Source organism: Bacillus sp. MYb56, from assembly GCF_002976445.1.
Classification (GTDB): Bacteria; Bacillota; Bacilli; order Bacillales; family Bacillaceae_G; genus Bacillus_A; species Bacillus_A mycoides.
Genome location: NZ_PCOH01000007.1, coordinates 1 through 199,006 on the forward strand (window position 1 = coordinate 1; position 199,006 = coordinate 199,006).

Here is a 199,006-nt window from a genome sequence, read left to right on the forward strand (position 1 = left end):
TTTTAAAACGCCAATTCAATCAAGAAGAGCCTGAAAAAAGTATGTTAACGGATATTACCTATTTATTTTATGGAAAAGGAAAGAAGGCTTATTTATCATGTGTAAAAGACAGCGCAACACGAGAGATTTTAGCCTATCATGTCTCTTCCTCTTTACGAATGGATATCGTCTATCAAACATTAGATAACTTGAAAGAGAGATTAGGAGAAGTCATTCATCCTGAAGCGCTTCTACATTCAGACCAAGGTATTCATTATACACACCCTGAATTTCAGAAACGTGTAAGAGAAATGGGGATCAGACAATCTATGTCCCGTAGGGGCAATTGTTTAGACAATGCACCAATGGAATCCTTTTTTGGTCATATGAAAGATGAATTAGATTATAAAGATTGTCAAACCTTTGAATCCCTTGAGCTCAACATAAAGGATTATATGGAGGAGTATAATTATAATCGTTATCAGTGGACATTAAAAAAGATGGCTCCGATCGAATATCGGAACCACCTTTTAAGTGCTTGATTTTTCAGGGCTTTTTTATTAAACTGTCCATTTTATAGGGTACAGTTCAAGAGTGCAGTTGCCTTTTTTTATGCTTTATCAGTTTCTAGTAGTCTTATAGTTGTCTCTAAAAATAGTTCCACTCCATTAATTAAAGCCGATTCATCCACATCAAATTTCGGATGATGATGTGGATAACAAGTATCAATATTTTTATTCCCTGTTCCTAATTTAATGAAACAACCAGGTGCTTTTCTTAAATACGCTGAAAAATCTTCTCCTCCCATAGAAGGTTCAAGATGCACAATACGCTGATTTCCGAACAATTTTATCGCACTTTTTTCTACTATTTTCGTAATGTACTCATTATTAACAACTGGATCATATCCGTAACGATACGTATATGTATAATCTCCCCCATGTGCTTCTGTAATTCCTTTTACAATTTGCTCAATTTTCTCTTTTGCTTCCTCTCTTAATGTTTGATTAAAAGATCGAACAGTTCCCATTAAAGCTGCTGCACTAGGAATGATATTATCGGCCATCCCCCCATGAAATTGTGTAACTGACACTACTCTATGCATAAAAGCACTTGTATTTCTTGATACGATATGTTGTAAATTTGTAATAATTTGTGCTCCGATAGCAATAGGATCTATCGTTTCTTCTGGTCGTGCCGCGTGACCACCCTTTCCTAAAATTTCAATTGTAAATACGTCTGGTGCTGCCATCATAGGGCCATATACAATTCCTATCTTTCCACTTTCTAATCCAGACATAACGTGCAAACCTACTACATAATCGACGCCGTCCATAACACCGGCCTCCACCATTTCTTGTCCACCACCGGGATACACTTCCTCTGCGTGCTGAAAGAACAGACGGATTTCGCCTGCAAAATCTTCCTTCATATTTGCTATCGTCTCTGCTGTACTTAATAAAATAGCTGCGTGAGCATCATGCCCGCATGCATGCATTATTCCTTTATGCACAGACGTATAAGGTTTCCTTGTCCCCTCTTGGATTGGTAAAGCATCTATATCAGCTCGAATCGCAACTACTTTTCCTTGTTGCCTTCCTCTTTTAATTGCTAGCACACTGTACTGCGTTGGTCTCGTTACTTCAAAAGAAGAAAATGAGCATAATGTTTCATATATAAATTGCGAAGTTTCTTTTTCATGAAACGATAATTCCGGATACTTATGGAAATGCCGTCTCCATTTAATGATATTTTCCTCTGAAATAAAACTCCTCCACTCTCTTTTCATAATAATTACCTCCTTTTAAAAGGCTCTATACCTTGAAAATGTACTAAGTACCCAGTGATTATTAACCCACTCCAATTCAGGAATAACAAAACAAATATTATATTTTCCCGCCTTCTCACAATCCACTTTTATACATTCACACAATCCACTTCCTATTTACATGTCAAACCCATTACAAATTCATGCTGAATGTAATATAATTGCTAAGTTAGGGATTTTCTTTTTTAGTATTTAGTGCTAATATCAGAAAAGAGCCTTTTGACTTATTTTTACCTAAAATGTGGGATTTTGTTTTTTTCACAATAATGTAGGACATGATACCTACAAAGAGCTATTATTTCATTAAGCGAGGGAAAGACATGGAAAGATTAAAAGAGATATGGTCTCAACCACTCACACAATGGGTTGCAAAGACGGTTTATTACCTTGCAATTTTATTTGCATTACTTTGGTTGTATGGATTCCATGATACAAACACAAGTACATTTATTTACAATGAATTCTAGGGTGGGAACGTTATGAAGTTATTAGAACAAATTGAAAAGTGGGCTGTAGAAACGCCTGATCAAACCGCTTTTGTTTGGCGAGATGCGAAAATTACGTACAAACAATTAAAGGAAGATTCTGATGCGTTAGCACATTGGATTTCTTCTGAGTATCCAGATGATCGTTCACCAATTATGGTTTATGGCCATATGCAACCTGAAATGATTATTAACTTTTTAGGTTGTGTAAAAGCTGGACATGCTTACATTCCTGTAGATTTATCTATCCCAGCTGATCGCGTACAACGTATCGCTGAAAATTCTGGTGCGAAATTACTTTTATCAGGAACTGAAGTAACTGTAACTGATTTACCAGTTCGTATCGTAAGTGAAGACAACTTAAAAGATATTTTCTTTACTCATAAAGGGAACATTCCAAATCCTGAACATGCGGTAAAAGGTGATGAGAACTTCTACATTATTTACACATCAGGAAGTACAGGTAATCCGAAAGGGGTTCAGATTACTTATAACTGTCTTGTTAGCTTTACAAAATGGGCTGTAGAAGATTTCAACTTACAAACAGGGCAAGTATTCTTAAACCAAGCACCTTTCTCATTCGATTTATCTGTAATGGATATTTACCCATCATTAGTAACGGGTGGCACACTATGGGCAATCGATAAAGACATGATTGCACGTCCAAAAGACTTGTTTGCTTCTTTAGAGCAATCGGATATACAAGTATGGACTTCGACACCATCTTTCGCAGAAATGTGTTTAATGGAAGCCTCTTTCTCTGAAAGTATGCTACCAAACATGAAAACATTCTTATTCTGCGGTGAAGTGTTACCAAATGAAGTAGCTAGAAAATTAATTGAGCGTTTCCCGAAAGCAGCAATTATGAATACGTACGGTCCAACAGAAGCTACTGTTGCTGTAACAGGCATTCACGTTACAGAAGAAGTACTTGATCAATACAAATCACTTCCAGTTGGCTACTGTAAATCAGACTGTCGCCTTCTTATTATGAAAGAAGATGGTACAATTGCACCTGACGGTGAAAAAGGTGAAATCATAATTGTCGGTCCAAGCGTAAGCGTTGGCTATTTAGGAAGCCCTGAATTAACAGAAAAAGTATTTACCATGATTGATGGTGAGCGTGCCTATAAAACAGGTGATGCTGGCTATGTAGAAAATGGTCTTCTATTCTATAATGGTCGTCTTGATTTCCAAATTAAGCTTCATGGTTATCGAATGGAATTAGAAGAAATCGAACATCATCTTCGCGCGTGTTCTTACGTAGAAGGTGCAGTTGTTGTTCCAATTAAAAAAGGTGAAAAATATGATTACTTATTAGCGGTTGTTGTTCCTGGAGAGCATTCGTTTGAAAAAGAATTCAAATTAACATCTGCAATCAAAAAAGAACTCAATGAGCGATTACCAAATTACATGATTCCACGTAAATTCATGTATCACTCTTCTATTCCAATGACACCAAATGGAAAGGTAGATCGCAAAAAATTATTGAGTGAGGTTACAGCATGACCGCATATGGATCATTTTATTTTTTCGCTATAGTAGGCATTTTATTAATACCTACTATCATAGCTGGATTAAAAGGTAAAATGTTGCGTAAATATAATGCCGTTTTAACATTAGTAATGCTCGTTATTATCTTCTCTGATAAACCGAAGCAAGCAATCATGTTAGCCGCATTTATTATTTGGCAATATGCCCTTATTAAAGGCTATTTAATGTTAAGAAAACAAAATAATAGTACATTTAGGTTTTATATGGCTGTTATTTTGTCGATTTTACCGCTTGTTTTAGCAAAAATTGCACCGTTTGTACCTGAGCTAAAGTTTGTTGTATTTTTAGGAATGTCCTATGTAACATTTAGAGCAGTACAAATGGTATTTGAAGTTCGTGATAACTTAATTAAAGAACTTTCCTTCTTTAATTTCTGGGAATTCGTTTTATTCTTCCCAGCTATCTCAACGGGACCTATCGATCGTTACCGCAGATTCCAAAAAGATATTCAAAAGCCACCTAGTGTAGAAGAATATCAAAATTTACTATATACAGGGCTAAACCGTATTTTCCAAGGTTTCTTGTATAAATTTATTATTGCTTACTTAATAAAGCAATATTTTATGGATCCGGCATTCGCTCAGCAAGATACAATCCTATCAAATATGATTTACATGTATAGCTATAGCTTATATTTATTCTTTGACTTTGCTGGTTATAGCTCATTTGTAATTGGTGTAAGTTATATGATGGGAATTAAAACTCCAGAAAACTTTAATAAACCATTCATTAGTCGTAACATTAAAGACTTCTGGAACCGCTGGCATATGAGTTTATCATTCTGGTTCCGTGACTTTATTTACATGCGTTTCGTCTTTTTCGCAACGAAGAAAAAGTTAATTAAAAACCGTTACACAATTTCGTATATCGGTGCATTTTTAAACTTTTTCATCATGGGAATATGGCATATTACTGGTGAGCATGTGTATCAATACATTATTTATGGTCTTTATCACGCTGCCTTGTTTATCTTATTCGATATTTTCGAACGAAAAAACAAGAAGCATAAGTTTTGGCCAAACAATAAATTTACACACGTCCTTGCGATTGTAATTACGTTCCACGTTGTATGTTTCGGTTTCCTGATCTTCTCTGGACACCTTAACAGATACTTTTAATGCACCCTTCTTATACTATTAAGAAGTTGCACATATAATATATTTCGGATATAAAGGAGATTTTAAAAATGGCAGAATTCAAAGAGCAAGTATTAGATATTTTAGAAGAAGTATGTGAAAACGATATTGTGAAAGAAAACTTAGATGTTCAATTATTTGAAGAAGGTATTCTTGATTCTTTCGCTGTAGTATCTTTATTAGTAGAATTCCAAGAGCGTTTAGAGATTGAAGTTTCTATTTCTGATTTTGACCGCGATGAGTGGGCTACACCAAATATGGTTATTAAAAAGTTAGAAGAAATCCGATGAACAAAGTGAAATTTGGTCCGATGCTTTTAGCATTGGCCCTTTTTGCTGTATTCTTACTTATTCCTACGCGCTTCCTACTCCCACTTTTAAGTGATGAGAAAGTAGAACAAGCTGCGACTTCTTTAAAAGAAGAAAAGATTCAAAGTATGATTTTACAGCAAAAGATGTTAGCAGACCCGAAATATCTTCCGATGTACGGTTCATCGGAATTCGCACGTATGGATGCTTTCCATCCATCGAATTATTTCAAAGTAAAGCCTGAAGGATTCACACCATTCCTACTTGGGCGCGGTGGAACACAAGACCTTGTACATGTATTAAACTTCACATCTACAATGGATCAATTGAAAGATAAGAAAATGATATTCGTTCTTTCTCCGCAATGGTTTGTACCACAAGGTATTGATGAGACACACTTTGCACCTAACTTTTCAAAACAACAAGGTTACCACTTCATTTTCAACGATGATTTAAAACCTGAAATGAAAAAACAAATTGCAAAACGCTTATTAAACTTTGAGATTGTAAAAAAAGAAACTTTATTAAAAATTTCGCTTGAAGGTATCGCCTACGATGATACAAAGTATAAAGTAAAAGCACTTGCTGCTAAACCTTTCGCTTATATTTATCGTAACATTCTAGATCGTAAAGATTTATTTACAGTTATGTTTAATATTAAGCCGCATAAAGAACAGCTTGATCCATCATTGAAACAAATGAACTGGGAAGAAGCTCGTAAGCATGCTGATCAAACAGGTGCAGTAGAATCAAGCTCTAACGAATATGGCATCGAAGATGATTACTTCAATAGCAAAATTAAGAAGAAATTAAAACAACGTGAAGGTTACTTAAAAAATGATGCTTATGACCAATCACCAGAATATGAAGATTTACAAATTGTACTTGATTTATTAAAACAATCTGGCGCAAAACCGCTCTTCATTTCTGTTCCTGTAAAAGGTCCTTGGTATGATTACGCTGGCTTCCCGAAAGAAAAACGCGAATTATACTACAATAAAGTTCATGAGCAAATTAAGCAAGCTGGCTATCCAATTGCTGATTTCTCAAATCATGAATATGATAAGTACTTCTTAAAAGATCATATGCACTTAGGTTGGAAAGGCTGGGTTTACATCGACGAAGCTATCCAACAATTTTATAAAGCAAACTAACGAAAAGACCGCTTGAATTATTCAAGTGGTCTTTTTTTATATACATCTTGTAATTGTTCAATTACGTTCTCTGCTTCTTTCATGACACGTTTCACTACGTGCTGAGCTGATTCCGTTCGTGCTAATGATGATGCTTGTCCCGCCCAAAGCGACATATACTCTTCCTTATTTTGCTTCGCTGCTTCTTGACGTATTTTTGAAGTTAATACGTTTTGCACTGGATACATCGGTAAATTCTCTTCTCTTCCTTCATGTTTCTCTATAAATTCATTACGAATACCCCGTGCATATTTCCCGGAAAACGCACGGGTTACCGTTGTACTCGTATCTGTACTATGTAAAATCGCCTCTTTATACACGTCATGCGTAATACTTTCTTCACTCGTTAAAAAGGCTGATCCCATTTGAACAGCCTCTGCCCCTAACGCAAATGCCGCAACAAGCCCTTGCCCATTCATTACACCACCTGCTGCAACAATCGGGATATGAGGTACTTCCGCTACTAATTGCGGGATTAATGCAAATGTACCAATCATCGCATCTTGTTCTTTCCCAATAAACGTTCCTCTATGCCCTCCTGCCTCGCTACCTTGCCCGACAATAATATCTACCCCTAACTTAGCAAGTGCTTTCGCTTCCGCTACATGGGTAGCTGTTCCGATAACTTTTATCCCTTCCTTTTTCAAATCATCTATTTCTTCTTTTTCTAACGTTTGAAATGCAAAACTAACGACTGGTACCTTTTCCTCTAATAATACTTGTAATTGTTCTTTATAGCTTTTTGGAAGTTTTAAAGTCTTTTCTTCCTCTATACCTAATTCTCTATTCACTCCACTAAGTAATACTTTCGCCTCGTTTATCTTCTCTTCTTCTATCTGTATCTCTTTCGTTAAAAGTAAATTAACACCGAAAGGCTTATTTGTTAGTTCCCTTATTTTATAAATCGCTTCACGGATTTGTTCTTGGCTCATATACCCTGCTCCAAGCGTACCTAATCCTCCGCTATTACTCACAGCTGCAACAAGTTCTGACGTTGTAATCGCTCCTGCCATACCTGCTTGAATGATCGGATACTTAATTTGTAATATATCTATTACTCGACTTGTAAACATCATTTTCCCTCCTACTTTCCCTATACCTTCTTTATATGACATGCTTTCCCCTTCTTTTACAAGGATTGAACTTTCGCTCAAGCGAATATATTGAAAGAGAAGGAGGCTGAGAACAATGATTTATCCAAATGCTTTGCAAAAAGGTGATACAGTAATGGTTATTGCACCGTCTGGCCCACCAACACTTGAGAATATATTAAAAGGTGTGAAAGTATTACAAGAGATGGGATTATCCGTAATAATTGGAAAGAGTGTTTATGAAAAATATGGATATTTAGCTGGAAGTGATCAAGTTCGTCTTGATGATATACATGAAGCATTTACAAACACTGAGGTCAAAGCAGTCTTTTGTGCACGAGGTGGTTACGGCAGCGCTCGTCTCCTCCCTTACATTCAATATGAAATCATTCAACGGAATCCAAAGATTTTTTGGGGATATAGCGATATTACGGCTTTACATACTGCCTTTTCACGCTATGCGGAGCTGGTTACTTTTCATGGTCCAATGATTGAAGAATTAGGAAAAGGTATAGATTCTCTCTCCTTATCTTCTTTCAATCAACTATTCCATCCGTATTCATCTATCTTATATGCATCAGAATGTATCGTACCTACCTCTCCATGTACAGTTACAGGCACATTAGTTGGAGGGAATTTAACTGTGTTAACAAGTATAATTGGCTCGCCCTATGAGATAAATACGTCAAATAAACTTTTATTGCTTGAAGATATTGGTGAAGAACCGTACCGCATTGACCGGATGTTAAATCAACTACTTTTATCTGGACAGTTTAATGAATGCAGCGGCGTTATTTTTACAAGTTGTCACGACTGCAACCCTTCTAAGCCATCTCAATCATTGCAAACAATATTATATGAATATTTCACGCCATATAATATACCTGTGTTATTCGGTTTACCGATTGGACATATAAGTCCAAATATCGGTATTCCCCTCGGAGCTACAGCAACAATAAATACAACTAACAAAACTGTTTCTATTTCTTCTGGTATAGCCACTCCATGTTCAAATTAAAAAGGAAAAGCTGCTAAGCTTTTCCTTTTACTTATAATAATTAAAGATTCGTCCTGATGCTATCTCTGCAATTTCTTCTGGAATAAATGTTTTACTCATATCTGTTCCAACATTTAATACAGCTGTCGCATCTTTCTCGATGCTACCCAATAATTCTTTTCCACGTATCGTAATAAGGGGTGTACCTTCTGGCAACACATCTTTTACAAATTTCAATTGTGTAAAGAACGGAACGATCCATCTACCCTCTCCTTGGAAATGACGCAAACGAAGTGTTCCTTCCGTTGCCCCGTCTTCTGCTTCAAGTGAACCAGCAACATAAAACTCCGTTGTTAAGAGCAATTCATAAAATTCCTTTTGCTTTTGTTTATCATCTCCTGCTAAAACGAGTACTTCTTCTATTTTCTTTACTGGAATTTGCTCCATATGATGCCACCCCTATTTTCAAAATGATTATACTTAGATTATACGAAATATTCTTATTTTTTTCTACATAATTCCACAATTATTTTCTTAAAATAATTTTAAAACACCTTCAGTCGTAACGATTTTGGCAAATTCATCATGTAAGTTTACAAGTGTCATATTGTGAATGTCCTCTGCACTATACTCTGTCCCGTCCAGACCTTTACGATTGAATGTAGCCGTCGCATCGCTCACTAAATACGTTGTAAGCCCTAAATTACCTGCCATCCGTGTTGTAGTCTCCACACAATGATTTGTTGTTAATCCTACAATCACTACCGTATTACAATTTTGTTCTCTTAATTGTTCTTCCAAATTTGTCCCAATGAACGCGCTATTAACGGATTTCTGGATAATTATTTCATCTGGCATTGGTTGCACTTCTTCTTTAAAGTTTACCGTTTCCGCATGTTGATAAAACATCGATTGAACATTTTCTTTATTTACATGTTGAATATGAAAAACTGGTAGTTTTCTTTTTCTCCATTCTTCTAACAAACTTTTCATATTTTCTTCCGCCAAAAGGTTATTCCTCACGCCCCAGTATGGTAAGTTGAATGCTTCCTGTACATCAATGATTATAAGTGCTGCTTGATTAAGCATAATATCCTCCTAATTAATTGGGCTGTAATTGAAACAGAAAACCAAGTTGCTGCGAAGCAGTAATAAAACAAATATAGGCACAAAGCTCTACAATTTCTTTTTCAGTCCAATATTGTTTTAATATATGAAACATATTATCATCTATCGCCTTTTGGTCATGAACAAATGCATGTGCAAAAGTAACGGCTACGCTAATTTCTTCTATTTTTTGTATATCATCCGGCTTTCCCTTTGCCATACAGTACGGACATTCATTCCCGAACGCTAATGTTCTTCTTACTTGCTCCTTTAACTCTACGGAAAGGGCCCCTGTACTATACAGTGTATTCTCTAACGTACTCCACGAATTTAATATATCTGGATTATGACCTAATAATTTTTGAAACTTTGTATCTCCTACATTTGATAATGTAATTCTCTCCATCATTTCCCCTCCTATTTCCTTCTTTTTTATTGTAAAATAAATAAAGTTCACTTTACATTTCATATGAATCTTAATTTTAAATTTTTCTTTACAAAAATTATCATTTTACTGGAGGTATATTTACAAATGCAATTAGACCGTGTTGATCGAAAAATTTTAAATGAATTATATAATGATAGCCGCCTTTCGATGCGTGAATTAGCAAAACGAGTAAACTTATCGGCTCCGTCTACTACAGAACGTGTACGTAAACTTGAAAGTGAAGGGATTATTCAAAAATACACAATCGATATCAATTATAAAAAAGCAGGACTTGTTTTAGATTGTATTTTAGAAATCACTTTAAAAAATGGTGATACAACACGTATGCAACAGTTTATTCAGTCTTATCCATCTGCAAGTTTTTGTTACCGAGTAACAGGAAGCTTATGCTACATTGTAAAAATCTCTGTTCCTTCACTCGTTGAACTTGAAGAATTTATCAATGATGTTTCTTCATATGCAACGACAGTTTCTCATATCGTATTATCAGAAGTAGCTCTTACTCCGGACATTGAACATATATTCCCAGAAGATTAATTCATCTTTATTCACAAAAAGAGTAAAAACCCCTTACATTAAGAATAAAAATGATATATCATGTATTAAAATACACAGGGTTCGAGAAAGGGGCTTTACATTGAAAATCTGGTTTTATGAAAAAACGGCACAATTAGATGACTTGCTTGGTATTTGGGACAATGTTCCGACCATCCCTCGAATTGGTGAAAAAGTTGAACTTCTAAAAACCGTTCGGATCGTTACAGATATTAAATATGTAAAGAACGGTAATAATTTTCGTGTAGAGATTATTACAAATTAAAAAGTAGCTCTTTAGGAGCTACTTTTTAATTATCTATTATGCGCTTTCTTTATAACAACTTTATCTTCTTCTACAGAAACTGTTACATAATCATTTTCTTCTAACCGAAGCTTATTTACAGCTTCATCAGGTAGTTCTACAGCCATCAATCTATCTGTTACTATCACTTGGCTATATATTTCATTTTCTTCTGATGTATTCACTACTTTTTCTTCATTTATGAAACGAATCGGTGGCACACCAACTTCTTTTACTGTACGCCATTGTTTCCAAATGTAAGGGATTAACCAAAGTAACCCGACGACCGTAAGCCCAATGCCGATCCATAAATTACTTTGTGCTTGTAATTCCGTAATCGAGATTGCGTCACTTCCCTCTCCACCTACAAATTGCATACTCGTTGCAATCAAATTATTTAGAGCATGCACAGCAATATTCGTCCATATATTTTTTGTCTTTATGTATAGAAGGCACATAATAACACCGAACATGAAAGCACCGATAACATCAAAATGTCCTAGTCCAAAAATAAGAGAGGATATAATAACCGCTCGTTTAATCCCCCATTTGTAAGCCATTCGCTGTAAGAAAAACCCTCTAAAAATAACCTCTTCCATTATTGGGGCTAATACACATGCTGAAATGAAAGTAAATATCGTCATGTATATGTTACTCGTATTAATTACATTTCCATCTTCTAACATGGTAACTAAGAAATTAGGTACAGTATGTGCTAAAATATAAAATTGAATTTGGGATATACCGACTGCAAAAATCATTCCCATTATCGTTGCTAATACAATTAGCCCCCAATGTAAACGTCTGGGCTTATCAAAAAAACTTTTAAAAACAACATTATTTTTACTTGTTTTTAAATATAGCCACAATAGTGGAAATGCGAAAAATATTGATATTTGTGACAGTAACTCTATCGTATTGTCAGAAGCACCTGATAAATTTAATGGAATCATAGTCAGGAACATCCCTATAATCATCCATCCAAAAAAACTACGTAGCCTTATACGTGAAAATGCATGTTGCATATGGAACACCTCCAGAGATGATATAAAGTGAAACTTTATTCAGTATTTTATGGGTAGCCCTTCTCCACAAATGGCCGGATAACTAAATTATAATATGAATATAGTTGAAAATCTTCCTATTTTTCTCACTTTATTCCGAATAATATACGTATTAAATTACATAATAACAATCCTATTTGATATACCATATCAATGTTCTTCAACTTAGTTACAATTATGTTCCTAAGTAAATATGTATCTGCCACACTTAAAAGCTACATAAATCAAAAAAGCTGGTTAATAAAAATCCCCGTTAACACGGGGATTTTTTCTACTATAATACGTCACGTTTTTGGAATAATACACTTGATACTACAAGTAATACAGCAAAATATGCAACCACAAGTAATAATGAAGTTGTAAACGTAAATTCTGTAAATGGTGGTTCTACTCCGCCACTTACTAATTTATTACTGTCGTAAACACTTAAATTTAAATGGAAAAACACCACAAATTTCGCTACACCTTTTGCAAACATCATTAGTACCATATTAATTGGTCCTTGTAAGAAAAATAGGAACATCGTAATAATTAATGGTAATACAGAATTTCTAAATACATTAGCTAAGCAAAATGAAAGAGTTGCAAAGAAGAACGGTGAAAGTACTTGATATAAAATGGACTTCATTACGATTCCTAACGTTACTCCTGTTTTACTACCATCCATTACAATCCCGCCAATAATCATTGCGATTAACGTGCTAGCAAATATGATAAATAATATAGTAAGTAACACTGTAATATATTTAGAGAACAAAACTGTAATTCGTTTTCTCGGACGGATTAATAGCTGCTTAATTGTACCTTTTTGGAACTCATCAGTAATTGTACGAGACGCAATCGTAATTCCAAAAATTGTTGCAAATAAGGTAATTAAACCAATCTCTGAACTTACAAAATCTAAATATGATCCTTTAAACTCATTTCCTCCTCCCCATTTCAGCATCGCTAAAACTCCCAAAATCTCCAATGCTGCAATTACACCTATTAAAATGTACATACCTTTTTTCGCATGTAACTTTAAAAATTCATTTTGAATTAATTTAAACATTACGCTTTCACTCCCCCTGTAATCGCTAAGAACTCATCCTCTAACGTTTTATTTTGAACAGTAACACCGTATACGAGTACATCAGCATTCACTAACTGTTTTACAATTTGCGGAATCTCTTCTTTCATTACAGATGCCACAGCTACATTTCCTTGTACTTTACCTTTAATAATTTCGTTCGCTTTTTGAACTTGATCTACTTCAAATGCAACTACAACTGTTTCATCATGCTTCGCTTGTTCATGTAAGTTATACTCTTGTACAAACTCACCTTGCTTTATAATAACTACGCGATCACACATTAATTCAATTTCACTTAATAAATGACTTGATACAATGACTGCAATATTTTCTTCTTTCGCTAATCGTTGTAAATAATCACGAATTTGGCGAATACCAGCTGGATCTAATCCATTTGTCGGTTCATCTAAAATTAAGATTTTCGGCTGATGAAGTAACGCCTGCGCAATTCCTAAACGCTGTTTCATACCAAGTGAGTATGTTTTCACCTTTTTATGAATCGCATGCTCTAATTCAACAAGCTTTACAATTTCAGCGATGCGCTCTTTACTAATTGGGGTAATCGCCATGTTCGCAAAATGCTTTAAATTTTGCATTCCAGTCATATAATCATATAGCTCGGGATTTTCTACAATCGCTCCAATTTGCTCTAGCGCCTTTTCACGCTCTGTGCGAATACTATGACCACAAATTGTAATATCGCCTTCTGTCATAGAAATAAGACCTGTCATCATACGAATTGTCGTCGTCTTACCGCTACCGTTCGGTCCAAGGAATCCGTATACCTCTCCTTCACGAACCTCAAATGATAAGCCCCGAATAATTTCTGTTCTACCGATTTTTTTTCGGACATTTTCTAATTTCACTACTACATTTCCCAATGATGATTCCTCCTTTAAACTTCTAGTTTTTTGTCGATGATGCGACCTGTTATATAAACAAGTAGGATAAATATTCCTATAGAAAAACTAAGGCTATATAAATTCATAAGCTTTTCCGGGAATAACATTACATCTCCATCTGACGATTCATCTATATAAATTAAATTTCTTATTAAGGGCACTATAGGAGCAAGCCCACCCAACATTTCATATATAACGCTCATCACTTTTGTTACTAATAAAAACAACAAAAATATAATCGTATATTCTAGCTTCTTCTTTTTCAAAGAAAAAACTTTAACGCTAGCTACTGCAAAAAGTAATACAAGCAATATGCTAGATAATTTAAATACATATAACATAGTACTAAAGAGGTGCTTTAATGGATTGAATACACTTTGGGTAAATAACACTTCATAGAGCTCTGTACCCTTTATTATTTTCATAGAAATACTATATAAAAAAATAGAACCTATAACTTCAAAAATAAGGAGATAAATGACAGTATATAACACTATTGCTAAAACAATCTTTTTACCTGATGTCGGTGTTAACCGAAATAATGTACTTTCAGTCATTTTTCCAAATGCAGATATCGCCTGAATAAATATCAATGCTATAAAAATTATATATACTAAGATGACTAAGGAAACTATAATTATTTGCCTTACCTCTCCTGATTCTTGCTTAATATAATTTCCCAAGCTTACGAAAGCGACAGCTACAACGAATATAAATGATAATAATGAAATAATAATTTGCTTTTTATTCACATTGTACATATATATTAAGCTCGACTTCACCTACTAAACACCTCCTTAAACACATCTGTGACAGCTTTCCCTCTCTGAAAACGTAACTCTTCTACATTTTCATACAATACAATTTCCCCATCTTTTAAAAAGATTACTTCATCAAAAATATTTTCAACTTCATTTATTAAGTGAGTCGAGATTAGTATCGTACAATCTTCTCTATAAAATTGTAGAATGAGGTTCAATACATGTTCTCTAGAAACAAGATCAATTCCGCCCAGTGGTTCATCTAGTACGTATAACTTCGCTTTCCTCGAAAATGTTAAAATAATTTGTAACTTTTCAACCATACCTTTTGATAAAGCTGTAATTCTTTCTTCTAACGGTATTTTAAATTCCGCAATCGTATCTACCGCTTTTTGAATGTCGAAGTCTTTATAAAAATCTCGATAGAAAAATAAAGAATCTTTTACCGTCATCCAATCATCAAAGACTGGCTTATCAGACATAAATGAAACGATTTCTTTCGTCTCTAACCCTACTTTTTTACCGTTAATTACTATACTGCCTTCAGAAGGGTGCTGCAATCCTGCAATCATTTTTAATAACGTCGTTTTCCCGCTTCCGTTATCTCCAACAAGCCCAACGATTTTTCCTTCTGTAATCTCTATGTTTAACTCACGGATCACTACTTTTAATCCGTACCGCTTCCATAGATTTTCTATTTTTAATAACTCTGTCATTCGCTCTCCTCCCTTTTCTCATGTAATGAAGAACGAAGGATTGTAAGAATTTCTTCTTCTGAAAAACCTAAATTGTCCATTCCATCTATAAAAGAATGAAGTAATTCTTTCGCCATATCTTTTCGCAGCTCCATAATTTTCTCCCCTTCATTCGTTACATATCGCCCCATTCCTCTACGTGTTACAACAACTCCATCCCGCTCTAACTCTTGAAATGTACGTTGAATCGTATTTGGATTTACTTGTAATTCACTCGCTAATTCACGTACGGAGGGAATTTTATCGCCAGGCAATAAATGACCCGTTACAATTTCTTTCTTTATGTATTCCATTACCTGAATGTAAATTGGTGTATTTGGAGAAAACTCGATTTTCATTTCTCCCCTCCTGTCTTAGTGTGTTAGTTAAATAGTACACTAAGACGAATTATATGTAAATACTTACAATAAAAAATGTAATAAAAAGGCAGTGTAACTTTTCGTTACACTGCCTTCCTGTAATAACATACAGGTAAATCTATTCTAATTATAGTTTCAATCGTTTGAATTCACATATAACCTTATACAAAATTTATTTTACTTTTACTTGAGTTAGCACAGATTTAAACGTATTAATAACTGTATCTACTTCTTCATAACTAATTGTAAGGGATGGTTCAATACGAATAGTTTTTGAATTAATTAATGTTCCCGCAACAAGAATGCCTTGATCAAACATCGCCTTTGACACTTCATAACCAATCTCGTCTTTATGGAATTCAATCCCAATCATTAAACCTTGACCACGAATTTCAAAGATTTTATCTTCGTGTCCTTCTGCTGCTTGTTTCAATCCTTTTAAGAAATACTCCCCAACTTCCATAGCTCGTTCCGGTAATTTCTCTTCCAATAAAACATGGATTGTTGCAATTGCAGCAGCACATGCAAGTGGATTTCCTCCAAATGTTGTTGTGTGCATAAATGGATTTTCAAACCAACTTTTGAATACTGTTTCTTTCGCAACAATAGCTCCCGCTGGCATTACACCTCCACCAAACGCCTTCGCAAGACAAATAATATCCGGCACGACATCATATAATTCTGCAGCAAACATTTTTCCTGTACGTCCCATTCCAGTTTGTACTTCATCAAAGATAAGGAGTGATCCAAACTCATCACAAAGCTCTCGTACTTGTTTCAAATAATTTTCTGGAGGTAAAATAATACCGCCCTCTCCTTGAATTGGTTCTAAAATAACTGCTGCAACATCTTCTCCCACTAATGCACATGTCTCAAATGTTTTTCTCATCATATCAATATCGCCAAACGGAACATGACGGAAACCCGGAATTAATGGTAAAAATGGCTTACGGAACATTCCTTTTGCCGTCCCAGATAAAGCACCAAGGCTCTTACCATGGAAAGCACGCGTTGTAGCAATGAACGTTGTTCGTTCACTATACATTTTTGCTAGTTTTAGTGCTGCCTCCACACTTTCTGTACCACTGTTTGTAAAGAAGGCGTATTTCAAATCACCAGGTGTAATATCCGCTAAAATCTTTGCAAGCATTGCTCGAAGTGGATCTAGTAAATCCTGACTGTGCAATGCTTGACGCTTTAATTGATCCGTTACAGCTTTTACCACTTTCGGATTACGGTGACCAACATTATAAATTCCAAATCCACCTAAACAGTCAATATACTTTTTACCATTAATATCCATGAAGCAAGATCCTTCATCTGACCATTCTACTGCTGCAAATTGTCCATCTTTTGTTACTGTTTTTCTATAAGCAAGAAAACCAGGGTTTACATGCTCTCTAAATCCATCTACTGTTTCTTTTTGAATCCAGTTTGCCTCTTCTTCAGTAACCTTTTCTTTTTCAATTAACTGTAGTACTTTCGTAATATACTCATTTACATTTGATTCTTTCTCATTCAATTTATTTTTCACGTTCGTTTCCATCTAATTCACCTCTACATTTTTTTTATTTGCAAACCAACCAATAGGTTCTACTTCTAGATTTATATTAATCTGCTTAATTTCTTGAAATTCTTCTAAACCAAACGTTCCTAGACTACGACCTATACCACTTTGCTTATATCCGCCCCAAGGCGCCTCATTGTATGTTGGATGATAGCTATTAATCCACGTAATTCCTGCGCGAAGTTTGCGAATCACACGCATTGCTTTTGCACCATCGACTGTAAATACTCCTCCAGCCAAACCATAGTCTGTACCGTTTGCCAACTCAATTGCTTCCTGTTCGTCTTTAAACTTTTGAATTACTACAACAGGACCGAAGATTTCTTCCTGGACAATGCGCATATCAGGTTTTACATTGACAAAGACTGTTGGTTCAATAAAGAAACCATCACCTTTTCCATCCTCCATTATTCGTCTACCTCCGCAAGCAACGTTTGCACCTTCGTCTTTCCCAATTTCAATATAGCGTAATACTTTTTCCATATGTTCTTGACTTACAAGTGGCCCCATTTCTGATTCTGGATTATCACCAGGTCCAACGTTAATTTGCTGTGCTCGCTCTACAAAACTATTAACAAATTTATCATAAATCTTTTCTTCTACAAGGATTCTTGATCCTGCTGAACATACTTGTCCGCTACCTGCATAAATACCGAATAGAGCATAATCAATAGCGGTCTCAAAATCTGCATCTGCAAAAATAATATTTGGAGATTTCCCTCCAAGTTCTAACGAAATCTTTTTCATATTATCTGCCGCTGTTCTCATAATGTGCTTACCTGTTTTTGTTCCACCTGTAAAGGAAATCATGTCCACTTTATTACTCGCTGCAATTTCATTTCCTACTATTGGACCGGCCCCCATTACCATATTGGCAACACCTTTTGGTAGCCCTACTTTTTCAAGGATTTCGAATAGCTTTGTTGCAGTGATTGGTGTCACTTCAGAAGGTTTAAACACAATGGTATTTCCAGCTGCTAAAGCAGGTGCAATTTTCCATACACTCATCAATAGCGGATAATTCCATGGAACAATTAATCCACAAACACCAACTGGCTCTCTTACAACCATCGCTTGCATCGGATCGGCTACATGATATGTTTGACCATCTGGCTTTGTAATCAATCCGGCATAATAGCGAAAACAAGCCGCTGCATCTCCAATATCTCCTTCTGCCTCACGGTATGTTTTTCCATTATCCATTGTTTCAAGGTACACTAATTCTTCCATATTTTTATCAATTTCATCTGCTATTTTAAATAAATATGATGCCCTTTCAGCAGTGGATGTCGCTGACCAAATTCCGCTATCGAAAGCCATTCTCGCCACTTCTATCGCGTATTTTGCATCCTCAATCGTTCCCTCAGGTGCATATGCTATACCCTTGCCATTCGCAGGGTTAATAATCGTTCTTTTCTCTTGATTACTAGACTCTCTCCATTCACCGTTTACATACATTTTTAAATCTAGCACTATATTGAATCCCCCTTCATCGATCGTTTATATATTTATAAGCAATTTTCATGCCAATATTTAAAATCCAAAGGAATCATTCATAAACTGACTATTTTCTTAAAAACAATAAACAATTTATGCACTCTCGCATACACTATTCCATTTTGCATAAAACGGAATGTTAATCATTTCCGCTACCGCCTTCACCACTCGGGACTTGACTCCTAGAGAATATGCACATGCTGAGCGCACACAAAAAGGAGAAGTCTATGTGACCTTCTCCTTTTTTAGGAATAAGAGATGATATCAGCCGCTATCCCTTTTTCACTAACAATTTTTTGATATTTACGACTCACTGAAGATTGGCTGATTCCCAGAGCTTTTGCAGCCTTAGTCGTTGTTTTGTACTGCTTCATTGCAAGTAAAATCAATTGTTCTTCTACAGAATGTAGCGCTTCTTGTAATGGTAATACTCTTGTAATAGCTGGTTTTGATTTTTTAAAGTCATAACCAGTTGTTAAAAACTTACTAACAAACTCCGCTTCAATTACTGGATCATCTGCTGATACTACTAAACGTTCAATCATATTTTGTAATTCACGTACATTTCCTGGCCATGAGTAAAACTCTAGTAAGCTAAGCGCATCTGGAGTTAAATGATAATTTTTATTATATTTTTCATTTAACTGTTGCAAGAAATGAAAGGCAAGTACCGGAACATCTTCCATTCGCTCTCGTAGAGGAGGCACTCGCAACGGAATTACATTTAGCCGATAAAACAAATCTTCACGGAATGTTCCAGATTCCACCATCTTTTCAAGACTCTTATTTGTAGCAGCAATAATTTGTACATTTATTTTCGTAGGGATTGTACTTCCAATAGGAATTACTTCTTGTTCCTGTAGGACTCTAAGCAATTTCACTTGCAAATGTAAAGGCATTTCTCCAATTTCATCTAAAAATAAAATACCTTGATCCGCCCGCTTAAAATATCCTTCTTTTCCATTTTTATCGGCTCCTGTAAAAGCGCCTTTCGTATAACCAAATAGTTCACTTTCTAACAAAGTTTCTGGAATTGCACCACAATTTAATTTTAAAAATGGCTTTGAAGATCGGTTTCCAAGTTGATGAATTGCCTGAGCAATTACTTCTTTTCCGACGCCAGATTCTCCAGAAATAAGAACATTGGAAGAAAAATCTGCTATTTTTTTAGCTTGGTTAATAATTTGCTCCATTTTCGGACTACAGTAAATAAGCTTCTTAAGAAAACGATCTTTATTTTTAAAGTCATCTAACTCCTTCTTATATTGCTCTGATATCTTCTTTATTTCATGTAATTCCGTCTTCAATCTCGTTGCTTCGGTAATATCCCTTGAGGCAATAATAATACGATGAAGCTCTCCGTTTTCATTAAATACAGGGTTTCCAACTGCTAATATTTTTCTTCCGCTTTTTGTTTCTTGTACAACTGATACCTTTTTTTGTTTTTCCAACACTAATCGCGTAACAGACGGACTGAATAATCCTTTATTTTCTAATTCTAAAAGATTTTTTCCTAAAAGGTCTTTCAAACTACTCCCCCAAAAATCATTGATAACAGTTTCACTATAACGAATTAATTCCCCTTTATGATTAACAACTAATATTTCATCATAAATACTAGACAAGATTGCATGTAAATCTTCATTTAAATCCTTTATATATTCAATTTCCATCGCCATGTCCTCGACCATCGGCAAATCTTGCACAATAATAACCATTCCTTCAATACTTTGATCAAAGTTTGGAATTGGACTATAGTCAACTAATACACCCATCTCATTTGTGATTTGTAATTGATTCAAGATCGTTTTTCCCTTTGTAAATACGTTATTAATGTGTTCTCCATTAAAAATCAGTTCTGCTGGTACATTCATAACTTTTTCAGGAGTCGATTTAATCATCTTCAAACCAGATTCATTACAATTTACAATTTTCTTTTCTCGATCTACTACAAAAATCCCCATTGGAATAGACGTTAAAATAATTTTCAATATATCAACACTCTGATTTTCTTGTTTAAATAGTTCTGCAAAAACATCCTCTCTTCTTATATATCCTGTTAGCTCATCCACTTCATTTTTTACTATGGCAATCGGCGCTCCAATAATTTGAAAAAGAGCTGTTAAAGAAATATCTTTACTAAGATGACATATTGTATCTAGTGAAACAGCATTTGAAAGTAATAGCTTAGAAGTTAATTCCTTACTATTTGATAGCAGATCCTTCACATGAACGTATGCAAATAATTTCTCTCCTCTTTTTAAAAATAGAAACGATTCTTTTATATTTTTAACATCTATATTCCATTCCTTTTCAGATTGATCGATAGGTAGAGAAACTATGGGTCTAATTTTTGTATGAGCGATGGAAAACATGCTGCTATTCCTCCTTTGAACTATATAATTTGTATTGTATCATTAAATACAGATTTTTTTAATTAATCTGAAAATAAAACGTTTTTTTCTTTACTTAATAAAAAAAGGAAGATGAACGCCTCCATCTTCCTCATTGTTCTATCATTAATCACTACCACTAACGAAAAGATCTTCTTCAATATATGCTAATACCATACCTGGAATTACTTTATCTCCCGCCTCTACTTCTAAAGATTGAACTTCTCCACTACATCCCATCTTAATTACTTCCAGTTTACCATTCATATCTTTAATAGAGAATAATGGCTCCCATTCATAAATTCGAGAATCCTTATTAATAGACACTTTTTCAATTATTCCATAACACGGACTCGTAATAATATCATAATACATAATCAATCATCCCTTTCTTTCATTCTATTAATATTGTTCTTCTAACCTTTGTGACTGAAAACACCCCGCTTTTATATTTTTACTAATTGTACAAAGCAATAATTGTGCCAAATGAAAATACTATATTGATCATCATTTATCAGCCATACTCCCTAGACTTGCCTCTCTTCCTTATGAACCGTTGAATGAATTATGCAATACTGCATGGTTGCCCAATCTTCAAAGAAAAAAACATCGGATCCATTCCCGATGTCTTTTTCTTTTTTATCCCGCTATTTGTGGGCAGTAAAACTCCCACCTCAAAATTCGGCTGGAGCAAAGAAGTTAGGTGGGAGCCCCGCTGCCCGTAAACGCCCGATTGGTGAGGGCTAATAATCGGAGGGGGATGAACACCCCCCCACTGATTATAGTTTCACTTTATATTTCCTGTGCTTCTTCAAAATGCATTTGCGGAGGAGCTGAACGGAACATATTTGTAACATATAGAAGGTACCCAATTCCAATAGCAGCCCAGCAAAGTCCCAAAATAAGTGAATGGATATTGAGATTAAACCATAGTACGGCTACAGTAGCAGCACCCAAAATAGGCATAACTAAGTAATTTAAGAAATCTTTTATCGTCTTATATCTTTTTTGCTTGATTATATAGTAAGAAATTACAGACAAATTAACAAATGTAAATGCAATAAGCGCTCCAAAGTTAATAAGAGATGCTGCTGTTTCTAAATCAATGAATATAGCGAAGAGCGAAATAATTCCTACAAAAATAATATTATATACTGGGGTTCTCCAGCGAGGATGAATGTATCCGAATATTTTCTTCGGAATTACATTATCTCGCCCCATTACGTATAATAATCGAGATACACTTGTATGAGAAGCTAAACCGGACGCAAGTGTCCCCATAAGGGTTCCTACTAAAAAGAAAGCTTGAAATAATTTCCCGCCAACATATAGTGCAATTTCTGGAGATGCTGATTCTTGATTTTTAAATACAGATGTATCTGGAAACATAGATTGTGTAAAATACGTAGTAGTAATGAATAAAACTCCGCCGATTAAAGCAGTAAGAAAAATAGCTCGAGGAATTGTTTTCTTCGCGTTTGGTGTCTCTTCTGAAAATGTAGTTACTGCATCAAAACCTAAAAACGAGAAACAAAGAATTGTCGCACCTGCAACTAACGGTGATATTTGTATATCTGATTGAAAAAACGGCTGAATGGAAAAGATTTCTCCTGTTCCCTCTCCCGATAATAAACCTTTTATAACTAGAAAAACAAACACGGCCATTACTAACACCTGAAATATTACTAAGAAAGTATTGAAATTAGCAGTAGCATTTACGCTAATCATGTTTATTTATGTAATCAGGAGAACAAAGGCAATGACCCATACCCAATTAGGAACACTTGGGAAAAATGCTGACATATAAATTCTCGTTAATAGTGCGTTCACCATTGGTAGAAACAAATAATCCAATAATGCGGACCATCCAACAAGAAACCCAAGCCTTGCACTAATTGTCTTCTGTGTATACGTATAAGCAGATCCTGCCGTAGGAAAAACCTTTACCATTTTGCCGTAGCTTGCAGCGGTAAACAACATCCCTGCTAATGCAATAAGATAAGCTCCTGGAACATGACCACCCGTTTTTTCAGAAACGATTCCAAATGTATCAAACCCAACCATCGGTGTCATATACCCGACCCCTAGCATAACAATTGACCAAAGCCCTAATGAACGTTTTAAACCAACTACTTTTCCCACCTATCATTCCTCCTACTTTCTCTATCTAATTTCCATTTAAAAATCGACAGTTAAAAGGAAGCGTTTTCAAATAACTATATATCACACCGCATATTACCTCCCTTTTTGTTACTTTTTAAATATTCATGCAATTTTTAAGCCAAAATTTCTAGCATTTGAAAATTCAATACTAAAAAGAACGTATAGGTGGAGCTGGTCCTCATTTCTTCTCATTTTTTATTCATTTTGACATAAGTTATTCAATCTCTCATACGACTAAATATGAAAAATAAAACTTTAATCCTTGTTTTTTCATTCCCACTTCCTCAAAAATTGGGCTTTTACAAGATTAAAATATTCCCATGAAATAATAACATTATGTAAACTATTCATAGCAAAAAAGCTGTCTTTTCTATAAAGACAGCTTTTTCTATAACACTATATTAAAAATTGAATACGAAGTCATCGTCTGCTAACTTTTCAACATTCGTTGCTTTTACGTAACCATTTCCTTTTACAGAGAAGAAGTCATGGTTTTTCGTATCTGTACGTAAACCATTTAAAACGATTGGGTTAATTTCTTCTTCCTCAAACTTCGGCTCAAGTCCTAAGTTCATAAGTCCTTTATTCGCATTGTAACGAACGAAACGATTTACATCCTCTACAAGACCGATAGAAGTGTAAATTTCTTCTGTATATGCCAATTCAATTTCATACAGTTCCATTAATAACTCTTGCGTTTCCGTTTGTACTTCTTGTTGCTCTTCTGCAGAAAGTTCTGTGAAGATTTGTTGTGCTAAAATACCAACGAATACGCCGTGAATTGACTCGTCACGAATTATTAAGTTAATAATCTCACCACTTGCCGTCAATTTACCTTGACCCGCTAAGTAAAGTGGATAGAAGAATCCACTATAGAATAAGTAACTTTCTAAGAACACACTTGCTACCATTGCCATGTATAACTCTTTTTTCGTTACTTCAGGCTTTAATAAGCGACGATAGTAACTAGTAACAATACCAGCTTTTTTCTCAAGTAATGGATGGTTATCTACCCATTCAAAAATATCATCAATTTCTTCTTCAGTAGCTAACGTTGTGAAAATATGGCTGTAACTCTTCGCATGTACTTCTTCCATAGCGCCCATGAAAGCTAATACACTTTTCGCTTGTAAATTTTCAAGATGAACAAGTACAAGTGGCATCCCTTCGCCACCTTGTTTCGTATCTAAAAGTGTTAAACCACCTAATACACGCTTATAAGCAATTTGCTCTTCTTTTGATAATTGTGCCCAAGTATTTTTGTCAGAAGACACTGCGATTTCTTCTTCTGTCCAAAACTGAGCGATGTTTTGCTTCCAAAACATTAAACTAAAATCATCTTCTTTTTTGTTCCAGTTTACCGCACGCATTAAATCGCCCCTTCTCTAAATAAACATAAAAAATTGATAACTAAGCATGAGCAGGGTTCAGAAAAACCCTGCTCATAATGTCTCACTTTTTATATTAAACGGTACAAGCCACGCACTCTTCCACGCTTAATTTACGTGTTCTCGTATAATAAAGACTCTTCAAGCCTTTTTTATGTGCATAAATGTAGTAACGTGCTAACTCACGTGTTGAAATATCACTATTAACATAAAGAATTGTACTAATTCCTTGGTCAATATGTTCTTGAACTTCTGCGATTAAATCAATTAATTTAAACTGATTCATATCATAAGAAGATTTATAGTACCAGAACGTATCTTTTGATAAATACGGCATTGGATAATATGTTGTCGCATTCGCATACGTTCTTGATTCAATTTGACTTACGATTGGCATTACGCTTGAAGTTGCATTTTGAACGTAACTGATCGATTGTGTCGGAGCGATTGCAAGACGATATGAGTTGTATAAACCATTCTTCTGTACTTGCTCTTTTAAACTTGTCCAATCTTCTTTTGTTGGAATATGAATTCCTTCAAATAATTGCTGAATTTTTTCAGTTACTGGGCTGTAATCTGTCGTTTCATACTTTTCAAAGTATGTGCCGTTTGCATAATCAGACTTATCGAAGTCTTTAAATGTTTCGCCTTTTTCTTTAGCGATCTCCATACTTTTCTCAATCGAGTAGTAATTTAACATCATAAAGAATGTACGAGCGAATTCTTTCGCTTCAGCACTTTCATAAGCGATTTTATTTTTTGCTAAATATCCATGTAAGTTCATTGCTCCAAGTCCAACTGAATGAAGCTCATCATTTGCTTTTTTCACAGTTGGGGCATTCGGAATGATCGTCATATCAGAAACAGCTGTTAAAGCTTCCATTCCCGCATGAACTGCTTCACGAATTTCTTTATTTTCCATTACGTTTACGATATTTAACGATCCTAAGTTACAGTTAATATCACGGCGGATAATGTCTTCTGTACCGTAATCATTTATTTCAGAAGTTTCTTGTAGCTGGAAGATTTCTGTACATAAGTTCGACATCTTCACAGTTCCAATATCCTTCAGTGGATGCTGGTTATTTGCATTTGATTTAAACATTAAGTATGGGTAACCAGACTCAAGCTGAATCATAGCAATTTTAATAAGCATATCACGCGCACTAATATCTAGTGGCTTCTTCTTCACTTTCGGATTGCTCATTAATTCATCGTACATTTCGTCGATATCTATATCATCTAAATGTTTTCCGTACTCTTTAAATACTGTATAAGGCGCGAAAACATGGAAAGGTTCGTTTTTCTCAGCAAGCTCAAAGAACTTACTTGGAACGATAATTCCGATTGATAGAGACTGAATACGGCTCTTCTCATCGGCATTTATTTTTTTGGTATCAAGGAATTCAATAATATCCCAATGGAAAATGTTTAAGTATACTGCACCTGCACCTTTTCGTTGCATATTGTTACTCCATATCGTCAAAACGTATGGGGGATAGTCATTTCTGCTATCCTCTCTATATCGCTATAGAGTTCAGACCATATCTTCTTCTCGTCAAATTCTTCATTTAACCATTTATCATATGTTTGATGCACATGAATATGGCATAAACTATAATAAATGTATACACCCTTTGAATTTGGTTGTTTTGAGAAGCCAGGTTCGAGCTACTTAGTCACCTACATAGCCACTTGGTCGTTGAACCTTCTCCTTATCTAATAAATTTAGGAGCTCGGCTGCTGATTTCCTGCAATCTTGGATTTTCAGGGTTCGCTACGTAATTTCTTCGTAGTATCCTACCTTGATATACTCAGGCGTTCCAGCAATTGACCTGGTTTTATAGTTGAGCCATAAAGTTAACCCAACTGATTCGCATACGAAAACGAATCTTCAAGTAATTTCATAACAGGTACTACACCACTTGCGGCGTTATCAATACCTTTAATTTGCTCACCACGTGCACGTAGCTTAGATAAGTTTAAAGCTACTCCACCACCGATTTTCGATAATTGCATTGCAGTATTAATGTTAAAGCCGATTGAATTTAAGCTATCATCCATCTCTAACAAGAAACAAGACACCATTTCTCCTCTTCTGCTTCGTCCCGCATTTAAAAAGGTTGGTGTCGCTGGTTGGTAGTTTTGTTTTACAATCATGCTTGCGAAGTGTTTTGCCTTCGCAACATCACCGCGTCCTAAGTATAATGACACAATTGCTACACGATCTTCATAGCTTTCTAAGTATTGTTTTTGATCATTCGTTTTTAACGCATAATCTTTATAGAACTTAGATGCTGCCATATAAGATTGGAACTCGAAGTTTTCACCATAAGCGATGTTATAAACTCCTTCTACTTCCTCCAAGCTATACTCGTCCAGAACGTTGTAATAGTAATCATGTTCTTTCATATACTCCATTCGCTCTGCCACGCTATTAAAATGAACGGTATTCTCTCTAGCTTCTTCCATAAAGACTTCTAATGCCTCTTTATCTTTATGAAGCTGATAAAAACCGTCCTGCATTTGCGTGATTTCATTATTCAGTTCAATGTGTCGCAATCTCCCGCACCCTTTCTTTAAAATATTCTACATCATTATTTGTTCCAGATAACTCAAATTTTGATACAATAGGCACTTCATATTTAGTAGAGATTTTGTCAGCACTTGCACCAAACATGTCTCCCCAATTACGATTGCCACTTGCAGATACGCCTTTTAATTTTTCATTATTGCGTTCTAAAAAGTCTAAAACACGTTCCGGTACATTTCCAAAACCTGTTGTATACGTAATAAGAATAAAGTCTTCATCTAATACTAGAGCTTCATCAATTTGAACGGCCGGCATATTTAATTTGTGAATGAAACGCTTCACGTTTCCTGTCATAGAATCATATGCAACTAACATTTCCGACCCTCCCTCTCCAATATATATTCTCTGTATGTCGTTTCTTGATTTCTCTATATATTGTATTACGTTTCAAAATAAGACACAAGATATATGTATAAATTCTTTCTTTTTTTAAATTTTACTTTTCGACATGACCGTCGATTTTTTTCAATACAAAGACTATGAAACAACATTCTAAAACTCATGTCAATAAAGTGCTTTTCAAAAAAGTTGTCAACGAATTTAACCTTATTTTTAAAAAAGTTACCAATATTTTTTGTCATAAAACAGTAAATGCTGGAGTAATATATTTCTCCAGCATCACGCAAAAAAGAACAGATATTAAACGATAATCTGTTCTAACAAACGATTACATTTATCAATTTTACTTTATTAAATATTATACATATTCTTTCGTTCCTCGTTACATACTAAAAGATAACTATTATAGAAAAAGATTATTATTATGGAACTTCAATTTATTTATGAAAAAAATTATTCAGGGTGCTCAATACGCAAAATATCTCTTACAAATATATGATGTGGATTCTCATCTTTATCGAGCATTGTACATATAGGAGCTTCTTCATCAAAGTATACGATCATTCCTTCTACGTACTGATATGTATGTTGAACTTGTACCGTTACTTTAATTTCTACTGCTTGTTCATACGCCCTTTTTATTTTCTGAAGCATTTTTGCTGAACATTTTCGTTTCTCTGGATACATAACCATTCCCATAAACCTATTCCCAGCTCTATCTTTCCACATATAATCCCAATGTGGCAATATGCCTTGTTTAAAATCCCCCATAATTCTCCTCTCCTTTATCTTCTATTTATGAACGTGGTGTTTCTGAATATGTATAAATTACCTGTCCACCGCGCTGTGCGTTCCCGATAATATGTTTAAAATCTTCTCGATTCACAACAACTTCTCTGAACGTATAAAATACATCTTTCTTCGCAACATACTCCTTTATTTCATCATTTTTCAGCTGATCCAAAATTGTATTTGCTAATTGTTTATCCATGTATTTCACCTCTCTGCAATATTTTATTCTATCGCATCTTCTATAGGTCCACAACGGTAAAATTATCCCGTTACTATTATGTAATTCACTTTCATTATTTTTATATCTATATCACTTTATTATATTCGCACTAAATATCATATACTAACATAGCTACTTCTCTATATCAAACTTTTTGATGCCCTATATAACAAAGTTCCAAATCACTGTTTGATATTTTATTTTATGCTACAATATACATTTAGAACTAGGAGGGATACTATGATTCGGAAAGCAAAAAAGACAGATGCGGTAGAAGTAGCACCTTTATTGTATAACGCTCTGCACGAAATTGCTGAAAAAATCACAGGTAGCACAGTTGAAGCAAAAGTAATACTAGGACTTGAAACATGGTTCGTAAAAGAAAATAATCGATTGAGCTATGAAAACTGTTTAGTGGCTGAACAAGGTGGAAAGGTAGTTGGGGTTATTGTCGTTTATCACGGTAGTGACGCTGAACAACTTGATGCACCAATCCTACACTACTTAAGAGAACTACATGAAGACGAATCCATTACGTTAGAAAAAGAAGCTGAACTTGATGAGTATTATATTGACACGTTGTCAGTTTCAAGTATGTACAGTGGACGTGGTATTGGCTCTAAATTAATCGATGCAGCTGAACTTCATGCAACTGAAAAAGGGCATGAAAAAATCGCCTTACTTGTTAATTTAGAAAACAAACGCGCTTTTTCACTATATGAAAAACTTGGTTTCAAAGAAGATAAAACCGTTATGCTCGTCGGTGAACCGTATGCCCATCTAATAAAACCATTACGGTCATTGGTTTCTATATCTTAAAAGGACAATTCTTTTTTACTTGTTATGCAGAGAAAGAGGCTGCCAAAGGGACAGCCTCTTTTAAATTAATTTTGTATTTAATACATTTCCATCCATCGCCTCATGAAATGTATACGTTGTACATCCCCATGGCTTCCTATGGAAAATAGGCGAACCAGACCACCCCATTGCCCTCAGTTCAGTCCCAATCATCGCATTAAAATAACTATGACCTACAAGGGCAATATGTCCATGTACGAGCGCATAGCGGTGCAACATATTAGCGGCTTGCCTTGCTCTTTCTCGTACTTCCTTATAAGACTCAACCTCTTTGCTATAACCAACTATCCATCGTGTACGTCCAATAAACATCCATACATTCGGTTTACATTTCAACCATTTTGGAGCATAAAAACTCGTTGGAACTTCAGCTTCCCTAAAAAGAGGATTTTGCACAAAAGATAGGGAATCCAATAACTCAGCCGCTGACTGTACAGCGCGCCTTTGATCACTCGTTACAACCAGTTTCGCTGATTCAATCGCCTCAATTGTTTCAATTGGTATAGGAGTTTCTTTTACTGTAGTCCCTAAATCATATTGCTTCATCCATTCACGAAATGAAATAATTGTCATTGGCTCTATAGTACTGTCCAAACGACCATGACGAATAAAAGAAATTCGCATTCTTTCCACTCCCCATTCATCACTTACGAACTATATTACGTACTTTTTTTATTGCCATCATACCATGCATAAAAAGAAAGTTATATATCCCCACCACTATCATGTGTTATCGAAGTGTGCACACCATCCAGTCCATCAAAATATGTAGTTGTTTCATGATGACGCACTTTCTTCAACTGTATATATGAAAATAAAAATAATAAAATCGCTATAAAGCTCCCCACAATTTCAAACATCATTTTCCAGCCCCTAATTTCTCCCACTTTAGTAGGTCATTGTATCTTTTATTATACTCCCGTATAAAGATGTATGCATTTTCATCATTCCTCTCCTAAACAATATTTTTTACATATTTCCTTACAAAAAGTGAATATTTTTCGAATTTTTACTTTGGAAACATTTACAAAGTAGTAAATATAGTTCAAAATAAGAAGAAATAAAAAAGCCCAAATTATTCTTTTTTTGGGAAAACTGGAACAAGGAGAGTTGCTTATGCAGATCGCAGAAACTGGAGATATCATTGAATTTAAAGGTGGAATGCAAGGCCGTGTTCAAAAGGTAAATCAAAACTCCGTTATTGTTGATATAACAATTATGGAGAATTTTAGAGAACTAGATATGGAACCTCTTACAGTTGTAAGCCATAAAAACTATACTGTCATTAATCAACATGCATAATATAATAGAAAGAAAGGATCTGTATATCATACAGATCCTTTCTTTCTATATTAACGATTATCGATCTTTTCTGGATATAAATCGTGATTCATCATGCGGTAGTCTGCCATTTTCTCATACTTAGTTCCTGGGCGGCCGTAGTTACAGTAAGGATCGATTGAAATACCACCACGTGGTGTAAATTTCCCCCATACCTCAATATAGCGTGGATCCATTAATTTAATTAAATCATTCATAATAACGTTCATGCAATCTTCGTGGAAGTCACCATGATTTCGGAAGCTAAATAAATATAGCTTTAAAGATTTACTCTCTACCATTCTTTGTTCTGGAATGTAGCTAATATAAATTGTTGCAAAATCTGGTTGTCCTGTTTTCGGACATAAACTTGTAAATTCAGGACAATTGAATTTTACAAAGTAATCACGGTTTGGATGGTTATTATCAAATACCTCTAAAATTTCCGGGCTATATTCAAATACATATTTTGTATTTTGATTTCCTAATAATGTTACATCTTTTAAATCTTCATCTAATCTTCCTGCCATTTTAAACATCCCTTCTCATTATACCCCTCGTTTATTTCCCCATACTAACGCATGAAGCTGAGGCAGTACTTTCGCATCATTCATTTCTTTACAATTCACAGCTTTTTCAATAAGCCACTCATATTTTTCTAATAGTTTTTTTATAAGCACCGCATCATCCACTGTTTTCGTATCATCATTCCCTACTTGTAAGAAAAATGGTACATTCGGATAACGCTCGTGCATCTTAACTGCATATTCAAAATCTTGATCATCGAATACTACTACTTTTAAACTAAAATCTTTCCCTGCTAGTTTATGAATAACAGAATCTAACATCTGAAAATCTGTTTTCATAGTTGAACTTGGTGGTTTTGGAGAAATCGTTACCTCATCAATTTGAAGCAACCAATCTTGCCATTTACTCCCTTGCGTTTCTACCGCTGTTCGCATTCCATTCTCCTTTAATATAGAAAGAAGAAATTGCATATTTTTCAGCAAAACAGGATTTCCACCCGAAATCGTAACATGAGAAAAATTTTCTCCACCAATTTCTACAAGCTCATTCCAAATGTCTTCCGGTGTCATTTGTTTAATTTGATCTTTGGCCGATCCATCCCATGTAAAAGCAGAATCACACCAAGCACAGCTATAATCACAGCCCGCTGTACGGATAAACATTGTCTTTTGTCCTACAACCATCCCTTCTCCTTGAATGGTTGGACCAAATATTTCTAAGACGGGGATTTTACTCATCGAGCATCCACTCCCGTCTTACTTCCGCATAACTAGTCGGCGTCTCAAAAAGACGAACAAATTCAACACGAGCTCCCTTATATTCGTTCGCACGATTATCTTTCGTTAATGCTTCTGCCATCTTTTCATAAATCCAAACGACCATATTTTCAGCAGTCGTATTCATTTCTGGCAATGTTTCGTTTAAATAACGATGATCTAAATAAATTTCTATTTCATTTTTCCAAATCTCTTTTATATCTCCAAAGTCAATTGCAAGGCCTATTTCATTTACATATCCGCTAATTCCAAATACGACTTTATATGTGTGTCCATGTAAATTTTTACATTTCCCTTCATAGCAGTGTAAATGGTGCGCTGCGTCAAATGTAAATTCCTTGCTGACCATTACTCTTTTATTATGATATTTGAGTTGTTCACGCTGAATATCCTTGTCCATTTTTTGCAAATTTTCTACGATGCGAAATCCAAAAAAGTTATCCATTAGTTGCTCGCTCCTTCGCGTTCTTGTAGATACGTATCTAATCCCGCTTTACGAAGTTGACATGCTGGACATTCACCGCAACCATCACCAATGATTCCGTTATAACATGTTAATGTTTTTTCTCTAACAAACTCAAATGCTCCAAGTTCATCAGATAATTTCCATGTCTCTGCTTTATCAATCCACATAAGTGGTGTATGAATAACAAACGGATAATCCATAGATAAATTTAATGTAACGTTTAATGATTTCACAAACACGTCACGACAATCTGGATAACCACTGAAATCAGTTTCACATACACCCGTTACAATATGACGTGCTCCAACTTGTTTTGCTAATACAGCCGCAAATGATAAAAATAGTAAATTTCGTCCATCTACAAATGTTGATGGCAATTCACCTTCTTCATGTGTAATCTCCATATCCGTTCTCGTTAACGCATTTGGAGCAAGTTGATTTAATAGGCTCATATCTAGTATCGTATGTTTAATTCCTAGCTCTTTCGCAATTTCCGCTGCACAATCAATTTCTAATTTATGACGTTGATTGTAGTTAAATGTTACAGCTTCCACTTCTTCAAACTGCTGTATCGCCCAAAATAAACATGTTGTACTATCTTGTCCACCACTAAAAACAACAACTGCTTTTTCTTTTTTCATTTCACTCATTCTCCTTCTCTACTACGAATAAGAAGAAAGAACGTTCTTGAACTGTCACAATAAAAAAACAAAACAATACCTAATGATATTGTTGTTTCCATAGTTTTTTATAGAGGGAGTTCGCGAACCTCTCCCATGCAGTGCACGGAATTTCTTCTTTCATTGACAAAGATTATTGTAACATATTGTATACTACCAGAAAAATTTCTGATTTTTTCCGCTATTTCGCATTTCATTTATTTCATTTTATAGTATGATTAATTTAATGTTAAAAGAGAGGAGGCATCCCACTGGAACTCTTTATTATTTACCTCTTTTTAAATATATTATCTATTCTCGTTACAATGCTCGTATATCATTTATTTTGGAATCAGAAAGGGAAACGATCTCCTAAATTAAATTCAGCCATATTTATTGTATTATGTTGCCTCGCTACCATACTATGTATCACTTTCGCAGCAAAAACAAATAATGGTTTTCAGTTCGACATGCGACATATCGTATTAATTGTCGGCACGTTAACGGGAGGGCCTATTGCTGGTGGTTCTATTTTAGCTGTATTAAACATTTATCGCTTTTTATTGGGAGGAATAGGTGCGTTTCCATCCTTTATCGCTTCTATTCTCCTATTTATTGTTCTACTATTAACATACAAATTTTTTAATCGAAGTTCTAATCATATAAAAATAACACTTGCTATTTTTTACAGTCTTACTTATGGATTTGGTTGGATACCATTTTTCCTTGCAAGTGTTACAAATGAGGCAGATTATATACCACATATCATTGTGTACGAACTATGTACGATGATTGGTACGATCCTTATTTTATATTTACTACACATATTACAAATGCAAGTTCGTCTCCAAAATGAACTTATGAACGCTGAGAAATTTCATTTAATCGGCGAAATGGCAGCTTCTATCTCTCATGAAATTCGTAATCCTTTAACTGCAACGAAAGGTTTTTTACAACTTTTACAGTCAGATGCATGTTCTGAGAAAGAACGAAAATTATATATCGACATAGCCATTAATGGTATCGAACAAGCAAATCACGTTCTTACAGACTACTTAACTTTTGCAAAACCGAGTATTGAAAAAGAACAAAAATTACAAGTAGAGGAAGAATTACTTCATGCGTTGTCTTTGATCACACCTCTCGCCAATTTAGCAAATGTTCGTATAAATTATATAAAACAAAGTACATCTTTCTTTATCGCTGGCGAAAAGCAAAAACTGAACCAATGTTTATTAAATATTTTTAAAAATTGTATTGAGGCTATGCCTACAGGTGGCGACCTTATTCTTACATTAGTTCCAGACCATAAACATATACAATTATATATAAAAGATACAGGAGTTGGTATGGATCAAGAACAAATAAAACGCCTTGGATCACCTTTCTACTCAACGAAAGAAAAAGGTACCGGACTCGGAATGATGGTCGTCTTCAGCGTCATTCAAGCAATGGATGGAAAGATTGATATTATGAGCGAAAAAGGTACAGGTACAACTTTCTTATTAACTTTCCCACTCATACAAAAAACGTGATGAACTTCATCACGTTTTTTCTGTTCCTTCAACTAATTCTGCAAAAGCTTTCACTTTCCCATGCGGCTTTTGATTTTCTTTCCGAGCTTTCCAGGCGCGCTCTTCTTCTCTCTTTTTCTTTGACATGCTTTTCAACTCCTTCTTTTCTTTTCTCCATGTAGTATTCCAAAATGAGAAAGAAAACTATGCATGAGTAAAAAAGAAAAGAAGCGGTTCCCCACTTCTTTCATTTTAACGCTGTAAAATTGCATGTTTCGCTTCTTTTAGCTGTGTAAGATGTCTTTGTTCGTGTAAATCTAGAAATTGAACCCATTGATATAAATTCAAATCATTAAAAATAGGATGTTTTAATCCATTTTCAAATAATTCTTTTTCATCTATTACACTATGAAGGGCATGTAATAATTCTTGTCGTGAATGTTCTAGTAATTGAATTCCTTGCAGTTTTTTCATTAATGTTTCTGTTGGTTTCATTTGTTGAGGAGCTTCCCTTTTATGTGTGCGATCAAGCGTAAGTTGGAGGTCTTTAAATGGAGCAAGTTTTCTTTCTTTTTTTTGCAAAGCATATACAAGGGCAGATGTGACAGACTGTTCAACTAAATGCAAATGATGCAAAATTTGAATAATACTCCATTTATCACGGCGTGGCTTTACATTCACCTCCGTATCATTTAACATTTCAATTTCTGATAACAGCGTGCTTCGTGTAGACTGTAATGAGTGGACTAAAGTTTCTAAACTAACATCCATATTAGATTGAAGCATAGTGCTTTCCCCCCTTTTGTTGGTGAAAAGGGGCGCTCCCCATTAGAAACACCCCTAAAATAATTCTGAATTTTCTTTTATTATCTCATCATTTTTCTATTATGTCGATGTTAAACATAGGAAAAAAGTGCATGTTTTTTACAATTTTGTGTCGTCAACAGCACGTAACCACGCTTCAATTTCTGTAATTACACTTTTTACACACCCTTCAGCGAATGGTGATGTTAAATTTGCAACTTCTACTAATTCTAAGAATGATTTACTTCCACCTTGTTGACAAAGATTCACATAATCTTCCCAAGCCTCTTGTCTATTATCTCTTGCACGTTTCCAAAATTGCAGTGCACAAATTTGAGCTAACGTGTAGTCAATATAATAGAAAGGTGAGCTATAAATATGACCTTGACGTTGCCAGAAACCACCACGCTCTAAATAATCATTATCTTCATAATCACGATGTGGTAAATACTTCTTCTCTATGTTACGCCATGCTGACTTACGTTCTGCTGGCGATGCTTCTGGATTTTCATATACATAATGTTGATATTCATCTACAGATACACCGTACGGTAAAAATAGAAGTGCTGAACTTAAGTGTGAGAAATAATATTTATCCGCATCTTCTTCAAAGAATAACTTCATCCATGGCCATGTAAAGAATTCCATACTCATTGAATGGATTTCACATGCTTCATATGTTGGCCAATTATATTCTGGAATTTCATACTTACGACTTTCATATACTTGGAAAGCATGACCAGCTTCATGTGTTAATACATCAATGTCCCCAGACGTTCCATTAAAGTTTGAGAAGATGAATGGCGCTTTATAATTCTCGATATATGTACAATATCCACCACCAGCTTTTCCTTTTTTCGCAACTAAATCTAATAAATCATTATCGAGCATGAAATTAAAAAACTCATCTGTTTCAGCTGATAATTCTTTATACATCGTTTTCCCGTGATTAATAATCCAATCGGCATCGCCTTTTGGAGTTGGATTACCTGTAGCAAACTCAAAGTTTTCATCATAATAAGCGAGCTTTTCTACACCAATGCGTGCTTTTTGTCTATTTCTTAACTCGGTTGCAACTGGAACGATATAATCTAATACTTGCTGACGATAGTTCGCTACCATTTCAGCATTATAATCTGTACGATACATTCTTGCATATCCTAATTCAACAAAGTTTTTAAAACCAAGTGTTTTTGCGATTTTCGTTCTCACTTTAACAAGCTCATCATAAATACGATCTAACTCTTCCTCGTTCTCAGCTAAAAATCCGTAGTATGCTTCACTTGCTGCTTTACGTTCACTTCTTTCTTTTCCTTGCATAAACGGAATAAGTTGCGATAACGTTCTTTCTTCTCCTGCAAAGTCAATCTTTGCAGATGCTAATAACTGTGTATATTGTGAAGACAATTTATTCTCTAATTGTAAATCTTTCACTACTTCATCTGAATATGTTTTTAAATCACATTCAGCTAGAGCAAATAATTGCTTTCCATAATACGCTTCTAATTCTTCGCGGAATGGAGAATGAATTAACGCATTATAATACTTTGTACCATACCCTTGTACAACTGGAGAGAATTCATCAAAGAAATCCTGCTCATCCTTATAAAAGGCATCTGTCGTATCAACAGAATGACGAATGTAACAAAGGTTCCCCATTGTACCAAAGTCATTACGAATTTCGTTAATTGAATTGATAACTTGTTTTTGTTCTTCTACAGTTTTTGCGTTATCAAACTTCTCTAAAGCAACAGTAAATTTCCCTTTTAATTCTTCAATATTTGGCCGTTTATATTCATAGTCTTTAAATGACATGAACGAGCCCCCTCTCCATTATATGCATCATTATTATAATTCAATTCTTACTTACAAATCTCCTCTTATTCTTCAGCAAAATGCGGTAGATGATGTCATAAATACATGCACACAAAAAAGCCTTGGATTTCTTTATCCAAAGCTCCTTTGGAACATATCATCATTTTTCATACTTTCCAATTTTTTTCAATAGCTCGAGTAATTCATCCTTCTCATCCTTCGTTAACATTTCAAAAGACTGATATATAACTTGCTCATGACCTGGAAAAATAGAAGCAATAAAGCTCTCTCCAGACTCCGTTAATTGTGCATAAATAACACGCCTATCATTTGGACATGGAATTCGTTTTACAAGCCCTTTTTTCTCTAGCTTATCTACAACGTATGTAATGCTGCCACTAGCTATTAAAATACGCTCACCGATTTGCTGAAGTGGTTGGCCTCCTTTATGATATAGTAATTCTAATACAGCAAACTCAGTTGGATTTAATCCGTTACTTTGTATGGATTTATTTGTAGTATCCATAACAGAACGATGTACACGGGATAATGCAATAAATACTTTTAAAGATTGAGAAATGTCTTCTCGCTCATTATTTGATGTCATACCATTTCAACCCTTCACTTAAATTCTCCGCAACAAAAAGAAAAGCAACGTAGCACCTCATTACAACTTCCGAATGAATATTCACTCATTCCTTTTCCTTTCCCTAATGTAATGCAAATGATTCTTGAATAAAAACATGACAATTTTAACATAGTTTATATATAATGATAATAAAAAAAGAAGGAGTACCAAATTTGAAAGTCAAATTACAAAGCATAGTTTTTTACATACTGCTTGTTATACTGCCAACGATAGGGATTGGTGCCATATTTTTTTCATATCACACTTATCAAATGAAACAGGCAAACAAACTATCTGCTCACACTGTTCTCTTTTTATATAGAGACTATTTAGACCATCACCTTGGTGAAGCTATATCTGCCTTAGAAATGCTCGCAAAAGTCGTAGGGACCGAAACTGGAAACATCAATGGGATTAAACAGATTGTACATGATACCGATGGAAATGATGAACGTTTTTCCGGTCTATATTACGCTACGACAGATGGGATGATTACACTCGCATCCCAAGGCGATTCGCCGCCTATTGACGTTTCTGACCGCCAATACATCCAAGATGCATTGCAATCTAAGAAAACAACTGTATCATCAGTTATTACAGATCGCGTTCTTGGACATCAAGCTATTATGATTGCGTCTCCAATATTTAATAGACAAAAGGAACTCTCAGGCTTATTATTAGCAAGTTTACGCTTTGACTACATTTCAGCCTCTTTAAATGCTATTAAACCACAATATCATTTCGAAGTGACTGATAAACATGATGTAGTTTTTCTAACCGATGATAATAACGAAACAAGCGATGGGCATTCTAACATGCTTACTACCCCACTCCAAAGATTAAATTGGAAAGTCTCTGTTTCTCCGTTACCTATTCATCAACAAACTTTATACCAGTTAGTTTCAATAGAGTGTATAGCTACTTTATTTTTAGTGTCTATTTTATTTTTACTTGCTCAATATATGTTATTAAAACGTCAAACAAAACTAGAAAGACAACAAAATGAACTACAAAAAATTGAATTGGTTGGAACTTTTGCAGCTAGTACAGCTCATGAAATCCGTAACCCTCTTACTGGAATTAAAGGACTCGTTGCTCTGTTAAAAGAGAAATATAAAGATGAACAGGATCAGTTCTACTTTTCCGTAATCGAACAAGAAATAGAGCGAATTAATGAAATTGTAAGCGAATTTCTTATTCTTGGAAAACCAACTGCCATCATTGAACAAACATATGATGTAAGAACGATTCTTAATGAGGTAGCATTAATTATCCAATCTGAAGCGAATCTACATAACATAGTATTTCATTTACATTTGCCAGACCACCCTGTTCATATACGTTGCTCAAAAGACCATATGAAACAAGTGGTTTTAAACATTACAAAAAATGCAATTGAAGCTATGGCTTCTGGTGATACATTAACCATTGTAGTAACAAACAACGAAAAACACGCACACTTGCAAATTATTGATACTGGAAAAGGGATTCCTAAACATATTCAAAAACACCTCTTTCATCCGTTCTTTACTAATAAAGATACTGGAACAGGTCTTGGGCTTGTTATATGTAAACGAATTGTAGAGATGTACAATGGGCATATATTTATTGATAGTAAAGAAAACAAAGGAACGACAGTTCATATAGAGATTCCATTACACATAGTATAATTATCCTTATCCTAAAAGGGTAATTATACTTATTTCATAAAACCAGCTACAAACATTCTCCAAAAATTGTTTGATTTCCCTTCATACCCAATTTGAAAAATAGGAACCTTTATAATTGAAAACCATTTCGGTGTTTGTTTTTCTTTGTAACGCTGATACTGTACGATAAGCTTGTCCAATTCTTGACTAACTTGAATTGTCTCCATACTATTTAACCCACTTGTTAATCCTAAATGAATCATTTCTTCACGTTTCATATGAATATCATGCGAAAGCTTTTCTAATGTGTACTTCCTTTTTACAGTAAACATCCATATCCCCCTTATTTTTCTTCCATACTCTCAACGCCTCTTCTACTTTAGCCCTTTAAACACTTAATTCTATTTAAAATTGAAGAATCAGAAAATTTAACATTTTTCTCCTGTAATTTACAAATCTTTACCCTCACTTTGAGAATTATTACAAATTATTCTATCTTTGTAAATACATTCGCAATAATAGACATTTTTTTCATCTTCTTTTTTGTAAATACTCCGTAAACAGTGGATTCTCTATTTTCAATGTACTTTTCTTCGACATTTTTTGTTTAATTTATGTAAAAACGCAAAACATAATGATGATTGATAAAGTGAACTTTAATCAGTGGGGGTTTTGTCCATCCCCACTAATTATTAGCCTTCACCAATCGGGCGTTTACGGGCAGTGGATTTTCCACCTAACTTCTTTACTCCAGCCAAATTTTGAGGTGGGAGTCTTACTGTCCGCAAATAGCGGGATAAAATAGAAAGGAAATATTTATATGCGCAAATATACTATTACAGTTCTTATCTTCACCCTGTTCATACCATTCTTCCTCTTTCCTATTCAAGCAAACGCTCATACGAATAAAGTTGCTATTGTCATCGATGATTTCGGCAATAATATGAAAGGCACAGATAAGATGTTATCACTTCCTATTCCACTCACTGTTGCTGTTATGCCATTTCTTCCTTCTACTAAACAAGATGCAATAGCTGCCCATAAAAAAGGGCATGAAGTTATTATACATATGCCAATGGAACCAATTAGAGGAAAAAAAGAGTGGCTTGGACCAAAAGCGATTACAACAGATTTAAGCGATGAAGAAATAAACAACCGACTCGAACAAGCAATTCAAGAAATACCTCATGCAATAGGAATGAACAATCATATGGGATCAAAAGTAACCGCTGATGAAAGAATTGTACGTCTTATACTTTCTGCCTGTAAAAAGCACGGTTTATTTTATTTAGATAGTAAAACAAACCCTAATAGTGTTGTCCCAAAAATCGGTAAAGAATTAGGCGTTCCTATTATTGAAAACCAATTATTTTTTGATGATGTATATACGGTAAGTCACATTTCAAAACAAGCACAATTACTCATAAAAAAAATCCAAGACAAACCCATTATGGTAGCTATCGGACACGTTGGGGCTCCAGGTGAAATTACATCACGTATTATCGAAACTTCTATTCCTAAAATTCGTGAGCATGCAGACTTTATTTTTTTATCTGATTTAGCATTGTCTCCACCTTCTGTTTCAAAATAAAATTCATTTCTTGCACTAAAAAAGATACCTATCTACACATAGCAGATAGGTACCTTTCCTTTTCAACTTAAATATAATCTACATGACTCACCCTGAATCCCTTTTTCTCTATCTTTTCAATTAATCGCTTTAATTTTTTTTCATTTAACTCATCCGATATATTTACGATAACACGGCGAATATATTGATCACCGTTATCAAGAGTAAACAGTCCACCGATATTATATGCTTTTAATAATGTCCCAAGCTCTTTAATTGTTCCCTTACAATCTTGTGTTGCAATTGTTAATATATAACCACCCGTCCGCATACCGAACGAATCCTCAATGACATCAAATACATTAGAATGTGTTAAAATGCCGACAAATTCATTATACTCATTTAAAACCGCTAAAAACGGGAGACGACGAATAACGTAAAAAGCTCTAAAAAAAGAATCCTTTTCAAAAATAAACGAATTTGGACTTTCCAGTACATCTTCTGTACTTACATCCTCTAATCTGCTATTACACTTCTTTTCTAAAAGATCTACTTTATAAATAATCCCCGTGAATTCCTTCTCATTTTCTGCTAATACAGGAATTGCGCGAAATCCCGTTTCATTCATAATTTGTAACGCCTTTTCACCAGAATCATTCGTTTTGCAAAATGTCACCTGCTGTTTTGGCAGAAAATGATATTTAACTCGCAAAATATGTTCCTCCTTACATGTCAACATGTAATCTATATATAATAAGGAGACCTATATTTTATGAGTAAAATTTCTTTTTAAAACGCTTTCATTTTTAAGGGATGATAATCTCTGTGAATACATCTTTATATAACAGAACTTTTTGCCCCTTTTATCATTAAAAGCTTTACGTGATAGTTCATTAAATACTCTATACCTTCCAACCATTTTTTCGCTTCTTCTGGAGTTTTCCCCCACACGATCATTCCGTAATTATGAACAAGGACTACTCCTCCACCTTCAATAAAATTCGGAACATTATTTTCTAATAAATTAGCGAATTTCTTTTCATCTTCTACAATTGGAATTGTCATTTCTGTAATACCGTCTTTTCCAAAAACACGTTCCACACTACGTTTTTCGAATGTTACTTCTCCTTCTTTCCCATATAGCTCTGACATTAAATGACTATCTACAGTCTGTACTTGTAAAATGCATTCTGCACTACTTTTTTTATAAATATCCGCATGCATAAATGACTCTATAGCTGGTTTTTCTTCGTTTTCAAATACTGGCTCACACATGCAATTTACGACAATAAAATCTTCTTCAGAAAATACCCCTTTATCTCTTCCCTCTACATTCACTAAAAATGTTAATGGCTCTTTTGACGTACACATCGATAAACTAATTTTCGTACCATAAAACCAATCGCGAAGTGCCAATTCTGCTTTCACATCTTTTAATTCGTTCCATTTTTTCAGAAAAAATAACATTTCGTCACCCCCGGCGTAATATTAATATAATATTCAAATCCTTTCTATATAAAAGGAATGTTTTTTGATTATTCTAAAAATTTAATTGAATTATCACACGAGAATGCCTTTTTGTCAATATGGTTTCAGCACCTATCGGAAAAATAGGCCTATCACATGTAAACACTCCTGTCTATTTAGCATTTGATTTTGTACATATAAAAAATACGTTATTCTTCTTATTAAAGAATAACGTATTTTTCTCATTTATTATTTTTTTATTGCCCTATACAGAAATTGCGCATATTGCTCACGTGTTACGAAATCATCCCCTAAAAAGTTCCCATTCCCGTCACCTTTTGATATATTATTATCGACTAATGCTTTCACATATCCTTCTGCCCAATGACCTGTTGGTACGTCTGTAAAGTTCTCCAAATTATTTTCATTTTCATTTAACTGAAATACTTTTTGTAATACTACTGACATCTCGTACCTAGTTAATACTCCTTCTGGACGAAACTTACCTGTACCATCTCCTTGCATAATTCCAGCTTGTGCAACTGTAGCAATATCTTGCTCAAACATATGCCCTTTCGTATCAGTAAACATCTCTTTCTGCTCTACTTTATTTTCTAATTTCAAGTACCTTTGTACTAAAGACGCAACTTGTCCACGAGTAATACTATCCCCAAATCCAAATTGTCCATTTCCATATCCCTTGAAAATATTTTCTTTCGCTAAATAATGAATTGCTTCTTCTGACCAATGTCCTTTTGGTACATCTTTAAATTCTACTCCCTCTACTTTCTCATCTTCTTTAGAATTGTTGTCCCCTTTACTTTCTACTACATTTTGAATTACAGATCCTGTAAAGAAGATTCCTGTATCCGCAAATGGATCTTTCACTCCAAATTCATATACTTTCTCACCTGGTGTACTCCATTTCACTACACCATTACTATACGTACCACCATCACTCTTCAGACGGATTTTTGTAGATACCTCGCCGTCTTTTTCGTATATAGGTACTTTTACTTCTTTATTTACTTCTGTATCCTCTAAAAAGACTTTTTGGTTTTGGACATTAATATAAGCTTTCTTACTTAGTTCTATTACTGGTCTAACATCGCGGATTTCATTTGCAACAAAACTTAAATATACTAACTTATTCAACTTACTAACTGGCGATAAGTCTGAAATATAATTTGCTTCTAAATCAAGTTTTTGTAAGTTTACTAGATTTGATAATGGAGTAATCTCCTTTAACTCATTATTAGGTAAATCTAATTCTGTAAGCTGAGTCATTTTAGCAAGTGGTGTCACATCTTCAATTTGATTTTTACCGATAAATAATTTATTTAATTGATTCATTTGATCAATACCCGATAAATCTTTAACCTTATTACGCGTTAATACTAAGTCCTTTAAAGGTAATGAATATAACGGTTTAATATCTTCAATTTGATTACCTGCTAAAGTTAAGTATGTTACATTTTTCAATGCGCTTAATGGAGCAACATCCGTAATTTTATTATTTGCTAAATTCAAGTAATCTAGTTGTTCCATTTTCGCTAATGCTGTTACATCTTCTATTTGGTTGCCTGATAGATATAAACTTTTTACATTTTTCATTTCAATTAGTGGTGCAACGTTTGTAATTTTATTATTACTCAAATCAAGAGATTCTAAATTTTCCATCTTAACAAGTGGTGTTACATCTGAAAATTCATTACCACGCAAAGCTAAATGATTTAATTGCTTTAAATTCGCAAAGAACGACGGATCTGTTATCTTCGCATTCGCAACTGTTAAAGATTTTAAATTTGGCATATATTTTAATGCACTATAATCCAGAATCTCATTCGTGTTTAAAAACAAGTCCTTTACTTGTAATAACTCTTCTTTCGTAATTGGTGTATTTAAATCTTTTCTATTAAATACTTTTTTATTAACAAGTTCTCTTAATTTGTTATCTGTTATCATATTTTGATTATCAACTGGATTATCTGTTTCCGTATTGCCTGAATTAGAGTTATCATCTGGTTTCTCTGTTTCTTTTTCACCTACAGTTGGATCTTTAATTTCAAATTGAACTTGATATTTGTGATCATATCCAATAGCCGGAATAAATATATGCATTTGCATATTGTGCTTCTGCTCAAATTCGCCAATTTCAAATTGGACTACTTTCGTTCCATTTTTTCTTTTATCTTCTGACAGAACTTTCACATCATGAAATACACCAGGTTGATTTCTATCTTCTATTCTAAGATATTGAAAATAATCGCTATCTTGTATTGTTACAGTAACGATTTTTTTCCCATCTTCAATTGCTACTTTAGGATTTTTTATGTACTGAGAAACCATAGATGGCTCATCTTTTTGATCCTTATATATTTTAATCTCAGTATCATACGTGCGATCACTGGCTGCTGCTACCGACTGGTTTGCTTCAATTTTTATTGCTGCTAACGCTGGAGTAGAATACGCAGCAAATGGAATAGCTAATGTTGTTGCTACTACTAGAGCTTTAATATAACTTTTTTTCAAAATAATATCCCCTTATCTTATATATATTCCAATTGATAATTACTATCAATTGCTAACATAATAAATGATAATGAATCTCATTATCATTGTCAACAAGAATATTACATTACGTTTATATTTCCATAGATAAAAAATAAAAAACCCTTTACTCAAAGGGCTTTTTTGCCTATCGTATGAAGGATTTCACTTTTTTCTTTTTCATTAATAACACCAATTTTTTGCAAAATGTTTGCATACAATACAAGTTTATTATATATCCGTTCCGACATACTTTCCCTTCTTTCCTTCGACCAACTTTTTTTGTATTGGTAAATTATATGAACGAGATGAGAAAATGTGTCCACTTTTTGCATAAATACAAAGCTTTTATTTTTTTACTTGCTGATAGTAAAACTCCCACCTAAAAATTAGGTGGGAGTTTAAACGTATTCAATTCATTTAGCAAACTGTCCATTGAATATTATGCTTTTTGACTTCTTCTTCAAAACTATAGGGCATTTTCTTATCACAAATAATATGTTGAATACGAGAAAATCCTGCTATTCGGTAGTTCCCTTTTACGCCTACCTTTGTATGATCGCATAAAATATACGTTTTCTCAGCTAATTTCATCATCGCTTCTGACAGTTTCGCCTTTTCTAATTCAAAGCTAGAAACCCCAAAACCTTGCAACAACCCATCAATCGAAACGAATGCTTTATGAAAATGAAATTGATGAATTACTTGCTGTGAAATAGACCCCGACACACGTGAATGTTTTGGAGATACTTTCCCGCCTATAAATAAAACTTCACCGTGAAACATCTTTTTATTAATAGAAGAAATTAATTGTGTTGCTACTGGAAATGAACTTGTTACAATCGTTAAATTTTTACGATGAACAAGATATGGCACCATTTGAAGTGGTGTACTTCCATCATCAATCGCAATAACATCTCCATCTTCCACAAACGTTGCTGCTTTATACCCAATTCTTTTCTTCTCTTCTATATGCAGCATCTCTCGTTCTAACATCGGTGCCTCTATCCCAGCTCCCGGAAGTTGAACGGCTCCACCGTACACTTTCTTCAATTTTTTTTCACGATCTAATTCTTCTAAATACCGACGAATCGTCTCTGTTGATACTGCGAACTCTCTCGCTAATTCTGAAACTTTTACTTTTCCTTTAAACTCTACCTTCTCAAGAATTGTCCTCTTTCTCTCTTCACCTACTACAGACATAGCCTCACCCCATTTATATCTACCTCATAAACTGTCTTACTTATACAAAGTTATAATTTTCTTTTTCAGTGAAAATCTCTTCATGAATATAAATACCGCGCTTTTCTAGTTCGTCAAAAATAATTTGTGGATTTTCGAAAGCTTCTTCAGGAGTAATAACACCGACTTTATTAACTACTCCTTTTGCAATTAACTCTGTAGCGATTCCAAATGGGATACCAACATTTCTTGTATAGGCCCTTAATTTCTCCCAACCTACTACAGAACCGTCAGATAGCGGATGCGTATGGTATAACACATGCCTTTGTTCTTGATTATTTTTCATACCTACTACTTCTACATGAAGTGCATAACCATAAAGCTCTGTTGCTTGTCCTTCTTTCGATTTTAATAGATACTTCGAAATACAATCCATAATACCAATTTCTTTACCGTTTATTTCAATTTGATCATTACGCAATATACCATAATCATATAAAGCACGAACGAGCTGCATATTTTGCTCTGGCCAAGTTCCTCTTGTTTCAATAAGTTGTACACCTTTATCTTCCAGTGCCTTCGCTAACGTAATCGTTTCTGAATGCGGGATTATATACTGCATTGTTTTTCCGTAAGGTGCTGGTAATTCAATTTCTCTCGGGCGCGCAAACGGAGGTACTTGCTTAAATTCACCTTCCTCATACACTGTACGCGTCGGCAAATGTGGATCATATTCATATGTCGTTGTCTCTGTAATTGATGCAGAAAAAGCAATTGGACGATACGAGCCATGACTTACTCGAACTGACTCTACAGTATCTAACTGATTTGCTGCATACATGGCCATCATTTGCGTTACACCTGGTGTCATACCAAACCCAGGTAAACATGTTGTTCCATGTTGAACAAATTTGGAGTGGGATTCATTTTCTTCACCAAATCCATTTAAGTTCACACCGTGACAACCGGCATCTGCGATACAGCGAGTAGACAATCCATTTAACTTTATCGTCGTACCATCCATTACAATGTTATAGCCCTTCATTTTTGCGACCGTATCCTCATGATTTGTCACATCGACTTTCACAAAATCAACACGAGGATCACTTAACCACTCTACTACTTTTCGGCCTTCCTCTTCATTAAAATCGGCTACCGTAATCGTCTCAAAAGATGAAAATTGAACTAAATCTAAAATTGCTTCACGACAAATTTTACCTGCTCCACCTAAGCAAAATACTTTCACCCTATAACAACCCCTTTAGCAATACTATCAACTAAGCGATTAATATCGTCTTCATGTACATCACCGATATTTCCAATGCGGAACGTATCTACTTTCGAAATTTTACCTGGATAAATAACAAATCCATATCGCTTTAATTCATTATATAGCTGCAAAAATTCAAATCCTGCTTCTGGATAAATGAAAGATGTAATAATAGGAGATTGATATTTTTCATCTACTAATGGCTTAAAGCCCATTTCTTTCATCTTGTGCACTAGTAGTTTTTGATTGCTATAATATCGATTGTAACGGGCTCTTACCCCGCCTTCTTCTTCTAATTCAAGTAATGCCTGATAAAAAGCATGTACAACATGTGTAGGTGAAGTAAAGCGCCATTTCCCATTTTGCTCTTCCATCGTTTCCCACTGATCATATAAATCTAATGATAAAGAACGAGCTTGCCCTTTACATTTCAATAGTTCATCACGATTTGCGATGACAAAACCGAATCCGGGAACACCTTGAATACATTTATTCGCACTACTAATTAGAAAGTCAATTTGCAACTCAGCGATATCTATTTCAATACCACCGAAACTACTCATTGCGTCAACCAGTGTAACTTTTCCGTATTGTTTTCCCAATTTACATACGTCTACAATTGGATTAATAATACCTGTAGTTGTTTCACAATGAACAACTACAATATGCGTAATCTCTTTATCTTGTTGTAATAACTGTTCTACTTCTGCAATATTAGTAGGCTCCCACTCTTCTGTTTGACTGACCACCACATCTATATGTAACATCTCTGCCATTTGTACAATCCGCTTACCGTACGCACCATTTGTACAAACTAGCAGCTTTCCGTTTCTAGGAATAACAGAACCAATTACTGCTTCAACCGCAAACGTACCGCTTCCCTGCATTAAAACTGTTGTGTACTTTTCTTCTTCCTTTGTCGCTAACGATACAAGCCTATTTCTTACATCTTGCACCATAGTGTTATATTCAACATCCCACGTACACCAATCGTATAACATAACTTCTTTTACAGTTTTTGTTGTCGTTAATGGTCCTGGTGTTAATAATAAATAGTGATTTTCATTCATGATCGTGTGCCCCCCTTTATGAAATAATAAGTTCTTGTTTCTCGATATGTTCAATTACGTTTTCGAGCTCCTGCATCGTTTCAATTGTAAAATGAGCCCCATTTTCAACGAAACGATTACGAACTACTTCTATTTTTTCACGAAGATCTAACGGATCCATATTCTCAACTTCCTCTTCCGTTAAACCGAGCTCACTACTACCGAGGATTACACCAACTGTCCACATTCCAGCATTTCTGCCCTCTTTCATATCTGACACGGTGTCTCCAACTTTTATCATATGATTCATTGGGTATACACAGAGTTCCATCGCATTTTTATAACACATCCACGGATATGGACGACCTGCTGGAACATCATTTGGCGTCACAAGAAAATCAGGTTTATACCCTTGTATTTCTGCTTCTTTTGCAACAATGTCCATCATTTCTCTCGTATAACCAGTTGTTGATCCAATTTTAATACCTCTTTCACGTAGTGAAGAAACCACTTCTTTTACCCCATCAATTGGCGTGGCATAGTACGGTAAAATAGCAAAGAGAATTTCTTCAAACTCTTCATACATCTCATGAATATCTTCTTCTGTTGGTAATTGTCCGAAGACATGCTTCCACTCATTCGAAATACGGGGCATTTCCGTTAATACCCTAACATGATCAATCTTCAATAACCCCATTGGTTTGCGTGCTTCTTCTGCTGTAATTTCAACACCGCGTTTATGAAAAATCTTCATGAATACTTCTAATGGTGCAAAACATCCGTAATCAACTGTCGTACCTGCCCAATCAAAAATAACTGCTTCAATTTTCATTCTATCCATCACCCTTCTTACTTATCTTTTTTGCCATTGTGACGTTCGGTTACGAAGTGCTTTCGTTCCCCATTCATATACAACCCTCACTACAATATTTGTAACAACAATAAGTACACTCATTGCAGCTGCTGGTGCTACATTTCCTGCATCGTCCATATTTACAATTGATACAGCAGCTAGTTTAAAATCAGCCGCATATAAGAACACTACTGCCGATACAGTCACCATTGAATTTACGAAATAGTACATAACCATTTCTAAAATAGCTGGTAAACACATCGGTACTGTTACTCGAAAGAAAGTTTTATAAAACGGTACGCTCATCGACTGTGAAACAAGTTCAAACTCTCGGTCTAGTTTCTTTAAAGCAGTCGTTGCGGTAACAAACGTTACAGAGTAAAAATGAATGATATTTACTAATACTAAAACAGCAATTGTGCCATATAAGGAATGAAACGGATTTGTTACTGAAAGTCCTAGAATTTGAATTGTTGGTTGACTAAAGAAAAAGACATATCCTAATCCAAGTACTAATCCAGGAATCGCTAACGGTACAATAGAGAAAAAGTAGCCTACTTTTCTGAAAAACTGTAGCTGTTCTATTTTTTCAATCGCATAAGCGAACACAAATGTTAAAATCGCCCCGATAACTGCCGTAATAGCTGAGACAATTACACTATTTTTAAATGCTTCAATTCCGTCTCCTGTCAAACTTGAAAAATTAAAATGCTCAAGTGTAAAACTCATATTATATGGCCATACTTTCACACTTGCAGCAATACCAACTGCCACAAATAAAAGAATGATCATAAACGTGACTACGCTACAATATACGAATGAAATAACATCTCTTTTCTTATTATTTATTATTCTGTAAGGTACTGCTTTTGAAGATAAGAGATTCGCCTGTTTTCTTTGCGTAATACGATCAACTGCAAATGCGAAAATAGCTGGGATCAATAAAATCATTCCGACAGTTGCGCCCATGGACATATTTTGCTGTCCAATTACTTGCTTATATACGTCAGTAGCAAGTACGTTATATTGTCCTCCAACAATTTTAGGTGCCCCAAAATCAGTGAAACTAAGTGTAAATACAACGAACATCGCACTAATTAATCCGTATTTCACACTAGGTAAAGTAACCGTAAAAAACTGTTTCACTTTACTTGCACCCAACATATTAGAAGCTTCATATAAACGATAATCAGAACCTTGGAGAGCAATTAATAAAATAAGGAATGCTTGCGGAAATGTATACATAACTTCAGCCATTACAATTCCTACTGGTCCGTATAACGGTATTTGTATTCCTTCAAATAAACCAAACATTCCTTTTGTTATTAACCCTTGATTACCAAATAAATATGTAAGCGCAATACCGTGCATCATCGTTGGTGCGAATAATGGTAATAATGCTATGTATTGAAATACGCGCTTTCCAAAAACATTTGTACGAGCGATCGCATATGCGTAAGCGAAAGCGAGTGTAACCGAAATAATTGTTGTAGCGCCCGAAATCCATATCGTATTTTGTAGTGATTGAACTAGCGTTGGTGTTGTGAAATATTTACTGAAATTCGCAACACCAACAAAAGCTCCATCTTTATCATAAAAGGCTTGTGTAAACAGTTGTAATAAAGGCAATACAAGCATGATAAAAAACGCGAGAAGCATACCAATAATTAATAGTCTTTGTATCCACTCTTCTTTACCGATACGTCTCTTAATCTTTTTTTTTGTACTTTCTGCCTTAAAGTTTTCTAACATCTCCATCTATACAATGACCTTCTTTCCATATGACAACATATGATTTTCTGAGAAAGAGATTTGAATTGGCTTTCCTTTTCTAATAGCAGTTTCCTCTACTTCTGATGCCAATATATCCACTACAATTTTCTCATTATAAAGGTGTGTTTTCTCTTCTATGACCCGCACTTCCGTCCGGTATACAGAACCGCGAAATTCCATGCTTTCTACAACTGTTTTAATACCATTATTTTGTACAACTGTTACATGTTCAGGACGAATCGCATGTTCTTCGTTATTTTTCGAAAAGAAATTAATAGAACCAATAAAATCTGCCACAAACGGATTGGCTGGTCTTTGATAAATCTCCTCTGGTGTTCCAATCTGCATAATTTCCGCATGATTCATTACAACAATTTTATCAGCCATCGTTAATGCCTCTTCTTGATCATGCGTTACCATAATAGTTGTTACTCCCACTTTTTCTTGCAAATCACGCATTTCTCTGCGCAACTTTTCACGCACTTTTGCATCTAAAGCAGATAACGGCTCATCAAGTAACAAAATATCGGGAGACAGAGCGAGCGCACGTGCAAGTGCTACTCGCTGCTGTTGTCCACCAGATATTTGAGCAGGATATTTATCTTTTACATTCAGCAAATCCACAAGTTCTAACGCCGATAGCGCTTTTTCTTTTACTTCTGCTTTTCCATATTTTTTTGTTTTTAAGCCGTATTCAATGTTTTCAAGTGCAGTTAAATTCGGAAATAATGAATACGATTGAAAAACCATTCCGAAGTTCCTCTTTCCAGGTGGTAATGCTGTAATATCTTTTCCATTCACAGCAATACTACCTGTTGTTGCCTCTTCTAGCCCCGCTAAAATTCGGAGCAATGTCGTTTTCCCACAACCACTTGGGCCTAATAAACAAACAAACTCATTTTTTTTCACAGTAAAAGAAATATCCTTTAACGCTGTAAATGCATCAAACTGTTTTTGGATGTGTTGAATTGATAAATATTCGCTCATTTTTCTCTCTCCCACTCACTTACTTTTTCGGTTCTGCTTTTTGGCCAAACTCTTTTTCCCATTTTTCTAAAATTTTGTCACGATTTTCTGCTGCCCATTTAAAGTCATTCTTTTTATATAACTTTTCTGTCACATCTTTAGGGAATCCATCTGGAAGTTTATAATCATTTTTAATTGTCGCAAATCCATTTTTCTCGAAGTATAACTTCATTACATCATCTGTAATTGCCCAATCTAAAAATGCTTGCGCTAATTTATCATTTTTAGCATTATCTTTTTTAATAAGTGCGTTCGCTTCTACTTCCCAGCCTAATCCTTCTTTCGGCAGTACAACTTCAACTGGTGCACCTTTTTGTTTCTCTTTCAAAGCACTATAAACCATTGATACACCAACTGGATATTCACCTGCACCTGCTAATTTCGCTGGTTTTGAACCTGAATGAGTATAAGTTGCCATATTATCATGAAGTTTCTTCATGTAATCCCAGCCCTTATCTTCTCCCATAATTTGTAGCCATGCAGAAACTGTTAAAAATCCTGTTCCAGAAGAAGCCGGATGCGGCATAACTAGCGTTCCTTTATATTCTGGTTTCGTTAAATCTTCATATGATTCTGGCATCGGTAAATTTTTCTTCTTCAATTCTTCTTTATTTACAGCAATCCCCGTCATAAATGCAGTATTTCCTACCCATTTTTCTGGTTTTTTATCGTCTTTAAATTGCGAAAGGACACGATCTGCTCCTTTTGGAGAGTATCCTTTTAACATATCTTTTTTCTCTAAAGCTAATAGACTAGACGCTGCAGTTCCCCATACAACATCTGCTTGTGTATTTTTTCCTTCAGCTAGCAATTTCGCTGTAATAACTCCTGTTGAATCACGAACAATGTTCAACTTCACGTCTGGGTACTTCTGTTTAAAAGAATCAAGATAAATCGGTACAAGCTCTTCTTCAATCGCTGTGTAAACAGTTAATGATCCAGATAATTTATCATCTTTTACTTTTGCTCCAGCACTTTCTTCTTTCTTTGCACCACACCCCATTAATAACGAAAATACCATTCCAGTTGCTACAGCTTTAAAGATTGTTTTTTTCACTGTCTCTCTCTCCTTTTACAAATCTTATGTACAACTCTAATATAAACAACTAGTGTAAAAGCAGTATTAAACCAACATTAATCTTTTGTTTGTTGTTTGTTTTTGTGTAATACGTTGCTACTTCTATGTTTTTTCGCATTTTTCTGCTAATATCAAACGTGAAATTTACAAATAATTAAAAAAACCTTTATAATCCCACAAAAAAATGAGGCGTTTGTAAAAAACGCCTCATTTTTGTTTACCTTTTTTTGAATTACGATTTGCATACTTCGTACTATTTTCTCCTTCATACTCTAATGCAAATTCTGCATCTGGTAAGCTTTCTTTCGGAGTTTTATTATTATTAATTGCTGCATTTTGTTTTACTTTTCTTTTTACCAACATACTCACCTGCTCTCACGAAATAACTTTCTATTCTAGTTTGAAACAACTTACAGTAATTATTACTGGGAAGTGTTAACAAGTACATAAGAGCTTATAGATGGAAATACTACATACGAACAAGCCATTACAAAAAGGAGCGATTACTTTGAAAGAAAAAGAAACGATACAATCGCCAATTTTAGACGAGACGCTCCCTCATCAAATGAACTTTCCTTCTTTTAAAGGCACAGGCAAAAAGATGCAACAACCTTTTATAAATCAATATGATGTTGTAATTGGAGACAGTAAATACGATTCCACTAACAGTCCTCTTAATAATTGGAGTGATGAGGTAGATCCTGCCATTATGGCTGGGGAAGAATGGATACATCCTACAAATGATATCGGATGGATTTCAGAAGAAAATCAAGAACTACTTAAAAACGAAGTTGATAAGAAAAATGATGCTTTTATGCATCCTCAATTTGGAATTAACGACTAAAAAACCATTCTACCTAACATAGGTAGAATGGTTTCATACTATCCAATAATAATTCTCTCTTTCGGATATTTATAGCGAGGCGGTTGCTCTCTTCCGCCACTAGCTAATATAAATGTTAAAATACCGACGCGTCCGATAAACATAAGTACAATGAGTACAAGTTTACCAACAGTTGTTAAATCAGGAGTAACACCTGTTGATAGTCCCGTCGTTCCGAAAGCAGAACAAACTTCAACGATTAAGCTCATAAGCGGTACATTTTCCGTAATAGATAAAATGAATAGCGCTGAGGCACATAATAAAATCCCCATCGTCATAACGACAGATGCTTTCAACACGTCCTCTTCATGTAGCTGACGTTTGAAAACTCGGACTGTTCTCCCGCCTCTTGCAAATGTATATAACGATAATATACTAACTGCAAATGTTGTTGTACGTATTCCGCCCCCAACTGAACTTGGAGATGCCCCAATGAACATTAATATACTCATAAATAAAAGCGTTGGTTGTGATAATTCACGTATGTCCATTGTAGCGAGTCCTCCACTTCGCGTCGTCACAGATTGGAATAATGTATAAAATACAGTTTCATGCCATGACTTTCCTACTAAAAAATGATTTCGTTCTAATAGAAAAATCATAATTGTTCCAACAATAACGAGTACAAAAAATGTCGTTGTCGTCAATTTTGTAAATAACGAAAAGCGAAATAGTTGTTGTCGCTTTTTACTAAGGAATTGTTTTACTTCCATTAACACTGGGAAACCGATAGCTCCTAAAATAATAAGCAACATATGAATCATTTGAACAATATAATCTTTTTTGTACGGAATAAGTGATTGTCCTGTTAAATCAAATCCTCCGTTCGTTGTTGCGCTCACAGCGGCAAAGAAACCGTGAAAATATGCTTCTTGCCAAGTCGGGAAATATAGTAAGAACCTTGTACCTAACAGTATTGCTCCAATGAGTTCTATCGAAATAATTACAATTAAAATAGAACGCATCAATTCTACAAGGCCCGATAAATTCCCTTGGTTATGGTCTGCCATAATTAATCTTCTTCTTTGCAAACCAATCTTTTTCCCCGTTATAATCCAGACGAATGTACCAAGCGCCATAATTCCTAATCCGCCTAATTGTAAAATAAGGGCTAAAACAATAATTCCTGCCGTTGTAAACGTATCTGAAATCGTAACAACAGACAGTCCCGTAACACTTACCGCACTAACAGATGTAAATAGTGCATCGATAAATGTCCATTTCACTTCAGGCTTCGTAACAAATGGTAAACTAAGCAAAATTACCGATACGACTACTGCTAGTAAATAAAATACAACGATAAGTTGTACGGGACGTAACTTTTGTAAAAACTTTTTTATATTTCTCATTCCATCACTTCGCTACCTTTTTTCTATCGATTAAATAAAGAAAAATCATCACTTTCTTCATTTGTAAATAACTGCTGAAATAGTTTCGCAAATACCATTCCGTATACAGTTCCATTTCCCCCATACGGCAGTGCGTAATATAAATTATGTATTTTTTTATCTTCTTTTAAAATAGGAAGACCGTCATGACTGCCACCAAATGCTGCTGCCCAATAGTATTCTGCCCGTATATTTTTATACTGCGGGAACATTTCTTTTACAATGTTAATAAGAAGATCACGCTTATGCAATAATTTCGTATCGCCGATTTTTTGAATTTTCAGCGCCTCATCTAATCCGCCTATAACAATGCGGTTTTGATACGTTCGACTATACAAATACGGACGTGCTGTTTCCCAAATTAACGATTGCTCATGCCAGCCTTCAAAATAATCTATCTTATTTGTCACAACGGCATAAGACGTTTCTACTGTTGTATTTTTTTCTTTCTTTCCAAAAATTGCTTCATAACCTGTCGCCATAATAATATTCTTTGCTACTATTTTATTTCCTGTATTCGTGTAACAAATTAAATCATTTTGGATTTGTTTAATATGTAATGCCTCTGTATGTTCGTATATAGTAGCGCCCATTTGTTTCGCTTTATGCAAAAGACTATGCGCTAATAAATACGGATTCACTTCTGCATCACCGCTTGTATATAACGCTGCTTGTTTTGCAAATGAATAACGTTTCTTAATATCAGACTCTGTAAAATATTCAACCGGAAATCCATAATGGCGTAACGTATTATATTCTTCTTGTAAAAATGAAACATCCTCATCTCTACTTGCATAATACAAACTATTTCGCGGAATAAAATGGGGATCAATATCGAGAGTTGGCACAACCTTCTCCATTGTTTGCAGCGCTTCATAACAAAGTCTATATGCTCGTACCCCTTTCTCTTCACCAAATGTATGAATAAGAGAGGTTAACGATTTATCATGAACAAATTGTAATAATCCTGTATTTGCAGCTGTGCTACCACATGCAATTGCTCTTTTTTCAATGAGCATAACACGCATTCCAATTTTAGCTAACGAATACGCTATATGAGCACCTGCTTCTCCACTTCCAATTACTAGTACATCACATATCATATCATTTTCTAACGTTGGATAACAAGGCACAGAAACTCCAGCACTCCAAAACAACTTACCAGTCATAAGCTTCATATATTATACTCCTACCATGTAATTTTCTCCTTTCTATGTTTCGTCATTTTCCATAAAAAAATCCAACTAACATACGCTAGTTGGATTTCTTCTCTTTAATTAGAACGCTCTTCAAGCCAATTTCCAACCGTCGGATATGTTTGCTTTACAGCCGTTCCACCATACACAATAGACATATGTCCTGTCGGTAAACATACATATTGTTTATCTGTGCTAGAAATATGATCAAGTAAAGCTTCTACTTGACATGGCAGAGCGATATGATCACGCTTCGCAGAAATATTTAAGACATTCGCCTTAATATTTGCAAGGTCTACCTTTTGTCCGCGAATAACGAGTTCACCCTTCACTAATTTATTATTTTGATAAAAATCACGAATCCATTGTCTATACGATTCACCCGGGAACGGAATACCATCGCCTACCCACTTTTGAACTAATTTCCAACTTTCGACGAAGCGCTCATTTTCTGAACGATCGACTAAAGCAACATATGGACCGACAAAGTTTGTAATTGGTTTTAACATCTTATTTCCGAAATCAATCATTTCTGGCGGAATATTTCCGAATGTATCAACCGCTTTATCTAAATTGAAATATTTCTCATCTAATAAAGGACCGTATAATCCTGTTTCAGAGAAATCAAAAGGACTTGTCATAAAAATCAAGTTACGAATTGGCATGTCCGGATGAAGCGCTGCATAAATAGATGTTAACGTTCCACCCATGCAATAACCAAGTAAAGAAATCTCGTCCGATTTTGCAGTTCTCATTACTTTTTTCACTGCTTTTGCAATATAATCGAACACGAAATCATCAAACTTCAAATGACTATCTTCTAAACCGAATGTGCCCCAATCAAGCATATACACATCAAAACCACGATCTACTAAGTATTCCACTAAACTATTTCCTGGAGTTAAATCCATAATATACGGTTTATTAATAAGAGCGTATATTAATAAGATTGGAACTCTCTGTGTTTTTTCTTGTTTTGGAATGTAACGATACAGCTTCGTTTTATTCTTCGTCCAAATAACCTCTTTCGGTGTTAAACCAACTTGTGGTTCTGGTTCGCGTAATAAAACTTCGCTCGCTCTTTTCACACGGCGATATGCTTTACGATATTCTTCTGGGTACAACTCCAATTGCTTTTCCCATTCCGTTACGAATGTAGTCATTTTTCCTATCTCCTTTTTGGTCAATTTCTTTCTAAAAAAAGAAGTGCATTCCTGCTATGGATATGCACTTTTTTCTTACTTCATTACATGTATAATCCGCCGTTAATGTTTAATTGCTGACCTGTGATATACGCACCGTCACGGCATAGATATACTACACCTTTTGCAATTTCATCGGCTTGACCAAAACGTTTTTTCGGGATTTTCGCAACGATTTTTTGACGCACTTCTTCTGGTACTTCTGCTACCATTTCAGTATCAATAAATCCTGGGCAAATTGCGTTTACAGTTACATTTGTTCTTGCAAGTTCTAACGCTAATGATTTTGTAAATCCTAGCATACCTGCTTTTGCTGCTGAGTAGTTTGTTTGTCCAAATCCACCAGCTTGGCCAATAATAGAAGAAATACTAATGATTCTTCCTTCTTCTGCTTCCGATATGTATGGAAGTACCGCGCTTGTCGTATTAAATACACTGCTTAAGTTCACGTCAATTACGCGCTCCCAATCTTCACGATTTAACTTCTTGAATGTACGATCTCTTGTAATACCAGCATTATTAACAAGAATATCAACTTGACCAAAATGATTCACAGCTTCTTCTACAAGTCTGTTTGCATCTTCTACTTTAGAAACATCCGCTTGAACTGCATAAACGTCATGTCCTTCTTTTCCTAATTCATTTACTAAGTTTTCAGCTGCTTCTTTACTGCTGTTATAGTTAATAACTACTTTTGCTCCCTCTTGTGCTAATGCTACTGTGATTGCTTTTCCAATTCCTTTTGCCCCACCTGTTACGATTGCTACTTTGCCATTTAATTGAACCATTTCTTTTCCCCCTTAAATGAATTTGTGAACGATTGTTATGAATCATTTTGGTACTCATACTAATTGAGTCCATATATTAATTATGTTTCGTTGTTTATACATGAAAAGAGATTCTCCCTCTCTCTTTTACACGTTATAAACAAACGCCATTATCACTTTTTATTTTCTGGCTTATTTACAGGCTTTACTTCTTCTTTTACAGGTACTTGTAGTTTAGCTAGTACTGCATTTTGCTTTTCTAGCAATTCTAAAATTTGATCAACTTTCGTTTCTAACGTGCGCATATCTTGTTTTACTTTCGTAACATCACGCTTTAATGTAGGAGCTTGTCCTAATGAATCCACTTTCTCTTCTAGAATTTCCTCGATGTTATCAACTTTATTTTCTAAGTTAATAACAAGCGTAGCTACTCTAGCGATATCCTCTCTCGTCGGCACATTCACCTGTTCTAAATAATTTTTTGTCGTATCATTTAATGCTTTTTGATAAAACAAATTCAAATCTAGAACGCTGCCCATCCAAGCAGAATATTCTTCTGTTTTAATTGTTTCATTGAGCGCTTTTCCCCAAAATGTTTCGGTTTGTTCATAAGCATTTTTCCATGCTTGCAATGGATCGAATTTTTGATCAATCACTTCGACTACACTCCCTTTTTCGTTTTTGAAACAATTCAACCTATTCACTATTTTCTAATATTCCGAATAAAACTTCAAGTATATATTTTATTTTTCTTTATTTTCTAACAAATGTATTGACATTAAAAACAGATAGGTGTAAATTGCACTTATAAGCAAAAAATTCCATCTAACTGATTCATGAGGTGATGTACAATCATGCTACATAATGAACCAGAACACCCAGAAAGTTTGGAAAAAAACCAAGCGAAACAACCAAACTCCATGCCAAAAAACTTCTTAGTTCCTTTCTTACTTCTCTGTCTAAAAGACTGGAGTCTTCATGGTTACAAACTTATTCAAATGCTAATGGACATCGGCTTTTCTTCTGTTGACCAAGGTAATGTGTATAGGACACTACGCAAATTAGAAAAAGAAAATCTTATTTCTTCTACTTGGGATACAAGCGAAGGCGGGCCAGCGAAACGAATTTATTCTTTAACAGAATATGGAGAGCAATATTTAACAACATGTGCGACTTCTTTTGAACATTATCAAAATATGTTGCGGACGTTTTTCACGTTATACACCAATGCATTCTTTCCATTTTCTACTTCTCCAGAAAAGGATGAAAAGGATTCTTCATCTTCACCTGGTGGTACAGCAGAGTAATCTGCGTTCACAATATGCAAAAAAAACATTTGGAGGTCAAACAATGGAAACTAAGCCATACGAATTAGTCGATGCATTTTGGAAAAACTGGTCTCAATCTCTTTCCCTCTTCTCTTCAGCTGGGAAACAATTAGAGCAACTTACTTTAGAAACGTTAAAACAACAACAAGACGCTTTGCATAAATTAACATCAGGAGTAGATGAACTAGAAAAAGAACTACACCAATTCACTGCTCAGTTCAATAACCAATATACAGACTATGTGAAGCAATTAACTGGAAACTCCTTAAATGATCAAATTAACGAGTGGCAAGAAAAGTGGAATGAGCTTTCTAATCAAATGCACCAACTTACTGTTTCGCCTACGAAAACATCTTTGTCTATTCTTACTCAAACTAGCGGCCAATTTGAAGAAACAACAAAACACTTTATCGAACAACAACAGTCGCAACGTGAAGAGGTTCAAAAACAGTTAGAAGTTTTTTTGGGAGAGTTCAAGTCCAAACAACTAGAACTCGCAAAGCAGTTCGAGGAAAACTCAAAAAATCTATTTACTTCCATCAAGTAAGAAAAATGTGGCAACTAACTGCAGCACAAACAAAACTCTTTCTTCCTCCTACTACATCAAGATGGCTTACATTTTTCGATATGGAAAAGAAGGAGGACAAAATGAATCCATTTCAAGAAGCACAAACTGTTCCGGAGCTTCGTTACGATGAGATTCAAGTCGGTGATCAAGCATCACTTACAAAAAAAATTACGGATGAGGACGTTATCAATTTTGCAAAATTGACTGGAGATGTAAATCCTATTCACATTCTAGACTCTTTTGCAAAAACAACAATGTTCAAAGAACGTATTGCCCATGGCATGCTCGTTTCAAGTTTTATTTCTACCATTCTTGGAACGAAACTTCCTGGCAAAAATACGATTTATTTATCACAAAACGTTTCATTCCGTGCTCCTGTCAAAATCGGTGATACACTTCGCGTTGTGGCAGAAGTTATTAAAAAACGGGACGATAAAAAAATTATCACATTGCAAACAAACATATATAATCAATCTGATGATATTGTCGTAGAAGGTACAGCGACAATACTGAAAAAAGAGTAGCAAATTTGCTACTCTTTTTTCTATCCAAGAACTTCTAATCACACCGTTTACTTCCGTGTATGAGTACGTCGTTTACACATAAAATAACATTACCAGATAGCACTTAGCTAAACTGGATTACTCTTTAAGGATGTGTATCAACATGGTGAAAACAAACAAATTACTAGTTCCGGGTGCAGAGCAAGCACTTGAACAATTCAAATATGAAATCGCACAAGAATTCGGTGTAAGCTTAGGATCTAATACAGCATCTCGTTCTAACGGATCAGTTGGCGGTGAAGTAACGAAACGTCTTGTTGCTTTAGCTCAACAACAATTACGCGGATAACTATATAACCTATGGCTTAGAGGCAGATATTCTCTGCCTCTTTCTTTTTTAACATACATAATAGTGCTTCTTCACATACTAGTAAGAGCAAATCGAAAGGAACGATATGTGAAATGAAACGGATTAACATTAGCATGAGTCCTCCCCGTGTTCTTACTGTATCTTTTATTATGCTATCAATTATCGGTACATGCCTATTGAAATTGCCAATTGCTACAACAACGTCCATTTCATGGCTCGATGCCTTATTTACAACGGTTTCTGCTTGTACAGTTACAGGGCTTGGTGTTGTGGACACTGGTAAAGTATTTACCTTATTTGGCCAATGTGTCATTTTAACACTTATACAAGTTGGTGGGCTTGGCATTATGAGCTTTGCTGTTTTAATCGCAATTATGCTCGGCAGAAAAATCGGCCTTCAAAACCGGATTTTATTACAACAAGCATTAAACCAAACAAATGTCGGCGGAATCATTCGTCTTGCAAAAGCATTATTTTTATTTTCTTTTACTGTAGAATGTATCGCTACTTTACTTCTCTCTTTTGAATGGGTACCAAAATATGGGATTTCCAAAGGTATATATTACAGCTTTTTTCATTCTATCTCAGCCTTTAATAATGCTGGGTTTTCTGTGTGGAGCGATAATTTAATGTCGCACTCCCATAGCATTCTCGTCAATCTCGTTATTTCTTCCCTCATCATTTTAGGTGGGATTGGTTTTACGGTTATCGTAGATATAAAAAGAAAGAAAAACTTTAAAAACCTTACTTTGCACTCAAAGCTTATGCTCTCTTCTACTCTAATCGTCAATATTATTGCTACAGCTTTTATCTTTATATTTGAGTTCCATAATTCAATTTCCATGAGAGGTTTTACACCATTTGAAGAAGGTATGGCTGCTTATTTTCAAGCGGTTTCAACACGTACTGCCGGGTTTAATACTGTTGATATCTCTGCATTATCAAAACCTTCACTTTTATTAATGATGCTTCTTATGTTTATTGGTGCTGGCAGTGCTTCAACTGGTGGTGGGATTAAGTTAACGACTTTTTTGATTATGTTTTTCGGCGTATTTAAATTTTTGCAAGAACAAGATGATATTGTCGTGTTTAAAAAATCCATTAAAGATACGCTCATTGTCAAATCATTAACGATTACTATTATTTCAATTTCTTTTATTTTTCTTTCCATTTTAATTTTAAGCATCACTGAGAAGGTTCCTTTATTAATGAGTGCTTTTGAAGTATTTTCAGCATTTGGAACTGTCGGCCTTAGCATGAATTTGACGCCACACTTAACAATCATCGGCAAAACAATTATTATCTTTATGATGTTTTTTGGAAAGATGGGGCCTTTAACATTAGCCTTTTCATTTGCACGTAAAAAACAAAGAAAAATAAAATATCCCAACGAAGATATTTTAACAGGTTGACAACCGTATAAATTATCCATATAATGAGAGTACAATAGCATATCTCCAAAGGGGAGTAGCGTCCAAGAACTATTTCTTGGAAACAAAGTCGTCATTACGTAGAACTTAGTTCTTCCGGCTTTGTTGGCATTTTCATTACATATGTCTAGCAAGACCTTTGCCTATCAACGGCAGAGGTCTTTTTTGTTTTCAAATTCCTTCCACCGTTGATACGCAGGAGTATGGGGAAACTAAACAGTGGGGAACTTCTTCACTTGTTTAGTCTTTATAGAAATGAGAGGAGAATGTACATGGATGTATCATTATTATTGGAGTATGGTTGGGTATTACTCATCCTAATTGCACTAGAGGGGATTTTAGCGGCTGATAACGCTCTCGTTCTCGCAATTATGGTAAAACATTTACCAGAAGAAAAACGAAAGAAAGCACTATTTTATGGATTAGCAGGAGCGTTCGTTTTCCGCTTCGGATCACTATTTATGATTTCGTTCCTAGTAGATGTATGGCAAGTGCAAGCAATTGGTGCGATTTATCTTATGTTTATCGCGGGGAATCACTTATTTAAAACGTATGTTAAAAAGAATACACATGAAGAAACAGAAGAAAAAGAAGCAAAGAAAAAACAAGAGAACTTTTGGTGGACTGTATTTAAAGTCGAAGTTGCTGATATCGCCTTCGCAGTTGATTCAATTTTAGCTGCTGTTGCATTAGCAGTGACTTTACCGAAAACAGGATTAGGTACGATTGGTAGTCTTGATACAGGTCAATTTATCGTTATCTTTACAGGTGGACTTATCGGATTAGTTATAATGCGATTTGCAGCAACTGCTTTCGTACAAATATTAAAACGTAAACCAGGACTTGAAACTGCAGCATTTTTAATTGTAGGTTGGGTTGGTGTGAAATTAACAGTTTATACGCTAGCACACCCTGCTTTAAATGTCCTTCCACATTCATTCCCAGAATCCACTCCGTGGAAGCTTACATTCTGGATTGTATTAGTTGGAATCGCAGTTTGCGGTTGGTTCTTCTCGAAAGAAGTAGAAGTAAAAGTAGAAAAGAATTTAGACGAAAAAGCGCTGTAATTACAGCGCTTTTTCTTTTTTCTCGTTTCAATTCCCCTCTCTATTTTCAGAAAAAATTCCATTATACTACCTTTTGTAAACGCTTCCCTTCTAGATGTATGTCCTTTTTGTGAAATATTGCACAAACTTATTGAAACTATGAACAAATCCATGTACCTTATTCATATAAGGAGTATTTATAGACGATGTATTAAAGGAGCGTATTACTCATGCTAGAACAAGGATTAGATTACGTTGTAAAACTGGCTAAGAGCAAAAAACAAATGCTAGATATAAATCCAATGCAATATTTCATTCGTGCTGCACTTGCGGGCATTTATATCGGTTTTATTATTGTACTATGTTTTAAATTAGGTAACTTTTTTCATATTGCAGATTCACCAGCAACATATTTAGCTTCCTCCATGTTTTTCGGAATTGCTCTCGTACTTATTATATATGGCGGCGCTGAATTATTTACGGGCAATACGATGTACTTCACAGTGGCAACTTTAAGAAAAGAAACAACGATTTCTGATACACTTCGCAACTGGGTTGCTTGTTATGCAGGTAACTTAGCTGGCGCTTTATTCTTTGCCTTACTATTTTACGCAACTGGAATTTTCGAAGCAATTGATCACAGTCATTTAATGAATAAAGTTGTTGAAGGAAAGATGAATACACCTACAATGCAATTATTCTTTAAAGCAATTTTATGTAACTGGCTCGTATGTCTTGCCTGCTTCTTACCTTCTCAAGTGAAAGGTGACACAGCAAAAATATTAATGATGATGATGCTCGTTTTCACTTTCTTTTTATCTGGTTATGAGCATAGCATTGCAAACTTATCACTGTTTGCTTTATCTTTAGTATCACCACATCCTGAGACAATTTCTTTTGCGGGTGCTATTCATAACTTAATTCCAGTTACAATCGGTAACATTATTGGCGGATCCGTATTTGTCGGTATGGTATATCATTACTTAACAAAGAAAGCACCTGTTGTTGAACAAGAGAAAACTCAATTAGTTGGAGCTCAAACGGAGGAAATTATTCCTTTACAAGCACATATGAAACATTAAAAACTCCAAAGTTTTACTTTGGAGTTTTTAGCTCCCTACATATTTCAAGGCAATATAAGGATTAATTTCCCCGTTTTCCTTCCCTCTCTCTATGCTCTTTTTCATCTGATGCATACCGATGACATCATTTGTATGAAGGTGAATTTCATTAACATATAAACCTTCGTTGCAGAAAGCTTCTACGAAATCTAACCCACTTTTTTGTCGCCATCCCATATTATAATCGAGGGAAATAATATTCACCTCATTATCCCTAACAATTTGCAAGGCAGATTCTACTGTAGTTGCCAAAACATATCCGTATGGGCAACTTCTTTGATCATCCATATATACATTCATTTTCTATCTCCTCTCTATTTTGCATATGTGACCAACACATAACATATTGCTCCAAGGCTAATAAAAGGTCCGAACGGAATTGGAGTTCTTATGTTTATACGTTTTAGCGCTATACCTATCCCGAAAAAACAAAGACTAAAGCAAGATGCTAAAAATAAAGTTATAAAAACCCCTTTCACTCCGACTATACATCCGAGTAACGAAAGTAATTTCACATCACCTCCGCCAAGACCATCTGGATAAATCTTTTGCATGCAATATAACAAAATGAATATAGTTCCACTACCAGCTAAACTATCTATCCAAGTAACTAACGGTACAAAAATACATTCTAAAATAAGCAAAAGCGCAAACCAAATTAAAATACGATTAGGTATTAGCATATATACTAAATCTGTAACTGAAATAATTAGAAGTAACGAAAAAAGCGATAAAATGATGATGAGCTCTCTTTCCATTCCAATTACATATACAGTAAGAAAAAATAAACTGCCTGTAACAAATTCAAATACTATGTACAAACTTGAGATTTTGCTCTTACAATTCGTACAACGCCCTTTTTGTATACAAAATGAAATGATTGGAATAAGTTCTTTCGGCTGTAACGTATACTTGCAGTAATGACAGTACGAACGCGGTGTAATAATAGATTCCCCTACTGGAACTCTCATCGCAATCACCATAAAAAAAGAACCAAACACCATACCTATTAACAATGCATATAAATAAGTGAACATCCCTTCCTCTCCTTTCCAAAAGAACATAACAAAAAAAGGAGAGAACTTCTACTTCATATTATCTTTATTCTATTAAAAAAGCAGGCCGTTTTCCGGCCTGCTTTCCCCTATTTTATACGATGAAATATACTGCTTTTAACGGCCCGTGTACTCCGACAACAAGATTCATTTCAATATCCGCAGAGTTACTTGGTCCTGTAATAAAGTTAATACAAGATGCGACTGCTTCACCTTTTTCCACACGAGAGTTCATATGTTGAACTGCTTGTGTAATACGCGGTACAAGTGTTTCACGTGGAATAATAGCAAAGTATACAGTCGGTAAAAAGTGTAAAGAACGCCCTTGTCCTTTATGACTTTGTACAACAATCGTACCAGATTCAGCTAAAGTATAATCACTAAATGCAATACCGATATTCGCTTTTTCCGCTATACGCATATTCTCTTCTTTTTTCTCAGGATCCCATACATTTACCTCAACATTTTGCTTTGGAAGCTCTTCTTTAAATAAAGAAGTCAATCCATAGGAATCAAAACGTTCATCTGCTGATAATATAATAGGTCCTCCGCCGTTTTCAACGATTACTTTTTGAATATCTTCACGTAAGCGGTCGTTTGTCGTTTCCACAACAGTTGTATGAATGTTTGTACATTGCTTTTTAAATACTTCTAACAATTCTTCTTGTGAATAATCTTTTAACGTTTCGACATTCACATTACTTTTCCATGCTGGACGTTTTACGCCTTCTGTTTTACGCGCGCGCCCAAGTTCTTTTGCGATATTATCTAGAAAGGACTCACGGTTTTGAATTAATCCTGTCATTATTTGTCCCCGCCTTTCTTATGATCTTTATACCAATCACGGAATCGTTCTTTACTTGGAGCTGGGAATTCACGAATATCCGTCCAGTTTTTAAGTGGTCCAACACCTTTTGATACACGGTTACCAGATGTAAATGGACTCATTGCTGCCGGTGCCATTTTCGATCCCATTTTATATAAAGCTGCTGAAGAAGCACCCATACTAAACATTTTCATTGCTAATTTTTCTGCAAGTGGGGCACGACCTTCTTGCTCAACGATGACTTGACGATGTTTTAATAATAAATCATGTAATGGAATTTTTACTGGACAAGCTTCTGTACATGCTCCGCATAAACTAGATGCATAAGGAAGCTCTTTGTAATCGTCATACCCACCTAAAAGTGGTGTTAATACCGCACCGATTGGTCCTGAATAAATAGATCCATACGAATGTCCACCAACGTGACGATATACGGGACATACGTTAACACAAGCCGCACAACGAATACATTGCAATATTGAACGGAATTCCGATCCAAGAATTTGAGAGCGGCCATTATCAACAACGACTAAATGAAACTCTTCTGGTCCATCTACCTCTTCCTCTTGAATTGGTCCTGCTACTGTTACGTAACTTGTTAATTTTTGACCTACCGCACTACGACATAGTAAACCAACTAAAACATCTAATTCTTCCATTGTCGGAACCATACGTTCCATACCCATTACTGCAATTTGTGTTTTCGGAATCGACATGACAAGATCGGCATTACCTTCGTTCGTCACTAAACAAAGAGAGCCAGTATTTGCAACAGCGAAGTTACAACCTGTCACACCAATTTCTGCATCCATAAATTTCTCACGAAGTTGTTTACGAACAAACTTTGTCATTTCGTATGGATCATCAGAATTTTCATATCCAAGTTTTTCTTTAAATACATCACGAATTTGCGTTCTGTTTTTATGAAGTGCAGGCGCAATAATATGTGATGGTGGATCGTTATCTACTTGCAAGATATACTCTCCTAAGTCACTCTCTAACACTTCACAACCAATCTCTTCAAGGGCATGATTCATACTAATTTCTTCAGTTACCATTGATTTTGATTTTACAACTTTCTTCGCTTGTTTCTTTTTTGCAACGTCTTGAATATACTTTGCTGCATCCTCTTTCGTTTTCGCAAAGTAAACGTGACCGCCTCTTTTTGATACATTTTCACTTAACTGCATTAAATAATAATCAAGATTTTCTAACGTATGTTGACGAATTTGTTCACCTAGTTCACGCCACTCTTCCCAGTTTCCCAACTCGTCAGCTGCTTTTAATCGATTTGTATATAAACGCGTTTGTGCAGAAGATACCGCTCCGCGCATAAACGAATCTTGAATTCCATCGCCAACGCGATCATTAAATTTTTTCTCACTGATTTTCATAGACATAGCTTATGTTCCCCCTTCATGAGCGACTATTCAAGACCTCAGCAATATGCATTACTTTTACTTCTTTTCCTAAACGCTCAATACGTCCGCCAATGTTTAACAAACACCCACAATCTGCACCGATTAAATAATCAGCACCTGTTTCCATTACACTCTCTACTTTTTCATCTACCATTTGCTCAGAAATTGGAGTCATCTTAACTGAAAACGTTCCCCCAAACCCACAACAATTTTGCACGTTCGGCAGTTCTCTCACAATTAATCCTTTTACGCTTGATAATAAAATTCCTGGTGCCTCTTTTACTCCAAGCAGGCGTGTCATATGACAAGATTTATGAATAGTAGCTATCCCTGGTAAACTTGCACCAACATCTGTAACTTTTAAAACATCTACAATAAATTGTGTAAATTCATATGTTTTATCAGCAACCTTTTGTGCACGTTTAGCCCACTTCGGATCATCTTTAAAAACATGCGGATACTCATGAAACATTGTCGCACAAGATCCAGATGGCGTAACGATATATTCTGCATCTTCGAAAGTTTCAATCATATGTTTCATCGCTTCTTTTGCTGCTTCTACATGGCCGCTATTATAAGCAGGCTGACCACAACAAACTTGTGCTTCTGGAAATTCAATTTCACAACCTAAACGCTCCAATACTTCAACTGTTGCTTTACCGACGTTTGTTTCAAACATATCGACTAAACAAGTAACAAATAAAGTAACTTTCATAACTATAATTCCCCCTCATTACAACTCCGCCAAAAATCATATGGTCATCAGATGACTAAGATTAGAAGAAGTAGGCTCAACCATGGCCTATCCTCTCCCTCTTCTAAAGAAAACGCTTACTTAATCTCTCTCTATTTTATCAGAAAATTAGATTTTTAAAAGATTAAATTACGAATTTATATCGCTTTTACCTGTGACAATATGTTCTACATTTGTTAAATGATCTAGCATCGCTTGCTGCGCTAATTCCACATCTTGCTTTAACACCGCATCATATATAGATTGATGCTCTTCTAAAAGTCGTTCTGATGTTGTTTGTTCACCATATAAAATAATGCGTCTTGATTCACCAATCGTTTCAGCAATCATCTCTGAAACATGATTCATGAGCTCAAGCAAGATGTTATTATGCGAAGATTCTGCAATTCCCATATGAAAATGAAAGTCTGCTTTTTCGCCAGCCTTCTCATCTCCAATGCTCTTTGCCATTTCATCTAACCACTGCTTCATATTTTGCAAATTAGCTTCCGTACGTTTTGCCGCTGCCGCTCGAACTGCCCCCACTTCGAGCACCTTCCGTACTTCTAATAAATTCAAAATATCCTCTTTCTTCATTAATAACTTGTTATTTAGTGATTTTGTTAATGAAGAAGGATCGAAATTCCTTACATATGTACCTTCTCCTTGTTTCATTTCAATTAAGCCCATTGCTCTTAGCGCACTTAGCGCTTCACGAACAGCAGATCTGCCAACTTGAAACTGCTCAGCTAATTGATGAACAGGAAGTAGTTTGTCACCAGGTTTTAACGTACCATTTTTAATCATTGTTAAAATAGCTTCAGATACTTCTTCGTAAATTTTTTTCGGTTTAATAGATTTGTACTCCAGTTAAATCACCTCAGTATCTTCCAAACAACAATTGTAACGTTTTATAAGAACTTAGCATCCATAACTATTTTAGAACGAATTAGTAAGAAGTACAAATGTTTTGTTCATAAAATAGTCAAATTTTTGATATTTGTTTGATATTAATTAATACATTTACGCGTAACTATTTACCTTCAATATGAAGAGCATATTCCAAAAGTTAGAATATGCTCTCCTCATCTTGTGCTTTTAATTTAATACTAACTGTCGTGCCCTTACCTTTTTCACTTTCTATTCTCCACTCACCGTCATGTATATGAACAATTTGCCTTACAATTGCAAGACCTAAACCTGTTCCACCGTGTTGACGACTTCTCGCTTTATCTACTCGGTAAAAGCGTTCCCCCAGATTTTCTAAATGCTCTCTATCAATACCTATTCCTGTATCTTTTATGTGCAATTCACAATAATCATCGATTTGCTTTAATGTTATTATGATATCCCCGTTTTGATTTGTATAACGTATCGCATTATCTAATACATTATGAAGTACTTGTTGCATACGATCCTCATCAATCATTACGATAATTTCAGGATTTAAATTCGTTGAAATACGAAGGTTTTTTTCTACAAACTGTAACTCGTACGTATTTAGTACATCTTCAATAAGCTGTGAAAAAACGATAGGTTGTTTCTTTAAGGGAAAGTGTTCACCTTCTAGCTGCGCTAGATCTAATAAATCATGAACGAGGCGCTGCATGCGACCTGCCTCTTTATGAATAAGTTGCGTTACTTTTTCCTGCTGCGGCCCCTTCGCTACACCGTCTAAAATAGCTTCACTATATCCTTTAATATAACTAAGCGGTGTTCTAAGTTCATGCGAAACATTAGCTAAAAATTCCTTACGCTTTACATCTTCTGTTTCTAAGGAATTTGCCATTTTATTAAAGGCTTTTCCCAATCGTCCAATTTCATCTTCTGAAGAAATTGTAATCCGCTCTGAAAAATCTCCAGTAGCCAAATGATTTGCAACTCGTTCCATTTGCGAAAGCGGTCTCGTAATGGCGATAATAATTTTTCTACCAATCCATATTGTAATTAAAATCATTGCAAGTGCTAACGGCGCTAAAATAAGACCCATATCAAATATTAAGTCTTTTATACTTTTTAAAGGAATATAAGAGTATACAATACCAACTAATTTTTTATTATCTAAAACAGGGATGACAACACCCATAATATTACGATCAAAATGTTCTTCATACCCTATCTTTGTCACAGTTTTCCCATCTAATAGCGCCTGTCTATCCCCTTCACTTATAAGAGAATGATGGTGAACATCAAAAGGCAAACATGCGCTTAAATCACGCGGATTGTATACGAAAAGGACATCTGAACTAGATATTTGATCATATGCCCTTACTTTCTCTTCAAAAGTGGATACTCCTTCACGTTTATCATATTGCGTGGCAAGACGTTTCCCTTCCATTACTAATGAATCTTTTAAATTATCAACGTATAACTTTTCATATGAGTATAAAGATACAAAATAAAGAAAGGAAACTGTTACACATACTGCACATACTACTGTAAGCCAAAGCTTTTGTACCATCGTAAACATACGTTACACCTCAAATTTATAACCTACACCCCAAACGGTTTGAATGTAGTTTCCACTTTCTCCTAGCTTTAGACGCATCGTTTTCACATGCGTATCTACCGTTCTTGTACTTCCTGCATAATCATATCCCCACACCTTTTCAAGCAATTGTTCCCGGCTAAATACTTGTCCATTATGTTGGCAAAGAAAATATAGTAAATCGAACTCTTTTACCGTAAGAGGAATCGTCTCACCATTCGTCTCGACCCTCCTACTTTTTTCATTAATAAGAATCGGTCCAAATTGAATCTCTTCTTGCTGTTCTTGCTTTGTATATCGTCTTAAAACAGCTTCCATACGAGCAATTAGTTCCCCAGGACTAAATGGCTTTACAATATAATCATCTGCTCCCATACGTAAGCCGTTCACCCTATTCCACTCTTCACCTTTTGCTGTTAAAAATATAATAGGTACATCCGACGTTTTTCGAATCTCTTTACAAACTGAAAGCCCATCCATCTCAGGCATCATAATATCTAGTACAACGAAATCGTAATGATCCGTCTCTAATTTTCGAAGTGCCTCTTTTCCATTTTCAGCTTCTCCCCACTCGTATCCGAAGTTATCTAAGTACATTCCGACAAGTTGCCTCATATCACTTTCGTCATCTACGACTAGCACGTTATATTTACTCATTGTCCTTCCCCTTCTCTCTCTATGAGTTGAAACGGTCCTTTTCCGACTTTAATTGTTTGTTTTATTTTCATATTCTTCATATCCATTACGCATACTTCATCGCTATCATAACTAGCTACATATCCTTCTGCACCGCTTTTCAAAAATGCAAATGGATTAGATCCTACTTCTGCAAATCCTACCTCTTGATACGTACTTGCATCAAACTTTCTAAGCGTATTTGAACCGTGACTTAGCGCATATACATACTTATCATCCTTTGTTATATTCACAGGCATAAACGGAGCATGTAAAGAACGCATCATCTCTCCGCTCTGTAAAGAATACACTAATACTTTCTCATTCACTTGACTTCCATCACCATGTCCACCAATCCATATTTCTTTCCCATCAGCGCTAACCGTTGCTCCTGTTGATGCTGGTGGAATCATAAAGGACTGTATCACTTCTTTTTTCTTTGTATCAATGGTCGTTAGTTTCGTATCATAAAAGTTGAGTACAGATAACTGGTTATGATGCTCTACCATCGTTATCGGCCCTTTTCCTGTTGAAACACTCCCTGTCTCTTTTCCTTTTATCGTAAAGAACCTTACCTTTTGTTCATTTTGATCGGCAGCAAATAATTGTGTTCCATCATCTGATGCGATAACATTAGCAATTCCTTTTCCAATCTTATATTTGTCCACTTGTCTTCCTTCTGCTAGTGAATATACATACATATATTCTAATTGCTTACCATAAACAAGTATTTCCTCGCCATTTGGAAGTAGCGTAACCCCCGCAATCGGCTCATTTAATTCCCATGTTGTTAATAGCTTCTTTGTTTTTTTATCAATAAAACTAATACTACCTTCCTTTATATTCGTTGTTATAATAACACTTTTATCTTTAGCAATCGGTGTATATGAACTTCCTTGACACCCTACTAATAGAAATAAAAAACAGAGAAGAAAAACATACTTTCTCAAAAGATTCCCTCCATCTTCGGATGATTTCATTATAATTGTAAAATAACAAATAAATGTGTGGAAAATGTGAAATCTTCCTTTATTAATAAACTTACATATATAATGTACAACAAATAGAATTTGAGGTGTGTAAATTATGCTTTTTCCTGATTTAGCGAATAAAATTGTACGTGAAGTACGCAGATTAATTACTGAAAACATTATTATTATTAATATACAAGGCGTTATTATCGCAAGTACAGATGCGGAAAGAATCGGTCAATTTCATGAAGGTGCACTCCGCTGCGCGAAACAAAAGAAAACTGTCATTATTACAAAAGATGATGAACGACGACTGCAAGGTGTAAAAGCTGGGATGAACCTTCCTTTACTATTCCATGACGAAGTAATCGGCGTGATTGGAATTACAGGAGAACCTGAAAATATTTCACAATACGGAGAAATATTACGTAAGATGACCGAATTATTAATTCATGAAAACTACTTTTTAGAACAACTAGAACTTGAGCACCGGTCTTATGAAGCATTTGTCTTTGATTGGCTTCAAAATACAGACTGGTCTCCAAGTTTTCTCGATCGTGCAAAAACGCTTGGCATTGATTTATATAAGAAGAAACAACTTATTTTATTATCAATCGCCCAAGATAATACGATGCTCCAGCGTAAAATTTGGCAACATATGCGCAACATTTTAGCAAAAGAAAATTTATTTGTTCGCTGGGGAAATGATCGGTTTATTTTGTTTACAACAATCCAATCCAAAGAGCAAACCTTTCAATTTTTAAAACGGTTAAAACAAGACTGTGAAACTTTATTTTCTATTACTTTATATATCGGGATTGGACAAACAGTTACGCCAAGCAATATGAATTTATCGTACGAACAAGCATTACGCGCCCTTTCAGTATCACTTGAAACGAAAAAAATTGTATTTAATGAAGATTTACGTTTAGAAATGTGCTTACAAGATATTTCTACTGAAACTCGAGAACAGTTTCTAGAGCGTACCATTGAAAACTTAGTATCATCTCCTGAGCTTATGCACACTTTACGTTTATTTATCGATTATAACCAATCTTATAAGCAGACAGCTGAGCAATTACATATACACATTAACACATTGCATTACAGGCTAAAAAAGATTGAAGAACATACAGGACTTGACCCGAAACAATTCAAAGATTTAAATATTTTATACTTCGCACTCCTCTTATTAGATAATCATACAAAAAATAACGATAAAACAGATTAATCTTTAGGTGATTGCACATAGAAAGAATCCTCCAAATTTTTTATCATTATAATGAAAGCACTGTTACAACGTTTTTTATTATGACGAAATACGTTAACAGTTTGAGGGGGATTTCCAATGTTAGAAAAGCAAATTATTGATTCATTCGTATCTATTGTTGGCGAAGATAATGTAGATACATCCAATATGGGGCGTTTAACTTATAGTTATGATGCCACTCCAAACTTCCAAGCGATGCCTGATGCAGTCATTGCTCCTCGTAATACAAATGAAATAGCAGACGTGTTAAAAGTGTGTAACACTCATAAAATCCCCGTATACGTTCGCGGGTCTGGAACAAATCTTTGCGCTGGAACTTGTCCACTTGAAGGTGGTATCGTCCTTATTTTCCGCCATATGAACAATATTTTAGAAATTGACGAAGAGAATTTAACAATTACTGTACAAGCTGGTGTTATTACACTTGATATTATTAAAGCAGTAGAAGAAAAAGGTTTATTTTATCCACCAGATCCAAGCTCTATGAAAATTTCTACAATCGGCGGTAACATTAATGAAAACTCCGGCGGATTACGTGGTTTAAAATATGGCGTAACACGTGATTATGTAATGGGGCTTGAAATTGTTTTACCGAACGGCGATATCATTCGCACTGGTGGTAAATTAGCAAAAGATGTAGCTGGTTATGATTTAACTCGTTTATTTATTGGTTCTGAAGGAACACTTGGTGTTGTTACGGAAGCTATATTAAAACTTGTCCCTATGCCTGAAACGAAGAAAACGATGCTTGCGCTATATGAAGATATTAACGAAGCTGCTCGAGCTGTTTCTGCTATTATTGCAAATAAAATTATTCCGGCGACACTTGAGTTTTTAGATCAACCAACAATTGAAGTTGTAGAAGAGTTTGCACAAATCGGTTTACCAACTGACGTTAAAGCAATTTTATTAATTGAACAAGACGGCCCGCCCGAGGTTGTCAATCGCGATATCGAAAAAATGGCTAACGTTTGCCGTGCTATGAATGCGGTCGATGTTCGCGTTGCAAAAGATGAAGCCGAAGCAGATGCGCTTCGTACAGCACGCCGTAGTGCACTATCAGCACTTGCAAGACTAAAACCGACAACAATATTAGAAGATGCAACTGTACCACGTTCACAAATCGCTCCAATGGTTGAAGCAATTAATGCAATTGCAAAGAAATATAATATTCCTATTTGTACTTTTGGTCATGCTGGTGATGGTAATTTGCATCCGACTTGTATGACAGATGCCCGTAATGAAGAAGAAATGCATCGTGCCGAACAAGCTTTTGCTGAAATATTTGCTAAAGCGATTGAGCTTGGTGGTACGATTACTGGCGAACATGGTGTTGGCGCAATGAAAGCTCCGTATTTAGAAATGAAATTAGGTAAAGAAGGTATTGCTGCTATGCAAGGGATTAAACAAGCCTTCGACCCAAACAACATTATGAATCCTGGAAAGATGTTCGCGAAAGACTCTCGTAAAAGAGTGGTGGTTGAGCGATGACCACATTAAATAAAGAAAACATTCAAAAGGAATTTAAAGAACGATTAAGTGAAGATGAACTACTAAACTGTATGCGATGCGGCTTTTGTTTACCAACTTGCCCTACTTACATTCAATCTGGGTATAAAGAATCACATTCCCCACGCGGACGTATCGCCTTAATGAAAGCCGTCGTTGATGGTTTAATTGAGCCGGATGAAGATGTTGAAGATACATTAAATGTTTGCCTTGGCTGCCGCGCTTGTGAACCTGTTTGTCCATCTGGTGTGAATTATGGACATTTATTAGAAGAAGCTCGTGATATTATTAATCAAAATAAAAAGTTCTCCATGCCCGTGAGAGCTGTTCGTAAAGTTGTTTTTGAAGGACTATTCCCGCATCAAAACCGAATGCGAACATTAACAGGACTAATCGGATTTTACCAGCGTTCTGGTTTACAAACGCTAACACATAAAACAGGTATTATGAAGTTATTCCCTGAAACACTTGCAACGATGGACCTCGTTTTGCCAAAAGTCCCTAAAATGAAAGCAATGAAAGATCGTCCTGAATTTTTACCTGCTGAGGTGGCAAAGAAGAAACAAGTTGCATTCTTCACAGGCTGTTTAATGGATACGATGTTTTTAGAAACAAATAACGCAACGATGAAACTTCTTCAGTTAGCTGGTTGTGATATCGTTATTCCGAAAACACAAAGTTGCTGCGGGGCATTACATGGGCATGCTGGTGAAAAGAGTGGAGCAAAAGAATTAGCAAAACGAAATATAGAAGCATTCGAATATTTAAACATCGACTATATTATTACGAATGCAGGTGGTTGCGGAGCTTACCTCGTAGACTATGATTATCTGTTAAAAGATGATCCCAAATGGGCTGAACGCGCAAAGCAATTTGTTTCTAAAATTAAAGATATTACTGCTATACTAGTAGAACTAGATTTCCATAAACGTAATGACTTACGACTCACGCCGCAAATCATTACGTATCAAGACTCTTGTCATTTACGCAATGTTATGCGAACATCTTCGGAACCTCGTATGTTACTAGAGGCCATTCAAGGCGCAACATACCGCGAAATGAAAGATGCGGACCGTTGCTGTGGTTCTGCTGGTATTTATAATATTGTCCATTCGGAGTTATCAATGGAATTTCTAGATTACAAAATGGACCGTGTACATGAAACAGATGCAGCGACAATTGTTACTGCAAATCCTGGGTGTCTATTACAAATGAAACTAGGTATTGAACGTGAAGGTCTTTCTCATAAAATGAGAGGAATTCACATTGTTGATCTATTATTAGAAGCAATTGAAACCAACTCGTAATAACTCGTAACATACGTAATAATAGGAAAACGGCTATCTCCTTCGTCTATGTAAAGAGATAGCCGCTTTTTTGTCCGCTACAACATTAAAAATATGTTACTTTATTATAAAAAAGAACAACAGAAACATTACAGTTTTGTAAAAATACATCCAGTATATTCCTCAAAAAAATGCTAAAATCATTGATACAATAGGATTCTTCATTTTTAATATAGGTACATTTATCCAAAAACACCCTCTTAAAATCAAGTATAAAAATGCTAAAAATTCCTTTTATACTCTATGTTTCTCTTATTTCATCCCTTTCCTCCTCTTAGGATAAATTAGGAAAATTTTAAGTCTATGAATTTTTTTCCATCTTTTTTCTCGCAAATTGTATGCTACGATGAATTGGTCAGTCAGACAGGCTGTCAAAAACAAATCGTGTGAAAACAAATTAAAACTTTATATAGGGGGACACACATCATGAAAAAGCGTGTTTTATTATCTGTAGCTGCTGCAACAGCTCTTACTTTAGGAGTATCTTCTTTAGATGCACAAGCTGCAACAGTACAACCATCTAACATAAATGTTCAAAATATTCAGCATTCAAAAATGATGATGAAGCAAATGAGCCAACAAGAATTACAAGCATTCTTACAATCTATGGGAGTTGAATCATTAGCACAATGGAACCAAGGACAATTCCAACAAGATTGCTTCATTCCTGGTCAACAGCCTACTGAAAATGTTGTTACTGAACAACCAACAGCTAAGCCAGAAGCTCAAAAGCCTGCTGAGGAAACTCAAAAACCAGCTGAACAAAAGCCTGCTGAAGAAGTTGCTAAACCAGAAGCTCAAAAACCAGCTGAAAACAACAATACTCAAAACGAAACACAAAAGCCTGCTGAAGAAGCAAAATCTTTAAGCGAATTCGAACAACGCGTTGTTGAATTAACAAACGCAGAGCGTACAAAACAAGGCTTATCAGCATTACAAATCGATACTGAATTAAGCAAAGTAGCACGCATTAAGTCTGAAGATATGCAAAAAAACAACTACTTTGATCATAACAGCCCTACATACGGGTCTCCGTTTGACATGATGAAAAAATTTGGTATTTCTTATAAATCTGCAGGTGAAAACATCGCCCAAGGACAACGTACTCCAGAAGAAGTTGTACAAGCTTGGATGAACAGTGCCGGACACCGTGCAAACATCTTAAATAGTGGCTTCACTCATATCGGTGTTGGCTATGTAGAAAGCGGCAACTACTGGACACAACAATTTATTACGAAGTAAATAAAAAGAGAGTCTTCTAGGAGAAGACTCTTTTTTTATGTTTCATAGCTTTCTAATATGTATGCGTATAAAATGTAGAACATAAACAAAATAGACCCGCAGCTTATTACACTAATTAACAAGTAAAATCCCCACTTCAGGCTCAAAAGCAACGAAAATAATATGCTGCATGCCATCACTTGAAAGATTCGCCTACTAACTAAACGGATTTTTTGTAATTTGATCGGTTCTTTCTCTCTATCCTTCACCTTTTTAAACACTTTACTAAACATAAAAAGAAACATACTAATTCCAATCGTTAGTCCTGTCTGAAAGGATATAATACTTCCCAAATTAATAAAGAGAATTAGTATATGGACAAACATCATAAATAAAGTAATACTCTTTATAAATCCATTTATAATGAAATACTCCCCTTCATTAAACTTATATATATTATGTAAAATAACATATACTAATCCATGTAAAATAATAATAAGGACAGGGATAAATAATACGACAACTTGTTTACTCATAAACTCGTTCGCTCCACCATTCTCGTTCCAATGCACTGCCATACGAGTTGGTAAATATGGATAAATACATAGAGTAAGTAAAAGACAAGCGAAAAATATCCCTAGCATATATTTATATTTGATCAAGTAATTCTCACCTCTCTTTTCTCTTAACGGCTTCGCCTCTTTCAGAGAAATCCCTGCAAAAATCTACCTTTTTCAACTTTAAACTTACACTTTACCTATTTTCTCTTTCAAATTTTTTCATTGTATCGTTTAAATTTGTAGGGAAAGGTACGTCAACAACGATCTCTTCTTTCGTAATCGGATGCAAAAAATTAATCTTCATCGCATGTAACGCTTGCCCGGACATATATGTTGTTTGCCCACCATATAATACATCCCCAACTAATGGATTTCCATTATAGCTCATATGAACGCGAATTTGATGCGTTCTACCGGTTTCTAACTGTAACGTTACGAGCGTCGCATTTTGTTTTTTAAAATATTTCTCTACTTTATAATACGTTATAGCTTGGTCTCCCTTTGGAGAAACACGACGCCTTGTAGCATGATGTCGATCTCTTCCGATAGCTGCATCAATTGTCCCCTGCTTCTTTTTTACTTTTCCTTCAACAAGTGCCATATACGTTCTTTTGATTTTCCGTTCCATTAATAAACGATCCATAATTGCACCCGCAATTCTATGTTTTGCGAATACAACACCACCTGTCGTATCTTTATCTAATCTATGGATATGCCGAACCTTCGTCTCTAAACCTTGCATTTGAAAATGAAAAGCAACAAGATTGGCAAGTGTTCCCGTCCCATTTTTTTCAGAAGGATGTGTATCCATTTGCCCCTGCTTATTTACAATGAGTACGTGATCGTCTTCAAACACTACATTTAATTCACCATATTCCGGCTCTACGCCGTACTCCTCCTCCATAAACATATGAACTTGTAACTTATCTCCTTCTTTTAAAAGTTCATTCCATCTCCTTTGTTCTCCGTTAACCGTAACACCTTTTTCCATACGAAGCTGATGTAATAACTTTTTTGGTAATTCCCATTCTACTTTTAACAACGACTCAATACTTATACCATTCCACGTCGCTGGAACCGTAATTTCGCACCATTCGCCCTTTTTCTTTGTTTCCATACTATAATCACCTTATTTCTATTGATTCTCTCATTGTAACGGAAAACATAATTTGATGCACCGTCAAAAATAGAGGACAGCCTTATAATCGACTGTCCCCTCACGCTCTAAGCCTTTTCATTTCCTGCAACACTTCTTCAGCTTTTTGTTCATACAACAAATCTTTAAAGAAATCCGCCAATCGTTTATAGTCGTTGTACGTATCTAATAAGTCGTCTATTTTCTCTCCTTTCATAACTTGCTGCTTTTGCTTCATTTTTACTGGATAACGATACCCCGATACTTCTTGTATTTTGTAATACTCATCCTCTACTTGAATAACTTTTACAATTTCCTCTTCTTCCGCATCCATCGTATACCCGTCAAATTCTCTAAGTAGTTCATAAATAATATGAGTCCATTCATCTTTTGGGTAAAACCCTTTTTCTAACCGATAACCGACAATGCGATACATATGCCCATCGTTTTCAGCAAACTGTACTGTATCATTTAGCTTAAACTTAAAATAACGAAACATTGCCTTCACCTACTTGTATGTAATCTTCTTATCACATACTATGCGCAAAATATAGGCCCTGCTATTCATAAAAAAAACTCATCTTATAGATGAGTTTTTTTACGATGATTTTTCTCTTTTCTTTCGAAATGGTAGCCACCAGTTCCAATCCCCAAACAATTTCATTAAACTTGGTACGAGCATAAGACGGATAATTGTTGCATCAAGAAATATTGCTAATGCAACCCCAAGCCCCATCTGCTTTACTGGTAAAATATCAGTAAAGGCGAACGCACCGGTAACAACAATCATAATTAAAGCGGCGGACGTAATAATTCTACTTGTCGAAACAAGTCCTTCTAACGTTGCTTGATCGTTATCTCCTGTTTCTTCATAAAGCTCATGAATACGTGAAATAAGAAATACTTCATAATCCATGCTAAGCCCAAATACGAGGCCGAAAATAAAGATTGGTAATACAAATAAAACTGAACTCTCTTCTAATCCGAAATGACCACCTTCAAATAACCAAATTACAATTCCAATTGTTGCACTTAAACTAAGTACGTTCATAATAATAGCTTTAATTGGAATGAGTATAGAGCGGAATGCGAATAATAAAATGACAAAGGTTGATCCAAATATAACAGACATACCAATTGCAACTTTATCTTTAATTTCATCTTCTAACTCTTGCTGGAACGTCGTCATACCACCCAAATAATAAGTAACATCATTTTCTTTATAATTCTTTTTGAAATCACGAACCCATTGTTTTGCGGTTTCTGTACTTGGCTTCGTATCCAAAAAGACTTCCATTGTTGTTTTATTCCCTTTCGTATACGCTTCAAATACAGGAGCTATTTTCGCAGCCTCTGGCGACTGTAACATTCCAGCAACTTGATCTGCTTTCATTCCATTTAGCCCGTCATATACACTTTTCACCTTATATACTTGCTTATCGTCTTTTAACTTTTGAACAACAGCTTCTATCTTTTGTAAACTTTCTTTTTCTGTTATATCTTTCTTCGTCTCTACTACTAATGTCACATCAGCGTGTGTTTGGACAGTTTTATTAAAGGCTTCTTCATACTTCTCAAATGCAACTCTCGTATCACTCTTTTCAGGTAACGCTTCAACACCAGGAAACTGCAAGTTAGCTGTACGTAGCGGTAATAAACAAATAACAATAAATGTTGTAACAACAATAATCATGACGATTGGATGTTTCATTACAAACTGTGCAAATTTACGCCATACATTTGATGGCGTAGGCGCCGCCTGATTCTTTTTTAATATCCTTTTACCAATTAAAGATAATAGCGCCGGAAGAAGTGTGAGCGAAAACAAAATGCTCATAATAACGACAATCATCCCGCTAATAGCAACAGACTGAATATAATCTATCTTAAAGAAAAATAAGCCTGATAAACCGACGAATACACATAACCCTGAAAATACGATAGCACGCCCTGCCGTTTGATACGTAATCGCTATCGCTTCTTTCACTGTTCTCTTCGCAACTTCCTCTCGAAAACGATTTACAAATAACAGTGCGAAATCAATTGATAATGCGAGTCCAATCATCGGTGCAACATTTAACACGAAAATAGATAGCTCTTTATCACTACCTATAAAATATAAAATCCCCATCGTACTAATGACACTAAGCGCGCCATTTACAATCGGTAAAATAGACGCAATCAGACTACCAAATGAGAATAATAGTACGAGAAAAGCAATAGGTAATCCAATCATCTCTGCTACTTTTAAATCATTTTGCGTTCTTTCATTAATCTCTTGATTAATTTTCGGATATCCTGTCGGTGTTACTTTTAATACGCTATTACTTTCCTTCTCGATTTTCCCGGCAAATTGTAATGTCTTTTCCATTCGTTCTTTATTTGTTTTCCCGGAAAATAAAATCGTCGCATAACCGATATCATCTTGTAACATCTCTTTATTTTGCATTGGATGATGGAAAGATTCGTATTTTTCTTTCTCTTCAATTTGATTTATTATCCCCTCTATACGCTTTTGGAACTCCTCATGCGAAGTATCCTTTTCCTTCTCAAAAACGAGTAAAAGTGTATCTTGAGACTGCTTAAAATCTTTATCTAAAATTTCTTTCGTCTTTTGATAATCCCCTTCTGTTTGGAAACCATCACCGCCCAGTACTCCTGGAAGTTTTGGAGCAAAAATACCGAGCACTATCGCAAGTAGTAGTAATGCTACAATTACTGTATAACGAAATTGATACAAAAAAGTTCCTAACTTCCCCCACTTATCAATTTTATGTACATTTGTCTTCACACATTTTCACCTACTTTATATAATTCACTTGTCATTTATACTTTATCACATCTCCCCATAAACAAAAAACGTCTAGAAAAACTATAATACTAGTTTTTCTAGACGTTTTTTTATCTCTCGTTATTAAGTCCCAATCTCTCGGTAAGTAAACGATGACAATAAATTGCGATGATTAACAAAATGCCACCTGCACAGTAACCAGCCAAAATATCAGTCGGGTAATGAACATTTAAAATAACTCTACTTAATCCAATCAATATAATTAATATGCCCATCGAAATCGTAATACCACATTTTCCAGCTACACTCTTCAAATTGGCAGCAATGATATAGGCAAGAAAACCGAATGTTATAATAGATAGCATTGCATGTCCGCTTGGGAAGCTATACCCAAGTGCGTCAAGTGCCTCATTTAATGATGGGCGGTCTCTTTTTGCAATTTCTTTTATTCCCTTATTAACAAGGTGTGTCGTTAATATAGCCATTGGATACACAATCATAGCAGCATAATAACGCTTTTTCCAAAAAACGAGCAAGCTTATAATTAGTGTCGTTATAACTCCAATTGCAGATCCTAGCTTTGTAAAGTATGAGAAGAATGTAAGTGAGCTTTCCGTTTGTAATCCTTTTACCATATCACGTACGTATGTATCCATCATTGTAACACCACCTACATGTACCCTCCAAGCGATGATGCTAAATAGAACAAACAATAAAATGATACACATTAATTCATACTGATGTAACTTTTTCTTCAATCGATTTCCTCCTACTATGAAAAAATGCGATTTCTACTTTAGAAACCGCATTTTCTTACTTATTTACCTTTTGTTTTCAGCTCTGTCCAGTAGCGATCGTAGTCTTTTAACTTATCGTCTACATCAACAAGCCACTCTGTACGATCTAATTCTTCTTTTGTTAAGAAGATCATGTGATTATCACGATATTCTTTACTATGAAGAGGATGAGCTTTTTCATTTGGATTACTGTAACCAATTGACTCGTAGTTTTTCACACTTACTTTTTCATCTAATAAGTAGTTCATAAACTTCTCTGCAAGTTCTTTATTTTTCGCACCTTTTGGAATTGCTAACGTATCAGCCCAAATTGTGCCACCTTCTTTTGGTACAACGTATCCTACATCTTTATTGTCTTTCGCAATGAATGCTGCGTCTCCAGACCAAACTGTCCCGATCCAAGCATCTTCTGTAATGAATTTTTGTTTAATATTATCTGTATCGAATGCTAATAAGTTTGGAAGTAGCTTCTGCAAATCAGCAGACGCTGTCTTTAACTGTGCATCCTCTTTCGTGCTATTAGAGAAACCGTTTTTCTTAAGTCCCATTCCTAATACTTCACGAGAATCGTTTAATAAAGTAACATGTCCTTTATATTTCTCGTTCCATAAATCATTCCAGCTTGTAGGTGTTTCTTTCACATACTTTTTATTGTATGCAATTCCTGTTACACCCCAAGTATATACTAGAGAATACTTATTCTCTGGATCAAACGCAGGTGTTTTAAAGTTAGAAACAAGGTTCTCGATGTTCGGGATATTCTTCTTATCTAAAGGCGCTAATAAGTCCATCTTCGCCATCGTTTTCACCATGTAATCAGATGGCTGAATTAAATCATATGTCGCGCCACCAGCTTGTAATTTCGCAAGCATTTCTTCATTACTTGCATATTTATCGTAGTTAATTTTCACGTTATATTTCTTTTCAAAATCTTTTAAAACTTGCTCATCAAAATTGTCAGCCCAGCTATAAATGTTTAATTCTTCTTTTTTCTCACCACAACCAGCAAGTACACCTGCAGCAAGACTGAAGCTAATTGCTATACCAGCTAATCTCTTCACTAATTTCATCGGTTTATTACCTCCTCGTTCTTTCTATATCATTCGTATTATAAAGGAAGGTGTCCTCCAGAGTTTTCTTCACCGTCTGCACCTTTATTACGGAAAATTTCCGATAGCACCATTAATCCTACAATTACAACAATTAATATTGTAGAAAGAGCATTAATTTCAGGCGATACTCCACGCTTAACCATACTATAAATGTATAATGGCAATGTTGTTGATCCTGGTCCTGATACGAAGAAACTAATTACAAAATCATCAATTGATAATGTGAATGTTAATAATGCGGCTGAAATAACTCCTGGTGCAATTGCTGGAAACGTTACATAACGAAACGTTTGCCACGGCGTTGCTCCTAAATCGTTTGCAGCCTCTTCTAAATCACGTCCCATACCAGAAAGACGTGCCGCTAAAATAACAACAACAAATGAAATACTGAATGTAATGTGTGCTATAATAATTGTTGTTTTTCCAAGTTCCATACCTAATTGACTAAATAGGATAAGTAAAGATAATCCCATTAAAATATCAGGAATTAAAATTGGTAAATATACAAGACCGTTAATGGCCCCTTCAAAACGATATTTGTAACGGTGTAATGCAATAGCAAAAATCACACCAAGAACTGTCGTCACAATTGTCGTTATAACAGCAATCGTCATACTATTTACAAACGCATCAATAACATCTTGTTTTTGAAATAAATCTGTATACCAATGGAGTGTAAAGCCTTCCCATTCCGCATTAATGCGAGAATCGTTGAAGGAATATACCATTAAAACCATCATTGGAAAATACAAAAACAATAAGATTAACCAAGAATAAGAAACTAAAAACTTCTTCATTTTTGCCTATTCCCCTCCGTTTCCATCATATTTATATACTTTCGTTGCACGATAATATAAGTAAATTAACAGAACAGAGAATAGAACAACAATCATAGATAACGCGGAACCAAAAGGCCAGTCACGTGAACCTAAGAATTGGTTTTGAATTACGTTTCCGATTAATGCTACTTTCGATCCACCCATAACGTCTGATACAACAAACATTCCGATAGAAGAAACGAATACTAAAATAGAACCAGTAGTAATCCCTGACATCGTCATCGGTACTGTTACATTCCAAAATGCCTTTACTGGTGTTGCTCCTAAATCATAAGCCGCCTCTAGCTTACGCTTATCAAGCTGCTCAATTGCTGCATACACTGGTAAAATCATAAATGGTAATAAAGAATATACCATTCCGAGTATTACAGAAGGCGTATTATATAGCAGATTTAAAGGTTCACTAATAATACCTAGTTTCAATAGCAATGTGTTTACAAGACCTTGTGAACGTAAAATAACAATCCATGCGTATGAACGAACAAGAAAGTTAATCCAGAACGGAATCGTTGCCAATAATAGAAGGATAGAACGATATTTACGATCAACAATTGTAATTGTATAGGCGAATGGATAACCGATTACTAAACATAGTACTGTCGTAATAACAGCTATCTTCACTGTTTCCCATAACGTCCCCATATATAATGGATCAAACACACGTGCTATGTTATCTAATGTAAATTTCATTTCCACTGTCCCGTATGCTCCGCGCTGCATGAAGGCAAATGCTAATACGAACAGAAGTGGAATTAGGAAGAAGAGTAACAGCCATACGACTGTAGGTAATGCGAGTAATTTCCCTTTCTTCAATTTAAGGTCACCTCGTCCTCTTGCTCCCAGCCTACATATACATTATCTCCAATGCTCCACTGCGTTGCTTCTTCAGCAGTTTGGTATGCCATTAGTAATTCCGCTGTTTTCTCCTCACGTACATATAGCTTTTCCATATTTCCAACAAATTCAATATCTTCAATATGTCCAAGATGGTATTCTTTTAAAATTGGCTCTTCAACCGAGCGAACTTTTACATTTTCAGGGCGAACTGCTACGTAGTTTTCCCCATTTTTCACGATATTATTTTCACCGATGAACGTCGCAACAAACAATGTTTTCGGCTTATTGTAAATTTCCTTAGGCGTGCCGACTTGTTCGATATGCCCTTTATTCATAACGACAATACGATCACTCATACTCATCGCTTCTTCTTGATCGTGCGTTACATATATGAACGTAATTCCTAAATTACGTTGTAAGTTTTTCAATTCACGTTGCAAATCTTTTCTTAACTTAAAGTCAAGCGCTCCAAGTGGCTCATCTAATAGTAATACACGTGGGTTGTTTACAATTGCTCTTGCAATTGCTACACGCTGCTGCTGTCCACCAGAAAGCTTCGAAGGTTTACGATTACGGAACTCAAGTAACTGCGTTAAACGCATTGCCTCTTCCGCACGTTCTTTCTGTTCTGCTGCTGATACTTTTTGCATTTTCATACCGAAACAAATATTTTTTTCAACATTCATATGTGGGAATAGTGCGTAATGTTGGAACACTAAATTCATATGACGCTTGTATGGCGGCAAATCGTTAATCTTTTCATCATCTAATAAAAGATTCCCTTTAGTTGGGGTTTCAAATCCTGCGATCATACGAAGTAAAGTCGTTTTCCCGCAACCACTCGGTCCTAAAATTGTTAAAAATTCTCCTTCTTTAATATCTAAAGAAAGAGGGGGGATAATCACTTGATTTCCAAAATGTTTTTCTACTGCTTCAACTTTAATAATCTTTTTCATTTTCCCGTCCTATCTACCTTAAATTTTAATTTTTATATTCATGAATAAATATTTATGTTCTATAGACTATTTTTTTGTTTCGATCCAAACAAAAATGGTTGTTTAGCAGCGTTCTCTTCTATTCTTTATGTAGTATGTTTGATTCATTTTCGCATGATACATATGTCGAACAGAAAAACCCCTTCAGTTGCGAAGGGGTTTTTATCATACGGCTACGCCTACTGATAAACACCATCATCATTTTAACAACTTTCGTATGAATTTTAAAGCACTTTTTGTAGAAGAGTAACGAATTTTCATGTCGAATGCTGTAGATTGGGACAAAATGCTTTTATAATGGGAAAAAGTCCGAAAACTTTGTTCACCATGATAGCTGCCTAATCCACTACTTCCAACGCCCCCAAAAGGTAAATATGGCGTTGCAAGATGATATACGACATCATTTATACATCCTCCGCCATATGAAATATTACTCGTCACTTTCTCTTGCACTTTTCTATCTTCAGAAAATACATATAGTGCTAACGGCTTTGGATGGTGCTGAATCGTTTCAATTACCTCTTCTATTTTGTCATATTCTATAATTGGTAAAATCGGCCCAAAAATTTCATCTTCCATAACAGCACTTTGCCATGTAACATTCGTTAACACTGTCGGTTCGATGTGTAATGTTTCTTTCGTATAATTCCCGCCAATCACAGGTTTACCGTCTTGTAAAAATGTACATAGACGTTCAAAATGACGCTCACTCACAATTCGCACATAATTGTCATTTTGCAAAGCATCTTTTCCATATTGCTCTGCGATTTCATGTCTTAATGCCTCGATTAACTGCTCTTTCACTGAAGAATGAACGTACATATAATCAGGCGCTACACACGTCTGCCCAGCATTCAAAAACTTGCCCCAAACGATTCGTCTTGCGGTTACATCTAGCTTTGCATCTTTATGTACAATACATGGGCTTTTCCCGCCAAGCTCTAACGTAAGAGGCGTTAATTTTTTCGCCGCTGCTTCCATCACAACTTTTCCGACACCAACACTACCTGTAAAGAAAATATAGTCAAACGGTTCCTTTAAAAGTGCAGTGCTTTCCTCAGCACCGCCTTCTACTACCGATACAAGCTCTTCTGGGAATAATTCACCTAACATTCTCGTAAGTACTTTTGAAACGTTTGGCGTTAACTCTGACGGCTTTAAAACGACTGTATTGCCAGCTGCCAATGCTCCTACGAGTGGTGCAATCGCTAATTGAAACGGATAGTTCCACGGTGCGATAATAAGCGTCACACCATACGGTTCTGGCACCACTTTCCCCTTCGATCCAAAATGAGTAAGAGCTGTGCGAACACGCTTTGGTTTACTCCAAGATGAAATATGCTTCATTTGAAAAGAAATCTCTTTTAGTACATATCCAATTTCTGTTGTAAATGATTCGTGAACTGATTTATTCAAATCTAATTTCAACGCTTGAAAAATCTCATCCTCAAAACGCTGAATTCCTTCATAAAGCTTCTTCAAATTATTCTTTCTCGTCTCTAGACTCCTCGTATGTCCTTTATAAAAATATTCCTTTTGTTTATTTACAATAGAGGAAATACTCATGCACTCACCTTCTCCCACTATTTTTATCCAATTCTTTCATTATTTATATAGACTTCATATGTAACAAATTTCTATTCTTAAAGTTACATTATATATAACTTTTCCCTTTATATAAAATTCATTGCTCACAAAAAACTACCGAAAGAAAATCTCCCGGTAGTTTTACTGTATTAACGGTATAAACGAACAGCACCTGCAGAATTATCATCAGCTTGTCCTACTACTTCAAACTTCAGACCAAGCTTCGGTAAAATACGTCCTGCATCTGGAATCTGCTCATTAATATACTTTTTAGAGTCATCGAACTTCGGTACCCCTGGTAATCCATCGTATACGAATGTTCCACGCGTTGGAGATACAACTTTCCAAGCTGGCGTTTTGTCGAATGAGAACGCCGCATCAGCAATTTGGAATCGCGTACTGCTTGTAAATGTTGGTTTGCCATTTAAAGTTCCTGCAATTGCTTCTGGATGAGAGTCAACTACACCAAGGAAACCATGTCCTGGATGTATGCCAACCCAGTTATCTGTGTAAGCTGAATCCGCATACCATACAACCATACCAGTGTTATATACTGGACCGCGAGCAAATTTCAATGCGTTATCTGAACCCGCATAGTTTCTCCACTCTACATAGTAGTTATGCTTTTTCTTATCCATTCCGTTAGATGCAACGAAACCGTCCAATTTGAATTGTGGTGTACCTTCTGCATCATCAGAGAATGCAACATTTCCATCTACAGTTAGTGACGCATTATCAAGTGTAAATCCATTTAACGCCAATCCACCGTCTGTAATATATTCAAATACTAGTTTCACTTTCTTACCTTTGAATTGACTTAAATCATATGATTTATCAACCCATTTTCCATTTGTCGTAGCTGCATTTCCACTATTTGCTTTCTCACCAATTCTTTCAATCAACGTTTTTTGTCCATCTTCTGTTACAGCGTGTACTTCAAGGAAATCGTACTCTGCTTCGATTTCATACAATGACTTATAATCGAATTTTGCAGTCGTTGCTTTCGTTAAATCGAATAGTGGCGTTTCCATCGTTGTATGAAGGTCATCACCTTTTGTGCTGTAGTAATACTGTTTACCAAATGCAGGCTGAATTCCTTTTACATCTTTATCTGGTAAGTTAACACGAATCAGACCTGGACGATCTGACTTCGTAACACTTTGGTCTAAGTATGTTGCAAGACCGATACCTTTATTTAATTTCTCGTAATCTACTTCTACGATATTCGCCCAGTTACCACCGATTGTTTTTTGGAAAAACTCTTTATTTTGTGGTGATAAACTCGTTGGCGTTGTTCCTGCGATTTTACCAGCCCAGCTTCCGCCACTCATAATAGACCAAGCTTCAACCGGTTCACCATCACCGCTATACTGTGTATCATACTCATCTGGAAGACCTAAATCATGGCCATATTCATGTGCGAATACACCAACCGCGCCATCTTCTGGTTCAATTGTGTAGTCGAATGCTGCCATATTTCCGCCCCAATATGGAACTTTCGCTTGTGTACCTTCAATTGCGAATGGTTTTGGTCCAACTGTCCAGCGATGTGACCAAATTGCATCATCACCTAATTTACCACCGCCAGCTTCTTGTCCAACACCCGCATGAATAATCATTAAGTGATCGATTAAACCGTCCGGTTGATTTTGATTCCCATCACCATTTACATCATATTGATCGAACTGATCAAACTGTGATAAATCAAGTCCGCTATCTACAGCCGCTTTTAATGCATCTTTTACTAGATCACGTGGTCCTTTTGGTCCTTTATTATCATGACCTGTACCAGCATCTGCACCGTAATCAGCAGCTTTACCTGGAACTGTTAACCATTTTGTGACTGTTCCGTCCACTGTGTAACTACCACCTGATTGCTCTTCGTAATATTGTTTAAACGTTTCGATTTTGCTTCCATCCTCTAACGCGAATGGCTCATTACCGAATAACATTTTTTCATAATGTTCTTTGTTAAAATCGTTAGAATACATGTAGCCAGGCTCTTTATCAATATTGTTATGCTTGAAATCAGCGTACTCTACAAGTAAAACAAGTACTTTATCTTTACGAACTTCACCGTTATACTCTTTTTGCTTAGCAGGTGAAGTTGGTACTTTCCCATTTAAGCCTCCTCTAACTGGACCTGTTCCTGCTGTAGTCCCGTTTGCTGGCTGCTCTGATTTTTCTTTCGTATCTGCCTTTGCATCTTTCACTTTCTTTAAAAAGTCAGATGCATCTTTCGTAAGTTGGTCCCCACTTGCCGCTTCTTTCCCAGGATTTTCACCCTTCTTTTTCTCTACATACTTTTCGACAGCTTTCTTTGTTTCTGTCCCTGAAGCAGATGAATCAATTACCCCACGTTTTTTTAGCGCATTTGCTAATCTCTCTTCTGGGATTAAGTGATCATCAACTGGGCTTGTAGCTGTCTTGTTCTCCGGCGTTTCAGCATATACAGACTGGCTTCCAGCACCAAACGACAAGCCTAGAACAGCTGTCAAAGCAATTGATGATAACACTTTAAATGGTTTCTTTTTCATCCCTTATTGCCTCCCCTAATATAAAATATGTATTACACACTCTATATTATTAAAAATTCAATATATTTTCAATATTTAGTTATATTATGTAATTTTTTTAATATATTTGTAAAAATTTCATAGTTAGTATACGAATATATCACAATTCAACAATATTTTCAGAAAATATTGAAAATATTCGTCAGAAACTTTATAATCGCCATAGAGGGAATTTAATGGGGATTTTATCTTTGTTTCATCTACAAAATATTTGATAATTCACTATATAAAATACAAAATCCGATTGCATTATCATATATTCTGTAGCAGCAATTATGACCACTAATTAGGGAGGAATTACATTTGTACAAAGATAAGGCTGACTCACTAGATCAAGAATGGATTGATTTAATACTTGAAGCTCTAGATGCTGGCATTGCCCTGCAAGATATTGAACACTTTTTTCAACGTATGAAGCATACGAGCCAGGCTCAATAGCCTCGTTCTTTTTAACGAATTTTATGTTATAATAATCACATCATAAGACGACTACATATTGATAGAAAGGTGCGCAAATATGATAGGAGAACGTATAAAACGCCTTCGTTTACAAAAAGGCATTTCATTAACAGAACTCGCCGAAAAAGCTGGTGTCGCTAAATCTTACATTAGTTCTATAGAACGGAATTTACAAAAAAACCCTTCTATTCAGTTTCTTGAAAAAATTGCAGCTGTTCTACAAATTCCAGTTGATACTTTACTTCACGATGAAACAACAACGGAGGGTCACCTAGACTCCGAATGGACACAACTCGTTAAAGATGCAATGAGCTCTGGTGTCTCAAAAGAACAGTTCCGTGAATTTCTAGAATTTACACAGTGGAAACAAAATCAAAAATAATATATATGAAGGAGCGTATAAGACTAGCGCTCCTTTTTTCTTTATTAAAAAAAAGCGGGAGATACCCGCTTTTTTTTATTTATTATCTTTCTTCGCCCGCTTCTTGGTTAGCATTGAACGTCCATTCTAAGTTTAATGAATCACCTTGGAATTTATTTTGATCTTGACCATTCTCTTCGAATACAAATTGTACCCATAGATAGTCCTCTGTACCAGCTTCTAAGCCACCTTTTTCTCCCCACTCAGGAGCAAAGATGTCTTTAGCTAAAAGATCTGGATCAGCATTTTGTAAATCAGCTAAAGTTGTTTCATATACAGGCTCGCTTTGTTTATCCCAGTTCCAAAGGAATTTCACTTTAATATGCTTACCGAAGTCTTCACCAGCATTATCACCTTTTGCATCTTTCACAGTATACTTTGTCGCTAATTTAACGTCTTTAATTGTTAAATTACCGCCGTTCTTTAATAAGAACTCTTTCTTAACAGAATCCCCTGGTTTCAAATCTTTAATATCTACAAGCGTTTTAGGGTTTAATGTAAGATCTAACGTCCCGGCTGCAAATGTATTGTTCGATACTTCTTTATCACTAAAGAATGCAAATGTTCCTCCACCAATTAAAGATAACCCCAATGCTGCTGATGCAACTCCCATACCTAATTTCTTTTTCAGACTCACAATCAATTCCCCCTAGCTGTTTTTTGTATTTTACATTGCTATCTCTTATTTGAAATAAGAGGTGTAACTAAAACTATATTAGCTGAGCTAATATTCGTTCTTTTTTTAAAACCTTAAGTTCATTATAGCGAACGAACTTATATAAATACAATATATATTTTTGTTTTTTTTATTTCTCAACATTTTTTCCTTTTTCCAGAAAAATATTGAGAAATAAAACGAAGATTTACTTCGTAGCGTTCTCTCTATATACGCTACCGATTAGCCACACTCATATATTCAATTATTAATGCGAAAAAAAGGCGCGGGCGAACGCTCCCTCACACTCCTATACGTTTCACTTGGTGCTCTGACTATTTGTGGACTGTTCTTTTGTCGCCCGGACTGTACTGTTATGTACTGGCTGTTTACCTTAGTCAGCTAAAGTAGATTTTTCATGTTCTACTTTTTCAGTTTGTTTGTCTGTTTCTATTTTTTTCTGCTCTTCTTGTTTCTTGCTCTCTTCTATTTTTTTCTGTTCTTCTTGTTTCTTGCTCTCTTCTAGCTTTTTCGCTTCTTCTTGCTTCTTGCTCTCTTCTAGCTTTTTCGCTTCTTCTTGCTTCTTACTCTCTTCTAATTTCTTTTGCTTCTCAGCCTCACTCACTTGCTTTGCTGTTTCATCTACTAATAATTTTTCAAAAGCTTGAATTTGTTTATCAATCACCTGTAAATTAACCTCTTTATCAACATACTCACAGTGCTCTTTAACTATATGAAAACCAGCATTCACATACGAGAATACTTGCTTATTAGATTCACTTTTATTTCCCTTTAACTCTTCTTTCACTTTGTTATAAGGATTTTCTATTGATGCATATACCTTTTGTAACAGTTCCCTCTCAGTAACAATTTTCTCACGTCCTTGCTTCCACGTAACAAGCGCCTGTTCTAATTCTTGAGTGGAAGTGAAAGTTACTTTCGATTTCATCTCTTCATACTCATGCAAAATTACTTCCTTATGTTGCTTAGCTTGTTCTGTCAACTGATCAACTGTTTTTGGAAAAATACTTGCTGCAGAAATAGTACCCTCCACTTTCGTTTTGTGAGTGAATGCCGCTTCTGTATACGTCATAATTTGAGATCCTAAATAAAGTGTAGTAGAGCACATACAAGACAAAATAAATATTTTTTTAAATTTATGAGACGTTTTCAGCATCTTAATCTCTCCTATCGAACATATACGTTCTTTATAAAGAATTCTATTTTTATTATAATAAAGAGGATTACAAAATGATATAAAAATTTTTTTATTTTTTCACACATCTATCATCATAGAAAGAGGCTATCAATATGATAGCCTCTTTCTATGATGATAGATGTGTAGATAGACTGCTGAAACTTAGTAAGAAAGAATAAGAGCTTAAATGTGCAGCCTCATACTTCTCTTTTTACTTTTTATCCTCACCATCGCCTTGTTGTGCTTCAAATGTCCATTTTAATTGTAATTTATCACCTTGGAATTCATTTTGATCTTTATTATTGTCAATAAACTGGAATTTCACTTTGAATGTATCAGAAGTTCCTGCTGCAATACCTTTTTCAGGTGCTATTAAACTAACAAGGTCATTTTCTGCAGCTGTAACCACTTCATCTTGCAATTTTTCCAATGTAGTTTGTAGCACAACCCTTTCTTGTTTATCAACATTTGTCAAGAAAACAACTTTAATGTATTTCCCTAAATCTTCCTTATTATCTTTTTTCACATCTTCTACACTATAATCTGTTTTTAATAACACTTTCTTAATATCTAGTGTACCTTTATTGTCTAATTTAAACTCTTTCTCAATTGTATCACCTGGTTTAAAATTCTCTACATTAATAATTGCTGATGGATTCACAGCTAAATCTAATGAACCTGTCGCAAATGTATTATTTGACACTTCTTTATCGCTAAAGAATGCAAATGTTCCTCCACCAACTAATGCTGCTCCTAATACTGCTGATGCGATACCCATTCCTAATTTTTTCTTTAAAGTCATGTCCAAATCCCCCATAATATATATTTGTTAATTTCCTAATAGGAAATTATAACTAAGATAACTAGACGGATTGTTCTACTTTTTTATTTTTCTTTTCTCCGTCGATGCTACGAATAGCGCCAAAAATAGAAATCGCGGAATAACCAAGTAAAAAGACTCCTGGAATAATAAGAAGTAATGCTGCTCCCGCTTTTGAGTTCGCATAATTCAGTAAATAACCCACGTATGGAACTGTAATGTCTGCATACTTTCCAATTACATTCTCTGCAAGTACTGGTGCTAAATCTGGTCCGTTGTTGTTATCCCCTTTTGTTTCATACATTACTTTTCCATTTGTATCTTTCACACCGATAATACGGTGAGTGACAATTTTTTCATTTTTCTCTTTAAACGTAATAACATCACCTTTTTGATATTTAGAACCATCTTTCGTTGGCTCTATCGCAATGATTGACCCTGTTAAAAATGTTGGTTCCATCGATCCTGACAACACTGTTTTAAATTGATATCCCATCACAGTCGGATCCCCGCCACTCGCTTTTGACGAAATAACCACAAAAGCTAAACAAACCATTACCGCAAATAAAACAAATGAGATAACGTTGCTAATTATCTTCCAAACTAATTTCATCGTATCTCTTCCTCTCTACTGTTTTATATTATTTTGAAATTAATATCACTCTAATGATTCTTTAACAAGAACATACACAAATAGTATAACGAACAAATAAGAAATGCAAGGTTAAAAATTGAGATTATTTGTTAAATTAAATTTTTTAATCACTATTACTACAACAAAAAACTGCGAACAAATTTCTTCGCAGTTTTCATAACAACCTACTTTTCCTCTGATTTAACACCTTGTTTATTACGGCGCAAAATTACATACAGTAGTGCACCAAATAATACAATACCGCCTATCCCGATACTTATCATTTTTACATTCGAATCCTTTACTTCAGGTGCAACGGTATCTTTTTTAGGCAGCGCAAACGTAACATCTTCTTTTGAAAGAACATTTATAGTCGCAATCGTTTGATTATTTTTTATAATATCTACCGCACCAACTACTTCACCACGATGAATTCCTTTTTGGTACAAAGATTCTTTATCCACTGAATTAACCCGAAAAGCCGTTTTTACATTTTTCCCTTCATCTTTCTTTAGCATAAGCTCAGCACTTTTTTCGAGCTCAGAATCAACATCTTTATTTAAATATGTTGTCTTTTGATGCCAACTATGTTTATCTAGTACAGTTTGCTTCGTAAATTGCCCAAAAGAATATTCCGCCATCTGCTTCAAATCTTCATAAATTTCAGGTCTTTGAGAAGCCATTACTACATTTATAATACGATTACCATCCTTCTCATTTAATAAAACGAGCGTATTGCGTGCTTCATTCGTAAATCCTGTCTTACCACCCATGCTATATGGATTTTCAAAATAAGTAGACTTATTAAAAATAGAAACTGTTTGCGTAGATGTCGTAACCGTCGTTCTTTTCGTATTCATCGCTTGTAAAATTTCAGGATACTTTTGCACACCTCTCGTAATCATGGCCATATCATATGGCGTCGTATAATGATTTGAATCATGCAATCCATTTGGCGTTACAAAATGACTATCTTTAGCCCCTAATTGCTTCGCCCTTTCATTCATCATATTGGCGAAGTTTTCAACACTTCCTCCAATACGCTCCGCAATCGCATACGACACATCATTCGCACTCAGCACCATTAAAATCATAAGTGCAGTATTTCTATTAATAGTCTCACCAGGGTGAAACTCAATTTGATAATTACTCTTCTCTTGATCTAATGCTAATTGTGAAAACGTAAATTGATCCTCTGGCTTCGTATGCTCCATCAGTAAAATCGCCGTTAACACTTTCGTCATACTAGCGGGGAACGCACGATGATGTGCATTTTTGTCGTACAACATATCTCCTGTTTTCGCATCAATCGTAGTCGCAAACTGACTAAAAACATTCGGCCCTTCCGCAGGTGGAGGTGCCACTTGCTCCGGATTTACTCCAATATTCGTCTCAGCATATAACGTCATAGGTGTCAAAAAAAATAAACAAATAACCATAACAAAAACCGAAATTTTCTTAAAATTTACCATATGACTCTCCCTTTTCCCTTTACTTTCACATTCTATAAAATACCTCTACCAACCTATATGTAATTTGTATTAATTTGGAAGAATATTCACTTTTTTTACTATATCACACTTTTACGATTAGGAACATAAATATACAACAAAAAATAAGAAGGAATTACTCTTTCTTATCCTTCTCATCAATCAATGAGTCTATTAAATTTTGACTAGCTTCCTCAGGTGTAATCTCATCTGTCATCCCCATAAACGACCAACCTTTAGAATCGACCCACTCAACAAACTCTTGTAAAAACTCATCATGTGTAACATCCACATCAAGAATTGAGCCATTAATCGAAATCGTTCTATTTCTAGATACGCGCATCTTGAACGTTTTTCTTACCATTACAATAATTCTCCCTCTACTTCTGAATATTTATAAATATCTTGTACTTCATTTATACATGATTTCTTAAAAATTGTAAAAAGGATATATTGGCCAATTTGCATATTAAAAATGAAAATCTCTTATTATATAACCCTCACACTACATTCATTTAGTCATAAATTACGGAATACATCCATATAAAAAAACAAACCAACTTATATTCTATCACACCAACTACACTTGACTTTAGTACGATCAAATAGAATATATTAGAAAACACCTTAAAATGAGGAGGAACTCCATGGCGCGTTGTACATATTGTAAAACGAAGTGGAAAGTAAAAGATGTATGGTCGATACTCGTGACATTTGAAAAAGATTGTCCGTATTGTTTCGGAAGACAATATCTATCAAAGAAAACATTGAACGCTATGCCAGAACTTATAAGCTTACCTTTACACTTCTTATTCCCTTTTCTTGTTGACTTAAGCGATGAAGGTCCTTTGGATTGGTATCGGAAATCATAATATACCCGGTTTATTCAAAATCCACTTTCAATTAAATGCTCTTCTTATATATTCCTTAATACGCTACTAGCGTGATTCCAAATACTTTACCTTTAAAAGATTACCACAAAAATATTGTAAAATTTCAGTTAATTATATATAATTGCTTTAGCATAATGATTAAAGATGCTACTACATAAGCATTTTTGAAGATCCCGTAGCTCAGCAGGGAGAGCGCCACCTTGACAGGGTGGAGGTCGCTGGTTCGAGGCCAGTCGGGATCATATGAGAAACCCATTGATAGTCAAGGGGCTTTCTTTATGTAGCAAATCAATATATTATTTTTATAATAAATTTTTTATATACTGTTCAAGATTTGATCAATAGCTCTCTTTTGGTTAACGATTAATTTTTCATATGAAAATAAACTTATGATTTTAAATCTCTTATTAGATTTGAGTCAATATTTTAGACAAAAAAATTCAATCTAAGCTAGCTTTATTTTATTTGATTTACTGCTATTTGTAATATCGTTCACCGTGATATAGCAAAGTGCGATTCTAAACTTGTAATATTATATATATCTTAAAAAACCAGTAAATATATCCTTTTCTTTCAACTTATATTCATCTCGATTGAAACATTGCGTAAGATTCTGTGAGACTTCCGGTTCATCAATCGCTAATATTATATTTCTACCATTTTCCCCTACTTCTTTTCCTCAATTCTTGAGAAAGACATAAATTATATCAATCATCACTCTGCGTTGTTCGCCAGAACTCAATTCTTCACTCTCTTCTTGGGAGCTTTTTAAAGTTTTCTTTAAAAAATAGCCTAATACAATAATTTTTATATTTATTTATATATATTTTGTAACAACAAAGAACTACATAGATTAACTATGTAGTCTTTTTAAATATGAATAGGCCAATCTTATTTTTTCCCTAACTTGATTGCCTTTTTTATATTACTGAATGCACCTTTACCATATAATAATACGCCACCGCGGTAAACACGACTCGTTAAACCAATCATCATACATATTGTTGCTAATAGAATCGCTAATGCAAGCGCAATCTCCCATACTGGGATATTGAGGAATCCAATTCGTACGAGCATAACAATAGGAGTAAAGAAAGGTATATAGCTAGTAATGGTAACAACCGTGCTGCTTGGATTTGACATTCCATAAAGTGCGATATACAAAGCAGCAATTAACATAAATGTCAGCGGCATAACAGCTTGAGAAGATTCCTCTATACGACTAATAACAGAGCCGAGTAGACAAGATAATGAGCCATATAATAAGAATCCTAATGTGAAGAATAGAATCCCATAAAACACTAGAGTAGGAGCAACAGAATTTAAATCAATACTATTTAAAATATCATTTTTCGATTCATTAATTGCTGTTTTATACCCTACAGTTGCGACCAAACCCCAAATTATTATTTGTGTAATACCTGCCAACAATGTTGAGAAGAGCTTCGCATATAAATGTTTTGTAGGCGAAATACTTGAAACAACTAACTCCATTACACGAGAAGATTTTTCTGTTGCAACATCTGTAGCTAATTGTGCAGCATACATTAATATCATTACATAATTTAGCATGATAAAGGTATTAATTAAAATTCCTACACCCTCTGTATGTTCTCCATCTTTAACCTTATCTGAAACAGTTTTGGTTTGTATTTCTACTGGCGTTGTTAACACCTTTAATTCATCTTGCGATAGATTCAATTGCTGAGCGAAATTAGAAGATTGTATTTGAGATAAAATAGTTTGAACCTTGCTAACATCTTGCTGATTTACATCTGTCTCAGTTATATACGTAGCCTTTAGTTGTTTATTATCCAATTCCTCTACAACGATTGCATATGTATAATCACCATTTTTAACACCTGATTCTGCTTTTGGTTTATCCGTACTACGCTTAACATGTATCTTACTATCGACATTTTTAAACACTTGATTAATAGTTGTATATAATTCTTCTTTTTCTGTAACAACAACAACTTGATCGTCCTCGTTACCTGCAAAATAGTTATAAATCTTGTCAAAATTCATCAATCCTATAATTAACATAGAAATTATTATTGTAATAGCAAAATATGATTTTGATTTCACCTTAGATCTATAGTTTTGTAAAAAAATTGTCCAGAAACTACTCATGTTGCGCACCTACTTTCGCGATAAAGATATCATTTAATGTAGGCTCTTCTACTGCAAACTTTTTAACATACCCTAACTTCGTTATTTCTTTAAATAAAACATGCGAAACTTCTTCATATGAAATTTTAAGAGTAACTGCATTCTTACGTTTCTTCATACTTTCTACACCTTTTATTTCTTTCAAATGGTCAAAGTCATGATCGCCAACGATTACAACATTCTTTTTACCAAAGTCACTTTTAATTTTGGCAATGTCTCCTTGAATAACAGGTACTCCTTTGTTCATGATACAAATGTGTTGGCATAACTCTTCCACATGTTCCATACGATGTGAACTAAAAAGTATCGACGCCCCTTGTTTTTGCATATCAAGAACAGCTTCTTTTAACATTTCAACATTTACTGGATCTAAACCACTAAATGGTTCATCTAAAATTAAGAGTTCAGGCTTATGTATAATCGCTGTTATCAGCTGAATTTTTTGCTGATTCCCTTTTGAAAGTTCTCCTACTTTTTTGTTCAGATTCTCAGTTATATTAAAACGCTCCAGCCAATAGTGAAGTTCTTTTTCTGCATCTTTACTTTTCATGTTCTTTAGTTTTGCAAAAAAGTTAACTTGTTCTTTGACAGTCATTTTCGCATAAAGCCCACGTTCTTCTGGTAAATACCCAATCTTATCCGTAACATCATAATTTATAGGTTTACCATTCCATGAAATAGTTCCGCTTGTTTTTGATAAAAGCCCAAGTATCATTCGAAATGTAGTCGTTTTACCTGCCCCATTTCCGCCCAAGAATCCAAATATTTCACCTTTTGGTATCTCGATATTCAAATTATTCACTGCAACATGTTCGTCAAATTTCTTTATTAAATCTTTAATTAGTAAACTCATTATCCACACCCTTAATTCCCAAGATGATTTATTTATACAATTGTATATCCATAGTCAACAACAATATTTTGACCTCTAATGGCATCGCTTTTATCAGACATTGAAAATAAGATGACGTTTGTAACATCTGAACTTCCAACAATTTCCCTATATAGTATTTTTTTCAATAACTTATTTCCTTCAAAAATCATTCATTACCAACAAATGTTATATTTTTCATTATAAGGTTAGCATAAGATTTAGAATAACCAATATGCAATTTTGCATATTTTAATATTTTTATAAGGTATTTCTTTGAAAAATTTTCGTTATGTACTTTAAAACAACTTATAGGCACATTTAAGCTGCTCAATAGATAAATCATTCGTTTCTATTTTTTCAAACGTTCCTGCTTTCCATCTCATAACGTCACTACTCTCTATTAAAAATTTGTTTCTTCATTATTATAGTACTTGCTTTAACATCGGCCTTACTACTCTACATTCTTCACTCTTAGGTTCTTTTACGAGTATAGGCGGCCTTTCATCCTCTTCTTCTAAAATCATTTCAAATACTTCTGTTTTTTCTTGTAATATGTTGGATTCACTATCTTTAGTAGGCTGTTTGCTCGTTTCAATTTTCTTTGTTACTTCACCAAGTCTTTGTCCGATTTCTTCTGCTTTGGCAGGTTCATTCGTAACGTAGTATTCTTGGTTCTCCCATACTAACATAGGTGGCACTTGTTCTCGTTTGTTACATATTATATAAGTAATACTAGCTATAAGTAGTAGACATGTTAATAAAAAGAAGATAGTTTTTTTGTTCATATACTATTCTCCTTATCTATCATTTTATTGGATTATATAATAGGAAATATAGTCACTAAATAGTTTTTATAGTATTTTTTGGTATTAATTTCAAATAGAAAAACCTTACTATAAAGTAAGGTTCCGTTTTTAAATTCTATAATGTTTTATTAATTAGAACGATCATTACGATAATCGCTATAAACATAACAACTAAACAGCCGATCATTTTATAAAATCCTCGTTTCGTTAACGTTCCGCCCTGAACGTCTTTACGAATAAATAAGAATACGGCTAAAAATAATACAAGCCCCATGCCAAAAGCATACATCATTTGCATATGTTAATCTTCCTTTCTCTTTTACATCTTAATATCTTTTCGATAAAACAACAAACGATATAAAAACTGTACTCATCGTAAGTGCCATTAATATATTCAATAGTTCAACTGCAGATAGCGTAATTACTTTTAAGTTTAAGCCAATAGAGAAAAGAAGATAGTATGCCGTTAGTGCAAAAAAGCTGAAGAACATTCCTTTATAACGAATGAGTTTCATTCGCTCATCTTTTTCTTTAAATTGCGGGTGCAAGTAGCTTAGGCAAAAACACATGATCATCATTGCAAGTACTGTATAGGTTGGAATTGGCGGTGCAGAATGCGTCATTATACCTGCTAATATCATAGTTCCGCTCATAATTAAAAAGATAATCCCCATAATTACAAAGTACTTTTGTGAATAATTCATCCTTTCTCCCCCTCTTCTTTTCCTTCATAAATAAATACATGTTCTATCGTTGTCTGAAATGTTTTTGCTATTTCAAATGCTAACGGAAGTGATGGATCATATTTTCCCTTTTCAATTGAAATGATGGTTTGTCTGGAAACTCCAAGTTTCTCAGCCAATTTTTCTTGAGATAGTCCAAGTTTTTTTCGGTATTCGACCATTTTATTTTCCAAGGAAATTTCTCCCTCCTTCCTTATACCGAGTATATACGTAAAGGAAACTTTACGTCAAGGTTCCTTTACATTCATTCAGATTATTTTGCATTCTATTTATCCCGATTGATGAGGGCTAATAATCAGTGGAGGATGGACAAAACCCCCACTGATTAAAGTTTCACTTTATATAGAAGAAACTTTTTCAAATTCAGCACGTCTATTTTGAAATGAAACATGGAACAATGTATATAGCCGTTACTATATCTCCTCTCCGTTTTTATGAAAATTTAATATCTCCATATTTGTTTTATCCTTTTAAAATGTTTCATTCTGCTCTTTATCGGGTGAAATGCGCTATTGTTTTTACGTTGTTTTTCGCCATATTTATAGAAACTAACGGTTTATGAAGCATTTTTTATGTATAGCCACTTTTTTTGTAGAAATCCTTCATTTTCCTTTCGATATTTAACACTATCGAGATAAAGTTTATGGTAAATTCATAATTTTTTATTTTTTATACTATATTCCGTTATATTGTTGTATAATATCAATGAAAGCGCTTATTATTCCAATATACATAATTCGAACTAAACTTTATCGAAACATTCTGATAGTTATACTTATATTTAAATGCAACAATTATAGGTATTAATGTAGGTATACCAAATATATCCACCCCGTTTTCCCGTGAAATTACTTTATAACATGAAAGATTAACTTGGGTGATAAGTTATTGTGAATGTTTTTTTACAAAACAGATAAGTAATAGTGTTTGGTATTATGTAAATTATTGTAATAACATAAGAGTAAAGAAAAACATTTACATTGATTATTGGTTCATCAATTATTGAAAAGAGCAAAATGCACCTTTTTGTATGGAAAAAGGATTATATGCATTGGGAGGTTTAAACAAATGACGAGGAAGAATACAACGACAAACCCTTGGGCCAAGTTCCATGGTCCGAACCTTGGTTATGTTATTGAACAGTATGATCTTTACGTAACTGGAGCAGGTTCTGTTGATCCGGAATTACAAGAGCTTTTTGAAATTTTTGGAGCTCCTTCGTTTCAAGATGATGTCGTAACAGGGGACAACACAGCAACACATTTTTCTCCTCAAAACACAGGGAACATTGAAAAGATTCTTAAAGTCGTTCAACTTGTTGAACAGATCCGTTCTTTCGGGCATACATTGGCTCACATTAATCCGATGGAAGATGCTGCAAACGGACAATCTCTTATCGAGAAAACAATGAACGAACTGAGCGATGCTGACTTGAAAGCGATTCCAGCAAAAACAGTATGGCAAGATGCACCAGAGGGTATTCACACTGCACTTGATGTAATTCATAGATTAAAAGACGTTTATACAAAATCTTTAGCTTATGAATTCTCACATATACAAGATAGTGAAGAACGCGCGTGGTTGCATCAAATGGTGGAATCAAATTCATTGCGTCAACCATTATCAAATAAAAAACGAACTGCTCTTTTAAAACGTTTAACTGCTGTTGAAGGTTTCGAGCAATTCTTGCATAAAACATTCGTTGGTCAAAAACGTTTCTCAATAGAGGGCGTTGATATGCTTGTACCTGTACTAGATGAAATTGTTTCAGAAGGTGCTAAAGGCGGCGTTGAAGATGTCATGATTGGTATGGCTCACCGTGGTCGTCTAAGCGTACTCGCTCACGTATTAGAAAAGCCATATAATCACATGTTTGCAGAATTCAAACATGCAAAAATAGAAGGTGCAGTGGCAAATGCTGGCTGGACTGGCGACGTGAAATACCATTTAGGTAGAGAACAAGTCGTTGGTAATGAAGAAGTTAGCACTCGTGTTACATTAGCAAATAACCCGAGTCATCTTGAGTTCGTTAACCCTGTTGTTGAAGGTTTCGCACGCGCAGCTCAAGAGAATCGTAAAAAATCTGGTCTTCCAGAACAAGATACTACAAAATCATTCGTAATTTTAGTTCATGGTGATGCTGCATTCCCTGGTCAAGGTGTTGTGTCTGAGACACTCAACTTAAGTAGATTGAATGCATACCAAACTGGTGGAACGATCCATGTTATCGCAAATAATGCAGTCGGCTTTACGACTGATAGCTATGATTCTCGTTCTACTAAATATTCAAGCGACCTTGCAAAAGGTTTCGATATTCCGATTGTTCACGTGAATGCTGATGATCCGGAAGCTTGTCTTGCTGCTGCAAACCTTGCGATCCAATATCGTACGCTGTTCAAAAAGGACTTCTTAATCGATTTAATCGGTTACCGCCGATATGGTCATAACGAAATGGATGATCCAGCAGTTACGCAACCACAAGTGTACAAAAAAATTAAAAATCACCCAACTGTAAGAGCAATTTATGCAGATCAATTACAATCTGCTGGCGTTCTGAATGCAGATGAGGTTGAAACAATTACTCAGTTTATACAAGAAGAATTAAAGGCTGAATACGCACAAGTGCCACCAGCTGATACGAGTGCTGCAACAATTCACGTTAAAGTTCCAGAGGTTGTTGCAAAAGGAATCCAGCCGATTGACACTGGTGTTTCAATTGAATCACTTCGTGCAATTAATGAAGGACTATTATCTTGGCCTGAAGGCTTTAACGTATATCCAAAAGTGAAGAAAATTCTTGAGCGCCGTAAAGATGCTCTTGAAGAGAACGGTAAAATTGAATGGGCACTTGCTGAATCGTTAGCATTCGCTTCTATTTTGCAAGAAGGTACGCCAATTCGTTTAACTGGTCAAGATTCACAGCGTGGTACATTCGCGCACCGTCATATCGTATTACACGATACTGATACAAACGAAACATATTCACCATTACACCGTTTACCGAACATTAACGCATCATTCTCTGTTCATAACAGTCCGTTATCAGAAGCTGCTGTTGTTGGTTACGAATATGGTTACAACGTATTTGCTCCAGAAACTCTTGTGATGTGGGAAGCTCAATACGGTGACTTCTCAAATACTGCGCAAGCATTATTTGATCAATATGTTTCAGCAGGAAGAGCGAAATGGGGTCAAAAATCTGGTTTAGTTCTTCTATTACCACACGGTTATGAAGGTCAAGGGCCAGAACACTCTAGTGCACGTCCAGAGCGTTTCTTACAATTAGCTGCTGAGAACAACTGGACAGTTGCAAACTTAACGAGCGCGGCACAATACTTCCATATTTTACGTCGTCAAGCATCTATCTTAGGAACAGAAGCTGTTCGACCGTTAGTGCTTATGACACCAAAGAGTTTATTACGTCATCCACTTACTCTTTCAACTGCTAGTCAGTTAAGCGAAGGACGTTTCCAACCTGCTTTAGAACAAGAAAACCTTGGTGCAAAACCAAACAAAGTAAAACGTCTTGTTTTAAGTACAGGTAAAATGGCAATTGACTTAGCAGCAGAAATCGAAAGTGGTAAGCATGAGTACAGCCTAGATGAAGTTCATATGGTTCGTATCGAGCAGTTGTACCCATTCCCTGCTGAAAAAGTTCAATCTATTATTAAACGCTTTAAAAACTTAGAAGAAATCATTTGGGTTCAAGAAGAACCTCGTAATATGGGCGCATGGCATTACATGGCTCCAATTCTGTTCGAACTAGCTGGGGATAAAGTGAAAACAGGTTACATTGGACGCCCGGATCGTTCTAGCCCATCTGGTGGCGATCCATTCGCTCACAAAGCTGAGCAAGAATTAATCGTTGCACACGCTTTAGATGTGAAGTACAACTTCCGTCAAGATAAACAAGAAATTGAAGTTTTCAGCAACTGAAAGTAACAATGAGTTTTTCAGGCTTGGCTGTGGCAGATAGTCTGCCACAGCCAGGCTAACAAATGGAGATTACCGAAGATTAAAGAAGATAAAACACACCGTTAGGCAAATAAGGGGAGGACATTTAAAATGATCGAAATTAAAGTACCTGAGCTTGCAGAATCTATTTCAGAAGGAACTATTTCACAATGGCTTATCAACGTAGGCGACAAAGTTGAGAAAGGTGGCAGCGTTGTTGAGCTTGAGACTGACAAAGTCAATGTAGAAATCATTGCAGAGGATTCAGGTATTGTATCGAAGTTACTAGGCGAACCTGGAGATACAGTTGAAGTTGGCGCTACTATCGCAATTTTAGATGCAAACGGCGCAGCAGCTGCAGTAAGCACACCTGCTCCATTGGCTGAGCAACCAAAACAAGAAACTACTGAAGCACCGAAAGCAGCAGCTCCAAGTGCTGAACAAAATAAAGCGTTGCAAGGTTTACCAAATACAAATCGTCCTATCGCATCACCAGCTGCTCGCAAAATGGCTCGTGAATTAGGAATCGATTTAAACGAAGTACGTAGCACAGATCCACTTGGACGTGTGAGACCACATGATGTACAAGCTCACGCTGCAGCGCCAAAAGAAGCACCAGCTGCTCCAAAACAAAGTCCGGCTCCAGTTGCAAAAACTGAATTTGAAAAACCAGTTGAGCGTGTGAAAATGTCCCGCCGCCGTCAAACAATTGCAAAACGTCTTGTAGAAGTTCAACAAACATCTGCAATGTTAACTACATTTAACGAAGTTGATATGAGTGCAATCATGGAATTACGTAAAGAACGCAAAGATGCTTTCGAGAAAAAACATGATGTACGTCTTGGCTTTATGTCATTCTTCACAAAAGCAGTTGTTGCAGCATTAAAACAGTTCCCATTATTAAATGCTGAAATTCAAGGCGATGAGCTTATCATTAAAAAATTCTATGATATCGGTATTGCAGTAGCAGCTCCAGATGGATTAGTTGTTCCAGTTGTACGCGATGCTAACCAATTGAACTTCGCTGAAATTGAAAGCGAGATTCGTAATTTAGGTCTGAAAGCACGCGATAATAAACTTTCATTAAAAGAGCTACAAGGTGGTACATTTACAATTACAAACGGTGGCGTGTTCGGTTCTCTAATGTCGACACCAATCCTAAATAGTCCACAAGTAGGTATTCTAGGGATGCATAAAATCCAAGTACGTCCAGTTGCAATTGATGCAGAGCGTATGGAAAACCGTCCAATGATGTACCTTGCACTATCTTACGATCACCGTATTGTTGATGGTAAAGAAGCAGTTAGCTTCCTTGTTGCTGTTAAAGATATGCTTGAAGATCCAAAATCATTATTATTAGAAGGTTGATAGATTATTAATCTATTAAAGGCTGTAGAATGAATCATTCTACAGCCTTTTTTCATTATGTTCATACGGGACAAATCACACTACATAGACTAACAATGTATGCCTAAAACGTAAGGGGGATAAACATGAATAACCTTCCAGTTCATGCAAAACTTAAAGCAAATAAGGATACTTTCTTCCTCCCCGATTCAAACGGGGGTGTTTACTTTCGAAATAACTCCAGTTCATTCCGTATGGATGGTGATGGAATTTATGACTGGATTGAGAAATTAATGCCTATGTTTAACGGTAATCATTCTTTGACAGAAATAACCGATGGTCTCCCTCTCCCCTATCAAAATCGTGTATTTGAAATTGGAGAGATTTTATATGAAAATGGTTTCATTCGTGATGTAAGCCAAGATGCTCCCCACGAATTAAACAGTGCATTACTCGACAGATACGCTTCGCAAATTGAGTTTCTAGAAGCTGATTCCCATTCAGGCGCTTTAAAATTCGAAAGGTACCGCGCAGCAAATGTGCTTATAATTGGTTCTGGTGATATGCTTACTTCCCTAGTTTCTTCTTTATTAGAATCTGGTTTACCTACATTCCATTATCTTGTTACAGATCGTGCTGAAACAAACTACGATCGAATTCATGAACTAAGCGAACGTGCATATGCAAATGATGACAATGTACTTATTCAAGAAATAGATATTACAATTGATCGCCCTTTACATGAAGTATTCGAGCCTTTCGACTGGATTTTATACGTTTCCCAAAATGGAGATATTGAAAGTTTAAGAGCAATCCATACTATTTGTAGAGAATTTAAGAAAAATTTCATACCAGCTATGTGCTTATCAAGAATTGGTTTAGCTGGACCCGTCGTAACCGCAGACCGTGAAGAATGCTGGGAATCAGCTTGGCATCGTCTACACGAAACTACTTTACAAAGTGAAAATCCACCTGAACCTTTCTCACCAATTGCATCTGCAATGTTAGCAAATGTTATCGTTTTTGAGTTATTTAAACTTGTCGCTGAAGATTCACATAGGCAGCATAATCCTCAATTCTTTTTATTAAACTTGGAAACACTTGAAGGAAAGTGGCACCCTTTCATAAAACATCTTCTCGCAACCGATGAAATCTTTACAATTGATACGGTGCAAAATCTTCAAGAAAACCTTGCCCAACGTTCCGGACAATATACTTCAACTGAACTTTTTCGTTTTTTTGATACGTTAACTTCTAAAGAAGCTGGCATATTCCACATGTGGGATGAACAAGATTTACACCAATTGCCTTTATCACAGTGCAATATTCAAGTTGCAAATCCATTATCAGACGGACCTACCTCTCCCCTTCCTACTATAACTTGCGGTGGATTAACTCATAATGAAGCACGCCGCGAAGCTGGCTTAACAGGAGTTGAAACATATGTAGCTGAAATGATTCATCGTCTTATCCCCGAACATACTGATATCGGTATTGGTGCTGGGGAAACGATGACAGAAGGTGTATACCGAGCACTCCAAAAACATTTAAATAATAAGTTATATGAACGCCAATCACATATGCTAGAAGAGATTACAGAGCTTTATTTAACCGAAATTCATGATAAACATTGTAGGTTTTACTACGATGCTCTCTCTACAATTCATGAAATACCTAAAGTAGGAATGAGTGAGGAGTTACTTGGTTTTCCTGTCGTTTGGATTGGTATTAATGATAGATGGTATGGTGCGGCAAATATTAATATAACACTCGCATTAAGAAATGCTCTGCAACAAGCACTCCTTCATATTCAAAATGAAGAGATTCCTTATAAAGCTAATATGTTACCGGAATCATCCATTGTTTTATATAGTACGGATCCTGTTAGAGTAGCAATACAAGAAGAGGAAGAAATTCCAGGCGTACAGTCTTTACAAGTTGCTTTGCAAAATTTAACGGAAAACAACTTGTATCCATTCGTTTTTGATTTAGCTATTGAGTCATTTTTAAGAGACAACTTAGACGGTGTATATGGAGTATTAATTGCAAAGGAGGATGACCAATGACTCAAAACATACTACTTATAGGAGATGGCCTACTCACAGACTATGTACATGAGCAATTGTGTAAGCAATATTCACTCATCCGCCAGCATACAATTACAGAAGCTCTCCCTGAAAACATTCATCTTGCTCTCGTTTTACATGACGGGTCTCCTTCTTCCGTACATCATGATGCTGAGCTTATCTTTCGCTCAAATAATATTCCGTGGCTTCGCGCGTTTACTTCGTTTGGTGAAGGTATTATCGGTCCTTACGTGAAGCCTCTTACAACTGGATGTTCCCACTGCGCTGATGGACGCCGGTTTATAGCTGGCTTTGATCAAAAAGAAATGTGGGAACTACAACGAAAATATGCATTAAAAGCAGAGAACGTGACGAGGCGTGATGTACGCGCCACCCAAAATGGAATGTTACAAATGTGCCAGCTCATTCATGCTGAAACAGAGAAAATATTAGCTCATGGATATTCTTCTTTAGAAAACGAACTCATTTTACTGGACTTACAAACGTTACAATGTACCCGGAATTCGTTTCTTCCAGACCCTCTCTGTCCGGTATGCAGCAATTTGCCTGACGATACAGCAGATGCAGCGCAAATTTCTTTACAACCAAGTTTGAAAACGAGTACTGAAACGTATCGCTGTCGTTCCATTCATGAGCTAAACACATTTTTAACGAGAGACTATTTAGATTACCGGACTGGTATTTTAAACGGCCAAATGCAACATTCTTTATTACCGTTTGCTGATGTCATTATAAACATGCCGTTACTGTTTGGAAATGAAGGTGTCGCGGGCCGGACTCATTCATTTGCACTTAGTGAAGCAACCGCTATTTTAGAAGGATTAGAACGCTATTGCGGTATGTCGCCTCGTGGAAAAAAAACAAATGTACATGGCAGTTTTCGTGAGCTAGAAGATATTGCACTGAATCCCCTCACACTTGGTGTGCATACAAATGAACATTACAATCGTGATAGTTTTCCATTTAAGCCGTTTGATCCTGATTATGAGCAAAACTGGGTATGGGGATATTCTTTATTACAAAGCAGGCCCCTTCTAGTTCCAGAATCAATCGCTTATTATAGCCTTGGTCATAGAGATGCTTTCGTGTATGAAACATCAAATGGATGTGCAATTGGTGGTAGTTTAGAAGAAGCAATTTTTCACGGCATTTTAGAAATTGTAGAGCGTGACGCCTTTTTGCTCACTTGGTATGCCGAATTACCTCTACCCCGTCTCGATCTTAGTTCAGCCAATGATACTGAATTGCAACTAATGTTGGAACGCTTACGCACAATTACTGGATATGAATTATACGTTTTCAACGCGACGATGGAACATGGTATTCCGAGCATATGGGTCATTGCGAAAAATACAAGGCAAGATGGTATGAATCTCGTCTGTGCTGGCGGCGCACATATGGAACCAATTCGAGCTGTAAAAAATGCAATTCATGAAATAGCGGGCATGTTACTTATAACAGATGAAGAGCTTGAACAAAAAAGAGAGAAATATGAAAACTGTTTACAAGATCCATATCTTGTTTCGCAAATGGAAGATCATAGTATGCTGTACGGATTGAAAGAAGCGGAAGAACGTCTTCACTTCCTTTTACGTGATGATGCTCCAGTGCAAACGTTCCAAGAAATGAAGGTATTACAATCATTTGATATGGATTTAACATCTGATCTTCATCAACTTTTAAACAGGTTACATCAATCTGGACTTGAAGTAATTGTTGTAGATCAAACGGTCCCCCTTATAGAAAAGAACGGCTTACATTGTGTAAAAGTAATTATTCCAGGCATGTTACCGATGACGTTCGGTCACCATCTCACTCGGGTTACAGGACTGGATAGAGTGTATACCGTACCGATGACACTTGGATATTGGGCTGAGCCTTTAACGAATGAAAGTTTAAATCCACATCCGCATCCGTTTCCATAATTCATAGTGAGGGGGAAATTTGATGCAACCTGATACTTTTTTACATCATCTCCATTTTTCTATTAATGAAATTATGTCGTCCGATAAAGAGATTGACTGGGAAGACGCACCACTTCCTTATAAATTATATCGAAATTTACCAGTAATCCCTCTCTCTTTAGAAATCCCATTAACTTTGCGGAATTCTTCTACTAAACCTAACTTAGAGGAAATCGGTCATTATCTTTGGTACTCATTTGGTTTAACACAATTATGTCAGCCTACTACTAACCTAGAAAATAATAAAACAACGACTCTATTTCGAAGATTCATCCCTTCTGGGGGTGCTTTATATCCAAATGAATTATATATGTATTTAAAAATTGATCATTATCCAGACGGCATTTACCATTACGACGCCGCGCACCACCGTCTTATCTTACTTCGTGAAGGAAATTTTGATTCTTATCTTACAGAAACACTCGGCAATCGTTGTAACATACATTCTTGTTTTGGTGCTGCATTTATATCCACTATGTTTTGGAAAAACTTCTTTAAATACAATAACTTTTCGTATCGTCTGCAAGGATTAGATAGTGGTGTTCTAATCGGTCAATTACTTGAATGCGCAAAACAATTTGGTTATACAAATGGTGTATATTTTCAGTTTCTAGATCGGGCAATGAATCATTTACTTGGATTGTCAGAAGGTGAAGAAAGTGTGTATGCTGTTATTCCTTTAAGTACAGAACCGAATACAGATTGGTTTCATGATGATCATCACGAAAATAAAACTATTACTTCTCATGACTTGTTGCAGCAAATCCCGCCGTTAACACATGAGCATTTCGTTCGCTCAAAATATGTAGATGAATATCCGATGATAAAAAAAATAAACGCAGCTTCTATGATTGAATCAACAGAACACTTCCAAACATTTACCCGTGAAGAACGACAACAATATAGTGCACACGCTATGCAGCTACCTAAAGTGGAACGTTTATCATATGATTTTTTACAACTTTGTAAAAAACGATATTCGCCTGATTCTGACTTCATTTTAACGAAATGGGATGCAGCCGAGCTCGCTACTCTACTACAAGCAGCGAGCCTCTCCTTCCCTTATTACAACGACCTTGATGGCAAATATTTAAATGAAAACGCACGAGTCTCACTATATGGATGTTTTTATAACGTAAAAGACATAGAAAACGGCGCTTACGCTTATAACAGTAGGACACATTCCATACAGCCAATTCGGTACGGAGACCTTCGTTATTCTCTGCAATCCAGTATGACGATGGATAACGTAAACCTTTTTCAAGTACCACTTTGTCTACATGTAATCGGAAATAAAGATTACTATAAAAATAAATTAGGTTATAGAGGATATCGAATTCATCAAATGGAAGCTGGCATGCTCGTTCATAAACTCGTTTTAGCTGCGACCGCTATGGGGATGGGCGGGCATCCGTTACTAAGTTTTGATACAAATTCATGCGATCAATTGTACGGGATTGATGCCGGAAATGAAACTTCACTCATTCAAATTCCGGTTGGGGCGTATCGAGCGCGAAATTGGCTAAAAGGGTCCTTGCATAATTAGAAGCACGCCGATTAATGGCGTGCTTTTTTTAAAGGAGTTAAATTATTAAAAGCGAAATAAATACATATTCTTATATAAAAGGAGAGTTTGAATTGAGTATTTTACAAAGATTAATCGAGCAAGCGAAAAATCCTCGCGGGACAATTGGTTCCTCTATGCTTTGCATTATGAATGCTGCGCATACGAGACTAACAAATTGGGCTTTACAAAAAATACATATACGTGAAAATGCAGTTATTTTAGATATTGGTTGTGGGGGTGGTAAAACCATACAGACTCTTTCAAAACAAACTCCGCTTGGGAAAATATACGGGATCGACTACTCCAATCAAGCTGTTGAAAACTCAAAGAAAGCAAATATGAAGGATGTCAAAGCAGCGAAAGTAATTATTCATCAAGCAAGCGTCTCCTCTATTCCATATCATCCGGACTTCTTTGATCTCATTACCGCTTTTCAAACCCACTACTTTTGGCCTGATGTTGAGAATGATATGAAAGAAGTATTTCGCGTCTTAAAACCGAATGGCTCCTTTTTACTAGTCGCTGAAACTTTCAAAATCCAATATCATATGGATAAATTTAAGACGACCGAAGAATTAGTAAACCTTTTTTATAAGACGGGATTTACAAGCGTGAAATGTTACGAAGAAAGAGGGTGCCTTTGTTTAATAGGAAATAAGTAAAAAAGCAGACCTTTCAAGGTCTGCCTTTTTTACTAGATTACTTTAAAAATACTCTTAATTTGTCTTGCAAATAACCAGTTTTTCGTACCGTAGTTATCATTTAGACTATCTAAATTAATAGCTTTCCCGTTAGAAAACTTTAGTTCTAACGTTGTATTTTTGTCATTTGTTTTTAAGTTGCTATTTGTAATGTCATCATACTTTAATTTTTCAATCTCAATATACTCTTCCTTCTCTTCTCCGATAACGACGTGATCTTGGAAGAAGAAGAATACTTCTACTTTCTTACCGAAACAAAATATGTTTTTCGTATAAATTAATGTCGCGTTATCAAGTCCGACACATACTTCTTTCATCTCTTCAACAACGTTTCCTAAGTCTTCTTCGTTTCTTGCATTTGATTCAGCAATCCATTCTTCGATTGTATTCATGTTAATTGCCATACTGTGCCCCCTGGTTCGTTCATTGCTTTATTAAAAAACAAATACTATATGACAATATAAGCGATACGTACTATGTTTTCAAGGGTGAACGGTATATTCAAAATAAAGTGAAACTTTATTTATTCCCCTTTCACAAAAAAAATAGCACTTAAAAAAGTGCTATTCCGCTCTCCTTGCTGCTTGTTGAATTGGATCCCAAACGCTGTTATATGGTGGTGCGTAACTTAAGTCGACATCTTCTAAATCGTGAATACTCATTTTATTGAAAAGTGCCATCGCGATAACATCAATACGTTTATCTACGCCCTCTTCTCCAATTACTTGACCGCCTAATAATTGTTTCGTATCGGCGTGATATAGTAATTTCAAGTGAAGTGGCGAAGCACTCGGGTAATAGCCTGCCATATTTGTTGAATCTACTTTGACCGTCTTATACGGGATGTTTAGCCCTTTTGCTTCTTTTTCATTTAAGCCTGTTCTTGCGAGCGTCAGATTCATAAATTTAATAATGCCCGTACCTAACGTACCTTTAAATGCTCTGCGTTTATCAACCATGTTGAGTCCGGCAAGTCGCCCTTGTTTATTCGCAGTCGTTCCGAGCGGGATATGGTCATGAATTTCCTTTATAACATGGTAATGTGTTGCACAATCACCAGCAGCATATACGTCTTTCACATTCGTTTGCATATAAGCATTTACTTCAATTGCACCTTTATGGTTTTTACGTATATTTGTCCCCTCAAGAAAATCAGTATTTGACTGTACACCGACAGATACTAAAACGAGATCAGTTTTATACGTCCCTTTATCCGTCTCCAGTTGTTCTACTCTTTCTTTTCCTTTAAACGCTTTTACATTTTCATTCGTTAAAATTTCAATATTATGTTTATCTGCTTCTTTATGTATATATTCCGCCATATCGGCATCATAAATTGTGCCAATATGATCGTTTCGCTCAATCATTCTTACTTTCTTACCAAGTTCGACGAATGTTTCTGCCATCTCTAGTCCAATTGCACCGCCGCCAATAATAGTTACAGCCTCAACTTTATTCGTTTCTAGCGTTTTTAATATGCGCTCAGCATCCGGAATTGTTTTTAAAAGATGAACGCCTTGCAAATCTCGCCCTTCCCATTCTGGCATAACAGGACGCACTCCAGTCGCAATTAATAAACGGTCATACGGAAATTCAAAAACATCTTTCGTCTCCGTATGCTCTGCGTACACCATTTTCTTTTCCGTATCTACTTTCGTTACTTCATGACGTACTTTCGCATCAATTCCATATTTATCACGAAACGTCTTTACATCGCGTGCAATTAACTTTTCAGTAGAAGCAATAACACCACTAATCACATACGGTAATCCGCACTGAGCGTATGAATAGATTTCACCTTTTTCTAACGTTACAACATTTGCAGTTTCATCGTTTCTAACAATTTGCATTGCTGCACTCATACCTGCTGCATCTCCGCCAATAATGACATAGTTCACTTTACCACTCCTTCTTTTTTACATACTCTTTACGATTTCCATATTTTATAGAAATAACACCTACTTCCATTGTAAAGAAATAGAATTCTATCTACAAATTTGGTGCACAAACCTATGCATGAATAGGTATCCGTCGTGTCTTATAAACAAGATGTTTAATATGCTATAACAGTAACTATTGAAAGTAGGTGAAACATACATGTGCGCCGGCCTTCTCGCTCAAACTCCAGAGGAACCGCAAGAACCGAAAGCCGCCATGCCACTTGATCAAGAATTTTCTATTAACGTAACATTATACAGCGCTCGTGCTTGGTTATCTAATGATGAGACTTTCGCACAAACGATTTGGAAAGGCTCTCGCTTCTCTTCAGCATCACACGCTGGCAAGTCCATCTTACCAATCGGTACTGTTAAAATTGTAAACTTATCTGATGATACAATAACAGTTACTGCCTCATCAGAAAAAGATGATACTCTCAAAATAGTCGTACCCCCTCGTTCTGAAGGTGTTTTAACATCTAGTGCATTATCTGATGTGCAAGCAAGTACATCAGGAGGAGCAAGCAAAGTCACATTCCTCTTTCATATCTTTTTCTCAAGGGATCCTGGTCCAGCTAAATAACCATAGAAAAGGTACAGCTATGCACTGTACCTTTTTCACGCGTTTATTCTCTTGATTTGATCAATTCAACATTATAAGTTTCAATATCTGTTAGCTTTCCTGTAAAATACGGATTTTCTCTATACCAAGACTGTTTTGAAAAATACGCTTGCATATCTTTCGTTTGAAACATATGTCCATGTCTTGCGTATATTTCGTTTCTTGCTATTTTCAATTGTTCTTTCGATAAATATGTTAAGTCCGTACTCGTTAATTTTCGAATATCACTATCAGGGAAGATGAAACCATTATATACATAATGAGTCGTAGGCGGTGGAGTAACATTGTAAACAACTGTTTTTTCTACACTTTTCTTTTGAAATGGAAGATTATAAGCCGAAAGTGCCGTTACCGTTTCTACCTTTGTCGTTTCCCTGCCGTTTTCTCCATTTCGTTCTAAATAAATCGCCGCACTTCCATCAGTCGCTATCGGTCCCCACGTAATTTCTTCTCCAGTCAACGCAGTAACTGGCTTTTGATTCACGTACAATGTTGCACCAGACGCATTCGTTTGAACTGTAATATATTGCCCTTGCAACGTTAAATCTACCGTTACATTATTTTGACTTTGTTTCATAAGTACAACCTTTTCCTCACGTGATAGTTTTACATAGTCATTTTTATATTCAGATTGAAATACTTGAGTTCCAGGAAGAAACGGTCCATATTGCTTCTCAAACTTTTTGTCATTTGTCTTATCAATTTCTTTTCCGTTCAATTTTAAAGATGTACCTTTTTCATTTGTAAGCAGAGTCGTATAATACGTCTTCGCTTTCAATTTATACCGATCAAATAAAAAGAAATGTTTCCCATCTTTCGTTAAAGAAAAATCTGCTCTTTCTATTCCATCCCCTTGTTTTTCACCTTGCCTCAAATATTCTTTCAATTCATTCACGTAAAATGGATTTTCTTTTATATATGAAAATAGAGGCGTTAAACTCTCTCTCGTTACAATAACGGTTGGATCATCTGCCGTGATGATCTCAGCTAATTTCTCCCCGTCCCTCTCTTGTAAAATAGTAATCATTCGGTCTACTTGTGCCGTCTGCTTATAATACGATGATCCATACAAATACAATCCAACAATTACTATAACAAGTAATGTTAAGAGTGTAATGCCAACTTTTGTACCACCGCTCATTTTCTTCTTTACTACAAGACTTTCCCTCTTCATCCCGCAGTTTTGGCAAAATTGCACTCCATCTTCATACTGAGCTCCGCATTTTGTACATACATTCATCCATTCAACCACCTTTTCGTTAGAAGCCTGTTAATCCCCCGATAAAGGTTTGGATTATCGTTTTAATGTAAGACCAAAACACGATAAACGTTGCAATTCCGATTAAAACATTTGCGATAATAAGTGTGTAAACAGGATCTACTCCGCCGTTGTCTAGTTTTAATATAGCTACAATTATACTAATTCCCATATACGTTGTAGCCAGCCCTAATAAGATTGGTAAAAAAAAGATCAATAGGAAACTAAATAGAAAAGAAAGAACTAGTATAGCAATAGCTGGCGTCGCTATCGTCCCCCATATACCGAATGATTCAAGAAAAGAAAAAGATGATTTCATCATCTTACCACTTACAAAAATAATAAATCCGACAAATAAAGTTAAAATTAATAAAAAGAAAAAGACCATTACAGATTCTCCAAAGAAAGTAGGAGTAGCTATATCTGGCACTAATGTCCTCGTAACAGTCGCCGCTGCGCTCATCATTCTATAAAAAATACATGCTCCTAAAAAGCAAATAAGCACAAGACTTACAATTCCATTTCGCACTTCAATATTTCCACTTTCCATAATGGCCGATGGTGATTTAAAAGCATTTTTAAAGAACTGAAAATAGCCACTTGCAAATTGTTTCACTTGCTCTACCGTTTCATTCGGACGAGTTTCCTTTACTCGTGCCGGGCGCGATAGCTGCCCTTCTTCCTGCCCACCACTCGCTACCACTTCTTCCGTTAACGAATGTCCACAATTTCCGCAAAACCTTGCTTCCGCTGCATTTTCAGTATTACATGCCGGACATTTCATTCTCTCATCCCTCCTTAAGCATATACCTTATAGGGTGTTACAAATTCAATATATGACTTTGTACATAAAACATGACTACAAGAAAAAGAATATGAAATCCTTCTTTTAAACGAAACTATGTGTGCTAGTAATATAGAAAAATAATGTTATTATGAAACAGAGCAAATAAAGTGAAACTTTAAACAGATTGGATGAAGACAGTGGAATTTGTAAACTCGATTTTTCAAACACTCCTTACAAGTGTGATCCAATTATTTTCTTTAATTGGTGTCATCATTGTAATTGGATTTATATTAGGTTATTTAGAATCTCTCACACGAACGTATTGGTCGAGAGCTTTTGGTAGGAAAGGTTTTCTTTTAACCGCGTGGATTGGTGTTCCCGTTCATGAGCTTGGGCATGCAATTATGTGTCTATTATTTCGTCATAAAATTGTAGCAACGCAGTTTTTCCCAACAGATACAAGTCAGGGAGCTTTAGGTTACGTACAACATCAATACAATCAAAAAAGTATATACCAACGAATCGGTAATTTCTTTATCGGCATCGGTCCTATTATTTCTGGTATTACTGCCTTAATACTTTTAATGCGCTATTTCGTACCAGAGTCATATTCTTTATTTAATACGAATCTGGAAAAAACTGTTACATCGACTTCTATTAACTTAGACATGATCCAAAACATGCTAATATCGACGTTTGTATTATTGAAAAGCTTATTTACATTTAGCAATTTATTGAATCCTTCATTTTGGTTATTTTTATTTATCGCTATTTGCATTTCCGCACATATCGCTTTAAGTAAACCAGACATTAAAGGATCAATAGACGGTGTTATCGTCATGTTTATCGTATTATTTTTATTCAATATAATAGCGGGACTGTTTCAGTACGATAGTAACCAACTAATCGGTAAAATGATGAAGTATAATATGTATTTCATCGCATTTTCTAGTGTGGCGCTTCTTTTCTCTTGTATTTCTACACTTGTGAGTTTTGTGTTTTATAAAATAAGAAGAGGGCGTTCATTGTGAACGCCCTCTTCTCATCAATTATTTCTCTTATAATCACAATGCTCAACCGGAACACGAGCGTGCCCTTCTTCATCGGTACACCATGACTGTGACTGAAAGGCAAGAAAAATACCAATCCACTCTTCCTTCTTCTCAAAGTGAATCAATATCCCACCGTCTTGCCATTTGCCATCATCACCTTGCCATTTCTCTACATTCCCTTGATTCATATGAATATCGTGTATACCGTTTCCAGGTGTAAAATGAAAATACGAATCCGGAACCTTTTCTTCTGGTCCCCACCTTTCACCAAACGCATAAATAATTGCTTTCTCATCTATTGCTCGTTTTATATAACGTTCTATTTTCTCATTTAAATCATTATCAGATCCCGATTTTTCAGCAGGTAAAGGAATCATTTGCTTTGAATCAAATAAATTACCTCTTACATAATCTAAAGCTACTTTCGGCTCATTGTTTTTCACTTCTGTAAACCCAAACGGTAATGTTGGTAAAATGTGAATAGCTTCTGAATCAATATGTTCGCTTGCAAAATATAAAACTTCTGACGGATAACTTTGCGACTTTACGTTAATTGCAATACGATAATCTACTTCTGCTTCGCCTTGTAAATGAACTTGATAATGAGGTGTTTTCCCTTTTCCAATCTTAGATTGTACAACTGTACCTTTTAATACACCGTAGTTTTTTAAGGGCATCTCTTTCATCTCCTATTCATTTAGTAGAAGCTGTTCATACTTTAGGCATTATCCATATAAAAAGAAAATCCTCCTTTCCCAGGAGGATTTCTTATTTTCTCAACATATACCAAACAATAACCTCCACCACTACAAGCAACACCGCACCAAAAATCATTAACGTCGTCTTCTTTAATAGTTCATTTTCACGATAAGGGATATTACATAAATACGCGCCTAGTGTAATTCGTGATGGACAAGCGATTGTCGCTACTGATGATGCGGTGTTTTGGAGTGTTGTGACATATTGCCACGGGAGCGCTACGTTTTGCGCTGTTTGCATTTGGAGTTTAATAAACATCGCATTTGATCCTGCGTTACTACCTGTTAAAAAACCGCCGATACCGCCGATGAATGGTGCAACGAAAACGAAAAATGTCCCAAATGTTTCACCAGCTGTTTTTGCGAGTAATGAATGCATACCAGATGCGCCCATTAGTTCTGAAATGGCGATGAACATCGTCGTTGTAATTGCGAATGGAATCCATTGTCTTATCGTTTGCGAGAGTGATTGTTTCATAATATTAGATGGAATGCGGAAGAAAATAATTGTAAATAAACAAGTCATAGCGAGCCAAAATCCTGGTGAATATAGTAGCTCTAGTTTGTAAGAATATGATTTTAAATCGAGAACTGCATATGACCTAAGAAAATCATGTAATACTGGAACGAGGCGGGAAAGTAAAATACAAACTGTTAAAAAGATATAAGGGCTAATAATTTTTATAATAGATACTTCTCTCTCTGCAGTCGCCGCATGTTCTGTTATAAAGTTTTGCTCACTTTTGCCTTTTAATTTAATGATTAGAAAGCCAAATGTAATGGTAACGATAGAACTTAATATCCCTGCAAGTTCAACACTTACGTATGCGTTAGAAAGATAGATTCCGAGAGAAAATAATAGAAAGAATCCTACTCCTTCCTTACACTTTTCTATAACTGCCTGCCAGCCACCGACAACGTATAAAGAAAGGAAGATAAAATATGCGAAAATCGGGATGCTTAATAATGCTGTATTTGTACCAAGAATTGTGAGCGACATGTTAATAAGCTGAGAACCGATAATCGTACCCGTTGCCATCGCGCCCCATGAACTTGCAAGTAAACCGATAAACGATAGTAGCACAGCTTGAAACGGTTTATAACCGAGCGAAAGAAAAATAGGTGCTGCGACCATAAAACCAATTCCGAATCCACTCACTGATTCAATAAGTGGACAAATACCAAAACACATAAGAAGCATTTGCAATAATCGATCGCGCGTGACTTGTTCTAGAAATCGTGCTACTTGATCGATGTATCCCATTTTGTTCATGAGGTGAAATAAAAAAATACCAAAAAACAACACGTATCCGACAATAAAACAAATTAACCACCCTTTAATTGTTGCGTGTACAGTTTCACTTACCCCTAATTGAAATGTTGGCGAGAGTAAAACGATTCCGACAGAAACGGCATAAGAAATTAATGAAGCCCTTAATGACGTTTGTTTAAACAAAAACAAACAAATAAAAATCATCATAATCGGGATAAGTGCCAACAATATGGCCATGCTATCATCTCTTTTCGTAAAAATTGCAATTTTTAACTATTATATAACAGATGTTATGATTTTCAATTATTTTTATAACAGATTTAAAAAAGGAGCTGCTTGGCTCCTTTTTTGAATAACTAATATTTTATCTTTTATCCTGAAAAACCGTCTGCTGTCCAATCATTTTTTCTAGTACAACAAACACAATATAAGCACATATTACTTGCAATACAATATTCCCAAGTTTTATTAATTCAAATGAATGGATCCATTGGAATAATTCACTTAATAATACAATCGAAACGATACTAAATAGTTCTATACTAACCGAAAATATACATACTTCTAAAATAGATTGCTCTTGTATTCGATTTAATTGAGAAAAGATGAATACATATCCTAAAAACAGAGCCATCAACTCTATTTTCGTCATGCTAATGAGCCAAGCGTATAATGGTACAGTTAAAAGAAGATATAATAGTTTACGTCTTAGCATGCCTTCTCACCCTCTAAGTTATAAGTATTTTCTGTATATTTTAACATTTATTACACAAAAGAAACAGAAGAGACTTAAGCCTCTTCTGTTTCTTTTACTGCATGTATTAACTCACAAATTTCTTCTCGCTTTTCATTTTCTAACAGCTCAATGACTTTACTTCCAACGACAACGCCGTCACATATTGTAATCATTTCTTCAATTTGTTCTCGTGTTGAAATACCGAATCCTGCGACTACTGGTAAGTGGACGTGTGCTTTTACTTTTTCTAAGTAACTACGAATCTCATCTTTAAAGTTTTGACGTACTCCCGTTACGCCCGCTACTGTAACGGCGTAGACGAATCCTTGTGATTCACTCGTAATTTTTTCGATTCGTTCAATAGGGCTCGTTACGGTAACGAGTGGAATTAAAGCGATATTCGCCACGCGAAGGAGCGGTGCAATAATGTCTTGTTCTTCATACGGTAAGTCTGGAACGATAATACCGTCCACCCCTGCTTCAAGACAGCTCTCAATGAAACGTTCCTTTCCGAATGCGAGTACTGGATTTAAATATGTCATAAGTACAAATGGAATTTGAACTTCTTGCCTCACCTCTATTAATGCTTGAAAAATACCCTTCAATGTTACACCGCTATCTAATGCTCTTTTTCCTGCCCTTTGAATAGTTGGACCGTCTGCGACTGGATCTGAGAACGGAATACCGATTTCAACGATGCTTGCTCCTGCTTCATCAAGAAAACGAATTCTTTCTTTTAACTTTTCAAGTCCACCATCTCCGCCCATTACATACGGAATAAATGCTTTCTTGCCATTTTCAAACGCTGCTATAATTTTTTCTACTCCCATTTTTTACACCTCTTCCATATAACGTTTTATACTCTCTACATCTTTATCACCGCGGCCGGATAAACAAATGACAAGTCCTTCGTCTTTCTTCATTTGCGGCGCTAGTTTTAAAGCGTATGCAACAGCATGTGAACTTTCTAATGCCGGGATAATCCCTTCTTTTTTCGTTAATAATTGAAATGCTTCTAACGCTTCTTCATCTGTAATGGAATGATAAGAAACGCGGCCAATATCTTTTAGCAAGCTATGTTCTGGCCCAACACCCGGGTAATCCAGCCCTGCCGAAATAGAGTGCGCTTCTTGAATTTGCCCTTCTTCATTTTGCAGAAGGTACATCATCGATCCGTGTAAAACACCGACACTTCCTTTCGTTAAAGTGGCTGCGTGCTTTTCTGTGTGAACACCTTTTCCAGCTGCTTCAACACCGTAAAGAGCAACTTCTTCATCGTGTACGAACGGATAAAACATTCCCATTGCATTACTACCACCGCCAATACAAGCAACGACTGCTTCTGGTAATTTTCCTTCTAACGCTTCGTATTGCTTTTTCGTTTCTTTCCCAATTACACTTTGGAAATCACGAACAATTTGCGGGAATGGATGTGGCCCGAGAACTGATCCCATAATGTAGTGCGTATCGTGTACATGTGAAACCCAGTAACGAAGCGCCTCGTTTACCGCATCTTTCAACGTGCCGCTACCTGCCGCAACGCTTTCTACTTTCGCTCCGAGTAATTCCATTCGAAACACGTTTAATTTTTGTCGTCTCACATCTTCTTCTCCCATGAAGATGACGCATTCTAAACCGAAAAGTGCACATACAGTAGCTGTTGCAACTCCGTGTTGTCCTGCTCCTGTTTCAGCGACAACTTTCTTCTTACCCATTCTTACCGCAAGAAGTGCCTGACCGATTGTATTGTTAATTTTATGAGCTCCCGTATGGTTCAAATCTTCACGTTTCAAATAGATTTTTGCTCCGCCGCAATACTTCGTCATATTTTCAGCGAAATAAAGCGGTGTTTCTCTTCCAACATACGTTTGTAAATAATGATCTAATTCCTTTTGAAACGCTTCATCTTGCATCGCTTCTTTATATGCTTCTTCTAGTTCTAATACAGATTGCATTAACGTTTCTGGAACGTATCGTCCTCCGTATATACCGTAATGACCTTTTTCATCTGGATATGCGTAGTTCATTTTGAACACTCCTTCGCTTTTTTAATAAATTGTTTTATTTTCTTTAGATCTTTCTTTCCTTCTGTCTCTACTCCGCTGCTCACATCGATCATATATGGCTGAACGGTTCGAATTGCTTCTTCTATATTAAGGATGTTTAATCCGCCAGCTAATATCGTTTTCTCTCGCAACTCGTTTGGCATATGTGCGAGTAACTCCCATGAGAATGTCTTTCCGTTTCCTCCGTGGAACTTTTCTTTCGGGCTATCAAATAACAGATAATCTGTATCGTATTTTTTCGCACATTCAATATCTTTCTCTAAAGCTACTCCTACTGCTTTTATAGACGGAATATTCAATCTCCTAATTTGATGATTGTCTTCATCCCCATGTAGTTGCACATGCGTTAACCCGCACTCCTCTGCAATTTTCTGGATCACTTCTACTGATTCATTTACGAAAACACCTACCTTGAAAACGTGGACTGGAATTTCCCCAATAATTTCTTTCGCTAGCCCTGGGGTGATTTTCCGCTTACTTTCTGCAAAAACAAATCCAATTGCATCTGCTCCGTATTCGCAAGCATGTTTTGCTGTTTCAACATCAGTGATGCCGCAAATTTTCACTTTCATATGTTCACCTTACAGTCTTCGAAAAAGTTACTTATAGAAGATGATGTCATAAGTGCTTCTCCAACTAATACACCTTTTGCACCAGCTCGTTTGACGCGAATAATATCTTCTTTTGAATGAATGCCGCTTTCACTAATCCAAAGTAGGTTTTCCTCATTCAGTCGTTTTCCGAGCTTTTCAGTTTGGCTTAAATCTACTTCAAATGTTTTTAAATTACGGTTGTTAATACCGATAACGTGCGGATTTAATCGGATTGCAATTTCTAATTCCTGTTCATCATGAACTTCAACAATCGCTTCTAATCCTTTTTCTAGCACGTAGTTATAAAGCTCGTTTAATTTCTCTTTTGACAATGCTGCAACAATTAATAAAATAAGATCTGCTCCTGCTTCATACGCTCTATCAATTTGGATTTTATCGATTATAAAATCTTTACATAAAAGCGGAATGTTACTTTCTGCTCTTGCCGTTTCTAAGTCGTGAAACGACCCTTTAAAAAATTGACCGTCTGTTAAAACCGAAACTGCTCCAGCACCGCATTCTTCATATGTTTTCACTTGTTTTGGCACATCAACGTGTAAATTAATATCACCTTTTGATGGAGACGCTCGCTTTACCTCTGCTATTACAGTAAACTGCTCTAAAGCTTTTACAAGTGAGTGTGTTTTCCTTTTTTCTTTCACTGGTGAATATGTTTCATATAACTCCGCAACTTCTACTTTCTTTTGCTCTACAATTTTGTCTAAAATCGTCCCCATTTTAATTCACCCTTTCTAATTTTTCATGGCTTGCTGCAATTAATAAGTTTAGTTTGGCTAATGCTTTTCCAGAGTCAATGCTATGTGCCGCTAGTGTAATTCCTTCTTCAATCGTTTCTGCTCTTCCATTTGCGAAAAGGGCTAGACCTGCATTTAATAAAACAGTATCGCGATAGACACTCTTTTCTCCGCTTAATACTCCGAGTGTAATCTTTGCATTTTCTTTTGAATTCCCACCTCTAATTTCTTCATTTTTCACTCTTGAAAAACCATACTTTTCTGGATCAATACTCATTTCTACTATTTCATTATCTTTTAAAACGACGACATGATTTTCTCCCTGTAATGATGCTTCATCTAAAAAGCCACTTCCGTTTACGACGAGCGCTTGTTTTCTGCCAAGTTTCTGCAATACTTCCGCTACCGGCAATAACATATCTCGCTTATAAATACCGACAAATTGTGTTTCTAAATTAACCGGATTCGTCAACGGTCCAATTAAGTTAAAGATCGTCGGAACGTTTAATTCTTTTCTTATTTTCATAATGCGTCTTAATGCTGGATGCATCGCTGGTGCGAATAAGAAGGCAATCCCTACAATTTCTAATAAGTAGTCAATTTCACCTGGCGTACAACTAATGTTTACACCGAGTTCTTCTAATAAATCAGCACTTCCTGTTTTACTAGAAACAGCGCGGTTTCCATGTTTCGCAACCTTTACACCAGCTCCGGCAAGTACAAATGCCGATGTTGTACTAATATTGAATGTTTGCGCACCGTCACCACCCGTTCCACAATTGTCCATCGCGCCTTTTATATGATTTGAAAACGGTAATGCCTTTTCGCGAAGAGCACGAACGAGACCGTATATTTCTTCTGCTGTTTCGCCTTTCGCTTTCAGCAATACTAAGAAAGCTGCAACTTCACTTTCCAATATGTTGTCACTTAATAAAAGAAGTCCCGCTTCATACATTTCTTCTTCTGTTAAATGTTGTCCCTCTACTAATTTTCGAAGATAACTGTTCATACTCTCTCCTCCTCTTTCACTTCTGCTAAAAAGGCACGTATTAACTTTCCGCCTTCTTCTGTTGCAATTGATTCTGGGTGAAACTGTAATCCGAAGAGCGGATAATAGTTGTGACGAACTGCCATGATTTCTCCGTCATCCATCGCTGTCGCAAGTATGTCAAAACACTGCGGCAAACTATTTTGCACTGCGACGAGTGAATGGTAACGCATTGCTGTTAACGGCTGCGTTACGTACGAAAAGATTGACGTTCCGTTATGTTTCACACGCGATGTTTTTCCGTGTTTAATGCGCTCTGCTCTAACAATTTCTCCTCCAAATGCGGATATGATTGCTTGATGGCCAAGGCAAATTCCTAAGATGGGAACGTTCTTATAAAAATGACGAATAACATCGATACAAATTCCAGCATCTTCTGGTTTCCCAGGTCCTGGTGAGAGCACAATTCCTTTCGGCTTCATCTCCTCTAATTGTTCAATTGTTATTTGATCATTTCTTACGACAACAATTTCTTTCTCGTACTCGCCTAATAGTTGATACAAGTTATATGTGAACGAATCATAATTATCGATAAGTACAATCATTTCATAACCTCCAAAAGCGCTCTCGCTTTATTTAATGTTTCTTCATATTCAGCAACCGGGTCTGAATCGTAGACGATACCCGCTCCTGCCTGAACGTACGCTTTCTCGTCTTTTACAACCATCGTTCGAATTGCTAGCGCCATATCAAGATTTCCTGAGAATGAAATATATCCAACTGCTCCGGCGTATACATTTCTTTTTTCATGCTCTAACGTATTAATAATTTCCATCGCTCTAATTTTCGGAGCACCTGATACTGTACCCGCTGGTAAACAATACGCTAATGCATCAAATCCACTTATTCGTTTTCGCAATGTTCCGTAAACTTCAGATACAATGTGCATAACGTGAGAGTATTTTTCTACTTTCATATATTTATCTATCATCACAGATCCAATTTCACTTACTCTGCCAATATCATTTCGCCCTAGGTCCACAAGCATCATATGCTCCGCCCGCTCTTTCTCATTTCCTAACAGTTCTTTTTCGATTTCCTCATCTTCCTGCTCCGTTTTCCCTCTCGGCCTCGTACCCGCAATTGGGTTCGTCATCACTTTATCCTCTCTAACTGATAACAAACTTTCCGGCGAAGAACCGAGTACAACGTAATCTTGAAAGTCGATATAAAACATATATGGCGACGGGTTTGCAATGCGAAGTTTTCGGTATAGTGCAAATGGATCGCCTTTACACTCACTTTTCAAACGCTGAGATAATACGACTTGGAATATGTCCCCGGCTCGTATATGTTCTTTCGCCGTTTCTACCATTTCGCAAAACTCTTTTTCCGTTATGGAAGAAGTGAATGATAATGTTGATTGTATTTCATTTACTTCCGCTTCTTCTCCCTTTAGCACTTCCTCTTTGTATACTTGCAATCTTTCGTATACTTCTTCATAAGAAGCTGAATCGTCTTCCCTGCATACATATACAAATGAAAACTTTTGGCGTAAATGATCGTAAACGGTAAACTCACGATATAGTAAAAGGTGTACTTCTGGAATATTTAATGGATCGTGTAAATCTGCTCCAATGTTTTCATACTGCCGAATGACGTCATAACCAATATAACCAACTGCTCCTCCGCAAAATGGGAATGGACTCTCTACTAGCGATGGTGCGATTACCTCTTCTAACACTTGCAATACGTTACCTTGCAACTTTTCTGTTTGCCCATACATCGTTCGTTCTACTTCTATACCGACGCTTTTCACTTCTCCATATGGATTACACCCTAAGTAAGAATAGCGCCCTTTATCTGGATGAAGCTGTGAGCTTTCTAATAAAAACTTTTTCTTTCCCTTCATACGTCTATATAAAGAAATTGGCGTAATGCTATCTCCTTCTTCTTCAGCAATTACTAAAAATGTGTTTCTTTGTTCTTTTTGCTTCATAAATTCCTCTTTTGTCATCATGCCTTTCACCTCATTCTGAAAAATAAAAAAGTCCCCTACATATCGAAATATGTAGAGGACGATAAATTTACCGTGGTACCACCTCAGGTTGGACGCAAAAGCATCCCGCTTTATTCAGGTACAAAATATATACCTTATCCTTGTAACGGCGGAACCCGGGTTGCCTACTGAAAATAATTGTTCAGCATACCTCTCGTAAGCCCATTCCGTATATGGCACCGCACCGGGCTCCCACCTGTCCCCGACTCTCTGAAACGTCTCCAATATACGTACTCTTCTTACTTAAACGATTTAACATATTTAATTTTTTGTACACAAAAAGGGAGTACTCATCCTATAGAAAGGACGGGTACTCCCGTGGTGCCACCTTAATTCGTTACGAATGTAACGCACTTTGCCGTATCAAAAAATAATACGTGTCTCTTGTATCGATGAGATCATGTCGCCAAAGCCTACTTCTTTCGTTTCGGTTTGGAAGCTCCGAAGCCCATTCCACATCAATCCCATACTGATTCGCACCAACCATCAGCTCTCTGACATGTTCATCATGTGTACTCTTCTTCATCAACGCTTGCATTTTTTTAAGTTGCACTCATTATAGACCTAACTTTTTTCACAAGTCAATACTTTTTTTAAAAAAATATTTCTCCCTTCTTTCAATATTATATTGACAAAACAACGTGTTTTTATGTAAATATAATAAATACTCTATTAAAATTAAGGTTTTTTCGTCTGAAATTTATATATTTAAAAAGTAAAACGATGTCAAAAAACGCTTACATTTCTGAAAATTCGTATTTCTGCATGGATTTTTCAGAATAATCATGATAGATTATAAATATGCATAACGCATCAAAAGACATGACAAAAGGAAGGGGAACTACATGAGTACGCAGATGTTAACTTTAACTTCTATCTCTATTTACATGCTCGGGATGTTAGTAATTGGCTATTTCGCCTACAAACGAACATCCAACTTAACAGATTATATGCTTGGCGGGCGTACACTAGGCCCCGCAGTAACAGCATTAAGTGCTGGAGCAGCTGATATGAGTGGTTGGCTTTTAATGGGCTTACCCGGTGCAATGTTTAGCGTTGGATTAAGTAGTAGTTGGATTGCGATCGGCCTAACATTAGGCGCATACGCAAACTGGATCTATGTCGCTCCTCGCTTACGTACCTACTCTGAAATTGCAAACAACTCTATTACTATCCCAGAATTTTTGGAGCACCGTTTCCACGACAAATCCCATATGCTACGCCTAGTATCTGGACTTGTTATTATGATATTTTTCACGTTTTATGTAGCTTCAGGATTTGTCTCTGGCGCTGTATTATTCGAAAATTCATTTGGACTCAATTACCATGTTGGTCTTCTTATCGTTGGTGGAGTTGTCGTAGCTTACACATTATTTGGTGGGTTTTTAGCTGTAAGTTGGACAGACTTCGTGCAAGGAATCATTATGGTAGTCGCTCTTATTCTTGTTCCAGTCGTAACAATTATGCACGTAAATGGACTTGGTCCAGCATTTGAAACAATTAAATCTATCGATCCGGCATTATTAGATATTTTTAAAGGTACTTCTGTATTAGGAATTATTTCATTATTCGCATGGGGCCTTGGTTATGTTGGACAACCACATATTATCGTACGCTTTATGGCAATTTCTTCTGTAAAAGAAATTAAAAGCGCACGACGTATTGGTATGAGCTGGATGATTTTTTCTGTTGTCGGAGCTATGTTTACTGGCCTTATCGGTATTGCTTACTATTCAAAAGCAGGTTTAAAACTTTCTGATCCAGAAACGATTTTCGTTGAACTTGGCACTATTTTATTCCATCCACTTATTACTGGATTTTTATTAGCAGCTATTTTAGCAGCGGTTATGAGTACAATTTCATCTCAGTTACTCGTTACTTCGAGTGCTATAACAGAAGATTTATATCGTACATTCTTTAAACGTTCTGCTTCTGATAAAGAACTTGTATTTGTCGGTCGTATGGCTGTTCTTGTTATCGCTTTAATTGGATGTGCATTAGCACTTAAACAAAATGATACAATTTTAGCTCTTGTTGGATACGCTTGGGCTGGATTTGGTTCTTCATTCGGACCTGCTATTTTATTAAGCTTATATTGGAAACGTATGACGAAGTGGGGCGCACTTGCTGGTATGATCTCTGGTGCCGCTACAGTAATTATTTGGACTCAGTTCAAATTCTTAAAAGAATTCTTATATGAAATGATTCCTGGTTTCACTATTAGTTTACTAGTAATCGTAATTGTTAGTTTACTAACACAACCTTCAAAAGAAGTTGAAGAGCAATTTGAGGATTTCGAAAAACAACATAGTCATAATCTATAAAAAGAAAGCTCTGCTGTTATGATAACAGCAGAGCTTTTTTTACAGTTCGACAATCTTCTTCTCAAATTTAACAAATTCTTTATGTTTCGTTAAATTTAACATAACACTACTCCTTTATAGTATGAGTATCAGCACTTATACAGAAAGGGGACTCCAACATGTTAGCAGCTTTCCAGCAACAACAAACACGAAAATTTTCACCCATCACAAATACTTCTACGTCTTGTTTGAACATACAACCTAATCCACCTAAAATTTCAATCGCTCCTTCTGTTATTTCAGTCATTGGTGTTCATATGAAAAAAAATAAGCTGAAAGTAAGAACTGGACAAAGCACTGAGTTATCAGCTTCCGTTTTGCCAGTGCAAGCAACGAATACAGAACTTATTTGGACAAATATGAATGCTGATGTTATCACAATGTATCCAAAAGGTGATACGGTAACGATTACTGGAAAAAGTGCCGGAAGAGCAGTCGTAATTGTCACAACTGCTGAAGGAAAGTTCCGTGACCTATGCATTATTCATGTACAACCTTATATGACAAATCCAAAGTAAAAGAGTGGCTTCGTAGCCACTCTTTTACTTTGTTTCAATGTGTGAATTTTTACTTGTAACGAGACTGATGAATTGTTCTTTATCTTTAGGAGAAATAATTTCTGTTTGATGTGATCCATAAATAATTTCAAGTCGATCAAATGATAATGCATGAGCAGCTATTGGATTTTTCGTATTTGAAATTTGTTTTATATCTCGTATAAATATGCGTTTTTTAACGAAACCTGATCTAATTGTAATTGTTTCTTCCCCAACAATATATTTTGTTGAAAACCAACTCCAAATAAATAGTATGGCTAAAGGAATTGTAAAAAATAAAAGAAAATATTCGCTCCCTGCAAATATCGGAGCAAAACAGACACCTACAACAATACAAAGAATTGGATATAACCATACATCTTTTTTTGATGGAAATTCCACTAAACTTCCTCTCCCTTGATTTAAGTCAATGAATCTCCTCCTCTTCCCTATTACAATGAAAACAACATTAGAATAGGAGGACGTATTATGACTGAGCGAAATTTCGCCTTATTTGCAGGCACTTCTCTTCTTATCATGGCATTCACTGCATTTTTTTCTTACGGTTTTGTTCACGGAAATCTCGTTGTACCAAGTAATGCGAGCACGACACTCCATAATATTCAAACTTCAAGTTCACTTTTCAAAGCAGAAATTTTCGGATGGATTATCATTTTTATTACGGATATTATCGCCTCGTGGGCTCTTTATTTCTTTCTAAAACCTATCCATACTAGCCTCTCATTACTAGCTGCCTGTCTTCGTCTTATGTATACAGCTATACTTGGGATTGCTATATTCAATTTAATATTTGTATTACTTCTTTCCAAAAGCACAGTTGCTAATTCAGAAGCATATACAATGTTATTTCTAGAAGCTTTTGAATACATTTGGTCTGTAGGATTAATCATTTTCGGCTTACATCTTCTCACCTTAGGATACGTAACCTTTCAATCTAAAAACATACCGAAAACTATTAGTATATTACTGCTCATTGCTGCAATCGGCTATATCATCATTAACGTAATGAATACGATGTTTTCACAATATGATGCGATTATTTCCATTCTTAACGTTGTCTTTCAACTACCGATGATCGCAGGTGAACTAGGATTTAGTATATGGCTATTGCTTAGAGGTGGAAAAAACTCTACTGTTTGAGTCGTTTCTTAATTCTGCTTAATGATTCTGGCGTAATACCTAGATAACTTGCCAATTGATATTGAGGAACACGATCGATTAAATGAGGTCGTTTTTGTAATAATGATTTGTAGCGCTCTTCTGGTGTCGATGCAATAAATAATGTAAGTTCTTCTTGTACTTCACCAAAATTGTATTCAATCATTTGGCGCGTCATTTCTTCTAACTGTGAATATTTCTTATACATGTCCTTTTCACTATACAGATCGCCAACTACAACTAGACAATCTTCTAGGCACGTTAACGTATGTGGGGATAATTTATCTTGTTTATGATGATTGAAATTTGCGATTGCTTGTTCTTCTGTATAAAAATTTGATGTAACTTCTTTTCCAGATTCATCTATACAATGTTGCCTCACGCATCCTTTTAATACAAAATAACATTTAGACGGAACATCTCCTTGTCTTAAGAGCACTGTTCCTTTTTTATACTCTTCAATTTGTAATTCTTCTACGATCATGCGCTGCTGTTCTTCACTTAATGTTGTAAGATTTGTCATGTATTTCATTAAAATCTCTTTCATTTGGTCTCTCCTTCCCCTTCTATATTTGTATGAGAAACGTATGATGTAACTCCACTATATATTATCTTTTTTCATGCTATATGGAGGGGATTCCTCCTATTGATTTGTTTTATTTTCTGCATAGAACAAAAAAAGAGAAGTTACCAATAACTTCTCTTTTCGTATATTAGAATAGGCACGTTATAATTCCTGTGTATAAGCCGGTTCGTTCACCACATTTTTTGCTGTTCGCTTTTGTTGCTGTAGTAAGAAAACAGATACACCAAACAATACGAGCATGCTACCGATAATTTGCATTGCGTTTAATTTTTCTCCAAGTAAGAAGAACGCTAGTATAGATGCCCCAACTGGTTCTCCTAAAATACTCATTGAAATCGTTGTTGCATTTACGTAATTTAATAACCAATTATTAATGACGTGTGACACTGTCGGTACAATCGCAAGTAAAAGAAAAATACTCCAATCCCACTTCGTATAGCCTGTAAATGGCACTTGAAGTATAACGTTATAAATCGCTATAAATATACCAGCGAAGGCAAATACAGTGAAACTATAAATCCAATGAGATACTTTCTTTACTGTCGTTTGTCCGATAAATAAATAACCGACAACTGCAATTACACTTAAAAAGGATAATATATCCCCATAAATTGCTTGCTCACTTAGCCCTAAATCTCCCCAGCCAATACACATTACGCCTAGTATCGCAATTCCCATCGTCGCAATTGCTGAATAGGTTGTTCTTTCTTTAAATAAGAAAAAACCTCCCACTAAAGATACGATCGGTTGAAGTGCTAAAATAATCGTCGAACTAGCAACTGTCGTATGCTTTAAGGATTCAAACCATAGAAGAAAATGAAGAGCTAAAAAGAAACCAGATCCAATTAAAAATCCCCAATCTTTTATTTGAATCCTACTAAACTCTTCCCGTTTTTTCCAAACGATCGGCAGCATAATAAGTACGATAATCCATAATCGATACATACTTAAAACGGAAGATGGTGCTGAGGACATCTTTGCAAAAACAGCTGCGAATGAAATTGCTATAATGGAAATTGCTAGTGGTAGTGCGATTGATCTTTCTTGTTTCAAATCCTGTCTCCCCTCTCACCTGTAAAAAATCCCACTTCATTATATCCGTTTTCTTTCACAACTTAAATACTAATTTTTTAGATTCTTCGTACCATTATGGTAAAATAGAAATTAAGGCACCTATTAGTGATTATGTCTTTCCTTTTCACTACAAGCGTTGCTCTTACAATCATTACAGTAAATTTTTATTTAGGGGGATATACATGAATCAAACAATAGGGAGAATTGAAGAAATTTCATTTTTTAGTACATCACTTCAAGAGGAGCTTACACTTCTTGTTTATTTACCAGTAAATTACACACCTCTCCATAAGCATACGGTTGTTATTGCACAAGATGGTAGAGATTATTTTCAGCTTGGTAAAGCGCACCGTGTAATTGAGCGTCTTCGTGAAACTGAAGAAATCGACCGCACAATTATTGTCGGTATTCCATATAAAAATGTACACGATCGTAAGGAAAAATATTTCCCAAATGATGTAAAGAATGCTGCTTACATTCGTTTCCTTGCTCATGAGCTTGCTCCATATATTGATGCAAATTATCCAACATATCAAATGGGTAAAGGACGCGTTTTAATTGGAGATTCTCTCGGCGGTACAGTTTCCTTCATGACCGCACTTATGTATCCGCATACATTTGGTAAGGTCGTTATGCAATCACCATTTGTTGATGAAACAGTCATGAACTTAGCAAAAGATTTCAAAAATCCGGGGGCGCTAGATCTTTATCACGTAATTGGGACCGAAGAAACAGCTGTCAAGCGTACAGACGGACAAGTATCTGATTTCGTAGAACCGAATCGCGAGTTAAATAAACTACTTACAGATAGAAATTTCATCACGCATTATGAAGAGTTTGAAGGGAATCACACATGGAAATATTGGCAAGCAGATTTACCAAAAGCATTTTCTCATATCCTATCAATGAAATAATAGAGAGCGGTATTCAGAATAATTTGATATAATAGATAAAGAGATTTATTCTCAAAATCTAACTAGACTTGCAAAGGGAGGAATTGGAACATGAAATTAGGAATTGTAATTTTCCCATCAAAAATGATTCAAGATAAAGCGAACGGATTACGTAAACGTTATGATCCGCATTACGCATTAGTTCCGCCACATATTACATTGAAAACACCCTTTGAGGCGCAAGATGAACAATTAGAATCGATTGTGAATGAGTTACATACAATCGCAAATAAAACGAACCCTTTCACCCTTCATGTTGGGAAAGTCGGTTCATTCGCACCTGTTAATAATGTTCTTTATTTTAAAGTAGAAAAAACACCTGAACTTACTTTCTTAAATGAAGAAATGCATAATGGTTTCTTTACACAAGAGCGCGAGTACTCTTTCGTACCTCATTTAACAATCGGTCAAGACTTATCAGACGCAGAGCACGCTGATGTATTAGGTCGATTACGTATGAAAGATTTCTATTATGAGCAACCAATCGATCGTTTCCACCTTCTATACCAATTAGAAAATGGAACGTGGACTGTACATGAAACATTCCACCTTGGAAAGGAGAACAACTAATTTGCACGCACAAATCGTACAAACGGACGAACAACTAAGTGATGCATTCTCTGTACGTAAGCAAGTATTTGTAAATGAACAACAGGTTTCTGCAGAAGAAGAGTATGATGAGTTTGAAGAGATTTCAACACACGTTGTTATATATGATAATGATGTTCCAGTTGGTGCTGGTCGCTTCCGCATCGTTGATGGAATAGGAAAAATGGAGCGCATTTGCGTACTAGCTTCCCATCGCCAAAAAGGCATTGGCAAAATCATTATGGATGCACTTGAAGCGCATGCAAAAGAAGAGTCTCTACCGAAATTGAAACTCCATGCTCAAACACATGCTGAAGTTTTCTATAAGAAGCTAGGATACGTGACGGCTTCTGATGTGTTTATGGAAGCAAATATCCCGCACGTCGTAATGATAAAAGAATTATAATTTTGTAGCAGGAGGTAGCCCCTCCTGTTTTTTACATTGCTATTTTCTTTTTCTTCCGCTAAAGTTAAATGTTGATGCTATAGTTTTGAAGGTGAATATATGACACAAGAAAAATTTTCACAAAAACCGTTAACACACGCTGGCATTCCGCAAGCGGCGTATCATATTCCAAAAACATCTACCCATTTAATTATGGAAGAAGATGCAGATGCGGCGTATTTCCGCGCTTTAGAACAGCAAGGTGTTTATTTAAATGAAAAACAGTTAGAAGCAGTGCAAACGACAGAAGGACCTGTCCTTACACTAGCTGGTGCTGGAAGTGGTAAAACATCTGTTTTAACAACTCGCGTTGGTTATTTAGTTAATGTAAAACATGTCCATCCGCGAAATATTTTGCTGCTGACGTTTACACAAAAAGCAGCTGAAGAAATTCGAAGCCGTGTAGCGAATTTACCTGGTATGAATCATGCCGCAAGTAGCTATGTCGTTGCTGGTACATTCCACTCTGTCTTTTTAAAATTGCTTCGTAGTCAAGGATATAATCAGCAAATTTTAGCAAATGAAAAACATAAACAAATTATGATAAAGAAAATTTTGAAAGAATTGCGCTTAAAAGACGATTATGATGCCGAAACGATACTCGCTATGATTTCACTTGAGAAAAACAAATTGAATCGTCCGAAAGATGTAAAAGCGAAAACACCGGTTGAACAAGAGTTCAAAGAAGTATACGAACGTTTCGAAGAGGTAAAACAACGACACAATTATATCGATTTTGACGACATCTTATTAGAAATGTATTATATGTTAGAAAATAACGCTCCCCTGCTTACTCAATTACAAGAGCGTTTTCATTACATTGAAGTAGATGAGTTTCAAGATACGTCGTATGCACAATATGAAATTGTAAAATTGTTAGCCACGCCGAGAAATAATTTATTTATCGCAGGTGATGACGATCAAGCGATTTACGGCTGGCGAGGGGCAAGTCACCAAATTATTTTATCTTTTCCAAAGGAATTTGATAATACTACGATTATCGCACTTAATACGAATTATCGATCTAATCCATTTATCGTAGGACTTGGAAATGAAGTTATTAAGCTCAATCAAGAACGTTTTGATAAAGAGCTATATTCTGTTCGTAACGATGGCATACAGCCGTTTTATGCACGACCTGCGACAACTCTTGATGAAGCAAATCAAATTTTGCAACTCATTCAGGAAAAAGTAGATAGTGGTGAACGAAATTATAAAGATTTTTGTTTATTATATCGTACACATTCTGTAAGCCGTTCTTTACTTGATCAGCTTACAATTCATAAGATTCCATTTATTAAACATGGAGCGAGCCAATCGTTCTACGAACATTCTTTAATTAGGCCCGTATTAGATCACTTACGACTCGTGCTTGAACCGTTCCGCCTCGAATCACTTTCAAATATATTACCAACAATGTATATTGGCCGTGATGAGTGCATTTCATTTATTGAACGTGAACAATGGAAATATGGTGAGGGCCGTTTCCCTTCTCTTCTTCATTTTCTATTACTAAACCCAAGCTTGAAACCTTTTCAAGTTAAAAAAGTAAATGAGCGAATCGATTTTATTAAGTTTATAAAAGAACTTGAACCGAAAAAAGCATTGAAAGAAATTATTCATGGTAAAGGAAAGTATTTAGAGTACTTACAAAGTAATGATCGTTCTTCCTTTACGATGCATAAGGACATACAAGAAGAAATGTTAGAAGAATTAATGGAATCAGCAACTCGCTTTACGGATATTCCAGCTTACTTACAATTTATTAACGAGGCCATTCAAGGTCAAAAAGAAATGGAAGCATTAAAAACAATGCCGCAAAAAGATGCTGTATCGCTTATGTCAATTCATAACGCGAAAGGCCTTGAATTTCCATGCGTCTTTTTACTCGGAGCAAGCGATGGTATATTGCCGCATACTTCTTCTTTAAAAGATGCAAATGACCGTGTGACGGAGACTTCTGAAGCATTAGAAGAAGAACGACGATTACTCTATGTCGCCATTACACGCGCAAAAGAAGAACTTTACATTTCCTCCCCGCAATTTTTCAGAGGAAAGAAACTAGATATATCTCGTTTTCTATATACTACGCAAAAAGATTTACCTGAAAAGACATCCATTAAATAATGGGTGTCTTTTTCCATATCACGATATGTACATCCCCTCTATATAAATTCCCTGTTTCTATCCTGAGAATTAACGTAATATCAACCATATCCCGTTCATATTGTAATAGTGTATGTCAGAACTCACGATAAGGAGTGAACATAATGAGCTGCAATTGTAATGAAGATCATCAACACCATGATTGTGATTTCAACTGTGTATCTAATGTCGTTCGTTTTATACATGAACTACAAGAATGTGCAACCACAACATGTGGATCTGGTTGCGAAGTTCCATTTTTAGGAGCACATAACACTGCATCAGTAGCGAATACACGTCCTTTTATTTTATACACAAAAGCTGGAACACCTTTTGAAGCATTTGCACCATCTGCAAGCCTTACTAGCTGCCAATCTCCAATTTTCCGTGTAGAGAGTATAGATGATGATGACTGTGCTGTATTGCGTGTATTAACTGTAGTTTTAGGTGATGGTACCTCTGTACCACCTGGTGACGATCCAATCTGTACATTTTTAGCTGTACCAAATGCAAGATTAGTATCAACCTCCTCTTGTATTACTGTTGATTTAAGTTGCTTCTGCGCTATTCAATGCTTACGCGATGTTTCTATATAAAACTGAATACTAATTTAAGCATGGATTGGGTGGCAGATGATTCTGCCACCCAATCCATGCTTAAAAGGTATTATTATGTATTTTTTATAAAATTGGGAACTTGTCTAGAACATAGAACCTGTCCTTTTCATTAACTAAAAGTAGAAACAGATAAAGGAGTGAAAAACATGTTCTCTTCTGATTGCGAATTTAATAACATTGATTGTGAGGCGAAACCAGCTAGTACACTACCTGCCTTCGGTTTTGCTTTCAACGCTTCTGCACCTCAGTTCGCTTCACTATTCACACCACTACTATTACCTAGCGTAAGTCCAAACCCAAATATTACTGTTCCTGTAATAAATAATACAGTAAGTGTCGGAGACGGTATTCGAATTCAAGTAGCTGGTATTTATCAAATCAGTTATACATTAACGATCAGTCTTGATAACGTTCCTACTGCACCAGAAGCTGGTCGTTTCTTCTTATCATTAGGTACACCAGCTAACATTATTCCTGGATCAGGTACAGCGGTTCGCTCTAACGTTATTGGTACTGGTGAAGTAGACGTATCCAGTGGTGTTATTCTTATTAACTTAAACCCTGGTGACTTAATTCAAATTGTACCAGTTGAACTGCTTGGAACTGTAGACATCCGTGCTGCAGCATTAACAGTTGCACAAATTAGCTAGTAAAAAGCGGTATTTCTTAATTGAAATACCGCTTTTTATTTTTACAATAAAAAACACTCACCGTAACATGAGTGTTTCATTCTTCATATTGTTTTATTGTATTCTTCTTTTTCCCACAGTTGCATCCCTTTTTTTTCACAAACCCTTGTTGCTGTAACTGTTCTTGATATGCCTGTTGGTGTGCTTGTTGCTGTTGCTGTATGTTATACCACTGCTGTAGATCATATGAATTTTGCCTTGGATTATTGCTCACAGCAAACATCTCCTCTACTGTCAATTCTGTCTATTTACTATATGAACAACTCTTTATTTCCGTTCCCGCATCCTCTTAAACTCCGCTTTTTCTAACATCATGAAGATTTATCCCGATTGGTGCGGGCTGATAATTAGCGGGGGATGCCCCACACTGATTAAATTTTCACTTTATTATTCTCCCATAAAATATCCTGTAATTGTTTCAATGATCGCTGCTGCACCTGCAATGGCTAATAATGCTAGTACAGGCTCTGCAACAATAGGAATCCATTTATATAAAACTAATAAAAAAGCACTAACCCACACACCTGTACACCAATAGCAGCTTAATAATTCTCCAATCCACTTTCTTAATCCTTTCCCTTTCACCTTTGTAAAAGTCGATACACTTCCATCAGGCTCTGTAATCTCTAACTCATCAATAAACGGTCTTCGCAAAAAAGCTGTAATTTTATCATAAACAATAAGACGAGTTAACCTAAATGCAGCTAGCGCAAAAATAAAAAATAAAAGCCAGCTTGTAAATAACATAATTCCACCTTCCCTATCCTCTTTAGCCTATTTAAAAAAAAAGGTCTTAAGATTGTGACCAAATCTCCCCCACTCCAATATCTTATTAATGTAAATACAAACAAGAAGATAAGGAGTGACATTAATGAGTTGTAACGAAAATAAACACCATAGCTCTTCTCACTGCGTAGTTGACGTCGTAAAATTCATCAATGAACTACAAGATTGCTCTAGTTCAACATGTGGTTCTGGTTGTGAAATTCCATTTTTAGGAGCACACAATACAGCAGCAGTAGCAAATACACGCCCTTTTATTTTATACACAAAAGCTGGAACGCCATTTGAAGCATTTGCACCATCTTCAAGCCTTACTAGCTGCCAATCTCCAATTTTCCGTGTAGAAAGCGTAGATGACGATAGCTGTGCTGTCCTACGTGTGTTAACTGTAGTATTAGGTGATGGGTCTCCTGTACCACCTGGCGACGATCCAATTTGTACGTTTTTAGCTATACCAAATGCAAGATTAATCTCGACATCTACTTGCATTACTGTTGATTTAAGCTGCTTCTGTGCTATTCAGTGCTTACGCGACGTTTCTATAGTTAAGTAAACTAAAAAACTATTGGGGTGGTAGAAGCTTTCTACCACCTTTACATATTTAAAAGCCGGCCATATCAATCGATTTGATGTCTTCTATAGATAATCGAATATCTCTCATACTATTTGGTGGCATAATGGATACAATGCCATTACGGTAAGATATAATCGATCCTATATATGAGACGGTCGTCGTTCTTATTCTACATCTTATTTTTGGAATGTAATGAGGACGATTTAATAAAAAATGAATTTTTTCTTCATTATTCATATCCTTAAAGGATTTATTGTAAGGGACCGTTCTCACTTGCTCTTCCTCTACTTTTTCTTCCACCTCCACTTTAGGCTCCTCTCGTGGTTCTTGTTTCTCTTGTTCTACCACTTCTTCCACAGCACTACTTACAATACTTTCATTTCTATTACTTTGCTCTTTTTGATCCTCATCTTCAAAATTCGTTAAAATAATTCTTTTTATTTTCGGTGCAGCGAGTTCTAAATTTACTTGTGCAATATATAACAACGGTTTTCCAACTGTTGAACTTTTATTTTTATTCTTCACACTCGTCCCTCCCACTTCCATACGTAGCTGGATAAATCGTGTACTATTATAGTTATATTCATAACGTGGCTAGAACTTTCGTTAAAAATCGTTCTTTCTGGGAACAATTAAAAAGGACAGTCTCAACGTTTAGAGACTGTCCTTTTTAAACTTTAATTCCTATTATATTTATCCTAAAATATGATATCCTGAATCAACATGAATGTTTTCACCTGTTACTCCGCGTGCTAAATCACTGAATAAGAATACTGCTGTATCTCCAACTTCTTCTGGAGTCGTCGCACGACGAAGTGGTGCGCGCTCCTCAATTTCTTTTAAGATTGAGTTAAAGTCGCCTACACCTTTCGCAGATAACGTACGAATTGGTCCTGCAGAAATAGCGTTAACGCGAATGCCATGTTGTCCTAAATCGTTCGCTAAATATTTCACGCTAGCTTCTAATGAAGCTTTCGCAACACCCATAACGTTATAGTTTTTCACAACGCGCTCGCCGCCAAGGTATGTTAAAGTTAAAATATTTCCGCCTTCTGTCATCACTTTCTTCGCTTCTCTTGCTACAGCTGTTAAAGAGAATGCACTAATATTTTGTGCAAGTAAAAATCCATCGCGAGAAGTATCTACAAATTCGCCTTTTAAATCATCACGATTTGCAAAAGCAATACAGTGAGCAACACCGTGAATTGTACCAACTTCTTGCTTAATAGTTTCAAAGCAAGCTGTAAGTTCCTCATCATTCGTTACATCACAAGGTAATACAAGTGATTCTTGTCCTTCTAATGTTTCCGCTAGTTCACGAACGTTTCTTTCTAAACGCTCTCCTGCATATGTGAATATTAATTTTGCACCTGCATTATGCAAAGAGCGAGCAATTCCCCATGCAATACTTCTTTGGTTCGCAACGCCCATAACAACAAATGTTTTCCCTTGTAATAGTTCCATGATATATCCTCCCAGAAATACTTATACTTGTTATTAGTACCTGATACTATAATTATAGTACCATAAAACCTCTTAAAGGCAAACAAAAAAGTCACTAACATAAATTTGTTAATGACTTTTTGTTTCTATAAAAAACCTTTCTAATCCTTCTTCCCAAGTAGGCATTTGTAAAAAACCATTTAATCGTAGCATGTTATGTTGAAAGATAGAATATTTTGGTCTCGCAGCCGCCGATCCGAATTCTTCAGTTGAAACAGGTAATACATTCACTTTCATATTTGCATACGAAAATATTTTTTGGGCAAATTCAAACCAAGAACATGATCCTCTATTGGATACGTGATACGTACCGTATAAAGAAGTGTGAATGAGCTTATTAATCATCATATTTAAATCTGCCACGTACGTAGGAGAGCCAATTTGATCCGCTACAACAGATATGTTTTCTCTCTCTTTTCCTAATCGTAGCATCGTTTTCACAAAATTATTTCCATACTTACCATACAACCACGATGTACGAACTATAAAATATTTATTATGTAACTCTTTTACGAACTGCTCTCCTGCAAATTTAGAAGCTCCATATATATTTATCGGTGCTGGATTATGAAATTCATGATAGCCATCCGGTTTGTCACCTGGAAATACATAATCGGTACTGACATACACTAACTTAGCCCCTACTAATTGTGAAGCAACCGCTACATTTCGAGCTCCAATCGCATTTATTAAGTAAGCAAGATCCTGTTCTTTCTCAGCACCATCTACCTTCGTATACGCTGCACAATGAACAATTGTATGTGGCTTTATTTCTTGTACCACTTGCTTAATTCGGGATATATTTGTTACATCTAATAACTTTTTATCAAATGGATATATGTCATATTCCTCAGAATTCAACTCTTCTTGTAGTTGCTTCCCTAGCTGACCGTTCGCTCCCGTTATGATAATCCGTTCTTTCATCTACATGCCCCTTACTTTTCTTTTAGTGGTTTCCACCAGTCCACATTGTTTTTATACCATTCCACCGTTTCTTTTAATCCTTGTTCGAACGTATACTTCGGTTCCCATTCAAACTCATTCTTCATTTTTTGTGCATCAATCGCATAACGACGGTCGTGACCTAAACGGTCTGTTACAAATTCAATATCTTTTTTCGTTTTTCCTAAAAGTTTTATAATTTGTTCCACAACATCTACATTTGTTTTTTCGTTATTTCCGCCGATATTATACACCTCTCCTACACATCCCTTATGCAAAACGGTGTCAATTGCACTACAATGATCCGTTACATGCAGCCAATCCCTTACATTCAATCCATCACCATATAATGGTAGTTTCTTTCCTTCAAGCGCATTCGTAACCATTAACGGAATTAATTTCTCAGGATATTGGTACGGTCCGTAGTTATTAGAACAACGCGTTATAATAACCGGTAATTGATACGTTTCATAATAAGATAAGGCTATCATGTCGCTACTCGCTTTACTTGAAGAATATGGACTATTAGGAGCTAGCGGGGTTTCCTCGGTAAACTTTCCTGTTTTCCCTAAAGAACCGTATACTTCATCTGTTGATACTTGCACGAGTTTAATATGTGAATATTTTTTCACTAACTCCAACAGCGTGACTGTACCTATTACATTCGTATCATAAAAAGGAATTGGGTTTTCAATACTACGATCCACATGTGATTCAGCTGCGAAATTTACAATTACTTGCACGTCACGTTCCTTAACAACATGTTCCAGCAGCTCTCCATTTTGGATTTTCCCTTTTACAAATGAGTAGTTAGGATTTTCTTGAATAGACTTTACATTATTTAAATTCCCGCTATATGTTAATGCATCGTAATTAATGATTTTATATGTTTCATAGTTTTTTAACATATAGTGAATGAAATTACTTCCAATAAATCCAGCTCCACCTGTAACTAATATATTCATAAACAACTCTCCTACTTAAAAACTATCTTCATATTCCTGAAGTAATGGTAATATTCGATCCTTATCGGACAAGATAGGATTTGTTACCGGCCATGGAATTGATAATTCTTTATCTTCCCAAAGCAAACCGGAATCGTGATCAGCACTATAATACTCATCTACTTTATACATAACAATTGTATGAGGTACAAGTGTACAAAAACCATGAGCAAATCCTTTCGGCACTAATAATTGCCTATGATTATCCGCACTTAAAATATAACCTCTCCACTTTTTAAATGTAGGTGAATCTTTTCGCAAATCAACGATAACATCATATATTGCACCTTGCATAACTTGAATGAGTTTCGTTTGTGCTTTCGGATTTTTTTGAAAGTGTAGCCCTCGAATCGTCCCCGAATGCGCTGAATAAGATACGTTATCTTGCAGAAATGAATGCGTAATCCCTAACGATTCTAGCATCTTCTTATTATAACTTTCAGTAAAAAAACCTCGCTCGTCTTCAAACAATCTCGGTTCTAACAATTTCGCATCGGTAAAATTTGTTTCTACAACTTTCATATTTTCACCTATTCTCCATTAAACTGTTTCCCAAAGTTTATATCCCGCGCTAACGTATTCGCTCTTTGAAGAGAAGCATGCGTTCCCGCATCAGTCCACCAGCCGCTCATTTCATTATAAGTAAGTACTCCTCGTTTTAAATACCAATTATTTATATCTGTAATTTCAAGTTCCCCTCTTGCGGAAGGTTTTAATTCTTTTATATAAGAAAAGACTTTCGAATCATACAAATAAATTCCCGTAACAGCATAAGAACTTTTCGGCTCATTCGGCTTTTCTTCAATTCCAATTATTTTTCGGCCTTGAATATGCGCTACACCAAATCGCTCGGGATCTTCTACAGATTGAAGCAGCACTTTAGCCCCTTCTTTTTGACTTGTAAACTCTTCAACATACGGGCAAATATCATCTGAAAAGATATTATCTCCTAATATAACTACCATCCGATCATTTCCTACGAAATCTTCACAAAGTCCTAGTGCCTGCGCAATCCCACCCGCCTTATCTTGCACACGATACGTAAAGGATACACCAAACTCTTGACCACTTCCTAGAAAGCTCACAACATCTCCCATATGCTCTTTACCGGTAATAATCATAATATCTGTAATTTCACATCGCTTCAGCTTATATACCGCATGATAAATCATCGGATACCGCCCAACGGGAAGTAAATGTTTATTCGTTACTTTCGTTATTGGATATAATCTCGATCCTGTCCCGCCTGCTAAAATAATCCCTTTCATCCTTCATCTCTCCCTTATGATGGAGATAGCACCTCTTTATAATGTTCCACAAAAATTTCCCGGTATTTCTCATATGTATCCGCATCAAACTCATCTCCGTTGTAATGAATACACCATAGATTTGCTTGATTAGGGATACCAATTAAATATCCAGCCTTTTGAAATTCTAAAGACTGTGACACATCATAGAAATGAAATCCTTGAAACAAATCCTCTCGCCACGGAATATCATACTGCGTTGCCATGAGTAAACCATCGATTGCTTGCACTGACATAAAAGATTGATTTCCATAAAACCCTAGATCCAAATTTAATAATTGATAATTCTGTCTTCTGTACTCAATCACTTTCCCTACTAAATTTTTCCCTTCCCACCATACCCCGTTACTCGGTAAAAACTGAGCACCAGCTACTCCAATTAAACCAAGCTTTTCATTTTCTTTAAAAAGAGAAATGAGGGTACAAAACATATCACGATTAATAAGGTAAGTATCTTGATGTATATATACTTTATATTTCGCCGGATATGAAAGTACTCGATTGTACGCACTTGCCATACTTTTCGCATCTCGTATCGGAAAAATTTGCACTACATAGCCAGGGGGAACAACAATGTTTCTTATTTGCCTTTCGCATTGCTCGAAAAGCTCTTCATTATTTACACAAACAACAACTAATATTGTATGATCTTTCATTTTGTAGCCCTCTATTCTTCCTTATTCACATCTGACATATAGTTCTCTACAAATACTTTTCTATACTTTTCATAGTTCGTCATATTTACATCGAAATGATAATGAATACACCAAGCATCACGCTGCACAGGGACACCGACTGTATACCCAGCTTTTTTAAATTCAAAAGATTGGGATACATCATAAAAATCAAACCCATCAAATAAGTCCTCTCGCCACGGAATATCATATTGTGTCGCCATCAATAAACCGTCAATACATTCCACAGGAATAAATGTTTTCGATTCATGAAATGGTTGCTCTAAACTTGCCATATAAAACAAATCGTTCATATAACCAATGACTTTCCCGACAATCCCACGCCCTTCGTTCCATACACCATTTGGAGGAACATATTGGGATCCAACCATCCCAATCATCCCAAGATGTTCATGCTCCTCAAATAATTGAATTAATCCGTATAGAAAGGCTCCATTTATAATAAAGACATCTTGGTGTAAATACACTTTATACTTCGCTGGATGTGAAATGGCTTGATTGTATCCGCTCGTCATACTTTTTGCATTTCGAATCGGCATAAATTGTATAGTATACCCAGGAGGTACTGCCAATTTCAATATATGTCGCGCACATTGTGCATACAATTTCCGATCATTTATACATGTAACAAATAGTATTGTTTTTTCTGCAGCACTCATAATTGTGATTTTTCTGCTTCAATAATATATTGAAATACAACTGTCTCAGCCATGAAGCCACTTCCAAGACGATACTTTTTACAAATTCCATATAACTCTTCAATAAGTGGCTCATATATTTTATGATCAACATATACACGATCTACTTTACTAATAGAATATCCTGCTTTTAAAAACATTCTTAGCATTTCATTAAAAGTAAAGAAACGAATATGCGTTTTATCTAATAATCCATATTCTGTATACGTCCAATTTCCAGCGAGTAAGGGAGCTAATACTGAAATGTGCGCAACGTTTGGTATGCTAGCTAAAATCACACCATTTTCTTTTATATATGGCTTTACTTTCTTTATAACAGCCCACGGATCAAATAAATGCTCTAATACATCCCCGAATATGACACAATCAAATTGTTCCTTCTCATAAGGAAGATCCATTGTTTCTATATCACCTAAAATAACATGATCTAGTTTTTCTTTCGCTTTTTCGGCAGCCTCTGGGAACGCCTCAATTCCTGATACACGTGCTCCATTTTCTTTTATAGCCGCTCCTAATGCACCGCTCGAGCAACCAATATCAAGAACTTCTTGCCATTCCTTTTTTATATGCTTGAATAAATTAGGATTTATCGCATTATAATAATGTTCAGATTTTTCTTCGTATAAAGAACTTTTCTCCCGATTCATTTCACACACTCCTTATGCAAATTGAATTTGAAATATAAACAAAAGATATTCTACAAAGGATGCCATCTCTATTGGTTGCATTACCGATAATCTAATATATAGCCATTCTACTATCATTAGAATAGCGACAAGTCATTTCCTAAAAATAGAACAAATTACATTTTATATTGTTTATCATAGATGCCTCTAAAATATTTACGGTTATATTCAATCGCAGCATTATTCGGAACATAAGAAGCTGCCAATTCATTATAATAATAAGCTTTATCTTGATCTCCTAATCTGCTATAACAAATACACATTTGTAAATATGGAATCCACGTATAACTAGCCGGACTGTGAAAAGGACTATCCTCTGCTAGCGGCACTTCAGTTGCTAGCTTAAACCAAAATATCGCTTCATTATACTTTTGTTGTTCCATATATATATATCCTATTCTTGTACAATTCTCTCCTCTAGGAATACCATAACGAAACGACTTCGTACAAGTTTCAACTGCCTTCTCCCAGTCTCCTAACTTCGCATAACAATCTCCTAACTTACCACATGCATAAATTTTCTCTTCATGCCATCCTTCCTCTTGATTAAGAAATGTTTCATACAGAAGAACCGCATCGTCGTATTTTTGATTATCCATAGATTCATTACCGTAATAAAATAAATCTCTCGGGCTTAATTCTTCTCCAGCTGCTACAGCATTTTGAAAAATTTTCAAATTACGATTCGTTATTTCTTTTTCTTTCTTATGTGTAATGGCGACATTACTATTGTAAATCTCACCAGAAACAGCTAAATACTCATGCACCTTTCCAAACCATTGAAATTGTTTTTCACGCTTTACAAGTCGATATCTTCTTGTGCAATATAAAGGTTTCCCATTAGAATCCATTACAAGATAATAAGGCATAGAAACAGCGTCAACTTTACCATCTAACTCTCGTTTTAATGTTTTCAGTGATTCTTGAGCTTCCTCTAATAACACATCGTCAGCATCTAACCATAATATATATTCTTGCGTTGCTTTTGAAAACGCAAAATTTCTAGCTGCCGCAAAGTCATCAATCCACGGAAAATCGTGTATGTTAGAAGTGTATTTTGCTACAATTTCCTTCGTTCGATCAGTGGATCCTGTATCAACTACAATAATTTCATCAACAATTTTTTCTACCGCGTCCAAACATCGATCTATTGTATTTTCCTCATCGCGAACAATCATACATAGACTAATTGTAATTCCTTGCTTGTTCAACATAATCACCCTCTTCCAACTCAATCATATGTTATACATACAATAAACTTTCCATTTTTTTAACTTGTTCAAGCTATTTAAGATTTCTTTTTAATAATTCAAATGTCCGTGTCATTTTCTTGTGATTTTGCATCTACTATATAATGAAAGCTTTATGGAGGTGAATTTATGTCAAATAATAATTATTCAGATGGCTTAAATCCTGATGAATTCTTATCAGCTAGTGCATTTGATCCTAATCTTGTAGGTCCAACTTTACCACCAATACCACCGTTTACACTTCCAACCGGGCCGACTGGACCTACTGGGCCGACTGGACCTACCGTACCTACTGGGCCGACTGGGCCGACTGGGCCGACTGGAGACACTGGTACAACTGGCGCGACTGGACCTACCGGGCCGACTGGAGACACTGGTACAACTGGCGCAACTGGACCGACTGGGCCGACTGGAGACACTGGTGCAACTGGACCGACTGGGCCGACTGGAGACACTGGCGCAACTGGACCGACTGGGCCGACTGGAGACACTGGCGCAACTGGACCTACCGGGCCGACTGGACCGACTGGGCCGACTGGGCCGACTGGGCCGACTGGGCCATCTGGGCCATCTGGATTAGGACTTCCAGCAGGATTGTATGCATTTAACTCTGCTACAGTTTCTTTAGCTCTTGGAATTAATGATCCTGTACCGTTTAACACGGTTGGATCTCAGTTTGGTACAGCAATTTCTCAATTAGACGCTGATACTTTCATCATAAGTGAAACTGGATTCTATAAAATTACTGTTATCGCATATACTGCAGCAGTAAGTATATTAGGTAGCCTTGCAATTCAAGTGAACGGCGTTAATATACCTGGCGCTGGAACAAGTTTAATCTCACTTGGAGCGCCTCTCGTTATCCAGGCAATTACACAAATTACAATAACGCCATCAATGGTTGAAGCTGTCGTTACAGGACTTGGATTATCTCTAGCTCTTGGTACAAGTGCATCCATTATTATTGAAAAAATCGCTTAATTTTTTTACTTAGCAGTAAAACTGATATCAGTTTTACTGCTTTTTCAATTATGAATTCAAGCATGAAACTTTCACTATCTACATAATCATATTGTTGTATGACATTTTGCAGGAGGCACAAATATGGAAAATAAATTTGCTGTTCAGCTTTATCTCGAGTTGTTAAAGAAAACAATTTTATTTGAAATATGGCTAGAGTATGAGCCATACTTACCTGCTTCATTACATATTTCTAAGGAACTTCCATATGAACCAGTTACCGTACCACTTCCTTTATTCATTAAGCAATATGCTGAAAACCATAACTTGAAAATTGTGAAACCAGATGTTTTAAAAAGTGAACGTCAAGATGGGATGGATTGGCCAAGAGCAGCACACAGTATGATCGGCCGGGAACGAATGAATCAATTACATGAAGCACTAGAAACAGTTGTCCGTGAAAATATAGAAGGTGATTTTATTGAAACAGGTGTGTGGCGCGGGGGATCGTGCATTTTTATGAATGGTTTTTTACAGGCAAATAACATTACTGATCGTAATGTGTGGGTTGCAGATTCATTTGAAGGTTTGCCAACACCGAATTTAGAACACTATCCGAAAGATTACGGAGATTATTTACACTCTTTCGATTACTTACGCGTTTCTTTAGAACAAGTACAAGAGAATTTTAGAAAATATGATTTATTAAATGATCAAGTAAAATTTTTAAAAGGCTGGTTTAAAGATACTTTACCAACAGCACCAATAGAAAAAATCGCAATTGCACGCCTTGACGGTGATATGTATGAATCCACAATGGATGGTCTCGTGAACTTATACGATAAAGTTTCTAAGGGTGGCTATATTATTATTGATGACTATGGACTACCAGCTTGCGCAGAGGCCGTGACAGACTTTAGAAATCAAAGAAACTTAAAAGCTCCTATTACTAAAATTGATGTATTCGGGGTTTATTGGCGAAAAGAATAGGGCGAAACTTTATTCAGTTAGGGTTTCTCCATCTCACACTAATTATTAGCCTTCGCCAATAGCATGATAAATAAAAACAAAAGCTCCCATTACTATTTCCAGTTGTTCTAGGGAGCTTTTTACATATCGCAACAGTTCTAATATCGTTTCCCCTCCCACTATAAAATGTTAGCTGCATGTTAAAAATGTTGGTTCCCTATTTACTACAAGGAAGGAGTGAAATTATGAGCGAGCTTGAAAAAAAAATCGCATTAATCCCACCTCCCGAACTCGTCCAATATGTAGGTGGCGACTTTCAAAAGGTTGGAAAAGAATTCATAAAGCATTTTATTCAAATTGGTAGTTTAAAATCCAATGAAACAGTGTTAGATGTAGGTTGTGGTGTCGGTCGAATGGCTGTTCCATTAATGAATTACTTAGGTGATGATGGAGCTTATTATGGATTTGATTTATTTAAAGATGGCATTACATGGTGCAAAAATAATATTTCAACTGCCCGTAGCAATTTCCATTTTGAACACGTTGATATATATAATCAATTCTACAACCCAGAAGGAAAAGAAGATGCTTCTCAATACAAATTTCCATATGAAGACGATTCATTCGATTTTATTTTTTTAACTTCTGTATTTACCCATCTCCTTCCGAAAGAATTAGAACATTACGTATCTGAGATTGTACGTGTTCTAAAAAAAGATGGGAGATGTTTTATTACCTTCTTTCTCATTAACCCTGAATCATCCTATTACTTAAATTCTGGGCTAAGTACATTAGGTTTTTATCATCAAATTGAAAATTGTTATGTTGTGAATAAAGATATTCCTAATTTCGCAGTTGCCTATCCTGAAGAAGATATCCGCACCTTATTAAATAAACATGGCTTAGAGGTAATTAATAAACCGCATTATGGTTTATGGTGCGGCAGAAATGAATATACAAGTTATCAAGATATCGTTCTTACAAAAAAAGCTTCTGAAAGGTAGTTTCGTATGAATAATAAAAAAAAGTCACCTCTCGTTTCCATCCTTATTCCCACTTATAATCGACCACATTATTTCAAAATCGCTCTAGAAAGTGCATTGGCACAAACTTATCCAAACATTGAAATTATTATAGGAGACGATAGTACAAATGATGAAACAGAAATCTTAATAAATGAACAGTATTTACCTAATTATAAAAACATAACATACATTCGAAATACCACTACTTTAGGACAATTTCATAACGATCTTATGCTCTTAGAGAAATCTAATGGGGAGTATATAAATTTTTTAATGGACGATGATGTGTTTTATAATCATAAAATACAAAAAATGATGGCTTATTTTGAGCAAGACACAAATAAAAATCTCGTTCTTATAACTTCTTATCGAGTACGTATTGATGATCACGGGAATTTAATTGGAGATGCTCATCCAACACAAAGATTATATAGCGAAGACATTCAATTAAACGGAATATTTTTAGGCGACTGGATGTTAAAAGGTGGACATAACATTATCGGTGAGCCTACAACTATTCTGTTTAGAAAACAGTTACTCACTGAACCTTTCGGCACGCTAAAAGGAAGGCACTATTCTTGTAGTGTCGATATGGCATCATGGATTTCCTTACTTTCTAAAGGAGACGCAGTATACATATCCGAACCTTTAAGCCAATTTCGCTACCATACTGGGCAACAAATACACAGCAAGCTCCTTGAAGGATCTGAGGATTTTACGCACCTCGTTATAACTTCAAAAGAATACGGATTTTTACAAGATAATACAGATTATAGACTAGGTCTAATTAGCGCTTATAAATGGTGTAAAGGTTCCTTAGAATATTATAGCCAGCTACCAAACCTCATTCCAGATGCACATGTACGTCTTTCCCATTGTTTGGACATAATTATAAAAGAGCTACATCATTAGTCTATTCTGCGAAAATAAAATGTGTGAGCTTTACGTGAATAATGCGTATAGTTCATACATTCTTTTTAAACTATGTGATGCACCAACTAAAACCCACTAATATAGAGAGCAGTAGAAAGGAATTCATACAGTGAAAGATCCGAACACTCAATATCAAATAGACTACATATTAATATTCATTTTATTTGCCATTGGGATTGTTAGCTGCTTTGCTATCGCAAGTGCACAAGCTTCTTTACCACCATTTTTACAAAACGTAAATTTTGTATTAAAACAAATCCAATGGTATGCCATTGGATTTATCGCCATTGGTGTTATTATGGTTATTGATTTCGATCGCTATAAACAAATTGCTTGGTATTTATATAGCTTTGCACTCATACTTCTAATTGGCCTAGAACTTCAAGTTCCTGGCGCCGTTACAATTAAAGGGGCTACCGCATGGTACAGACTTCCAGGCATCGGAAACTTTCAGCCTTCTGAAATTATGAAATTATTTTTGATTATCGTCGTTGGACGAATTATAGCGAATCATAATGAAAAATACCTTTTTCGGACAACTCGTGAAGATTTCATTTTACTTTTAAAAATATTTGCAGCTAGTTTACCTCCACTACTTCTAATCGCAAAAGAACCTGATTTAGGAAACACAATGGTCATTTCAGCGATGCTTGCAACAATGGTTTTAGTTTCTGGTATACGTTGGCGCTTTATCCTCGGATTAACCTCCGGTATTTTCGCCATAGGCTCTACCTTAACATATATTTATTTCACGCATACAGAGTTCTTTAAAGAGCACATTCTAAAAGAATATCAATTAAATCGCTTCTATGGTTGGCTTGCACCTTATGAATATGACGCACAAGGATATCAATTAAGACAAGCATTTTTAGCTACTGGATCAGGAGAGATGCAAGGAAAAGGATGGGAAAATAGACAAGTATATTTTCCAGAGCCACATACAGATTTTATTTTTACAAATATCGCTGAACAATTCGGTTTTTTAGGAGCAAGTGTTATTATTTCATTTTTTTTCTTACTCATTTACCGAATGATCCATATCGCTTTAGAAAGCAATGAACCTTTCGGTAGTTATATTTGCGCTGGTACAATTGGAATGTTTACGTTCCAAGTATTCCAAAATATTGGGATGACAATTGGTTTACTCCCTATTACAGGAATAACGTTACCGCTTATGAGCTACGGCGGGAGTTCACTGCTCACATATATGGTTGCTATTGGATTTATTTTAAACGTACGCTCAAGAACTAAAATCTTTATGTTTAAATGAACCATATCGAAAAACGGTATGGTTTTTTTCTATGTCCATTTTAGATATACTAATGAAAAAATGAGCTGGAGGTTTAAATATGAAATATGACATTATAGGTGATATTCACGGATGCTTCCAAGAGTTTCAAGATTTAACAACGAAACTAGGGTATAGCTGGGATAGTGGTATCCCAATTCATAACGCAAAACGAAGGCTTGCATTCGTTGGTGATATTACAGACCGAGGTCCTCATTCATTACGGATGATTGAAATTGTATGGGAGCTCGTAATAAATAGAAAAGATGCTTATTATGCTCCAGGGAATCACTGTAATAAACTGTATCGTTTCTTCCTTGGACGTAATGTTACAATCGCTCATGGGCTCGAAACAACTGTTGCAGAATATGAAGCATTGCCTTCTAATAAGCAACAAATAATAAAAGAAAAATTCATTACTCTTTACGAACAATCACCGCTATATCACATACTGGATGAAAAAAAATTAACCGTCTGTCACGCTGGTATTCGGCAAGATTACATAGGAAGACAAGATAAAAAAGTAGAAACCTTTGTATTATATGGTGATATTACAGGCGAAAAACACCCTGACGGCTCACCTGTCCGCCAAGATTGGGCGAAAGAGTATAAGGGTGAAACATGGATTGTTTATGGACATACACCTGTCAATGAACCTCGCTTTGTGAATCATACAGTCAATATTGATACTGGTGCTGTATTTGGTGGTAAACTAACTGGACTACGTTACCCTGAGTTGGAGACCGTTTCTGTCCCTTCTTCCCTACCTTTTGTCCCTGAAAAGTTCCGCCCAATTTCATAAAGTGAAACTTTAATCAGTGGGGGTTTTGTTCATCCCCCACTGATTATTAGCCCGCACCAATCGGGATAAATACCTCTACTTAATACAATTCACGATTTGCAGAGGATCATGGTGTTTTCTAGACATATTCCACACTAAAACTAGATAAAGCAATTAAAAAAAGATGCAATAAAGTGCATCTTTTTTTAATTGCACGGCATATACTGTCGCAGGAGGTGACGGAATGAAGAAAAAATCTTCTAAACAAAAAAGAAAATTCCACCCTTTATACCATCCCATGTATGGAATTAACAACTGGTGCAGTATTCGAGCGGCAGCTATAGAAGAAATAGAAGAACAAGAGTCATCAAAAAAAAGCAAACCGAGAGAAAAATATATCTCTTTAGAAAATGCTGTTATGAGGCGAATTATAGATAGCAGGAAAATAAAAGCAAAACAAAAAAAGAAGCTCGCTTCTAATAATGATGAACCTGTGCTTAATTCGAAAAAGATACAAGAAAATATAGAAGAAAACATTCCTGCAGCAATAAAGGAAAAAGTACAACCAGAAATTCCAGCTACTATTATAAATCAAGTAAAAAAAATAAAAGAAGCATTAATCTCGGGCAACGATGTACAAATAGAAAGATCCGCCCCTATTCAGGCTCCTGTACCTACACCTATAAAAAAAGAAAATAACAAAGGAGCTCGTCACGCATATAAAGAAGGACTTCAATCTAAAGCTGATGGAATCGCTTCACATGCAGAAGGGCTTCTTACACATGCAACGGGTCCCTTTTCTCATGCAGAAGGCACAAAAACAAAGGCAACTGGACATAGTTCGCATAGCGAAGGAAGTGAAACGACAGCAGGCGGCTCTTATTCTCATGCAGAAGGAAAACATGCAATTGCTTTGGGCGAAGCAGCACATGCAGAAGGAACCGCAACTATCGCTAACGGATTCTCATCTCATGCGGAAGGAAATCATACATCAACAGCTAATTTTGCAGGCAGCCATATTATGGGGAAATTTGGTACAGCAGAAGAAGCTTATTCCTGGTTTATCGCAAATGGGACAAATGACACTGATTATAATATAGGTGCCAAATGGCTTGCCCATAACGGAGAAATGTATATCGATGGTGCTTCTTACAATGCAGGTGGTACTGATTTTGCACAAATGTTTGAGGCAGCAGATCATAGCCCTATTGATATCGGCTATTTCATTACATTTAGTAGCGAAGAAAAAATTCGAAAAGCTACTTCAAATGATACATTCATATTAGGCATATCCAGCGCTACTCCTGCTCTCATAGGAAATAGCGGTGCTTTAAGTTGGCAAAAACGCTATGAAACAGATAGCTTCGGAAAACGTCAATATACGCGTACGGATACGCAAGAAATACGACCCCTTTTAAATACAGAATGGGATCCAGCTTGTAAGTATATATCAAGAAGAGACCGTACTGAGTGGCTTCCTGTCGGATTAATTGGACAAATGTTAGTACGTGATGACGGCACTTGCGAAGCACACGGATATTGTCGTCCAAATGATGACGGCATTGCCACAAAAGCTGAAAGTGGCTTTTTCGTTATAAAACGTACTGGTGAAAATCAAATTTTAATATTATTTCGCTAAAAAAAGGGAACAAAATTCTTTTTATGATAAGAATTTTGTTCCCTTTTAATTGTTATGTAAAGCGTATTGCATATCCTCTGGGATACTTACGGTAAAAGTCATTCCCTTTTCTAAAATAGGATGATAAAACGTCAAAGATGTACTATGCAGCGCTTGACGTTTTATCACATCTCTTCGGCCACCGTATAGATCATCCCCAAGTAGCGGATTTCCTATATATGCCATATGTACACGAATTTGATGTGTTCTTCCCGTCTCGAGCTCAAGCGCTACATGCGTCTTATCGGAAGAACTCTCCATCACTCTAAAATGAGTAACAGCTCTTTGACCATCTTCACAGACAGTTCGCTCGATAATACTATCCGCTTTTCGTCCGATTGGCGCGTCAATCGTTCCTACTTCTTCTAAAATAGTCCCATGAACGATTGCCTCATACGTTCGTTTCACCCCTTTTTGTTGATGCTGCTTCGATAAAAGGTGGTGAACGAATCTATTTTTCGCAATTAACATAAGCCCTGAAGTATCACGGTCTAACCTCGTCACAATGTGCACCGTACTTGCAAGATTTTGTTTATCATAATGATATAAAAGAGCGTTTGCAATACTTCCTGACGGGTGCTCCCTAGACGGAATCGTCGACATATTTGCTTCTTTATTTATAACAAGAACCGCATCATCTTCATATACGATACATAAAGGGATATCTTCCACTTCCATCCCTTCACTTCTTTCCTCCACTGGAAAAAAGATTTGTAACTCTTCACCAGCTTGTAACTTGTGACGAACACTTGTGTGTTGACCGTTTACTTCAATTGCTCCCCCGCGGAACTTTATATCCGTTAAAGCAGCTTTCGAAATCCCTTTTGTTTTCAAAAATTCTCTAACTAAAGTTCCCTCTTCAGCCAGCCCTATATCCCATTTCAATGTAAATCTGTTCAAATATATAAACCCTCTCTATTTATCTGCAACAAACGAGTCACGAACACGTTTCCAGAATGGGAACGGACGGAAACGAACAAATCGTACTTTCTCGTTTGCAACGCGATACTGAATTGATTTCACATCTTGATGAACCATCGTCAAATGATCCACGGTAATTTGCATGTTCATTCCTGCAGCCGGCTTTAAAACGCATGTATGATGCTTCGGCAGTACGAGCGGCGAACCTACCGTACGAAATACACGATTGTTGATAGATGCCATTTCTGCAATTTGAATCGCTTCAATAGAAGGGTGAATAATTGCTCCGCCAAGCGCCTTATTATACGCGGTACTTCCTGAAGGAGTAGAAATACAAAGACCATCTCCGCGAAACGTTTCGAAATACTCTCCGCGTATTTCCACTTCTGTTACTAATGTACCTTCTGCACTTTTTACAGTCGCTTCATTCATCGCCAAATACTGCGACTCTTTACTACCATTCACATAGCGAATAATCACTTCTAAAAGTGGATATTCCACCACTTGGAACGGTGTTTTAGCGATTGCAATCACCAACTTCTCTACTTCCGTCGGTAACCAATCTGCATAGAAACCTAAATGCCCTGTATGTACACCAACAAATGCGGTTTCATCTAATCGATTATAGTAACGATGGAATGCATATAAAAGCGTTCCATCTCCCCCAACAGAAATTATAATATCAGGTTCCTTTTCATCCATTGTAAACCCAAAATCTAACAAGTATTCTTTCATCGTACTTGCTAGTGTATCTGATGATTGATCTCCCTTTGACATAATTGTAAATTTCATCGCCCAACACCCTTTAGTTTATGATTCAGAATCTTTCGTTTCCTGCTTTCGTGAAAAGACCTTTTGCGCTTCTTGAATTTCAAGACGAATGGAAGACATTTCTTCATCTAATAAAAATGCCGCTTCCGCTGCACGTTGTAAGCGTATTTTAATATCTTCAGGAAAACGTCCACTATATTTGTAATTTAAAGAATGCTCAATCGTTGCCCAAAAATTCATTGCTAACGTGCGAATTTGAATTTCAACTAACACTTTTTTCTCCCCCTGTATCGTTTGAACAGGATAACTAATGACAACGTGGTAAGAGCGATAGCCGCTATCTTTCTTTTGCGTTACATAATCACGTTCTTCTACAATGTCAAAATCATTTCGTTTTCGAAGATATTCTACAACAGGCTTAATCTCATCTACGAATTGACACATCATTCGAAGGCCCGCGATGTCCTGCATATCTTCTCTAATTCGGTCTAGCGGTACATTTCTCTTCTCCGCTTTATCAATAATACTTGCAACCGACTTTACCCTTCCTGTTACAAACTCAATTGGAGAATGCTCCGTTAACATTGCAAATTGAGTACGCATTCCTTTTAGTTTCACTTTCAGCTCCGCCACCGCTTGGTGATACGGTGCTAAAAATTCTTCCCAATTACGATTCATTTCAACCACCACCAAAATCAATCCATTTGCTTATAGAAACACTTTTTCTACAGCAGTTACTAGTTCTTCTCCGTAATTTGCATTACCTTCAATATTTTCAACTAAATATTCTACTTCTTCTTTTAATCCTTCTAATTCTATTTCAACATCATTCACGCGAATAAACATCGCTGTATCTTTATTCATCGCTTCATGCATTGCTTCCCAGCATGTATGCGGAATACTTACATAAATGAAAGATGATTCATTTTCTAAGATATATAAAAATGATAAATTGTCTGAGTCTACAAGTACGTGATTACGCGCACTTAACTCCTTTACCTCTATTTCAGTATTTTCCGCACAAAAAATAAGCGCATTCTCTCTCGTTTCTACGCTCTTAACTTGAATTTTATTTTGCATACTCGAACTCCTCCATCTCAACTTCCTGTCTTACTTAACAGTATTATTGTATCATAACATGGACGCAAACAAATAAAACATTGAACCAAATTTGCGAAAAAGCGATAATGTGGAAAGAATTATTTTTCAAAAGGAGCGCATACAATGACACAAGAAATTGAAATTGAATTTAAAAATATGGTTACAGAGGAAGAATTCCAAACATTATGCAAATCTTTTTCTATTGAAGCATTTACAAAACAAGTAAATCACTACTTTGAAACGCCTCACTTCTCTTTAAAAGATACGGGCTCTGCACTTCGTATTCGTCATAAAGATGGAACTTATACATTAACATTAAAACAACCTGCTGAAATTGGTTTATTAGAAACTCATCAGTCTGTAACAGAAAAAGAAGCACAACTTATGATGGAAACAAACACAATCATTCAAGGAACTGTAATGGATCAGCTACACAAATTACAAATTCCCGTTTCCTCTTTAACTTATATGGGTAGTTTAACAACAGAAAGAGCTGAAATATTATTTGAAGGCGGAACGCTTGTCTTTGATCATAGTTTCTATTACAATCACGATGATTATGAAATTGAATACGAAGTGCAAGATGAAAAGACCGGTAAAGCAGCATTTATAAGGTTATTAAAGCAACATAACGTACCAGTTCGTCATACAAACAACAAAGTAAAACGCTTTTTCCTTGCCAAACAAAACGAAGAGCGCTAAAGTAAAATTTCCATCAGTGAAGAAGAGCTGTACTTACGGCTACATTTCACCTTTTTGAAAAGCAAAAGATTTATTAGCAACATATAGAATAAGCAAAGAATGTTATGAAGGCTGTTTAGTTGCTCTTCATAACATTCCATTGCTACAATAGATATACATTTCATGGAAAAAGGAGTTTATAAAGGATGAGCAAGCAACCGATGACACCATTTGAAGCAATTGGCGGTGAACAATGCATTGCAACATTAGTGGATACATTTTATTCCTATGTCAGTGAACACCCTGACTTATCTCCGATCTTCCCGGATGATTTAACAGAAACTGCTAGGAAGCAGAAACAATTTTTAACACAATATTTAGGTGGTCCTAATTTATACACTGAAGAACATGGGCATCCTATGCTAAGAGCACGCCATCTTCCGTTTGAGATTACTCCAAAACGCGCAGAAGCTTGGCTGTCATGTATGGAGCAAGCAATGGATGATACAGGAGTGCACGGTCATATAAGAGAGTTTGTTTTTGAACGTTTAGCATTAACTGCTCAACATATGGTCAATACTCCAAATGAAACAGGTGAAGTGTAATGGATAAGCAGGAAGCAAAGCATATAAATATGCCTTCTCCTTCCACATGCGAGCATAAATCTGTAGAAGCATATTTATTTATTGATCCACTTTGTAAAGATTGCTGGGATATCGAGCCATTTATTATTAAACTATGGCTTGAGTATGGGAAATACTTCTCTATTCGTCATATAGTAACAGGAAAAGTGGACGGGGCAAACGCTTCCTCACACAAATGGAATAAACCTGCTAATATTCGATTTGTGTGGGAAAAGACAACAAGTTTACAAGGTTTTTCATGTGATGGAAAAGTACATATGCAAGAGGCGTCGTCAACACCGTATTTAGTTTCGATGGCAATTAAGGCGGCGGAGTTGCAAGGCCGAAAAGCAGGTTCGAAGTTTTTGCGAAAACTCCAAGAATACATTTTTCTTGAAAATGTATCAAACCCTGACTGTGAATTATTGCTTACATGTGCTAAAGATAGTGGCATTGATGTAGAGGAATTTAAAAAAGACCTACACTCAGTTAGCGCAAAAAAAGCTTTCCAATGCGACCTAAAATTCACAAATGAGATGCATATTACAGAAATACCTTCCCTCCTATTTTTTCATGCAAATTCAGATGAGGAAGGTATTAAAATCACAGGGATTTATTCCTATGATGTATACGTACAGCTATTAAAAGAACTGGTAAAATGCGAAATTGAGCCAGAACCATTACCTCCTTTAGAAGCATTACTAGAAGCAACACAATTTATTTCTTCAAAGGAAATCTCATTTATATATGACTGCCCTCAGCAAGAAATAGAGCGTGAACTAAAAAAATTACAACTAAAACGAAAAGTACAAATGATTGAAGTGAAGTGCGAGCGTTATTGGAAATGGATAGCAACAGAAAAAGACCTGGTGTAAACACCAGGTCTTTTTCTTTACGGCTTATAAAAATATTAAAGGGGATGGGAGAAATTTTCACGTTCAAACAAAGGGGTATATGTTTGTATGTGAATTCGTTCACGCTTATTATATTACAAGATTCGACGTCAGATGACAACCCCTTTTGTCGAATTTCACATTTTTGTCACATTCTAAACGTTTTCATTCTTGAATAAGCTATAAAAAAAGCAATTTAGGAGGTTTCCTTATGAAAAAATCTCATATTTTTCTTATCTTTCTATGTGTTATTGTTTCTTTTTTCTTGTATATCCTCTCTCTATTACAAGCTTTCCCTAAAATTATTGCCTTTCCTCTTTTATTCGGAGTTATCGTCATCGCTGTCTCTTATTTCAACTATAGAAAACGATTTAAAGGATTTTAATTACAAAAATCAACTGTAAAACTGCCTTCTAATTTAGAAAAAGTAAGGAAATCCTCCTTATTTTATCGACAAATATCGACAAAAACATTTTCAAACAAAAAAGACGAGGATAAAATCCCTCGTCTTTTCTCATTACTTTTCTTCAAATAATAACGCTTCTAATTCATTTAATTTCTCTTCAAATACTTGAAGTGCCTCTTTCACTGGTTCAGGAGATGCCATATCAACTCCTGCTTTTTTCAACACTTCAATTGGATAATCGGAGCTTCCCGCTTTTAAGAATTCGTTAATGTAACGTTCTACTGCTGGTTGCCCTTCTTCTAAAATTTGTTTAGATAACGCAGTCGCTGCACTAAATCCTGTTGCGTATTGATATACGTAATAGTTGTAATAGAAGTGCGGAATACGAGACCATTCTAAACCGATTTCTTTATCGATTACTAAAGCATCCCCGAAATATTTCTTATTTAAATCGTAGTAGATCTCCGTTAACATATCTGGCGTAACCGCATGTCCTTCTTGTACTTTTTTATGAATGATATGCTCGAACTCTGCAAACATTGTTTGACGGAATACAGTACCACGGAATCCTTCTAAATAATGATTTAATAAATATAGACGCTCTTTTTTATCTTCTGTCGTTTTTAATAAATAATCATTTAGAAGCGCTTCATTACAAGTTGATGCTACCTCTGCAACGAAGATTGAATAATCACCGTATACGTGTGGCTGTGTCTTTCTTGTGTAATAACTATGCACCGAATGACCAAACTCATGAGCAAGTGTATATAAATTATTTACATTATCATGCCAGTTCATTAAAATATACGGATTTGTTCCGTATGCACCAGATGAATATGCTCCGCTTCGTTTGCCTTTATTCTCGTACACATCTACCCAGCGATTTTCATATGCTTCTTTTAAAATTTCAACATATTCATCACCAAGTACGTTTAAAGATTTTAATAACAGGTCTTGCGCTTCTTCATACTTCACATTCATTTTCACTTCTTGTACAAGTGGTGTATATAAATCGTACATATGAAGCTCATCAAGTCCTAGTGCACGCTTACGAATATCAATGTAACGGTGTAATAAATGTAAGTTGTCATTTACCGTTTCAACGAGTTGATCGTATACTGCTTCAGGAATATTATTATTGCTTAATGCTGCTTGGCGAGCAGAGTCATATTTACGAATACGTGCATTGAAATTATTACGTTTCACTGCCCCGCTTAACGTACTTGCAAATGTGTTCTTAAATTTCCCATACGTTTCAAATACAGCTTTGAATGCATCTTCGCGAACACGACGATCATCACTTTCTAAAAACTGAATGTAACGGCCATGTGTTATTTCTACCTCTTCTCCATCCTCACCTTTAATAGATGGGAATTTCAAATCCGCATTATTCAACATACCGAATGTATTACTTGATGCACTCATCACTTCAGATGCTTCTGCTAATAACGCTTCCTCTGCCTCAGATAATACGTGCGGGCGTTGACGTGTAATTTCTTCTAATGCATGCTCATATACACTTAGTTCTCGATTTTCTTGTAAAAATGTTTGCAATGTATCTTCTGAAATAGATAAAATTTCAGGTACGATATACGCTGTGCTACTAGATACTTGTGAGTATAAATTTGTTGCGCGATCATTCAGTGCTTGATACACAGAGTTTGTTGTATCTTGATCGTAACGCATATGTGCATATGTATATAGCTTACCTAATCGCATTGAAATTTCATCTTCATATTGCAATGCCTCAAGCAAATTGTCTGCAGAGTCGCCAAGCTTCCCTTTAAATTCAGTTAACTTTGGCAATAGCTCTTTAATAGCTTGGAATTCTTTTTCCCATTCTGCATCTGTTTGGAAAATATCTTCTAATCGCCATGTGCTTGCTTCTTCAATCTCATTGCGATCTGGTAATGTTTTTGCTTTATTTTGTTCAGACATTCTGTAAGCCCTCCTTTAAATATCTCTACTTAAGTACAATTCTGTTTTTCTTATGTAATTCCTTCACGTTCATTCTTTATTATATCCCCTTTTTCTTCTCTCATGTTGAACTTTGTCTCAAATAGAGATAGCGCATAAGTTAGGCAAATCTCATCATATTTCCTAACTTCCTCCTCCGCCTGTAACATAACTATATTCCTCATTTTTCGGTACGTATAAGTCCCTACTTTATGCAACACGCCTACAAAACATAAAAAAGTCATATATTCAGTAACCGCTACTTTCCATATATGTTGTGAAAAGTACGGAAGTAAGCGCATTTCCGTATTTTTTTTTACATAACTACACACATATTGAAGGGAAATACAATTCCCTACCGCAAGCTCACCTATACACTTCATGTATAGAAAAGCTTGCCATGTAAATGGATTTGTTTGAAAAGCAAACGCGGATGGGAGCGGAACACCGATTTCAGAAGGAAAGCTCGCTGGGGTACATTTATATTGATATAAGAGGCGGAGTAGTGACTTATGATTATAATTCCAGATAGATAGAGCGTTTTGCCGAAAATGGTTCTTTTTTCTCTTCCATTCTTGTCCTAATACCTCTTTTTGGAAAGGAACAGAGGAAAAGAGCATGTCAACAGTAGTCGTATCAGTTGGTAAATAAATAGTATGTGAGAAAGAGACATTTGTAGAAAACGGAGTGATAAATGCGCATTTCATAAACGATTTTTGTTTCGGGCAGAAGAAAATAAGAAATGGCTGAGGATAAGATTGTAAGGAGAACGCCAGAAGTGAGGAAAATTTCATCCAATATGCAGATTGCTTTTTTAATTGATTTCCACCAATGATCCAGATGACCTGTATACCAGCTTGCCAATACGAGTATGTTCGTTTAGAAAGCTGCTCTACGGAGAGATTTGCACATTGATATTCAATCGCAATTTTTCTATCCGCTCTCTCTACGTAAATATCTGGCCGTTGCTTGATTACTGGCAGATAATGCTCTATATCGACATGAAAATCTTGATGTTTTAACCATCTATATAACAATTCTTTACCGTGCATATGATACATAGATTCTGCTTCATAAAAGGTAAGACATGAATCCACTTTCTTATGAGCAAAATGCCAGCTCTTTTGTGTTCCTAATTTCATTTGCACTTCTTTTCCGCAAGCTGTACAAAAGAATTTTTCTCGTTTACGCATTTCGCGTAAACGTTCTTCATCCCGGTTATATAATAGATGAATTTTCTCTCCGTTTTCTCTCCTTGCAATAAACATCCACCATCACACCCTTTCAACTTCTTGTATTCTACAATTTACTACAAATTCCTCTCAAAAAAAGAGATGTCCTAAATTAGGACATCTCTTTCTATAATAAAGGTGATAATAACCGATACGTCGATTCAACAATCCGCCTATGAAGACGTCTCTTATGAAATCGGTCAACATGAATTTCACTGGATTCTTCTAAATCGTCTTTAAAATCTTGAACGAGCTTTCGAATGCTACCTGTATCATATAAAAAGGCATTTACTTCAAAGTTTAAATGAAAACTTCTCATATCCATATTAGCTGTCCCAATTGATGCGAGATCAGAATCCACGATGACAACTTTACTATGAAGAAAACCTTTTTCATATTCATATATTTTTACTCCTGCATCTAATAACTCCGGAAAGTACGATCTTGATGCATAAAAGACAGTCCGCTTATCTGGCTTACTTGGCATTAACAAACGAACATCAATACCAGCAAGTGCAGCTACTTTTAATGCAGATAAAATATCATCATCTGGGATAAAGTATGGTGTTGCAATCCAAATCGATTTCCTAGCTGAAGCAATCATTGCAAAATATAAATGTTTAATTGTTTCCCATTTATTATCCGGTCCACCTCCAACAAGTTGGACTCCGCCCCAATGATCACCCTCAACTGCTTCCGCTTGTAAATATTCAGGTGCTAATACCGCCTCACCAGTCATATAAAACCAGTCTTGAAGGAAAATTAGCTGTAAACTTTGAACTGCTTCACCGCGTAAATATAAATGCGTGTCTCGCCAAAAACCGAAATATTTATCCTTCCCTAAATACTCATCACCAATATTTAATCCACCTACAAACCCTTCATTTCCATCTATAATAACGATTTTTCGGTGGTTTCGATAATTAATTTTATCATTTAAAATTGGAAAGCGCACAGGGAAAAATGGAATCATTTCTACTCCTGCATCATTCAATTCTTCAATATACGAATTTGATAATTTAAAGCTTCCAACCGCGTCGTATAAAAAACGAACGACAACGCCTTCTTTTGATTTTTTTATTAAAATATCTTTAATTTCTGTACCGAGCTTGTCATCACGCACAATGTAATACTCCATATGAATGTGGTGTTTCGCTCGATTTAACCCATCTAAAATTGCCTGAAACGTTTCATCTCCATTTGTTAATGTCCTCGTTTCAGTTTGAAATGAAATATTTAAAGCACCTAGTCGATCTGCTAAACGAAATAACAATTCTTGATGCTTATGATTTCGTAAAATCCGTTCTTCGTAATCTTCGTGTCCCTTATATTGTAAAAACGCCTGTTCATCGAGTAATGCCTTCTTTTGGAACATTCTTTTTCTACGAAAATTTTGTCCAAATAAAAGATAAGCAAAGAAACCGAACACCGGAAAAATACCTAGTACGATTAACCACGTAAGTGTTTTAGACGGATGGCGGTTTTCTAAGAAAATAACACATCCAATTAAAAATGCGGAAACCGTAAATAAAATACTAATAATACCTAAAATAGAAACATCCTTTATCCCAATGACATCCGAATAAAATGCTACATCAATAAACATGCGTAATGAAACAAATAATGCGAACAATAGTAGAAAAAAGAAAAGTAGTTTTAACGTGTTTTTCATCTCTTACCTCCTTACTAAGAAAGCCTTCCTATTCTTCATAAAAAAAGCCGATTTCATACTATAGAAATCGGCCTACATTTTAGGAGGGAAATTGTTGCGAATTGTCTCAAGCGCACGCTCTTTCACAACCTGTTTCCCATACTCACTTACACGGTGAATCGTTAAAGTAGATTCTTCTCCATATTCTAATACAATACTTAAAATACGATCAATTTCTTCTTCATCATGTAGCACTTCATCGAATTCCACATATACATAATATCGGTCCTCAAATGAATGTAATTCATCTTTTATATCTTCAAAGATAAGACGATGACTTAATGAAATAACATCTTCAAAATCATTAAACTTAATTAAAAAGCCAAACGTACCATCTTCATTAAAGTTTGTTCCTACTTGTTCTTCTACCTCTTCCACTAATTCTTGCTGGAATAATGATTCGATGCCTTCATCTAGAGGAATGTCTATAATTTTGTCTACACCTATTGGTAGTTCCAGCTTTTGTCCATCCTTTGAAAGCTCCGCTTTCGTTACAAGTACTTCAATCCCTTTATCGACTGCTTGCACTTGGATCCATAACGGCCCATCGATAAAGAAATCATCATGATCACGAGCTTCGTCCATCATCTCCCAAAAGAGCTCTTCACTTCGTTCGCGATCATACCAAATTTCTTCACGATTAAACCCTCTATCCTCTATATCAATGTACGTAATAAAAAATTTCATCGTATGGTCATTAATTCTTTCAATATCCAAAATACAACGCTCCCTTCCTGCTTAGAATTGTTATGAAGGGATTCCCCACTCATATGACAAAACAATAGATTCTTGTACTCTCATTTTATGATAAGATTCTCCAGAAGGGAAATAAAATCGATTTATTTTACAAAAATAGTTATATACCTATCTGTATTCGACTTTTTACATAAAGTGAAACAATAATCAGTATTTTTTTCATCCTCCACTGATTATTAGCTCGCACCAATCGGAATAAATATACCATTATACTAATTCACTGCTCGCAAAAAATTTGGACATACATTCCCATATTCCCTCGTACACTGTAATAAAGTGAAACTTCTATTAGAGGTGATTATTTTGTCCCTGGGAGCGCGGGATCAAAACTAGACAAACTTTCTTCACCACATACATATATTTCGCTTATTAAAACATCATAAATGGAGGCAGACGAATGGACTTAGAGTTTTTAACATCTGTACTACTGATTGTCGGTATCGATGTTGTACTAGGTGGCGATAACGCAATTGTCATCGCACTAGCTAGCCGAAATTTACCTGAAGCAAAACGAAATAAAGCCATTTTGATTGGTACTATGTTAGCAATTGTGCTACGAATTCTCCTCACGATACTAGCTGTCTATTTACTTGATATCCCATTTTTACAACTCACCGGCGGAATTTTACTTACATTAATTGCGGTCAATTTACTCACTGATAATAACAACGACCTTTCTTCTATCAAAGGAAAAACGACTTTATTCCAAGCTGTGCGTACAATTGTATTCGCGGATCTCGTTATGGGGTTTGACAATGTTATTGCCATTGCAGGAGCAGCTCACGGAAGACTTTCACTCGTAATTATCGGTTTATTCATTTCTATCCCGATTATCATTTGGGGAAGCAAACTTATTTTAATACTCATGGAACGCTTTCCATTTCTCATTTATTGCGGAGCAGCAGTTCTCGCCTATACAGCAGGAAAAATGATTACACATGAAGACAGACTTGCAACGTTTTTTCATCATAATCCTAGTTTTGCCACAAGTATCCCTTATTTGTTCATTTTCACCATTTTATGCATAGGCTTTATCGTTCAACAAGTGCGATTACGTAATGTTAAACAGTAAAAAAAAACCTTCTACTCTATAATAGGTAGAAGGTTTTCATATTATTATAATTAATTTACAAGACGCTGTGCTTCACGTAATTGGAACGTTCTTACTGTACGTGGTAAGAAACGACGGATTTCATCTTCGTTGTAACCTACTTGAAGGCGTTTTTCGTCAATCATAATTGGACGACGTAAAATACCTGGATAGTCACGAATCATCTTATATAAATCTTGAAGTGGTAAAGACTCTAAGTTCACATTCAATTCTTGGAAAACTTTTGAACGAGTAGAAATAATCTCATCCGTTCCGCTTTCTGTCATACGTAAAATCTCTTTAATCTCATCAATCGTTAGTGGATCTGAGAAAATATTACGTTCTGTATAAGGAATATGATTTTCCTCTAGCCATAATTTCGCCTTTCTACAAGACGTACAGCTTGGAGAACTATATAATGTTACCATACAAAGCTCACTCTCCTTAAAGAGTACAAATTCTGTACTAATTACAGTTTAAATTTCTAACTTCCGCAATTTTTCGCGATAACTTGTCTTATAGCAAAGTAAAAAATCGCAATTCATGTAAGCAACAATAATTACTTTTAATAAGTAACTTCTATAATCATTATACAATAGTTTTTGCAAGAAATATACAGTGAATTTACTGCTAGTTGAGAAAATTCCTCCGTGTACTCCACTGCTATGCAACATGATTATACTCAGTAAAACTGTCCTTTAACAACGGTCTTCAACCCTTTTGATACTTACTTTCTACAATAATCTTCACTTGATATACAATTACAGTTTCATAATCTTCCCCATTAAAAAGAGAGCGTTTTCTTACCTTTTCCCAACAAAACAATTGAGAAATGTAAGACTCTAAAGGTTAGAAACGAAAAGGAACATTTGTTCTTATTCTAACAAATCTCTCCGCTCATGTCTATATGCTTTCTAAAGCAAATCGAATATTTTTCTGACATTTCTTTCTTTTTTACCATTTATCTCATACAATAAAAATACAGACAGACAAAGGGGGAATTTGCATATGATCGCTTTTTTTACTGATTTTATCATTGTTGCTACCCTCATCATCGGAATAACAGCATTGATTGGTGTCATTACAAATAGCATCGGTGAAAAACTCTTTGGTGGGAAAGAAAAAATGAAGTTTGTTAATAAAAGTTTAGATGTACAATCTGGCTGGAACCAAGTTGGCGGAAAAGGCATTTATAAAAAACGTACGTACTAAAAAAAGCAGGTAATCACCTGCTTTTTTTGTTATTTTCCTACTGATGCCCATTTGAAGCTTACTTCGCCACCATACTTATGGTTGTACATATCTTTAATTGTTTCTCTTTGTAAATATGCTCTACCACGTTGATATACTGGAACAATCGCAGCGTCATCAAGTAACATTTTTTCTGCTTCAAGTAAGTTTTTCCAACGAGCATTTACGTCGCTTCCATCTTTCTTCGCTTTCATAATAATCTCATCGTACTTCGGATTAGAATACTTCATTTTATTTTGTGCCCCATCAGTTACGAACATATCAAGATATGTAACTGGATCTGGGAAGTCTGCACTCCATCCAGAGAATGACATTACAAAGTCGCCCGCATCTTCTAATTTTAGTTTTTGCGCGAATGGTTGTTGTTTAATTTTCACTGTTAAACCTGGTAAATTCTTTTCTAACTCACCTTTTAAATATTCACCAGTTTTCTTCGATAATTCAACGTCTTCATTTAATAGCTCTAATTCAATTTCGTTTTTACCAAGCTCTTTTTTACCAGCTTCCCAATACTTTTTCGCTTCTTTTACATTTGGTTTTACAATATCTCCATTTTCAACACGGAAATCTTTTTTATCCGGCCCTTTAATGAAATTGTCAGGAATTAATCCCGTCGCTGGCTTAGAACCGTTATTTAATAATGTATCAACGAATGGTTTACGGTCAAAACCAAGAGAAATTGCTTTACGAATATTTTTATTTGCTAAAGCTGGGTCTTTTTGATTTAAGCGAAGGAAGAATACAGATGTATCTTCTACCGTTTTGAAATCTGGTTTTCCTTTATATTTATCGATGAACTCTGCTAATAACGTCGCTCGATCGACTGCGTTTGTTTCATATAAATTAATTGGCGTAGACGTATCTTTTACAATATTAAAGTTTACTTCCTCAAGCTTCACTTCTTTATTGTCCCAATATGATGAGCTCTTTGTCATTTTGAAGCTACGTTCATGTTGCCAATCACTTAATGTAAATGGTCCGTTATAAAGTGTTGTATTTGCTTCTAAACCAAACTTCGTCCCTTGCTCTTTCACATACTTTTCATTAACAGGATAGAAGATCGGATAGACCATTAAATCAACAAGATATGGAATAGAATTATCTAATTCTACTTCTAGTGTATGATCATCAATCGCTTTTACACCTAATTGGTCTGGACTCATCTCTTTTTTATTAATTTTCTCAGCATTTTTTATATCGTACATAATGTACGCCGATTTCGCAGCTGTATCTGGATTAATTGCTCTTTGCCATGCATACACGAAATCTTTCGCCGTTACAGGTTCACCATTTGACCATTTTGCATCTTCACGTAATTTAAATGTATACTTTTTACCGTCTTCTGACTTTTGGAATTCCTTCGCTACACCTGGAACTAATTTATCGTCTTTCCCAAGGCGGTATAGGCCTTCCATCGTATTGTTCATTACTTTTGAAGAAACTGCATCAGCTGATAACGCTGGGTCCATCGTTGGAATTTCTTGTGTTTCAATTAAGTTAATAACTTGCTTCGCACCGCTTTTCCCGCTATCCCCTTTTGCGTTCGCTTGCGGTTCATCTTTTTGGTAGCCACATGCCCCTAAAATCATGCTCATTGCTACTGTTGATGCTACAAAAACTGGTATCTTTTTTTTCATACTTCCACCCTCCAAAAAAAATGTTAGCCCTTTCATTTTCAAACAGAAAGAAATATATATATGTTCTAATAATTCATATTATACACATAAATATATTCTTTGTATATTTATATTTCTATTTTATTAAAATTTTCTGTTAACACCACGTGCCTTTGTAAACGTTTCACACTGCGTTTTTATTGAACTAAAGTGTTAAAAATGACCATTTTTATACTTTTCTAAATTATCAAAGAAAAATAAATTTTATATTCTATAATATCTTACGCATAATTATTCCTCCTTTTTTGTCATAAAATGAAGGTTTATTCATATTGAAAATATGTAGGCTAAAATAAGTGCAAAGGATATGAAAGTGTGTTACGATACACTTTGCTAAAAATAGATATCGGTAAAGAGGGGACGGACATGACAGCAATTCGCTCAAAAAACGGGCCAACAGAGAAATTAAGTTTATTCTTATTAACATGGCCTATTTTTCTAGAAGTTTTTCTTTTTATGCTGATGGGGATCGCTGATACTTTCATGTTAAGTGCATTATCAGACGATGCTGTATCTGGGGTTGGTGCAGCGAATCAATACCTTCATATCGCGATTTTAGTACTAGAAGTCATAGGGAATGGTGCAGCTATCGTTGTATCCCAATACCTCGGTTCTAAACGCTTTATGGAAGCATCAAAAATATCAGCATTAGCCGTCACATTAAATTTAGTGGTCGGACTCATTATAAGCGCTGGTTTTCTTTTATTTTCAAAACATATGATGATGGCAATGAATTTACAAGGCGATGTACTAACGTATGCACAAAGCTATCTATCCATCGTCGGAGGAGCTATTTTCCTTCAAGCTATTATTAACTCATTAGCCGCAATTATCCGCGTTCACGGCTTTACAAAGCAAGCGATGTTTGTTTCGCTTGGAATGAATATTATTCATATCGCCGGAAACTACGTACTTATTTTCGGGAAATTCGGTTTCCCTGAACTTGGTGTGCAAGGAGCCGCGATTTCTTCCGCTGTCAGCCGGTTAATCGCACTTATCATTTTCTTCTGGTTACTGTACCGCGTTATGGAATACCGTGTGAAATTACAATATTACTTCACTTTATCAAAAGAATATGTTAGCAAAATTTTAAAGATCGGCATTCCATCTGCATTCGAACAAGTCATGTATCAAGCTTGTCAAATTGTCTTCTTATATTACGCAACATACTTAGGTACGGAATCGTTAGCTGCAAGACAATACGCTACTAACATTTCCATGTTCACTTATTTATTCGCCATTGCTATCGGTATGGGAACAGCTATTATCGTTGGACGCCTAGTTGGCGGAAATGAAAAGGATGAAGCTTACACACGCGTATGGAAAAGTGTACAATGGGCGATTGGTGTAACTTTATTTATGGTCATGCTCGTTGTTACATTCCGCACACAATTAATGGGACTATTTACGGATAATCCTCATATTATCGCTCTAGGGGCAAGCGTTCTTTTACTAAGTGTACTACTTGAAACAGGACGGACGATGAACATCGTCATCATTAATTCACTTCGTGCAGCTGGCGATGCAAAATACCCTGTTTTAATCGGCGCATTCTCCATGGTGTTAATGAGCTTACCACTCGGTTACTTTTTCGCCTTCCATTTAGACATGGGGCTCGTTGGTATTTGGCTAGCGATTGCTATTGACGAATGGACGCGAGCAATTATTATGTTCTTCCGCTGGAGAAGTAGATCGTGGGAAAATTATGCACTTGTTAAACCAAATGAGCAAGATGAGAGTGTTTCTGTTCAAGCGCAGTAAAATAAAAGTGTTTCTAAATGAAGAAAAAGGCGGCTGGATTTCAGTCGCCTTTTCTTCATTCTTGGAAACTCTTAATTTGCTGTCTTTAAACCGAAAAAGAACTTGGATAAAATCTCTTTATACTAAATTAAGTTTAATTAGTATAAAAAAATAGAGCCATCCTTCTTTAATAGAAGAATGGCTCTACTTTATTATTGATAGATTTCTTTATATTTCTTATACTCTGCTTCAGAACATAATACAAAATGTCCTGGGCGAATTTCACGCATTGTTGGTGCTTCCTCACCATATTGATGTTGAGATGGATCGTATACGATACGTTTACGATTGCGCTCATAATCTGGATCTGGAAGCGGAATTGCAGATAGTAGTGATTTTGTATATGGATGCATTGGATTCGCATATAACTCTTCACTTGTTGTCAACTCAACGATTTGACCACGGTACATTACACCAATGCGATCACTAATGTATTTTACCATTGATAAATCATGGGCGATGAATAAGTATGTTAAACCTTTTTCTCTTTGTAACTGTTTCAGTAAGTTTACAACTTGCGCCTGAATCGATACGTCAAGTGCTGAGATTGGTTCATCAGCAATGATAAATTCAGGTTCTACAGCTAGCGCACGAGCGATACCGATACGTTGACGTTGTCCGCCTGAGAATTCATGCGGGAAACGGTTTGCGTGCTCTTTATTTAAACCAACTGTATTTAATAATTCATGAACACGGTCCATACGCTCTTTTTTGCCTTTTGCTAGTCCGTGAATATCAATACCTTCTGCAATAATATCTCCTACTGTCATACGAGGATTTAATGATGCATATGGATCTTGGAAAATCATTTGCATTTTACGGTTGAACTTCTTCAGCTCGGCACGTGATTTTTTACCATGTACATTTTCACCATCGAACAACACTTCACCAGCAGTTGCATCATATAAACGAATAATCGTTCTTCCAGTTGTCGATTTACCACAACCTGATTCTCCTACAAGACCAAATGTTTCTCCGCGGTAAATATCAAATGAAATATCATTAACCGCTTTGACAACACCACCACTCACGTCGAAGTGCTGCTTTACATTTTTTACTTCAATTAATTTCTCACGTTGTTTAGTCATGTTGTTCACCTGCTTTCATTTGAAGAATGCGTTTTTCAACGACTGCCGGTGGTTTTACTTCTGGAGCTTGCTCGTGAAGTAACCAAGTTGCCGCATAGTGTGTATCACTTACTTTAAATAAAGGTGGGTCCATTTCAAAATCAATTTTCAATGCCTGCGGGTTACGTGGTGCAAAAGCATCACCCTTTGGCGGTTTTAATAAGTCTGGAGGCGTTCCTGGAATCGCATATAGCTCGTCCTCTGCACCATCTAAGCTTGGCATAGATGCGATTAAGCCCCATGTGTATGGATGTTTTGGATTGTAGAAAATTTCATCAACAGTTCCAATTTCAACAACTTTACCAGCGTACATAACCGCAACTCGGTCTGCAACGTTTGCCACTACACCTAAGTCATGCGTAATGAAAATGATTGCTGCTTCTGTTTTTTGCTGAATGTCCTTCATAAGTTCTAAAATTTGCGCCTGAATTGTAACGTCTAGCGCTGTTGTCGGCTCATCGGCAATTAATAATTTCGGGTTACAAGCTAACGCCATCGCAATAACTACACGCTGTCTCATACCACCTGAGAATTGGTGAGGATATTGTTTTAAGCGCGCTTCTGGATTCGGAATACCTACAAGGTCGATTAATTCTAACGCAACTTTACGTGCATCTGCTTTACTCATCCCTTGGTGTTTAATAAGGCCTTCCATAATTTGATTTCCAATTGTCATCGTTGGGTTTAATGATGTCATTGGATCTTGGAAAATCATCGCAATATCTTTACCGCGTACTTGTTGCATTTCTTTTTCTGTTAGTTTCGTTAAGTCACGACCTTCAAATACGATTTCACCGTTTTTAATACGCCCTGGAGGATTCGGAATTAATCCCATTAACGCTTTAGAAGTAACTGATTTACCAGAACCAGATTCTCCTACAATCGCTAATGTTTCTCCTTTTTTCAAATCAAAAGTAACACCGCGTACAGCTTGTACTTCACCTGCATGTGTATCAAAGGAGACTTGCAAATCTTTTACCTCTAGCAATGTTTTCATTTTTACTTCTCCCCTCTTTTACTTACGCATTTTTGGATCTAACGCGTCGCGTAATCCGTCTGCAATTAAGTTGAATGCTAAGATTAACATACTGATGACAACCGCTGGGATGAACATCATATGTGGATACGTTTGAATTGATTTATAACCATCATTTACAAGAGAACCAAGTGATGCGAATGGTGGCTGAATACCTAGTCCGATGAAGCTTAAGAATGCTTCACCAAATACCGCTGTTGGAATTGTAAACATTGTCATTACGATAATTGGTCCCATTACGTTCGGAATTAAGTGCTTCACAATTAACTGTGTATTCGTTGCCCCTAATGTACGAGATGCTAATACATATTCTTGGTTTTTTAATTTTAGGATCTGTCCACGAACGATACGCGACATCCCTATCCAACCTGTAATTGCCATCGCAAGTGTAATTGACCAAATACCTGATCCCATAATGATTACCATTAAAATAACGATGATTAAGTATGGAATACCGTTAATGATCTCCATAATACGTTGCATAATATTATCTACTCTGCCGCCATAGAAGGCTGAAACACCTCCATATGCAACCCCAATTACTAAGTCAATCGCTGCTGCTAAAAGAGCGATATATAATGATACTCGTGTACCTTCCCATGTTCTTGTCCATAAATCACGGCCAAGATCATCTGTACCAAACCAGAAGTACTCTTTAATATCACGTTTTTCATATTGGTCAACACCATATTGATCTGTACCGTCAAATGGTAGCCAATGAACATTTTCAATCACTGGAATTTTCGGTGGCATTTTCGCACGACCTAAATCCTGCTCTTTATAAGAATGCTTACTTACCATCGGTCCTAAAATTGCTAGTAGTACAATAAGCATTAATAATACGAAACCAAACATTGCACCTTTATGTTGGAACAAACGTCTTCTTACATCTTGCCAAAACGTTAAGCTTGGACGGGCAATGACTTCATTATCAACATTACTCTGATTGGCTGGTTGAAATAAATCTGGAGATAATTTTTGTACATCTTTCATCATTTTTTCCCTCCCGCTAAACGAATACGAGGATCAATAATTCCGTATAAAATATCGACAATGAAAATAACTAAGATGAAGATCGCACTATAGAAAATTGTAGTTCCCATAATAACTGTATAGTCATTCACTGTAATCGATTTAACGAATTGTTCCCCAAGTCCAGGTACAGCGTAAATTTGCTCAATAACTAGTGTCCCTGTAATTAATCCTGCAACCATTGGTCCTAAAATTGTTACAACTGGAATTAATGCGTTACGCAGTGCGTGCTTGATAATGATAACGCCTTGGCTAATTCCTTTCGCTTTCGCTGTTAAAATGTAGTCTGCTTGCATAACCTCAATTAACTCTGCACGAGCGAAACGTGCGATTGTTGCGATAACTGCCATCGATAAGGCAATTGTAGGCATTACTGTAAACTCCGGTCCTTTCCAGAATGCTACTGGGAACCAACCAAGTTTTACCCCTACGAAATATTGTAGTAATGCGGCGAATACGAATGATGGTACCGACATCCCGAGTACGGAAATAATTGTCGCCCCATAATCGACCCACGTATTGTTACGAAGCGCCGCAACGATTCCTAAAATTAAACCGATAAATGTTCCTAATATAATCGCTTGTAAACCAAGTTGTGCTGATGGTCCAATACGATCCACAATCATATCTGTTACTGGGCGGTTATCATATTGGAATGATACCCCTAAATCACCTTTTGCTAAGTTACCTAAGTAACGTGCATATTGAACTGGTACTGGATCATTTAATCCATATTTTTCAAGAATGATTTCTTTTTGTGCCGGTGATAGCTTCTCCTGGTTTTTAAGCGGAGAACCCGGTAGTAATTTCATCAAAAAGAAAGTCAGTGTAGTAATTAAAAATAATGTCAAAGCCATGTACACGAAACGTTTTAATACATAACGTCCCATAGTCAAGCACCTCCCCGTTTTTCTCAAAAGCAATAAGATAGTTTGAAATATTCTTACTTTTATTTTTTTAAAATAAGAGCACATGCCCATCATAGGCATATACCCTTATTCATGATGGAAACCATTTTTAGTTTTTGAGTTCAACCCACTTATAGCTAAATTCTCCGCCGTATTTATGTTCTAATAGGCCTGTAATTGAACTACGTTGTAAATATGCCTTTCCAGGTTGATATACTGGAGCAATCGCTGCATCTTCAAGCAGTTGTTGTTCTGCTTTTAATAGAGCATCCCAACGAGCTTGTACATCTACTTCTGTTTTGGCTTTCTTAATTAGTTCATCATAAGCTGGGTTTGCGTAATTCACTTTATTTTGCGAATTACCTGTTGTATACATTTCAAGGAATGACATTGGATCCATATAATCTGGACTCCATCCCGCATATGACATCGCATAATCTCCACTTGCTTCAAGTTTTAACTTTTGTGCAAATGGCTGCATTTTTGTTGAAACTGTTAAACCTGGTAAGTTCTTTTCGAATTGTCCCTTTAAATACTCTCCGATTTTTTTGGCATCATCAGTATCAAAGTTTAATAACTCTAACTCTACTTTGTCTACACCAAGTTCTCTTTTACCAGCTTCCCAATATTTTTGAGCTTCTTTAACATCCTCTTTTATAAGCTTTCCGTTCTCTTCACGGAAGTCTTTTCCGTTAGGTCCTTTTGCCAAACCTTTCGGAACAAAACCATACATTCCTTCTGAACCATCGTTTAAGATAACTTTCCCGATATTTTCACGTTCAAAGGACATCGCAATTGCTTTTCGGATATTTTTATTTGTTAAAAATTTATTTTTTTCATTTAAACGAATGAATTGTGTAGATGGTCTCTTAATTGTTTTAAAATCAGCATCTGATTTGTATTTATCTACAAATTCTGATGTTAATACTACACGATCAATCGCTTTCGTTTCATATAAGTTTATAGCAGTTGAACGATCCTTAACAATATTGAAGTTTATCTCCTCAAGCTTCACTTCTTTATTTTCCCAATACGTTGGATTTTTCTTAAGGTGGAAACTTTGTTCATGTTTCCATTCATTTAAAACGAATGGGCCATTATAAAGTGTCGTATTGGATTCTAATCCAAATTTTGTTCCTTGTTCTTTTACAAACTTCTCATTCAAAGGATAAAATGTTGGATAGACTGTTAGACTTACAAAATAAGGAACAGGATTATCTAATTCTACTTCAAGTGTGTGATCATCAATTGCTTTTACACCAAGTTCCTCAACTGGTAATTCTTTTTTATTAATTTTCTCTGCATTTTTCACATCAAATAGTATGTAAGCAAATTTGGCACCCGTATTTGAATCAACAGCTCTTCTCCAAGAATAAACGAAGTCTTTCGCTGTTACAGGTTCACCATTCGACCATTTCGCATCTTCACGTAATTTAAATACATACTTTTTACCATCTTCTGATTTCTCATAAGATTTAGCGACTCCTGGAGCGAGTTTATCGTCTTTCCCCAGACGATACAACCCTTCCATTGTGTTATTCATGATGTTAGAAGATGCTGCATCCGTTGATAGCGTCGTATCCATTGTTGGTATTTCAGCAGTTTCTGTTAGATTCAATACTTGCTTATTTGAAGTACTGGATCCTTTCGCGCTTGCCTTATTATCATCTTTTTGATAACTACAGGCTCCTAGCACACTTACTGTCAACGTCGATGCAAGCAATAGCGGTATCTTTTTCTTCATGCTGTGTTGCCTCCCCTAATTGCACTTCCTGTACCCTCACTTGTAGAAAAACAGAATTGAAAGAATAATCTCCAAGTTTCTACAATTTTCATTATACATATAATATGACGATTGTGAATATAGTTTTTTGTTTTTTTGTTAAAATTTTTAATAAAATGTTTATATTTTTAATTTTTTGTAAAGGGATACGTTAACATTGCTACCATCATCTTGAAATTAGAACCTCAATTGCGTATAATTTTCAAAAAATTATTTATATTACTTATTATAACTTTTATAGTATAATAATTCTAGTAATATTTTGACGGAGGGGAATATTTTGAATAAAGTTTTTTTTCATACTTGTATACTATTTTTGGTTGCGATAATCGCTTCTAGTGTGGGCGCATTCCTCGTTTCATCTCATTTTTTGTTGAATTTTGTCAACATCTCATTCTATATTGCATTGTTTTTTATTCTTATAGGTGGTTTTTTATTCATATTTCAAAACGGATTTTTTAACGTAACAATTTACGCATTCCAAAGAGTATTTGGTACGAATAAAAAAATTGACTCTTTAATTGAAGAAGCAGAGGAACCTATCGATAAGAAAGAACGTATTTATAAAACATATTCATTCAAATGGACGTATCCGATTTGTATTACCGGTATCGTACTTGGGTTGTTCTCGATCCTCATTAGCTTTACTATTTTGATGTAGTTTGCAAACACTATCCCATATGATATAATAATCAGCAAAACATTTTGTTATAAAACTTTAGTTCTTTCATATTAAAAGAGCTTAGGTAACAATAAATAAATTTATATGTATGCGATGATAAAGAAGAGTACATATTGAGGCAATTTCAGAGAGCTTGTGGCTGGTGTGAACAAGTAATTGCGCAGTATGGAATGGGCTTTTGAGCACCAAACCGAACCGAAAGTAGTAGGCCTTGGCGTTATATCCAGACGTTATTATGGATCTTGAGAGATTTCACAGCTGTGAAATAATTAGGGTGGTACCGCGGTCCATTCGTCCCTATGTAATTTGGGATGAATGGGCTTTTTTGTATGCCTTCTCTTCCCCATCGCACATTCAATTTTAGGAGGAATTACTTATGTCAGTTATCTTTTCTGGTATTCAGCCAAGCGGAACAATTACACTTGGAAACTATTTAGGAGCTATGAAGCAATTTACAGAGCTTCAAAATGAACACGACTGTTATTTCTGTATTGTAAACCAACATGCGATTACAGTACCTCAAGATCCCGTACAACTTCGTAAAAACATTCGCAGTCTTGCTGCACTTTATGTAGCATGTGGCATCGATCCTGAAAAAGCTACTTTATTTGTACAATCAGAAGTACCAGCACACGCTCAACTAGGATGGATTATGCAATCAGTTGCTTACGTTGGAGAATTAGAGCGTATGACGCAATATAAAGATAAATCTTCTGGTAGAGATTCAGTTCCAGCTGGATTACTAACGTATCCACCATTAATGGCTGCTGATATTTTACTTTACAACACTGAAATCGTACCTGTTGGTGATGATCAAAAACAACATATGGAATTAACACGCGACCTAGCAGAGCGTTTCAACAAACGCTTCCGTGAAGTGTTCACTGTTCCTGAAATTCGTATTCCAAAAGTAGGAGCTCGCGTTATGTCATTAACAGAACCTACGAAAAAAATGAGTAAATCTGATCCGAATCCAAAAGCAATGATCAGTATGCTTGATGAACCAAAAACAATTGAAAAGAAAATTAAAAGTGCTGTAACTGATTCTGAAGGTATCGTGAAATTTGATAAAGAAAACAAACCTGGAATCTCTAACTTATTAACAATCTACTCTTCATTCTCTGGAAAAACAGTTGAAGAAATAGAAGTAATGTACGAAGGAAAAGGATACGGAGACTTCAAAGGCGACCTAGCACAAGTAGTCGTAGAAGCAATTCGTCCAATCCAAGACAAATATAACGAACTAATCAACTCACCAGAACTAGACGAAATTCTAGACAAAGGTGCCGAAAAAGCGAACCGCGTTGCATTCAAACAACTACGCAAAGTAGAAAACGCAATGGGATTAAGTAGAAAACGTAGGTAACATATAAAGCGGAAGTGGCTCGCTCAGAATGTGAGGGGGATGGAGCTCCTGACGTAGAGGCGGGTTTTGCCTCGCAGGAAGGCGCGAAGCCACCGAACATTCTTGTCACCTCCATAAAAAAAACCGCCAATTAGCGGTTTTTTTAATTTACCTTCTGCTCATTTTCCATTTCCCATAACTTTTCAAAAAACGGCTGTCCTTTTACAAGGCGCTCACATAATTGCTCGTGCTTCTCAGACCATCCAGTTTTCGCTTCATCATAAAGTTTAGCCCAAACATCTTCAAACTCCATATGTTGGACCATTCCGTACGCTGATGGATCCCACTCTGTGAACCAATAGCGAATTTCAGCTGGATTTTTCGTTGTATGTAATTGATCTAATGCCATAAATAATAATTGTTTTAACTGTCTTTCTTTACGAGTTAGGCCGTTCATAATGAAAGGCGACGGCGATAAAATATGATGTTCTTTTTCAATCTCTTCCACTTGGAACTCATACTTTTCTGCTTGCACATTCTCTACCATCTCATATACCATCTGTTCTTGACGCGGTATAAGCCTACTTTTTCTAATTGGCACATTATAGCCGATTGAATCAATCGCAATAATTCCTTTTCCATCTGTAACTACAAAACAATATTCTTGTTGCAAACGTTCGTGATTTTTACGAATATAAGCCTTATGATATACGTCTTCCAATAATTTTTGCGGAAGCTCTAATAATTCGTTCTCGATGTAATGATATAATGTGGCATCTACTTTTAATAATGGCACTTGATCTAATAGCTCAATCGTATCATCTTTCCGCCATTCGTAAAAATGACAAACGTTATACCCATTCTCTTCACCTTCAAACCAATTTACCCATACATCATGTAGATATAACATTCACTACCCCTCACTTCACTACTGTTTGTACCAATCATTATGTTCAGTTTCGCTTAACTTTATTCCACTTGAGGAAATATATTCTAATTATTATTTTTTCTTCTATAATATTAAAAAAACAGGAGATAGCTCCCCTGTTTTTCATGAAACATGAAATGTATTTGCTTTATTCAATATTTCTTTCGCATCTATAGATAATAAAGAAAGTGTATTTTCTCCTTCAAATGCTACACAATCTTTCACAATATGAAATCCAAGTGCATAGCCAAGCATTTTCGGATACGAGTGCAGTCCATTTAATAAAACATCATGCTCCCTCGTACCTCTCTTTACGCCTATTCGTTCTTGTATTGAATTCCTCCAATAATAAATAGCATCTTCTTTTGAAATGTAAGTAGTCCACGGTGCACATCTTTTTTCTGTATACCTTTCATACACAGCTTGCTCAGCTAACCCTTCCATAATCATCGTATCAAGTAATGTATACTCTGTTTCTTTCGTCTCAATTTGATGTAACCTACATATATGATGGTATTCATGCGTTAATAAAGCTTTTAGTTCCTCTACTGAATTACGTCCACATACGAATAAGAAAATAACGTGACGCATAGATAAGCCAGCCTTCCCGTTATATTCCTCTTGTACAGTTCGATTGTATGAATCTGATAATAAAATAAAGATAGGGACATCTGGACCTTTTAGCCAACCTTTCAATTTTTCATACTCCATGCTAAGTTCTTTCCAAATTTCTTTCTTCTCTAACTCTTTAATTTCCTGCTCCCCCCGCATTACTGGGCGATACATACCTTTAGAGATTAAAAAGCGATACAGTCTCTCTTTTGGCAATGGAATATACTTTGTAAATTTCTCACAAAGCTTCTCTGGACGTCCATAATACAGATGTAACCATTCTGCCGTTTCAACAACCCCCAACCTTCATCCCTCCTTTTCTTATGTATATGCAAAAAAGAAAGGAACGTAAAGGTGATAAAAAATAAATAAGGTGTCTTTTCGTAATACTTTACGAAAAGACACCTTATTGTACATATTATTTATATGCTTTAAATACTAATACTGCGTTATGACCACCGAATCCTAATGAATTACTTAATACAGCTCGCACTTCTTGATGCCTCGCTGTATTTGGTACGTAATCTAAATCACATTCTGGATCTGGTGTTTCATAGTTAATCGTCGGAGGAATTACTCCGTCTGTAATTGATTTAATAGAGAAGATCGCTTCAACAGCACCAGCTGCTCCTAATAAATGACCTGTCATTGATTTCGTTGAGCTAATCGCTACTTTATATGCATGCTCACCGAAAGTTTCTTTAATTGCCATCGTTTCATACTTTTCATTTGCATCTGTACTTGTACCATGTGCATTAATGTAATCAATATCTTTTGGCTCTAGACCTGCATCAGCTAAAGCTTGACGCATCGCACGAACTCCGCCTTCACCGCCAGGAGCAGGCATTGTAATATGGAACGCATCACCAGTTGCACCATAACCAGCAATTTCCGCATAAATGTGAGCACCACGTGCTAATGCGTGCTCTAATTCTTCAAGAATAAGAATTCCTGATCCTTCACCCATTACGAAACCGCTACGATTTTTATCGAATGGGCGGCAAGCCGTTGCTGGATCTTCATTGAATGTTAATGCTTTCGCTGAGCTAAACCCAGCGAATGCCATACTTGTTAATGGCGCTTCTGCTCCGCCTGTTATCATCGCATCAGCATCACCGCGCTGGATTACTTTAAACGCATCACCAATTGAGTTTGCTCCAGATGCACAAGCTGTTACAGAGCAAGTATTAATTCCTTTCGCTCCTGTAGCGATTGACACTTGACCTGCTGCCATATCTGGAATCATCATTGGTACGAAGAATGGGCTCACGCGGCGCGGACCTTTTTCAGTAAAAATCTTAAATTGTTCTTCGTATGTTTCCATACCACCAATACCAGAACCAACCCATACACCAATGCGTGGTGCATTTTCTTCTGTAATTTCAAGCTTCGCATCCGCAACTGCCATTTTCGCTGCTGCTACTGCATATTGCGTAAAGCGGTCCATACGGCGCGCTTCTTTTTTATCTATATATTTTTCGATTTCAAAGTCGTTAATTTCTGCTGCTACTTTTGCAGGAATTTGTTCTGAATCTATTCTTGTAAGTCGTCCGATTCCGGATACACCGTTTTTAATGTTTTCCCAAGCTGTTTCAACATCTGTTCCGATCGGTGTAACAGCTCCTAGCCCTGTAATTACGACCCTCTTTTTTTCCATACAAAATACACTCCTTTTTTTTCTCTCAGTCCTTATTTACCCCAACGAAGAGCTACTGCTCCCCATGTTAACCCGCCGCCAAAACCGACTAGTATAATTAAATCACCATCTTGAATACGTCCATTTTGCAATTCCTCTACCATTGCAATTGGAATTGAAGAAGCCGATGTATTACCGAACTTTTCAATTGTCATACTCATTTTTTCTTTCGGTAAATTTAATCTTTCTCTTGCAGATTCCATAATACGAATATTCGCTTGATGTGGTACTAAGAAGTCCACATCCTCTTTCGTAAGTCCCGCTTTTTCTAACACGCGAAGACAGGAATCACCAAGTTGGCGAACAGCAAATTTAAAGACTTCTCTGCCGTTCATCATAACATACTCGTCTTGATAAAGATGCTTACCGCCACTTCCGTCCGCTCCTAATTCAAAAGAAAGTACACCTTTTCCTTCCGAAACAGCTCCCATTACGATAGCACCTGCTCCGTCTCCAAATAGTACTGCTGTATTTCGATCGTTCCAGTCTACAATTTTAGATAGTTTGTCACTACCAACTACTAATACATTTTTATAAGTTCCCGTTTGAATAAATTGCTGCGCTGTAATCATTCCGTACATAAAGCCAGCACACGCTGCACTTAAATCCATTGCGGCTGCGTGTTTTGCGCCAATTGCTTCTTGGATTACACAAGCTACTGCTGGGAATGCGCGATCTGGCGTTACTGTTGCCACTAAAATAAGATCGATATCCTCTCCGCTAATCCCGGCATCTTCAAGTGCTTTTTTAGAAGCCTCTACCGCCATATATGAAGTATCTATTGTATCATCGGCAATGCGTCTTTCTGCAATTCCCGTTCTCGTACGAATCCATTCATCAGATGTATCTACGATTTTCTCTAAATCGTGATTTGTGACTACTTTTTCTGGCACATATCTTCCGATCCCTAAAATGCCCACGTTCACATCGCAGCCCTCCGTTTTATATCAATTATTATGACTTGGTACTAATTTTAAAACATAAATGTACTTTTGTCTAGAATATATTTCAGCTAAAAAAATAAGACAGCGTATTACTAACTTTATTTTTCATTAAAAGAAACAGAAAAATCCCTATCCTTTCAAAAGATAAACTTCCCAATACTTTTGACCTTACTCCGCTCGAAACAAAAAAAGCCCTTACCGCTTCTATCCACAGCTCGAGCCTCTCTCCCATCAAAAAAGAAGGGTTTGGTTTTATTCTTTATCTGCTTTCCCTTCAAAACTAAGACGTTCTCCTCATAACCTTTCCCTTTAACCTCATCATCTCTCTGATCTTACCTCGCTCGAAATAAAAAAGGCCCTTACCGCTTCTATCCACGGTTCGAGCCTCTCTTCCATCAAAAAAGAAGGGTTTGGTTTTATTCTTTATCTGCTTTCCCAAGCTCATATGCTTCGCCCATTACTTTCATCAATAGCTCTAACACTGGCTGTGCTTTCTCCATATCAAGCGCAATTCCATTAGAATCTAAAATTGCCTTAGCTTCTGGTAAATGTTTCATTGCGATTTGTAAAAATTGCATACTTTTTTCGTTCATGTAATCTCTTCCTCTCCATTAAAGCTTTTCAATCAATTATCCATACAATAGTTTAACACGTGCGCTACCCTTCGTATAACTCTTTATATTTTTTCATATGTGCTAATTGTTTATTTAAACCGAATTCTACTGGTGTATTTTTTTGAATAGAAATAACCTCTACAGCTTCATCTCTTACTTCCACATTTTTTTTATTTACTTTATCATCTGCATGCAGCAAGGTCATACCTTTTTCCCATAACGCTTCTTTTCCGCTAAGTAAGTTATATATACCGAGGTGTTTTACATTCATTCCATTTTCCCATAAATATTCACATACATCTTCAACGTAAAGTAAATCGCTTCCTTTTTCTCCATTTATACAACGGCACTCTTTTTCATCAAGTTCTGATAAAATAAGCTGATGATACATCATAAACGACGGTTGCCACGGCCCATATAATGTAGGAACTCGATATGCACTATATTGTAATTCGCCTTTTTTCAACCCTTCTTCCACTTTCGAAAATAGATGTTTGTTTTCGGATTCTTCAGTGCTTCCTATTTCAATAGAAGAAATTAGATTTAACTTTACTTTATTTTTTTCACACATCCTTACGATTCGTTTTAAATATTGTAATATGACCCTTTCATTCCGAAATCCACTTTGCTGATTCGGCTCATACAAGCAAAAATAAACCGTATCGAAACTCTCTTCCTCAACCGATCGCCATCCGTCTTCATCCCTTATAGAATAGTACGTAAATAACGCATTCCGTCCAATCAACAATAATTTCTCTTCATTAATTTTTGTCATACTATCAAATTCATCAAAATCAAGACCATATACTTCTACTTCTTCTGCAATCATTTTATTCACAAGGTGATAACCTACAAACGTAAGTGCACCTATAATCAGCACGCGTTTCATACCACCAACCCTTTCCCCTTGAAACAAATAGCTCCTCATTTATGTATATGGGAGCTTCACAATTCTTCTTCATATTTTTTAAAGAAATCAGTTGTTTGTCTAACCATTTTATATTTCACATCTTGCAGATGGAATAAAACAGAAGTATCGCATTGATTGAATTGCCTCATTTTCTCGTATTTACGTAACAATTGTTTTCTTCCTCTTTTTTCCTGTGTTGATACGAAAATCTTAACAGGTACACAAGACGGAAGAAGCGCAAATGATTTCTTATTTATTTTTGATTCTAATTCTTCTTCTTTGGAATCATACGCCAAACTTAATTCCTTCACTAATCTTTTGTAAAAAAACTTATGCTCTTTCTCAAACTCCACATATTCTGGTAAATCTAAACACGGATTTAACATAACGACAGAACGTATACATTCCGGGTATTTGTTCATCATCTCCAGTGCTACAAGCGCTCCCATACCATCTGCCATAATGTGCATTTTCGCATTCAATGTCTCTTTTCTTAGAACGACATCATACAAACGTTTTGCAAGACGAACAGCTCGATCGTTCCCCCAATGCCTTCCGTATAAGTTAGATGAAAAGACCGTATAGCCTTTTTCAATAAGACCCTGTAAAAAATAAGCTCTCCCTGCATGTTGTGTCCATAAACTTGTACCATTCTCAATAAAATAGTTATAATCCCCTAGGAGCATAACAGAAAATCCATTTGGCTTTTCTGGTAAATAAATTACACATGGTTCTTTTTCTAAATAAAAAAAACGTTCCGTAATACTCATTTTTCCCCCGCCTTATTTTCTAAACGTATAAAAGTACTCTTTTATAATGTATGAACAGAATGCAAATTTGCGTTGAAAAATCTACAAATATTTTTCTATATTCTTTTTTCAATTGTGTTACAATAAGGACAGATTGAACGAATAGAGGTGTAAAATATGCGTTTCATTTGGGCATTAATTTGGTCGTTCGCACTTGTACATATGATGAGCTATGTAATCGGCTCTATGACTGGCGGTACATACGATTTTAACCAAGCGTCTATTTTCTCAGTTGTTCTTGCGGTATTAGTATTAGCGATTGCAGCTGCGATTCCAAACGAGCCAGTAGAACAACACTAAAAAAAGAGTCCGGATTTTATCCGAACTCTTTTTTTACTTTACATGAACGACTAATTCGTTATTTTCTACATCAACCACTACGTGACTATTGTCAGTAATCGCTCCTGCAATTAATTCTCTCGCTAATTTCGTCTCAACTTGACGCTGTACGTATCGTTTTAACGGACGAGCTCCGTACAGCGGATCGAATCCAGCTTCTACAACAAATTCTTTTGCAGATTCCGTCAATTCTAATGATATGTGGCGATCTGCTAAACGCCCTTGTAATTCTTGTACAATCTTATCAACAATACCTTTAATTTCATTCCTTGTAAGAGGTTTGAATAAAATAATTTCATCGACACGGTTTAAGAATTCTGGTCGGAAATGTCCTCTTAATTGTCCCATTACAAGTTCTCTTGACTCTTCTTTAATAGAACCATCTTCTTCTAGCCCTTCTAATAAGTGAGCAGATCCAATATTTGAAGTCATAATAATAACCGTATTTTTAAAGTCTACTGTACGTCCTTGTGAATCTGTAATGCGTCCATCGTCTAACATTTGTAATAAAATGTTGAATACTTCTGGATGTGCTTTTTCGATTTCATCTAACAAAATAACAGAATACGGTTTACGTCTTACTGCTTCTGTTAATTGACCACCTTCTTCATATCCAACATATCCAGGAGGCGCTCCAATTAAGCGTGACACTGCGTGTTTCTCCATATACTCAGACATATCGATACGAATCATTTGCTCTTCACTGTCAAATAATGTTTGCGCTAACGTTTTTGCAAGCTCAGTTTTACCAACACCTGTAGGGCCTAAGAAAATAAATGAACCAATTGGACGATTCGGATCTTTAATACCAGCGCGAGCACGAAGTACTGCGTCTGATACAAGGCTTACCGCTTCCTCTTGACCGATAACACGCTCTGATAAAATTTGTTCAAGACGTAATAATTTCTCACGTTCACCTTCAACGAGTTTTGCGACAGGAATACCAGTCCACCTTGAAACAATGTCTGCAATTTCTTCTTCACTTACTTCCTCGCGTAATAAACGATTCTCTTGTTTATTATGTGCACCCATCTCTTCCGCTTCTTTTAACTCTTTTTCGATAGCTGGAATTTTCCCGTGGCGAAGCTCAGCTGCTTTATTTAAATCGTAATTTCCTTCTGCTTCTTCTAACTCACGGCGCAAGCGCTCTAAATGTTCACGTAAGTCACGCACTTTATGAATGTCTTCTTTTTCTTTCTCCCATTTCGCTCTCATACTACTTGCAACTTCTTTTAAATCCGATAATTCACGTTGCAATGTTTTTAGGCGCTCTTGACTACCTAAGTCCTTTTCTTTCCCAAGAGCAGCTTCTTCAATTTCCAGCTGCATAATGCGGCGCGTTACTTCATCTAGTTCTGTTGGCATAGAATCAATTTCTGTTCGAATTGTTGCACAAGCTTCATCAACAAGATCAATTGCTTTATCGGGCAAGAAACGATCCGAAATATATCGATCTGATAAAACAGATGCCGCTACAATCGCGCGATCATGAATATTTACACCGTGATAAATTTCAAAACGCTCTTTTAAACCACGTAAAATGGAAATTGTATCCTCAACAGTTGGCTCTTCTGCTAACACTTGTTGGAAACGTCTTTCTAACGCTGGATCTTTCTCAATATATTTACGGTATTCATCTAATGTCGTTGCCCCGATACAATGCAGTTCACCACGCGCTAGCATTGGTTTTAACATATTTCCCGCATCCATCGCTCCTTCTGTTTTACCAGCGCCGACGATTGTATGAAGTTCATCAATGAATAATAAAATGCGACCTTCACTCTTTTTAATTTCATTTAATACAGCTTGCAGACGTTCTTCAAACTCACCGCGGAATTTTGCTCCGGCCACAAGTGCACTCATATCTAAAGCGAAAATTGTTCTATCTTTTAATCCTTCTGGGACATCTTTTTTCACAATACGCTGCGCTAATCCTTCAACGATTGCTGTTTTACCAACACCTGGCTCTCCGATTAAAACGGGGTTATTTTTCGTTTTGCGTGAAAGAATGCGGATCACGCGGCGAATTTCACTATCTCTGCCAATTACAGGATCAATTTTCCCCGCTCTTACTTCAGCCACTAAATCACGGCCATATTTTTCTAACGCTTCATAAGTTGCTTCTGGATTTTGACTAGTCACTCTTTGATTCCCCCGAACTGTCATTAAAGACTGTAATAAGTTATCTTTCGTAATATAAAATTTTGCGAATAATTGATTTATATCGCCTTTTTCTTCAGAAAAAGCAAGTAATACATGTTCGATTGAAATGTAGTCATCTCGCAATTTCTCCGCTTCTTTTCCTGCTCTTACAAGCAGTTGTTGCAAAGCACCTGTTACATATAATTTCCCTGCCTCTGCCCCGCTTCCAGTTACAGAAGGCTTTTTCTTAATTAAACTTTCTACACCTTGCTTTAACGCTTCTATATCGACATTCATTTTTTGAAAAATACGTACTGTTAATCCGTCTTGCTGCTCTAATAACGTAAGCAATAGATGAACAGTATCTACTTCTTGATGATGATGAGATACCGCTAAAGATTGAGCACTCATAATCGCTTCCTGTGTTTTCGTTGTCATTTGATTTAAGTCCATCTTTACAGCCCTCCAAATGTTTGACTTTCTTTGACCTTTGATTTGATTATACGCCAACTGACTTTTTTATACAATAATTTTGCTTATGTAGTTCAAACTTATTATTGGAAAAAGAAAAAAGTAACATTCATTTTCCTAATCAAAAAAGCCGCAATAACGATTGCGGCTTCTGTTACGGTTTTCTTTTATATGTCCACTGACGGTTATGATTCGTGTTATCTGGAAACTTTTCACCGGCAGTTAATTGTACCATTTGCGGATTTTTCACCATACTTCCCGTTTCACCAATTTCTACGTAAATGCCATCATTTGGCGCCTTTTGCCCTGAACGAAACCTGCGATTTTGTCCCATTTCCATTCTCCTTCCATGACGTCTTGCCTCATTAGTATATCCATTTTAAAAGAAAGCTTTTCTGTCATGTTTAGGAAACAAGTACTACGGTTTACCCATGTACATATATATAATTACACAAGCTTAAGCAGGAATTATTGGCATATTTGTTGAAAAAAAAGAAACCAACCTACTTTAGGCCAGTTTCAAAGGAGAGTCAAACATATACGAGAAGATTACATGTTCATTATAAGCCTCATCATACGAGCAATGTAACCCTTTTCACAATTTGTACATAATGAAAAAAACATTGTTTGAACTTTCTAAAAAGATATTGACTTTTCCTAATTTCCAACGAGAAATAGTAGACACCACAGCGCTTCGCGACGTAAGATGGATATATAGTGAAACTTTCATCTACAGTAGTTTCACCCAGTCTAACCTCTTATTTCTGCATATTAAAAACGGAAATACAGATAGAATCAAAAAATTTATTATAAGAGGTGAAATTATGAACAAACAACATTTAATCGCATTAGACTTAGACGGAACTTTATTAACAGACAACAAAATAATTTCTCCAAGAACGAAAAACACAATTGCAAAAGCAAAAGAACAAGGACATATTGTCGTTATTTCAACAGGACGTCCATTCCGCGCTAGTTACGATTATTATAAAGAACTTAGCCTTAACACACCAATCGTAAACTTTAATGGAGCTTACGTGCATCACCCTCTTGATTCAAGTTGGGGAACACATCACTCTCCTCTTGAACTTTCAACAGCGCAAGAAATCGTCCGAGCTTGCTTTGGTTTCGGCGTGAAAAATGTCTATGCTGAAGTCATCGATGATGTGTATGTCCGTGAAATTGATGAAGATAAAAAACATATTTTTGAATTCGGTTCTCCAAGGATTTTCACAGGAGATTTATTAAATATTTTAAACGACCATCCAACTTGCTTATTAATCGATGCACATGACGAGCATTCTGCTGCAATTCGCCAACATTTAACAGATATGCATGCTGAAGTCATCGACCATAGAAAATGGGGTGCACCTTGGCCAATTATTGAAATTGTAAAAAGCGGATTAAATAAAGCTGTCGGATTACAAAAAATTTCAGGCCATTATAACATTCCTAAAGAGCGAATTATCGCTTTTGGTGATGAGGATAACGACTTTGAAATGATCGAATTTGCTGGTCATGGAATCGCAATGGGTAATGCGATTCCTGAATTAAAATCACTGGCAAATCATACGACATTAACGAATGAAGAAGATGGTATCGCTCTATATTTAGAAGAGGTTCTTGGATTGTAATCTAAAAATTCCCTGCTTATAGTTTCTCGCTAAACGCTCATACTATTATTAGACGCAAAAGTCAGCGCGTCAATTGTTTTCAGCTAAATAAAGGGGGTTTTTCGAATGGGTAAAAAGAACAAATCAAAACGTTTTATCCAGCAAGGAGCCGATGCTGTTATGAAGCATGATGCAAGATTCCCGTACAGAGGTACATTAGCTGAGGCAGAAAAAGCGAGAAGTAACTCTTCATTTGGAGGGGTTTAAATGGGGAACTTACTATTCCAACAAGCTAGAGACGCTGTTTCAAGTGCCGTTTCTTGTTCAAGTGGCGCTGAACAACAGGAACTCGTTTATAGAGCAAAAAACTCTTTGCACTCTGCTTATGCAAACTCTTCAACTGCTGAAAAAGTTCAGCTACGTGAAATGCAGGAGCAATTGCAAAACATTACGAATTCGCATTAAAAAAGGAGGACCAGCTTTGGTCCTCTTTAATCTTTTCTAAACAATCCAAACACACCGACCGTTTGCAGTATATTTGTAAATGCACCTGGGTCCACTTGTTTAATAACCCTCTCTAATTCGTACAACTCGTAACGAGTAATAACAATCATTAACATTTCTTTATTTTCATTTGTATAAGCACCTGTTGCTGGTATAGTTGTAATCCCTCTCACTAAGCGAGAGTGAATCGCTTTTCGCACATCTGCCCCGTTCTTTGTAACAATTAATGCCGTAATCTTCACATGACGGGTATGAATCGCATCAATAATTCTCGTTGATACATACAAAGTGACTAAAGTATATAATGCCTTTTCCCATCCATATACGTAGCCAGCAGCGATAATGATAAGTGCATTAAAGAAGAAAAAATACGTGCCGACAGGCTTATCTTTTATTTTTGATAAAATCATGGCAATAATATCTAGACCACCTGTAGAAGCCCCCCACTTTAAAGCAACCCCTACCCCAATCGCTGAAATAATACCACCAAAAATCGCATTCAATATAATATCGTGCGAAACCGCTCTAACTGGGATAATTTCTAAAAACAAAGTCATAAATACAACACAAAGAAAACTAAAAAATGTAAAGGCCTTCCCAACCTTTTTCCACGCTAAAATAACGACAGGAATATTAAACAAACTAAACAATACCCCCGTAGATATATGAATAGATAAAAAGTCACCTAATATTTGTGACAATAATTGAGACAATCCAGCAAAACCACTCGCATACACTTTCGCTGGTGTTAAAAATAAATTCATCCCAATCGCATTTAATAAACCCGCAATAATTACAACGACTAACTTCTTAATAAGTTCAGTATAATTCAGCTTCAAATCCATTTCTAATCCACCTTTAGTATTCATGAATGCACCGCTATACATAGTCTTTACGAAAAAGGAAATGATAAACATACAACGTTTAGAAATGGAGTTGATACATATGCCACATACTAGTGATAACGACAAAAAAGCACGCGACAATAATGCAAAGCGCACTCAAAAAAATGAACAAGAGCAAAAAAATATTCAGCAAGGAAAACGTGCATATTCTAAGAAAACCGATCACCTTTGATTACATCGTACATCAACGTTAATGTTGATGTACTTTTTTTACATTTTACAGGGAAAAAACATTAAAAATTCACTTCATGTTCACTTCTATATTCTACAATAGCGATAACATATTCGGATGAGGTGTTAGCATGAAAGGAAAAAGTACATTCATTATCACTGCACTAATAAGTATATTAATGCTATCTGCTTGCGGACAAAAAAATGACTCGGGCACAATCGCTACAACAACAAACTCAACCATTACGAAGAGCGATTTCGAAAAACAATTGAAAGATCGATACGGAAAAGACACGCTATACGAAATGGTAGCACAAGATGTTATTACTAAAAAATATAAAGTATCTGATGATGCAGTAGATAAAGAAGTAGAAAAAGCAAAAGATCAATATGGAGAACAATTCAAAGCAACACTAGAAAATAATCGTTTAAAAGATGAAGAAGATTTCAAAAATCAAATTAAATTCAAACTTGCATTGAATGAAGCGATTAAACAAAGCGTTACAGAAAAAGATGTGAAAGACCACTATAAACCAGAAATTAAAGCTAGTCACATTTTAGTAAGTAACGAAAATGAAGCGAAAGAGATAAAGAAGAAATTAGATACCGGCACTTCATTTGAAGAATTAGCAAAACAAGAATCTCAAGATTTAGCATCAAAAGATAATGACGGAGACCTCGGATACTTCGGGGCAGGCAAAATGACACCTGAATTTGAAAAAGCTGCCTACAAATTAAAGCCCGGCCAAATTAGCAATCCCGTAAAATCACCAAACGGCTATCACATTATTAAACTAACTGATAAAAAAGATTTACAACCTTACGATAAAGTGAAAGACTCTATACGTAAAGACTTAGAAGAAGAACGTCTCGCCGACCCTTCCTTCGGTCAAAAATTATTACAAGATGAATTAAAAAAGGCGGATATTAAAATAAACGATAGTGACTTGAAAGATACATTTTCTCATCTTTTTGGGAAAGGTAAATAAAAAACGAGGGTGCAAACTTTTTGAACAGTATGCATGATGGTAAATGAGATTGTATCGGCATTTTTTCGAATATATCGATTTACCGACGAAAATTAACAACATAAAGAAGTAGGCTGCTTGAGCAGCCTACTTCTTTTATTCTTTCATTAATACTTTCAGCTTTTTCTTCAGACTTTTATAATGCCAATTGATTTGATCTAGTTCTATCTCTACTTCAATTAATATATCTATTAAGTCTTCTTTATTTTGCTGAGATTTCATAATATTTTCAAGCAATTTTTCGAATCTTTCACTACTCTCATATATATCATTTAAATCCACCGCTAATATTTCACGTTCTTTTTCAGGGCATACTATGGAAAGACGGTTTATTAATTGTTCAAGTACATTATCTTGCACTTCCGTACCTCCGTTTCAATATCTCATCTATTCTTTCTTAATCTCTTGTAACAAAAGCATACAAAATTCAACTGAAGCTATTAGGGGGCACCATACCCAAAAAAGAAAACTGTACATTTAGACATTAAATTGACGTATTTCAATTTATTCCCTGTACGTTAAGGAATTAGTTTGTATATTTGTGGAGATATACGAGACAGGTGTGAATTTAGGGGAATCCAATATTTTCTATTCAAATATGATAGAATGAAAATATATCCAAAAGGAGGAACAACAAATGAACTCAAACACAAAACAGTTTATTTATGATATCCAGCAAAGAAAGAACAATTATATGGAAAATGTATTAATAGCAATACAACACCCTAAAAAAGAGCAATCTGAACAGGTCATTCAAAATATAGTAGAGAAGATGGATATGATGATTAGTTTAGTTACTACTTATATGAGGATTGAATCAGGATCTACGGAAGAATTAGAAGCACTTCAGGAAGAAATCATTCATGCTCAAGCATATATTCAAAAACGAAAATTTGAAGAAACACAGAGATAAAACCCTGTATTTTTATTTGGGCGTCTATGACGCCAATCGGTTATAAATCAAACTAGATGTAATTTGATCATTGTTTTGGCATAATCCATACAATTTGTTGAATACGTACAATATGCGGCACCTTATCTTCAATGAGCAAATGATCCGGTTCACATTCTTTAACTTTCCTCTTACATTACCTCTTACAGCTTCAATAACCACATGTTTACCAATTACCGATTGTAATGTCTAATATACGTAGGGATTAGGTACACTTACCATATTTTGTTCACTAAAGTCATTTGCCTCTAAAAAACTCATTCTATAGGACTCCTTTCTAACTTACATTTTCCCTCTTAATATATGATATAAATCTTATAACTATACTAGAAGGATATTTCATTATAAAAACGAAACTAACATTTTAATAAGGTGCGTTTTCTATTCCTAAATTGCTAAAAAATTATTTATATAAGGTTACTTTTACTAGTTAATAGGTGATGATATAGGGATATTTTGAATGTACATCCAGGCTGTTCCTTTCAAGATATGTATCATTTTAAATACGCCCTTTATTAGAATAGTGCTCATACATTTTTTGAGATTCTTTAGTAATACGTGCGTTAAGTAAAATTGTTAACAATAAAAACACTCCATATTTCCCCCCTGTAGCTCCTATGATAATCACACTACTACAAACAAGCACAATTAATAAGATAAACGAAACTAAATAAATACAGTCATAATTCTTTGACATTTCCTCGTATTTTATGCGTTCTTTCCTTGCATCCATCTAAATTATCCATTTCACTATAAAATAAATTCCGACCTTAAAAAGAAAAATCTGTCCATTTAAATAATTAGTTTGTTTTTTTAGCAACTAATGTATATAACATGAAAAGAAATCCTACCAATGTTAAGCTTTCCACTATGATAATCCCGACCCTCTCCTTCCTATTAACCCCAACACATCAGATGAAAATTATGTGTACCCCATATTAGCTGCAGCAAACAAAAAGGATCCTCCCTTCTCTTAAAGGCTGATCCTTTTCTTCGTGCATTCAACTATTTTTAGCTATTCTTGATTAATTAGAATAACAGCTGGTCCATCTACACGAATTCCACCAACTTCGATTTTTTCATAAGGCTCAACTGTAATAGAAATGACCCCTTCCCGCTTCTTTAATTCTTTACTTAATTCTTTGGTTAACATTTTTTTCATGTGTGCACTCCTTCTTACTGCTTAATTTACTATTGTTATGTAAATAAAATTAAAAGTGGTTTCCTGGTCTGGAAACCATTTTTTGTAGTTAACCATATGGTGTTACCAGTTCGCTTATCAATTTTACGTAAAGAAGATAAACAATTACTATTCACTGTCTCAGTAGATGTAAGAAATTCTTAAAGATAGCGGTGAGATTGATTGTTTTTTCTTCTAGAAATAATGACTTAGATAGTATATTACCTAAAACAATGAAAGCCCTACCTCTCTTTCATCCTTACGGCTCCTTGTCCGT

At 35.8% G+C, this 199,006-nt stretch carries 206 protein-coding genes, 1 tRNA gene, 4 pseudogenes, 2 riboswitches and 3 other annotated features; of the genes and pseudogenes, 71 read left to right on the plus strand and 140 right to left on the minus strand.

The genetic code is table 11. The features are described from left to right. On the plus strand, positions 1–521 hold a 521-nt coding region (locus CQ058_RS10820; RefSeq protein WP_142396343.1), incomplete at its 5' end, for an IS3 family transposase. 68 nt (positions 522–589) lie between these two features. Here CQ058_RS10820 and CQ058_RS10825 read toward each other — a convergent pair. Further along, positions 590–1,768, minus strand: a complete 1,179-nt coding sequence (locus tag CQ058_RS10825) for an amidohydrolase (protein WP_002193251.1) — start codon at positions 1,766–1,768, stop codon at positions 590–592. Between the two features lie 359 nt (positions 1,769–2,127). On the opposite strand from CQ058_RS10825, the gene CQ058_RS10830 reads away from it, so the two are divergent. The 5 genes from CQ058_RS10830 (at position 2,128) to dltD (ending at position 6,444) form a co-directional block, all read left to right on the plus strand. Further along, positions 2,128–2,274, plus strand: coding sequence for a teichoic acid D-Ala incorporation-associated protein DltX (locus tag CQ058_RS10830; RefSeq protein WP_002011626.1), 147 nt, complete (start codon positions 2,128–2,130; stop codon positions 2,272–2,274). Between the two features lie 12 nt (positions 2,275–2,286). Next, entirely contained in the window at positions 2,287–3,801 is a 1,515-nt protein-coding gene (gene dltA, locus CQ058_RS10835; RefSeq protein WP_002193253.1) for a D-alanine--poly(phosphoribitol) ligase subunit DltA, read from the plus strand. Next, a complete protein-coding gene (gene dltB / locus CQ058_RS10840) occupies positions 3,798–4,964 on the plus strand; it encodes a D-alanyl-lipoteichoic acid biosynthesis protein DltB (protein WP_002193254.1) in 1,167 nt (388 codons plus the stop codon). Before dltA ends, dltB begins: the two co-directional genes overlap by 4 nt. Positions 4,965–5,032: 68 nt before the next feature. After that, complete coding sequence (gene dltC / locus CQ058_RS10845) at positions 5,033–5,272, plus strand: D-alanine--poly(phosphoribitol) ligase subunit DltC (protein ID WP_002011622.1); 240 nt, start codon at positions 5,033–5,035, stop codon at positions 5,270–5,272. Then, positions 5,269–6,444 (plus strand): D-alanyl-lipoteichoic acid biosynthesis protein DltD, encoded by a 1,176-nt coding sequence (gene dltD / locus CQ058_RS10850; RefSeq protein ID WP_002126231.1) that lies wholly within the window; start codon positions 5,269–5,271, stop codon positions 6,442–6,444. The genes dltC and dltD overlap by 4 nt, the downstream gene beginning before the upstream one ends. Before the next feature lie 17 nt (positions 6,445–6,461). Here dltD and CQ058_RS10855 read toward each other — a convergent pair whose 3' ends face one another. Beyond that, positions 6,462–7,598, minus strand: coding sequence for an NAD(P)H-dependent flavin oxidoreductase (locus CQ058_RS10855; RefSeq protein ID WP_002193256.1), 1,137 nt, complete (start codon positions 7,596–7,598; stop codon positions 6,462–6,464). 73 nt (positions 7,599–7,671) lie between these two features. Between CQ058_RS10855 and CQ058_RS10860 the strand changes: the two genes are divergently transcribed. After that, positions 7,672–8,592, plus strand: coding sequence for a S66 peptidase family protein (locus tag CQ058_RS10860; RefSeq protein WP_002193257.1), 921 nt, complete (start codon positions 7,672–7,674; stop codon positions 8,590–8,592). A 27-nt stretch (positions 8,593–8,619) separates the two neighbouring features. On the opposite strand, the gene CQ058_RS10865 is transcribed toward CQ058_RS10860, so the two are convergent. From CQ058_RS10865 to CQ058_RS10875, 3 genes are all read right to left on the minus strand, one after another. Next, entirely contained in the window at positions 8,620–9,018 is a 399-nt protein-coding gene (locus tag CQ058_RS10865; protein WP_002011614.1) for an SseB family protein, read from the minus strand. An 87-nt stretch (positions 9,019–9,105) separates the two neighbouring features. Further along, complete coding sequence (locus tag CQ058_RS10870; protein WP_002126225.1) at positions 9,106–9,660, minus strand: cysteine hydrolase family protein; 555 nt, start codon at positions 9,658–9,660, stop codon at positions 9,106–9,108. A gap of 13 nt (positions 9,661–9,673) precedes the next feature. Then, positions 9,674–10,087, minus strand: a complete 414-nt coding sequence (locus CQ058_RS10875; protein ID WP_170935223.1) for a carboxymuconolactone decarboxylase family protein — start codon at positions 10,085–10,087, stop codon at positions 9,674–9,676. Positions 10,088–10,210: 123 nt separating this feature from the next. Between CQ058_RS10875 and CQ058_RS10880 the strand changes: the two genes are divergently transcribed. Next, positions 10,211–10,663, plus strand: a complete 453-nt coding sequence (locus CQ058_RS10880; protein WP_002011610.1) for an Lrp/AsnC family transcriptional regulator — start codon at positions 10,211–10,213, stop codon at positions 10,661–10,663. A 100-nt stretch (positions 10,664–10,763) separates the two neighbouring features. Then, the gene (locus CQ058_RS10885) at positions 10,764–10,946 is read left to right on the plus strand and encodes a DUF3913 family protein (RefSeq protein WP_000707108.1); all 183 of its coding nucleotides are present in this window, start codon (positions 10,764–10,766) and stop codon (positions 10,944–10,946) included. 29 nt (positions 10,947–10,975) lie between these two features. On the opposite strand, the gene CQ058_RS10890 is transcribed toward CQ058_RS10885, so the two are convergent. The 17 genes and pseudogenes from CQ058_RS10890 to CQ058_RS10975 form a co-directional block, all read right to left on the minus strand. Continuing rightward, the gene (locus CQ058_RS10890; protein ID WP_002188895.1) at positions 10,976–11,989 is read right to left on the minus strand and encodes a CPBP family intramembrane glutamic endopeptidase; all 1,014 of its coding nucleotides are present in this window, start codon (positions 11,987–11,989) and stop codon (positions 10,976–10,978) included. 313 nt (positions 11,990–12,302) lie between these two features. Further along, positions 12,303–13,079 (minus strand): ABC transporter permease, encoded by a 777-nt coding sequence (locus CQ058_RS10895; RefSeq protein ID WP_002186344.1) that lies wholly within the window; start codon positions 13,077–13,079, stop codon positions 12,303–12,305. Further along, positions 13,079–13,981: an ABC transporter ATP-binding protein gene (locus CQ058_RS10900; RefSeq protein ID WP_002030591.1), complete on the minus strand. Its 903-nt coding sequence runs from the start codon at positions 13,979–13,981 to the stop codon at positions 13,079–13,081. Before CQ058_RS10900 ends, CQ058_RS10895 begins: the two co-directional genes overlap by 1 nt. A 14-nt stretch (positions 13,982–13,995) precedes the next feature. Further along, positions 13,996–14,784: a hypothetical protein gene (locus CQ058_RS10905; RefSeq protein ID WP_002188894.1), complete on the minus strand. Its 789-nt coding sequence runs from the start codon at positions 14,782–14,784 to the stop codon at positions 13,996–13,998. After that, complete coding sequence (locus CQ058_RS10910; RefSeq protein ID WP_002188893.1) at positions 14,781–15,479, minus strand: ABC transporter ATP-binding protein; 699 nt, start codon at positions 15,477–15,479, stop codon at positions 14,781–14,783. The genes CQ058_RS10905 and CQ058_RS10910 overlap by 4 nt, the downstream gene beginning before the upstream one ends. Continuing rightward, a complete protein-coding gene (locus CQ058_RS10915) occupies positions 15,476–15,856 on the minus strand; it encodes a GntR family transcriptional regulator (protein ID WP_002030586.1) in 381 nt (126 codons plus the stop codon). Before CQ058_RS10915 ends, CQ058_RS10910 begins: the two co-directional genes overlap by 4 nt. A gap of 193 nt (positions 15,857–16,049) precedes the next feature. Beyond that, positions 16,050–17,423, minus strand: coding sequence for a putrescine aminotransferase (locus CQ058_RS10920; RefSeq protein ID WP_002188891.1), 1,374 nt, complete (start codon positions 17,421–17,423; stop codon positions 16,050–16,052). Further along, positions 17,424–18,917 (minus strand): aldehyde dehydrogenase family protein, encoded by a 1,494-nt coding sequence (locus tag CQ058_RS10925; RefSeq protein WP_002188889.1) that lies wholly within the window; start codon positions 18,915–18,917, stop codon positions 17,424–17,426. Between the two features lie 269 nt (positions 18,918–19,186). Next, entirely contained in the window at positions 19,187–21,316 is a 2,130-nt protein-coding gene (locus CQ058_RS10930) for a sigma 54-interacting transcriptional regulator (RefSeq protein WP_002188888.1), read from the minus strand. 144 nt (positions 21,317–21,460) lie between these two features. Next, a complete protein-coding gene (locus CQ058_RS10935) occupies positions 21,461–21,709 on the minus strand; it encodes a biotin/lipoyl attachment domain-containing protein (protein WP_105589704.1) in 249 nt (82 codons plus the stop codon). A 417-nt stretch (positions 21,710–22,126) separates the two neighbouring features. Beyond that, positions 22,127–23,476 (minus strand): annotated as a pseudogene (locus tag CQ058_RS10940) (APC family permease). Between the two features lie 422 nt (positions 23,477–23,898). Continuing rightward, positions 23,899–24,867, minus strand: coding sequence for a class 1b ribonucleoside-diphosphate reductase subunit beta (gene nrdF / locus CQ058_RS10945; protein ID WP_002011508.1), 969 nt, complete (start codon positions 24,865–24,867; stop codon positions 23,899–23,901). Positions 24,868–24,961: 94 nt separating this feature from the next. Beyond that, a pseudogene (locus tag CQ058_RS10950) lies at positions 24,962–26,347 on the minus strand (ribonucleoside-diphosphate reductase subunit alpha); the annotation flags it as partial. Positions 26,348–26,748: 401 nt separating this feature from the next. Next, a pseudogene (locus CQ058_RS10955) lies at positions 26,749–27,447 on the minus strand (ribonucleotide reductase N-terminal alpha domain-containing protein); the annotation flags it as partial. Next, positions 27,434–27,793, minus strand: a complete 360-nt coding sequence (gene nrdI, locus CQ058_RS10960; RefSeq protein ID WP_000959445.1) for a class Ib ribonucleoside-diphosphate reductase assembly flavoprotein NrdI — start codon at positions 27,791–27,793, stop codon at positions 27,434–27,436. The pseudogene CQ058_RS10955 and the gene nrdI, both read right to left, overlap by 14 nt. Before the next feature lie 477 nt (positions 27,794–28,270). Further along, positions 28,271–28,588: a hypothetical protein gene (locus CQ058_RS10970; RefSeq protein ID WP_002030565.1), complete on the minus strand. Its 318-nt coding sequence runs from the start codon at positions 28,586–28,588 to the stop codon at positions 28,271–28,273. A gap of 25 nt (positions 28,589–28,613) precedes the next feature. Further along, the gene (locus tag CQ058_RS10975; protein ID WP_002030563.1) at positions 28,614–28,808 is read right to left on the minus strand and encodes a hypothetical protein; all 195 of its coding nucleotides are present in this window, start codon (positions 28,806–28,808) and stop codon (positions 28,614–28,616) included. Between the two features lie 261 nt (positions 28,809–29,069). Here CQ058_RS10975 and CQ058_RS10980 point away from each other — a divergent pair, with 261 nt between their 5' ends. Next, positions 29,070–29,648 carry a GNAT family N-acetyltransferase gene (locus tag CQ058_RS10980; protein WP_002030560.1) on the plus strand — a complete coding sequence of 193 codons (579 nt, stop codon included), beginning with the start codon at positions 29,070–29,072 and terminating at the stop codon, positions 29,646–29,648. 60 nt (positions 29,649–29,708) lie between these two features. Here the strand turns inward: CQ058_RS10980 and CQ058_RS10985 are convergent, their stop codons facing one another. Then, positions 29,709–30,311 carry a histidine phosphatase family protein gene (locus CQ058_RS10985; RefSeq protein WP_002188882.1) on the minus strand — a complete coding sequence of 201 codons (603 nt, stop codon included), beginning with the start codon at positions 30,309–30,311 and terminating at the stop codon, positions 29,709–29,711. A gap of 80 nt (positions 30,312–30,391) precedes the next feature. After that, positions 30,392–30,550 carry a hypothetical protein gene (locus CQ058_RS31800; protein ID WP_002086806.1) on the minus strand — a complete coding sequence of 53 codons (159 nt, stop codon included), beginning with the start codon at positions 30,548–30,550 and terminating at the stop codon, positions 30,392–30,394. 253 nt (positions 30,551–30,803) lie between these two features. On the opposite strand from CQ058_RS31800, the gene CQ058_RS10990 reads away from it, so the two are divergent. Continuing rightward, the gene (locus CQ058_RS10990) at positions 30,804–30,989 is read left to right on the plus strand and encodes a YkvS family protein (RefSeq protein ID WP_002064385.1); all 186 of its coding nucleotides are present in this window, start codon (positions 30,804–30,806) and stop codon (positions 30,987–30,989) included. Positions 30,990–31,039: 50 nt separating this feature from the next. Here CQ058_RS10990 and queF read toward each other — a convergent pair whose 3' ends face one another. Genes queF through queC form a run of 4 tightly spaced genes read right to left on the minus strand, consistent with a single transcriptional unit; the run spans position 31,040 to position 33,418 of the window. Beyond that, positions 31,040–31,537: a preQ(1) synthase gene (gene queF, locus CQ058_RS10995; protein ID WP_002140938.1), complete on the minus strand. Its 498-nt coding sequence runs from the start codon at positions 31,535–31,537 to the stop codon at positions 31,040–31,042. A gap of 18 nt (positions 31,538–31,555) precedes the next feature. After that, positions 31,556–32,272, minus strand: a complete 717-nt coding sequence (gene queE / locus CQ058_RS11000; protein WP_002086811.1) for a 7-carboxy-7-deazaguanine synthase QueE — start codon at positions 32,270–32,272, stop codon at positions 31,556–31,558. Then, entirely contained in the window at positions 32,265–32,756 is a 492-nt protein-coding gene (gene queD / locus CQ058_RS11005; RefSeq protein ID WP_002011526.1) for a 6-carboxytetrahydropterin synthase QueD, read from the minus strand. The genes queE and queD overlap by 8 nt, the downstream gene beginning before the upstream one ends. After that, a complete protein-coding gene (gene queC, locus CQ058_RS11010) occupies positions 32,756–33,418 on the minus strand; it encodes a 7-cyano-7-deazaguanine synthase QueC (protein ID WP_002086813.1) in 663 nt (220 codons plus the stop codon). Before queC ends, queD begins: the two co-directional genes overlap by 1 nt. A gap of 93 nt (positions 33,419–33,511) precedes the next feature. Further along, a riboswitch (PreQ1 riboswitch) is annotated at positions 33,512–33,555 on the minus strand. Between the two features lie 207 nt (positions 33,556–33,762). Here queC and CQ058_RS11015 point away from each other — a divergent pair. After that, a complete protein-coding gene (locus CQ058_RS11015) occupies positions 33,763–34,971 on the plus strand; it encodes an ATP-binding protein (protein WP_002140936.1) in 1,209 nt (402 codons plus the stop codon). Between the two features lie 9 nt (positions 34,972–34,980). On the opposite strand, the gene CQ058_RS32090 is transcribed toward CQ058_RS11015, so the two are convergent. From CQ058_RS32090 to CQ058_RS11035, 4 genes are all read right to left on the minus strand, one after another. Further along, positions 34,981–35,097 (minus strand): DUF6254 family protein, encoded by a 117-nt coding sequence (locus CQ058_RS32090; RefSeq protein WP_000038354.1) that lies wholly within the window; start codon positions 35,095–35,097, stop codon positions 34,981–34,983. Between the two features lie 105 nt (positions 35,098–35,202). Next, positions 35,203–35,736: a DinB family protein gene (locus CQ058_RS11025; protein ID WP_002030551.1), complete on the minus strand. Its 534-nt coding sequence runs from the start codon at positions 35,734–35,736 to the stop codon at positions 35,203–35,205. Between the two features lie 138 nt (positions 35,737–35,874). Then, entirely contained in the window at positions 35,875–37,569 is a 1,695-nt protein-coding gene (locus CQ058_RS11030; RefSeq protein ID WP_002011536.1) for a M3 family oligoendopeptidase, read from the minus strand. Positions 37,570–37,729: 160 nt separating this feature from the next. Next, positions 37,730–38,176, minus strand: a complete 447-nt coding sequence (locus CQ058_RS11035; RefSeq protein WP_002011538.1) for a MarR family winged helix-turn-helix transcriptional regulator — start codon at positions 38,174–38,176, stop codon at positions 37,730–37,732. Positions 38,177–38,370: 194 nt separating this feature from the next. Here CQ058_RS11035 and CQ058_RS11040 point away from each other — a divergent pair, with 194 nt between their 5' ends. Then, a complete protein-coding gene (locus tag CQ058_RS11040) occupies positions 38,371–39,867 on the plus strand; it encodes an ATP-binding protein (protein WP_002188877.1) in 1,497 nt (498 codons plus the stop codon). 29 nt (positions 39,868–39,896) lie between these two features. Here CQ058_RS11040 and CQ058_RS11045 read toward each other — a convergent pair whose 3' ends face one another. Beyond that, a complete protein-coding gene (locus CQ058_RS11045; RefSeq protein ID WP_002011543.1) occupies positions 39,897–40,178 on the minus strand; it encodes an aspartyl-phosphate phosphatase Spo0E family protein in 282 nt (93 codons plus the stop codon). A gap of 488 nt (positions 40,179–40,666) precedes the next feature. Between CQ058_RS11045 and CQ058_RS11050 the strand changes: the two genes are divergently transcribed. Beyond that, positions 40,667–41,437, plus strand: coding sequence for a divergent polysaccharide deacetylase family protein (locus CQ058_RS11050; protein ID WP_002011545.1), 771 nt, complete (start codon positions 40,667–40,669; stop codon positions 41,435–41,437). Positions 41,438–41,504: 67 nt separating this feature from the next. Here CQ058_RS11050 and cbpA read toward each other — a convergent pair whose 3' ends face one another. The 11 genes from cbpA to CQ058_RS31805 all read right to left on the minus strand — a co-directional run bounded on the left by cbpA (position 41,505) and on the right by CQ058_RS31805 (position 54,027). Beyond that, complete coding sequence (cbpA, locus tag CQ058_RS11055; RefSeq protein WP_002188875.1) at positions 41,505–42,128, minus strand: cyclic di-AMP binding protein CbpA; 624 nt, start codon at positions 42,126–42,128, stop codon at positions 41,505–41,507. A 125-nt stretch (positions 42,129–42,253) separates the two neighbouring features. Next, on the minus strand, positions 42,254–42,883 hold the full coding sequence (locus CQ058_RS11060; RefSeq protein ID WP_002011549.1) for a class II aldolase/adducin family protein: 630 nt from the start codon (positions 42,881–42,883) through the stop codon (positions 42,254–42,256). Positions 42,884–43,132: 249 nt separating this feature from the next. Further along, the gene (locus CQ058_RS11065; protein WP_002188874.1) at positions 43,133–45,415 is read right to left on the minus strand and encodes an NEAT domain-containing leucine-rich repeat protein; all 2,283 of its coding nucleotides are present in this window, start codon (positions 45,413–45,415) and stop codon (positions 43,133–43,135) included. 438 nt (positions 45,416–45,853) lie between these two features. After that, positions 45,854–46,636, minus strand: coding sequence for a DeoR/GlpR family DNA-binding transcription regulator (locus CQ058_RS11075; protein ID WP_002030497.1), 783 nt, complete (start codon positions 46,634–46,636; stop codon positions 45,854–45,856). 40 nt (positions 46,637–46,676) lie between these two features. Further along, positions 46,677–47,861 (minus strand): saccharopine dehydrogenase family protein, encoded by a 1,185-nt coding sequence (locus CQ058_RS11080; protein WP_105589705.1) that lies wholly within the window; start codon positions 47,859–47,861, stop codon positions 46,677–46,679. Beyond that, a complete protein-coding gene (gene phnW, locus CQ058_RS11085; protein ID WP_002126166.1) occupies positions 47,858–48,955 on the minus strand; it encodes a 2-aminoethylphosphonate--pyruvate transaminase in 1,098 nt (365 codons plus the stop codon). The genes CQ058_RS11080 and phnW overlap by 4 nt, the downstream gene beginning before the upstream one ends. A 16-nt stretch (positions 48,956–48,971) precedes the next feature. After that, positions 48,972–49,766 carry a phosphonoacetaldehyde hydrolase gene (phnX, locus tag CQ058_RS11090; RefSeq protein WP_002186358.1) on the minus strand — a complete coding sequence of 265 codons (795 nt, stop codon included), beginning with the start codon at positions 49,764–49,766 and terminating at the stop codon, positions 48,972–48,974. A 21-nt stretch (positions 49,767–49,787) separates the two neighbouring features. Beyond that, positions 49,788–51,545: a putative 2-aminoethylphosphonate ABC transporter permease subunit gene (locus CQ058_RS11095; protein ID WP_002188873.1), complete on the minus strand. Its 1,758-nt coding sequence runs from the start codon at positions 51,543–51,545 to the stop codon at positions 49,788–49,790. Next, positions 51,546–52,547 (minus strand): putative 2-aminoethylphosphonate ABC transporter ATP-binding protein, encoded by a 1,002-nt coding sequence (locus tag CQ058_RS11100; RefSeq protein ID WP_002188872.1) that lies wholly within the window; start codon positions 52,545–52,547, stop codon positions 51,546–51,548. Between the two features lie 19 nt (positions 52,548–52,566). Continuing rightward, positions 52,567–53,643: a putative 2-aminoethylphosphonate ABC transporter substrate-binding protein gene (locus CQ058_RS11105; protein WP_002030507.1), complete on the minus strand. Its 1,077-nt coding sequence runs from the start codon at positions 53,641–53,643 to the stop codon at positions 52,567–52,569. A 228-nt stretch (positions 53,644–53,871) separates the two neighbouring features. Next, on the minus strand, positions 53,872–54,027 hold the full coding sequence (locus CQ058_RS31805) for a hypothetical protein (RefSeq protein WP_002188871.1): 156 nt from the start codon (positions 54,025–54,027) through the stop codon (positions 53,872–53,874). A gap of 97 nt (positions 54,028–54,124) precedes the next feature. On the opposite strand from CQ058_RS31805, the gene CQ058_RS11120 reads away from it, so the two are divergent. Continuing rightward, the gene (locus tag CQ058_RS11120) at positions 54,125–54,508 is read left to right on the plus strand and encodes a DUF3905 domain-containing protein (RefSeq protein WP_002188870.1); all 384 of its coding nucleotides are present in this window, start codon (positions 54,125–54,127) and stop codon (positions 54,506–54,508) included. Between the two features lie 38 nt (positions 54,509–54,546). Here CQ058_RS11120 and CQ058_RS11125 read toward each other — a convergent pair whose 3' ends face one another. The 5 genes from CQ058_RS11125 to phaR form a co-directional block, all read right to left on the minus strand. Then, entirely contained in the window at positions 54,547–55,896 is a 1,350-nt protein-coding gene (locus CQ058_RS11125) for a TrkH family potassium uptake protein (protein WP_002188869.1), read from the minus strand. Between the two features lie 23 nt (positions 55,897–55,919). After that, the gene (locus CQ058_RS11130) at positions 55,920–57,113 is read right to left on the minus strand and encodes an NAD(P)/FAD-dependent oxidoreductase (protein WP_002188868.1); all 1,194 of its coding nucleotides are present in this window, start codon (positions 57,111–57,113) and stop codon (positions 55,920–55,922) included. 95 nt (positions 57,114–57,208) lie between these two features. Further along, positions 57,209–58,294 carry a class III poly(R)-hydroxyalkanoic acid synthase subunit PhaC gene (gene phaC / locus CQ058_RS11135; protein WP_000206840.1) on the minus strand — a complete coding sequence of 362 codons (1,086 nt, stop codon included), beginning with the start codon at positions 58,292–58,294 and terminating at the stop codon, positions 57,209–57,211. An 83-nt stretch (positions 58,295–58,377) separates the two neighbouring features. Then, the gene (locus CQ058_RS11140; RefSeq protein WP_002030515.1) at positions 58,378–59,121 is read right to left on the minus strand and encodes an acetoacetyl-CoA reductase; all 744 of its coding nucleotides are present in this window, start codon (positions 59,119–59,121) and stop codon (positions 58,378–58,380) included. Positions 59,122–59,273: 152 nt separating this feature from the next. Continuing rightward, on the minus strand, positions 59,274–59,756 hold the full coding sequence (gene phaR, locus CQ058_RS11145; RefSeq protein WP_000566956.1) for a polyhydroxyalkanoic acid synthase subunit PhaR: 483 nt from the start codon (positions 59,754–59,756) through the stop codon (positions 59,274–59,276). A gap of 198 nt (positions 59,757–59,954) precedes the next feature. Between phaR and phaQ the strand changes: the two genes are divergently transcribed. The 7 genes from phaQ to CQ058_RS11180 all read left to right on the plus strand — a co-directional run bounded on the left by phaQ (position 59,955) and on the right by CQ058_RS11180 (position 65,427). Then, positions 59,955–60,407, plus strand: a complete 453-nt coding sequence (gene phaQ / locus CQ058_RS11150) for a poly-beta-hydroxybutyrate-responsive repressor (RefSeq protein ID WP_000903018.1) — start codon at positions 59,955–59,957, stop codon at positions 60,405–60,407. 43 nt (positions 60,408–60,450) lie between these two features. Further along, on the plus strand, positions 60,451–60,975 hold the full coding sequence (gene phaP / locus CQ058_RS11155; RefSeq protein WP_002011575.1) for a polyhydroxyalkanoic acid inclusion protein PhaP: 525 nt from the start codon (positions 60,451–60,453) through the stop codon (positions 60,973–60,975). 101 nt (positions 60,976–61,076) lie between these two features. Then, complete coding sequence (locus tag CQ058_RS11160) at positions 61,077–61,520, plus strand: MaoC family dehydratase (protein ID WP_001067911.1); 444 nt, start codon at positions 61,077–61,079, stop codon at positions 61,518–61,520. Positions 61,521–61,662: 142 nt separating this feature from the next. Then, complete coding sequence (locus CQ058_RS11165) at positions 61,663–61,848, plus strand: alpha/beta-type small acid-soluble spore protein (protein ID WP_000241212.1); 186 nt, start codon at positions 61,663–61,665, stop codon at positions 61,846–61,848. Positions 61,849–61,961: 113 nt separating this feature from the next. Next, positions 61,962–63,281, plus strand: coding sequence for a TrkH family potassium uptake protein (locus CQ058_RS11170; protein WP_002188867.1), 1,320 nt, complete (start codon positions 61,962–61,964; stop codon positions 63,279–63,281). Between the two features lie 38 nt (positions 63,282–63,319). Continuing rightward, a riboswitch (yybP-ykoY riboswitch) is annotated at positions 63,320–63,492 on the plus strand. 79 nt (positions 63,493–63,571) lie between these two features. Continuing rightward, positions 63,572–64,366, plus strand: coding sequence for a TerC family protein (locus tag CQ058_RS11175; protein WP_002011580.1), 795 nt, complete (start codon positions 63,572–63,574; stop codon positions 64,364–64,366). Positions 64,367–64,575: 209 nt separating this feature from the next. Beyond that, entirely contained in the window at positions 64,576–65,427 is an 852-nt protein-coding gene (locus tag CQ058_RS11180) for a formate/nitrite transporter family protein (RefSeq protein ID WP_002011581.1), read from the plus strand. A 27-nt stretch (positions 65,428–65,454) separates the two neighbouring features. Here the strand turns inward: CQ058_RS11180 and CQ058_RS11185 are convergent, their stop codons facing one another. The 9 genes from CQ058_RS11185 to CQ058_RS11225 form a co-directional block, all read right to left on the minus strand. Further along, positions 65,455–65,766, minus strand: a complete 312-nt coding sequence (locus CQ058_RS11185; RefSeq protein ID WP_002064363.1) for a cyclic-phosphate processing receiver domain-containing protein — start codon at positions 65,764–65,766, stop codon at positions 65,455–65,457. A gap of 14 nt (positions 65,767–65,780) precedes the next feature. After that, on the minus strand, positions 65,781–66,503 hold the full coding sequence (locus tag CQ058_RS11190; protein ID WP_002086842.1) for a prepilin peptidase: 723 nt from the start codon (positions 66,501–66,503) through the stop codon (positions 65,781–65,783). Between the two features lie 112 nt (positions 66,504–66,615). Further along, a complete protein-coding gene (locus CQ058_RS11195; RefSeq protein ID WP_002188864.1) occupies positions 66,616–67,326 on the minus strand; it encodes a LutC/YkgG family protein in 711 nt (236 codons plus the stop codon). Next, positions 67,326–68,747, minus strand: coding sequence for a LutB/LldF family L-lactate oxidation iron-sulfur protein (locus CQ058_RS11200; protein ID WP_002011586.1), 1,422 nt, complete (start codon positions 68,745–68,747; stop codon positions 67,326–67,328). Before CQ058_RS11200 ends, CQ058_RS11195 begins: the two co-directional genes overlap by 1 nt. A 16-nt stretch (positions 68,748–68,763) precedes the next feature. Continuing rightward, a complete protein-coding gene (locus tag CQ058_RS11205) occupies positions 68,764–69,483 on the minus strand; it encodes a (Fe-S)-binding protein (RefSeq protein ID WP_002188863.1) in 720 nt (239 codons plus the stop codon). 168 nt (positions 69,484–69,651) lie between these two features. Continuing rightward, positions 69,652–70,341: a FadR/GntR family transcriptional regulator gene (locus CQ058_RS11210; protein ID WP_201053587.1), complete on the minus strand. Its 690-nt coding sequence runs from the start codon at positions 70,339–70,341 to the stop codon at positions 69,652–69,654. Positions 70,342–70,570: 229 nt separating this feature from the next. Further along, a complete protein-coding gene (locus CQ058_RS11215; protein ID WP_002011591.1) occupies positions 70,571–71,971 on the minus strand; it encodes a sensor histidine kinase in 1,401 nt (466 codons plus the stop codon). Positions 71,972–71,974: 3 nt separating this feature from the next. After that, positions 71,975–72,646 (minus strand): response regulator transcription factor, encoded by a 672-nt coding sequence (locus CQ058_RS11220; protein WP_002126137.1) that lies wholly within the window; start codon positions 72,644–72,646, stop codon positions 71,975–71,977. Beyond that, a complete protein-coding gene (locus CQ058_RS11225) occupies positions 72,643–73,614 on the minus strand; it encodes a YncE family protein (RefSeq protein WP_002011594.1) in 972 nt (323 codons plus the stop codon). The genes CQ058_RS11220 and CQ058_RS11225 overlap by 4 nt, the downstream gene beginning before the upstream one ends. A gap of 136 nt (positions 73,615–73,750) precedes the next feature. On the opposite strand from CQ058_RS11225, the gene CQ058_RS11230 reads away from it, so the two are divergent. The 4 genes from CQ058_RS11230 to CQ058_RS11245 all read left to right on the plus strand — a co-directional run bounded on the left by CQ058_RS11230 (position 73,751) and on the right by CQ058_RS11245 (position 79,002). Next, positions 73,751–74,866 (plus strand): CdaR family transcriptional regulator, encoded by a 1,116-nt coding sequence (locus CQ058_RS11230; RefSeq protein ID WP_002011596.1) that lies wholly within the window; start codon positions 73,751–73,753, stop codon positions 74,864–74,866. A gap of 117 nt (positions 74,867–74,983) precedes the next feature. Next, the gene (gene glcD, locus CQ058_RS11235; RefSeq protein ID WP_002188861.1) at positions 74,984–76,396 is read left to right on the plus strand and encodes a glycolate oxidase subunit GlcD; all 1,413 of its coding nucleotides are present in this window, start codon (positions 74,984–74,986) and stop codon (positions 76,394–76,396) included. Next, on the plus strand, positions 76,393–77,721 hold the full coding sequence (locus CQ058_RS11240) for a (Fe-S)-binding protein (protein ID WP_002188860.1): 1,329 nt from the start codon (positions 76,393–76,395) through the stop codon (positions 77,719–77,721). The genes glcD and CQ058_RS11240 overlap by 4 nt, the downstream gene beginning before the upstream one ends. Before the next feature lie 465 nt (positions 77,722–78,186). Beyond that, positions 78,187–79,002 carry a CAP domain-containing protein gene (locus CQ058_RS11245; protein ID WP_105589706.1) on the plus strand — a complete coding sequence of 272 codons (816 nt, stop codon included), beginning with the start codon at positions 78,187–78,189 and terminating at the stop codon, positions 79,000–79,002. Between the two features lie 35 nt (positions 79,003–79,037). Here CQ058_RS11245 and CQ058_RS11250 read toward each other — a convergent pair whose 3' ends face one another. The 11 genes from CQ058_RS11250 to inhA1 form a co-directional block, all read right to left on the minus strand. Then, complete coding sequence (locus CQ058_RS11250) at positions 79,038–79,643, minus strand: DUF1648 domain-containing protein (protein WP_002126129.1); 606 nt, start codon at positions 79,641–79,643, stop codon at positions 79,038–79,040. Positions 79,644–79,734: 91 nt separating this feature from the next. Then, positions 79,735–80,658, minus strand: coding sequence for an RluA family pseudouridine synthase (locus CQ058_RS11255; RefSeq protein ID WP_002188858.1), 924 nt, complete (start codon positions 80,656–80,658; stop codon positions 79,735–79,737). Between the two features lie 100 nt (positions 80,659–80,758). After that, positions 80,759–81,175, minus strand: a complete 417-nt coding sequence (locus CQ058_RS11260) for a hypothetical protein (RefSeq protein WP_002011605.1) — start codon at positions 81,173–81,175, stop codon at positions 80,759–80,761. Positions 81,176–81,274: 99 nt separating this feature from the next. Continuing rightward, entirely contained in the window at positions 81,275–83,467 is a 2,193-nt protein-coding gene (locus CQ058_RS11265; protein ID WP_002166118.1) for an MMPL family transporter, read from the minus strand. 110 nt (positions 83,468–83,577) lie between these two features. Beyond that, positions 83,578–84,225, minus strand: a complete 648-nt coding sequence (locus tag CQ058_RS11270) for a phosphatase PAP2 family protein (protein ID WP_002126121.1) — start codon at positions 84,223–84,225, stop codon at positions 83,578–83,580. A gap of 59 nt (positions 84,226–84,284) precedes the next feature. Next, positions 84,285–85,334, minus strand: coding sequence for a spermidine/putrescine ABC transporter substrate-binding protein PotD (gene potD / locus CQ058_RS11275; RefSeq protein ID WP_002011485.1), 1,050 nt, complete (start codon positions 85,332–85,334; stop codon positions 84,285–84,287). 38 nt (positions 85,335–85,372) lie between these two features. Next, positions 85,373–86,173, minus strand: a complete 801-nt coding sequence (potC, locus tag CQ058_RS11280; RefSeq protein ID WP_002011483.1) for a spermidine/putrescine ABC transporter permease PotC — start codon at positions 86,171–86,173, stop codon at positions 85,373–85,375. A 6-nt stretch (positions 86,174–86,179) separates the two neighbouring features. Continuing rightward, on the minus strand, positions 86,180–87,028 hold the full coding sequence (potB, locus tag CQ058_RS11285) for a spermidine/putrescine ABC transporter permease PotB (protein ID WP_002188855.1): 849 nt from the start codon (positions 87,026–87,028) through the stop codon (positions 86,180–86,182). Then, positions 87,025–88,008 carry a spermidine/putrescine ABC transporter ATP-binding protein PotA gene (gene potA / locus CQ058_RS11290; protein WP_002030425.1) on the minus strand — a complete coding sequence of 328 codons (984 nt, stop codon included), beginning with the start codon at positions 88,006–88,008 and terminating at the stop codon, positions 87,025–87,027. The genes potB and potA overlap by 4 nt, the downstream gene beginning before the upstream one ends. A 237-nt stretch (positions 88,009–88,245) precedes the next feature. After that, complete coding sequence (locus tag CQ058_RS11295; protein ID WP_002188853.1) at positions 88,246–89,613, minus strand: aldehyde dehydrogenase; 1,368 nt, start codon at positions 89,611–89,613, stop codon at positions 88,246–88,248. Between the two features lie 170 nt (positions 89,614–89,783). Beyond that, positions 89,784–92,171 (minus strand): M6 family metalloprotease immune inhibitor InhA1, encoded by a 2,388-nt coding sequence (gene inhA1, locus CQ058_RS11300; RefSeq protein ID WP_002188852.1) that lies wholly within the window; start codon positions 92,169–92,171, stop codon positions 89,784–89,786. A 342-nt stretch (positions 92,172–92,513) separates the two neighbouring features. On the opposite strand from inhA1, the gene CQ058_RS11305 reads away from it, so the two are divergent. Continuing rightward, positions 92,514–92,648, plus strand: coding sequence for an anti-repressor SinI family protein (locus CQ058_RS11305; RefSeq protein ID WP_002011474.1), 135 nt, complete (start codon positions 92,514–92,516; stop codon positions 92,646–92,648). Between the two features lie 79 nt (positions 92,649–92,727). Continuing rightward, a complete protein-coding gene (locus CQ058_RS11310) occupies positions 92,728–93,051 on the plus strand; it encodes a helix-turn-helix domain-containing protein (protein WP_002188849.1) in 324 nt (107 codons plus the stop codon). An 82-nt stretch (positions 93,052–93,133) separates the two neighbouring features. On the opposite strand, the gene calY is transcribed toward CQ058_RS11310, so the two are convergent. The 6 genes from calY to CQ058_RS11340 all read right to left on the minus strand — a co-directional run bounded on the left by calY (position 93,134) and on the right by CQ058_RS11340 (position 98,251). Further along, positions 93,134–93,727, minus strand: coding sequence for a biofilm matrix protein CalY (gene calY / locus CQ058_RS11315; protein WP_002188847.1), 594 nt, complete (start codon positions 93,725–93,727; stop codon positions 93,134–93,136). A 412-nt stretch (positions 93,728–94,139) separates the two neighbouring features. Then, positions 94,140–94,922, minus strand: a complete 783-nt coding sequence (locus tag CQ058_RS11320; RefSeq protein WP_105589707.1) for a DUF4047 domain-containing protein — start codon at positions 94,920–94,922, stop codon at positions 94,140–94,142. 232 nt (positions 94,923–95,154) lie between these two features. Continuing rightward, positions 95,155–95,745 carry a TasA family protein gene (locus CQ058_RS11325; protein ID WP_002188843.1) on the minus strand — a complete coding sequence of 197 codons (591 nt, stop codon included), beginning with the start codon at positions 95,743–95,745 and terminating at the stop codon, positions 95,155–95,157. A gap of 61 nt (positions 95,746–95,806) precedes the next feature. Further along, positions 95,807–96,376 carry a signal peptidase I SipW gene (sipW, locus tag CQ058_RS11330; RefSeq protein ID WP_002188842.1) on the minus strand — a complete coding sequence of 190 codons (570 nt, stop codon included), beginning with the start codon at positions 96,374–96,376 and terminating at the stop codon, positions 95,807–95,809. A gap of 206 nt (positions 96,377–96,582) precedes the next feature. Beyond that, entirely contained in the window at positions 96,583–97,869 is a 1,287-nt protein-coding gene (locus tag CQ058_RS11335; protein ID WP_002188841.1) for a D-alanyl-D-alanine carboxypeptidase family protein, read from the minus strand. A gap of 154 nt (positions 97,870–98,023) precedes the next feature. Then, positions 98,024–98,251, minus strand: coding sequence for a hypothetical protein (locus tag CQ058_RS11340; protein WP_000251865.1), 228 nt, complete (start codon positions 98,249–98,251; stop codon positions 98,024–98,026). Between the two features lie 283 nt (positions 98,252–98,534). Here CQ058_RS11340 and CQ058_RS11345 point away from each other — a divergent pair, with 283 nt between their 5' ends. Together CQ058_RS11345 and CQ058_RS11350 are read left to right on the plus strand one after the other, a co-directional pair. Further along, the gene (locus CQ058_RS11345) at positions 98,535–98,759 is read left to right on the plus strand and encodes a hypothetical protein (protein ID WP_002188839.1); all 225 of its coding nucleotides are present in this window, start codon (positions 98,535–98,537) and stop codon (positions 98,757–98,759) included. A gap of 190 nt (positions 98,760–98,949) precedes the next feature. Next, positions 98,950–99,022 (plus strand) — tRNA-Val (locus CQ058_RS11350). 649 nt (positions 99,023–99,671) lie between these two features. On the opposite strand, the gene CQ058_RS11355 is transcribed toward CQ058_RS11350, so the two are convergent. From CQ058_RS11355 to CQ058_RS11385, 7 genes are all read right to left on the minus strand, one after another. After that, on the minus strand, positions 99,672–100,913 hold the full coding sequence (locus CQ058_RS11355; protein ID WP_002186376.1) for an ABC transporter permease: 1,242 nt from the start codon (positions 100,911–100,913) through the stop codon (positions 99,672–99,674). Further along, positions 100,906–101,805, minus strand: a complete 900-nt coding sequence (locus CQ058_RS11360) for an ABC transporter ATP-binding protein (RefSeq protein WP_002193268.1) — start codon at positions 101,803–101,805, stop codon at positions 100,906–100,908. The genes CQ058_RS11355 and CQ058_RS11360 overlap by 8 nt, the downstream gene beginning before the upstream one ends. A 32-nt stretch (positions 101,806–101,837) precedes the next feature. After that, the gene (locus CQ058_RS32095; RefSeq protein WP_002193269.1) at positions 101,838–101,996 is read right to left on the minus strand and encodes an SDR family oxidoreductase; all 159 of its coding nucleotides are present in this window, start codon (positions 101,994–101,996) and stop codon (positions 101,838–101,840) included. 252 nt (positions 101,997–102,248) lie between these two features. After that, positions 102,249–102,611 (minus strand): hypothetical protein, encoded by a 363-nt coding sequence (locus CQ058_RS11370; protein ID WP_002188809.1) that lies wholly within the window; start codon positions 102,609–102,611, stop codon positions 102,249–102,251. Positions 102,612–102,747: 136 nt separating this feature from the next. After that, positions 102,748–102,930, minus strand: a complete 183-nt coding sequence (locus CQ058_RS11375) for a DUF3976 domain-containing protein (RefSeq protein WP_002011459.1) — start codon at positions 102,928–102,930, stop codon at positions 102,748–102,750. A gap of 28 nt (positions 102,931–102,958) precedes the next feature. Further along, positions 102,959–103,336: a hypothetical protein gene (locus tag CQ058_RS11380; RefSeq protein WP_002117153.1), complete on the minus strand. Its 378-nt coding sequence runs from the start codon at positions 103,334–103,336 to the stop codon at positions 102,959–102,961. Further along, positions 103,333–103,548, minus strand: coding sequence for a helix-turn-helix transcriptional regulator (locus CQ058_RS11385; RefSeq protein ID WP_002188807.1), 216 nt, complete (start codon positions 103,546–103,548; stop codon positions 103,333–103,335). Before CQ058_RS11385 ends, CQ058_RS11380 begins: the two co-directional genes overlap by 4 nt. A gap of 895 nt (positions 103,549–104,443) precedes the next feature. On the opposite strand from CQ058_RS11385, the gene odhA reads away from it, so the two are divergent. The 6 genes from odhA (at position 104,444) to CQ058_RS11415 (ending at position 114,956) form a co-directional block, all read left to right on the plus strand. After that, positions 104,444–107,311: a 2-oxoglutarate dehydrogenase E1 component gene (gene odhA, locus CQ058_RS11390; protein WP_002011454.1), complete on the plus strand. Its 2,868-nt coding sequence runs from the start codon at positions 104,444–104,446 to the stop codon at positions 107,309–107,311. Positions 107,312–107,440: 129 nt separating this feature from the next. Continuing rightward, on the plus strand, positions 107,441–108,697 hold the full coding sequence (gene odhB, locus CQ058_RS11395) for a 2-oxoglutarate dehydrogenase complex dihydrolipoyllysine-residue succinyltransferase (RefSeq protein WP_002186382.1): 1,257 nt from the start codon (positions 107,441–107,443) through the stop codon (positions 108,695–108,697). Positions 108,698–108,822: 125 nt separating this feature from the next. Beyond that, the gene (locus tag CQ058_RS11400; protein ID WP_002186383.1) at positions 108,823–110,742 is read left to right on the plus strand and encodes a putative thiazole-containing bacteriocin maturation protein; all 1,920 of its coding nucleotides are present in this window, start codon (positions 108,823–108,825) and stop codon (positions 110,740–110,742) included. After that, the gene (locus CQ058_RS11405) at positions 110,739–112,688 is read left to right on the plus strand and encodes a TOMM precursor leader peptide-binding protein (RefSeq protein ID WP_002126027.1); all 1,950 of its coding nucleotides are present in this window, start codon (positions 110,739–110,741) and stop codon (positions 112,686–112,688) included. Before CQ058_RS11400 ends, CQ058_RS11405 begins: the two co-directional genes overlap by 4 nt. Positions 112,689–112,710: 22 nt before the next feature. Then, complete coding sequence (locus CQ058_RS11410; RefSeq protein WP_002188803.1) at positions 112,711–114,273, plus strand: SagB family peptide dehydrogenase; 1,563 nt, start codon at positions 112,711–112,713, stop codon at positions 114,271–114,273. 92 nt (positions 114,274–114,365) lie between these two features. After that, positions 114,366–114,956, plus strand: coding sequence for a class I SAM-dependent methyltransferase (locus tag CQ058_RS11415; protein WP_002140884.1), 591 nt, complete (start codon positions 114,366–114,368; stop codon positions 114,954–114,956). 32 nt (positions 114,957–114,988) lie between these two features. Here the strand turns inward: CQ058_RS11415 and CQ058_RS11420 are convergent, their stop codons facing one another. Both CQ058_RS11420 and CQ058_RS11425 read right to left on the minus strand, forming a co-directional pair. Further along, complete coding sequence (locus CQ058_RS11420; protein ID WP_002126019.1) at positions 114,989–115,399, minus strand: DUF3908 family protein; 411 nt, start codon at positions 115,397–115,399, stop codon at positions 114,989–114,991. A gap of 159 nt (positions 115,400–115,558) precedes the next feature. Further along, positions 115,559–116,893, minus strand: a complete 1,335-nt coding sequence (locus CQ058_RS11425) for an FAD-dependent oxidoreductase (protein WP_002126016.1) — start codon at positions 116,891–116,893, stop codon at positions 115,559–115,561. Positions 116,894–117,092: 199 nt separating this feature from the next. Here CQ058_RS11425 and CQ058_RS11435 point away from each other — a divergent pair, with 199 nt between their 5' ends. Beyond that, positions 117,093–117,515 carry a hypothetical protein gene (locus CQ058_RS11435; RefSeq protein ID WP_002188801.1) on the plus strand — a complete coding sequence of 141 codons (423 nt, stop codon included), beginning with the start codon at positions 117,093–117,095 and terminating at the stop codon, positions 117,513–117,515. A gap of 43 nt (positions 117,516–117,558) precedes the next feature. Here CQ058_RS11435 and CQ058_RS11440 read toward each other — a convergent pair whose 3' ends face one another. Both CQ058_RS11440 and CQ058_RS11445 read right to left on the minus strand, forming a co-directional pair. After that, complete coding sequence (locus CQ058_RS11440) at positions 117,559–118,794, minus strand: TcaA 3rd/4th domain-containing protein (protein ID WP_002186387.1); 1,236 nt, start codon at positions 118,792–118,794, stop codon at positions 117,559–117,561. 19 nt (positions 118,795–118,813) lie between these two features. Further along, positions 118,814–119,596 carry a zinc ribbon domain-containing protein gene (locus tag CQ058_RS11445; RefSeq protein WP_002126012.1) on the minus strand — a complete coding sequence of 261 codons (783 nt, stop codon included), beginning with the start codon at positions 119,594–119,596 and terminating at the stop codon, positions 118,814–118,816. Positions 119,597–119,796: 200 nt separating this feature from the next. Here CQ058_RS11445 and CQ058_RS11450 point away from each other — a divergent pair, with 200 nt between their 5' ends. Further along, entirely contained in the window at positions 119,797–120,630 is an 834-nt protein-coding gene (locus tag CQ058_RS11450; RefSeq protein ID WP_002193270.1) for a hypothetical protein, read from the plus strand. Between the two features lie 14 nt (positions 120,631–120,644). Here the strand turns inward: CQ058_RS11450 and CQ058_RS11455 are convergent, their stop codons facing one another. The 10 genes from CQ058_RS11455 to trpE form a co-directional block, all read right to left on the minus strand. Next, a complete protein-coding gene (locus CQ058_RS11455; RefSeq protein WP_181150762.1) occupies positions 120,645–121,337 on the minus strand; it encodes a DUF2278 family protein in 693 nt (230 codons plus the stop codon). A gap of 82 nt (positions 121,338–121,419) precedes the next feature. Continuing rightward, positions 121,420–122,919 (minus strand): L-lactate permease, encoded by a 1,500-nt coding sequence (locus CQ058_RS11460; protein ID WP_002188796.1) that lies wholly within the window; start codon positions 122,917–122,919, stop codon positions 121,420–121,422. A 127-nt stretch (positions 122,920–123,046) separates the two neighbouring features. After that, entirely contained in the window at positions 123,047–123,397 is a 351-nt protein-coding gene (locus CQ058_RS11465) for a DUF4029 domain-containing protein (protein ID WP_002086916.1), read from the minus strand. Between the two features lie 74 nt (positions 123,398–123,471). Next, positions 123,472–124,248, minus strand: coding sequence for a tryptophan synthase subunit alpha (trpA, locus tag CQ058_RS11470; protein WP_002011422.1), 777 nt, complete (start codon positions 124,246–124,248; stop codon positions 123,472–123,474). A 3-nt stretch (positions 124,249–124,251) separates the two neighbouring features. Further along, positions 124,252–125,445 (minus strand): tryptophan synthase subunit beta, encoded by a 1,194-nt coding sequence (gene trpB, locus CQ058_RS11475; protein WP_002086917.1) that lies wholly within the window; start codon positions 125,443–125,445, stop codon positions 124,252–124,254. Further along, positions 125,442–126,056, minus strand: a complete 615-nt coding sequence (locus CQ058_RS11480) for a phosphoribosylanthranilate isomerase (RefSeq protein ID WP_002186404.1) — start codon at positions 126,054–126,056, stop codon at positions 125,442–125,444. The genes trpB and CQ058_RS11480 overlap by 4 nt, the downstream gene beginning before the upstream one ends. Continuing rightward, on the minus strand, positions 126,053–126,814 hold the full coding sequence (trpC, locus tag CQ058_RS11485) for an indole-3-glycerol phosphate synthase TrpC (protein ID WP_002125998.1): 762 nt from the start codon (positions 126,812–126,814) through the stop codon (positions 126,053–126,055). Before trpC ends, CQ058_RS11480 begins: the two co-directional genes overlap by 4 nt. A 1-nt stretch (position 126,815) precedes the next feature. Then, positions 126,816–127,841 (minus strand): anthranilate phosphoribosyltransferase, encoded by a 1,026-nt coding sequence (gene trpD, locus CQ058_RS11490; protein ID WP_002125997.1) that lies wholly within the window; start codon positions 127,839–127,841, stop codon positions 126,816–126,818. Then, the gene (locus tag CQ058_RS11495; protein WP_002086924.1) at positions 127,838–128,425 is read right to left on the minus strand and encodes an anthranilate synthase component II; all 588 of its coding nucleotides are present in this window, start codon (positions 128,423–128,425) and stop codon (positions 127,838–127,840) included. The genes trpD and CQ058_RS11495 overlap by 4 nt, the downstream gene beginning before the upstream one ends. Continuing rightward, entirely contained in the window at positions 128,422–129,840 is a 1,419-nt protein-coding gene (gene trpE, locus CQ058_RS11500) for an anthranilate synthase component I (RefSeq protein WP_002188788.1), read from the minus strand. The genes CQ058_RS11495 and trpE overlap by 4 nt, the downstream gene beginning before the upstream one ends. Before the next feature lie 51 nt (positions 129,841–129,891). Further along, positions 129,892–130,136 (minus strand) — a binding site (T-box leader). A 42-nt stretch (positions 130,137–130,178) separates the two neighbouring features. Then, positions 130,179–130,417: a binding site (T-box leader), on the minus strand. 307 nt (positions 130,418–130,724) lie between these two features. Here trpE and putP point away from each other — a divergent pair. Further along, positions 130,725–132,203, plus strand: coding sequence for a sodium/proline symporter PutP (gene putP / locus CQ058_RS11510; RefSeq protein ID WP_002188786.1), 1,479 nt, complete (start codon positions 130,725–130,727; stop codon positions 132,201–132,203). 158 nt (positions 132,204–132,361) lie between these two features. Beyond that, positions 132,362–132,760 carry an Ig-like domain-containing protein gene (locus CQ058_RS11515; protein ID WP_002188785.1) on the plus strand — a complete coding sequence of 133 codons (399 nt, stop codon included), beginning with the start codon at positions 132,362–132,364 and terminating at the stop codon, positions 132,758–132,760. Positions 132,761–132,784: 24 nt separating this feature from the next. Here CQ058_RS11515 and CQ058_RS11520 read toward each other — a convergent pair whose 3' ends face one another. Further along, positions 132,785–133,180, minus strand: a complete 396-nt coding sequence (locus CQ058_RS11520; RefSeq protein WP_002188782.1) for a PH domain-containing protein — start codon at positions 133,178–133,180, stop codon at positions 132,785–132,787. Positions 133,181–133,267: 87 nt separating this feature from the next. On the opposite strand from CQ058_RS11520, the gene CQ058_RS11525 reads away from it, so the two are divergent. Then, entirely contained in the window at positions 133,268–133,939 is a 672-nt protein-coding gene (locus CQ058_RS11525) for a DUF4386 domain-containing protein (RefSeq protein ID WP_002186409.1), read from the plus strand. On the opposite strand, the gene CQ058_RS11530 is transcribed toward CQ058_RS11525, so the two are convergent. After that, entirely contained in the window at positions 133,929–134,504 is a 576-nt protein-coding gene (locus CQ058_RS11530) for a Crp/Fnr family transcriptional regulator (RefSeq protein ID WP_002011403.1), read from the minus strand. The two genes, CQ058_RS11525 and CQ058_RS11530, sit on opposite strands and share 11 nt — an antisense overlap. 180 nt (positions 134,505–134,684) lie before the next feature. Continuing rightward, a complete protein-coding gene (locus tag CQ058_RS11535; protein ID WP_002030492.1) occupies positions 134,685–135,596 on the minus strand; it encodes a DMT family transporter in 912 nt (303 codons plus the stop codon). A gap of 203 nt (positions 135,597–135,799) precedes the next feature. Between CQ058_RS11535 and CQ058_RS11540 the strand changes: the two genes are divergently transcribed. From CQ058_RS11540 to exsF, 6 genes are all read left to right on the plus strand, one after another. Next, complete coding sequence (locus tag CQ058_RS11540; RefSeq protein WP_002030493.1) at positions 135,800–136,531, plus strand: alpha/beta hydrolase; 732 nt, start codon at positions 135,800–135,802, stop codon at positions 136,529–136,531. 90 nt (positions 136,532–136,621) lie between these two features. Then, positions 136,622–137,140, plus strand: a complete 519-nt coding sequence (locus CQ058_RS11545) for a YjcG family protein (protein ID WP_002188778.1) — start codon at positions 136,622–136,624, stop codon at positions 137,138–137,140. 1 nt (position 137,141) lies between these two features. Beyond that, complete coding sequence (locus CQ058_RS11550; protein WP_002125981.1) at positions 137,142–137,564, plus strand: GNAT family N-acetyltransferase; 423 nt, start codon at positions 137,142–137,144, stop codon at positions 137,562–137,564. A gap of 99 nt (positions 137,565–137,663) precedes the next feature. Next, positions 137,664–139,730, plus strand: coding sequence for an ATP-dependent helicase (locus CQ058_RS11555; protein ID WP_002125980.1), 2,067 nt, complete (start codon positions 137,664–137,666; stop codon positions 139,728–139,730). 143 nt (positions 139,731–139,873) lie between these two features. After that, positions 139,874–140,344: a spore coat protein CotY gene (cotY, locus tag CQ058_RS11560; RefSeq protein ID WP_002011392.1), complete on the plus strand. Its 471-nt coding sequence runs from the start codon at positions 139,874–139,876 to the stop codon at positions 140,342–140,344. Positions 140,345–140,511: 167 nt separating this feature from the next. Next, the gene (exsF, locus tag CQ058_RS11565; RefSeq protein ID WP_002011391.1) at positions 140,512–141,015 is read left to right on the plus strand and encodes an exosporium protein ExsF; all 504 of its coding nucleotides are present in this window, start codon (positions 140,512–140,514) and stop codon (positions 141,013–141,015) included. Positions 141,016–141,091: 76 nt separating this feature from the next. Here exsF and CQ058_RS11570 read toward each other — a convergent pair whose 3' ends face one another. Together CQ058_RS11570 and CQ058_RS11575 are read right to left on the minus strand one after the other, a co-directional pair. After that, positions 141,092–141,277 carry a hypothetical protein gene (locus tag CQ058_RS11570; RefSeq protein WP_033708144.1) on the minus strand — a complete coding sequence of 62 codons (186 nt, stop codon included), beginning with the start codon at positions 141,275–141,277 and terminating at the stop codon, positions 141,092–141,094. 164 nt (positions 141,278–141,441) lie between these two features. Continuing rightward, complete coding sequence (locus CQ058_RS11575) at positions 141,442–141,801, minus strand: DUF1360 domain-containing protein (RefSeq protein WP_000899658.1); 360 nt, start codon at positions 141,799–141,801, stop codon at positions 141,442–141,444. Positions 141,802–141,925: 124 nt separating this feature from the next. Here CQ058_RS11575 and exsY point away from each other — a divergent pair, with 124 nt between their 5' ends. Beyond that, entirely contained in the window at positions 141,926–142,390 is a 465-nt protein-coding gene (gene exsY / locus CQ058_RS11580) for an exosporium assembly protein ExsY (protein ID WP_002125979.1), read from the plus strand. 48 nt (positions 142,391–142,438) lie between these two features. Here exsY and CQ058_RS11585 read toward each other — a convergent pair whose 3' ends face one another. From CQ058_RS11585 to CQ058_RS11630, 10 genes are all read right to left on the minus strand, one after another. Then, on the minus strand, positions 142,439–142,957 hold the full coding sequence (locus tag CQ058_RS11585) for a spore coat CotO family protein (protein WP_003187999.1): 519 nt from the start codon (positions 142,955–142,957) through the stop codon (positions 142,439–142,441). A gap of 147 nt (positions 142,958–143,104) precedes the next feature. After that, positions 143,105–143,875 carry an enoyl-ACP reductase FabI gene (gene fabI / locus CQ058_RS11590; RefSeq protein WP_002011384.1) on the minus strand — a complete coding sequence of 257 codons (771 nt, stop codon included), beginning with the start codon at positions 143,873–143,875 and terminating at the stop codon, positions 143,105–143,107. 108 nt (positions 143,876–143,983) lie between these two features. Beyond that, on the minus strand, positions 143,984–144,838 hold the full coding sequence (gene rfbD, locus CQ058_RS11595) for a dTDP-4-dehydrorhamnose reductase (RefSeq protein ID WP_002011383.1): 855 nt from the start codon (positions 144,836–144,838) through the stop codon (positions 143,984–143,986). 11 nt (positions 144,839–144,849) lie between these two features. Further along, entirely contained in the window at positions 144,850–145,821 is a 972-nt protein-coding gene (gene rfbB, locus CQ058_RS11600; RefSeq protein ID WP_002125972.1) for a dTDP-glucose 4,6-dehydratase, read from the minus strand. Between the two features lie 15 nt (positions 145,822–145,836). Further along, on the minus strand, positions 145,837–146,382 hold the full coding sequence (gene rfbC, locus CQ058_RS11605) for a dTDP-4-dehydrorhamnose 3,5-epimerase (RefSeq protein WP_002011381.1): 546 nt from the start codon (positions 146,380–146,382) through the stop codon (positions 145,837–145,839). An 8-nt stretch (positions 146,383–146,390) separates the two neighbouring features. Beyond that, on the minus strand, positions 146,391–147,128 hold the full coding sequence (locus CQ058_RS11610; protein ID WP_002030415.1) for a sugar phosphate nucleotidyltransferase: 738 nt from the start codon (positions 147,126–147,128) through the stop codon (positions 146,391–146,393). Positions 147,129–147,142: 14 nt separating this feature from the next. Beyond that, positions 147,143–147,823, minus strand: a complete 681-nt coding sequence (locus CQ058_RS11615) for a glycosyltransferase family protein (RefSeq protein WP_002188775.1) — start codon at positions 147,821–147,823, stop codon at positions 147,143–147,145. Between the two features lie 11 nt (positions 147,824–147,834). Continuing rightward, a complete protein-coding gene (locus tag CQ058_RS11620) occupies positions 147,835–148,521 on the minus strand; it encodes a glycosyltransferase family protein (protein ID WP_002140852.1) in 687 nt (228 codons plus the stop codon). Continuing rightward, on the minus strand, positions 148,518–149,207 hold the full coding sequence (locus tag CQ058_RS11625; RefSeq protein ID WP_002125965.1) for a class I SAM-dependent methyltransferase: 690 nt from the start codon (positions 149,205–149,207) through the stop codon (positions 148,518–148,520). The genes CQ058_RS11620 and CQ058_RS11625 overlap by 4 nt, the downstream gene beginning before the upstream one ends. Positions 149,208–149,362: 155 nt before the next feature. Then, a complete protein-coding gene (locus CQ058_RS11630; protein ID WP_002140850.1) occupies positions 149,363–150,460 on the minus strand; it encodes a tetratricopeptide repeat-containing glycosyltransferase family 2 protein in 1,098 nt (365 codons plus the stop codon). Positions 150,461–150,625: 165 nt separating this feature from the next. Here CQ058_RS11630 and CQ058_RS11635 point away from each other — a divergent pair, with 165 nt between their 5' ends. The 7 genes from CQ058_RS11635 to CQ058_RS11665 all read left to right on the plus strand — a co-directional run bounded on the left by CQ058_RS11635 (position 150,626) and on the right by CQ058_RS11665 (position 158,091). After that, the gene (locus CQ058_RS11635) at positions 150,626–151,477 is read left to right on the plus strand and encodes a BclA C-terminal domain-containing protein (protein ID WP_105589708.1); all 852 of its coding nucleotides are present in this window, start codon (positions 150,626–150,628) and stop codon (positions 151,475–151,477) included. 123 nt (positions 151,478–151,600) lie between these two features. After that, on the plus strand, positions 151,601–152,446 hold the full coding sequence (locus CQ058_RS11640) for a TylF/MycF family methyltransferase (protein WP_002186420.1): 846 nt from the start codon (positions 151,601–151,603) through the stop codon (positions 152,444–152,446). A gap of 224 nt (positions 152,447–152,670) precedes the next feature. Continuing rightward, positions 152,671–153,429, plus strand: a complete 759-nt coding sequence (locus CQ058_RS11645; protein WP_002030399.1) for a class I SAM-dependent methyltransferase — start codon at positions 152,671–152,673, stop codon at positions 153,427–153,429. Positions 153,430–153,435: 6 nt separating this feature from the next. After that, positions 153,436–154,362 (plus strand): glycosyltransferase family 2 protein, encoded by a 927-nt coding sequence (locus tag CQ058_RS11650; protein WP_002011371.1) that lies wholly within the window; start codon positions 153,436–153,438, stop codon positions 154,360–154,362. A gap of 130 nt (positions 154,363–154,492) precedes the next feature. Continuing rightward, the gene (locus CQ058_RS11655; RefSeq protein ID WP_002030401.1) at positions 154,493–155,653 is read left to right on the plus strand and encodes an FtsW/RodA/SpoVE family cell cycle protein; all 1,161 of its coding nucleotides are present in this window, start codon (positions 154,493–154,495) and stop codon (positions 155,651–155,653) included. A 79-nt stretch (positions 155,654–155,732) separates the two neighbouring features. Next, on the plus strand, positions 155,733–156,473 hold the full coding sequence (gene prpE, locus CQ058_RS11660; protein ID WP_002125956.1) for a bis(5'-nucleosyl)-tetraphosphatase PrpE: 741 nt from the start codon (positions 155,733–155,735) through the stop codon (positions 156,471–156,473). Positions 156,474–156,696: 223 nt separating this feature from the next. Beyond that, complete coding sequence (locus CQ058_RS11665) at positions 156,697–158,091, plus strand: peptidase G2 autoproteolytic cleavage domain-containing protein (protein ID WP_105589709.1); 1,395 nt, start codon at positions 156,697–156,699, stop codon at positions 158,089–158,091. 45 nt (positions 158,092–158,136) lie between these two features. Here CQ058_RS11665 and CQ058_RS11670 read toward each other — a convergent pair whose 3' ends face one another. The 4 genes from CQ058_RS11670 to CQ058_RS11685 are packed head-to-tail and all read right to left on the minus strand — an operon-like array spanning position 158,137 to position 160,902. Beyond that, complete coding sequence (locus CQ058_RS11670; RefSeq protein ID WP_002125954.1) at positions 158,137–159,030, minus strand: RluA family pseudouridine synthase; 894 nt, start codon at positions 159,028–159,030, stop codon at positions 158,137–158,139. A 15-nt stretch (positions 159,031–159,045) separates the two neighbouring features. Continuing rightward, positions 159,046–159,843, minus strand: a complete 798-nt coding sequence (locus tag CQ058_RS11675; protein WP_002188761.1) for an NAD kinase — start codon at positions 159,841–159,843, stop codon at positions 159,046–159,048. 18 nt (positions 159,844–159,861) lie between these two features. Continuing rightward, the gene (gene yjbM, locus CQ058_RS11680) at positions 159,862–160,500 is read right to left on the minus strand and encodes a GTP diphosphokinase (RefSeq protein ID WP_002125951.1); all 639 of its coding nucleotides are present in this window, start codon (positions 160,498–160,500) and stop codon (positions 159,862–159,864) included. A gap of 30 nt (positions 160,501–160,530) precedes the next feature. Next, the gene (locus CQ058_RS11685; RefSeq protein ID WP_002011362.1) at positions 160,531–160,902 is read right to left on the minus strand and encodes a UPF0738 family protein; all 372 of its coding nucleotides are present in this window, start codon (positions 160,900–160,902) and stop codon (positions 160,531–160,533) included. Between the two features lie 144 nt (positions 160,903–161,046). Between CQ058_RS11685 and CQ058_RS11690 the strand changes: the two genes are divergently transcribed. From CQ058_RS11690 to CQ058_RS31810, 4 genes are all read left to right on the plus strand, one after another. Then, on the plus strand, positions 161,047–161,625 hold the full coding sequence (locus tag CQ058_RS11690; RefSeq protein ID WP_002064261.1) for a CYTH domain-containing protein: 579 nt from the start codon (positions 161,047–161,049) through the stop codon (positions 161,623–161,625). Between the two features lie 185 nt (positions 161,626–161,810). Beyond that, on the plus strand, positions 161,811–162,209 hold the full coding sequence (locus CQ058_RS11695; RefSeq protein WP_000043388.1) for a globin domain-containing protein: 399 nt from the start codon (positions 161,811–161,813) through the stop codon (positions 162,207–162,209). Then, a complete protein-coding gene (locus CQ058_RS11700; protein WP_002125944.1) occupies positions 162,209–163,102 on the plus strand; it encodes a ClpXP adapter SpxH family protein in 894 nt (297 codons plus the stop codon). Before CQ058_RS11695 ends, CQ058_RS11700 begins: the two co-directional genes overlap by 1 nt. 229 nt (positions 163,103–163,331) lie before the next feature. After that, positions 163,332–163,505, plus strand: a complete 174-nt coding sequence (locus CQ058_RS31810) for a hypothetical protein (protein ID WP_000748141.1) — start codon at positions 163,332–163,334, stop codon at positions 163,503–163,505. Between the two features lie 132 nt (positions 163,506–163,637). Here CQ058_RS31810 and pepF read toward each other — a convergent pair whose 3' ends face one another. The 4 genes from pepF to mecA all read right to left on the minus strand — a co-directional run bounded on the left by pepF (position 163,638) and on the right by mecA (position 169,142). After that, on the minus strand, positions 163,638–165,464 hold the full coding sequence (pepF, locus tag CQ058_RS11710) for an oligoendopeptidase F (protein ID WP_002134970.1): 1,827 nt from the start codon (positions 165,462–165,464) through the stop codon (positions 163,638–163,640). 50 nt (positions 165,465–165,514) lie between these two features. After that, entirely contained in the window at positions 165,515–166,750 is a 1,236-nt protein-coding gene (locus CQ058_RS11715; protein ID WP_002011354.1) for a competence protein CoiA, read from the minus strand. A gap of 91 nt (positions 166,751–166,841) precedes the next feature. Continuing rightward, positions 166,842–168,386 carry a cardiolipin synthase gene (locus tag CQ058_RS11720; protein ID WP_002064255.1) on the minus strand — a complete coding sequence of 515 codons (1,545 nt, stop codon included), beginning with the start codon at positions 168,384–168,386 and terminating at the stop codon, positions 166,842–166,844. A gap of 72 nt (positions 168,387–168,458) precedes the next feature. Next, complete coding sequence (gene mecA, locus CQ058_RS11725; protein WP_002011351.1) at positions 168,459–169,142, minus strand: adaptor protein MecA; 684 nt, start codon at positions 169,140–169,142, stop codon at positions 168,459–168,461. A gap of 436 nt (positions 169,143–169,578) precedes the next feature. On the opposite strand from mecA, the gene CQ058_RS11730 reads away from it, so the two are divergent. Beyond that, positions 169,579–170,253, plus strand: coding sequence for a TerC family protein (locus CQ058_RS11730; protein WP_002030376.1), 675 nt, complete (start codon positions 169,579–169,581; stop codon positions 170,251–170,253). Positions 170,254–170,303: 50 nt separating this feature from the next. On the opposite strand, the gene spx is transcribed toward CQ058_RS11730, so the two are convergent. After that, on the minus strand, positions 170,304–170,699 hold the full coding sequence (spx, locus tag CQ058_RS11735) for a transcriptional regulator Spx (RefSeq protein WP_002011348.1): 396 nt from the start codon (positions 170,697–170,699) through the stop codon (positions 170,304–170,306). Between the two features lie 580 nt (positions 170,700–171,279). Here spx and CQ058_RS11745 point away from each other — a divergent pair. Then, positions 171,280–171,483, plus strand: a complete 204-nt coding sequence (locus CQ058_RS11745) for a hypothetical protein (protein ID WP_000559981.1) — start codon at positions 171,280–171,282, stop codon at positions 171,481–171,483. A 29-nt stretch (positions 171,484–171,512) separates the two neighbouring features. Here CQ058_RS11745 and CQ058_RS11750 read toward each other — a convergent pair whose 3' ends face one another. Beyond that, entirely contained in the window at positions 171,513–173,159 is a 1,647-nt protein-coding gene (locus tag CQ058_RS11750; RefSeq protein WP_002140829.1) for a peptide ABC transporter substrate-binding protein, read from the minus strand. A gap of 354 nt (positions 173,160–173,513) precedes the next feature. Here CQ058_RS11750 and CQ058_RS11755 point away from each other — a divergent pair, with 354 nt between their 5' ends. Then, positions 173,514–174,959: an MATE family efflux transporter gene (locus CQ058_RS11755; RefSeq protein ID WP_002188758.1), complete on the plus strand. Its 1,446-nt coding sequence runs from the start codon at positions 173,514–173,516 to the stop codon at positions 174,957–174,959. 191 nt (positions 174,960–175,150) lie between these two features. Here the strand turns inward: CQ058_RS11755 and CQ058_RS11760 are convergent, their stop codons facing one another. The 5 genes from CQ058_RS11760 to CQ058_RS11780 all read right to left on the minus strand — a co-directional run bounded on the left by CQ058_RS11760 (position 175,151) and on the right by CQ058_RS11780 (position 180,845). Next, positions 175,151–176,086, minus strand: a complete 936-nt coding sequence (locus CQ058_RS11760) for an ABC transporter ATP-binding protein (protein ID WP_002086978.1) — start codon at positions 176,084–176,086, stop codon at positions 175,151–175,153. Further along, positions 176,079–177,122, minus strand: a complete 1,044-nt coding sequence (locus CQ058_RS11765; protein WP_002011337.1) for an ABC transporter ATP-binding protein — start codon at positions 177,120–177,122, stop codon at positions 176,079–176,081. Before CQ058_RS11765 ends, CQ058_RS11760 begins: the two co-directional genes overlap by 8 nt. Before the next feature lie 18 nt (positions 177,123–177,140). Then, positions 177,141–178,157, minus strand: coding sequence for an oligopeptide ABC transporter permease (opp3C, locus tag CQ058_RS11770; protein WP_002188756.1), 1,017 nt, complete (start codon positions 178,155–178,157; stop codon positions 177,141–177,143). Beyond that, positions 178,154–179,083 (minus strand): oligopeptide ABC transporter permease, encoded by a 930-nt coding sequence (opp3b, locus tag CQ058_RS11775; RefSeq protein ID WP_000534165.1) that lies wholly within the window; start codon positions 179,081–179,083, stop codon positions 178,154–178,156. Before opp3b ends, opp3C begins: the two co-directional genes overlap by 4 nt. Positions 179,084–179,210: 127 nt before the next feature. Beyond that, positions 179,211–180,845 (minus strand): peptide ABC transporter substrate-binding protein, encoded by a 1,635-nt coding sequence (locus CQ058_RS11780; protein ID WP_002188753.1) that lies wholly within the window; start codon positions 180,843–180,845, stop codon positions 179,211–179,213. Between the two features lie 319 nt (positions 180,846–181,164). Here CQ058_RS11780 and CQ058_RS11790 point away from each other — a divergent pair, with 319 nt between their 5' ends. Both CQ058_RS11790 and trpS read left to right on the plus strand, forming a co-directional pair. Beyond that, positions 181,165–181,545, plus strand: a complete 381-nt coding sequence (locus tag CQ058_RS11790; protein ID WP_002125921.1) for a DUF3899 domain-containing protein — start codon at positions 181,165–181,167, stop codon at positions 181,543–181,545. Positions 181,546–181,650: 105 nt separating this feature from the next. Then, positions 181,651–181,868, plus strand: a binding site (T-box leader). A 74-nt stretch (positions 181,869–181,942) separates the two neighbouring features. Then, positions 181,943–182,932: a tryptophan--tRNA ligase gene (gene trpS / locus CQ058_RS11795; protein WP_002188752.1), complete on the plus strand. Its 990-nt coding sequence runs from the start codon at positions 181,943–181,945 to the stop codon at positions 182,930–182,932. A gap of 142 nt (positions 182,933–183,074) precedes the next feature. Here the strand turns inward: trpS and CQ058_RS11800 are convergent, their stop codons facing one another. The 7 genes from CQ058_RS11800 to CQ058_RS11830 form a co-directional block, all read right to left on the minus strand. Next, a complete protein-coding gene (locus CQ058_RS11800) occupies positions 183,075–183,821 on the minus strand; it encodes a YjbA family protein (protein ID WP_002030367.1) in 747 nt (248 codons plus the stop codon). 141 nt (positions 183,822–183,962) lie between these two features. Further along, positions 183,963–184,754: a DUF2268 domain-containing putative Zn-dependent protease gene (locus CQ058_RS11805; RefSeq protein WP_002030365.1), complete on the minus strand. Its 792-nt coding sequence runs from the start codon at positions 184,752–184,754 to the stop codon at positions 183,963–183,965. Positions 184,755–184,869: 115 nt separating this feature from the next. Further along, positions 184,870–186,108 (minus strand): beta-ketoacyl-ACP synthase II, encoded by a 1,239-nt coding sequence (gene fabF / locus CQ058_RS11810; protein WP_105589710.1) that lies wholly within the window; start codon positions 186,106–186,108, stop codon positions 184,870–184,872. A 32-nt stretch (positions 186,109–186,140) separates the two neighbouring features. Further along, entirely contained in the window at positions 186,141–187,073 is a 933-nt protein-coding gene (fabH, locus tag CQ058_RS11815; RefSeq protein WP_001100550.1) for a beta-ketoacyl-ACP synthase III, read from the minus strand. Between the two features lie 434 nt (positions 187,074–187,507). Continuing rightward, positions 187,508–187,684 (minus strand): ComZ family protein, encoded by a 177-nt coding sequence (locus tag CQ058_RS11820; protein WP_002011319.1) that lies wholly within the window; start codon positions 187,682–187,684, stop codon positions 187,508–187,510. A gap of 64 nt (positions 187,685–187,748) precedes the next feature. Next, positions 187,749–188,621 (minus strand): NAD-dependent epimerase/dehydratase family protein, encoded by an 873-nt coding sequence (locus tag CQ058_RS11825; protein ID WP_002188748.1) that lies wholly within the window; start codon positions 188,619–188,621, stop codon positions 187,749–187,751. Between the two features lie 29 nt (positions 188,622–188,650). Continuing rightward, entirely contained in the window at positions 188,651–189,385 is a 735-nt protein-coding gene (locus CQ058_RS11830; RefSeq protein ID WP_000028694.1) for a lipase family protein, read from the minus strand. A gap of 156 nt (positions 189,386–189,541) precedes the next feature. Here CQ058_RS11830 and CQ058_RS11835 point away from each other — a divergent pair, with 156 nt between their 5' ends. Further along, positions 189,542–189,724, plus strand: a complete 183-nt coding sequence (locus tag CQ058_RS11835) for a YjzD family protein (protein WP_001211111.1) — start codon at positions 189,542–189,544, stop codon at positions 189,722–189,724. A 33-nt stretch (positions 189,725–189,757) separates the two neighbouring features. Here CQ058_RS11835 and clpB read toward each other — a convergent pair whose 3' ends face one another. Both clpB and CQ058_RS11845 read right to left on the minus strand, forming a co-directional pair. After that, the gene (gene clpB / locus CQ058_RS11840; protein ID WP_002193276.1) at positions 189,758–192,358 is read right to left on the minus strand and encodes an ATP-dependent chaperone ClpB; all 2,601 of its coding nucleotides are present in this window, start codon (positions 192,356–192,358) and stop codon (positions 189,758–189,760) included. A 172-nt stretch (positions 192,359–192,530) separates the two neighbouring features. After that, positions 192,531–192,710 carry a YjzC family protein gene (locus CQ058_RS11845; protein ID WP_000531422.1) on the minus strand — a complete coding sequence of 60 codons (180 nt, stop codon included), beginning with the start codon at positions 192,708–192,710 and terminating at the stop codon, positions 192,531–192,533. A 490-nt stretch (positions 192,711–193,200) separates the two neighbouring features. On the opposite strand from CQ058_RS11845, the gene CQ058_RS11855 reads away from it, so the two are divergent. The 3 genes from CQ058_RS11855 to CQ058_RS11865 all read left to right on the plus strand — a co-directional run bounded on the left by CQ058_RS11855 (position 193,201) and on the right by CQ058_RS11865 (position 194,454). After that, a complete protein-coding gene (locus CQ058_RS11855; protein ID WP_002188745.1) occupies positions 193,201–194,010 on the plus strand; it encodes a Cof-type HAD-IIB family hydrolase in 810 nt (269 codons plus the stop codon). Positions 194,011–194,115: 105 nt separating this feature from the next. Beyond that, positions 194,116–194,256, plus strand: a complete 141-nt coding sequence (locus CQ058_RS11860; protein ID WP_000516816.1) for a hypothetical protein — start codon at positions 194,116–194,118, stop codon at positions 194,254–194,256. After that, a complete protein-coding gene (locus CQ058_RS11865; protein ID WP_002011309.1) occupies positions 194,257–194,454 on the plus strand; it encodes a DUF3813 domain-containing protein in 198 nt (65 codons plus the stop codon). A 26-nt stretch (positions 194,455–194,480) separates the two neighbouring features. Here CQ058_RS11865 and CQ058_RS11870 read toward each other — a convergent pair whose 3' ends face one another. Then, complete coding sequence (locus CQ058_RS11870; RefSeq protein WP_002125914.1) at positions 194,481–195,338, minus strand: YitT family protein; 858 nt, start codon at positions 195,336–195,338, stop codon at positions 194,481–194,483. A gap of 100 nt (positions 195,339–195,438) precedes the next feature. Here CQ058_RS11870 and CQ058_RS11875 point away from each other — a divergent pair, with 100 nt between their 5' ends. Together CQ058_RS11875 and prsA are read left to right on the plus strand one after the other, a co-directional pair. Further along, positions 195,439–195,570, plus strand: a complete 132-nt coding sequence (locus CQ058_RS11875; protein ID WP_001120851.1) for a DUF3941 domain-containing protein — start codon at positions 195,439–195,441, stop codon at positions 195,568–195,570. A 130-nt stretch (positions 195,571–195,700) separates the two neighbouring features. Next, positions 195,701–196,558: a peptidylprolyl isomerase PrsA gene (prsA, locus tag CQ058_RS11880; RefSeq protein ID WP_002188741.1), complete on the plus strand. Its 858-nt coding sequence runs from the start codon at positions 195,701–195,703 to the stop codon at positions 196,556–196,558. 135 nt (positions 196,559–196,693) lie between these two features. On the opposite strand, the gene CQ058_RS11885 is transcribed toward prsA, so the two are convergent. After that, entirely contained in the window at positions 196,694–196,957 is a 264-nt protein-coding gene (locus CQ058_RS11885) for a hypothetical protein (protein WP_002188740.1), read from the minus strand. Positions 196,958–197,234: 277 nt separating this feature from the next. Between CQ058_RS11885 and CQ058_RS11890 the strand changes: the two genes are divergently transcribed. Then, positions 197,235–197,510, plus strand: coding sequence for a hypothetical protein (locus CQ058_RS11890; protein WP_002166150.1), 276 nt, complete (start codon positions 197,235–197,237; stop codon positions 197,508–197,510). Positions 197,511–197,577: 67 nt separating this feature from the next. Here CQ058_RS11890 and CQ058_RS11895 read toward each other — a convergent pair. From CQ058_RS11895 to CQ058_RS11905, 3 genes and pseudogenes are all read right to left on the minus strand, one after another. After that, positions 197,578–197,810: pseudogene (locus CQ058_RS11895) on the minus strand (DUF2642 domain-containing protein). A gap of 238 nt (positions 197,811–198,048) precedes the next feature. Then, on the minus strand, positions 198,049–198,282 hold the full coding sequence (locus CQ058_RS11900) for a hypothetical protein (protein WP_002030277.1): 234 nt from the start codon (positions 198,280–198,282) through the stop codon (positions 198,049–198,051). A 282-nt stretch (positions 198,283–198,564) separates the two neighbouring features. Further along, a complete protein-coding gene (locus tag CQ058_RS11905) occupies positions 198,565–198,711 on the minus strand; it encodes a BC1881 family protein (protein WP_002011296.1) in 147 nt (48 codons plus the stop codon). Between the last annotated feature and the right edge of the window lie 295 nt (positions 198,712–199,006).

Coding starts and splice junctions, on each gene's coding strand:
- CQ058_RS11700 (WP_002125944.1), top strand. CDS start 162,209: ATGGATAAGCAGGAAGCAAAGCATATAAATATGCCTTCTCCTTCCACA.
- CQ058_RS10970 (WP_002030565.1), bottom strand. CDS start 28,588: ATGGGGGATTTTAAACAAGGCATATTGCCACATTGGGATTATATGTGG.
- CQ058_RS31805 (WP_002188871.1), bottom strand. CDS start 54,027: ATGTTGGTAAAAAGAAAAGTAAAACAAAATGCAGCAATTAATAATAAT.
- CQ058_RS11905 (WP_002011296.1), bottom strand. CDS start 198,711: ATGAAAAAAATGTTAACCAAAGAATTAAGTAAAGAATTAAAGAAGCGG.
- CQ058_RS11750 (WP_002140829.1), bottom strand. CDS start 173,159: ATGAAAAAAAAGATACCAGTTTTTGTAGCATCAACAGTAGCAATGAGC.
- CQ058_RS11625 (WP_002125965.1), bottom strand. CDS start 149,207: ATGAATCGGGAGAAAAGTTCTTTATACGAAGAAAAATCTGAACATTAT.
- CQ058_RS10980 (WP_002030560.1), top strand. CDS start 29,070: ATGATTCGGAAAGCAAAAAAGACAGATGCGGTAGAAGTAGCACCTTTA.
- CQ058_RS11465 (WP_002086916.1), bottom strand. CDS start 123,397: ATGCTAAGACGTAAACTATTATATCTTCTTTTAACTGTACCATTATAC.
- nrdF (WP_002011508.1), bottom strand. CDS start 24,867: ATGCGTGCGGTAAACTGGAACAAAAAAGAAGATGATTTTAGTTTAATG.
- CQ058_RS11645 (WP_002030399.1), top strand. CDS start 152,671: ATGAGCGAGCTTGAAAAAAAAATCGCATTAATCCCACCTCCCGAACTC.
- phaC (WP_000206840.1), bottom strand. CDS start 58,294: ATGACTACATTCGTAACGGAATGGGAAAAGCAATTGGAGTTGTACCCA.
- CQ058_RS11380 (WP_002117153.1), bottom strand. CDS start 103,336: ATGAATTATTCACAAAAGTACTTTGTAATTATGGGGATTATCTTTTTA.
- CQ058_RS10890 (WP_002188895.1), bottom strand. CDS start 11,989: ATGCAACATGCATTTTCACGTATAAGGCTACGTAGTTTTTTTGGATGG.
- CQ058_RS11570 (WP_033708144.1), bottom strand. CDS start 141,277: ATGTTTGCTGTGAGCAATAATCCAAGGCAAAATTCATATGATCTACAG.
- CQ058_RS11695 (WP_000043388.1), top strand. CDS start 161,811: ATGAGCAAGCAACCGATGACACCATTTGAAGCAATTGGCGGTGAACAA.
- CQ058_RS11890 (WP_002166150.1), top strand. CDS start 197,235: ATGAACTCAAACACAAAACAGTTTATTTATGATATCCAGCAAAGAAAG.
- CQ058_RS11075 (WP_002030497.1), bottom strand. CDS start 46,636: ATGTCTGTAGTAGGTGAAGAGAGAAAGAGGACAATTCTTGAGAAGGTA.
- CQ058_RS11865 (WP_002011309.1), top strand. CDS start 194,257: ATGGGGAACTTACTATTCCAACAAGCTAGAGACGCTGTTTCAAGTGCC.
- yjbM (WP_002125951.1), bottom strand. CDS start 160,500: ATGAATCGTAATTGGGAAGAATTTTTAGCACCGTATCACCAAGCGGTG.
- exsY (WP_002125979.1), top strand. CDS start 141,926: ATGAGTTGTAACGAAAATAAACACCATAGCTCTTCTCACTGCGTAGTT.
- CQ058_RS11745 (WP_000559981.1), top strand. CDS start 171,280: ATGATCGCTTTTTTTACTGATTTTATCATTGTTGCTACCCTCATCATC.
- CQ058_RS11720 (WP_002064255.1), bottom strand. CDS start 168,386: ATGAAAAACACGTTAAAACTACTTTTCTTTTTTCTACTATTGTTCGCA.
- CQ058_RS11375 (WP_002011459.1), bottom strand. CDS start 102,930: ATGCAAATGATGTATGCTTTTGGCATGGGGCTTGTATTATTTTTAGCC.
- CQ058_RS11540 (WP_002030493.1), top strand. CDS start 135,800: ATGAATCAAACAATAGGGAGAATTGAAGAAATTTCATTTTTTAGTACA.
- CQ058_RS10830 (WP_002011626.1), top strand. CDS start 2,128: ATGGAAAGATTAAAAGAGATATGGTCTCAACCACTCACACAATGGGTT.
- opp3C (WP_002188756.1), bottom strand. CDS start 178,157: ATGATGAAAGATGTACAAAAATTATCTCCAGATTTATTTCAACCAGCC.
- CQ058_RS11370 (WP_002188809.1), bottom strand. CDS start 102,611: ATGAACAAAAAAACTATCTTCTTTTTATTAACATGTCTACTACTTATA.
- CQ058_RS11585 (WP_003187999.1), bottom strand. CDS start 142,957: ATGGAAGTGGGAGGGACGAGTGTGAAGAATAAAAATAAAAGTTCAACA.
- trpD (WP_002125997.1), bottom strand. CDS start 127,841: ATGAACAGTTATCTTCGAAAATTAGTAGAGGGACAACATTTAACAGAA.
- CQ058_RS10930 (WP_002188888.1), bottom strand. CDS start 21,316: ATGTTTTCCATCGCTCATACAAAAATTAGACCCATAGTTTCTCTACCT.
- trpE (WP_002188788.1), bottom strand. CDS start 129,840: ATGATGACAAAAGAGGAATTTATGAAGCAAAAAGAACAAAGAAACACA.
- CQ058_RS11715 (WP_002011354.1), bottom strand. CDS start 166,750: ATGTTTATTGCAAGGAGAGAAAACGGAGAGAAAATTCATCTATTATAT.
- potC (WP_002011483.1), bottom strand. CDS start 86,173: ATGAAGAAGTTTTTAGTTTCTTATTCTTGGTTAATCTTATTGTTTTTG.
- CQ058_RS11230 (WP_002011596.1), top strand. CDS start 73,751: ATGCTTTTTCCTGATTTAGCGAATAAAATTGTACGTGAAGTACGCAGA.
- CQ058_RS11620 (WP_002140852.1), bottom strand. CDS start 148,521: ATGAGTGCTGCAGAAAAAACAATACTATTTGTTACATGTATAAATGAT.
- CQ058_RS10865 (WP_002011614.1), bottom strand. CDS start 9,018: ATGGAGCAAATTCCAGTAAAGAAAATAGAAGAAGTACTCGTTTTAGCA.
- CQ058_RS32095 (WP_002193269.1), bottom strand. CDS start 101,996: ATGATTTTTGAAGGAAATAAGTTATTGAAAAAAATACTATATAGGGAA.
- CQ058_RS11495 (WP_002086924.1), bottom strand. CDS start 128,425: ATGATTGTACTTATCGATAATTATGATTCGTTCACATATAACTTGTAT.
- CQ058_RS11830 (WP_000028694.1), bottom strand. CDS start 189,385: ATGAGTATTACGGAACGTTTTTTTTATTTAGAAAAAGAACCATGTGTA.
- CQ058_RS11685 (WP_002011362.1), bottom strand. CDS start 160,902: ATGCAAAATAAAATTCAAGTTAAGAGCGTAGAAACGAGAGAGAATGCG.
- CQ058_RS11165 (WP_000241212.1), top strand. CDS start 61,663: ATGGTGAAAACAAACAAATTACTAGTTCCGGGTGCAGAGCAAGCACTT.
- phaP (WP_002011575.1), top strand. CDS start 60,451: ATGGAAACTAAGCCATACGAATTAGTCGATGCATTTTGGAAAAACTGG.
- trpA (WP_002011422.1), bottom strand. CDS start 124,248: ATGGGAGTAGAAAAAATTATAGCAGCGTTTGAAAATGGCAAGAAAGCA.
- CQ058_RS11525 (WP_002186409.1), top strand. CDS start 133,268: ATGACTGAGCGAAATTTCGCCTTATTTGCAGGCACTTCTCTTCTTATC.
- CQ058_RS11480 (WP_002186404.1), bottom strand. CDS start 126,056: ATGAAAGTGAAAATTTGCGGCATCACTGATGTTGAAACAGCAAAACAT.
- CQ058_RS10825 (WP_002193251.1), bottom strand. CDS start 1,768: ATGAAAAGAGAGTGGAGGAGTTTTATTTCAGAGGAAAATATCATTAAA.
- CQ058_RS11760 (WP_002086978.1), bottom strand. CDS start 176,086: ATGACTAAACAACGTGAGAAATTAATTGAAGTAAAAAATGTAAAGCAG.
- trpS (WP_002188752.1), top strand. CDS start 181,943: ATGTCAGTTATCTTTTCTGGTATTCAGCCAAGCGGAACAATTACACTT.
- CQ058_RS11260 (WP_002011605.1), bottom strand. CDS start 81,175: ATGTTTCGTTATTTTAAGTTTAAGCTAAATGATACAGTACAGTTTGCT.
- CQ058_RS11035 (WP_002011538.1), bottom strand. CDS start 38,176: ATGACATCAAATAATGAGCGAGAAGACATTTCTCAATCTTTAAAAGTA.
- queC (WP_002086813.1), bottom strand. CDS start 33,418: ATGAAAAAAGAAAAAGCAGTTGTTGTTTTTAGTGGTGGACAAGATAGT.
- CQ058_RS11130 (WP_002188868.1), bottom strand. CDS start 57,113: ATGAAGCTTATGACTGGTAAGTTGTTTTGGAGTGCTGGAGTTTCTGTG.
- CQ058_RS10880 (WP_002011610.1), top strand. CDS start 10,211: ATGCAATTAGACCGTGTTGATCGAAAAATTTTAAATGAATTATATAAT.
- CQ058_RS11675 (WP_002188761.1), bottom strand. CDS start 159,843: ATGAAATTTACAATTATGTCAAAGGGAGATCAATCATCAGATACACTA.
- CQ058_RS31800 (WP_002086806.1), bottom strand. CDS start 30,550: ATGATGTTTGAAATTGTGGGGAGCTTTATAGCGATTTTATTATTTTTA.
- CQ058_RS32090 (WP_000038354.1), bottom strand. CDS start 35,097: ATGTCAAAGAAAAAGAGAGAAGAAGAGCGCGCCTGGAAAGCTCGGAAA.
- CQ058_RS11530 (WP_002011403.1), bottom strand. CDS start 134,504: ATGAAAGAGATTTTAATGAAATACATGACAAATCTTACAACATTAAGT.
- CQ058_RS11545 (WP_002188778.1), top strand. CDS start 136,622: ATGAAATTAGGAATTGTAATTTTCCCATCAAAAATGATTCAAGATAAA.
- phaQ (WP_000903018.1), top strand. CDS start 59,955: ATGCTACATAATGAACCAGAACACCCAGAAAGTTTGGAAAAAAACCAA.
- fabF (WP_105589710.1), bottom strand. CDS start 186,108: ATGGAAAAAAAGAGGGTCGTAATTACAGGGCTAGGAGCTGTTACACCG.
- CQ058_RS11630 (WP_002140850.1), bottom strand. CDS start 150,460: ATGTTGAACAAGCAAGGAATTACAATTAGTCTATGTATGATTGTTCGC.
- dltA (WP_002193253.1), top strand. CDS start 2,287: ATGAAGTTATTAGAACAAATTGAAAAGTGGGCTGTAGAAACGCCTGAT.
- glcD (WP_002188861.1), top strand. CDS start 74,984: ATGTTAGAAAAGCAAATTATTGATTCATTCGTATCTATTGTTGGCGAA.
- CQ058_RS11410 (WP_002188803.1), top strand. CDS start 112,711: ATGCAACCTGATACTTTTTTACATCATCTCCATTTTTCTATTAATGAA.
- odhA (WP_002011454.1), top strand. CDS start 104,444: ATGACGAGGAAGAATACAACGACAAACCCTTGGGCCAAGTTCCATGGT.
- CQ058_RS11435 (WP_002188801.1), top strand. CDS start 117,093: ATGTGCGCCGGCCTTCTCGCTCAAACTCCAGAGGAACCGCAAGAACCG.
- CQ058_RS11160 (WP_001067911.1), top strand. CDS start 61,077: ATGAATCCATTTCAAGAAGCACAAACTGTTCCGGAGCTTCGTTACGAT.
- CQ058_RS10855 (WP_002193256.1), bottom strand. CDS start 7,598: ATGTCATATAAAGAAGGTATAGGGAAAGTAGGAGGGAAAATGATGTTT.
- CQ058_RS11025 (WP_002030551.1), bottom strand. CDS start 35,736: ATGCTTCAATCTAATATGGATGTTAGTTTAGAAACTTTAGTCCACTCA.
- CQ058_RS11245 (WP_105589706.1), top strand. CDS start 78,187: ATGAAAAAGCGTGTTTTATTATCTGTAGCTGCTGCAACAGCTCTTACT.
- CQ058_RS11515 (WP_002188785.1), top strand. CDS start 132,362: ATGTTAGCAGCTTTCCAGCAACAACAAACACGAAAATTTTCACCCATC.
- CQ058_RS11405 (WP_002126027.1), top strand. CDS start 110,739: ATGACTCAAAACATACTACTTATAGGAGATGGCCTACTCACAGACTAT.
- CQ058_RS11255 (WP_002188858.1), bottom strand. CDS start 80,658: ATGGAAACAAAGAAAAAGGGCGAATGGTGCGAAATTACGGTTCCAGCG.
- CQ058_RS11575 (WP_000899658.1), bottom strand. CDS start 141,801: ATGTTATTTACAAGCTGGCTTTTATTTTTTATTTTTGCGCTAGCTGCA.
- CQ058_RS11340 (WP_000251865.1), bottom strand. CDS start 98,251: ATGGTAAGAAAAACGTTCAAGATGCGCGTATCTAGAAATAGAACGATT.
- queD (WP_002011526.1), bottom strand. CDS start 32,756: ATGGATAACTTTTTTGGATTTCGCATCGTAGAAAATTTGCAAAAAATG.
- CQ058_RS11400 (WP_002186383.1), top strand. CDS start 108,823: ATGAATAACCTTCCAGTTCATGCAAAACTTAAAGCAAATAAGGATACT.
- CQ058_RS11650 (WP_002011371.1), top strand. CDS start 153,436: ATGAATAATAAAAAAAAGTCACCTCTCGTTTCCATCCTTATTCCCACT.
- CQ058_RS11195 (WP_002188864.1), bottom strand. CDS start 67,326: ATGACAGGATTAATTCAAAACCGTGAGTCCTTTCTAGATAATATCGCA.
- CQ058_RS11120 (WP_002188870.1), top strand. CDS start 54,125: ATGGAAATACTACATACGAACAAGCCATTACAAAAAGGAGCGATTACT.
- trpB (WP_002086917.1), bottom strand. CDS start 125,445: ATGAACTACGCATATCCAGATGAAAAAGGTCATTACGGTATATACGGA.
- CQ058_RS11205 (WP_002188863.1), bottom strand. CDS start 69,483: ATGAAAGTTACTTTATTTGTTACTTGTTTAGTCGATATGTTTGAAACA.
- CQ058_RS11185 (WP_002064363.1), bottom strand. CDS start 65,766: ATGAATGTATATATGGATGATCAAAGAAGTTGCCCATACGGATATGTT.
- CQ058_RS10915 (WP_002030586.1), bottom strand. CDS start 15,856: ATGAAAATCGAGTTTTCTCCAAATACACCAATTTACATTCAGGTAATG.
- dltD (WP_002126231.1), top strand. CDS start 5,269: ATGAACAAAGTGAAATTTGGTCCGATGCTTTTAGCATTGGCCCTTTTT.
- CQ058_RS10920 (WP_002188891.1), bottom strand. CDS start 17,423: ATGGAAACGAACGTGAAAAATAAATTGAATGAGAAAGAATCAAATGTA.
- CQ058_RS11870 (WP_002125914.1), bottom strand. CDS start 195,338: ATGGATTTGAAGCTGAATTATACTGAACTTATTAAGAAGTTAGTCGTT.
- CQ058_RS11325 (WP_002188843.1), bottom strand. CDS start 95,745: ATGACTTTAAAGAAAAAATTAGGAATGGGTATCGCATCAGCAGTATTA.
- CQ058_RS11215 (WP_002011591.1), bottom strand. CDS start 71,971: ATGTTTACGATGGTACAAAAGCTTTGGCTTACAGTAGTATGTGCAGTA.
- putP (WP_002188786.1), top strand. CDS start 130,725: ATGAGTACGCAGATGTTAACTTTAACTTCTATCTCTATTTACATGCTC.
- queF (WP_002140938.1), bottom strand. CDS start 31,537: ATGGCAGGAAGATTAGATGAAGATTTAAAAGATGTAACATTATTAGGA.
- potA (WP_002030425.1), bottom strand. CDS start 88,008: ATGAAAAAGATTATTAAAGTTGAAGCAGTAGAAAAACATTTTGGAAAT.
- CQ058_RS10895 (WP_002186344.1), bottom strand. CDS start 13,079: ATGTTTAAATTAATTCAAAATGAATTTTTAAAGTTACATGCGAAAAAA.
- CQ058_RS31810 (WP_000748141.1), top strand. CDS start 163,332: ATGAAAAAATCTCATATTTTTCTTATCTTTCTATGTGTTATTGTTTCT.
- dltB (WP_002193254.1), top strand. CDS start 3,798: ATGACCGCATATGGATCATTTTATTTTTTCGCTATAGTAGGCATTTTA.
- CQ058_RS11860 (WP_000516816.1), top strand. CDS start 194,116: ATGGGTAAAAAGAACAAATCAAAACGTTTTATCCAGCAAGGAGCCGAT.
- CQ058_RS11455 (WP_181150762.1), bottom strand. CDS start 121,337: ATGAAAGAGATGCCCTTAAAAAACTACGGTGTATTAAAAGGTACAGTT.
- CQ058_RS11335 (WP_002188841.1), bottom strand. CDS start 97,869: ATGGTAAATTTTAAGAAAATTTCGGTTTTTGTTATGGTTATTTGTTTA.
- CQ058_RS11445 (WP_002126012.1), bottom strand. CDS start 119,596: ATGAAATGTCCGGCATGTAATACTGAAAATGCAGCGGAAGCAAGGTTT.
- phnX (WP_002186358.1), bottom strand. CDS start 49,766: ATGAAAATTGAAGCAGTTATTTTTGATTGGGCAGGTACGACAGTTGAT.
- cotY (WP_002011392.1), top strand. CDS start 139,874: ATGAGCTGCAATTGTAATGAAGATCATCAACACCATGATTGTGATTTC.
- CQ058_RS11635 (WP_105589708.1), top strand. CDS start 150,626: ATGTCAAATAATAATTATTCAGATGGCTTAAATCCTGATGAATTCTTA.
- inhA1 (WP_002188852.1), bottom strand. CDS start 92,171: ATGAAAAAGAAACCATTTAAAGTGTTATCATCAATTGCTTTGACAGCT.
- CQ058_RS10875 (WP_170935223.1), bottom strand. CDS start 10,087: ATGATGGAGAGAATTACATTATCAAATGTAGGAGATACAAAGTTTCAA.
- CQ058_RS11460 (WP_002188796.1), bottom strand. CDS start 122,919: ATGGCCATATTGTTGGCACTTATCCCGATTATGATGATTTTTATTTGT.
- CQ058_RS10910 (WP_002188893.1), bottom strand. CDS start 15,479: ATGACAGAGTTATTAAAAATAGAAAATCTATGGAAGCGGTACGGATTA.
- CQ058_RS11730 (WP_002030376.1), top strand. CDS start 169,579: ATGGACTTAGAGTTTTTAACATCTGTACTACTGATTGTCGGTATCGAT.
- CQ058_RS10975 (WP_002030563.1), bottom strand. CDS start 28,808: ATGGATAAACAATTAGCAAATACAATTTTGGATCAGCTGAAAAATGAT.
- CQ058_RS11875 (WP_001120851.1), top strand. CDS start 195,439: ATGCCACATACTAGTGATAACGACAAAAAAGCACGCGACAATAATGCA.
- CQ058_RS11295 (WP_002188853.1), bottom strand. CDS start 89,613: ATGAGTATTTCCTCTATTGTAAATAAACAAAAGGAATATTTTTATAAA.
- CQ058_RS11345 (WP_002188839.1), top strand. CDS start 98,535: ATGGCGCGTTGTACATATTGTAAAACGAAGTGGAAAGTAAAAGATGTA.
- CQ058_RS11355 (WP_002186376.1), bottom strand. CDS start 100,913: ATGAGTAGTTTCTGGACAATTTTTTTACAAAACTATAGATCTAAGGTG.
- CQ058_RS11125 (WP_002188869.1), bottom strand. CDS start 55,896: ATGAGAAATATAAAAAAGTTTTTACAAAAGTTACGTCCCGTACAACTT.
- CQ058_RS11060 (WP_002011549.1), bottom strand. CDS start 42,883: ATGTTATTTTTTCTGAAAAAATGGAACGAATTAAAAGATGTGAAAGCA.
- CQ058_RS11800 (WP_002030367.1), bottom strand. CDS start 183,821: ATGTTATATCTACATGATGTATGGGTAAATTGGTTTGAAGGTGAAGAG.
- CQ058_RS10935 (WP_105589704.1), bottom strand. CDS start 21,709: ATGTATTATGATATTATTACGAGTCCGTGTTATGGAATAATTGAAAAA.
- prsA (WP_002188741.1), top strand. CDS start 195,701: ATGAAAGGAAAAAGTACATTCATTATCACTGCACTAATAAGTATATTA.
- spx (WP_002011348.1), bottom strand. CDS start 170,699: ATGGTAACATTATATAGTTCTCCAAGCTGTACGTCTTGTAGAAAGGCG.
- CQ058_RS11640 (WP_002186420.1), top strand. CDS start 151,601: ATGGAAAATAAATTTGCTGTTCAGCTTTATCTCGAGTTGTTAAAGAAA.
- CQ058_RS10870 (WP_002126225.1), bottom strand. CDS start 9,660: ATGCTTAATCAAGCAGCACTTATAATCATTGATGTACAGGAAGCATTC.
- CQ058_RS11420 (WP_002126019.1), bottom strand. CDS start 115,399: ATGGCAATTAACATGAATACAATCGAAGAATGGATTGCTGAATCAAAT.
- CQ058_RS11690 (WP_002064261.1), top strand. CDS start 161,047: ATGACACAAGAAATTGAAATTGAATTTAAAAATATGGTTACAGAGGAA.
- odhB (WP_002186382.1), top strand. CDS start 107,441: ATGATCGAAATTAAAGTACCTGAGCTTGCAGAATCTATTTCAGAAGGA.
- nrdI (WP_000959445.1), bottom strand. CDS start 27,793: ATGTTAGTTGCATATGATTCTATGACAGGAAACGTGAAGCGTTTCATT.
- CQ058_RS11855 (WP_002188745.1), top strand. CDS start 193,201: ATGAACAAACAACATTTAATCGCATTAGACTTAGACGGAACTTTATTA.
- CQ058_RS11175 (WP_002011580.1), top strand. CDS start 63,572: ATGGATGTATCATTATTATTGGAGTATGGTTGGGTATTACTCATCCTA.
- rfbD (WP_002011383.1), bottom strand. CDS start 144,838: ATGAAAGAACGGATTATCATAACGGGAGCGAACGGTCAGCTAGGGAAG.
- CQ058_RS11555 (WP_002125980.1), top strand. CDS start 137,664: ATGACACAAGAAAAATTTTCACAAAAACCGTTAACACACGCTGGCATT.
- CQ058_RS11095 (WP_002188873.1), bottom strand. CDS start 51,545: ATGGAGATGTTAGAAAACTTTAAGGCAGAAAGTACAAAAAAAAAGATT.
- CQ058_RS11220 (WP_002126137.1), bottom strand. CDS start 72,646: ATGAGTAAATATAACGTGCTAGTCGTAGATGACGAAAGTGATATGAGG.
- opp3b (WP_000534165.1), bottom strand. CDS start 179,083: ATGGGACGTTATGTATTAAAACGTTTCGTGTACATGGCTTTGACATTA.
- CQ058_RS11440 (WP_002186387.1), bottom strand. CDS start 118,794: ATGAATGTATGTACAAAATGCGGAGCTCAGTATGAAGATGGAGTGCAA.
- CQ058_RS11180 (WP_002011581.1), top strand. CDS start 64,576: ATGCTAGAACAAGGATTAGATTACGTTGTAAAACTGGCTAAGAGCAAA.
- dltC (WP_002011622.1), top strand. CDS start 5,033: ATGGCAGAATTCAAAGAGCAAGTATTAGATATTTTAGAAGAAGTATGT.
- queE (WP_002086811.1), bottom strand. CDS start 32,272: ATGAGTAAAATCCCCGTCTTAGAAATATTTGGTCCAACCATTCAAGGA.
- CQ058_RS11360 (WP_002193268.1), bottom strand. CDS start 101,805: ATGAGTTTACTAATTAAAGATTTAATAAAGAAATTTGACGAACATGTT.
- CQ058_RS11310 (WP_002188849.1), top strand. CDS start 92,728: ATGATAGGAGAACGTATAAAACGCCTTCGTTTACAAAAAGGCATTTCA.
- CQ058_RS11615 (WP_002188775.1), bottom strand. CDS start 147,823: ATGAAAGATCATACAATATTAGTTGTTGTTTGTGTAAATAATGAAGAG.
- phnW (WP_002126166.1), bottom strand. CDS start 48,955: ATGAATGAAAATCACTATTTATTATTAACACCAGGACCATTAACGACA.
- potD (WP_002011485.1), bottom strand. CDS start 85,334: ATGAAATTAGTGAAGAGATTAGCTGGTATAGCAATTAGCTTCAGTCTT.
- CQ058_RS11030 (WP_002011536.1), bottom strand. CDS start 37,569: ATGTCATTTAAAGACTATGAATATAAACGGCCAAATATTGAAGAATTA.
- CQ058_RS11900 (WP_002030277.1), bottom strand. CDS start 198,282: ATGGATGCAAGGAAAGAACGCATAAAATACGAGGAAATGTCAAAGAAT.
- rfbB (WP_002125972.1), bottom strand. CDS start 145,821: ATGAATATATTAGTTACAGGTGGAGCTGGATTTATTGGAAGTAATTTC.
- clpB (WP_002193276.1), bottom strand. CDS start 192,358: ATGGACTTAAATCAAATGACAACGAAAACACAGGAAGCGATTATGAGT.
- CQ058_RS11045 (WP_002011543.1), bottom strand. CDS start 40,178: ATGTTTACTGTAAAAAGGAAGTACACATTAGAAAAGCTTTCGCATGAT.
- CQ058_RS10985 (WP_002188882.1), bottom strand. CDS start 30,311: ATGCGAATTTCTTTTATTCGTCATGGTCGTTTGGACAGTACTATAGAG.
- CQ058_RS11200 (WP_002011586.1), bottom strand. CDS start 68,747: ATGTCTATGAAAATCAGTGAGAAAAAATTTAATGATCGCGTTGGCGAT.
- exsF (WP_002011391.1), top strand. CDS start 140,512: ATGTTCTCTTCTGATTGCGAATTTAATAACATTGATTGTGAGGCGAAA.
- CQ058_RS11780 (WP_002188753.1), bottom strand. CDS start 180,845: ATGAAGAAAAAGATACCGCTATTGCTTGCATCGACGTTGACAGTAAGT.
- rfbC (WP_002011381.1), bottom strand. CDS start 146,382: ATGAAAGTTGTAGAAACAAATTTTACCGATGCGAAATTGTTAGAACCG.
- sipW (WP_002188842.1), bottom strand. CDS start 96,376: ATGAAATTAGTTTGGAAGATAATTAGCAACGTTATCTCATTTGTTTTA.
- CQ058_RS11100 (WP_002188872.1), bottom strand. CDS start 52,547: ATGAGCGAATATTTATCAATTCAACACATCCAAAAACAGTTTGATGCA.
- CQ058_RS11320 (WP_105589707.1), bottom strand. CDS start 94,922: ATGCTGAAAACGTCTCATAAATTTAAAAAAATATTTATTTTGTCTTGT.
- pepF (WP_002134970.1), bottom strand. CDS start 165,464: ATGTCTGAACAAAATAAAGCAAAAACATTACCAGATCGCAATGAGATT.
- CQ058_RS11050 (WP_002011545.1), top strand. CDS start 40,667: ATGCGCAAATATACTATTACAGTTCTTATCTTCACCCTGTTCATACCA.
- CQ058_RS11765 (WP_002011337.1), bottom strand. CDS start 177,122: ATGAAAACATTGCTAGAGGTAAAAGATTTGCAAGTCTCCTTTGATACA.
- CQ058_RS11665 (WP_105589709.1), top strand. CDS start 156,697: ATGAAGAAAAAATCTTCTAAACAAAAAAGAAAATTCCACCCTTTATAC.
- CQ058_RS10990 (WP_002064385.1), top strand. CDS start 30,804: ATGCAGATCGCAGAAACTGGAGATATCATTGAATTTAAAGGTGGAATG.
- prpE (WP_002125956.1), top strand. CDS start 155,733: ATGAAATATGACATTATAGGTGATATTCACGGATGCTTCCAAGAGTTT.
- CQ058_RS11610 (WP_002030415.1), bottom strand. CDS start 147,128: ATGAAAGGGATTATTTTAGCAGGCGGGACAGGATCGAGATTATATCCA.
- CQ058_RS11820 (WP_002011319.1), bottom strand. CDS start 187,684: ATGAACGAAAAAAGTATGCAATTTTTACAAATCGCAATGAAACATTTA.
- CQ058_RS11835 (WP_001211111.1), top strand. CDS start 189,542: ATGCGTTTCATTTGGGCATTAATTTGGTCGTTCGCACTTGTACATATG.
- CQ058_RS11170 (WP_002188867.1), top strand. CDS start 61,962: ATGAAACGGATTAACATTAGCATGAGTCCTCCCCGTGTTCTTACTGTA.
- CQ058_RS11190 (WP_002086842.1), bottom strand. CDS start 66,503: ATGTTCACTTATTTATATGCATTGTTAATAGGTATGGTGTTTGGTTCT.
- CQ058_RS11015 (WP_002140936.1), top strand. CDS start 33,763: ATGCTCGTATATCATTTATTTTGGAATCAGAAAGGGAAACGATCTCCT.
- CQ058_RS11240 (WP_002188860.1), top strand. CDS start 76,393: ATGACCACATTAAATAAAGAAAACATTCAAAAGGAATTTAAAGAACGA.
- CQ058_RS11140 (WP_002030515.1), bottom strand. CDS start 59,121: ATGGTTCAATTAAATGGCAAAGTAGCAATCGTAACAGGTGGGGCAAAA.
- CQ058_RS10860 (WP_002193257.1), top strand. CDS start 7,672: ATGATTTATCCAAATGCTTTGCAAAAAGGTGATACAGTAATGGTTATT.
- fabI (WP_002011384.1), bottom strand. CDS start 143,875: ATGGAACTATTACAAGGGAAAACATTTGTTGTTATGGGCGTTGCGAAC.
- trpC (WP_002125998.1), bottom strand. CDS start 126,814: ATGGGGACGATTTTAGACAAAATTGTAGAGCAAAAGAAAGTAGAAGTT.
- CQ058_RS11845 (WP_000531422.1), bottom strand. CDS start 192,710: ATGGGACAAAATCGCAGGTTTCGTTCAGGGCAAAAGGCGCCAAATGAT.